Source organism: Methylomonas sp. LW13 (assembly GCF_016865255.1).
Classification (GTDB): domain Bacteria; phylum Pseudomonadota; class Gammaproteobacteria; order Methylococcales; family Methylomonadaceae; genus Methylomonas.
On record NZ_CP033381.1, the window covers coordinates 3,747,894 to 3,978,579 of the forward strand.

210 protein-coding genes, 1 tRNA gene and 2 pseudogenes (2 of these 213 only partly in view) are annotated in these 230,686 nt (G+C 52.4%); 100 read left to right on the plus strand and 113 right to left on the minus strand.

The genetic code is table 11. The features are described 5' to 3' along the window. The 3 genes from JL719_RS16865 to ppgK all read right to left on the minus strand — a co-directional run. Positions 1-2,126, minus strand: partial view of a xanthine dehydrogenase family protein molybdopterin-binding subunit gene (locus JL719_RS16865; RefSeq protein ID WP_051669657.1) — the 5' portion only. 232 nt of this gene lie to the left of the window's left edge; 2,126 of the gene's 2,358 nt are visible here — the first part of the coding sequence; the start codon lies at positions 2,124-2,126; its stop codon lies beyond the left edge, outside the window. Beyond that, positions 2,123-2,590, minus strand: coding sequence for a (2Fe-2S)-binding protein (locus JL719_RS16870; RefSeq protein WP_033155785.1), 468 nt, complete (start codon positions 2,588-2,590; stop codon positions 2,123-2,125). The genes JL719_RS16865 and JL719_RS16870 overlap by 4 nt, the downstream gene beginning before the upstream one ends. A gap of 535 nt (positions 2,591-3,125) precedes the next feature. Next, positions 3,126-3,869 (minus strand): polyphosphate--glucose phosphotransferase, encoded by a 744-nt coding sequence (gene ppgK, locus JL719_RS16875; protein ID WP_033155439.1) that lies wholly within the window; start codon positions 3,867-3,869, stop codon positions 3,126-3,128. Positions 3,870-5,081: 1,212 nt separating this feature from the next. On the opposite strand from ppgK, the gene JL719_RS16880 reads away from it, so the two are divergent. The 4 genes from JL719_RS16880 (at position 5,082) to JL719_RS16895 (ending at position 7,863) form a co-directional block, all read left to right on the plus strand. Then, on the plus strand, positions 5,082-5,498 hold the full coding sequence (locus JL719_RS16880) for a thiol-disulfide oxidoreductase DCC family protein (protein WP_033155440.1): 417 nt from the start codon (positions 5,082-5,084) through the stop codon (positions 5,496-5,498). Between the two features lie 24 nt (positions 5,499-5,522). Then, the gene (locus tag JL719_RS16885) at positions 5,523-6,140 is read left to right on the plus strand and encodes an SOUL family heme-binding protein (protein ID WP_033155441.1); all 618 of its coding nucleotides are present in this window, start codon (positions 5,523-5,525) and stop codon (positions 6,138-6,140) included. 9 nt (positions 6,141-6,149) lie between these two features. Beyond that, the gene (locus JL719_RS16890; protein ID WP_033155442.1) at positions 6,150-6,515 is read left to right on the plus strand and encodes a sirohydrochlorin chelatase; all 366 of its coding nucleotides are present in this window, start codon (positions 6,150-6,152) and stop codon (positions 6,513-6,515) included. A 208-nt stretch (positions 6,516-6,723) separates the two neighbouring features. Beyond that, positions 6,724-7,863 (plus strand): DEAD/DEAH box helicase, encoded by a 1,140-nt coding sequence (locus JL719_RS16895; protein WP_026604005.1) that lies wholly within the window; start codon positions 6,724-6,726, stop codon positions 7,861-7,863. Between the two features lie 547 nt (positions 7,864-8,410). Here the strand turns inward: JL719_RS16895 and JL719_RS16900 are convergent. Continuing rightward, entirely contained in the window at positions 8,411-9,586 is a 1,176-nt protein-coding gene (locus JL719_RS16900; RefSeq protein WP_033155443.1) for an acetyltransferase domain-containing protein, read from the minus strand. Between the two features lie 78 nt (positions 9,587-9,664). Here JL719_RS16900 and JL719_RS16905 point away from each other — a divergent pair, with 78 nt between their 5' ends. From JL719_RS16905 to JL719_RS16915, 3 genes are all read left to right on the plus strand, one after another. Continuing rightward, the gene (locus JL719_RS16905; protein ID WP_033155444.1) at positions 9,665-9,913 is read left to right on the plus strand and encodes a Rho-binding antiterminator; all 249 of its coding nucleotides are present in this window, start codon (positions 9,665-9,667) and stop codon (positions 9,911-9,913) included. 60 nt (positions 9,914-9,973) lie between these two features. Next, positions 9,974-10,648, plus strand: coding sequence for a transaldolase family protein (locus tag JL719_RS16910; protein ID WP_033155445.1), 675 nt, complete (start codon positions 9,974-9,976; stop codon positions 10,646-10,648). 204 nt (positions 10,649-10,852) lie between these two features. Next, positions 10,853-12,625, plus strand: coding sequence for a L,D-transpeptidase family protein (locus JL719_RS16915; protein ID WP_225892878.1), 1,773 nt, complete (start codon positions 10,853-10,855; stop codon positions 12,623-12,625). Positions 12,626-12,690: 65 nt separating this feature from the next. On the opposite strand, the gene mepK is transcribed toward JL719_RS16915, so the two are convergent. After that, positions 12,691-13,668, minus strand: a complete 978-nt coding sequence (mepK, locus tag JL719_RS16920) for a peptidoglycan L,D-endopeptidase MepK (protein ID WP_033155447.1) — start codon at positions 13,666-13,668, stop codon at positions 12,691-12,693. A 1,086-nt stretch (positions 13,669-14,754) separates the two neighbouring features. Between mepK and JL719_RS16925 the strand changes: the two genes are divergently transcribed. Both JL719_RS16925 and JL719_RS16930 read left to right on the plus strand, forming a co-directional pair. After that, positions 14,755-16,059 carry a DUF3422 family protein gene (locus JL719_RS16925; RefSeq protein ID WP_225892879.1) on the plus strand — a complete coding sequence of 435 codons (1,305 nt, stop codon included), beginning with the start codon at positions 14,755-14,757 and terminating at the stop codon, positions 16,057-16,059. 242 nt (positions 16,060-16,301) lie between these two features. Beyond that, positions 16,302-16,472: a rubredoxin gene (locus JL719_RS16930; RefSeq protein WP_084153209.1), complete on the plus strand. Its 171-nt coding sequence runs from the start codon at positions 16,302-16,304 to the stop codon at positions 16,470-16,472. Between the two features lie 70 nt (positions 16,473-16,542). On the opposite strand, the gene JL719_RS16935 is transcribed toward JL719_RS16930, so the two are convergent. Further along, positions 16,543-18,252: a proline--tRNA ligase gene (locus tag JL719_RS16935; RefSeq protein ID WP_033155450.1), complete on the minus strand. Its 1,710-nt coding sequence runs from the start codon at positions 18,250-18,252 to the stop codon at positions 16,543-16,545. Positions 18,253-18,415: 163 nt separating this feature from the next. Here JL719_RS16935 and JL719_RS16940 point away from each other — a divergent pair, with 163 nt between their 5' ends. Beyond that, positions 18,416-19,054, plus strand: coding sequence for a response regulator (locus JL719_RS16940; RefSeq protein ID WP_033155451.1), 639 nt, complete (start codon positions 18,416-18,418; stop codon positions 19,052-19,054). Positions 19,055-19,097: 43 nt separating this feature from the next. On the opposite strand, the gene JL719_RS16945 is transcribed toward JL719_RS16940, so the two are convergent. The 3 genes from JL719_RS16945 to JL719_RS16955 form a co-directional block, all read right to left on the minus strand. After that, complete coding sequence (locus JL719_RS16945; RefSeq protein ID WP_033155452.1) at positions 19,098-20,003, minus strand: NAD(P)-dependent methylenetetrahydromethanopterin dehydrogenase; 906 nt, start codon at positions 20,001-20,003, stop codon at positions 19,098-19,100. A 48-nt stretch (positions 20,004-20,051) separates the two neighbouring features. Continuing rightward, positions 20,052-20,960, minus strand: coding sequence for an NAD(P)-dependent methylenetetrahydromethanopterin dehydrogenase (locus JL719_RS16950; protein ID WP_026603994.1), 909 nt, complete (start codon positions 20,958-20,960; stop codon positions 20,052-20,054). Between the two features lie 86 nt (positions 20,961-21,046). Next, positions 21,047-21,841: an inositol monophosphatase family protein gene (locus tag JL719_RS16955; RefSeq protein WP_033155453.1), complete on the minus strand. Its 795-nt coding sequence runs from the start codon at positions 21,839-21,841 to the stop codon at positions 21,047-21,049. A gap of 90 nt (positions 21,842-21,931) precedes the next feature. Here JL719_RS16955 and JL719_RS16960 point away from each other — a divergent pair, with 90 nt between their 5' ends. The 5 genes from JL719_RS16960 to JL719_RS16980 all read left to right on the plus strand — a co-directional run bounded on the left by JL719_RS16960 (position 21,932) and on the right by JL719_RS16980 (position 25,626). Further along, entirely contained in the window at positions 21,932-22,657 is a 726-nt protein-coding gene (locus JL719_RS16960; RefSeq protein ID WP_033155454.1) for an RNA methyltransferase, read from the plus strand. 4 nt (positions 22,658-22,661) lie between these two features. Beyond that, on the plus strand, positions 22,662-23,414 hold the full coding sequence (gene cysE, locus JL719_RS16965) for a serine O-acetyltransferase (protein ID WP_033155455.1): 753 nt from the start codon (positions 22,662-22,664) through the stop codon (positions 23,412-23,414). A gap of 284 nt (positions 23,415-23,698) precedes the next feature. After that, on the plus strand, positions 23,699-24,184 hold the full coding sequence (gene iscR, locus JL719_RS16970) for a Fe-S cluster assembly transcriptional regulator IscR (RefSeq protein WP_033155456.1): 486 nt from the start codon (positions 23,699-23,701) through the stop codon (positions 24,182-24,184). Further along, the gene (locus tag JL719_RS16975) at positions 24,184-25,287 is read left to right on the plus strand and encodes a cysteine desulfurase family protein (RefSeq protein WP_033155457.1); all 1,104 of its coding nucleotides are present in this window, start codon (positions 24,184-24,186) and stop codon (positions 25,285-25,287) included. The genes iscR and JL719_RS16975 overlap by 1 nt, the downstream gene beginning before the upstream one ends. Before the next feature lie 15 nt (positions 25,288-25,302). Further along, positions 25,303-25,626: a HesB/IscA family protein gene (locus JL719_RS16980; RefSeq protein ID WP_033155458.1), complete on the plus strand. Its 324-nt coding sequence runs from the start codon at positions 25,303-25,305 to the stop codon at positions 25,624-25,626. A 51-nt stretch (positions 25,627-25,677) separates the two neighbouring features. On the opposite strand, the gene JL719_RS16985 is transcribed toward JL719_RS16980, so the two are convergent. Then, entirely contained in the window at positions 25,678-26,022 is a 345-nt protein-coding gene (locus tag JL719_RS16985) for an HvfA family oxazolone/thioamide-modified RiPP metallophore (RefSeq protein ID WP_033155459.1), read from the minus strand. 198 nt (positions 26,023-26,220) lie between these two features. On the opposite strand from JL719_RS16985, the gene def reads away from it, so the two are divergent. From def to JL719_RS17005, 4 genes are read left to right on the plus strand one after another with little or no spacing between them, the layout of a single operon-like run. After that, positions 26,221-26,748, plus strand: a complete 528-nt coding sequence (gene def / locus JL719_RS16990; RefSeq protein WP_033155460.1) for a peptide deformylase — start codon at positions 26,221-26,223, stop codon at positions 26,746-26,748. 11 nt (positions 26,749-26,759) lie between these two features. Next, positions 26,760-27,674 (plus strand): quinoprotein relay system zinc metallohydrolase 2, encoded by a 915-nt coding sequence (locus JL719_RS16995; RefSeq protein ID WP_033155461.1) that lies wholly within the window; start codon positions 26,760-26,762, stop codon positions 27,672-27,674. Between the two features lie 18 nt (positions 27,675-27,692). After that, the gene (locus JL719_RS17000) at positions 27,693-28,526 is read left to right on the plus strand and encodes a quinoprotein dehydrogenase-associated SoxYZ-like carrier (RefSeq protein WP_033155462.1); all 834 of its coding nucleotides are present in this window, start codon (positions 27,693-27,695) and stop codon (positions 28,524-28,526) included. Further along, on the plus strand, positions 28,526-28,864 hold the full coding sequence (locus JL719_RS17005) for a DUF2845 domain-containing protein (RefSeq protein ID WP_033155463.1): 339 nt from the start codon (positions 28,526-28,528) through the stop codon (positions 28,862-28,864). Before JL719_RS17000 ends, JL719_RS17005 begins: the two co-directional genes overlap by 1 nt. A 135-nt stretch (positions 28,865-28,999) precedes the next feature. Here the strand turns inward: JL719_RS17005 and JL719_RS17010 are convergent, their stop codons facing one another. The 5 genes from JL719_RS17010 to JL719_RS17030 form a co-directional block, all read right to left on the minus strand. Further along, positions 29,000-29,902, minus strand: a complete 903-nt coding sequence (locus JL719_RS17010) for an EAL domain-containing protein (protein WP_033155464.1) — start codon at positions 29,900-29,902, stop codon at positions 29,000-29,002. A 28-nt stretch (positions 29,903-29,930) separates the two neighbouring features. Then, the gene (locus tag JL719_RS17015; RefSeq protein ID WP_033155465.1) at positions 29,931-30,929 is read right to left on the minus strand and encodes a sulfate ABC transporter substrate-binding protein; all 999 of its coding nucleotides are present in this window, start codon (positions 30,927-30,929) and stop codon (positions 29,931-29,933) included. A 297-nt stretch (positions 30,930-31,226) separates the two neighbouring features. After that, a complete protein-coding gene (locus JL719_RS17020; protein ID WP_033155466.1) occupies positions 31,227-31,955 on the minus strand; it encodes a hypothetical protein in 729 nt (242 codons plus the stop codon). 526 nt (positions 31,956-32,481) lie between these two features. Then, positions 32,482-33,984: a hypothetical protein gene (locus JL719_RS17025; RefSeq protein WP_033155467.1), complete on the minus strand. Its 1,503-nt coding sequence runs from the start codon at positions 33,982-33,984 to the stop codon at positions 32,482-32,484. Between the two features lie 365 nt (positions 33,985-34,349). Further along, positions 34,350-34,751 carry a hypothetical protein gene (locus JL719_RS17030; protein WP_033155468.1) on the minus strand — a complete coding sequence of 134 codons (402 nt, stop codon included), beginning with the start codon at positions 34,749-34,751 and terminating at the stop codon, positions 34,350-34,352. A 445-nt stretch (positions 34,752-35,196) separates the two neighbouring features. Between JL719_RS17030 and JL719_RS17035 the strand changes: the two genes are divergently transcribed. From JL719_RS17035 to JL719_RS17065, 7 genes are all read left to right on the plus strand, one after another. Continuing rightward, entirely contained in the window at positions 35,197-35,583 is a 387-nt protein-coding gene (locus JL719_RS17035) for a hypothetical protein (protein ID WP_033155469.1), read from the plus strand. 435 nt (positions 35,584-36,018) lie between these two features. Further along, positions 36,019-37,914 carry an ATP-dependent zinc metalloprotease FtsH gene (ftsH, locus tag JL719_RS17040; RefSeq protein WP_033155470.1) on the plus strand — a complete coding sequence of 632 codons (1,896 nt, stop codon included), beginning with the start codon at positions 36,019-36,021 and terminating at the stop codon, positions 37,912-37,914. A 243-nt stretch (positions 37,915-38,157) separates the two neighbouring features. Next, complete coding sequence (locus JL719_RS17045) at positions 38,158-39,672, plus strand: TolC family protein (RefSeq protein ID WP_225892880.1); 1,515 nt, start codon at positions 38,158-38,160, stop codon at positions 39,670-39,672. Between the two features lie 119 nt (positions 39,673-39,791). Continuing rightward, positions 39,792-40,262: a MarR family winged helix-turn-helix transcriptional regulator gene (locus JL719_RS17050; protein ID WP_033155472.1), complete on the plus strand. Its 471-nt coding sequence runs from the start codon at positions 39,792-39,794 to the stop codon at positions 40,260-40,262. A gap of 178 nt (positions 40,263-40,440) precedes the next feature. Further along, on the plus strand, positions 40,441-40,704 hold the full coding sequence (locus JL719_RS17055; protein WP_033155473.1) for a YtcA family lipoprotein: 264 nt from the start codon (positions 40,441-40,443) through the stop codon (positions 40,702-40,704). Between the two features lie 15 nt (positions 40,705-40,719). Beyond that, on the plus strand, positions 40,720-41,877 hold the full coding sequence (locus JL719_RS17060; RefSeq protein WP_033155474.1) for an HlyD family secretion protein: 1,158 nt from the start codon (positions 40,720-40,722) through the stop codon (positions 41,875-41,877). Further along, entirely contained in the window at positions 41,874-44,147 is a 2,274-nt protein-coding gene (locus JL719_RS17065; protein WP_033155475.1) for an FUSC family protein, read from the plus strand. The genes JL719_RS17060 and JL719_RS17065 overlap by 4 nt, the downstream gene beginning before the upstream one ends. A gap of 203 nt (positions 44,148-44,350) precedes the next feature. Here JL719_RS17065 and JL719_RS17070 read toward each other — a convergent pair whose 3' ends face one another. From JL719_RS17070 to JL719_RS17090, 5 genes are all read right to left on the minus strand, one after another. Then, positions 44,351-45,481: a HupE/UreJ family protein gene (locus tag JL719_RS17070; protein ID WP_033155476.1), complete on the minus strand. Its 1,131-nt coding sequence runs from the start codon at positions 45,479-45,481 to the stop codon at positions 44,351-44,353. A 122-nt stretch (positions 45,482-45,603) separates the two neighbouring features. Further along, positions 45,604-46,773: a tetratricopeptide repeat protein gene (locus JL719_RS17075; protein WP_033155477.1), complete on the minus strand. Its 1,170-nt coding sequence runs from the start codon at positions 46,771-46,773 to the stop codon at positions 45,604-45,606. A gap of 60 nt (positions 46,774-46,833) precedes the next feature. Next, complete coding sequence (locus tag JL719_RS17080) at positions 46,834-48,474, minus strand: DUF4331 domain-containing protein (RefSeq protein ID WP_033155478.1); 1,641 nt, start codon at positions 48,472-48,474, stop codon at positions 46,834-46,836. Between the two features lie 92 nt (positions 48,475-48,566). After that, positions 48,567-49,256, minus strand: a complete 690-nt coding sequence (locus JL719_RS17085) for a DVUA0089 family protein (protein WP_033155479.1) — start codon at positions 49,254-49,256, stop codon at positions 48,567-48,569. Between the two features lie 12 nt (positions 49,257-49,268). After that, the gene (locus JL719_RS17090) at positions 49,269-49,445 is read right to left on the minus strand and encodes a hypothetical protein (RefSeq protein ID WP_165385977.1); all 177 of its coding nucleotides are present in this window, start codon (positions 49,443-49,445) and stop codon (positions 49,269-49,271) included. 271 nt (positions 49,446-49,716) lie between these two features. Here JL719_RS17090 and JL719_RS17095 point away from each other — a divergent pair, with 271 nt between their 5' ends. From JL719_RS17095 to JL719_RS24470, 3 genes and pseudogenes are all read left to right on the plus strand, one after another. Further along, on the plus strand, positions 49,717-50,334 hold the full coding sequence (locus tag JL719_RS17095; RefSeq protein ID WP_033155480.1) for a sigma-70 family RNA polymerase sigma factor: 618 nt from the start codon (positions 49,717-49,719) through the stop codon (positions 50,332-50,334). A gap of 137 nt (positions 50,335-50,471) precedes the next feature. Then, positions 50,472-50,771: pseudogene (locus JL719_RS24465) on the plus strand (cupin domain-containing protein); the annotation flags it as partial. A 192-nt stretch (positions 50,772-50,963) separates the two neighbouring features. Then, positions 50,964-51,179, plus strand: a pseudogene (locus tag JL719_RS24470) (cupin domain-containing protein); the annotation flags it as partial. Positions 51,180-51,217: 38 nt separating this feature from the next. Here the strand turns inward: JL719_RS24470 and JL719_RS17105 are convergent. Further along, positions 51,218-52,810: an ABC-F family ATPase gene (locus JL719_RS17105; RefSeq protein WP_033155482.1), complete on the minus strand. Its 1,593-nt coding sequence runs from the start codon at positions 52,808-52,810 to the stop codon at positions 51,218-51,220. Between the two features lie 145 nt (positions 52,811-52,955). On the opposite strand from JL719_RS17105, the gene JL719_RS17110 reads away from it, so the two are divergent. Then, a complete protein-coding gene (locus JL719_RS17110) occupies positions 52,956-53,645 on the plus strand; it encodes a glutathione S-transferase (RefSeq protein ID WP_084153210.1) in 690 nt (229 codons plus the stop codon). Between the two features lie 9 nt (positions 53,646-53,654). Beyond that, positions 53,655-53,957 (plus strand): hypothetical protein, encoded by a 303-nt coding sequence (locus JL719_RS17115; protein ID WP_033155483.1) that lies wholly within the window; start codon positions 53,655-53,657, stop codon positions 53,955-53,957. Positions 53,958-54,054: 97 nt separating this feature from the next. On the opposite strand, the gene JL719_RS17120 is transcribed toward JL719_RS17115, so the two are convergent. Then, positions 54,055-54,216, minus strand: a complete 162-nt coding sequence (locus JL719_RS17120) for a hypothetical protein (protein ID WP_165385978.1) — start codon at positions 54,214-54,216, stop codon at positions 54,055-54,057. A 206-nt stretch (positions 54,217-54,422) separates the two neighbouring features. Here JL719_RS17120 and JL719_RS17125 point away from each other — a divergent pair, with 206 nt between their 5' ends. Next, positions 54,423-54,707: a hypothetical protein gene (locus tag JL719_RS17125; protein ID WP_033155484.1), complete on the plus strand. Its 285-nt coding sequence runs from the start codon at positions 54,423-54,425 to the stop codon at positions 54,705-54,707. 74 nt (positions 54,708-54,781) lie between these two features. After that, entirely contained in the window at positions 54,782-56,035 is a 1,254-nt protein-coding gene (locus tag JL719_RS17130) for a YfiM family lipoprotein (protein ID WP_033155485.1), read from the plus strand. 52 nt (positions 56,036-56,087) lie between these two features. Here the strand turns inward: JL719_RS17130 and JL719_RS17135 are convergent, their stop codons facing one another. The 6 genes from JL719_RS17135 to JL719_RS17160 all read right to left on the minus strand — a co-directional run bounded on the left by JL719_RS17135 (position 56,088) and on the right by JL719_RS17160 (position 67,058). Then, positions 56,088-60,512: an EAL domain-containing protein gene (locus JL719_RS17135; RefSeq protein WP_033155486.1), complete on the minus strand. Its 4,425-nt coding sequence runs from the start codon at positions 60,510-60,512 to the stop codon at positions 56,088-56,090. A 5-nt stretch (positions 60,513-60,517) separates the two neighbouring features. Then, positions 60,518-61,462 carry an ABC transporter substrate-binding protein gene (locus JL719_RS17140; RefSeq protein WP_033155487.1) on the minus strand — a complete coding sequence of 315 codons (945 nt, stop codon included), beginning with the start codon at positions 61,460-61,462 and terminating at the stop codon, positions 60,518-60,520. Positions 61,463-61,512: 50 nt separating this feature from the next. Next, the gene (locus tag JL719_RS17145; RefSeq protein ID WP_033155488.1) at positions 61,513-63,663 is read right to left on the minus strand and encodes a TonB-dependent receptor plug domain-containing protein; all 2,151 of its coding nucleotides are present in this window, start codon (positions 63,661-63,663) and stop codon (positions 61,513-61,515) included. 205 nt (positions 63,664-63,868) lie between these two features. Then, positions 63,869-65,707, minus strand: a complete 1,839-nt coding sequence (locus JL719_RS17150) for a bifunctional protein-serine/threonine kinase/phosphatase (protein WP_225892882.1) — start codon at positions 65,705-65,707, stop codon at positions 63,869-63,871. Positions 65,708-65,726: 19 nt separating this feature from the next. After that, positions 65,727-66,170 (minus strand): cyanase, encoded by a 444-nt coding sequence (gene cynS, locus JL719_RS17155; protein WP_033155489.1) that lies wholly within the window; start codon positions 66,168-66,170, stop codon positions 65,727-65,729. A gap of 75 nt (positions 66,171-66,245) precedes the next feature. Further along, the gene (locus tag JL719_RS17160) at positions 66,246-67,058 is read right to left on the minus strand and encodes a formate/nitrite transporter family protein (RefSeq protein ID WP_033155490.1); all 813 of its coding nucleotides are present in this window, start codon (positions 67,056-67,058) and stop codon (positions 66,246-66,248) included. Between the two features lie 537 nt (positions 67,059-67,595). On the opposite strand from JL719_RS17160, the gene JL719_RS17165 reads away from it, so the two are divergent. The 12 genes from JL719_RS17165 to JL719_RS17220 all read left to right on the plus strand — a co-directional run bounded on the left by JL719_RS17165 (position 67,596) and on the right by JL719_RS17220 (position 78,495). Then, entirely contained in the window at positions 67,596-68,798 is a 1,203-nt protein-coding gene (locus JL719_RS17165; protein ID WP_033155491.1) for a hypothetical protein, read from the plus strand. A gap of 2 nt (positions 68,799-68,800) precedes the next feature. Beyond that, entirely contained in the window at positions 68,801-69,931 is a 1,131-nt protein-coding gene (locus JL719_RS17170) for a glutathionylspermidine synthase family protein (protein WP_033155492.1), read from the plus strand. A 2-nt stretch (positions 69,932-69,933) separates the two neighbouring features. Then, entirely contained in the window at positions 69,934-70,350 is a 417-nt protein-coding gene (locus tag JL719_RS17175) for a DUF350 domain-containing protein (protein WP_051669659.1), read from the plus strand. Between the two features lie 4 nt (positions 70,351-70,354). Next, positions 70,355-71,047, plus strand: a complete 693-nt coding sequence (gene creB, locus JL719_RS17180) for a two-component system response regulator CreB (RefSeq protein WP_033155494.1) — start codon at positions 70,355-70,357, stop codon at positions 71,045-71,047. Continuing rightward, positions 71,044-72,474, plus strand: coding sequence for a two-component system sensor histidine kinase CreC (creC, locus tag JL719_RS17185; protein WP_033155495.1), 1,431 nt, complete (start codon positions 71,044-71,046; stop codon positions 72,472-72,474). The genes creB and creC overlap by 4 nt, the downstream gene beginning before the upstream one ends. Positions 72,475-72,591: 117 nt before the next feature. Then, a complete protein-coding gene (locus JL719_RS17190; RefSeq protein ID WP_033155496.1) occupies positions 72,592-74,508 on the plus strand; it encodes a pentapeptide repeat-containing protein in 1,917 nt (638 codons plus the stop codon). A 267-nt stretch (positions 74,509-74,775) separates the two neighbouring features. Next, positions 74,776-74,997, plus strand: coding sequence for a flagellar regulator YcgR PilZN domain-containing protein (locus JL719_RS24415; protein ID WP_033155497.1), 222 nt, complete (start codon positions 74,776-74,778; stop codon positions 74,995-74,997). A gap of 138 nt (positions 74,998-75,135) precedes the next feature. Next, complete coding sequence (locus tag JL719_RS17200; protein ID WP_033155498.1) at positions 75,136-75,699, plus strand: protoglobin domain-containing protein; 564 nt, start codon at positions 75,136-75,138, stop codon at positions 75,697-75,699. 10 nt (positions 75,700-75,709) lie between these two features. Beyond that, positions 75,710-76,072 (plus strand): roadblock/LC7 domain-containing protein, encoded by a 363-nt coding sequence (locus JL719_RS17205; protein WP_033155499.1) that lies wholly within the window; start codon positions 75,710-75,712, stop codon positions 76,070-76,072. Between the two features lie 341 nt (positions 76,073-76,413). After that, entirely contained in the window at positions 76,414-77,163 is a 750-nt protein-coding gene (locus JL719_RS17210) for a flagellar brake protein (protein ID WP_033155500.1), read from the plus strand. A 131-nt stretch (positions 77,164-77,294) separates the two neighbouring features. Beyond that, the gene (locus JL719_RS17215) at positions 77,295-77,927 is read left to right on the plus strand and encodes a LuxR C-terminal-related transcriptional regulator (protein WP_051669661.1); all 633 of its coding nucleotides are present in this window, start codon (positions 77,295-77,297) and stop codon (positions 77,925-77,927) included. A 43-nt stretch (positions 77,928-77,970) separates the two neighbouring features. Continuing rightward, the gene (locus JL719_RS17220) at positions 77,971-78,495 is read left to right on the plus strand and encodes a PepSY domain-containing protein (protein WP_033155501.1); all 525 of its coding nucleotides are present in this window, start codon (positions 77,971-77,973) and stop codon (positions 78,493-78,495) included. Between the two features lie 84 nt (positions 78,496-78,579). Here JL719_RS17220 and JL719_RS17225 read toward each other — a convergent pair whose 3' ends face one another. Beyond that, on the minus strand, positions 78,580-80,103 hold the full coding sequence (locus JL719_RS17225) for a phenylacetate--CoA ligase family protein (protein ID WP_033155502.1): 1,524 nt from the start codon (positions 80,101-80,103) through the stop codon (positions 78,580-78,582). 54 nt (positions 80,104-80,157) lie between these two features. Here JL719_RS17225 and JL719_RS17230 point away from each other — a divergent pair, with 54 nt between their 5' ends. Beyond that, positions 80,158-81,180 (plus strand): MDR/zinc-dependent alcohol dehydrogenase-like family protein, encoded by a 1,023-nt coding sequence (locus JL719_RS17230; protein WP_051669663.1) that lies wholly within the window; start codon positions 80,158-80,160, stop codon positions 81,178-81,180. A 48-nt stretch (positions 81,181-81,228) separates the two neighbouring features. Here JL719_RS17230 and nadA read toward each other — a convergent pair whose 3' ends face one another. The 3 genes from nadA to JL719_RS17245 all read right to left on the minus strand — a co-directional run bounded on the left by nadA (position 81,229) and on the right by JL719_RS17245 (position 83,495). Continuing rightward, positions 81,229-82,323, minus strand: coding sequence for a quinolinate synthase NadA (gene nadA / locus JL719_RS17235; protein ID WP_033155503.1), 1,095 nt, complete (start codon positions 82,321-82,323; stop codon positions 81,229-81,231). Between the two features lie 70 nt (positions 82,324-82,393). Further along, positions 82,394-82,789 (minus strand): hypothetical protein, encoded by a 396-nt coding sequence (locus JL719_RS17240; RefSeq protein WP_033155504.1) that lies wholly within the window; start codon positions 82,787-82,789, stop codon positions 82,394-82,396. A gap of 157 nt (positions 82,790-82,946) precedes the next feature. Continuing rightward, on the minus strand, positions 82,947-83,495 hold the full coding sequence (locus JL719_RS17245) for a DUF2780 domain-containing protein (RefSeq protein ID WP_033155505.1): 549 nt from the start codon (positions 83,493-83,495) through the stop codon (positions 82,947-82,949). Positions 83,496-83,761: 266 nt separating this feature from the next. Here JL719_RS17245 and JL719_RS17250 point away from each other — a divergent pair, with 266 nt between their 5' ends. The 3 genes from JL719_RS17250 (at position 83,762) to JL719_RS17260 (ending at position 89,553) form a co-directional block, all read left to right on the plus strand. Continuing rightward, on the plus strand, positions 83,762-84,691 hold the full coding sequence (locus JL719_RS17250; protein ID WP_033155506.1) for a ZIP family metal transporter: 930 nt from the start codon (positions 83,762-83,764) through the stop codon (positions 84,689-84,691). Positions 84,692-84,773: 82 nt separating this feature from the next. Continuing rightward, the gene (locus JL719_RS17255; RefSeq protein ID WP_033155507.1) at positions 84,774-85,430 is read left to right on the plus strand and encodes a TMEM165/GDT1 family protein; all 657 of its coding nucleotides are present in this window, start codon (positions 84,774-84,776) and stop codon (positions 85,428-85,430) included. Positions 85,431-85,455: 25 nt separating this feature from the next. After that, positions 85,456-89,553 carry an EAL domain-containing protein gene (locus tag JL719_RS17260; protein ID WP_033155508.1) on the plus strand — a complete coding sequence of 1,366 codons (4,098 nt, stop codon included), beginning with the start codon at positions 85,456-85,458 and terminating at the stop codon, positions 89,551-89,553. A gap of 183 nt (positions 89,554-89,736) precedes the next feature. Here the strand turns inward: JL719_RS17260 and rnd are convergent, their stop codons facing one another. Beyond that, on the minus strand, positions 89,737-90,885 hold the full coding sequence (gene rnd, locus JL719_RS17265) for a ribonuclease D (RefSeq protein WP_033155509.1): 1,149 nt from the start codon (positions 90,883-90,885) through the stop codon (positions 89,737-89,739). A 201-nt stretch (positions 90,886-91,086) separates the two neighbouring features. On the opposite strand from rnd, the gene JL719_RS17270 reads away from it, so the two are divergent. Further along, on the plus strand, positions 91,087-93,417 hold the full coding sequence (locus tag JL719_RS17270; RefSeq protein WP_033155510.1) for a TonB-dependent receptor: 2,331 nt from the start codon (positions 91,087-91,089) through the stop codon (positions 93,415-93,417). Positions 93,418-93,448: 31 nt separating this feature from the next. Here the strand turns inward: JL719_RS17270 and JL719_RS17275 are convergent, their stop codons facing one another. Genes JL719_RS17275 through lptD form a run of 3 tightly spaced genes read right to left on the minus strand, consistent with a single transcriptional unit; the run spans position 93,449 to position 97,958 of the window. Beyond that, complete coding sequence (locus tag JL719_RS17275) at positions 93,449-93,994, minus strand: DbpA RNA binding domain-containing protein (protein ID WP_033155511.1); 546 nt, start codon at positions 93,992-93,994, stop codon at positions 93,449-93,451. A 6-nt stretch (positions 93,995-94,000) separates the two neighbouring features. Next, positions 94,001-95,287, minus strand: a complete 1,287-nt coding sequence (locus JL719_RS17280; RefSeq protein ID WP_033155512.1) for a peptidylprolyl isomerase — start codon at positions 95,285-95,287, stop codon at positions 94,001-94,003. A 7-nt stretch (positions 95,288-95,294) separates the two neighbouring features. Next, entirely contained in the window at positions 95,295-97,958 is a 2,664-nt protein-coding gene (gene lptD / locus JL719_RS17285; protein WP_225892883.1) for an LPS-assembly protein LptD, read from the minus strand. 257 nt (positions 97,959-98,215) lie between these two features. Between lptD and JL719_RS17290 the strand changes: the two genes are divergently transcribed. Beyond that, the gene (locus JL719_RS17290; protein WP_033155514.1) at positions 98,216-99,217 is read left to right on the plus strand and encodes an aminoglycoside phosphotransferase family protein; all 1,002 of its coding nucleotides are present in this window, start codon (positions 98,216-98,218) and stop codon (positions 99,215-99,217) included. Beyond that, entirely contained in the window at positions 99,214-99,912 is a 699-nt protein-coding gene (murU, locus tag JL719_RS17295; protein ID WP_033155515.1) for an N-acetylmuramate alpha-1-phosphate uridylyltransferase MurU, read from the plus strand. The genes JL719_RS17290 and murU overlap by 4 nt, the downstream gene beginning before the upstream one ends. Here the strand turns inward: murU and hemJ are convergent. From hemJ to pyrC, 6 genes are all read right to left on the minus strand, one after another. After that, positions 99,909-100,334: a protoporphyrinogen oxidase HemJ gene (hemJ, locus tag JL719_RS17300; protein ID WP_033155516.1), complete on the minus strand. Its 426-nt coding sequence runs from the start codon at positions 100,332-100,334 to the stop codon at positions 99,909-99,911. The two genes, murU and hemJ, sit on opposite strands and share 4 nt — an antisense overlap. A 17-nt stretch (positions 100,335-100,351) precedes the next feature. Further along, complete coding sequence (locus JL719_RS17305) at positions 100,352-100,804, minus strand: DUF4124 domain-containing protein (RefSeq protein ID WP_033155517.1); 453 nt, start codon at positions 100,802-100,804, stop codon at positions 100,352-100,354. Between the two features lie 127 nt (positions 100,805-100,931). Then, positions 100,932-101,303 carry a lipid-A-disaccharide synthase N-terminal domain-containing protein gene (locus JL719_RS17310; RefSeq protein ID WP_033155518.1) on the minus strand — a complete coding sequence of 124 codons (372 nt, stop codon included), beginning with the start codon at positions 101,301-101,303 and terminating at the stop codon, positions 100,932-100,934. Between the two features lie 47 nt (positions 101,304-101,350). Beyond that, complete coding sequence (locus tag JL719_RS17315) at positions 101,351-102,076, minus strand: glycosyltransferase family 2 protein (protein WP_033155519.1); 726 nt, start codon at positions 102,074-102,076, stop codon at positions 101,351-101,353. 76 nt (positions 102,077-102,152) lie between these two features. Then, positions 102,153-103,730, minus strand: a complete 1,578-nt coding sequence (locus JL719_RS17320) for an ArnT family glycosyltransferase (RefSeq protein ID WP_033155520.1) — start codon at positions 103,728-103,730, stop codon at positions 102,153-102,155. A gap of 205 nt (positions 103,731-103,935) precedes the next feature. Continuing rightward, entirely contained in the window at positions 103,936-104,973 is a 1,038-nt protein-coding gene (pyrC, locus tag JL719_RS17325; RefSeq protein WP_033155521.1) for a dihydroorotase, read from the minus strand. Between the two features lie 113 nt (positions 104,974-105,086). On the opposite strand from pyrC, the gene JL719_RS17330 reads away from it, so the two are divergent. Continuing rightward, positions 105,087-105,350 (plus strand): FmdB family zinc ribbon protein, encoded by a 264-nt coding sequence (locus JL719_RS17330; protein ID WP_026603920.1) that lies wholly within the window; start codon positions 105,087-105,089, stop codon positions 105,348-105,350. Positions 105,351-105,439: 89 nt separating this feature from the next. After that, complete coding sequence (aspS, locus tag JL719_RS17335) at positions 105,440-107,230, plus strand: aspartate--tRNA ligase (protein WP_033155522.1); 1,791 nt, start codon at positions 105,440-105,442, stop codon at positions 107,228-107,230. Between the two features lie 612 nt (positions 107,231-107,842). On the opposite strand, the gene epmA is transcribed toward aspS, so the two are convergent. Further along, positions 107,843-108,820, minus strand: a complete 978-nt coding sequence (gene epmA, locus JL719_RS17340; protein ID WP_033155524.1) for an EF-P lysine aminoacylase EpmA — start codon at positions 108,818-108,820, stop codon at positions 107,843-107,845. Beyond that, positions 108,817-109,386, minus strand: a complete 570-nt coding sequence (gene efp / locus JL719_RS17345) for an elongation factor P (protein WP_033155525.1) — start codon at positions 109,384-109,386, stop codon at positions 108,817-108,819. The genes epmA and efp overlap by 4 nt, the downstream gene beginning before the upstream one ends. Positions 109,387-109,459: 73 nt before the next feature. Between efp and epmB the strand changes: the two genes are divergently transcribed. The 5 genes from epmB to JL719_RS17370 all read left to right on the plus strand — a co-directional run bounded on the left by epmB (position 109,460) and on the right by JL719_RS17370 (position 117,252). Beyond that, the gene (gene epmB / locus JL719_RS17350) at positions 109,460-110,446 is read left to right on the plus strand and encodes an EF-P beta-lysylation protein EpmB (RefSeq protein WP_033155526.1); all 987 of its coding nucleotides are present in this window, start codon (positions 109,460-109,462) and stop codon (positions 110,444-110,446) included. Positions 110,447-110,545: 99 nt separating this feature from the next. Then, positions 110,546-114,544: a PAS domain-containing protein gene (locus tag JL719_RS17355; RefSeq protein WP_033155527.1), complete on the plus strand. Its 3,999-nt coding sequence runs from the start codon at positions 110,546-110,548 to the stop codon at positions 114,542-114,544. Between the two features lie 4 nt (positions 114,545-114,548). Beyond that, positions 114,549-115,472, plus strand: coding sequence for a diguanylate cyclase domain-containing protein (locus tag JL719_RS17360; protein ID WP_033155528.1), 924 nt, complete (start codon positions 114,549-114,551; stop codon positions 115,470-115,472). Between the two features lie 89 nt (positions 115,473-115,561). Next, positions 115,562-116,287, plus strand: coding sequence for a sulfite exporter TauE/SafE family protein (locus JL719_RS17365; RefSeq protein ID WP_020485298.1), 726 nt, complete (start codon positions 115,562-115,564; stop codon positions 116,285-116,287). A gap of 11 nt (positions 116,288-116,298) precedes the next feature. Beyond that, the gene (locus tag JL719_RS17370; protein ID WP_033155529.1) at positions 116,299-117,252 is read left to right on the plus strand and encodes a sigma-54 interaction domain-containing protein; all 954 of its coding nucleotides are present in this window, start codon (positions 116,299-116,301) and stop codon (positions 117,250-117,252) included. A 53-nt stretch (positions 117,253-117,305) separates the two neighbouring features. Here the strand turns inward: JL719_RS17370 and JL719_RS17375 are convergent, their stop codons facing one another. The 10 genes from JL719_RS17375 to smc form a co-directional block, all read right to left on the minus strand. Then, positions 117,306-118,049: a PP2C family protein-serine/threonine phosphatase gene (locus JL719_RS17375; RefSeq protein ID WP_033155530.1), complete on the minus strand. Its 744-nt coding sequence runs from the start codon at positions 118,047-118,049 to the stop codon at positions 117,306-117,308. 4 nt (positions 118,050-118,053) lie between these two features. Then, entirely contained in the window at positions 118,054-118,797 is a 744-nt protein-coding gene (pdxJ, locus tag JL719_RS17380; RefSeq protein WP_033155531.1) for a pyridoxine 5'-phosphate synthase, read from the minus strand. 73 nt (positions 118,798-118,870) lie between these two features. Next, positions 118,871-119,572 carry a DNA repair protein RecO gene (gene recO, locus JL719_RS17385; RefSeq protein ID WP_033155532.1) on the minus strand — a complete coding sequence of 234 codons (702 nt, stop codon included), beginning with the start codon at positions 119,570-119,572 and terminating at the stop codon, positions 118,871-118,873. Further along, positions 119,572-120,462, minus strand: a complete 891-nt coding sequence (era, locus tag JL719_RS17390; RefSeq protein WP_033155533.1) for a GTPase Era — start codon at positions 120,460-120,462, stop codon at positions 119,572-119,574. Before era ends, recO begins: the two co-directional genes overlap by 1 nt. After that, positions 120,459-121,142 (minus strand): ribonuclease III, encoded by a 684-nt coding sequence (rnc, locus tag JL719_RS17395; RefSeq protein WP_033155534.1) that lies wholly within the window; start codon positions 121,140-121,142, stop codon positions 120,459-120,461. The genes era and rnc overlap by 4 nt, the downstream gene beginning before the upstream one ends. Next, the gene (locus JL719_RS17400) at positions 121,139-121,516 is read right to left on the minus strand and encodes a DUF4845 domain-containing protein (RefSeq protein WP_033155535.1); all 378 of its coding nucleotides are present in this window, start codon (positions 121,514-121,516) and stop codon (positions 121,139-121,141) included. Before JL719_RS17400 ends, rnc begins: the two co-directional genes overlap by 4 nt. A 96-nt stretch (positions 121,517-121,612) precedes the next feature. Beyond that, a complete protein-coding gene (gene lepB, locus JL719_RS17405; protein WP_033155536.1) occupies positions 121,613-122,389 on the minus strand; it encodes a signal peptidase I in 777 nt (258 codons plus the stop codon). A 12-nt stretch (positions 122,390-122,401) separates the two neighbouring features. Beyond that, a complete protein-coding gene (gene lepA / locus JL719_RS17410; protein WP_033155537.1) occupies positions 122,402-124,201 on the minus strand; it encodes a translation elongation factor 4 in 1,800 nt (599 codons plus the stop codon). Between the two features lie 71 nt (positions 124,202-124,272). After that, a complete protein-coding gene (locus JL719_RS17415; protein ID WP_033155538.1) occupies positions 124,273-125,010 on the minus strand; it encodes a cell division protein ZipA C-terminal FtsZ-binding domain-containing protein in 738 nt (245 codons plus the stop codon). Beyond that, entirely contained in the window at positions 125,010-128,510 is a 3,501-nt protein-coding gene (gene smc, locus JL719_RS17420) for a chromosome segregation protein SMC (protein WP_033155539.1), read from the minus strand. The genes JL719_RS17415 and smc overlap by 1 nt, the downstream gene beginning before the upstream one ends. A 371-nt stretch (positions 128,511-128,881) precedes the next feature. Between smc and nhaD the strand changes: the two genes are divergently transcribed. Genes nhaD through JL719_RS17435 form a run of 3 tightly spaced genes read left to right on the plus strand, consistent with a single transcriptional unit; the run spans position 128,882 to position 132,585 of the window. After that, positions 128,882-130,324 (plus strand): sodium:proton antiporter NhaD, encoded by a 1,443-nt coding sequence (gene nhaD / locus JL719_RS17425; protein WP_033155540.1) that lies wholly within the window; start codon positions 128,882-128,884, stop codon positions 130,322-130,324. Positions 130,325-130,348: 24 nt separating this feature from the next. Beyond that, positions 130,349-131,884: a DUF4118 domain-containing protein gene (locus JL719_RS17430; protein WP_033155541.1), complete on the plus strand. Its 1,536-nt coding sequence runs from the start codon at positions 130,349-130,351 to the stop codon at positions 131,882-131,884. Next, positions 131,881-132,585 carry a response regulator gene (locus JL719_RS17435; protein ID WP_033155542.1) on the plus strand — a complete coding sequence of 235 codons (705 nt, stop codon included), beginning with the start codon at positions 131,881-131,883 and terminating at the stop codon, positions 132,583-132,585. Before JL719_RS17430 ends, JL719_RS17435 begins: the two co-directional genes overlap by 4 nt. A gap of 216 nt (positions 132,586-132,801) precedes the next feature. On the opposite strand, the gene JL719_RS17440 is transcribed toward JL719_RS17435, so the two are convergent. Then, positions 132,802-133,161, minus strand: coding sequence for a hypothetical protein (locus JL719_RS17440; protein WP_033155543.1), 360 nt, complete (start codon positions 133,159-133,161; stop codon positions 132,802-132,804). Between the two features lie 295 nt (positions 133,162-133,456). On the opposite strand from JL719_RS17440, the gene queF reads away from it, so the two are divergent. The 13 genes from queF to tpx all read left to right on the plus strand — a co-directional run bounded on the left by queF (position 133,457) and on the right by tpx (position 144,943). Beyond that, entirely contained in the window at positions 133,457-133,846 is a 390-nt protein-coding gene (gene queF, locus JL719_RS17445; protein ID WP_020485282.1) for a preQ(1) synthase, read from the plus strand. Positions 133,847-133,852: 6 nt separating this feature from the next. Continuing rightward, complete coding sequence (locus JL719_RS17450; protein ID WP_026603899.1) at positions 133,853-134,137, plus strand: EscU/YscU/HrcU family type III secretion system export apparatus switch protein; 285 nt, start codon at positions 133,853-133,855, stop codon at positions 134,135-134,137. Next, positions 134,134-134,994, plus strand: a complete 861-nt coding sequence (gene asd / locus JL719_RS17455; RefSeq protein ID WP_033155544.1) for an archaetidylserine decarboxylase — start codon at positions 134,134-134,136, stop codon at positions 134,992-134,994. Before JL719_RS17450 ends, asd begins: the two co-directional genes overlap by 4 nt. 108 nt (positions 134,995-135,102) lie before the next feature. Beyond that, complete coding sequence (gene yajC / locus JL719_RS17460; RefSeq protein WP_084153212.1) at positions 135,103-135,453, plus strand: preprotein translocase subunit YajC; 351 nt, start codon at positions 135,103-135,105, stop codon at positions 135,451-135,453. A 74-nt stretch (positions 135,454-135,527) separates the two neighbouring features. Then, positions 135,528-137,375, plus strand: coding sequence for a protein translocase subunit SecD (gene secD / locus JL719_RS17465; protein WP_033155546.1), 1,848 nt, complete (start codon positions 135,528-135,530; stop codon positions 137,373-137,375). A 148-nt stretch (positions 137,376-137,523) separates the two neighbouring features. Continuing rightward, complete coding sequence (ndk, locus tag JL719_RS17470; protein WP_033155547.1) at positions 137,524-137,955, plus strand: nucleoside-diphosphate kinase; 432 nt, start codon at positions 137,524-137,526, stop codon at positions 137,953-137,955. Further along, a complete protein-coding gene (rlmN, locus tag JL719_RS17475) occupies positions 137,930-139,042 on the plus strand; it encodes a dual-specificity RNA methyltransferase RlmN (RefSeq protein WP_033155548.1) in 1,113 nt (370 codons plus the stop codon). The genes ndk and rlmN overlap by 26 nt, the downstream gene beginning before the upstream one ends. Next, positions 139,032-139,793 carry a type IV pilus biogenesis/stability protein PilW gene (gene pilW, locus JL719_RS17480; RefSeq protein WP_033155549.1) on the plus strand — a complete coding sequence of 254 codons (762 nt, stop codon included), beginning with the start codon at positions 139,032-139,034 and terminating at the stop codon, positions 139,791-139,793. The genes rlmN and pilW overlap by 11 nt, the downstream gene beginning before the upstream one ends. A gap of 19 nt (positions 139,794-139,812) precedes the next feature. Continuing rightward, positions 139,813-141,099 (plus strand): histidine--tRNA ligase, encoded by a 1,287-nt coding sequence (gene hisS / locus JL719_RS17485; RefSeq protein WP_033155550.1) that lies wholly within the window; start codon positions 139,813-139,815, stop codon positions 141,097-141,099. A gap of 33 nt (positions 141,100-141,132) precedes the next feature. Beyond that, positions 141,133-141,789: a YfgM family protein gene (locus JL719_RS17490; RefSeq protein ID WP_033155551.1), complete on the plus strand. Its 657-nt coding sequence runs from the start codon at positions 141,133-141,135 to the stop codon at positions 141,787-141,789. A 28-nt stretch (positions 141,790-141,817) separates the two neighbouring features. Beyond that, positions 141,818-143,029, plus strand: coding sequence for an outer membrane protein assembly factor BamB (bamB, locus tag JL719_RS17495; protein WP_033155552.1), 1,212 nt, complete (start codon positions 141,818-141,820; stop codon positions 143,027-143,029). Positions 143,030-143,033: 4 nt separating this feature from the next. Then, complete coding sequence (gene der, locus JL719_RS17500) at positions 143,034-144,425, plus strand: ribosome biogenesis GTPase Der (RefSeq protein ID WP_033155553.1); 1,392 nt, start codon at positions 143,034-143,036, stop codon at positions 144,423-144,425. 20 nt (positions 144,426-144,445) lie between these two features. Then, positions 144,446-144,943: a thiol peroxidase gene (gene tpx, locus JL719_RS17505; protein ID WP_033155554.1), complete on the plus strand. Its 498-nt coding sequence runs from the start codon at positions 144,446-144,448 to the stop codon at positions 144,941-144,943. Positions 144,944-145,026: 83 nt separating this feature from the next. Here the strand turns inward: tpx and JL719_RS17510 are convergent, their stop codons facing one another. The 3 genes from JL719_RS17510 to JL719_RS17520 all read right to left on the minus strand — a co-directional run bounded on the left by JL719_RS17510 (position 145,027) and on the right by JL719_RS17520 (position 146,411). After that, the gene (locus JL719_RS17510; RefSeq protein ID WP_033155555.1) at positions 145,027-145,584 is read right to left on the minus strand and encodes a hypothetical protein; all 558 of its coding nucleotides are present in this window, start codon (positions 145,582-145,584) and stop codon (positions 145,027-145,029) included. Positions 145,585-145,735: 151 nt separating this feature from the next. Beyond that, the gene (locus tag JL719_RS17515) at positions 145,736-146,125 is read right to left on the minus strand and encodes a glycine zipper family protein (protein ID WP_033155556.1); all 390 of its coding nucleotides are present in this window, start codon (positions 146,123-146,125) and stop codon (positions 145,736-145,738) included. A gap of 100 nt (positions 146,126-146,225) precedes the next feature. Continuing rightward, the gene (locus JL719_RS17520; protein ID WP_033155557.1) at positions 146,226-146,411 is read right to left on the minus strand and encodes a hypothetical protein; all 186 of its coding nucleotides are present in this window, start codon (positions 146,409-146,411) and stop codon (positions 146,226-146,228) included. A 171-nt stretch (positions 146,412-146,582) separates the two neighbouring features. Between JL719_RS17520 and JL719_RS17525 the strand changes: the two genes are divergently transcribed. Further along, complete coding sequence (locus tag JL719_RS17525; RefSeq protein ID WP_033155558.1) at positions 146,583-147,086, plus strand: YkgJ family cysteine cluster protein; 504 nt, start codon at positions 146,583-146,585, stop codon at positions 147,084-147,086. A gap of 190 nt (positions 147,087-147,276) precedes the next feature. On the opposite strand, the gene JL719_RS17530 is transcribed toward JL719_RS17525, so the two are convergent. The 3 genes from JL719_RS17530 to JL719_RS17540 form a co-directional block, all read right to left on the minus strand. Next, positions 147,277-147,786: a hypothetical protein gene (locus JL719_RS17530; RefSeq protein WP_033155559.1), complete on the minus strand. Its 510-nt coding sequence runs from the start codon at positions 147,784-147,786 to the stop codon at positions 147,277-147,279. A 209-nt stretch (positions 147,787-147,995) separates the two neighbouring features. After that, positions 147,996-149,864, minus strand: coding sequence for a diguanylate cyclase domain-containing protein (locus tag JL719_RS17535; protein WP_084153213.1), 1,869 nt, complete (start codon positions 149,862-149,864; stop codon positions 147,996-147,998). 88 nt (positions 149,865-149,952) lie between these two features. Then, the gene (locus tag JL719_RS17540; RefSeq protein ID WP_033155560.1) at positions 149,953-150,762 is read right to left on the minus strand and encodes a Crp/Fnr family transcriptional regulator; all 810 of its coding nucleotides are present in this window, start codon (positions 150,760-150,762) and stop codon (positions 149,953-149,955) included. 505 nt (positions 150,763-151,267) lie between these two features. Between JL719_RS17540 and JL719_RS17545 the strand changes: the two genes are divergently transcribed. The 4 genes from JL719_RS17545 (at position 151,268) to JL719_RS17560 (ending at position 156,428) form a co-directional block, all read left to right on the plus strand. Next, positions 151,268-154,768: a PAS domain S-box protein gene (locus JL719_RS17545; protein WP_051669668.1), complete on the plus strand. Its 3,501-nt coding sequence runs from the start codon at positions 151,268-151,270 to the stop codon at positions 154,766-154,768. Next, the gene (locus JL719_RS17550; RefSeq protein ID WP_033155561.1) at positions 154,765-155,373 is read left to right on the plus strand and encodes a response regulator transcription factor; all 609 of its coding nucleotides are present in this window, start codon (positions 154,765-154,767) and stop codon (positions 155,371-155,373) included. Before JL719_RS17545 ends, JL719_RS17550 begins: the two co-directional genes overlap by 4 nt. Before the next feature lie 206 nt (positions 155,374-155,579). Beyond that, positions 155,580-155,774, plus strand: a complete 195-nt coding sequence (locus JL719_RS17555; RefSeq protein ID WP_165385980.1) for a hypothetical protein — start codon at positions 155,580-155,582, stop codon at positions 155,772-155,774. A gap of 342 nt (positions 155,775-156,116) precedes the next feature. After that, positions 156,117-156,428, plus strand: a complete 312-nt coding sequence (locus tag JL719_RS17560; protein WP_051669669.1) for a hypothetical protein — start codon at positions 156,117-156,119, stop codon at positions 156,426-156,428. An 18-nt stretch (positions 156,429-156,446) separates the two neighbouring features. Here the strand turns inward: JL719_RS17560 and JL719_RS17565 are convergent, their stop codons facing one another. After that, a complete protein-coding gene (locus JL719_RS17565) occupies positions 156,447-157,268 on the minus strand; it encodes a thermonuclease family protein (RefSeq protein ID WP_033155562.1) in 822 nt (273 codons plus the stop codon). Between the two features lie 14 nt (positions 157,269-157,282). Here JL719_RS17565 and JL719_RS17570 point away from each other — a divergent pair, with 14 nt between their 5' ends. The 3 genes from JL719_RS17570 (at position 157,283) to JL719_RS17580 (ending at position 163,299) form a co-directional block, all read left to right on the plus strand. Further along, a complete protein-coding gene (locus JL719_RS17570; protein ID WP_033155563.1) occupies positions 157,283-157,828 on the plus strand; it encodes a DUF1415 domain-containing protein in 546 nt (181 codons plus the stop codon). Between the two features lie 241 nt (positions 157,829-158,069). Then, positions 158,070-162,143: a response regulator gene (locus JL719_RS17575; RefSeq protein WP_051669671.1), complete on the plus strand. Its 4,074-nt coding sequence runs from the start codon at positions 158,070-158,072 to the stop codon at positions 162,141-162,143. Further along, the gene (locus JL719_RS17580; RefSeq protein ID WP_033155564.1) at positions 162,136-163,299 is read left to right on the plus strand and encodes a response regulator; all 1,164 of its coding nucleotides are present in this window, start codon (positions 162,136-162,138) and stop codon (positions 163,297-163,299) included. Before JL719_RS17575 ends, JL719_RS17580 begins: the two co-directional genes overlap by 8 nt. 224 nt (positions 163,300-163,523) lie before the next feature. Here JL719_RS17580 and JL719_RS17585 read toward each other — a convergent pair whose 3' ends face one another. After that, a complete protein-coding gene (locus JL719_RS17585) occupies positions 163,524-164,225 on the minus strand; it encodes a TPR end-of-group domain-containing protein (RefSeq protein ID WP_033155565.1) in 702 nt (233 codons plus the stop codon). 83 nt (positions 164,226-164,308) lie between these two features. On the opposite strand from JL719_RS17585, the gene JL719_RS17590 reads away from it, so the two are divergent. Further along, positions 164,309-164,635 carry a DUF2288 domain-containing protein gene (locus JL719_RS17590; RefSeq protein WP_033155566.1) on the plus strand — a complete coding sequence of 109 codons (327 nt, stop codon included), beginning with the start codon at positions 164,309-164,311 and terminating at the stop codon, positions 164,633-164,635. On the opposite strand, the gene JL719_RS17595 is transcribed toward JL719_RS17590, so the two are convergent. After that, entirely contained in the window at positions 164,577-165,236 is a 660-nt protein-coding gene (locus JL719_RS17595; protein ID WP_225892884.1) for an HvfX family Cu-binding RiPP maturation protein, read from the minus strand. The genes JL719_RS17590 and JL719_RS17595 overlap by 59 nt on opposite strands. A gap of 42 nt (positions 165,237-165,278) precedes the next feature. Here JL719_RS17595 and JL719_RS17600 point away from each other — a divergent pair, with 42 nt between their 5' ends. Next, a complete protein-coding gene (locus JL719_RS17600) occupies positions 165,279-165,623 on the plus strand; it encodes a cupin domain-containing protein (protein WP_033155567.1) in 345 nt (114 codons plus the stop codon). Between the two features lie 60 nt (positions 165,624-165,683). On the opposite strand, the gene JL719_RS17605 is transcribed toward JL719_RS17600, so the two are convergent. Further along, positions 165,684-166,970, minus strand: a complete 1,287-nt coding sequence (locus JL719_RS17605) for a DEAD/DEAH box helicase (protein WP_033155568.1) — start codon at positions 166,968-166,970, stop codon at positions 165,684-165,686. A gap of 150 nt (positions 166,971-167,120) precedes the next feature. Here JL719_RS17605 and JL719_RS17610 point away from each other — a divergent pair, with 150 nt between their 5' ends. Next, entirely contained in the window at positions 167,121-167,483 is a 363-nt protein-coding gene (locus tag JL719_RS17610; protein WP_033155569.1) for a PilZ domain-containing protein, read from the plus strand. Positions 167,484-167,536: 53 nt separating this feature from the next. Here JL719_RS17610 and rapA read toward each other — a convergent pair whose 3' ends face one another. Then, complete coding sequence (gene rapA, locus JL719_RS17615) at positions 167,537-170,299, minus strand: RNA polymerase-associated protein RapA (RefSeq protein ID WP_033155570.1); 2,763 nt, start codon at positions 170,297-170,299, stop codon at positions 167,537-167,539. A 198-nt stretch (positions 170,300-170,497) separates the two neighbouring features. On the opposite strand from rapA, the gene JL719_RS17620 reads away from it, so the two are divergent. Beyond that, on the plus strand, positions 170,498-170,935 hold the full coding sequence (locus JL719_RS17620) for an NUDIX domain-containing protein (protein WP_033155571.1): 438 nt from the start codon (positions 170,498-170,500) through the stop codon (positions 170,933-170,935). Positions 170,936-170,976: 41 nt separating this feature from the next. Here JL719_RS17620 and dapB read toward each other — a convergent pair whose 3' ends face one another. The 18 genes from dapB to nikR all read right to left on the minus strand — a co-directional run bounded on the left by dapB (position 170,977) and on the right by nikR (position 192,437). Continuing rightward, positions 170,977-171,786: a 4-hydroxy-tetrahydrodipicolinate reductase gene (dapB, locus tag JL719_RS17625; RefSeq protein ID WP_033155572.1), complete on the minus strand. Its 810-nt coding sequence runs from the start codon at positions 171,784-171,786 to the stop codon at positions 170,977-170,979. Positions 171,787-171,789: 3 nt separating this feature from the next. Next, a complete protein-coding gene (gene dnaJ, locus JL719_RS17630; RefSeq protein WP_033155573.1) occupies positions 171,790-172,929 on the minus strand; it encodes a molecular chaperone DnaJ in 1,140 nt (379 codons plus the stop codon). A gap of 42 nt (positions 172,930-172,971) precedes the next feature. After that, entirely contained in the window at positions 172,972-173,265 is a 294-nt protein-coding gene (locus tag JL719_RS17635) for a type II toxin-antitoxin system RelE/ParE family toxin (RefSeq protein WP_033155574.1), read from the minus strand. Next, positions 173,262-173,486 (minus strand): addiction module protein, encoded by a 225-nt coding sequence (locus tag JL719_RS17640; protein WP_033155575.1) that lies wholly within the window; start codon positions 173,484-173,486, stop codon positions 173,262-173,264. Before JL719_RS17640 ends, JL719_RS17635 begins: the two co-directional genes overlap by 4 nt. Positions 173,487-173,522: 36 nt before the next feature. Next, complete coding sequence (locus tag JL719_RS17645) at positions 173,523-173,708, minus strand: hypothetical protein (protein ID WP_033155576.1); 186 nt, start codon at positions 173,706-173,708, stop codon at positions 173,523-173,525. 670 nt (positions 173,709-174,378) lie between these two features. Continuing rightward, positions 174,379-176,313 (minus strand): molecular chaperone DnaK, encoded by a 1,935-nt coding sequence (gene dnaK, locus JL719_RS17650; protein ID WP_033155577.1) that lies wholly within the window; start codon positions 176,311-176,313, stop codon positions 174,379-174,381. Positions 176,314-176,384: 71 nt separating this feature from the next. After that, positions 176,385-177,023 (minus strand): nucleotide exchange factor GrpE, encoded by a 639-nt coding sequence (gene grpE, locus JL719_RS17655; protein WP_033155578.1) that lies wholly within the window; start codon positions 177,021-177,023, stop codon positions 176,385-176,387. 50 nt (positions 177,024-177,073) lie between these two features. Continuing rightward, complete coding sequence (hrcA, locus tag JL719_RS17660) at positions 177,074-178,114, minus strand: heat-inducible transcriptional repressor HrcA (protein WP_033155579.1); 1,041 nt, start codon at positions 178,112-178,114, stop codon at positions 177,074-177,076. A gap of 355 nt (positions 178,115-178,469) precedes the next feature. After that, positions 178,470-178,604, minus strand: coding sequence for a hypothetical protein (locus tag JL719_RS24305; RefSeq protein ID WP_256438894.1), 135 nt, complete (start codon positions 178,602-178,604; stop codon positions 178,470-178,472). A gap of 65 nt (positions 178,605-178,669) precedes the next feature. Continuing rightward, positions 178,670-178,999: a glycine zipper 2TM domain-containing protein gene (locus JL719_RS17665; RefSeq protein WP_033155580.1), complete on the minus strand. Its 330-nt coding sequence runs from the start codon at positions 178,997-178,999 to the stop codon at positions 178,670-178,672. A gap of 235 nt (positions 179,000-179,234) precedes the next feature. Continuing rightward, positions 179,235-181,694 (minus strand): TonB-dependent receptor, encoded by a 2,460-nt coding sequence (locus tag JL719_RS17670; protein WP_033155581.1) that lies wholly within the window; start codon positions 181,692-181,694, stop codon positions 179,235-179,237. 265 nt (positions 181,695-181,959) lie between these two features. Beyond that, on the minus strand, positions 181,960-185,913 hold the full coding sequence (locus JL719_RS17675; protein ID WP_033155582.1) for a cobaltochelatase subunit CobN: 3,954 nt from the start codon (positions 185,911-185,913) through the stop codon (positions 181,960-181,962). Further along, complete coding sequence (locus tag JL719_RS17680) at positions 185,900-186,235, minus strand: DUF2149 domain-containing protein (protein WP_026147208.1); 336 nt, start codon at positions 186,233-186,235, stop codon at positions 185,900-185,902. Before JL719_RS17680 ends, JL719_RS17675 begins: the two co-directional genes overlap by 14 nt. Next, complete coding sequence (locus JL719_RS17685; RefSeq protein WP_033155583.1) at positions 186,213-186,821, minus strand: MotA/TolQ/ExbB proton channel family protein; 609 nt, start codon at positions 186,819-186,821, stop codon at positions 186,213-186,215. Before JL719_RS17685 ends, JL719_RS17680 begins: the two co-directional genes overlap by 23 nt. Positions 186,822-187,032: 211 nt before the next feature. Then, a complete protein-coding gene (locus tag JL719_RS17690) occupies positions 187,033-188,139 on the minus strand; it encodes a HupE/UreJ family protein (protein ID WP_033155584.1) in 1,107 nt (368 codons plus the stop codon). A 10-nt stretch (positions 188,140-188,149) separates the two neighbouring features. Beyond that, the gene (locus tag JL719_RS17695) at positions 188,150-190,366 is read right to left on the minus strand and encodes a TonB-dependent receptor (RefSeq protein WP_033155585.1); all 2,217 of its coding nucleotides are present in this window, start codon (positions 190,364-190,366) and stop codon (positions 188,150-188,152) included. 1 nt (position 190,367) lies between these two features. Beyond that, a complete protein-coding gene (locus JL719_RS17700) occupies positions 190,368-191,804 on the minus strand; it encodes a HupE/UreJ family protein (RefSeq protein ID WP_051669673.1) in 1,437 nt (478 codons plus the stop codon). A 165-nt stretch (positions 191,805-191,969) separates the two neighbouring features. Then, complete coding sequence (gene nikR / locus JL719_RS17705; RefSeq protein ID WP_033155586.1) at positions 191,970-192,437, minus strand: nickel-responsive transcriptional regulator NikR; 468 nt, start codon at positions 192,435-192,437, stop codon at positions 191,970-191,972. A 128-nt stretch (positions 192,438-192,565) separates the two neighbouring features. Here nikR and JL719_RS17710 point away from each other — a divergent pair, with 128 nt between their 5' ends. The 5 genes from JL719_RS17710 to JL719_RS17730 all read left to right on the plus strand — a co-directional run bounded on the left by JL719_RS17710 (position 192,566) and on the right by JL719_RS17730 (position 195,224). Then, positions 192,566-193,144, plus strand: coding sequence for a hypothetical protein (locus JL719_RS17710; RefSeq protein WP_033155587.1), 579 nt, complete (start codon positions 192,566-192,568; stop codon positions 193,142-193,144). 11 nt (positions 193,145-193,155) lie between these two features. Next, complete coding sequence (locus tag JL719_RS17715) at positions 193,156-193,575, plus strand: hypothetical protein (protein WP_033155796.1); 420 nt, start codon at positions 193,156-193,158, stop codon at positions 193,573-193,575. 9 nt (positions 193,576-193,584) lie between these two features. Then, on the plus strand, positions 193,585-193,974 hold the full coding sequence (locus JL719_RS17720) for a copper resistance CopC family protein (protein ID WP_033155588.1): 390 nt from the start codon (positions 193,585-193,587) through the stop codon (positions 193,972-193,974). Further along, on the plus strand, positions 193,971-194,597 hold the full coding sequence (locus JL719_RS17725) for a hypothetical protein (RefSeq protein WP_033155589.1): 627 nt from the start codon (positions 193,971-193,973) through the stop codon (positions 194,595-194,597). The genes JL719_RS17720 and JL719_RS17725 overlap by 4 nt, the downstream gene beginning before the upstream one ends. Before the next feature lie 147 nt (positions 194,598-194,744). After that, positions 194,745-195,224, plus strand: coding sequence for a hypothetical protein (locus JL719_RS17730; protein ID WP_033155590.1), 480 nt, complete (start codon positions 194,745-194,747; stop codon positions 195,222-195,224). Between the two features lie 270 nt (positions 195,225-195,494). Here JL719_RS17730 and JL719_RS17735 read toward each other — a convergent pair whose 3' ends face one another. The 10 genes from JL719_RS17735 to JL719_RS17780 all read right to left on the minus strand — a co-directional run bounded on the left by JL719_RS17735 (position 195,495) and on the right by JL719_RS17780 (position 207,335). Continuing rightward, positions 195,495-195,863: a hypothetical protein gene (locus JL719_RS17735; protein WP_033155591.1), complete on the minus strand. Its 369-nt coding sequence runs from the start codon at positions 195,861-195,863 to the stop codon at positions 195,495-195,497. Positions 195,864-195,986: 123 nt separating this feature from the next. Then, positions 195,987-196,538 carry a HupE/UreJ family protein gene (locus JL719_RS17740; protein WP_051669675.1) on the minus strand — a complete coding sequence of 184 codons (552 nt, stop codon included), beginning with the start codon at positions 196,536-196,538 and terminating at the stop codon, positions 195,987-195,989. 118 nt (positions 196,539-196,656) lie between these two features. Next, positions 196,657-198,936, minus strand: coding sequence for a TonB-dependent receptor family protein (locus tag JL719_RS17745; protein ID WP_033155798.1), 2,280 nt, complete (start codon positions 198,934-198,936; stop codon positions 196,657-196,659). A 131-nt stretch (positions 198,937-199,067) separates the two neighbouring features. After that, positions 199,068-200,390 carry a sensor histidine kinase gene (locus JL719_RS17750; RefSeq protein WP_225892885.1) on the minus strand — a complete coding sequence of 441 codons (1,323 nt, stop codon included), beginning with the start codon at positions 200,388-200,390 and terminating at the stop codon, positions 199,068-199,070. Next, positions 200,390-201,055 (minus strand): response regulator transcription factor, encoded by a 666-nt coding sequence (locus tag JL719_RS17755; protein WP_033155593.1) that lies wholly within the window; start codon positions 201,053-201,055, stop codon positions 200,390-200,392. The genes JL719_RS17750 and JL719_RS17755 overlap by 1 nt, the downstream gene beginning before the upstream one ends. An 11-nt stretch (positions 201,056-201,066) precedes the next feature. Continuing rightward, positions 201,067-201,501 carry a hypothetical protein gene (locus tag JL719_RS17760; RefSeq protein WP_033155594.1) on the minus strand — a complete coding sequence of 145 codons (435 nt, stop codon included), beginning with the start codon at positions 201,499-201,501 and terminating at the stop codon, positions 201,067-201,069. A 295-nt stretch (positions 201,502-201,796) separates the two neighbouring features. Continuing rightward, positions 201,797-202,807 carry a class II fructose-bisphosphate aldolase gene (gene fba, locus JL719_RS17765; protein ID WP_033155595.1) on the minus strand — a complete coding sequence of 337 codons (1,011 nt, stop codon included), beginning with the start codon at positions 202,805-202,807 and terminating at the stop codon, positions 201,797-201,799. Positions 202,808-202,889: 82 nt separating this feature from the next. Continuing rightward, positions 202,890-204,314, minus strand: a complete 1,425-nt coding sequence (locus JL719_RS17770; RefSeq protein ID WP_033155596.1) for a sigma-54-dependent transcriptional regulator — start codon at positions 204,312-204,314, stop codon at positions 202,890-202,892. Then, complete coding sequence (locus tag JL719_RS17775; protein ID WP_051669677.1) at positions 204,304-206,373, minus strand: DAHL domain-containing protein; 2,070 nt, start codon at positions 206,371-206,373, stop codon at positions 204,304-204,306. The genes JL719_RS17770 and JL719_RS17775 overlap by 11 nt, the downstream gene beginning before the upstream one ends. Then, positions 206,370-207,335: a cytochrome-c peroxidase gene (locus JL719_RS17780; RefSeq protein ID WP_225892886.1), complete on the minus strand. Its 966-nt coding sequence runs from the start codon at positions 207,333-207,335 to the stop codon at positions 206,370-206,372. The genes JL719_RS17775 and JL719_RS17780 overlap by 4 nt, the downstream gene beginning before the upstream one ends. A 433-nt stretch (positions 207,336-207,768) precedes the next feature. On the opposite strand from JL719_RS17780, the gene JL719_RS17785 reads away from it, so the two are divergent. Next, on the plus strand, positions 207,769-208,611 hold the full coding sequence (locus JL719_RS17785; RefSeq protein WP_033155597.1) for a hypothetical protein: 843 nt from the start codon (positions 207,769-207,771) through the stop codon (positions 208,609-208,611). A 150-nt stretch (positions 208,612-208,761) separates the two neighbouring features. Here the strand turns inward: JL719_RS17785 and JL719_RS17790 are convergent, their stop codons facing one another. From JL719_RS17790 to hsdR, 7 genes are all read right to left on the minus strand, one after another. Next, a complete protein-coding gene (locus JL719_RS17790) occupies positions 208,762-208,980 on the minus strand; it encodes a bacteriocin (protein WP_033155598.1) in 219 nt (72 codons plus the stop codon). 520 nt (positions 208,981-209,500) lie between these two features. Next, positions 209,501-211,363, minus strand: coding sequence for a restriction endonuclease subunit S (locus JL719_RS17795; RefSeq protein ID WP_225892887.1), 1,863 nt, complete (start codon positions 211,361-211,363; stop codon positions 209,501-209,503). Continuing rightward, complete coding sequence (locus JL719_RS17800; protein WP_033155599.1) at positions 211,353-211,640, minus strand: DUF2442 domain-containing protein; 288 nt, start codon at positions 211,638-211,640, stop codon at positions 211,353-211,355. Before JL719_RS17800 ends, JL719_RS17795 begins: the two co-directional genes overlap by 11 nt. Before the next feature lie 4 nt (positions 211,641-211,644). Continuing rightward, entirely contained in the window at positions 211,645-211,902 is a 258-nt protein-coding gene (locus JL719_RS17805) for a DUF4160 domain-containing protein (protein WP_033155600.1), read from the minus strand. An 83-nt stretch (positions 211,903-211,985) separates the two neighbouring features. Next, the gene (locus tag JL719_RS17810) at positions 211,986-212,291 is read right to left on the minus strand and encodes a DUF1016 N-terminal domain-containing protein (protein WP_033155601.1); all 306 of its coding nucleotides are present in this window, start codon (positions 212,289-212,291) and stop codon (positions 211,986-211,988) included. Next, the gene (locus JL719_RS17815; protein WP_033155602.1) at positions 212,291-213,763 is read right to left on the minus strand and encodes a type I restriction-modification system subunit M; all 1,473 of its coding nucleotides are present in this window, start codon (positions 213,761-213,763) and stop codon (positions 212,291-212,293) included. Before JL719_RS17815 ends, JL719_RS17810 begins: the two co-directional genes overlap by 1 nt. A gap of 102 nt (positions 213,764-213,865) precedes the next feature. After that, positions 213,866-216,229, minus strand: a complete 2,364-nt coding sequence (hsdR, locus tag JL719_RS17820; RefSeq protein ID WP_033155603.1) for an EcoAI/FtnUII family type I restriction enzme subunit R — start codon at positions 216,227-216,229, stop codon at positions 213,866-213,868. Positions 216,230-216,843: 614 nt separating this feature from the next. On the opposite strand from hsdR, the gene JL719_RS17825 reads away from it, so the two are divergent. Together JL719_RS17825 and JL719_RS17830 are read left to right on the plus strand one after the other, a co-directional pair. Then, positions 216,844-217,029 carry a type II toxin-antitoxin system HicA family toxin gene (locus JL719_RS17825; protein ID WP_033155802.1) on the plus strand — a complete coding sequence of 62 codons (186 nt, stop codon included), beginning with the start codon at positions 216,844-216,846 and terminating at the stop codon, positions 217,027-217,029. Beyond that, complete coding sequence (locus tag JL719_RS17830; RefSeq protein WP_033155605.1) at positions 217,026-217,421, plus strand: type II toxin-antitoxin system HicB family antitoxin; 396 nt, start codon at positions 217,026-217,028, stop codon at positions 217,419-217,421. The genes JL719_RS17825 and JL719_RS17830 overlap by 4 nt, the downstream gene beginning before the upstream one ends. A gap of 3 nt (positions 217,422-217,424) precedes the next feature. On the opposite strand, the gene JL719_RS17835 is transcribed toward JL719_RS17830, so the two are convergent. Then, positions 217,425-218,048, minus strand: coding sequence for a tyrosine-type recombinase/integrase (locus JL719_RS17835; protein WP_308441604.1), 624 nt, complete (start codon positions 218,046-218,048; stop codon positions 217,425-217,427). Between JL719_RS17835 and JL719_RS24130 the strand changes: the two genes are divergently transcribed. Next, on the plus strand, positions 217,944-218,264 hold the full coding sequence (locus tag JL719_RS24130; RefSeq protein WP_051669681.1) for a hypothetical protein: 321 nt from the start codon (positions 217,944-217,946) through the stop codon (positions 218,262-218,264). The genes JL719_RS17835 and JL719_RS24130 overlap by 105 nt on opposite strands. A gap of 281 nt (positions 218,265-218,545) precedes the next feature. On the opposite strand, the gene JL719_RS17840 is transcribed toward JL719_RS24130, so the two are convergent. The 6 genes from JL719_RS17840 to JL719_RS17865 form a co-directional block, all read right to left on the minus strand. Next, a complete protein-coding gene (locus JL719_RS17840) occupies positions 218,546-219,124 on the minus strand; it encodes a hypothetical protein (protein WP_033155606.1) in 579 nt (192 codons plus the stop codon). A 236-nt stretch (positions 219,125-219,360) separates the two neighbouring features. Then, positions 219,361-219,663 carry a hypothetical protein gene (locus JL719_RS17845; protein ID WP_033155607.1) on the minus strand — a complete coding sequence of 101 codons (303 nt, stop codon included), beginning with the start codon at positions 219,661-219,663 and terminating at the stop codon, positions 219,361-219,363. Beyond that, on the minus strand, positions 219,663-221,396 hold the full coding sequence (locus tag JL719_RS17850; protein ID WP_051669683.1) for a DNA primase family protein: 1,734 nt from the start codon (positions 221,394-221,396) through the stop codon (positions 219,663-219,665). Before JL719_RS17850 ends, JL719_RS17845 begins: the two co-directional genes overlap by 1 nt. After that, positions 221,393-221,773 (minus strand): CHC2 zinc finger domain-containing protein, encoded by a 381-nt coding sequence (locus tag JL719_RS17855; protein WP_203531399.1) that lies wholly within the window; start codon positions 221,771-221,773, stop codon positions 221,393-221,395. The genes JL719_RS17850 and JL719_RS17855 overlap by 4 nt, the downstream gene beginning before the upstream one ends. A gap of 101 nt (positions 221,774-221,874) precedes the next feature. Beyond that, positions 221,875-222,105 carry a helix-turn-helix transcriptional regulator gene (locus tag JL719_RS17860; protein ID WP_033155608.1) on the minus strand — a complete coding sequence of 77 codons (231 nt, stop codon included), beginning with the start codon at positions 222,103-222,105 and terminating at the stop codon, positions 221,875-221,877. Positions 222,106-222,292: 187 nt separating this feature from the next. After that, positions 222,293-222,676, minus strand: coding sequence for a hypothetical protein (locus JL719_RS17865; RefSeq protein WP_129871428.1), 384 nt, complete (start codon positions 222,674-222,676; stop codon positions 222,293-222,295). 131 nt (positions 222,677-222,807) lie between these two features. Between JL719_RS17865 and JL719_RS17870 the strand changes: the two genes are divergently transcribed. The 4 genes from JL719_RS17870 to JL719_RS17885 all read left to right on the plus strand — a co-directional run bounded on the left by JL719_RS17870 (position 222,808) and on the right by JL719_RS17885 (position 227,471). After that, positions 222,808-225,906, plus strand: a complete 3,099-nt coding sequence (locus JL719_RS17870; RefSeq protein WP_129871477.1) for a class I SAM-dependent DNA methyltransferase — start codon at positions 222,808-222,810, stop codon at positions 225,904-225,906. Positions 225,907-225,913: 7 nt separating this feature from the next. Further along, a complete protein-coding gene (locus JL719_RS17875) occupies positions 225,914-226,810 on the plus strand; it encodes a hypothetical protein (protein ID WP_033155610.1) in 897 nt (298 codons plus the stop codon). Between the two features lie 83 nt (positions 226,811-226,893). Next, positions 226,894-227,079 (plus strand): type II toxin-antitoxin system HicA family toxin, encoded by a 186-nt coding sequence (locus JL719_RS17880; protein WP_033155806.1) that lies wholly within the window; start codon positions 226,894-226,896, stop codon positions 227,077-227,079. Beyond that, positions 227,076-227,471: a type II toxin-antitoxin system HicB family antitoxin gene (locus tag JL719_RS17885; RefSeq protein WP_033155611.1), complete on the plus strand. Its 396-nt coding sequence runs from the start codon at positions 227,076-227,078 to the stop codon at positions 227,469-227,471. Before JL719_RS17880 ends, JL719_RS17885 begins: the two co-directional genes overlap by 4 nt. A 3-nt stretch (positions 227,472-227,474) precedes the next feature. On the opposite strand, the gene JL719_RS17890 is transcribed toward JL719_RS17885, so the two are convergent. The 5 genes from JL719_RS17890 to glmM all read right to left on the minus strand — a co-directional run. Then, positions 227,475-228,728 carry a tyrosine-type recombinase/integrase gene (locus tag JL719_RS17890; protein ID WP_033155612.1) on the minus strand — a complete coding sequence of 418 codons (1,254 nt, stop codon included), beginning with the start codon at positions 228,726-228,728 and terminating at the stop codon, positions 227,475-227,477. A gap of 186 nt (positions 228,729-228,914) precedes the next feature. Further along, positions 228,915-228,999, minus strand: a tRNA-Leu gene (locus JL719_RS17895). A 16-nt stretch (positions 229,000-229,015) separates the two neighbouring features. Continuing rightward, positions 229,016-229,351, minus strand: coding sequence for a preprotein translocase subunit SecG (secG, locus tag JL719_RS17900; RefSeq protein ID WP_445368325.1), 336 nt, complete (start codon positions 229,349-229,351; stop codon positions 229,016-229,018). 87 nt (positions 229,352-229,438) lie between these two features. Continuing rightward, positions 229,439-230,185 (minus strand): triose-phosphate isomerase, encoded by a 747-nt coding sequence (gene tpiA, locus JL719_RS17905; RefSeq protein ID WP_033155613.1) that lies wholly within the window; start codon positions 230,183-230,185, stop codon positions 229,439-229,441. Positions 230,186-230,239: 54 nt separating this feature from the next. Further along, positions 230,240-230,686: the 3' end of a phosphoglucosamine mutase gene (gene glmM, locus JL719_RS17910; RefSeq protein ID WP_033155614.1), read on the minus strand. It continues 894 nt past the right edge of the window; the window shows 447 of its 1,341 coding nt (coding positions 895-1,341); its start codon lies beyond the right edge, outside the window; it ends in the stop codon at positions 230,240-230,242.

Consider the following 230,686-nt stretch of genomic DNA (forward strand, 5'->3'; position numbering starts at 1 on the left):
TTTTTAAAACTGATTTCACCGAGCGTCGCCAAGCTGACACCCATGACACAAGCCCCCTCGATCTGCGCACGAATCCGCTCCGGATTGACTTGCGGTCCGCAATCCACCGCCACATCGACTCTAGGGATGCTTAATTTGCCGGCCTCATCCACCGCCACTTCCACGACGACAGCCACATAAGTCACAAAGCTGTAATGCGCGGCCAACCCCAAGCCATGGCCTTTGGGCAACTGCCGGCCCCAGCCGGCTTCGCGAGTGGCCGTCTCGATCACGCGGCGCAGACGGCCGGTATCGACCGGGTAAAGCGCCGGCGATTCGCCGTGGTTCCAGGTGTCATTTAAACTGGTCGGATCGATCCGCCGGGCCGGACCGATTAAATCCAGCAGAAAATCCCGATGATCGCGGCCGGCCGCGGTCGCCATTTCCGCCACAAAGGACTGCACGGCAAACGCATGCGGAATATTGGATACCGAGCGAAACCAGCCGATACGGGTATGCGCGGCGGCCGGCGGATTTTCGATGCGCAGATTGTCGATGGCAAACGGCACGTTAATCACGCCCATCCCCAATTCCACCGGCATCTGTTGCTTGCTGTCCGGTCCGAAAGTAGATGAAATGCTCGGTGCCGCAGTTCTGTGCAGCCAGGCTATCGGTTTGCCTTGCGCATCCAAACCCGCTTCCAAGCGTTCCAAGGACACGGTATGGAAATAGGCATGATGCAGATCGTCCTCGCGGGTCCAGGTCACTTTCACCGGTTTGCCTTGCATCGCTTGCGATAACAAGGCCGCTTCGATGACGTAATCGGGCTTGGATTTACGGCCGAATCCACCACCCAGCAGCGTAACATTCACTGTCACCTTGTCTTCCGGCAGTTTTAGCCATTTCGCGACCTTATCCCGGGTTAACTGCGGCGCCTGGGTACAAGTCCAGATTTCGCAATGGCCCTTGACGATACGTGCCGTCGCTGCCGGCGGTTCCATCGGCGCTTGCGCCAGATGCGGTAAATAATATTCCGCTTCCAGGCGTTTGGCCGCGCCTTGCAAGGCAGCATCGACATCACCTTGTTGGCGCACCACTTTGCCTGGTTGACGGACTGCGGCTTCCAGTTCGGCTTTGTAAGCTAGAGAATCGTAGCTGGCGTGTTCGCCATTGTCCCACTCGATTTTTAAGGCGTTGCGGCCCTGAATAGCCGCCCAGGTGTTGCTGGCAATCACCGCGACGCCACCAAGCGGATTAAATTCGGCCGGTAGCGGACTGCTAGGTAGTTCCACGACCTTTACCACACCCGGCACCTTCAGTGCGGCGCTGGCATCAAATTTTAAAACTGTGCCGCCCAATACCGATGGCCGCGCCACGACGGCGTACAGCAGACCTTTCAGCTGGGTGTCTATGCCGTAAATGGCGCGTCCGGACACAATATCGCGGCCATCGTAAATGCCTTTCCGACCTTTACCGATGTAACGAAAATCCGCCGAATTCTTCAAACGCAAGCTGTCGCGGTCTGGCACCGGCAATTTTGCCGCCGCTTTGGCTAATTCACCGTAGCCCAAGGTTTTGCCGCTGGGGACGTGCAATATCCGGTGTTGCTCGGCGCGGACTTCTGTTACCGGCACGCGCCAACGCGCTGCCGCCGCAGCTTCCAGCATTTGTCTGGCAGCCGCGCCGACTCGGCGCATCGGCATGAAAAAGTGGCGCATGCTGCGTGAGCCGTCGGTGTCTTGATTACCAAAGCGCTTTTCGTCGCCGGGCGCCTGCACGACATGCACCCTGGACCAGTCGGCTTCCAGCTCGTCAGCCACCACCATCGGCAAGCTGGTGCGTATGCCCTGCCCCATCTCGGAACGGTGGCAGATGATATTGACCGCACCGTCGGCGGCAATGGCCACAAACACCAAAGGATTATCGACCCAACCGTGCGGCATCGCATCGGCGCCAAACTTGCCGGCGGCTGCGGGCGCTGCGGCTTCGTCCGCCTTAAGCAAAGTAGGCAGGCCAACGGCCAACACAAAGCCGCTCAGAGCAAACTGCTTGATAAAGGTCCGGCGGCTGACGTTGTCAATCAAATAACCGTCGTCGGTATCGCTTTGCTCGGCATTGGCTTGCAGAAATTCGGCTGAGTTTTTCATGATTGCACCTCTGGTAAACCGGCGGCCTGCTTGATCGCGGCGCGAATCCGCGGATAAGTGCCGCAACGGCATAGATTGCCGCTCATGGCTTTATCGATGTCGGCATCGCTGGGTTGCGGATGATTTTTGAGCAAAGCCGTAGCCGCCATCACTTGCCCGGCCTGGCAGTATCCGCATTGCGGCACGCCCAAATTCAACCAAGCGTCCTGGACTTTTTTACCGGTCTGATCCTGTTCTATCGCTTCGATAGTGACAATTTTTTTGCCCACCGCAGCCGAAATAGGCGTGACACAAGCGCGCGTTGGCTCACCGTCGATATGCACCGTACAGGCGCCGCAGACTGCCATGCCGCAACCGTACTTGGTGCCGGTCAACCCTAATTGGTCGCGCAGCGCCCAAAGCAGTGGTGTGTCAGCGGGCAGATTTATCTTGCGGCTTTTACCGTTGATATTGAGCGTTGTCATGAGTTTTCTCGCTTCGGTCGGCGGTTGATAACGGCGCCGGCACATCCATCAGCAATATCGGCGCGATAGTTCGCAGCATGGTACACGGGCGGGATTGGGCAGTAAAGGCACTTGGCGTTGGAACAAACTAAAACGCTGGTACATGGCGTTTTAGTCATTTGGGGATAAAGAAACTACCAGGAATGATACTGATGACGGGCCTCTAGCTATCTCCCGACCTAGAGGCTTGCGTCACCAGCACCACCCATGATTTGCACCAATCTCCGACAAGCTTGCGATACAAGAAGTCAGAAAATTAGCTTTTACTACATATGGAAAATATGAGGCTGCCGACTATCTTGTCTGATTGCTCTCACGGAAAAAATAAATTTTTCACTGCCCGCAACCTCATGAACTTAGGTTACCGCGGGTAATTTCATAGTCAAGGTGACTTGGAAACAGAATTTATCGAAGGTAAAAAATATTAGCGCTACTTGAAAAAACTCTTGTTTTACCGTCTTCAATAACAAGGTTTTCTGTCCTGAAGCGCCATCGCTCAAGTAACTTTCGATTTAGCAAATAAAGCCGCGCCGACAATACCGGCCTGGTTTAGAAATGCCGCCGGCTTCACCGGCGTTTTTATGCCTATCTGCTCTTTGAATTTATCGAATTTTTTACTCGCGCCGCCGCCCAAAATAATCAAATCGGGCCAGAACAGTTTTTCCATCGTGTTTAGATAAATGTTGAAACGGTTGCCCCAAGATTTCCAACCTAGGTCTTGCAGCTTTCGGGCAGCATCGGATGCGTAACGCTCGGCCTCCAGCCCATTTTCCAGATACACGTGACCCAGTTCCGTATTGGGTAGCAGATGGCCATCGGTAAACAGCGCGGTTCCCAAACCGGTGCCGATAGTGATCAACAAAACCACGCCTTTTTGGTCGGCACCCTCGCCGAAATGCATTTCCGCAATCCCTGCCGCGTCCGCATCGTTTAAGTTGTGACACTCGCAGTTAGTGGCTGCTGAAAACAATTTATCGATATTAGTGCCGATAAAGGCCTTGGAGATGTTGGCGGCCGTGCGCACCACGCCCTGTTGAATCGCGGCCGGAAAACCGCAGCCTATGGGTCCAGTCCAGCCAAAGTGCAATACCAATTGCGCCAGCACTGCGGCTACCGCCTCCGGGGTTGCCGGCTGCGGCGTATCGATCCGGTGCCGTTCGGAGACCAGTTCGCCCGTTAAGGTATCGACAATCGCACCTTTGATACCCGAACCGCCAATATCCACACCAAGAATTTGCATAAAATATCCTGAAAGTTTGCCATGCAGATTAGACATTCTAGGCGAAGAGCAGCTAAGAGCTTAGAAAATTTTCCGTCAAAATGATCGGCAAACAAAGGTTGCAGCTATCGATTTCCGGTGTTGAGTAATTGATGAATCAGGTAACCGTGGTCAATTATTAGCCAATTTACGAGCGCCTGCTTAAATACAGCAACTTGCGCTAACTTTTACCAGCCTACCAACAAGCTTATCCACAGTTTTTGTGGAAAACCCCGATCAGCGCCGACAACACTAACACGCAAAAGCTGTTGCCAAAGCAATTACCGGATTATGTACCCGGATTTCTGTTATAAATGCCGCACAACAATAAAGATAACCAGGAGTACAAAATGATTACAGTGACAATTTACCTCTTAACCATGTTTTTTGCCGGCTACGCGATTTACCACGTACGGAGCAAATAGCCCGTCATGTAGATAAAAAAAAGCCTCTACCGAATACCACGATAGAGGCTATAGAGTGTGCAGTGCCGGAGTCACTGCTTACGAGGGAGGTCACACATAAAACATAAAGCACTAGCGGGTCCAACAAAAATCAAAGTTCTGAAAATTCGCAGCAGCGAACGACAGCGTAGATATAACCAACTCATCCATCGAAAAGTTCCAAATACCCACAGTAAACTGAGGATAGGTAATACTGTTTTTCCTAAGCTTACCTGAAGCGTTTATCTACTCTGCATCAAGCGTTTGCAGTGGCTCTAAACTACGGCTTCACTATAATCCCCTGTCGAAAATTTACAATTAGCCATTTAAGTTATTCATAATTCCCTTTTCATAAACAATAAAACGGGAACTATCGCTGGAATAACCTATCAAGATCGTTTTTGTCCCTGCCGCCCAGAAAGCGGGAATGTGGCGAGATCACCCTACCTTTTTTAGCATTCGCCCCCTTGCTTCCGCCACATCCGCTGGTAGATTGCGGAGTGCTAAATTTGTTGATTCCTGAAACACGTTCCGTCCTCAGAGGGGTGCTTGATAGCCCGTAATCCCCTTCGATGCGAGTTTCTCGCCAACTGCGCGAGTCCCGCATCGCGAGGGGACTTTTTTGCGTAAGCGAATGTAAACTGCGCAAACATTGTGAAAATAAAAAACAAATCAATACAGACCTGCAGGGCTATTGAGTCGCCAGCCTGGATAAAACAAACTCGCTAACACCACTTCCCGGAACAGCCTCATGAATAGCCAACACGAATTCACGCTACTTTACGACGGTCGCTGCCCCATTTGCCGGAAGGAAGTGAACTGGTTACAGTCGCGAAACAAGCATAACAAGCTGGGTTTGCAAGATATTCATGCCGAGGGGTTTAATCCGGCGGACTATGGTAAATCGCTGGACGAATTGATGGCGGAAATCCATGGGGTGAACCCCGATGGCCGCGTAATTAAGGGCATGCCGGTGTTTTACTCTGCTTACAGCGCTGTCGGCCTGGGATGGCTGATTGCACCCACCCGCTGGCCTCTGCTAAAACCGCTGTTTGACCGTCTGTATGCAGGGTTTGCCCGGCACCGTTTACGTTTAGGTACTTTGTTTGGCGCCAAACCCTGCCAAGATGCCAGTTGCAGCATTCGCTCCGGTCATGGAAAAACATGACCCTATTTGACAAGACTCGTTTACATGAAAAACCCCTTAGCACTACTCGGCAGCCTGATTTTGACTGGATGTACGGTGATGGGCATTAGAAGCAGCGCGGAACCGCAATACCAATTGCTCTCGGAACAGGGAGACGTGCAAATCAGGCAATATCCTCCCTTATTGATTGCCGAAACCGTGATCGACGCCGATTACGCGCAAGCCGGCAATATCGGTTTCAATCGCTTGGCCGGCTATATTTTTGGTGGGAATCAGCAAAAGCAACAGATGGCCATGACCGCCCCGGTGTTTCGGGAAAATGCCGGCGAACACATCGCGATGACCGCGCCAGTGTTACAGCAGGCAGTCGATAATAAATGGACGATGGCTTTTGTGATGCCGGACGGTTACAGTCTCGAAACCTTACCAACGCCAATCGATCCCCAAGTGACTATCAAAGCTTTACCCGCGAAAAAAGTCGCGGTGTTGCGCTATTCCGGCAGTCTGACTTTGGAAAAAATTAACGAAAAAAGCCGCCTCTTGATGGCCTGGATCGAACAACAACAGCTCACTGCCTTATCTGCCGCGCGTTCGGCGGCCTATGATCCGCCTTGGACTTTACCTGCCTTACGCCGCAATGAAATTCATATCGACATCGAATAAGGCATTCCGGTGACACATTTGTTAGTGGTGGCACACGGCAGCCGTCGGGAGGATTCCAACCTTGAGATTCGCGAGCTGATAGAAAAACTGCGGCTGATGACTACTCGCTTCGCGGCAATAGACTGTGCTTTTCTGGAAATCGCCGAACTGACTGTCGCGCAAGGCTTACGCCAACAAATAGCCCAGGGCGCGCGGCAGATTGTCGTGATGCCTTATTTCCTGTCAGCGGGACGCCACGTCAGCATCGATATTCCCGAACAAGTGCAAAGGATACGCGACACACATCCGCAAATCGACATACGTATTGCCAACCATTTGGGCGCCACGGAAAAAATCGGCGGCATAGTACTCGATCTGGCCAGTTTGGCTATTTGAACACGGCATTTGCGCATCAATTTCACTGCCGCGAGCAGCCGTTCAATCAGGCTAGCGCCGGTTTCCTAACCTTAAACCAGTAACCGTGATAGACTGCCCGCTGAAAGTTCATCTTCAATATGTAATTCCCTTAGTCCCCGGGCGGACATCGCGACAGCAGTACTGCCGAACCCAGATTTCTCCCCTTATTTTCCCCATTGAGACCTTAATGCCATTTTCCAATCTCGGTTTATCCGAGGCTTTAATAAAAGCTATTGCCGATTCCGGCTACACCACCCCTACACCTATTCAAAGTAAAGCCATACCCGCCGTGTTAACAGGCCGAGACTTACTGGCCGCCGCGCAAACCGGCACCGGCAAGACCGCCGGCTTTACCTTACCGATCTTGCACCGTTTGGCGCAAACCGACTATGGCCGCAATCGGCCCGTGCGCGCCCTGATCTTGACGCCCACACGAGAGTTGGCCGCGCAAGTTGCCGAATCCGTTGCCAAATACGGAGCGCATCAACAACCGCGCTTAAAATCCGAAGTCGTATTCGGCGGCGTGAAGATCAATCCACAAATGATGCGCTTGCGCGGCGGCGTGGACATTCTGACCGCAACGCCGGGTCGTCTGCTGGATTTGGTCAGTCAAAACGCCGTAAAACTGGATAAAGTGGAAATGTTGGTGCTGGACGAAGCTGACCGCATGTTGGACATGGGCTTTATCAAAGACATTCGCAAAATCCTGGCCATGCTGCCGAAAAAACGCCAAAACCTGTTGTTTTCCGCGACTTTTTCCGCCGATATTCGCAAGTTAACCGGCGATTTGCTGGTTAATCCGGTCAAAATTGAAGTGGCCGTCGAAAACGCTGCTGCCGACCTGATCGATCAACGGGTTTATACCGTCAGTAAAACCGCGAAAACCGCCTTGTTGACCCATCTGGTGAAAACCAAAGACTGGCAGCAAGTATTAGTGTTCACCAGTACCAAGCACGGCGCGAATAAACTCACCGAAAAGCTCAACATCGCCAATATCAAAGCCGCGGCGATTCACGGTAATAAAAGCCAGGGCGCCAGAACCAGCGCTTTGGCCGGTTTCAAAGCCGGTGACATTCGCGTGTTGGTCGCGACCGACGTGGCAGCACGCGGCATCGATATTGCCCAATTGCCGCATGTGGTGAATTTTGAATTACCGCGCTCGTCCGCCGATTATGTACACCGCATCGGCAGAACCGGCCGCGCCGGACAAAACGGCCAGGCGGTTTCGCTGGTATCGCAAGACGAATATCAGGCCTTGCGTCTGGTGGAAAAACTGATAGGTCTGCAAATCCCCCGAGAGCAGGTAGACGGCTTCGCGGCCGCTTAACTTATGTCAATCCCCGCTCGCCCCCAGATCACGTTGGTGAGCGTGCAAAAACCTAGGATGCATCGCTGTTCCGTCAAGTGTTTTATCGACAGAACGGCGCGACATATTGGACTGCAATTCACCGCAGTAAAATCTTACCCGCACTTGCCTGTCGGCTTTTCGCTGGTAGATTCTTGCTCGCAGTGGATTAGTTTCAATATTTCCTAGTTAATGCTCCCGCCAGCTCGATCAAAGCAATACAGCGCATCGTTGCTGAGCCGGCGGGAGCACTTTTATCCCTAATCAATGCACCAACAGAGGTTTATCATGCCGTTCGCTCACCAACCACCTCCTCCTCGTCCCGGCTGGAATTATCAAAGCTATTTTTTAAATCAGTTGAACAAGCAAAAGCAGGCTAAGGAAGCTACGTCGGCTTAATAGCGATTTAAAATTTTACCGCGTGCCGGGTCAAAGGCATTTGGCCCCTGGCAAACTTGAGGCGAAAACTCAATGGAAAATTGCCGCCGGTCATGGTCAGCCTTCTTCTAGTGAAAACACGCCATGCAGGTTACAGGTATTTGAGCCAAGGCCAATCAGGCTTGCGGGCTTTTAAGGCTTCAAAACTTCGGCAAACCGGATACAGCGTTAGCACCACTAACACCCAAATGCCATAAACCACCGGCAAACCATAGCCGTAGCCTTGCGGCAGCTCCGGCACCCAAATACCGCCACCGATTATTGCTGACACAGGTCCGTCTGTGACCGCCGCCACCAATACTGCCAGACCATGAATCAGGTACAAGTGCAGTAGATAAAATAACAACGGATTCCTGCCGAATACTTGCAAAACACCGAAGCGTTCCGCGGACTTGCCCTCAGCCAGCCCCAAAATCAGCAGCGCCGGTCCCAAAGTCATTAACAGATACAATAAGGACGGCGGGTATTTATGACAGTTGATAAACGACAATACGCTAAATACCGGGTCTGGATAGCTTTGCCATGGTTTGGGGTCACCGTAAACATTGCTGAAACGCAAAACCAAAAACACCCATAGCAGGGTTAGACCTAAAGTAAACAGCCGGCGCCGTGTGCGCCAGGCATTGTCAATCAATAAATTGCCAAAACCGAAGCCAACCGCCATCACCCCTATCCACGGAATCAATGGATAGTAAGGATTCAATAGCCAGCCGTCACCGAACGGCACATCGTCACCGGTATGCAGCACGGCCCATAAGGGACCAAAACCACCCAAATCAGCTGGCTTGACTGCATCGAAGGCATTATGCCCGACGATCATGGCTGCACCGAAGGCTACACACCAAGCCAGCGGCAACTTCACCAGCCCGGCCAAGGCGATCATCGACCAAGCAATTGCCCATAACACACCGCCGTCAATATGCCGCAGATCGGCGCGAAAATTCCACGACCAGGCTTCCACGGTACAGGTTAAAACCAACAGCAATAGGCCACGTTCCAGCAAAAACCGGCTCAACGGTGCATCCGCTCCCCGGCGACTCTGCCATAGATACGCGCTGGTACCGGCCAAAAACACGAACACCGGCGCGCAGAAATGCGTGATCCAACGGGTCAGAAACAAGGCCACTGAGGTCTTATCCAGATCGGTGGGACTAAAACGGCTGTCGCTGAAAAAATCGCGAGTGTGATCCAACGTCATCAATACCACGACCAGGCCGCGCAAGATGTCGATAGACGCCAAGCGTGTTGAAGATGAATTGCTATCCAAAATAATTTGCCCCAGATGATTGGCTGTCGAAGACGTCGAGGGTAAGATCGATGAACAAAAAACTCAAGGGGAGATGCCATGAGCGAATCACGAATCGCTTGCGATTTACACGACTATATCGAAATTGCCTGTCTATACGGCTATCGGGTCAGATTGACATTAAAGGATCAAAGAATCGTCGAGGGCCGGGCACTGAATGTAGTGACTGAAGAAAGACACGAATTTCTATTGTTAGAAGATAGCCCTGCCGGAAAAATCGCGCTGGATCAACTGGCAAAACTGCAAGTACTGACATCGAACGCACGATTTACCGAGGTAATTTTCTAAAGATAAGCAACAGCACTGGTTATACTGGCCGCTTTTATCCGTAAAACCACACGCCGTTCCATGTTAGAAATTTATTTAGACAGCGCCGATGTCGCCGGCATCAAAAACCTTTGCCCAGCTTTGCCCTTGGCGGGCGTTACTACCAATCCGTCGATTATGGCCGCCAGCGGTATGGGCCTACAGGAACTACTACCTGCGCTGACAGACATCATCGGCCCACAGGCGCGGTTTCATGTGCAAGTACTTAGTAGCTCGGTTGACGGTATCATTGCGGAAGCACATAAACTTCATGAATTGCCGTTCGACATTATCGTCAAAATACCCGCGCATACCGCTGGTTTGAGTGCTATCAAACAGCTGAAAAAAGCTAATATCCCGCTGTTAGCCACTGCGATTTACAACGTGCAGCAAGGGATGCTTGCTGCGCTGCATGGCGCGGATTACCTGGCGCCTTATCTCAACCGGATCGACAATCAAGGCTTTGACGGCATTGCCGTCGTCAGCGATTTGCAGACCTTCATCGACCGCTACCAATTGCCCAGCAAACTTTTGGTTGCCAGCTTCAAGAATGTCAATCAGGTGTTGCAGGTGTTAAAACTTGGCGTTGGCGCAGTCACGTTGCCGCTGGACATTGCCCAGCAAATCTTGACCACTCCCGCTACCGACACCGCCGTTGAGAAATTCAGCCACGACTGGCAATCGGCATTTGCCGATAAACTGTCTTTTGAAAGCTAAAGTGGCTTGAGAAGATTTGGAGAACTCTGTAAACAACTGCGCCCTTCTCCGAATACCGCCACTACAAAGCTTTGGCAAGCTTTTCGCGTCAATTGTTGTCATAACAGGGTACAATTAGACCAACATTATATTGATTTGCTTTGCGGCTAAACTTAAGCGCAAAGCGCACAATAAACACCCAATTCGAACCCTATTCGTGTAACCATGACAACTCAATCGCACGCCCTGAAAAATTCGCGCCATAGGTATGCCAGGTTAGCGTTGGCGGCCTGTATTTATTATGCGGGAACGGAGCAGGCATGGAGCGCAGATATGCCGGCTACAGTGCCGGAAACCAGTCTGCCTTCGATAAACAGCGTTCCTGAAGTCGTTAATCCTATCCCTGCCGACAACCCGATTGGCGCCATTCTGCTTAGCAAACGACATCCGCTGTTGTTACGCGCCGACTTTAGCCGCGTTAGCGAACTTGTTAGCCAAATCTACCTGAGCACTCAATTTCAACCGATCTGGTTTACAGCAAATCGCTCGGAAAAAAACCTTAACGATTTATTGAGCATATTAAACAATGCATCCAATGATGCGTTGAATCCTGCCAATTATGATGTTGACCGCCTGAAACAGCTGATCAATGAACCAAATCCGGATAGTGCGGCCGTTGCGGGATACGATGTGGCTTTGACCGTATCTATGGCGCGTTATCTACACGATTTGCGGCACGGCCAAGTGGATCCACGCGATGTTGAGTATCCGGTACACATCGCCCCCAAACCCGCTTTGGACTTGGCTGGCTTGTTGAAACAACACTTGGCAGCGCAAACATTGACCGAGGTAGTCGGTCAGTTTGAGCCTAAAACCAAACAATACCAACAACTCAAACAAATTTTCACCCGCTTGCAGCAGTTGGGAAATCAAACGGGGGCTCAGGAATTCAAGCCCGGCAAAATGCTACGTCCCGGCGATAAACATCCGCATATCGTGCATTTGCGCCAACGGCTACGGGACATGGCCTTACTGGACAATAATAATGCCGCCGACAGTAAAACTTACGACAACGATTTGGTTGCCGCCGTCAAAAAGGTTCAGCAACAACAAGGTTTAACGGCCGATGGCGTGATTGGCTCGGCCACTGCGGCATTATTCAATCAATCTTCGAGCGAAAAAATCGCCCAGATCGCGCTAGCCATGGAGCGCGCGCGCTGGATTCCGGACACCACCGACGGGCCGATGATTGTGGTTAATATCCCGGCATTTGAGTTATGGGCGTTCAATTCAGTTGACGATCCCAACCCGCTGAACATGAAAGTGGTAGTAGGGAAATCCCCGAGCAACCAAACGCCGGTACTTTGGGAAGAAATGAAGTATTTGGAATTTATGCCTTACTGGAACATTCCAAAAACTATTTATGAAAAAGAAATTCTGCCAAAAGCAGCCAATAACCAAGGCTATTTAGCCAGCCAGGAAATAGAACTGGTAAGACACCAAAACAGTGAAGAGAAAGGCGGTGGCAGTTATTTACGCGCGCGCCAGCGGCCTGGCAAGAAAAATCCGTTAGGACGGGTTAAGTTCGTATTTCCCAATACCGCCGATGTGTATTTACACGACACCCCAGGCCATGCCGCATTTAACCGCCCTCGTCGGGATTTAAGCCATGGTTGCGTGCGGGTATCGGCGCCGGAACAATTAGCCGAATTTGTTTTGGGTGATCAGGCCGGCTGGGACAAAGAATCTATCAAGCAAGCAATGTCGGCCCCTAAAACCCGCCACGTGACGCTAAAACGTGCCGTACCGGTACTGTTTTATTACGGCACGACATTTGTCGACCATCAAAACCAGTTACGTTTCTACCCGGACGTTTACGGCCAGGACGAACAACTGAAAAAGGCCTTGGACAAAATCCATGCGCCGACAACGGCTAGTTCGACAGCGAATAATCAAATAGTGATGAGCAAAAGCACGGACGTCGGCACTAATCCATAAACAGGAAAATCGAGCAGACATAAAAAAAGCGCCGCAAATGGCGCTTTTTTTATGAGCGAACGACTCTATAACTTCCAGGTTCTGAAGGTTCCCGTGTCCAGATGGATAAAGTTTGACTCAGGGTAATATCCAACGCCGCCACGGTGCATAGCCAGTGCCGCGCCATGAATACGCCGAAGGTCAAAGCGCTCGATACGAATATCCACTGCCCGCCCCTGCATGTGGAAGCTATTGTTCGCAACACCGGAATTCTCGGCATGCAGTTTAGCGTTGGTCAATGGCGAACGATAACCGCAAATAACATCAAAAGGTTGATTTAAACCCAAAATTTGTTTCAAATCGTGTAACTGATCCAGTAACTCCGGATCAATAGGATGCACATCGTCGGTACGATAATCGCGCAACAAAAAGCTGATTTCATCCAGGGCATCGCTAAGGTAACGACCTCTTTCAAAATACGTCAGGCTCAATTTGTCCCCAGTATGCGGATTTTGAAAAGCCAAGGCCCGGTGAGTTGCAAAACGCCCGTGATCCGCTAAAAACAACGAATCTTGGCTAGGCTCCATGAATGATTCTCTTGGTGCCGGCTGAATAATAGAATGCACTCTACCGCCCTGATTACCATGTCGATTGGCATGGTAGGAAGCCGTGTTTACGTGTTGTTTTTTGCCTGTATAAATATCTCGTACACGAGACTCATGTAGGGAGTGGCGTTCTGCATGGGCTGTATGCAGCTGTCCATGCTGGCCGGCTACAGGCCTAAGGTTATTGCCGCCAGCGCTTTTGCTTAGTTTGGCAGGTTGACGAACAGCCTTAGTCGCTTGAATGGCTCCATGTTTAGGCAAGCGCACTGCACTCCTTGCCGACTTCTCCAGTCGATGGTTTTTATCCGCTTTTACCGCTACGCTTTTCGCAGCATGAACGACGCCGGGCATCGCAATAGATAAAACCGCACCAACAGCCAGACGCCCAAAGAAGCTGCGTCGAGACAGCTCTACGTCGTCTTGCTTATTGTCTTGATTTTCTAAATTATGTCTCAGCATCCATAATCTCCTGATTCAACATCATTCGGATAGTGATGATTCCGAAGGCTAATGCCTAACGGGCTTTTGCAATTATAGCACTCTGTCACATTTCAAATTCGCTTTTGCCGACATTTTGCCGCAAGGATTGCTTACAAAGGAGACACGTGCAAACGTTCAATCAGCATCAAATTGCCACTCAATACCGCTTGAAACCTCGCTTTCTCTGCTTACTATTCGCGCTGATAGCATTTTACCGACCGCTGTAAAAGCAACAGCAACAGCCTGACAAACGCGAACAATTTAACCCCTTTGATATGCCAATACAGTCAAGCCGCATCATATTGAAATACTCAATTCCTGCCAGTAAGGTAGCGTAAAAGCTGACTTGAAAATTAAGCCACCAAAACTTGCGGGGGACAAACTACCCCGTAAAACGAAAGCGCCAGCGTTGTGAATAGGCCTGTTTTCTTGCCATTTTTTTGATAAAAACACAAAATAATTTTAACTACGAACCGCTTATCACAGAAGCTTTTTGCTAGAAAGCGTATGGTATCTCGACTGCAAACCATTGGAGAACGACATGGAAAAACTAATTAAACCCCAAAATCAACTGACACTGTCTCAACAGCTCTGTCATTCCTTTTTTTCCCAAAAAGGCTACGATCCTTTTATAAACTTTCATTCGCACGATGGCAGCGCAATGTACGACTCTTACTTACATCATCAAAGGAGTTTTGCATCCGGGATAACAGGGCAAAATTGCCAAATCAGTTTTGTAAGCAAATTCACCAAATTGGAGTAATACACAACGGCGAACATAAAAGCCGCAACCGATTACTCAAACTAGTGAAGCGTCACGGATAAATAATCGGCCTGTGCCAACAGCAGTAGACTTAGCAATCTCGACACCTAACCCATATCAGTCATTAGCTTGGCACAAGCCGCTTTATCAACACATTAGGATATGAGCATCAACAGTTCTGATGCAGTTTTTTTATAGCCCATTGCCCGCATTCACTTAGGCAGTAGCAACCTAGCCCTCTCTACGTTATATTCATCGGTAAAAGCGATAGACGCTAACCTTTGATGCTACCCAATTTACTTGTGACTACTCTATTTCAAATCCCGGAAAATCATCCGCAACGGTTTATATTACATAACGAGGTTCATGCCAGAGCCTCGTCTATTCTCAGCTTGCCGGTCAGGGCCAGTTACCTGGCGCTGGCGTTATCAAGCGATGAAAAAATGCAGGAACGTCGGCATTTGAAAGCACTTTGCGAACGGTTTGGAACTGTACCACCCGACCTAGATGCAGACCACTTTAGCGCGAGCTTCGATGCGTTCCAGATGAGTTGGGAGCAACACGGCGAATTCAGTACCTACAGTTTTTATGCCTACGACATAGACACAGAGCCGTTTGCAGCTCCTGCTTTAAAAAAAGTCCCGGTCGATTGGTTATCGCAGATCAGCGGAAAAGTGATTGTTGCCGCACACGCCAGCATCGTTTCCGCCGAGGAGGTTAATTATCAGGATGAAATGGATTTATCCCCGTTAACCGCCTACTTTGCCGGCAACCCAATCGTTGGTTCAAAAGTAACCGGCGGCGCGGCAGCCGTATTTACCGATTTCCGGATTCATGTTGATGGCTTTAGCCGTTTCTTAGTGGTTAATCAAAACTTGAGAACCGCGCAGGCCGGACGCTTATTGCATCGTTTGTTCGATATTGAAGTTTACCGAGTGATGGCGCTGTTGGCGTTTCCTATCGCGCGCAAACTGTATCCGGAATTAAAAAAGGCTGATCGGCAGCTGTATACCATTACTAATTCGATGACCCAGCCGGATAACGACGACGCTAAACTATTGGATGAATTAACGGCATTAGCGGCTGAAGTTGAGAATCACATTTCCACTCATCAATTTCGTTTTGCCGCAGCCAGCGCATATTACCAATTGGTCGGCCAACGCCTGGAAGACTTGCGCGAAGTGCGGATTCAGGGCATTCAAACCTTGGGCGAATTCATGAAACGGCGTATGGAACCGGCGATGCATACCTGCAATTCCGTATCCCACCGCTTCACCCTGGTTTCCGAGCGCGTCAGCAATGCCAGCCAGTTGTTACGCACCAAAGTCGACATTATTATCGAGCGGCAAAACCAGGGCCTGTTATCCTCCATGGCCCTGCGTGCAAAAATGCAGTTGCGCATGCAACAAATGGTGGAAGGCATTTCGATGGTAGCTATCACCTATTATGCAGCGAGCCTAATCGGCAAAATCGCCGAAGCATTGCACAGTTTAGGATGGCACGTAGACGCCGAGTTGGTGGAAGGCGCATCGATTCCGTTTATTTTGGTCATCATCGGCATAAGTACTAAGCGAATTCACAAGATCATCGCCAGTACGACGGAATGAATACCATCCCATCATGGTGCGCGCCGTAAACCAGCCAAATATTGAACAGGACGAAGATGACATTTATTTATAAAAATCATGCCATTAGATGGTTTTAAGGATAGACTGATTAAGCCCGGCCGGACGACTTTCAGGCAGTCCGAACAATCCCCTCCAAATCTTCGTGGTTTTTTGTGCGCAGAGCTTCGGCTACAATCGCCGGGCTTTCTTTAAACCGTGATTACAATTCGAGGAATCTATCAATGGCAGAGTATAGAAAATACAAATGCAAAACCTGCGGCCACGTTTACGACGAGCAGTTGGGCGATCCCCGCAACGGCGTGGCCCCCGGCACTCGTTGGGAAGATGTTCCAGAAGATTGGGGCTGCCCTAAATGCGGGGCGGTAAAATCTATGTTTACGCTGGTACGTTAACAAGCGTCTAACGCAGTCAATAAAAAGGGCGCAATTTGCGCCCTTTTTCGTTTGATTAATCCGACGAAAGTTATGCGAGTTTGTTCTTAATAAAGTCGACGAGTTTATCAAATTCAACATTCTGGCTTTCTTTGTCCGTGCGGCCTTGATATTCGACGGTACCGCTATCCAGGCCACGGTCGCCGATGACGATCCGGTGCGGAATGCCGATCAGTTCCATATCCGAGAACATGAATCCGGCTCGAACCTTTCTGTCGTCCAACAACACTTCGATACCGGCATCCGTTAAATCTTTATAGATTTTCTCGACCGTATCAATCAAACGATCAGACTTATGCATATTCATTGGGCAAATCGCCACTTGAAATGGCGCCAGCTCATTGGGCCAGATAATGCCGCGCTCATCGTGGCCTTGTTCGATGGCCGCCGCAACCACCCGCGAGATACCAATCCCATAGCAGCCCATGATCATGATCTGGTTTTTACCGGCTTCGTTAATGATAGAGGCGTTCATCGCTTCACTGTATTTTGTACCCAGCTGGAAAATATGCCCCACCTCGATACCTCTAGCAATGGTAATTTGCCCTTTGCCGTCGGGACTCGGATCACCTTCGACCACCATGCGCAAATCCGCAATCTGCTCTGGCAATGCTAAATCGCGCTGCCAATTGACACCTTGATAATGTTTGCCGTCTTGGTTGGCTCCGCAAATAAAGTCGGACATCAGGATTACGCTGCGGTCAGCGATGATCTTTATGCTCAGGCCGATAGGACCTATCGAGCCGGGTTTGCAGTGACAGGCGCCGAGAATTTCTTCATCACTGGCAAATTGTAATGGCGACAGTACACCGTCGATTTTTTCGACTTTAATCGGGTTTAATTCGTGATCACCCCGCAGCAGCAAGGCAACCAAGCTGGCGTCCTCACCTCTGACAATCAAGGTTTTCAGGCACTGTTTGGCATCGATCTTAAAAAATCGGCTGACGTCTTCGATGCTATGCTGATTTGGTGTATCAACCAAAACCATAGTTTGAGTCGGCTCGGCGCGTATCCCTTCAGGCATTAGAGCTTCGGCTTTTTCGACATTCGCGGCATAATCGCTGGCGGTGGAAAAAGCTATCGCATCTTCGCCGGATTCGGCAAGTACGTGGAATTCGTGGGAAACCGCGCCGCCAATTGAGCCGGAATCGGCTATCACGGCCCGGAATTTCAAACCAAAGCGGTTAAAAATATTGGTGTAGGCTTGATACATTACGTCGTAAGTCGCCTGTAACGATTCCTGATCGAGATGGAAGGAGTAAGCGTCTTTCATGATAAATTCGCGTGAACGCATCACACCAAAACGAGGACGAATTTCATCGCGGAATTTACTCTGAATTTGATAATAAGTGATAGGCAGCTGTTTGTAGCTTTTCAACTCATGACGAGCGAGGTCAGTAATAATTTCTTCGTGCGTCGGACCCAGACAAAATTCGCGGTCGTGGCGATCTTTCAGCCGTGCTAATTCCGGCCCGTATTTTTCCCAACGCCCGGTTTCCTGCCATAGCTCTGCAGGTTGTAAGGCCGGCATCAGTACTTCCAGACCGCCCGCTTTATTCATTTCCGCACGTACAATGTGTTCAACTTTACGCAATACCCGCAAACCCAGTGGCAGCCAGGTGTAGACGCCCGCGGCAAGTTTACGGATCAAGCCGGCGCGTATCATGAGTTTGTGGCTGGCTATTTCGGCGTCGGCCGGTATTTCTTTGACGGTACTAAGAGGAAATTGGGAAGTGCGCATATTGGCCCTGAAGTTGTTTTATCAAAACCGCTATTTTAACGGCTAAACGCCAAAACCACGAATCAACGACACTATTTGAGTCTATCCTACTAACTTTTAGCATTGCTGTTGTTGATGAAATTTGGGAAACTTGACCTGATAGAAGCCCCAGAAAAAGGAAGTTATGATTAAAGTATTGCTGGTTGATGATCATGAGCTTGTCAGAAGCGGTATAGAAGCTTTGTTGGCAGCTGAAAAGGATATTGTGGTGGTCGCCGTCTGTAATTGTGGCGAGGAGGCTTTGCGGATTGTCGAACAAGAGCCGCCCGATGTCATTTTGATGGACATTAATATGCCCGGCATAGGCGGGTTTGAAGCGTGCCGGCGCATACTGCAATCGCAGCCATCGATTAAAATCATCGCCTTGTCGGTGCATAACGACGGCCCCATACCGCAACAACTGCTGAAATTGGGTGTGGTCGGCTTTGTATCCAAGGCTTCGCCGGTCAGCGAAATGGTGGCGGCAATTAAATCGGTAATTTCCGGTAAGCGCTATTTGTGCCAGGATGTGGCCAGTAATTTGGCTTTTCAGTTTTTGCCAGGCGCGGATGTCTCGCCTTTTTTACAGCTTTCCCAGCGTGAGGCTGAAGTAGTACGTCTGATTTTGCGCGGCAGGAGCATTCAGGAAATGTCGGAGGCTTTGCAACTGAGCGACAAGACTATCAATACCTATCGCTATCGCTTGTATCGCAAGTTGAATATAAAAAACGATGTGGAATTAACCAGGCTGGCGGTCAAATTTAATTATTTGGATGCCCTTTAAATAGCAGGGATGCGTGTTCGGCTAACGCACATCCCTGAAATACTTAGACCAAGGTGCGGGCTTTGGTAAAAGCTTCCCGAAAATCCAGAAATACCGGTTTCTCAGCTTCCAGCATCATTTTCAACAATTCGTGTTGTAACTGGTATTTAACATTCCCTATCGCCAGCGCGCCGACACCGACGGCATTAGTCGATTGATTTGCCAAGGTTAATGGTGCCGATAAATCGTTTAACTCTATGCCTTCTATACCTGATGGCGGTACGGCATTAACATCACCGGCTACTTTCAACTGCTTGGCTTGCGCCAGAACGGCCGCATTGATAACTCGAATACCGGCCTTTGCCGTGCAGAATACTAAGTCTGCATCGGCTATTAACGCGGCTTTTTCTTCGTCATTGCGGGCAACTCCGCCACTCATGGTGGCACCAAAACGCCGGTTGTATTGTTTGGCCGCGTCTTTTGCGGAATCTATTGATAGATGATCCACCAAGATTGTTTCCGCGCCTTGCAACGAGGCTATCACGCCGGTGGCGATGCCGACCGGACCGGTGCCGCCGAACACTACCGCTTTACTGCCCTTCAATTCCTTACCATGATGTTGTTTAAGCGCCTTTTCCACGCACGCCACCAAAGCTGCTGCGGTGGTGCAAGCGCCGCTCGGATCGGCAAATACTGAAACCTCAAACGGCGGCACCATGGCCGGCTTGGTGGCTTGCAACATATCGATCGCCATGCCCATATCCCTGCCGCCGATAAAGATTGCGGTTTTCTTACTGGCCGACGGACTACGCGAAAAAATCGCATCTTGGGTCAAATTGTGAATAGTCTCCAATTTAACGTTGGAATACGGCATCAGCACATCAAAGCCTGCGTCGAGTGCCATGTTAATGTCAAACGGACTGTTGTTTGGCATGGGGTCGAACATGTGAAGTATGCTGCGTTTTGCCATTTTTTACCTTACCCTCTGTGATAGGCAGACTTTGGGGAGCTTAGCTAATTACTTAGAAGATTTGATGAATTCGCGAGCGACTTCAAAAGCGTGTTCGAAATGTAAGAATAGCGGTTGATCGCTTTCCAGCATTCTTTTCAGCAAACGACTTTGCGCTTGGTATTTGATGTTGCCTATCGCTAGCGCGCCTATGCCTACCGCACCGCTGGTGGATCCGGCCAACGGTTTGCCGTTATCGAACGCATCCACACCGGCAATACCGGCCGGCGGCACCGCGTTGACATCAGCGGCTACTTTCAATTGCGCAGCTTGGGAGATTAATTCTGTGCTGAGCAATTCAATGCCGGCCGCACCCGTTGCAAAAACCACATCGGCGGTTTTCATGTATTCGGTCTTATCGGCGTCGGCGCCTGCCAGCACTGTAATTTTGCCATCGCCAAATTCTTCGCTGCATAGCTCTGCGGTGCGCTCGGCTTTATCGAGTTGCCTACCGATGATTCGGACTTTAGCGCCCGCTTGAGCGGCAATCACCGCAGCCGCTTGACCGACCGGACCAGTACCGCCCAAGGCGATCACGTTTTTACCTTCCAGCGTGGTGTCGAATTTTTCAGCCAGTTCTTTTTCAACTGCTGCGACCATGCCGGCTGCCGTGGTGAATGCGCCGCTAGGATCGGCGAATACCGATACTTCGAAAGGCGGGACCATGGAATTCTTGGCCATTTTCAACATATCCATTGCTTGCTTGGTCTCCCGGCCACCGATAAAGATGGCGGTGCGCAACAGACCTTTCGGGCTGCGCGAAAAAATAGCATCTTGGACCAAGCCCCTGACTTCGCTGGGTTCAACATTGATGTAGGGGATTGCTGAAATCCAGCCGGCGTCCATCGCCATATTGACGTCGAACGGGCTTAAGTTCTTGGCTGTAGTCAGCATGTGCAGGATAAAGGGTTTTTCCATGATGGCCTCTTATAATTTGATTAGCCGGTAAGTATAAAAGAAAAGGCAAGACGATAACAATTTTAGGCTAAATGCCGAATTGCGCATTATTTTAAGCGCGCCGGCACATGCGGCTCGATAGCGTGGTACATCAATTGATGCATCTTGGGGTTACCAACAATGATATTGCCGGATTGTAAGTATTTGTCGTTAAAGGAAAAATCTGTGGCGACACCACCAGCTTCCTGCACCAGCAACACGCCGGCAGCAATATCCCATTCCTTCACGCCGATTTCCCAGTACGCATCCAGACGACCGCAGGCCACGTAAGCCATGTCCAGTGCGGCGGCTCCGGCGCGGCGGATACCTGCTGAGTCGGCACAAACGGCTTTAAACATGCCCAAGTAGGGTTCGATATTTTCCATGGTTTTAAATGGAAAACCCGTGCCAATCAGGGCGCCGCGCATACTGCTTTGTTTGGTGACCCGGATTTTGCGATTGTTCAACATAGCGCCGCCGCCGCGTTCGGCAGTGAAAAGTTCGTCGCGGCTAGGGTCGTAAATCACACCCAACTCTAGTTTATTTTTGTTTTTTAGCGCTATAGACACGGCATATTGTGGAAAGCCGTGTAAAAAATTAGTGGTGCCATCCAAAGGGTCAATTATCCAGGTGTAGTCGTTACCTTTGTGTTCGCCGCTTTCTTCGGCCAGAATGCCATGGTCGGGAAATGCTGCGCGAATGACTTTGATAATTTCCTGCTCGGCGGCCCGATCAACCTCGGAGGCGTAGTCATTACGGCTTTTTTGATCGATAGTGAGTTTCTCGATATTTTGTGAAGAGCGTTGGATTAGGTCGCCGGCGTTCCGCGCTGCGCGGACGGCAATATTAAGCATCGGGTGCATAGATCGAATTGATAATGAGCAGTTAGAAAACTCGGATAGGATAGCAAATTTTGCTAGAATCGCTGCTTTTTTAGCCGCAGAGGCCGCGCATTGCTATCCCATTTTAAAGTGGTTTTAGTGGAGACTTCCCATCCCGGCAACATCGGTGCGGTGGCTAGAGCCATGAAAAATATGCAGATGGACCAACTGCGCTTGGTGTCTCCAAAAAGCTTTCCGCATGCCGATGCCACGGCCAGAGCGTCAGGGGCCGACGATGTACTTAGATCGGCAACTGTCTTCGATTCTTTACAAGATGCCATCGCCGATTGCCAGGTAGTATTGGGCTCCAGCGCACGCGATAGAACCATCAGCTGGCCAAGCTTGACTGCTAGGCAAACTGCCGAAAAATGGGTAGGTGTATCACCGGAGCAAAATATCGCCTTGGTGTTCGGCCGGGAAAATTCCGGCTTAAAAAACCATGAATTGGACTTATGTCATTATTTGTTGCGAATTCCGTGCAACACAGAATATAGCTCGCTGAACTTGGCGGCGGCAGTGCAAGTTGTGTGCTACGAGTTATTCGTCGCATCTGGCCAGGAGATGGTCAGCACGGTGGGCGATATTGGCGAAGAACCTCTGGCGACAGCCGAACAGATGGAAGCCTTTTATGTGCATCTCCAGCAGACCATGGCGGATATTGGTTTTCTGCACTCGGAGCGTTCTAAATCAATCATGCGTCGCTTGCGGCGCATCTTCAATCGGACCCAGCTTGATACCAAGGAGCTGGATATCCTGAGGGGCATACTGCGCTTCTCACAAAATCACAACGCCAAATAAACCCATGCTTGCCAAACTCAAAGAAGATATTAACTGCGTATTTGCCCGGGACCCGGCCGCGCAGTCGGCTTTTGAAGTGATAACCACCTACCCCGGCTTTCACGCCGTACTGATTCACCGTTGCAGCCACTGGTTATGGTTGCGTGGCTTTAGGTGGGCCGGTCGTTATGTATCGTTCTTGGGCCGGTGGCTAACCGGTATCGAAATTCATCCCGGCGCGCAAATCGGCCGGCGGTTCTTTATCGACCATGGCATGGGGGTGGTGATCGGTGAAACCGCAGTGATCGGCGACGATTGCACGCTATATCATGGCGTGACCTTGGGCGGCACCAGTTGGAATAAGGGTAAACGCCACCCGACCCTGGGCAATGGCGTGGTAATAGGGGCTGGGGCCAAGGTACTGGGACCGATTGAGGTCGGCGATGGCGCGAGAGTCGGTTCGAATTCGGTAGTAGTAAAATCGGTGCCCATGGGGGTGACGGTAGTTGGGATTCCCGCACATATCGTCGACCCAAAAGCCAAACAAGAAAAAGCCCGGCGCGATGCAATGGCACAGAAAATGGGTTTCGACGCATACGGCGCCACGGGTGATATGCCGGATCCTATCGCTAACGCTATCAATCTGATGCTTGACCATATCCATCAACTCGATAAACAAATAGCCGATATGCAACAGGTATTGAACGATGCCGGCATTAATTGCCATCGCCAGGCCATGTCGGCTTTGGATGATTGTGAAATTAAGGATAAGCAATAACGCTGTCAGGTATTTTCTGATAACAAACCCTCCAGCGCTTGTCATCTGAGTGACTCAAACTGAGTAGCGTTTGCTTTGAACTTCTTGCAGAGTCGCGAGATTTCAACCCCATCCCCAACGAGATCAAGCTGTAATCCGCTTGATCTGTCCTCAGAATTGAAAAATATGTGTTACAGATTGTCTGTGTTTAATACCTCAAGAACCACTTAAGATTGAATACTTGACCAAATTACTGGGTTTATTTATAGTCAGCATTATTTTCATTAGTTTGTAAGGGGTTTGAAATGCGGCTTACCACAAAAGGGCGTTACGCGGTCACCGCGATGCTGGATTTGGCTTTTCACAGTCAAGCTAACCCGGTTACTTTGACTGACATTGCGACTCGGCAAACCATCTCCTTGTCTTATCTTGAACAATTGTTTGCTCGTTTACGCAAGGCCGGCATGGTGAAAGGCGTTAGAGGACCCGGCGGCGGTTACACACTTAGTCGTAGCGCCCGGGAAATTAATATTGCCGACATTATCGAAGCAGTCGACGAACCTGTCGATTCAACCAAATGCGGTGGTAAAGCCAATTGCCACAACGACGAGCCTTGCCTGACCCACGATTTGTGGATGGGCTTGAGCGAGCAAATTCGCGCTTACTTAAAAGAAATTAGTCTTGGACAATTACTGGAGCGTGATTTTGTCAGCGATGTGGCGAAAAGACAGAGCAAACAAGTCGAGCATGTCATCGAAATGCAACCGCGGCAGGAAAAACGCATCGCGTAATGATCTATCTGGATCATAACGCCACCACCCGTTGTGACGAGCGAGTGGTGGAAGCGATGTTGCCTTATTTGCATGGCATGTACGGCAATCCATCCAGTTTGTATAAGCTTGGCCGCATAGCCCGCAGCGCCATCGACACCGCCAGGGAACAAATCTCCGGGCTGATAGATGCATCAGGAGCGCAGATTGTATTTACTAGCGGCGGCACTGAAGCAAATGCCTTGGCACTAGCCACCGCCCGTGAACGCGGGCTGGCAATTTCTGCAATCGAACACCCCTCCATTTTCGAAAACGCCGCATACTTCCGGCAGTGTTTTCGCGACTTGCAAACGCTTGAGGTGGATGGCGCTGGAAGAATGCCCTTACTCGCGCTGGACAAAGCAAATTGGCAAGCCGGCGACATGGCCTCGGTGATGTTGGCGAATAATGAAACCGGCGTTGTTCAAGACCTTGCAGCCATCGCCGAACGTTTGGCTGAACGCGGAGTCAACCTGCATACCGATGCCGTCCAGGCCTTGGGTAAAATCTCATTTTCGTTCAAAAAGCTGGGCGCTAAATTGATGAGTTTATCCAGCCACAAAATATACGGACCAAAAGGCTGCGGGGCATTGGTTGTCGCAGAAGAATTTGTTCTAAAGCCCTGGCTGCGTGGGGGCGATCAGCAGTATGGCTGGCGGGCCGGCACGGAAAATGTCGCGGCAATAGTGGGTTTTGGCAAAGCCGCCGAATTGGCGAAGGCGGAGATAGACGCAAGGCTGGCTCACATGCTGGCGCTGAGAAAGCGTTTGGAGCAAGCTCTACGCACCATTCCGGGCTTGGTGATCTTTGCCGAACACGTCCAAAGATTGCCGAATACCGTGCAGTTTGGTATTCCCGGTATTAACGGCGAAATGTTGTTAATGCAGCTGGATCAGCGCAATATCGCGGTTTCCAGCGGCTCCGCCTGTTCGGCGTCGTCCGGCGAAATTAGCCCGGTGTTGACGGCTATGGGAGTGGAAGCCTCTTTGGCTAAATCGGCTATCCGCGTCAGTTTGGGTAAAGACAACCAAGAAACCGAAATCGATCAATTCGTCGATGTGTTAAAAACATTGATAGCAAACTAATTAGGAGAATGAGCAATGGCTATTACCGTGACCGAAAGTGCCGCCCGGCAAATCCAAAAACAGTTACAAAAGCGCGGCACAGGCTTAGGCTTGAGATTGGGCGTAAAAACTTCCGGATGCTCCGGCTATGCCTACGTGTTGGATTATGCCGATCAGGCCGAAGCCGATGAGGTGGTATTCGATCAACACGATGTAAAAGTACTGGTGAAACAGGCTGATCTGGATAAATTGAGCGGCATTGAGCTGGATTATGCCAAGGAAGGTTTTAACGAGGCCTTTAAATTCAACAACCCCAATGTAAAGGGTACCTGCGGTTGCGGGGAGAGTTTTTCGGTTTAGCTTATAAAAACGCCGGCTTTGCAATCTCAATAAAGCCGGCGTCATCGGCACTTATTTCATGTTAGCGCCGCAGTTTCCTTCCATTTTTTTACCGTCAGCGGCTTTGTCGGCGGCTGGAGCAGCCGGTTTGTTACCAGCACACTTGCCTTCGGTAGCGGCTTTGCTATCAGTGCTTTTTTTCATCATAGCCGCGCCGCATTTGCCTTCACCGCAAGAACCGTCTTTCATTTTATCGGCGCCCGCATCAGGTTTCGCTTCGGCAGTCAGCATATAGCCTGAGCTCAACTCAGACAACGCAAACGGATTGCTGTCAGCTTGAGCAAAATTGCCCGCCAGCGTTGGCAGCAGAGATGCGCCGATTGCAATGGCGAACGGGGTTTTGTTGATTTTCTTCATACTATCTCCTGTGGAAAAAACGAATTGTTCTAATAAGCGGTTTGCAACCGGAGCCCTGCATTTCCGGCAACTGGCCTGTTGTTAATATCACAAAAAAGCCTTGTAAAGTAAAGGCAGGAAGATTACGCCAATCGGCAGTATACTCTCGCCCGAAACGACTTATTTCCGCAACCTGCCTATACGCTATCCGGCACAACCATGACTTCGAAAATACCTATATTACAACTCGGAGCCGAGGTATTGCGGCAGCAGGCGCATCCTGTTGACGACTTTGCCTGCCCGGAGTTCCATAAGCTGATTGAAACCCTGCATGAGACTATGCTGGAGGCTAATGGTGTCGGCATAGCCGCCCCGCAGTTGGGTGCTTCCCGGCAAATTTTGATCATCGCTTCCCGGCCGACAGCCCGTTATCCCCATGCTCCGGAAATGCCGCCGATTCTGATGGTCAATCCAAGTTTTAAGATTGTCGATAACTCATTACATAAAGACTGGGAAGGCTGTTTAAGCGTGCCGGGTATCCGGGCGCTGGTGCCGCGTTACCGGGCTATCGAAGTGCAATATCAAGATCAGCAAGGTGAACCCCACCGTTTGGCATTGCAGGATTTTCCAGCCCGCGTCTTCCAACACGAGTTCGATCATCTATTGGGATTGGTGTATCTGGATAGGGTGGAAAATAACCAAGATATTATCGCCGAAACCGAATTTTTCAAACGCATTGCCGCATAGGAGCCAACTGAATGAAGTTTGTGTTGTTGTTAATGGGCCTATTGACCAGTTACAGCAGTGTGGCTGCGCCGCCGTTGTCTTTCAGCCAAGTGGCGCCTGGCATCTATCTGCATACCTCCGCGCACCATTGGCCGGATCGAGGTAATCACGGCGAGATTGCCAATATCGGCTTTATTGTTGGTGAGCGCTGCGTAGCGGTGATCGATAGCGGCGGCAGTCCACAGCAGGGTGCCGCGTTGCGAAATACCATCAAGCAAGTGACCACCAAACCGGTTTGCTATGTGATCAACACCCATGTGCATCCCGACCATATCTACGGCAATATCGCTTTCAAGGAACCGGGCGTCCAGTTTGTCGGCCATTATAAGCTGGCGCGAGCCATGGCCACGCGCGGCGACCATTATCTCGGTCGCGCAGCGGAATTGCTGGATATTCAAGTCAATCACGACAACATCATTCCACCCGATATAGAGGTGAATGACAGCATGACCCTGAACATCGGTAATCGTGAACTGCTGCTGACCGCCCATCCCAGTGCGCATACCGATAACGATTTAAGCGTCTACGACAAGACCACCGATACTATGTGGCTAGCGGATCTGTTGTTTTTAGAGCATATCCCGGTGATAGACGGCAGCATCAAAGGCTGGTTGTCTGAGATGGAGCGCTTGGAGAAAAATCACTACAAACTGGTCGTCCCCGGTCACGGTCTTTTAGTTAAAGATTGGCCGGCAAGTCTGCAGCCGCAAAAAGCCTATTTGAACAGTCTGGCTACCGAAGTAAGGGCTATGATCAAACAGGGCAAAACCCTCGAGCAGGCTGTGAAAACCGTCGGCTTGCCTGCTAAAAAAAATTGGCAGCTATTTGAACAATTCCACCGCAAAAACGTGACCATCGCGTTTGCCGAGCTGGAATGGGAAGATTAAACAAAGGAGATTAAAAGCATGCACAAACCTTATAACGCTATTTTTCTGCTGGCTTTAATGATTTTGCCGGCCATCGCGGTTGCCGAAGGTGACGACATTACTTGGAACACGGTTTTGAAAAGCCAGTTTTTCGCCGGTAAAAATATCGACGAATCCAATGCGGTTATCGAATTGGATGCCCCTTATCGGGCGGAAGATCCGGCGATTGTACCGGTTAAAGTCACCAGCAAATTTGCGCAAAGCAAAGATAAATACATCAAAAAAATCTGGCTGTTCGTCGATAAAAACCCCTTCCCGTTTGTCGGTGAATTCGAGTTCTTTCCAGAGAGCGGCAAAGCCGATTTGGCTCTGCGTGTACGGGTCAATACCTACAGCGATATTCGCGCGGTTGCCGAAACCAATGACGGCAAGTTCAGCATGACCAAAAAATTTGTCAAAGCCAGTGGCGGCTGCTCGGCACCGATTGGTGCGGATCTGGATGAAGCCATGAAGCGGCTGGGCAAAGTTAAGTTTCGGCTTGACGACGGCATTCAAAGCGGCCAACCGGCCTTGACGCAATTGATGATCAGCCACCCCAACCTGACGGGCATGCAGATGGATCAAATGACCCGATTCATCCGAAAATCGCACTTTATCGATCAACTAAAAGTGACTTTTAACGACAAGCCCGTGCTTAACGCCAAAATCGATATTGCGATCAGCGCCGATCCTAATTTCCGCTTCTACTTTGTGCCGGATAAAGCCGGCGAGTTAAAAGCCGAATTTACCGATGTATCCTGTGAATCGCCCACCAGCCGAAACGTTTGCAATAAAGGCGGTAGCTACTCGCAAAGTTACACGGTAAGCCCTTAATGACCCGTTCGCCAATCAGAGGCATTTTGTTGGGATTGGGCATGCTGGTATTTGCCGGCGATGCGCTTGCGCTGCGCTGCGGACATAAACTGGTCCAGGTGGGTGATTATAAAGCCGAAGTCTTGGACAAATGCGGGGAACCGGATTCGGTCGAACAGCGCAGAGCAATCCGCGGCAGCCGCTTACGGCATCCCTACGGCGCCTTGGAGATAGATCAATTTGAAGAGGTACTCATCGAAGAATGGATTTACAACTTTGGGCCGCGCAAGTTTCAGCAGCTGCTGGAGTTTGAAGATGGGGAGTTGAAAAAAATCAGCAATTTGAGTTACGGATACTAAAGCGCAAGGTTTTCAGCCCTGACCCAACCTCAAAAAAAGCCCCCGCCGAGAAGGCGGGGTTAGCAGGATTGCCACAGGAGAGCACATTTCACCGGTTTTCGGTCAATCATCAAACTATCTTGCAGTCGTCGCACACTACATACCATGCTGGGCCGGCACACTGAAACTACCGAAATGCTGCGGTGCGCCAGGCATTAACGGATTCTCTTGCACGACCAGCTTTGGTTTTTGCCAGTGTCCGGCCGCAGCAGGCCGGCCCAGGAAATAACCTTGCAGCAATTTGCTGCCGGCATCCAAGGCAATATCCAGTTGCACCTCGTTTTCAATGCCTTCGATAATCGCTTGCGCGCCCAGGGCCTGGATGATTTCGATTAATTTCGGCAGCACCCGGCGAATCTTTGTATCGGTTTGCGCCTGATGGATGATGCTTAAATCCAGCTTCACAAAGCTGGGCGATAAGCGCCACAAGCGGTCCAGATTGGAATGCCGGCTGCCGAAGTTATCGATAGCCACCTGGAAGCCGCGGTCGCGGTAATTGTCCACCGCTTCCAGCAACTGTTGATCGGCTTCCACCGCGTTTTCCATGATCTCCAGCACCACCCTGGTGGTCGGCACCGAATGCAGATGCAAAATGTGCTCGAACACCTTGCCGTGCGTATTCACGCTAACCAGCAATTTGGGGTGCACGTTTAAAAACAGCAAGCCCTTGTCCGCCGGCAGATTCAGATAATTCAGCATGTGCAGGGTTCTAGCCACCCTATCCAGCTTCACCAATTTGCCTTGGTTATCCGCCCAACTAAACGCAAAATCCGGATCCACGGCTTCCAAGCCGGTGGAGGTGCGCAGCAAGGCTTCGTAGCCAAGCAATCCCTGGGATTTGCCGGCATCGAATATCGGTTGAAACTCGCTGCGCAATTTCAGGCCAATGAACCGGCTCAGTACTTCCTGTTGCTCGATTTCCAGTTTGAATTCGTCCAGATCGAGATACAAGGCCCGTTCCAGATCGTCACGGAGCAATTCGATGGTATTTTCCACCATGGCTACATCCTCCTCTGCCTAAACGTTCTTAGCGCCCGTAAATTTTGTCAAACACGCCGTTATCGTCGAAGTGTTCTTTTTGAATCAAGCCCCAGCCACCCAATTGACCTACGCTAACCAATTCCAAAGTCGGGAATTGTTTGGCGTATTTAGCTGCGATGTCTTTGTCGGTGGGCCGGTAGAAATTTTTGGCGATAATCTCTTGGGCTTCTTTGGTGTATAGATATTTCAGGTATTCGATCGCCAGATCCTGGTTACCATTCTTTTTCGCCACTGCTTCGATCACCGCGACCGGCGGTTCGGCCAGGATACTGAACGGCGGGGTGACGACTTCGAATTTATCGGCGCCGAATTCTTTGAGCACCAAATATGCTTCGTTTTCCCAGGTAATTAAAACATCGCCGATTTCGCGTTCGGCAAAAGTAGTGGTGGAGCCGCGCGCACCGGAGTCGAGTACCGGCACGTTTTTAAACAGCTTCTCCACGAAAGCCTTGGCGGCGTCCTTGCTGCCGTTTTTCTTTTCCGCGAACGCCCAAGCCGCCAGGTAGTTGTAGCGGGCACCGCCGGAGGTTTTCGGGTTGGGGGTGACGACGGACACGCCGTCCTTAATTAAATCGTCCCAGTTTTTGATAGCTTTGGGATTGCCCTTGCGCACCAAGAATACGATAGTCGAGGTGTACGGCAGGCTGTTGTTGGGCAGTTTGCTTTGCCAATCTTTGGGTAACAGATTGGCTTTCTCGTGAATTTGATCGATGTCGCCGGACAGAGCCAAGGTCACCACGTCGGCTTCCAGGCCGTCGATCACGGCGCGGGTTTGCTTGCCGCCGCCGCCGTGTGATTGCTGGACACTGACGTCTTCGCCGGTTTTGGTTTTCCAATATAGGGTAAACAGTTGGTTATATTCTTTATACAACTCGCGGGTCGGGTCGTAAGACACGTTCAGCAGGGTGCGTTCGGCCAGCGCATTGCCGCTGAGGGCCAGGGCGATGCCGAAGAGTAAGGGCTTGAAGGTATGGGTGAATCTCATGGGTACTCCTGAAAAAAAGTTATCGATCTGCTTGCGGCAAGCTGAATGTTGGTTGACCACGGGGCTTATGCTACGCAAAGCCGATAACCAACAAAAACGATATAATTAGAATTAAATATCTTATATTGCGATATTTAATTCCGGATACAGGCAACCCTGACGCATGGCCAGGTTCGCCGTAAACCAAGGTTTTCAGGAAAATTCCGGCAAAGCGGCGAGTAAGGCGTTCGCCGGCTTTGGTGCCATACCAGAACAAAAAAGCAGCGGGAAGCCCTAGCCTCCCGCCGATGAGCAAGGTCAAACCCCAGCTATCTTACGCCGCCCTACCGTCGCCAATCCGGCCAGCGCGCTGCCGAATAGCCATACAGCGCCGAGAATAGGCACTTGCGAGACAGTGATGGTATTGCCCACCAAGGAAAAATTCAGGGTATCGGAGCTCAAGGTGAGCCGATAGTCGCCGTGATCGCGGGCGGCAAGCCCGGTTGGTAAGGTCAAGTTATCGTTAGTATTGATACCGGCGACAGCTTCACTGGTCGATAAGGTGTAATCGGCCACCAGATATAAATAATTACCGGCCTGCAAGGTTACGTTAAATGCCGGATCGCGCAAGAAAAGGGAACCGTCCGCCGAACCGTCGGTGTTAGTCAAAATCGGCTGATTGCTGCTATCGGGGCAGTGATTGCCGTCGGAATCGTCGCAACGCGCCAACATATCGCCGGCATCCAGTAAGCCGTCATCGCGGTAGATATAAGTATCCGGATCCAGAAATGTAATTTCACCGTCGTTGTTCAGGTCGATTTCCTGGTAACCGGCGGTGGATGTTTGCTTTTGCGTAGCCTCATAAGCCAACACATCGACTTTGAAAGTACCTCCACTCAGCATATTGATTTTCCAAGTATCGTAAGTAGTGCCGCCGCTTACTTTATAAATGGTGCCTGACACTTGCAGTGTATTTGCTTGGGCCTCGGCAAAGAGCGCACACCCCGCCAATCCGGCGACACCGATTGATTTTATTAGTTTATTCACGATTACAACCTTTATGTTGATTGAAGTTAGAGCGCGTAGGGATCTTGATTTTAGGAGCCTCTAAAAATTCGCCGTTCCCACGTCTTTGAAAGCAGGTAGGCCGCGGCGTACTTAGTTTGCTAAGTCGCCTATAGAAACGAGTATGAATTATTGGAAGTCCTTCATCGTGTTAGCCGTTTCCACGCCTATGGCTAAGCACGGCGATCCCTATACAATATTCAGACCACAAAATATTTTTGTTTAAATACATAAAGATACGTAGATGACCAGTATTAATACGCGGTGAATTTTCCGTGAAATAACTTACGCACAAAGTTATTTGCCACAATTTATGCCCTTTGGGTATTTGCATAGGCATGACGGATATTCTGGTTTAGCTGAAGCCGCTTTTTAACCCGGCCCTCAAATATCGTCGCTACCGCCAACGCGGGAATAGCGGAACCCGGTATTTTAAGGGTCTACTGAATAAGGCAAAGAGAGGGAGCGCAGCCGCTGATGAAAACTGCTTGGGCAGAGGTTCATTCAATCAGAAAACTTCGGTATTACATCGTTTCCCGCGCACCAGCCAGCCAAACCCGCCGAGTACGGAAAGAAACAGGGAAAACGCCCCCGGCAAAGGCACAGGTGCCGATTGCAGCGGGCTCATATGCCAAGCCAACGCATAATCCCAACTGAACGGACTGGCTTCGCCGGATTTGACCCGCAATTCGTAGTCATGACCGGTGACCAATCTAAGCCACAGGTTCTCGCTGTTGTCGGCGCTGCTCGCCGAGAAAGCGGCGATATTTTGCGCCGTGGCGTCGAATAACTCCAGATTCAGATCGTATAAAGTGGTTGTTAGATTCAGATCGTTCGATACCCCAAGATTCCAAACCAAAGACGCCTGCAAATTCAAAGCCGTCGCGGCGGCGAATTTGTATGTCGCCAAACTATTACTAGCCAAGCCGCCGAACGCCGTATCGACATCGAATCCAGCCAAGCCGATGCCGTTTGCAGCACCGCCATCTTCCAGGCTATCTTGTTCGCCACCGGCGATGATTTGGTAACTATGCAAAATATTCAGTTGGCCGGCACCGAATCTATCGTCCAGGCCGTTCAGTGTTTGATGCCCGCTGCTACGATAGTCGACGATGTTGTCCGTGGTTGAAGTATTCTGCGTCGCTCTGTCGGCACCCGCCAGCAACGCAGCTTTAACGGTTTCGGCGCGTTCAGCGTTGTAAACGGTTCCCACGCCCTCGATATTAATCGATCCCTGCGATAAATTAGCCCCACCCTTATGGCCGGTCTCAACTAATAACGCGGCAGCAGCGGCTACTATGGGTGTGGCTCCGCTAGTGGTGGTTTGCGGCGCCACTAAATCGGGGCGCGTCCGCCCCGATATATATAACGAGTCGACCGCATCGGATCCTCTATCCTGCCTACCGTCCGTGCGCCCTACCGCAATTGCATTGTAAGCGCTGCCCAACAGCGGCGAGTCGCTGAGGCTATTGTGCATACCAACCACTTGGATGAATTGGTTGCGCTGCACCTGTCGATCAACCAAACGCAGAATCATCGCCGTTTCCGGCACGGTATCGCCTTTGCCGACCCAGCTATGGTTGGCAATCCGACTGGCGTTGAAGGGAGCCAAGGCCGTCGGACTAATCAGACTATCGATCCAGGCGTTGGCATCATAACTGGCAATGTTGCCGATGCCGTTGGCAATGGAATCCTTACCGTAAAATCTGGCACCGACGCTGTCAGCATGTCCCGATGGTGCGGTACTGGCTTTTTTTCCCGGAAAACTGAACGTCTTACCGGCGAATTGGGTGTTACGAATATTCGGCGCATAGATGGGGTAATCCGAGTGATCCCTCGATTCGACTAATGATGCTTCGGCGTGAACCACATTGACACCAGCGCCGGTCGGCGTGTTTGCACCTAATTGCGTGAGCAAGGCTTGATAGCCGATGTCGGCTTTGTAATCAGCGGCGGCAGCGGATGTGAAAAACAACATCGGAAACAGATAAAACCCAGGCTTTTTAGTCATTGTTATCACCCTTTTAATCGCTTGAACTGCGGTCAACGCTATCCGGTCGCTCCGAAAATTACCGCGCAGCAAGCGGGATAAAACTGGCCATCCGACTCGTGGCGATACCGGAATGAGGCGCCACACTGAGCGCATCTAACGTCCCAGCACTGGATATGCCGGTCAATCGCAACTATAGACCAGATACCAAGTCTTGCCGGATGCGCGTTGTTCGTTGATTTTGGTGATTACAGCATTCCGGAAGGGAAGGCTCTGAAAGCCCGGTGTAGATTATTCCTAACCGTGGAGTTTGCAGCGGCCGCATGAAGAATGGGACTCCCGCCTGCGCGGGAGCGACGATGTTTGACGGCCGAATTAATTAGCGATTAATGAATGCGAATCAGATAGCCGTCGGTTTTTTCACAACCAGGTTTGCTGTGGGCGGTAATACTCAAGCGCGCAAATCCACCTTCTATAGGTCTATCCACTTTGCCCTTTATCTCCAAGCGGCCGCTAGGTTGTTGGGTGATTTGCAGTTGCTTTGAGGTGAAATGGTATTTGGTTTCGCCGGCACTCACGTTAACCACCACCGATGTCAGTGTGGTGTTCGCGGAAGCCATCAACGAAAACTCGCTGAACGATTGCAAATATTTATTGGTTGCCGGCTGAAACTCCGAAAACACCGGTTTATCGCAGTGCTGAGAACTCTGGCTGCTGCCGTAGGCATGTGCCGCAGTGCCGCTCAAACTCAACAAAGTGGCAGCAGCAATTTTTAATACCATGATCATTATTTTCTCCGAGGCGTGGTTATAAGAATAGTTATACCCTTAGCTTACCAATAAAACCGCACATTGCTGGCGTTCAATTCAATCAAGCAAACGCCAGTGCCCCCTTTACGGCTGGCAAGCTTATGCATACTCAATTATAAACCCGGCCCTATTTCACACGGGTACACCGTTCAGACTGAGCGCGTCGAAGCCTTATGCCGAGCGTCCTTCGACACACTCAGCCCGAACAATATTTAAGGTCCGGGCCAATAAAAAGTGTGACGAAAAGCACACATATAGTTCTTATGAAAACAAATTAAGTTCTAATAAGAACCATAGTCTGATAAACTTTACCCACACTATCAATTGAAACGAAGCTTTCGAAACATAAGTTCGTTTTGATCCTGAAGTGCCGAGGCGCAAGCCGCTATCGATTTATTTTTTCTGGTTTACCGAGGCTAACATCATGATTTCATGCAAAAAATTCATAACTTTTTCTATCGCAATCTCACTTATCAGCGCGCTGAGTTTTCCGGTCTCCGCGGCGACTTTTAGCCACGAAGAAGTAAGAGCCGCTCTGGAAAGCACCATTTCCAAAGTCAAAGCGTCCATCTCCGCAGTAGAAAACGGCGCAGACAAAGAAACCGTAGCCGAGCTGGTCAGCCATGCCAAGCAACAGCAAAAAGACATCGAGAACAACGATCTCGAAGTCAAACGCCAGCATGCCGGCAAACGCCTGAATACCGCATGGAAAGCAGCCCGCGGCGGCGATTTGCAATTGGCCGGCGAATCCTTGAAAGACGCTTTAAGTCGCTACGAGGAAATGCACACGCTTTATATTTCCAGCCATTAAGCCGCGTAAAACCGCCGGTTGAGCCACGCCTCAAAGGGCCGAGCGGCGCACAAAATCGGGGCGTTTTGTGTACAAATTGGACACAGGCTAGAGCATTGTAGGGCTAAAGCTGTATGTAAAGACTGCCATTTACGACCCGCATTGCGGATAACGCCGGCGCATTTGATGCGCGTGCGTCGGCCTTGGACCTATGGACCAAGCGTTTTCTTACCTCCGAAAAGAAAAACGTGACAGTTAACTTGTTCGCCAACTGGCGAAGCGGTGATGCGGGTCTTTTTTATATCGAATTAATGGCGCAAAAGTTGCTGATTTTTTTATGTCGAACCAGGGTTCTCTATTCTCGCCTGGCTCGATGCGGCAAACGTCCGTGCACCAACCCAAGTCTTGCCGAAGCGTATCACTTGAACCTTGCATCCTAAACAGGAGATCGCAATCATGAAAAAGCTCTTCATCGCCCTGTCCATAACCGTTGGCATTGCTATCTTGATGTTCGCGGTATTCAATCCCAGACTGTCTTCCTACAATTCGCAAAACGACATTTCCTATTCCGATTTCATCAAGGATGTGCGCAGCAAATCCGTTGCCGAAGTAGTGATCGACGGCAGATCCATCGACGGCCGCCGCCATAACGGCACCCGCTTTGCCACTTACAACCCTGGTGATGCGCGGATCATAGACGATCTTTTGGAATATGACGTCAAGATCAAAGTCGAGCGGCCTGAGACGCAGTCCACCCTGACGCAACTGTTATTCTCTTGGGCCCCCACTTTGCTGCTGATCGGGGTATTGATCTATTTCATGCGTAAGCAGCAACAGGGTGCCGGCGCGCAAAACGGCTTTGGTAAAAGTCGGGCCAAATTGATGACTGAAGATCAAGTTAAGATACGTTTCAATGATGTGGCCGGCGCCGAGGAAGCCAAACAGGACGTGGCTGAAATGGTCGATTTCCTGAAAGATCCGGGCAAATACGAAGCTTTGGGCGGCAAAATTCCGCGCGGCGTGTTGATGGTGGGCCCTCCCGGTACCGGTAAAACCCTACTGGCTCGAGCGATTGCCGGCGAGGCTGGCGTACCGTTCTTTTCCATCTCGGGTTCCGACTTCGTGGAAATGTTCGTCGGTGTCGGCGCCTCCAGGGTGCGCGACATGTTTGAGCAAGCTAAAAAGCGCGCGCCCTGCATTATCTTTATCGATGAAATCGACGCCGTCGGTCGCCAGCGCAGTAGCGGCGGTAATATCGGCGGCGGCGAAGAACGCGAACAAACTCTTAACCAGTTATTAGTGGAAATGGACGGCTTCAGCGGCAACGAAGGGATTATCGTCATCGCCGCGACCAACCGGGTCGATGTGCTGGACAAAGCTTTGCTGAGGCCGGGCCGTTTTGATCGCCAAGTGCAAATCGGCTTGCCCGACATCAAAGGCCGCGAACAAATTCTCAAAGTCCACGCCACCCGCGTTCCCTTGGCGGACGATGTGAATATCACCGACCTGGCGCGCGGCACACCGGGTTTTTCTGGCGCCGAACTGGCCAATCTGATTAACGAAGGCGCCTTGTTCGCTGCCCGTAACAACCAACGGGAAGTGACGATGCACAACCTGGACAGCGCCCGCGACAAAGCCATCATGGGTGCCGAGAAACGCACCATGATCATGAGTCGCGAGGATTTGCTGATGACGGCCTACCATGAAGCCGGCCACGCCATCGTCGGCCGCTTGATGCCGGAACACGACCCGGTTTATAAGGTCAGTATCATGCCGCGCGGCGGCGCTTTGGGCATCACCATGTTCCTGCCGGAACACGACCAATACAGCGCCTGCAAAGATAAACTGGAGGGCCAGATTTCCAGCCTGTTCGGCGGCCGGATTGCCGAGGCTCTGATTTACGGCAAAAACAAAGTTACCACCGGCGCCTCAAACGACATTCAGCGTGCTACTCAATTGGCCCGGAATATGGTGACCAAGTGGGGCTTATCCGATCGCCTGGGCCCCATGGATTGCGGCGACAACGACAGCGGATTTATGGGTTCAACCAAACCGATGTCCGAGCAAATGGCCCGCCTGATCGATCATGAAATCAGACAAACCCTGGCGAATAACTACAGACGCGCCGAAGCCATCCTGAAATCGCATATGGATATTCTGCACAATATGGCGCAAGCCTTGCTGGATTGGGAGACGCTGGACAAATATCAGATCGACGAATTAATGCAGGGCCGCAAGATCGCACCGCCCAAGGCAGCCCAGCCGGCAAAACGGCACTCCGACAACGGCAAATTGCCCAGGCCGACGACTGAAACGGTAGCTCCTATCGGCAAAATAGCGGCTTTGTCGTGATCTCAAGATCTGACATACCCTTCGCACAGCAAATTTCGGCAGATTCTCTCCCTCCCCGCCGGCAGGGGGTGGGCGAGGGATTAAAAAGCCGAAATTTGACGTGCGACGACTTTATAAAACTTAACTAAACAAATGAACTGTTTCTCGCCGGCCCCCAATAAATGATAGAGTCGGGTTTAAAGAATACAGCAATGGCCAGGGGATTTTTTCCAAATTAGAGTGATTCGACAACCCAATAAACGCTTGAAAAAATTCGTTTCCAATTCGGCAATATTGGCGTACTTAGCGCCAAGCTATCGCAACGCGGCGATTGCAACATTGACAGTGTTGACAGCCTGCAGCGTGCCGACGCCGCTACCGCATGCAGAAAACACTCCGCCAGTCCCTGCCCAGTCGGCTGTATCTTGGCGCGCTTATCAAACCCAAAACCGGCCGCCAGCACCTGATACATCCAGTCCCAGCGCTGTGGACGCCGGAATCGATACCCAACAAACCTACGATTTACCGGCCTTGGTGGATTTGGCTTTACGCACCCATCCGGAAACCCGGATTAGCTGGGAGGAAGCAAAAGCCGCTGCCGCGCGCCTGGAAAGAAATCGCAGTACCTGGTATCCAACGCTAACGGCAATGGCCTTTGGTCAGCATTTTACCAGCAGCTTTCCCATCCCCGGCAGCGCGCTGGTCAGCAACGGCTACGCGGCTCTCGCCAGCCTGGATTTGGCATGGACCTTATTCGATTTCGGGCGCCGGGAGGCACTGGTCGATGCCGGTACGGAGCGTCTGAGCGCGGCGAATTTTGCCTTCGACCGTAAACACCAGGAAATTGCCTATCGGGTGGCCAGCAGTTTTTTTGCCTATCAGGCCGCCTTGGCCAAGGTGACGGCGGCGCAGCAAACGTTCGAGTCGGCCAAGACCAACGCCGATTCAGTGCAAGCCAAACTCAAACAAGGCCTGGCCACCAAACCCGATCTGTTGTTGGCCTTACAAGAGCAGGCAAAATCCAGTTATGACTTGCAAGATGCGCGCGGCTCGGTGACTCAGGCACGCGCCGATTTGACCAATAATTTGGGTATTTCGCCGGCATACAGCCTGCATCTGGTTGACCTGAGCCAGTTGCCCTTACCCGCCGAACTGGCGCAATCGGTGGAAAAAATCGTCGATCAGGCCTTGGAACAGCGTCCGGATTTGCTGGCGCGCCTCGCCGAATTGCGCGCTCGCGAAGCGGAAGTTAAAAAAGCCAGAGCGGAATTCTGGCCGAAAATATCGTTACGCGGCATGGTCGGTAATCAATATTGGGGCGACGTGCATACCAAGCCGAGCGGCGGAGAGAATTATTCCGCCAACGCCATGGTCGATACGGCCATGTTGAATGTGGAATGGACCTTGTTCGACGGTTTTGAACGCAGCAATGCGGTGCGGGAAGCCGAGGCCAAAAGGTCGGCATCCCAAGCCCAGTTGGAGGCCTTGCGTCTGGAAATCATGCGCGACATCTGGAAAGCCTACGCCGACACCAAAACCGCGCTGGAAAAGCGCGAGTTTGCGTTGGCGCTGTTGAAAGCCGCCAAAGAGTCCTATGCCGCCACCCAGGAATCCTATACACACGGCTTTTCGACGGTAATCGAACTGTTATCGGCGCAAAAAGATCTGGCGCGGGCCCGCTTTACCGAAATCGACAGTCGTGCGGGCTTATTGCGGTCCGCCGCGACACTGGTTTATGTGTCAGGCAAGCAAAACCAGGACGTGTCAAATGAGCCTTAAACGGCCGTCTTTCATGACCACACAGCCAGTAACCCCAAACCCATGCGCCGGGATGGTCTTGAGCATGAATGAGCTTACGGTTATCATCGAATCCTAATTAGAACAATTATTTTCACATTATGTCCTCCGACTCTACCTTTCCAACCGTTTTGCGCCAGTTACTCCGCACCCACCAGGCCTTTTTGTCTTATGCGGCCCGCCACGTTCACCGGCTCGAATTAACCTTGCCGCAATACGATGTCATCATCACGCTAGGCAAAACCGCCGGCATGCAGCCCAAGAAACTTGGCGAAGAAACCTTGATTACCAAAGGCACCCTCACCGGCGTGGTCAGCCGCTTAGAGGACAAGGGCCTGGTGGAAAGGTCGGCGTCAAAAAAAGACGGCCGCAGCCAGATCATCCGCCTGACCGATGCGGGCCGCGCCGTCTACGAACAGACTTTCCCCGAGCATCTGGCCCATATCGGTCGCCTGTTCGACGATTATGCGCCCGAGGAAATCTCGAAGCTGGAGGCGGATTTACATAGACTGCATGAAGCGGTCATCACCGCGCGCGGCAATCATATTGAACAAGTCGATGATGAATTCTAGCGAGTGCCGAAATATTCATACGTTTGAGGTGAAGCGCACAATGATCTCCGGGCGATTACTTAAGTGGGCCTCTAAAAATAAAAACACCTCCTTCTCCTCACGGGAGAAGGTTGGGATGAGGGAATTAAAATCAATTACTTACCCCCCTCACCCTAGCCCTCTCCCTGACGGCGAGGGAATGTTTAGAGGTTCCCTTAAAACGTTTTTCCCGGCGAGTCTTTCGATTTTCCTGACCGCGTGCGATCCGCTGCTCAGTCTGCAAGGTTCTTTCTGGCCGGCCTGGATCATCTGCATCCTCGGCGGGCTGGCAACCAGCATGCTGCTGATGTGGCAACTGGTGCGCTACCGGCTGGCGCCCCATTTGGGACCGCCGCTGTTGATCGCGCCCAGCCTTTGGGCCTTATGCACCTTTGTCATCTGGTTGGTGTTTTATGCAGCATGAAAACGGCGAAGCCTGATGGAAAACAGTCAAAACGATAGCCCAGGGTTAAGCCTGAAAAACCGGATATTGCTCGGCCGCATCATTGGCATAGCCATCGTGCTGGGTGCGGCGGCGACCGGCGCGCTGGTTTGGCATATCAATTATCAAAATCCGCGCACCAACGACGCGATGGTGCGGGCCAATATCGTCGGCATCGCCCCGGAAGTCAGCGGCCGTATAGTGGAATTGCATGTCGAGGATAACCAATACGTCAAACAGGGCGACTTGCTGTATGTGATCGACCCGCGCCCGTATCAGGCCAGACTGGACAAAGCCAAGGCCGAATTGCTGCTGGCGGAAAAAGACGTGGATTCCCGGCGCGCCTCCAGCGGTTCCGCGGAAATGGCTATCGAACGCCTGGAACACCAGCGCGCTGCCGCCAGTGCCGAAGTGAAAAAAATCGAGGCGGAAGACGAATATCTGCATAACTATCTGGAACGGCTGGAACCGTTGGCGGATAAGCAATACGTCACCGCCGACCAGCTCAAACAGGCGCGCTCGCGTTATGCGGCTTCGCGCGCCGAACTGGCGGATGCGAAAGCTAAAGAACTGTCGGCTCGCAGTGCCATCGAGGAAGCCAAGAGCGATAGCCGGCGAGCGGTATCGTTAGTCGCCCAGGTCGGCGACGTCAATGCCCGTATCGAAGCCGCCAGCGCCCTGGTCACCGCCGCCGAGCTCGATCTGGAATACTGTTACGTGCGAGCGCCTTTCAATGCCTACGTCACCAATTTGAATACCCGCGAAGGCGAATACGCCAAGGCCGGTACGCAAATGTTCGCTTTGGTCGATGACCGCCAGTGGTATGTGATCGCCGACTTCAAGGAAACTTATTTGCAGTCGATCAAACCCGGCCAGGAAGCCGAGGTGTTTCTGGTTGCTTATCCGGGCAAGCGCTTTCGCGGCGTGGTGACCGGGATCGGCTGGGCCAATTCGCCCGACAATATCAAACAGCATGGCGTGTTGCCGGAGATAGATCGCACGCTGAACTGGGTCATTCTGGCTTCGCGTTTTCCGGTAAGAATCGAGATTAAACAGCATGACCCCGCGCATCCGCTCCGTATGGGCATGACCGCGTTTGTGACGGTACGGAAAGTCACTGCCGACGCAACCGGTACAGCTCTGCCGCCGTCATGACCCGAGGCGACAGCCGGACTGGTTCAAGCACACAGTCAAAACCCAACCGGCTTTGGTTTGGCACCAGCCTGGGGCAATTCCTAACCGCCGAACTCAAAGATACACCGGCACGGCGCGTCGCCGCCCTGCGTTTATTCGTCGTCACCCTGACAATCGCACTCGTCAGCCAAACCTTGCATATCCCGCCGCTAGGGGCAATTTCCATCTTGATTTGCCTAAGCTACGACGCTTACGCCAACGCCGGCCAATCCCTGGCGTTTGGAATACGCCAGCTCGGTTACCTGATGGTCACGACCTTGGTATCGGTATTGACGCTGATGCTGGCCGGCAACGACCCTTGGTTACTGCTGCCGCTATCGTTCGTCATCTTGGCCTTGTCCCTGTTTCACGCCCGCCTGATCGCCTGGCCCACGGGCATTGCTTTATGGTATTCGGTGGCGGTGCTGTACAGCCCCAGCACGCCCGATGAAAACATTTACCATGCCTTATGGAACATCCCCATTATTGGCGTACTGGCGCTGGGAACATGGACGGTAGTGCATTTAACCATCAAACCGCAAGATCCGCTAAAACTGTTAAAAGCGGAGATCGCCATGCAATTGGCGACGGTGGAATACATTTTCAGCGCGCGTCTGGCCGATGCCGGTGCGTATAGCCCCAGACCTGAAGCAGCCATGCACGCCGCTGCCGGCAGCCTTGGCAAACTGCTGGGTTTACTGGCCAACGCCGAATTGATCCATCCTGCTTTACACGAACGCCACCTGACTTATCGGGCGCTGTTGCTGGAAATAGACGGTTTGCGCCAGTTGGCGGACTGGCTTAATCAAGTGTTGGCTGCGGAATATAGGGCCCAGCCGCTGACGCCGGAAAAACTGCATGTATATCGGGCTTTACAAAGCGCCTGTGCCAGATTACGGCAAGGCGTGGCGGAATCGCGCGACGTGTCCGTAGAAATCACCAGCTTGCTAAGCGATGAGGTATTGCAAAACTATGCGCGGGAAGCTAATCCCTCGCTGTTAACCGCCTTGTGGCGGGCTCTGCAACGCATTGCCGGCTTGATGCATGATTTGCATCAACCGATAGCCGCCAAAGACAGTAAAAACATCAACGCTGAATCCGACGACAACCCTGAACATGGCTGGCTGCCAGCCTGGTTTGCTTACGAGTTTTGGGCAAGCTATGCCGACAGTTTGCAATTCGGCATTAAATTTTCCCTGGGCGCGATCCTGTGCATGCTGATCGTGGAAAGCCTGGGCTGGCCGGACATCAACACCGCGATTCCCACCTGTCTGGTCGCGGCACAAACCAGTCTCGGCGCCGACTACCGGCTCTCGCTGTTACGGGTGTCGGGCGCCGCCGTCGGCGGGATCTGCGCTTATTTTTACGTATTGGTCTTTCAATCTCAGCTCGATACCATCGTCGGCTTTGCGTTTGCCACAGCGCCATTCTGGGCGCTGGCAGCCTGGATTACCGCCGGCAGCGAACGCATCGCTTATCTGGGCCGGCAACTTGGTTTTTCATTTGCGTTGTTTGTGCTGCATGATTTTGGTCAAGTCACCGACCTATATCTGCCGCGCGACCGGGTCATAGGTATTTTGCTCGGACTTATCGTGATGGGCGTTATCGATTACGCGCTGTGGCCGCGGCGCTCGATTGCACTGGCCCGCCACCACAGCGTAGCGGCGTTGCGCACACTCGCTAACTTCACTAGCCGCTTACCCGATGTCAGCCACTTGCTGACTTACACCTTACCGCTGCGTTTGTCGGCGGAAAAAGAGCTGGCCGCCGCTCAAGACTTGTTGGCACACGCGGTATTGGAACCCGATGCGCGCTTGGCCGAGAAAGTGCATGAACGAGCGGCGCTGCGGACGATTGTGAAGGACGCCGGCCATTTATCCGGCTTGTTACAAGTCCGCAAACGCTATCGCTTACTCAGCGGCCAGCGCTTCAGCCACTTTCCTGATGAATTGCAACAGCTCAGCCGGGCGTTCGATGCCGAGCTGGCAACCGCCCTGGAATATGCCGCCAGCCTCCTGCAAGGCAAACAAGCCGGCAACCGGATCGAGCTTGCCAATCATCAAGCGCGTCTAAAGCAAAGTTATATCGATCATCATCGTATCGACAATCTGGCCGACGATTTGGCCGTAGAGTGGGAGCTACGCTTTATGCTGGACCAACAAATTGTGGAGCTGATAGCCCACATCGAAAAAGCAGTGCTGGCTGCCAGGTCATATCCGCAACAATCCGGCCCGGACCTTGATCTGCAATAAGGCCGCGCAGTGCATCCAATATAGCCCCTGGGCTCCCGCCGGCGCGGGAGCGACGATATTTACTAATCCGGCCTGTTTATCACTGGCATTCCGTTGAGGTTGAGGTTGAGTGTGGCGAAGCCCAGGCTGGTGTGCCCTTAGACAGGCGAAGGGTAGTTAAGGGCCGGGTTAATAATCAGCAGCACCGATATACGCCAAGTTGCTCAAAATATGTTCATCTGAAAATCCAGACTTCGTTCCGCTAACCAGACTAAAGCCACGGCGACGATGGATGCTGAGCCGGTTTTCATCACGACTAGCGGATAATAGCGATAGCGGCTAAAGCCGACTATCAACGGTAAAACCGCACCGACAATCGCCAACTGCCCTGCTTCCACACCCAAATTAAAGCCCAATAGTGGTAACAGCCGCTGCGTGTCCGGCAAGCCCATGTCCAACAACACACTGGCGATGCCCATGCCGTGGATCAAGCCGAAAGCAAAGGCAAACCAGGTGCGGCGTTTTACCAACACCGGATAAATATTGTTCAACGCTGCCAACACCACGGACACGGCAATGGCCGATTCTACCCAGCGGGACGGCAGACAAATGTATTGCAGCACCGTAAGGCTCAGGGTGAATGAATGTGCCAACGTGAAGGCGGTAACCACACCTAGCACGTCGAAAAATACCGGTCTAAAGCCTGGTTTTGGCTGCCAAGCACCCCGCTCCCACGCCAAAGCCGCCGGCAGCAACAGACTTAACAAAAATAGAATATGGTCAAAGCCGATCCAGATATGCCATAGCCCGGCGTAGCCGAATCGCGCCACGGTCCGCCACCCGGAATAATCAGCGTCCCGCACAAATTCGCTACGTTGGTGGTCAGGACTAAAGATCGCGGTATCGGTTTTAGCGGCATGAATGACGCTTATCAGCCCGCGATGCTGCGGGTCGAGATCGAAAAGCAAGCGATAATCTATCGACAACGGCGCGGACGCGGACGGACAAATCGCCTGGAAATCTAATACGGCATAATGGCCATCGCTGTGTTCGTCCACCCGTAAATCTCCTGCTTGCAGCGAACAGACTTGCTTAGCCGTCGTCATTTGCAAACGGCTCAGCGCATAGGCATACACAACATCCCGACTATTTCGCAACTCGGCCCAGGTAATATTACCGTCGTCGTTGCCATCCAAACCCAAGGCATAATCCAGGTCGCGCAAGGCAATATCCCATTGCCCGGAGATTTGCTGCCCGTCAACCTGCACCGTCATGTAACTATCGCTGGCCTTATGGGCAAAAGCGCTAAAACTTGCTGTCAGCAGCAAGACCATGATCAAACCGGCCCAAATCATCACGTTCGAGCTTAATCTTTCAAAGCTTGGCGGGGCCGAACCGTCGACGGGCCTGCCTTGAGTGCAGCCTGGAGATTCAGGGCAAAAAGTATCTAAAAGGGCGATGAATTTCGCTGATCCGTTCATATTCTGCCCCCGCCAATTTGCGCGAGCAGCGTTTGCAGTCGCGCATCTTGCAATTTGGACTCACTTAAAAAAGTCAGCAGCGGTTGAGGATTTTTGCCGGCTGCCAGCGCCGATTCCAAGATAATGCGCGCATCGCGCGGCTCGCGCTGCACGTCCCAATTTTTTTGCGCCAGCGCCAGCGCCGATTCAGGCTGATTAAGCACATGCAATAAAAAGCGCGCCTCATCGCCTTGATGACTGGTATCGCCGCGCATGCGGCTGGCGGCAAAGCGAGCGGTCAGCGCATCTTTATGCACAGCGGCAGCCGGCAGCCGCAGTGCTATTTCGGCAAAAGTCAGGCGCAGTAATAAGCCATCGGCGCGCGTATCGTTGGCTAATAATTCCACCACGTCTTGGAAACGATTCCGGTCCAATAAATAATCGGCATAGGTAGCCAACAGATAACCATTTCGGCGCGGTATGTGTAGCGCCTGCCGGTAATAACGGTCGGCCGCATCGGTATTACCCATACGCTCGGCCATTTCCGCCAGCGTGGTCAAGGCCCATTGTTGATCTGCCGGTGCGGGACTGTGCGCAGTGCTTACTGCGCGCGCCAACTGGTGATAAGCAGCGTCGAGCTGGCCGGAAACACTCAGAATGGAATTGAGGCAAACTTGGCCAATCAGCGGCTCGGCTAATTTCAACAAAGGTAAACAACTATTCAGAGCATCGGCATACTGGCCTTGCACTTCCAAAATGGCCGCCCGCGTCAACCAGGCTTGCGCCAAGCGCGGCTGACGCGCCAAAGCCCGATGCAAATAGTCCAGGGCCGCCGGAAATTCGTGGCGATTTTGAAACAAGGTCGCCCGTAAGGTCAGGACCTCGGCACTCGGTTGCGCGACTGCCAGCCAAGGTGTTAGCGCCGCTTCGGCATAACCGAAATAGCGCGGATCCGATTCGGCACGGCCCAATTCGATATAACGCCGCACCAAAGCTAAGGCTGGTTCCAAATTATTCGGTTGGGCCGCGACTTGTTTGCGCAAATAACGAATTTCCAGCCAGCTTTCACCTCTGGCAGGCAATACTTCGACGATTTCGTCATCGGACTTGGGTAAATAAGCTTGCGCGCCAGCGTTACTGAACATAGCAACAGACATTACCAAACCTAATGTAAGCCAGTGCTTCATTGGCTCCTCCTGCGGATATTTATAGATCAGGGGGCAAGCGTCGCCGCCCCCTCCTGTCTTCTAATTGTTTGGACAACTCCCCACAGCCAGTGAAACTGCATCGAAGCAGCCAGCTTCACCAGGATCGACATGGCGGCTTTGCCGGCCACTATTGGCAAAGGCCACGTACGGAAATACTTCCTGATAGCTTCTGTCGTTGGTGTTGACACCGTCGGCGACCCGGTTATTCGGGAAGCTGTTGAATGCCGGATTCAACACCCCAACCACCGCTTGCGCGGCAATATCGGTCACATCATCGGACACGCGCCGCCCGTTCGGAAAGCCGGCGCTATCGCCCGCCAGAAATGCCATGCGTTTGCGGGCGCTGACAGGCGCGGGGCCGATGCCGGTATTCAAGCGCAGCAAATCCGCCACCGGTCCACGTTGCGTGAGCGAACAACCAGGGCAAATGGGCGCCGCATAAAACACCAAGGGGCCCAGGTCAAAACTGGGGTTGGCCGGATTTACCCTGGGCGGCGCCGGAATCGGCACCGCACCGCCGTATGCGGCGTTGACGACTCTGGCCAATAACGGATCCAACACATAACCGGCAAAACTAGCGTCGTCCTTGGGTTCGCTCATACTGAACCGGTCTTTGTCGCCGGTACCGATTAACACCTCATTGACCAAGGGATTACCCATGCGCTGAATCTGCACATAGGCATTGGCGAGTTTAGGCTTGCCGCCGGGTCTGTCGGCATAAGCTTTGGTGCGCGGCCGCGAAGTGGTGGCATAAGTGCCGATCACCGCCAAGGCTTCGCCGGCGCTATGTTGCTTGCCGTCCTGGGTGAGCATGGCGATAGGCAATTCGATAGCGATGGAATTGACGTTGTAACCGGCCACATCGTCGGACGCGAAGTTTTGGTTTTCCGCGTCATTTTGGTTCTCGGCAAACACGCCCGGCACACCGGCGCCGGACGCGCCGGACCGGAAATTAAAGGTATCGAAAGTCGCGCCCAAATCGATGTAAAACGGATCGTCGACGGTACCGGCAAACACGCTAACCCCGCCTCCTAAATCGTAAATCCCTTGGCTGGCCAGATTTTGGTAGTTAGGCATGGTGCGCGGTCCGACGTTGGATGGCACCGCAAAGAGCTTCTGCTGATTGGTTAGATCGATGACTTGGCGGTTGGCGCCCTTGCCCTTGATCAGCGTCACCGTGTAACTCTGCCGCAAACCCAATCCTTCCGAGCCAGGGCCATCCAACGCGGTAATCGCCGGCGGCACGATCAAACTGCCCGGCGCGACCGGAGTTGGCGAATTGGCTGGCGCGACAATGCCGTTGCCGGCACCGACAAAACCTGTAAACACGCTGGGCAAGCGGGTTTCGGTTTTAAACCTGAACTGCAAGGTAATGTCTTCATCTGCGTCGAAATTGTTATCCACCTTCATTTCATAAAGAACTTCCGGATCGAACGGAAAATAATTCGGGCCGTTGCTGGGTTCCAGCAAGGGATCGACATTCAGAATCATCGTCACCTTGCTGGGATCGTTATAACTGACAAAAGCGTACCAATCGGTGATGTCGGCCTTGGTATCCAATGCGGTTAACGGTGCTTCGCGGTGATTGGCAGCATCAACGGACGGTAGGCCGCCCATCAACAATAAAGCGCTGGCGAACATGGTCAGCGGCCAACGGCTGTAGTGGTGTAAGTCTTTCATAATCAAATTCCTCTTTAGTTAATGTCACAGCTTCAGCCAGCTGCGTTAGGGAATACGCGGAAAATCGGCAAACGGATGCCGGAAAATGGAATTTATGCCAAACGCACCGGACTGGCCGCTTCCGCGTCGGTTCGCGCTGTGGATCTAGCCTTGCCCAGCCGGCCTCCAAGCAAAAACAAGCCGGATAAACTCAGCAGCATCAGCGTGGGCGGTTCCGGCACACTGGCGATCTGGGCATTGGCGACGTTGAGAATGTGTAGATCCCAAGCCGCCGTGCGATTCGGTTCCACCGGATCGCCATGGCTATCGGTTAACGAACCTTCGCAAAACCGGCCATTGGAACAACCGAAGGCGGCGGTAAATTGCGGATCGGCATCCCGCAAGAAGCCGTCGGCCAGCGACGTGCTGACCGAAAAGTTGTCGTATTGGGTCAAGGTTGCCAGATAATTCCCGGCCACAAGATTGATAGCTAAATAACTGTCGAATTCGCCGTAATTGAAATTAACCCCGTTCGACAATTGGTTACCACCCAAGCCGCCGTCATCCTGCTCGGCCAGTTGGTTGCCTAAGCCGTCCCACAGCGTCAAAATCGGATCGAAACCGCCGCCCAGCCAGGATGAGGTAAACAAGGTTACCGTACCCGGCGAACCGAGTGAAAAGGCAAAGCTCAACTTATCGTTATCGTTGGCAAAGTTGCCGTTAAAATCAAAGTCAGCGGCCTCAACCGCCGTCGCTACGGTCAGGCAGGCGCCCAACAACGCAACCGGAAATAGCTTTTTCATCGTGGTTTCCTCTCAGTCTGTGGTTAGAAATGGCAAGCCGGCGACGGATTCCAGATGCGGATGGCGATACTCGGCATTCGCGCCGGCTTGCGATGACTGATACGCGGCCAATTCGGCAATGGATGCAAAATAGGTAAAAAATATTGGTGGCAGTGTTTGTACAACGGGCTTGGTTCGTACTTGGCACATCAGCATCTTTCGATAGCGAACCACACGGTTATTAACCCCGGACAAAATCGGCCGCTTGACTATTTGCCACGTGCAAAAGGCTGTTTTATAGTGGTTCAACCCCCAACTCTTAGTCTCTATCCTCTTGAATGCGGCTACCAAATCTCGGCAAACCAAGAAAAGTCACTATGCCTTATGTCGCTTGATTCACACTTTAAGCGTTATCCCCCACACCGCCGTGCATCCAAACCAGCCGATGCCGCGTATAGCTTTCTAAAGGGACACGAGAGCGATGGCGGATAGCGATTTGAACGACGACGAGAACCGACAACCAACAACACCTGCCGACGAAGCCTTATTGCGGGAATGGCTTGGCCGCGTCGTGGACCAGGATCAAGCCGCGTTGGGCAAGTTGTACGACACCTTGGTCGATCAGGTCTACGGTCTGGCGTTGCGGATCACCCGGCGGGCGCAGTGTGCTGAGGAAGTGGTACAAGATACGTTCTGGCAGATCTGGCGGCAGGCGCCGCGCTTCGATGCCGAACGCGGTTCGGTAAAAGCCTGGGTAATGACGATGGCTCGCAGCCGGGCACTGGACGCCTTGCGGCAGTTGGACGGCAATCTAAGCGAGCTTGAACCGGAGGCTCTGGTGTTGATTGAAGCCCCAGCCGACCAAATGCCGCCGGATTTACTATCAGCAATGCAGCAAGGCCATCGCTTGCAAACGGCCCTGGCGGCTTTGGACCCATTGCCCCGGCAATTGCTGTCGTTGGCGTTTTTCCGGGGTTTGAGCCACGACGAAATCGCCGTCTGCAGCGGTTTGCCCTTGGGTACCGTGAAGTCGCATATCCGTCGGGCCCTACAGACGATGCAGCAATTTTTGACAGCCGATACCGGCGAGGTTAACTAAGCAATATGACAGACAAATTCCCGCCTTTGGATAGCGCAGATGCCAACGATTTGCAGCAACTCGAAACGCTGCTGGCCGACGGTTTGGCACCGATTCCGGTTGCCGGCGCACGCCGCAATTCGTTACGCCAAGGCCTGATGAAGCAAGTCACGGCCAGCCTTGCCAAACAGGCCGGCTTACTCACCGTGCGCGCCGGACACGGCACCTGGCAAGCCCTGAAAACCGGCATCCGCGTCAAACCACTCTGGGACGGCGGCCTGCAAGGCCATTCGGTATTGATCGAATTCGCTCCCAGCGCCAGCCTGATAGCGCATCGGCACAACTGTCTGGAAGAAGGCATCGTCTTGCACGGCGATTTGCAAATGGGCGACTTGCGGCTAGGCCCCTTGGATTACCATGCAGCGCCGGCCGGCAGCCGGCACGGCGGGATAAGTTCGACGAATGGCGCCCTGGCCTATTTGCGCGGTACATCGCTGGGCGATAACCGTGAGGTATTGCGGGAAGTGTTGGGTGGTCTGCTGCCGTTTGGCAAGGCTGAGTCGTGTAGCGTGTTTACCAAGCAAATAGACGACTGGCAGGAAATAGCCCCCGGCGTTTGGAAAAAACCACTGTGGCAGGACGGGGAACGCGAATCCAGTTTTTATCGCCTGGAAGCCGGCGCCAAATGCCCGGCACACGGCCATCGCCTGGAAGAGGAATGCATGATGCTGGACGGCGATTTGTTTATCGACGACCTCTTGCTGCGCGCCGGCGACTACCAACTGGCGCCGGCCGGCAGCGCGCACCGCGAAGTCTATACCGACGTTGGTGCGACGCTGTTCGTGCGCGGCGGCAGAGATTACTGACCGGTTTATCCGCGCCGGAATACCCTGGCAGCTTAGCCTTAGTTGATGTCTTGACTGTTTAAATAGTCTTCGTAATTACCGCTGAAATCGACGATGCCGTTCGGGGTCAATTCGATGATGCGGGTCGCCAGTGAGGACACAAACTCGCGGTCGTGGCTGACGAAAATCAAGGTGCCGGGATAAGTTTCCAATGCCGCGTTCAACGACTCAATCGATTCCATATCCAAATGGTTGGTGGGTTCGTCCAACACCATCACGTTGTTTTTTTGCAGAATCAATTTACCGAACAACATCCGGCCTTGCTCGCCACCGGATATGACTTTGACGGATTTGTTAATTTCGTCATTGGAAAACAGCAACCGTCCCAGCGTGCCGCGAATGGTTTGGTCGTCGTCCGATTCTTTGCGCCATTGGCCCATCCATTCGATCAGCGACATGTCTTCGGCAAAATCCTCGGCGTGATCCTGGGCAAAATAGCCGACATCGGCATTCTCCGCCCATTTCACTTCGCCGCTGTCCGGCGTCAAATCGCCGACCAGGGTTTTTAATAAAGTCGATTTACCGATACCGTTAGGGCCGATCACCGCCACCCGCTCGCCGACCGCGATCATCATGTTCAAGTTCTTGAACAAGGGTTCCGCACCGTAGCCTTTGGCCAAATCTTTAGCTTCCACCGCCAAACGGTACAGTTTTTTAGCTTGGTCGAAACGAATAAACGGATTGACCCGGCTGGACGGCTTGACTTCGTCGAGCTTGATTTTCTCCAACTGCCGCGCCCTCGATGTAGCCTGTTTGGCCTTGGAAGCGTTAGCGGAAAAGCGCGCCACGAAGGTTTGCAATTCGGCAATCTGGGCTTTTTTCTTGGCGTTGCCGGCGAGTAACTGCTCGCGCACTTGGGTCACGGCGGTCATGTAATCGTCGTAATTGCCCGGATACACACGCAATTCGCCGTAATCCAGATCGGCCATGTGGGTGCAGACGCTGTTCAGGAAGTGCCGGTCATGCGAGATGATCACCATCGTCGAATTGCGCTCGTTAAGGACGTTTTCCAGCCAACGGATGGTGTTGATGTCCAGGTTGTTGGTGGGCTCGTCGAGCAGCATGATGTCGGGATTGGAAAACAAAGCCTGTGCAAGTAACACCCGCAGTTTCCAACCAGGAGCCACTGCGCTCATTGGCCCATTATGTTGTTCCAGCGGGATGTCCAAACCCAGCAATAATTCGCCAGCCCGGGCTTCCGCAGTGTAGCCGCCGAATTCAGCGAACACTGTTTCCAGATCGGCGGCGCGCATGTAATCGTCTTCGCTGGCTTCCATATTGGCGTAGATGGCGTCGCGTTCCGACATCGCCGCCCACATTTCGGCGTGGCCCATCATCACCACGTCCAGCACTCTTTGCTCTTCGTAGGCAAATTGGTTTTGGCGCAAGATACCCACGCGCTCGTTGGCGTCGATGCTGACATTGCCCGAGGTGGGCTCCAGGTCGCCGCTGAGGATTTTCATGAAGGTGGATTTGCCGCAGCCGTTAGCGCCGATCAGGCCGTAACGGTTGCCGTTGCCGAATTTGACGGAAACGTTTTCAAACAGGGGCTTAGCCCCGAATTGCATGGTGATATTGGCGGTAGAAATCAAGAGAGTGTCCGAAGATTAAGAGTAAAAAGAGCGTCGCCGCCGCTTGAAGCTTGTGACGAAATAAATGAGTTGGCGCGAAAATCGGTTATTTTACCAGACTTTAATCGACGATCATTTACAGTAATGTGTCACTGACTATCCCCACATGAACACACCGCCTGCCACCACAGAACAAATTTACCCGATCTTGTATAGTTTCCGCCGCTGTCCCTATGCGATGCGGGCACGTTTGGCCATTGCCGTATCGGGAGTAAGCGTCGCGCTCAGAGAAATCGAACTCAGCAATAAACCTGAAGCAATGTTAGCTATTTCGCCGAAAGGCACGGTGCCGCTGCTGTTGTTGCCCGACGGCCGAGTCATCGAACAAAGTCTGGATATTATGCTGTGGGCCTTGGCGCAACACGATCCGCAAAACTGGCTAAACCAAGCGCCGGAAGATACGCAGCGATTAATCGACTGGAACGACGGCGATTTCAAATACTATTTAGACCGTTACAAATACGCGGACCGCTATCCGGAACAAACACCAGCCGATTATCGTCAACAAGGCGAGGTGTTTTTAGCCGAGCTGGAAACCCGTTTGCAGCGGCACAAATTCTTATGCGGCGATAATTTCAGCCTGGCAGATGCCGCCACGCTACCATTTATCCGCCAGTTCGCCGCAGTGGATAATGCGTGGTTTGAAAATTCGCCGTATCCAGCCCTGCAACAATGGCTGAACACTTTTTTAAGGTCCAATCTGTTTGCAGCGGTTATGCAAAAATACCCGCCCTGGAACGTTGACGACCCGCTAGTCCTTTTCAGGTACGAGACCGGCCTCGTCCCATTTCAATAGGTGCCCGACATGTTAAAAATTTACAGAAAAACCATCCGCATCGACGGTTCCGGCGCACATCCCCGCCTCGAGTCACCGCCGCAGAGCAAGCTATACAATCTGCTGAGCATTCCGGCAATGATCGCCGGCGCGATATTGGGCACCGTGGTGTTTTCGGCGTTTTTTGCCTTACTGCTGATTCCGGTAGCGATAATCGGCATCAGAGGCTGGTGGTTGCTGCGAAAGCTGAAAAATGCCCAGGTTGACGGACAAAGTCTGGAAGCTGAATATACCGTGGTGTCAGACCCGGCAAAAACCTCCAAGTCGGACTGAGAAATCGCCTGCTTAGGTACAAAAAAAGCCCCCACCTTGAGCAGGGTGGAGGCTGTGGAATGTGTAGCTTTACAACGAGGAGGTACTACGAAAAAACTTAAAATCGGACCGGTTTAGCCGCTTCGATATTGCTAAACAGCGAAGCAGCGCCAAAAAACAGAGTGGAAAGAACAAACTGACCGGACAGGAAGCTGAACATACCGGTTGCAAAAAACAATCCGGTGACAATGTCTTTATACAGATTGCTTGACTTGTTCATTTTTTCCACCTTGACTGGGTTTCAGTCGATTCATTGAAGACGGTTTAACTATAAACCTCTGCTGTTTATTTACAATAAGGCATTTATTGCATGATTTGTTTCTTATTTTGAAACAAATTTAGTTACACACCACCCTTCACCAGCCAAATTGAACCTCAACTCGGTTCAAACTTAAGCTACCGATATTGATGCAGGAGGATGTAGTCATGAGCCACCATTTAAATCTACTGCGCGCCATATTCCAGGATCCGCTTAGCGGTAACATCCATTGGCGGGAAATAGAATCGCTGTTGCATCACCTGGGCGCCAACCTGCAACCCAGCCATGGTGTGCGCTTTCGCGTGATGCTGAATAATGTCGAAGGCGTGTTGCATCATCCAAACCACAGCGGCATATGCACTAAACAGGAAATCAAACATCTGCGCGAATATCTGGCAAGCGCCGGCGTCAGTCCTTCCGCGTATGAAGAACAGCGCAACAAACCACATTAGCCCAACGCCTGCCCTAAGGTTTTTAAGCATTTAACACGACCATGGTCCACAGCAAGGATTGAACAGAACGCCCGATGAAATGGATTACAAAAAGCGTATTGCTGGCGGTGTTGCTATTACCTGTATTGTCGGGAATGGCGCTATGGCTGGCAATTGATGACAAGCCAAAATTACAAACCCGAGCCGACCTGACACCGGAACAAATTGCCCGCGGCAAATTGATTTTTCGGCAAAACGATCCGCGCCGTCTAAAATCCGGCGCGATCGCCCGAGTGGCACTGGATCAACAGGAATTGGACCTGGCGATCAATTATCTTGCCAATCAATACGCTAACGGCGTAGCGGGTTTACGGCTCTATCAAGGCCGCGCCCACATCGACGCCAGCTTGCCTTTACCACGAAATCCTGTAGGCCAATATCTGAATTTGACGTTGGCGCTGAAGCAAACCAGCGACTTACCGGAAGTGGACCACCTGTCTTTGGGACAACTCCGGCTGCCCTGCATGCTAGCCAAACCCTTGGTAAAATGGGCACTCAACACTTTGCAACCGGCAGCGGATCGGCAAGCCTTCGCCGATATTGTCAAGCATGTGCTGTTTCAACCCCAGCGCCTGACGCTAACCTATCGTTGGCAAGCTGACTTGCCCGGCAAATTGCGCGGCGCCTTGCTAACGCCTGATGATCAGCAGCGTCTGCAGGCTTATCAGCGACATTTAGCGGAACTAAGCCGGACAGATAACAAAAGCCTCAGTCTCACTGATTTCAGCAAGCCGCTGTTTCAGCTGGCCGCACAACGAAGCGCCAGCAACGACCCGATTCAGGAAAACCGGGCATTGATTCTGATATTGACACTTTATGCCAATCAACAGCGCCTGACGAAAATTCTCCCGGAATCCAGACTTTGGCCCCGCCCGATTTGGCGCCAAATAACGCTGAACGGCCGCGACGACCTGACGAAACATTACCTGGTTTCGGCGATGCTGGCGGCCTATTCCGGCACCCCGTTGGCCGATGCGGTGGGTTTGTTTAAGGAAATAGAAGATTCGCGCGGCGGCAGCGGCTTTTCGTTTAACGACCTCGCCGCTGACCGGGCCGGCACGCGCATGGGCGAACAAGCTGTCGCCAGTCCGGCGCTGGCACGGAAAATCCAATCAATATTAGCCAACGCCGATGAAAATCAAATGATGCCGGCTACCGCCGATTTACCGGAATCACTAAGCGAAGCCGAGTTTATCCGCCGCTTTGGCGGTACCGACGGCGAAGCGTACAAACAACTGATGCAAGACATAGAACAGCGTATCGCGGCCTTGCCGGTGAATCGGGAATGATGGGTGAGCGAAAATCTGGCTGGCCGGCGAAGCCACCGCAAACGGTTGGTGACTAACCCACGGCCACTTTTGCTCGCGCCAACAAGGCCGTAAACTCGTCGGCGGCCATCGGCTTGCCAAACAGATAACCCTGCGCCTCATCGCAGTCGTTTCGCAACAAGTATTGCGCCTGCTGCTCGGTCTCCACGCCTTCGGCTATCACCTTGAATTTCAGAATCTTGGCGATGGAAATAATCACCATCACAATCGCGGCGGCGTCTGCGTCGTCGGGTATGTTCGCCACAAATGAGCGGTCGATTTTCAGCTTGTCGAAGGCAAACTGCTTGAGTTGGTTCAAACTGGAATAGCCGGTGCCGAAATCGTCTATCGAAATTTGCAAGCCGGCTTCCCTGAGCTTGGCCAATATAGCCCGCTTCCGTCCCGGATTGCGGATGAACAAACTTTCCGTCAGCTCCAACTCCAGGTATTCGGCGGGGAAGCCGGTTTCATTGACGATGTCGATAACCTGCGCGACAAAATCTTCCTGATCCAATTGCCGCGCCGACACGTTGACCGCCATCGTGAACGGCGGATAGCCGCTTTGCCGCCAAATTTGGCTCTGCCGGCACGCCTCGCCCAACACCCACGTACCTATCGCCTCGATCAGGCCGATTTCTTCGGCGACCGGGATGAACTGATCGGGCGGAATCAAGCCCAATTCGGGATGTCGCCAGCGAATCAGCGCCTCGGCGCCGACGATCCGCCCGGAATCCAGATCGATTTGCGGCTGGTAGTGAAGAAAAAATTCGTCGCGTTGCAGCGCCCGGCGTAAATCGCTTTCCAGGCGCAGCTTGGTCGACACGACAAATTCCATATTATCTTCATAAAAACAATAGGTATTGCCCTGCTCCTTGGCGCGGTACATCGCGGTATCGGCGTGTTTGATCAGCAAACCGCTGTCGGCGCCGTCGGCGGGATACAGCGAAATGCCGATACTGGAGCTGACGTAAAACTCTTGCTCCATTAACGCGAATGGCTGGGCGATAGCGATACGGATCTTGTCGGCGACGGCAGCGGCGACTTGCGGATTGCTGATATTTTCCAACAGCAGCGTAAATTCGTCGCCGCCAAACCGGGACACCATGTCTTCCCGCCGCACACAGCCTTGAATCCGCTCTGCCGCGGCTTTCAACAACTGGTCGCCGACATCATGCCCCAAGGTGTCGTTAGTCAGCTTGAACCTATCCAAATCCAGAAACAGCACGGCATGCAGCTGATTTTGATCAGCGCTGACGGCGATCACCGAGTTCAGCCGGTCGATGAATTGCGTGCGATTGGCCAGATTGGTCAAGGGATCGTGGTAAGCCAGGCGATTCAAGGTCCGCTGGGTCAGGCTGGCTTCCAACAAATGCGCGATACGTTTACGCAATACCGCGAAATGAATCGGTTTGGGAATGTAATCGTTAGCCCCTATCGAAAAAGCCAATTCCACCGAATGGTCGTTTTCCAAAGCGGTAATCATCAGTATCGGCACCTCCGCCCCATGGGGCAGCGCGCGAATTTTGCGGCAGGCCTCGAAACCGTCCATTTCCGGCATCATCGCGTCCATCAAGATCAAATCCGCCATTTGCCGCTGGCACAACGCCAGCGCCTGCCGGCCGGTGCCGGCCAAATCCACCCGGTAGCCGTCCTTCTCCAAAACATCTTGCAAGGCAAACCGCATGGCTCTGTCGTCGTCCGCCACCAGAATTCTGGGGCCGGCCTGCGGGAGCGGATCAGCAGCCGTTTCCGCGCCCATTTCCAAACTCAACAGTTGTTCGATGAACCGGTATTCGTCGCGCAATTGCTGCAGTAAGGCCTCGCCGTTTTCAATCTGCGCTTCAGCCGCCTGCTCTTCCAGTTGCCGGGCGATCAGCGCCAGCTTTTCTGCGCCCAGGTTGCGGCTGGCACCTTTCAGGCCATGGGCCGATTCGCGTAATTGCGCGTGATTGTCCGTCGCCAGCGCCTGGGCGATTTGCTCGATTTGCGCCGGCGCGTCTTCCAGATAATAGCCCACCATCTTCACAAAACCCTGGCCGATTTCCTCGCGCAATTGGCGTAAAACCGCGTGATCCAGCGCCTCCAGCGACGGCTCCGGCGAGAGCGGATCGGCGGTCAGGCACGGCCTGCCCTCGAACCAACTCAGCAGTTTTTCCCGCAACGGCTTCAGCTTGATCGGTTTGGCCAGATAATCGTCCATCCCGGCCGCCAGACACAAATCGCTATCGCCTTGCTGAGCGTTGGCGGTCATCGCCACGATGGGCAGACGGCCCACGGGCTCGGGCAGCAGCCTGATGCGTCGAGTCGCCTCAAAGCCGTCCATAGTCGGCATGTGGCAGTCCATCAGGATCAAATCGAAAGCCTGATGCGCCAGCCAGGACAAGGCCTCGACGCCGGAGCCGGCGATTTCGTAGCGGCAACCCAGCCGCTCCAGCATGCCCGCCGCCACCATTTGGCTGGCGCGGTTGTCTTCGACGATCAATATGCGCCGCCGGAGCACGACGCTTTGCTCGACCTCGGGCGCCAAGTCGGCCGCGGGTTCCTGATAATCCTGACCGGCGGTTAATATGAAATCGTACAGTTTGGAAACCTGTACCGGTTTCGCCAACTGCGCGGCCACGTTTGGCAAGCGCGGCAGATTGACGGCATTAACGGGGTCGGACAGCAACACGATTTTGACATCGGCCAGCGCCGGATCGTCAACGATCATATCCACCCAAGTGGCATCGCCGGCATCTTTCAGATCGATGATGACAAAATGATACGCCTGGTCCTGATCATTGGCGGAACGCAACATATCTACGGCTTTGATGCCGTAGCCGCTATGCCGGTAGTGAATTTTCCAACGCGCCAGACTTTGCGCCAAAAACTGGCGCATTTTGTCGTTCTCGGTCACGACCAATATCCGCAGATTGGCGAAATAGGCTTGCCGAGCCTCAGAGATGCCCTCGGTACCGCGCGGCGGATTGAAGGGTACGGTAAACCAGAACGAACTACCTTGCCCTTCCCGGCTTTGGACGCCGATTTGCCCCCCCATCAGTTGCACCAACTGCCGGCAAATCGCCAATCCCAGGCCGGCGCCTTCGTAATGACGGGTCCTGGAGCCGTCGGCCTGGACAAAGGCATCAAAAATACTGGTTTGCGCCGCCTCGGATATGCCCATCCCGGTGTCGGTCACGCAAAACCGCAACGGGATGGTATCGCTCTCCGCCGCTTCGGTGTGCACATCAATGGTGATGCCGCCTTGTTCGGTAAACTTCAGCGCGTTGCCTACCAGATTAATCAGCACCTGCCGCACCCTGGATGCTTCGCCGTTCAACACCAGCGGTATATCGTCGGCTAGCGAGTAGGTGAGCTGCAGATTTTTTCGGTGCGCCTGCGCAGACATCAATTCCACGACTTCGTCCAAGGTTTCGTAAAGCACGAAGTCGACCGGCTGCCGCTTCATCATGCCGGATTCAATGCGCGAGAAATCCAGAATATCTTCGATTAACTTCAACAGTGCTTCGCCGGCGTTGCGGGCTACCATCGAGTATTCCAGCTGCTTGGGCGTCAACCCCATGTCCTGCAGCAACTCCAGCATACCCAGTACCGCATTCAGCGGCGTGCGCAGTTCGTGGCTGACATTGGCGGCAAACTCGCCCTTCAGGCGCGCCGATTCCAGCGCGGTGTCACGAGCTCGCTCCAACTGCTTTTCCCGGGTTTCCAACACCGCCATCATGGTGTTGAAGGCTTCACCCATTTCGATGATGTCGCGCGACCCGCTCAAGCGGGCCCGCACGTTTTTCGCGCCCGCCGAGGCCTTGCGCATCCTCAGCGCCAGTTGTTGAATCGGCAAAGTCAAGCGCCGCGACATCGCCAATAAAAACAGCAGAAACACCGTGGCCGAGCCGCTGGACGCCATCAAAGTGGTCCAGCGAATTTTTTCTTTCATGACATTCAGCGATTGCTTGCCCATCACCAAGCGCACATAGCCGACCAATTCCGGCGTCGGCGTTTGCGCCTCGAACGGTGACGCCTCTTGCTCAGCGGTGTTACGCGCGTATACCGGCGCGGCAAAATACCAGGCTTGTTCGTTCTCATGCACCAAGGCCAGAGATTCCGGCCAGCGCGCCGCGTCGGCAGCGGGCATGGCAGGTTCGCCGCGTTCGAATAAGGGCTCCAGGGCGTTGTTATAAATGGCTACGCCGTGCACATCGGGAAACGCCAGGAAGCGTCGGGCCGGCTCCTCGGCGTTCTCCCGGCTGGCATACAGCAAAGCCAGCGTGCTCTGTGCCGCAAAGGCTTCCGTGGATTGGAGGCCTTGAGCGACCCATTTATCGCGGACGATGTAGTAAGACAGCGTGGAAATGCCGAATGCCGACAGTATCGAGATCACTACCAGACCGAAACAAAAGGTCACGGCCAGCTGTTGCAGGAAGCTCGCCCGCTTGAACCTGGGCCATCGCAAACGCTTCATTGCGTTTAAGGGACCGGGAAAACCATCGCGAATTCGCGGCGTGTCTGACTGGAAAAACGCAAACCCAGATGTTCCGCGGTTCGTAAATTGACAGCCACCAGCAAATCCCGCAGCAATTCGACCGATTCAAACTTGCCGCCCGCCTGTACTTGCTGGACGGCCAGACCGGCCAAACTGCGGCCCATGCTGAAATTGTCCGGGTATAAGGAAAATAATGCCCCTTTGCGCACATGGTCGAGATTGCTGGAAAACACCACGAAATTTTTCTCCCAGGCTTCGCGCAGTACTTCCGGTAACAAGGATTGCTCGTCCATGGCGGCGTTTTCGCGCGGCAGCCAGAGGGCAATGGAGTTGTCTTTAATCTCCAGCAAAATCTGCCGGAACTGATCCGAGGAATCGTGTAAATTGCCGGTCGGTTGCGCCACCAGCGTCAAGCCACGTTCCAGAGCCGCCCGTCCGGCACGCTCGATCTCCCAGGCGGTTTGCCGAGGATCGTAGATCACGGTAATTTTTTTCACCTCCGGCACCAATTTTTTCAAATGGTCGAACATCGCTTCCGGGGCCGGCGTCAGACTGATACCGGCCAAACCTTGCACCTCATCCGGCCGGATCATGGTCGCGCCGATCACCACCGGAAATTGGGAAGATACCGATTTGGCGACCGCCAAACCGGCGCGGCCCAAAGTCACGACCACATCGATCCTGTCGTTTTTCAGGTCCTGAATCAATTTTTCGACGGACTTGTCGCGCTCACTCAGCAGGTAATGCCCAACCGGCTTACCCAGCTCCTGTTCCATACCGCGCGCGATCTCCATGAACACCGAGCGGTAGGGCTCGCGCACATCGGGATAAACGATGGCAACGGTCGGCGCTTGCGCCCAGGCGCCGCCGCAAAAAGGCCACAGCAGACATAAGGCCAATCCGAGCTGAAAAAATAGTCTATAGAACAAAATGACTCCCGAACTACGGTGTAAACAAGACCCAAGCAACGGCGCCTCGGCTAAAAATGAAGACTGATTTCGCCGTAAAAACTGCGCGGCGCCAATGGTAAATCGTTAGGAATGGCGGCCGGATTGCCGGCCAGACTGGGTTCCCGGGCACTGACATCAAACAGATTACGCACCGAAAACGCCACTTCCAGATGCTTGGCCAAATTCTGCCGGCGTAGCGTCACATCCACCCAAGTATAATCCGCGACCGGTTTGCGCGTATCGCCGAAACTACGGTCGCGCCCCACTATCCATTTGGCTTGCGGACTGAGTTGCCAATCGGGCAAAAATTCCCAATTCAGACGCAGATAGATCTGATGATGCGGCGCATACCCGCTATCGCGGTCCAGAGCCTGGTCACGGCTACGTTGATAGGCGTAGTTGCCGATAATTTTCAAAGTGTCGGCGGCCTGCCATTCCGCCTCCAGTTCGGTGCCGTAACCTTGCTGGACACCGGTATTTTGCGCGGTCGAGGTGGTGGCATTGGCATCCGGTACAAAACGGATGATGTCCTTCCACCAAAAGTTAAAGAAATTCAAACCCAGGCGCAGGCTGTCCGTCGGCCGATAGTCGAAACCCAGTTCGACGTTTTCCATGGTTTCCGGGCGTAAGGCGGCATTACCGAGTTGCGCCGGGTTGTTGATGATATACATTTCCTGAAACGACGGCGCCCGAAACGCCGAACCGTACATCAGCTTTGCCGTTAAATCGTAGCGGGCTTCCCAGATCAAGGCCGCGCGCGGATTGAAGGTGTTGCCAAAGTCCGAATAGCGGTCGTAACGAGCACCGGCGGTCAAACTCCAGTCGTTGGCAAAATTCCATTGGTCTTGTAAAAACAGGTATGCCACTTTCCGGTCCACTTCCGGAATGAAGGTCGCGGAGGTGCCGGAAACGTCGGTCAGCGGAATCCCCGGCAGCGACGGTATCGGCGCGCCGGTGGCGGGATCGATACCAAAATTCTGACTGACCCGTGCCTTGAACAGGCTGTCGTAATTAAAACCGATGCCGCTGCGTAACTGATGCCCCTGAAAGCCGCCGTAAGCAAAGGTCTGGCTGATGCGGACATGGCGTTCCCACACCTCAGGGTTGCCGATGTAACCGTTCGGAAAGGTGACCGGCGCGCCGGCGCCGATCTGGCCGTTGGCACCGATAGGCAAGGTAGTGCCGGCCGGAAATAGCGTCAGATTGCGCTCGATTTCCTGACTGGTTTCGAAATAGCTGGCTTGCGTCGTCAAATCCCAGTTTTCGATGTCGGCGTTATGGTAAGTGACGTCGGCGTTCCAACGGTCGCTGGCATAACGGTTGACCGGGTCCAGGGCTTGCGCGATACCGGAGCCGTTGCCGAAATCGCTGCGGTGTTGCAGCCCGCCGCGAAACCGCCAATGGCCGCGCGACAAATCCAATCGGGCGTCGAGATTGTCGCGCGACATGTTCAACGGCCCCGGCGCCAGCGAAGCGCGGGTTCCCAACAAGCTATCAAACTGGCTTTGCAGATCGGCATCGACCATAGCGTTTTGTCCCGCAGTCTTGTGGTATTCAAAAGCCAAGGCAACGTCAAAGCCGGCCCATTCGCCGCCATGCAAGGCCCAGCCGTCGTAAGTATCGAAGCTGCCGACCCGGCCGCCGACCTCAGTACCTTCAATGTCCTGTTTAGTTTTGGTGATGACGTTGATTACCCCGGCGAAGGCATCGGCACCGTATACCGCCGATCCCGGCCCGCGCACAATTTCGATACGGGCGATGTCGCGGATCGGCATGCCGCCCCACACCTCGCTGCGGCTGCCGGTATAGGAGTTGCTGATCGGGATGCCGTTAATCATCATCAGCACTTGCTGATTGAACTGCGAATAAATGCCGCGAAACGTGTAAATCGGGTTATAGCCTATCGTGTTGCGTTCGACGTGTAGGCCGGGCACGCTTTCCAACGCTTCGTCTATGTCGGTGGCGCCTATTTGTTTGATGTCGTCGGCCGTGATAACGGTGGCAATCGACGGGGCTTTGGAAATCGGTTGTTTGTAACCGCTGGCGATACTGACCATATCCTCGGTGCCGTAGATTTGCGACAAAGCTCTTTCTTCCTCTTCCGTGGAAACCGGTTGCGCATGCGTGGACACACTGATCAGGCAAGCGCAACAAGTGACAAACAGCGGGCGGACCAACATGGCTAACTCCAGTTTGGAATTCTAGTTATTTCGGAAGTTATGCATTAACACTGGGGCTAATTTTGCCGAAGGATACCAAGGAGCGGGCGATGTTTGTTAATTTTCAGCCTATCGATTAACTCAGATCAATTCTTCCAGGTTTTCCGGCACAGCCGAAAGGATAGCAGAGACAATCAAATTCGGGCCGGCGATACCGATGGGCAGGCTAGCGATTGTGGGGTGACCCGGCCCTGTTTGCCGCAGGCGCGGGGGACCGACCACCCTCTTCCACCCGGCTGTTCCGGGCGCAGCTAACAGACGCGGGGTGATCGGTATTTGCGGATTGGCTGATTAACAAGGCCGCGATAATCCCCGCCAAAATGCCGGACACGCCCTTCCAGAACGCCGCCGGGTTACGTTCCAGCAATGCCGGACCGGTTTTGGTCAAAAACGCCGGATTGGGATGGCGTAAGTCAAAAATGAATTCGGATAAATCTTCGTAGCGCTTATACGGATCGGGATACGCGGCCTTGCGGATCGCATCATCCACCCAGCTCGGAATATCCCGGTTGCGATACAAAGTAGCGTCGTAATTGAGTTTGTTTTGGGCGGCCCTGGATTTGCATTTGGCCACTTCCACGCCATAAGGCAATTTGCCGGTCAGCATTTGATAGGTAATCACCGCCAGGGAAAACTGCTCCGAGCGCACCGTGCCCGGCTCGCCGAGGAAATACTCGGGTGCGGTATATTGCGCGGTACCGAGAATAGCATTGCCGCCGATGGGTGCGCCCATCTCCATGACGCCGGCTACCCTAGTTGAACCAAAGTCGATGATTTTCACGGTGCCGGTGCTGTCGATCATTATGTTGTCCGGCCGCAAATCCTGATGCAGCATTTCCAGCCTATGAAAGCCGCGCAAGCCCTTGGCGATCTGTTCGATGATGCCGCGCACGGTTTCCAGATCCGGTTGCGGATGATCGATCATCCATTGCTTCAGGGTCTGGCCGTCGATAAATTCCGTCGCCACATAAAGAAAATTGCGCTTGCGCGTTTGCGCACAGGGCTTCAATACATGGGCGTTTTTGATGCGCCGGGCAATCCAGTCTTCCATCAAAAAGCGCTCCAGATAAGCCGGATCGCCGCGCAAGTCGATAGACGGGGTTTTAATCACTACCGGTGCCTGAGTTTCGCCGTCCACCGCCAAATAAATATGGCTGCGGCTGCTGGCGTGCAACTGCCGGACGATGATGTAACCGTCGAATTCCATCCTGGCTTCCAAAGACGGCGGAAACGGCAAGTCGGTCAAGGATTGATAAAGCTCGTTGGCGCTGGGCAAAGGCAATTGATCGATCCGCACAATCTGCACGGTCAGATTGTCGCCGCTACCATTTGCGTAGGCTGCCTGGACGATGGCTTGGGCCGCAGCGTCCAAATCGTCACCTGCTTGGCCGATGGTTTGGGTAACGAAACGCGGGGCGACGTATTCGTAAACGCCGTCGGTCGCCAGCACAAATATATCGCCCAAACTGACGGTCAGCGTCTGATAGTCGATTTCCAAATGCGAATCCATGCCCATGGCCCGGCTCAGGTAACTTTTTTCCTGAGACAGCCACAAACGGTGGTCCTGGGTCAGCTGTTCCAGTTCGTCGCCGCTTACCCGATAAATCCGCGTGTCGCCCACAGAAAACAGATGCGCGGTGGTGGATTTGATCACCAGCGCGCTCAAGGTGCAGACATAGCCGCGATCCATGTCATAGCAATCGCGGCTTTGCCGGGTTTGCGCATACAGCCAGGAATTGGTGGCCGTCAGCACCCGTTGCACCGACTTCTTCACCGACCAAGCTTCCGAGGTGCAAAAATAATCCGCCAAAAACCCGGTCACCGCCGCCTGACTGGCGATGTGGCTAACCTCGCTGCTGCTGATGCCGTCAGCCAAGGCGATGGCAATGCCTTTGGCGCTTAACTGCGGTTCCTTGGCGATATACACGCCATGAAAATCCTGATTCAGCGGTTTACGGCCCTTGTCGGAAAATTGGCCGACGGTGATGCTTAATTTCCCAGACATGGCTTACAGCAAAACAGCCTCAATAACTCTTGTAAGGCAGAAATTTCCCGCTCATGACGATCTTGACCCGGTCGCCTTTCGGATCGGGTTCACGCTGCAAATCCATACTAAAGTCAATGGCGCTCATGATGCCGTCACCAAACTCTTCATGGATCAAAGCCTTAAACGTGGTGCCGTAGACATTCACCAGTTCGTAGAAACGGTAAATCAGCGGGTCGGTCGGCACCGCGCTGGGTAGCGAACCTTTGTAAGGCACCACTTGCAGCTGCGCAATAGCCTCCGACGGCAAATCCAGCAGCGCTCCGACAGTAGCGGCTTGTGCGGCGTTCAAGGTCATCTGCCCCAGCAATGCGGCGGTGGTCCATTCCTTACTTAAACCAATCGCTTCAGCCAGTTGCGTCCAGCTCAATTGCTTGGCCAGCTTTTGCGTGACGACCAATTCGGTCACTTCGTTGCGTGTCATGTTTAACTCCTTAGCTTGGTTAACAGCGAGAAAAAGCCCCGTGCTCAGCGGCATCGGGGCCGGATCGCTTGGCGCTTAGTTGAAAGAGCGCTTCGGCGCAGTTTTGACATGCGTGGAATACAGCGTCAAACCGGTAAACGCCAAACCGCCGACCAGATTACCCAACACGGTGGGGATCTCGTTCCAGACAAAATAATCCATGATCGAAAAATTGCCGCCCATGATCAAACCGGAGGGGAACAAAAACATGTTCACCACCGAGTGTTCGAAGGTCATACCAAAGAACAGCATGATAGGCATCCACATTGCGATCACCTTACCGCTGACCGAGGTGGAAATCATCGCCCCGACCACGCCGGTGGATACCATCCAGTTACACAGCATGCCGCGGATAAAAATGGTCAGCCAGCCGGCAATGCCGTATTTGGCATAGCCCAGGGTTCGCGCTTCGCCGATGCCGGCGAGTTTTTTACCGACGGCGTCCGGTTCCACGGAGAAGCCATAAGTAAAGACCACCGACATCATCACCGCCACTGTCAACGCGCCGAGAAAATTGCCTAAAAACACCAAGCCCCAGTTTCTGAGCACGCCGCTCAACGTCACCCCGGCGCGCTTGTCTAACCAGGCCAGCGGCGTTAATACGAACACGCCGGTCAGCAAATCGAAACCCAATAAATACAACATGCAAAAACCGACCGGGAACAAAATCGCCCCAAAGATCGGCGAGTTGGTTTGCACGGTAATCGACACGGCAAATACCGCCGCCAACGCCAGGATCGCCCCGGCCATGTAAGCGCGAATTAACGTGTCGCGGGTAGACATGAAGATTTTGGATTCACCGGCATCGACCATCTTTGTAACGAATTCCGAAGGGATCAGATAGGACATAACTCACCTTTAAATTGTGGGAACGACTTGAATGTCGGTGGTTATCAAGCACCGCCATTCGTTTGATTAAGCCTGTATGCGCAAGCTAAAGTTCCCTTGGAAACGGCGTGTTTGTGATCAGCGAAAGTCCTGAAGGGATAAAAGCAGGACAACGGCCGAGCAAACAGTATTGCGGGTTATAAAACCAGCAACGTTTCAACGCCGTTGTTGAAGGGAACCGAGGGTGCGCCATTGCACCGGGGAAATTGCAGCACGGATTGTGCCAGCGTTTTGAATCCAGCCCAACCAAGCTTTGCGCTGCCAACCTCAGCAAGCCAAACCCGCATCACGCACCAAAACGGACTGCCACCGCACCAAAACAGGAAAACACCAATCTGAGACAAGTCCGGAGACAGATACGAAGCCATTATCAGCAATCAGCTTCCGGCAACCGGCCCCTTGCGGCTATTTTCAGCAAAAACATCGAGTAGCGGCTATGCTTCGCCGACATTTATCCAGTAACCGTTTCTAATGCCACCGCCCTATGTAGCCGAGCCTATGCCATCGTCGTCGCTTAATAAAAAACTGGTTCTTACTTACAGTCTATGGAAAAAACTACTGGCCCTATTGGGATTAGCACTAGCCTTACGAATAGGTTGGGCGGGATTTCTGAGCAATTTCTTCATCCTCGAAGTTAGTTTTATTTTGTTGGGCATTTATTGGGCATGGGTGATTCTTGGCATCGTCTCGACTATATCGATTACTTTTTATCCAGATAAAATCGTCAAACGCATGTGGTTCGGTCAAATCACAATCCCTACTCACGCATTGATGGACGTTATATCCCGAAGCCCAAGTAGCGGCGAATCATTGCGATTTTTTCACGGATCGAGCAAAAACATCCGCGAGTCTATTCAGGTGGCGGGCTATTTTTTATCTCCAGAGCTGCGACTATGGCTGGACTCCTATCGCCGCAACATCTATCGACTAGGTGGCTTTTCCAGCCGCCCGTTGAGCAGCAACAGCGCTGTCTGCGTGGAGTTCGATAAAGCCGTGTCGTCTTTCCGTTTCATGGCCGTGCTGACCGGCGTCTATCTGCTGGTGTACGTGATTTATGCAACGATGCTGTACTGGCAATATCCGCTGTTTACCGGTTACGCGCCTCAATTGCCGGCCTGGCCGGTGCGCTTGTTGTTTGTTGCCATCGCCTTGGCGGCCTATCCGCTATTGCAAACGCTGGTCAAGCCACCCATCGGCGTTTCGAACTATACGGTGCGCGTGGCGCTGGCCCAGCAACGAGCCTTCCGCTCAACATTGATCGCCAATGGCGTGGCCTGGTTGGGCTTACCGCTGTTTCTGTTGTGCGGTAACAGGCTGGATTTTTATCTGCTGTTGTCGATAGGCGCGCTTTATCACTACGACTTCTATCCCCGGCTATCCACCTGGGAAAGCGTGTTGCAAGCCGCACCGGAAACCCGGCCGGTGCAAGCGGCAGTCCCTCGGCGTTCCATGCAGGTGTCACTGGCTTTGTTGGGCGGCTTATCGCTAGCCAATTATCACGGCAACCCCGACGATTTTCGGATCCGCCAACAAGATTGCGTCGACGACCAGGGCAACCCGATTGAATGCCGAAGCAGCGGTGGCCACGGCGGCGGCTCGAGCTCCCGTTATAGCGGCAATGGCAGCGCGGACAGCCATAGTTCGGTCAGGCGCGGCGGCTTTGGCTTCTTCGGCGGTTCGCATAGTTCTTTCGGCGGCTAAGTATGCAACGGATCGAACTAAGGCCCCGCGCCGATTGGCAGCAGCGGGTCGAAGCCGTGGGGATGAATTATCACACCCTGGACGGCGATGTTTATTGGGACGAATCAGCCTGCTATCGCTTCACGGCCAGCCAGATCGATATTCTCGACGATGCCACCGCCGAATTGCATGCATTGTGTCTAAAAGCCGTTCAGGCCATCATCGACCGCAAGTTGTTCAAGCAATTGTTGATTCCGGATTGGGCCGTGCCCTATATTGTCGACTCTTGGGAACGCCGCGAACCCAGCGTTTACGGCCGCTTCGATTTGGCCTGGGACGGCAGCGGCCAACCCAAACTGCTGGAATACAACGCCGACACACCCACCGCGTTGCTGGAAGCCGGCGTGGTGCAATGGTTCTGGTTGCGGGATTGCTATCCGGACGCCGATCAATTTAATTCGATACACGAAAAACTGCTGGTCTTTTGGCAAGATTACCGGCAACGCCAGCCCAGCCTGCATTTTGCCGGCGTCGACAGCAGCGACGAAGACAGCGGCAATCTGGAATATCTGCGCGACACTGCCGTGCAGGCCGGCCTGCAAACCCATCGTCTGGCTATCGACCAAATCGGCTGGGACGCCAACCGGCAACGCTTTGTCGATCTGCGCAATAACCCCATTGATGCGCTATTCAAACTGTATCCCTGGGAATGGCTGTTACAAGAAGAGTTTGGACCTTACTTGCCGCAAGCCCAACCGGCGATGCTGGAACCGCCCTGGAAACTACTGCTCAGCAACAAAGGCCTGTTGCCTATTTTGTGGGAGCTGTTTCCCGGCCACCCCAATCTGCTGGAGGCCAGTTTCGCCGACCGACCGCTACTGGGCGATTATGTACGCAAGCCGCTGTATTCCCGGGAAGGCGCCAATATCCAGATTCGCCGGGGCGCCAGCCTCGTCGAAACCGGCGGCAGTTACGGGGGCGAGTCCTGCATTTATCAACGCTATACCCCGCTGCCCGAGTTTGGCGGCAATTTCCCGGTGATCGGCTCCTGGATCATCGCCGATCAACCCGCCGGCATCGGCATCCGTGAAGACAAAACCGAAATCACCGGCAACAATAGCCGCTTCATCCCGCATTATTTCGTCGAGAATTGACTATGGAATCGCTAGACCTCTCTCACATCCTGGCCGGCGCCAACGGCTTTTTTCTGCATTTCATCGCGGCCGCCGCGCTAACCGGCGCGTTTGCTTTTTGTTATCTGTGGATTACGCCGTACGCGGAATTTAAACTAATCCGCGAGGGTAAAACCGCGCCGGCCGTGGCGTTTAGCGCCGCGCTGCTGGGCTTTGTGTTGGCGCTGTCCGGCGCCGTCGCCAACAGCGTGTCGTTTATCGATATGTTGATTTGGGCCGGTATTGCTTTATTTTTGCAAGTGCTGGTATTTGTTGGACTGCGGCTGGCTTTCGCGGACCTGTGCAAACGCATTGCCGACGACGAACTGGGACCCGCCATCGTCCTGGCCGGCTTCGCGCTCGCGGCGGGCTTATTAAGCGCGGCCTGCATGACTTATTAACGCCGTGACTGCCAGCAAACGCATCTTAATCGTCGAAGACGAACCGGCGATTGCCGACACCTTGATTTATGTGCTGAACAGCAGCGGTTACCGAACCGAGCACGTCGGATTACTGCAAACCGCCTTGGTCAGATTGCAATCCACCGAGTTCTCTTTGGTGATTCTCGATGTCGGCCTGCCGGACGGTAACGGCTTTGACTTGTGCCGGCAGTTGCGTCGATTTTCGGATATTCCGGTGATTTTTCTGACCGCGCACGGCGACGAAATCGACCGTATCGTCGGCTTGGAAATCGGTGCCGACGACTATGTGACCAAGCCGTTTAGTCCGCGCGAAGTGGCGGCCAGAGTTGGCGTAATTCTGCGCCGACTTGGTACAGCGGATACTAATAAGCCAGCAGCGCCGCCTAACGCCCAGTTTGATTTGGATAGCCAAGCCGGCCGCATCGGCTATTACGGGCAATTGCTGGATTTGACCCGTTACGAATTTTTGTTGCTGAAACTATTCATCGAACACCCCGAGCGGATTTTCTCCCGCGAACAACTGTTGGAAAGAATCTGGCAAGACCCCGGCGATGTGTTCGACCGCACCGTCGATACCCACATCAAAACCCTGCGTGCCAAACTGCGCTTGGCCGCCGCCAACCAAGATCCGATACGCACGCATCGCGGCCTGGGTTATAGCTTGCAAAGCCGATGAAGTTATCGGTACGGCTGTTTTTAGGTTATTTCCTGCTGGTGGCCGTGACCGGGCAACTGGTGCTGTTACTGGTGGTGAAGCAGATCGACCCCGGCGTGCGCACCGCGCTGGAAGCCAGTTTGGTCGATACCGCCAACCTGCTGGCCGAACTGGCCGCGCCGGATTTGCGGCAAGGCAGCATCGCCGACGGCCATTTCGCTCAAGCGGTCAAGCGCTACAGCAAGCGGCCGGTATCCGCGACCATCTTCGGCTTTCCGAAACAAACGCTGGATTACCGGGTTTACGTCACCGACGCGGCCGGCATCGTCCAATTTGATTCGGCGGGAACGGCAATCGGCGAAAACTACTCGCGCTGGAACGATGTGTATCTAACCCTGCAAGGCCAATACGGCGCGCGTTCCTCGCAGGCCAATCCCGGCGATAAGGCCAGCTCGACCATGCATGTCGCGGCGCCGGTGCGCTACGGCGATAAATTGATAGGTGTGGTTACCGTCGCCTACCCCACCGCCCTGCTGCAACCCATTGTCGACGCCAGCAAGCATGCCATACAACGCGGGGCCTTCTGGTTGTTCGGCGGCGCTTTACTATTCGGCGCGGTTTTCAACTGGCGCTTGACCCGCGCCATCGAGCTATTGGTCCGTTATGCGCGCAGCATCGCGTCCGGCGGCAAAGCCAGCCCGCCCAAATTGCGCAGCGTCGAATTGTCCACACTGGCACACGCCTTGGAAAGCATGCGCCAGGAACTGGAAGGCAAACAATACGTCGAACGATACGTACAAACCTTGACTCATGAAATGAAAAGCCCGCTGGCCGCCATTCGTGGCGCGGCCGAATTGCTGGAAGAACCGCTGCCGGATGCCAACCGCCGCCGCTTCGCCGCCAATGCCCGCGAACAAGCCGAGCGCCTGGACCAGTTAATCGAACGGCTATTGGGGCTGGCGGAGTTAGAGCAGCGCCAGCAATTATCCGATCCACAACTATTGGATTTAGGTGAGATGGTCAATAGTGTCCTGGCGGAAAAAGCCCCGCAATTGCTGCAACTGCATTTGCAAACCGCCGTGTCGCTAGACGAACCGCTACCAGTGCTGGCGGAAGAGTTTTTATTGCGGCAGGCCATCTCCAATCTTTTGGATAACGCCTTGGCCTTTGCCCCTGCCGAGTCCACAATCGAAATCGACGGCCGCCGCGACGGCAAACAAATCATCTTGCGCATCCGCGACCACGGCCCAGGCATTCCTGACTACGCGCTGGCGCGAGTGTTCGAACGCTTCTACTCCCTGCCCCGCCCCAACAATGGCCGTAAGAGCACCGGCCTGGGACTGGCTTTCGTTCGAGAAGTGGCTGCGCTACATGGCGGCGAGATCAAGGTCGGCAATGCAGAGGGCGGCGGGGCGATGGCAGCGTTGAATTTGCCGGAAAGTGATTGAGAAACAGTGCAATCGACGATCAATTTACCTTTGTCTGATCATCATTCCAAACTCCTGAATTCTGACTAGCCAAAGGAAGAAAAATGAAAACATCGATAATTGCAGTCGTCAATTTCAATGTCCGTATTCTCAAAACCAGCCAAGCGTGGCAAGCTGGCAAATATGATCTTTAAGGTCATAGTTTTCTGCTTGGCTGTATTGCCGATACAGGTATTTGCTTGCAGTTGTTGGGATCCAGAGCCGGAAGAGTATCTTCAAGCCAGCACATTGATTTTCAAAGGTATTGTTGAATCGGTTGAAAAAATTGTGCCGACATCCGTAGCGGACAAATATAGCATTGCCACAATACCCGATGAACTCGCATCAAGCCGCGCTAAATTTAAACTGACAACCTCCTATAAAGGACCGGAATCCAAAGAGATCGATATCGAATTTCATAACAATAGCGCGAGTTGCGGATGGGATTTTTCTGTTGGCAAGGAGGTAACCGTGTTTGCTGACGGCAATGCTCGGAATGGTTTCAAAACTAGCATGTGCATGATGTTCCCTTATGTATATTCTATTGAGCACGGCGATAATCGATATCAAAAAGCCATTGATGCTTACCGAAAAAAACGGAATTCCTTATTCTCCCTGTTACGAAACACACGTAAAAACCAAGTGTTATTACGAGAACCAGCCACCTTTTTCGTTCGAAATCAGGACTATGCTGCGGCAGAACTGGCGTTTAACCAAATACTTAAACTACGACTCAAAGACCTATCAGCCTTGGTAGGCCGGGCCGACGCCCGATACAAACAAGGCGCCTATGAACTTGCTTTGGCAGACTATCAGGCTATCCAAAAACTGGATATACAGAATAGTACTGCTCGACATGGAAAAACTTTTGCTTTGTTAAAACTTGGAAGAATTCAAGAACTTGGGGACGACAGAGACTTTAGCGGTTACGAAAATGATTTGGATCATTCGTCTTTCGCCGGCCTGAATTTGGCTGGTGCCAATTTCCGGGGCGCCAAACTTAGCAATACGGATTTCTCCGGAGCCGATTTGAGTAATGCCGATTTCTCTGAATCCGATATACATAGCTCTAATTTCAAGGGAGCGAAACTCAGTCATGCGAAATTTCGTAATCTAAAAAGCGCATCCGAAACACAATTCAATCACGCTGATCTTCGACACGCCGACTTTGGTGACACCGTTTTGTTTGCCACAAACTTCGACAACGCGATACTCGATGATGCCGATTTTTCTAGAGCCGACATGAGGCTCGCTTCCTTTGAGGGAGCTTCGATCAACAACACTAAATTGCACGGCAAACGTATGGTTTCAGCCAATCTACGCGGTTTGAAATTCGTTGATCAGGATTTATCTGGCGCGGACTTTCGAGGTGCCGATTTACGCGGCACGATCTTTCAATCCACGAATCTTAAGGGAGCTATTTTTGGCGTAGCAGAAGGGAAAATTACTAATCTACAAGACTCTGACTTGTCCAAGGCCAATCTCACCGATGTTGATTGGGGTCCCGTTATTGTCGACTGCCATACTAAGTTGCCGTATAACTTGGATATAGCAAAATTACTGGTCTTTCGTATATGGACTGGTTGCAAGGAAAATCCCCCGCGAACCGCTCCACCAACTACGTATCGCTTTCCATGGGGAATAGTACTGCAAGGTATAGATGCTTCGAATTCCTACTATGTTGACGGAGACTTGTCGAGATTTAGATTTCAGCACTCCAATTTCGACAACAGCGATTTTTCGCATGCCACGCTGATCGGTTTGGATATTCAAGGCGGAAGCTATCAAAAAGCTAACTTCGAATACGCCAATCTCACCAATGCTCATTTTACGGCAGTAAGCTTTAGCGAAGCTTCGTTTGCCCACGCCAATTTATCCAACGTCAAGTTAAGAGATGTGAATTTTTCCACAGCGAATCTGGAGGATGCGCAGCTTACAGGCCTGTGTTTCGACGTTAAGAGTAAATGGCCGGAAGGATTCGATCCGCTTGCCGCTGGCGCTAAGTTGTGCGAATAAGCTGCCGTGACCCACAACTGAGCAAAAGCCATCCGCAGTTAACGCCCCCAACGAATCCAATTCATCAAACAAACGCTCGATGCTCGCTTAGGTCCCCTCACAGCCTTTTAGGCTAGAGTGCGCGAAGTGTTCCCTAACAATTTAGCTTCTATTTGTCACGCAACCACTATCGCCAACCAGCCCTAAACATCACTTGTTTCCAGTCAGCAACAATCAAGTTTTTAACGTATATTTTCCGCATATTTGCAAAACCGGCGATCACTATCGATGGAAGACAATTACGCGATTTCCAGCCCAAAACACATGATCAATTACCTAACGGGAATCCCGCGGCGTCATTGCATTTTGTCCGCTCGCTATGCGGTTAATGATCAAGCGGTTTTAACCGTAATGTTACAAATTGACCTTAAGCAGAATGCTTTGGCGATAGACGCTCGAAAAATTAATAACACGATGGTTTGCGAGCTAATTCTCATAAGCCACAAATAAGCCGTGCAAAAAAATACCTAACAAAAAACCTGGTATATGCTTTCCTCGCTGAGTCTAACTAGCAAGACCATGCGGCCGCACTAAAAACACCCCCACAAAGTCGGCTGCAATTTTTTTAGTTCACGAGGAGAGTTTTTAATGTCATTGGATTTCGAAAAGCTGACCGTATACGGCAAATCGTTTAGCGGGTTTACCCCCGATAAGGAAGCTTTGTTGTTAGAGGTTGGGTCGCAAATTAAGCCGTATCTGGCGGCGGTAACCGACGAATTTTATCAACAGTTGAGCACCATACCGGAAACGGCTTCGTTTCTGGAAGGCCGAGTCGAGGGTTTGAAAAATACCCACCGCCTATGGATGGAAGGGCTATTCACAGGCCCCTATGATAAAGACTTTACCGCACAGATGTTCAAGGTCGGTGATGTGCATGTCAAGGTTAAGTTGCCTGTCGAATTCATGGCCGGAGCGATGACTTTGATCAATAACCGTCTTTTCACACTGATAGTTGAAACCTTTGGTGACGATAAGCAATATTGCGCTCGGACGATTGCCGCGGTTAACTCGGTAACCGGCTTTTCATTGCTGGTGATGCAGCAATCCTATCAAGCCTCGAGCCTGGCGGAAGAACTGGAAAAGTTTTTGAAAATTTCCGGCATGAGCCGCACGTTATTCACCAATCTGGCCTTGGCCTACAGAGACAAATAAGGAGATCACTATGCGCGCGGATTTATTAATATCTGTTTTGACGGAATTGAATGGTTCGTCGGCCGACATCGAAGCCAGTGGCGTGATATCGACTGATGGTTTAATGATGGCCTCGGTATTACCGGCTTCCATGGACGAAGACCGGGTAGGCGCGATGAGCGCCGCCATGTTGTCATTGGGTGACCGGACTGCGCAAGAGCTGGCGAGAGGCGAGTTGGAGCAAGTGCTGATCAAAGGCAAGGCCGGCTATGTGTTAATGACCTATGCCGGTTCTGAGGGTGTTCTCACCGTTTTAACCAAGTCATCGGCCAAATTGGGCTTGATATTTCTTGATGTTAAGCGAGCGGCGGTTCAGATCGCGGAGATGCTGTAAAGATTGAATTGGAGTGACGGGATTACGCCCGTCACCTCGATCTTACCACCGGTCAGACTGTTTTCCGCATCAGGCGGTCGATCCCCGCCTTCAAATACCTTTACCGCTCCCAGGGGGATGTCAATACCAAAGCTAGACAGATCAAGGTGCGCGCTATGCTTCCCTGACAACTTAGCCTGAATTTGTCACATCGGCACTCGCTCGTTGCTCCAGTGTCGCACCCACTAGACCTAAACGTCCCCGCCCTAAAAAGCTTAAGCCCCTACTTATTTCCAACAAGGCAACAATCCGGTTTTTAACGTATATTTTCCGCATATTTGCAAAACCGATGATCACTAGCAATGGAAAACGACTACGCGATTTTTAGCCCGAAACAGATTGTCAATTATTTAACGGAGATCCAGCAGCGTAATTGCATTTTGTCGGCTCGCTATGGCGCGGATAATCAGGCGTTTTTAACTGCGATTGTGCAAATCGACCCTAAACACAATACCTTGGCGATAGACATTGCGCCCACCCAGGAATTGACAGACCGTTTGTTACTGAGCAAGCGCGCGCATTTCTTCACACAGGTGGATGGGATTGATGCGGCTTTTCAAGGGGTGAACATCAAACTGGCGCAAAGCACGCATGGTGCGGTACTGACCATGCCCTTGCCCGATAGACTGTACTGGCGGCAACGGCGTAATTATTACCGGGTGAAAGTGCCGCAGTCGCATGCCGGCACGTATTGCCAATTCGGTTTTAAGCTAAGCGGTGCGGATGGCGAACAAATATCTGTCGTTAAAACCTTCAAACTGATCGATATTGGCTTGTGCGGACTGGCTTTATTGAATCCGGACCATGATTTGCAACAGGAATTGCTTAGTGTTGAAGTCGTCAGTTGCACCTTATTTCTGCAAGACCACGAACACCACCACGCCGACGTTGCGATGCGCGCCAAATACAGTATCGACGTCAAAACCAATACGATAAGCACTGCGCATCGCATAGGTTTTCAATTTACCGCCATTTCGCCGGCTTTTGAGAGTAGTGTGCAGATCTACATGCAATCTATCGAACGGATGCTGAAAAACATCGAGAGTCATTGAATCGGCGCTAACTCGCGCTGTTTCCGTTAATCTCCAAGTTTAGCTGGGCTCAAACTAAAAACGGCAATACCTTATTTACCAAAAGGTCCTAGGTTTGCCATTCCACCCGTTTAGACAATAGGCAATATATCGTGTCAGTCATCAGGTTATTGCTACCCGCGCAAGGGTTTGCAGAAATTAGCCTTAATCCGAAAGAATTGGAAAACCAAGGCATTGCCGTCATCACAATCGAGCCAAACACTACGGAACCGATGAATTTGTTGGCTTTAGACGTCGTCCTGATCGATGGTGACGCGGCGTTGCTAGACAATCTGGATCTGATCGATCAAATAAAAGGCATTACACCCACCTGTAAGTTTGTAGCCTTGCTTAGCCATTCCAGCGCCCATGCCCTGACGTATTTGCAGGTCGGAGTGACCGGGTTGCTGAGATGGTTTCCCGACGCGGCCAAGTTGGCTGAGATCATCCGCACGATTGTGCAGGGTGAATATTACCTGGACCAAGAGATTGCCCAATTGCTGGCCATGCGGCAAATCAAACAACAGTTAGAACCCTTTGTTTCTCTGAGCTCCCGCGAGTTTGATGTGTTTTGCCTATTAGCCGAAGGTTGTTCGTTGCAAACGGTAGCCGCGCAACTCGGTATCAGCAGTAAAACGGTCTCCAATTGCCAAACTCAAATCAAGCTGAAACTGGTTATCGACAGTCGGGACACACTGACAAAATTTGCCAATAGCCATGGCTTGATTATGCATAAAGGCGTATGATTCCCGATATTCGGGAATTTTTCCTATTTTTGCGAGGTGGTTTATGAAAAAGTCAGTGTTAGCATTATCTGTATTAGCCGGTTTTGGCATGTTGTCCGCTAATGCCTTAGCAGCCGATCAAGGCTTGGAAAATTGCATCCAAGCCGTCAAAAAAGAAAAAGCGGGTGAGCTGGTCAAACTGGAAAAGCTCAACGTAGCCGGTAAAGGCGCCTATGAACTGGAACTGCGCGACAACAACCGCCAGGAATGGGAATACATGTGCGATGCCGACAGCGGCAAGCTGACTGAAAAAGAAGCTGAAGTAGCCGACCCCAATAGCCAGGCATTCAAAAAGAATGTCAAAATCACCGAGGAAGATGCCGCGGCAATTGCGTTAAAAGCCAACCCCGGCAAGATTGAGGAAGTCGAATACGAAGTGGAGGAAAACGGCGGCTCGTCTTACGAATTCGACATCGTGAATGACAAAGGCTTAGAAACCAAAATCGAAGTGGATGCCGCCAGCGGCAAAATCATCGAAACCGCCACCGAGGAATGGGAAATCGGCGAAGAGGCTGACGAAAAACGTTAATTCCGGGGCCAGCAACTTCCACAACCCTGGCAGTTTTGGGGCTCTCACTATTAGAGCCCCAGCACCCGCCGCCGAATATACCAATTAACGCCGGGTATACCGGTGTTTTACCCCAACGGGGAAATAATCCGCATCCGCAAAGTTATGAAGGCTAATCATCGGCAGTTGTTTTTCGGCTGGGGTGTAATGGGCAAACTCGCTGTTCAGACGCAGTAGTTGTGCGCGGATAGAGGCGGCTATCGTCGGCGCCATCGCCGGTTCGGGCGCCACGCCAGGCAATAATTCCACGGCAATCTGCAGATACTTATCGCCCTCCGCATTTTCCTGAGTTTGCAATACAAACTTACCGGTCACCCAGGCCATGATCTCCGGCTGTTCCAGACCTACCGTGACGTTTTCCGGATAGATATTGGCGCCGTAGTAGGACACGGTAAAATCGGCGCGGCCGAACACATACACAAACGGCAAATTACGCGCTTGAAAACTGCTAGCCAAACCTAAATCCTCGACCGACTGCACGCCGTGCTGCCGCAAAAAATCCCACAGTTGCTCATAGCTCAGCACCCCGCCCTTGTCGGCGATGTGATAGCGCAGTAAAGGTACGCTGTTTTCGCCTGAAACCACCAGCGTTCCATCGTGTACTTCAAAGAATCGGCTATACGGATCGTATTGCACCAGGGTGGGCAGCCGCGATTCGCCGAACAAAGCTCGGGCCGCTTCCGGTCGTTGCGCCAGCCAACGGCGAATGGCAATGCTAAGCGGCGTTTCGTTACCCAGCACGCCGCCGTCGGCGGTACCGTATAACGATGCGGAATCGAAACAAACCGACTGCGAGCCGATACGCTCGGACAGTAAGCTGCGCCATTCTTCACTGAATACTTCACCGGCAAACACAAGTTTGGGCTTGAATTGCGCCCAATTTATACCCTCGGCGGCACCGGCATCGATCACGTCTTTGACAAACGGCGGATACCCCAACAGCACGGTTTGCTCAAAGTGCGGCGCCAACTCGCGGACCACCCTAAAAATCTCGGCTTTATTATTGCCCGGCGTTGCCACCAGCAAGGGATAGCCCTTCTGCGCCAGATGCCAGCAGCAGGATGTGGTAAACAAGCCGCCCACCCAATTGCCCAAGGCAAAACACACCACCGCCAGCGTACTGCGTTTATCGGCCTGAAAACTGTCCTTGAACACTTGCTCGAAGCGCACCGCCACATCCAACTCATATGCCGCCGAACGCGGCCAGAAGGTCGGCACGCCGGTGGAGCCGGACGACACCGCAACCCTATCCACACCGATTAAACTACCGCCGAAGCAACGCGCCGGCAACGGGTAGGCTTGCATGTAGTTAGCTTTGCTGATTAACGGTAGCTTTTGAAAATCCGCGTAAGTATTAATCTGCCCTGGATCGATTTGCTGGGCTTGTAAAAACTGCCGATAAGCGGGAACCTCTGCCGCACAACGCTGAAATAGAGCCAGCATTTTTTGCTGCGGATTAAGCGCTTGATGCTTGGTAAGCTTGGTAAGCTTGGTAAGCAAGGTATCCAATGGCGTGGCCAGAAAATGTTGAAATGCTGCCGCAGAAGACGTCGTCGGTAAATCGCTCATTGCAAACCACCTGAAAAATGCTGGAAAAACCCTAAAGATATATTCTTGGATTGAATGTTTGGTAAAACGTTAATTCTGCACAACACCATGCCCATACCGATGCAAGCATTGAGATTAGACAAATCATTATCCTACCGCAACGATATGCCGATACCCGAATTAGCTGCCGGCGAAGCTTTGATTGCACTGCGCCTGGCCGGCATCTGCGCCACCGACCTGGAACTGGTGAAGGGTTATGCCGGTTTTTCCGGCATCCTCGGCCATGAATTTGTCGGTACGGTCATCGCCGTTGCCGATGACAAACACAGAGATTGGCTGAACCGGCGCGTGGTTGGTTCCATCAATATCGGCTGCAACGCCTGCGAGGTGTGCCAGCGCGACGGCCCCGAGCATTGCCTGAATCGTAAAGTGCTGGGAATACGCGGCAAAGACGGGGTATTCGCCGATTATTTCAGCCTGTCGATTGCCAACTTGTACACCGTGCCCGACGCTGTGACTGACCAAGCCGCCGTGTTTACCGAGCCGCTGGCCGCTGCTTTGCGCGTAGTAAAACAAATAGCCGCACTGCCCATCACCGACATCGCGGTCGTCGGCCCCGGCCGCTTGGGTTTGTTGATCGCCAAGGTGTTAAGTCTGGCCGGCTACCAGATCACGGTGTTGGGCCGGTCGGCGGCATCCTTGGCATTACCTAAACAGTGGCAACTGGCGACCGGCTTGACTAACGAGATTCCAGACAACAGCTTCGACTGCGTCGTCGACGCCAGCGGTCAGACCTCAGGCTTTACGCAAGCCTTGCGCATCGTCAAACCGCGCGGCACCTTGGTGTTGAAAAGCACCTTCGCGGCCGACGCGGCACTGGATTTAAGCAAAGTGGTGGTTTACGAAATCAACATCATCGGCTCCCGCTGCGGCCCCTTCGCGGACGCATTAGCGCTTCTGGCGGAAAACAAGCTGCCCGTGGAAACCATGATAGACGGCCAATACCCACTGAGCGATGGACTTGCCGCGTTCAATCACGCCGCCCAAGCCGGCGTCAGAAAAATTCTGTTACAGCCCGCACTGAATTCAGATTATTAACCCGCTTGAACTCACCAACACCGCCAGCGAGCGCAAGCTTAGAAGGCGTTAAGACGCCAGCAGCATATTATCCAAAGTCTTTTTCGCCAGCGCCGCCTGCTCGGCAGGCACGGAGACTTGGTTGACCACATGCCCGGCCGCCAGATTTTCCAGCACCCAACACAGATGCTGCGGGTCAGTGCGGAACATCGTCGAGCACATGCTTAAAGTGGGCGCCATGAAATGCACGCTTTTGCCTTGGGCTTTGCATTCCTGGTTCAGGCGATTAACCAGATTCAGTTCTGTCGCTACCAACCAACGGGTATTGGCTTCGGCTTCGCGGACGATTTTCAAAATCATTTCAGTGGAACCGATGTAATCGGATTTTTCGCACACTTCAAAACAGGCTTCCGGGTGAGATATGACGATGGTTTCCGGGTGTTTTTCCTTGAAGGCGTCGATTTGCTCCGGCTGGAAAGCTTGATGTACGGAACAATGCCCCTTCCAAAGAATAATCTTGGCATCGCGGATTTGCTGCTCGGTCAAACCGCCCTGCGGTTTGTTGAAATCCCAGGTCACCATGTGTTCCAGCGGGATGCCCATCCGGTAGCCGGTATTGCGGCCCAAATGCTGATCGGGGAAGAACAATACTTTTTCGCGTTTGGCAAAGCTCCATTTCAGGATTTTTTCGGCATTGGAAGAGGTACAGACAATACCGTCATGCTGGCCGCAAAACGCTTTTAAGTCGGCGGCGGAATTGATGTAAGTCACCGGGGTGACGGTGTTTTCCACGTCAATCACTTTCGCCAATTCGTCCCAGCATTGTTGGACTTTGACCTTATTGGCCATGTCGGCCATGGAACAACCAGCCGCCAAATCCGGCAAAATCGCGATTTGCTCCGGCCGCGACAAAATATCCGCCACTTCCGCCATGAAATGCACGCCACAAAAGACGATGTATTCGGCTTCCGATTGCGCCGCTTCCCGCGATAATTTCAATGAGTCGCCGAATATATCCGCATGTTTGAATACTTCGTCGCGTTGGTAATGATGGCCCAGAATAATGCAGCGTTTGCCGAGTTTGGTTTTGGCGGCTTCTATGCGCGCGGCACATTCGGCATCATCGAGCAGGGCGTAATCATGGATAGGTAAGGCTGCAGTCATTTTTTAACCTGAAAACAAAAAGCGAGAATTTCGAAAACTTAGGCCCGGCTTTTACAGCCGGTTCCATGGGTCATGCCGACAAAGCATGATTGAGTAAAGTGAGGCCAATCCAGCCAAAACCAAGGGTGGTGACGACAAAACTCAAAGCGGAATAGATCCGCCATATCGGCTTGGTCCAAAAATCCGGATCGAATGCCGCCACCACAAACACACCGGGATTGGTCAAGCCACCGATCACGACCAACCAACAAGCGGTGACCGGCAGCGGAACTTTTGTGCCGTAAAAGCCCAGGCAAAACAGCGCCATCAACGCAAAGTCCACATGCGCCCGAATCAGGGTTTTGTAGTCTTTTAAAAACTCGCCGTCTATGCCTTTGATCGGAAACCATTTGGCAAAAGTCATCAGCCATGCGGATAACAATATGGCGAAGATCATCAAAACGGCGCCTATCAATAATATTTCCATGATTTTTTAGTCTGTGATTGTAAAAATTAGATTGAGGTCCACGCCATTTCATTCACCAGGCCCTTATATCTTCTGGTGTCGTCAATCCCGCCTGAGCGCAAACGACGATATTCGCGGGCGGAGAAGCGGGGCCCAAACCGAAAAGTGGGCGCGCAGTTCAATATAAAGCGTGCTGAAGCAAACTCATAGCCCCAGCACCGCTTTGGTTTTGTACATATTGTAAAACCACCGGCACAAACTGGCTGACCATGGACGGATTCATACCCAAAGATTGAAACGATCCGGCTAAATTCGCCAGACTGCCGAGTTGCCCGCCCATTAACCCGCCCGCAGCGCCCAGCAACGATTGCGAGCCGGAAGCAGAAACCTGTTGCGGTACCGAGGACAAATAGCGGTCCATATCCGGTACGGCATTGCTCAATTGCGAAAAGTCACCGGGATTCATGCGTTGCTGCGCCACTGAAAAAATAGAACCCACGCCACCCAGCGCTTGCTGCGGGCTGATGCCCAATTGCCCAACCAGAATATCGATTAACCCTAATTGGTTGGCCTGCCCCACCGCACCGGCGATAGAACCTGCTGCACCATAGACGGCTGGCGACCCGCCCAAGGCAAAAGTCTGATCTGAAACCTGCTGTTGCACCGGTGCGCAAGCGCTGATGACCGCGAGAACACCGACTGCTGTAAAACCTTGCAAAACCTTCATTCTGTCGAACTCCTGAAAAACGCCGAAATACCGGACCAAGCCACATCATGGCCGCCAAAACCGGCACTGTAAATCGAAACCTGCCCAGGATACAACCTGGGCTCTTTTATCGCCGCAGGCGGACAGCCGCGGCGTCCTGTGCAAAGACGGCGTGTTATCTACCGATAACCGAGAAACTCCCCGCAAACATTGTGGGTAAAAATCGGCAATTCGCATGAATTCAGTATAATCCTGGCTTTAGCCACAAGAACAATAAAGGTAAAAATATGCTGAATATTCAAAAAACGCTCGAAGACTATTATCTTCGCTTGCAAGCCCATCCTAAATACCTGCATGTGATGACCTTGCCGCTGATGCAACGCTGGGGCGTGTTTATCGGCTTGTTTTTGCTCTCGCAAATCCTGGTATTCGGCAGCCTGTACCTTATTTTTGACAAAGTGGTGGTGATCGGCTTTCTAGCCAGCGTCCTGGCTGGATTAGCTACCGGCATCGGCGCCTTGCCGGCCTTGTTCTTTAAAAATATTTCCGACCGGCTATTCAACGGCTTGCTGGGCGCCGCAGCGGGCGTAATGCTGGCGGCCACCGCGTTTTCGCTACTGGTGCCCGGCTTGGATTACGGCGAACAAATCTGGCCCGGCAAAGGCTTGTGGATCGTATCGGCCGGCATGCTGATCGGCGCGCTGTTTTTACATTTTGCCGACAGCCGATTGCCGCATCTGCATTTTGATTCAGTCAGCGATCATTCCCTGGATTCGCTGCAAAAAATCTCTTTATTCATCATCGCCATCACCATCCATAACTTCCCGGAAGGCATGTCGGTCGGCGTCAGCTTTGGCTCCGGCGATATGAACAATGGCTTGGTGTTGTCTATTGCCATTGCATTGCAAAATTTGCCGGAAGGCCTGGCAGTCGCCCTGCCCCTAGTCGGCCTGGGTTACAACAAATGGAAAGCCGTCGCCATCGCTACGTTGACAGGTTTGGTGGAACCGGTAGGCGGTCTGTTGGGCATTACCATGGTCACGGTATTTTCGTCGATATTGCCGATTGCAATGGGGTTTGCAGCCGGTGCGATGTTGTTCGTCATCAGCGAAGAAATCATCCCGGAGACGCACGCCAAAGGCCGCTCGCGCATCGCTACATTTTCATTAATGGCCGGTTTCATCATCATGATGATCCTGGACAAAATACTGACATAAACACCGCCTAAACCAAGCGCGCCACCCAAAAAGCAGCAGCTTTTTGGGTGTTTTATCTTCCGATCAAACTCCTCAGTGCCGAATGGAATACCTAATCGCATTCATCACCCAAATAAGCACCTTAAACTTTGCGGAATTGCTCGCGACCGGCGGCACCAGCTTTGCACTGATAGCCGCCGCAGAAATCGGCGATAAAAGCCAACTGGTATGCATGACTCTGGCCTCCAAGCACAGACCGACTCCGGTGTTATTAGGAGCGATTGCCGCGTTCGCGCTGCTGAACACTTTGGCGGTGGTTTTTGGTGCGGCGATTGCGACATGGTTACCGGAATATCTGGTCGCAGCCACCGTCGCCCTGCTGTTTGCCGCATTCGGTCTGCATGCTTTGCTCAACCACGACGAAGACGATGACAACGAAGAAATCGTCGAGAAAAGCGGGCACGGCATTTTCTTTACGACCTTTTTATTGATCACCGTCGCCGAATTTGGCGATAAAACTCAATTGGCTGTCGTTGCATTCAGCAGTACCGCGCAACCGATTGCAGTGTGGCTGGGCTCGACGTTGGCGCTGGCGTTTACGTCCGCGCTGGGCGTGCTGGCTGGCCGCACCGTGTTGCAAAAAATCCCCTTGTCCTTGCTGCATAAAGCCAGCGGCGTGTTTTTCCTGATTTTATCGGCAGTTGCGGCTTATAAAGCTTACGAAAGCTTGCTGGCTGCGGGTTTGCTCCCCCAACTTTAGCCAAACTCCAGACTCGCAGCGATTCATGGCATTTCCCAATTACCGCTGGCTAGACGTTGCGGCAATACTCGGCTTGGCGGGGCTGTATTGCCTATTAGCCAAAATTGTACTGTCTTATTTCTCAGAGACCGGTAACATCACATTGGTGTGGTTTTCCGGCGGATTGGGATTGGCCGCCTTATTGCTGAAAGGCCTTCGCTATTGGCCGGGCATATTTCTGGGCGCGTTCGCCGCCGGCTTCATGGTAGACGACTCGCTCCCACTGTCTTTTGCCATTGCAACGGGCAACACACTGGAATCGGTGACAGCCGCCTACCTACTAAAACACCAACAGCGTTTTTCTTTAGACTTAACCGAGCCAGGCCACTTTATCTGGCTAACCCTAACCGGCGCCGCTTGCTCGTTGATCAGTGCAGGCATTGGCCCTTTGGCTTTACATCAGGCCGGCTTCATACCGCTAGCGGCTATGCCGCAAGCGATTTTACATTGGTGGATGGCGGATGCTTTCGGTATTGTCACGACTACGCCGATATTATTGGTTTGGCGAAATTGGCCAAAGCAATGGTTTGCTGAAAAGCGCGGCCTGGAAGCGTTGCTGCTGATCATTGTTGCCCTGTTCGCCGGCCAAGTAGTATTCCTCGAAGCTTTCCAGCCTGTCTTTGGCAAAATCGCCCGCGGTTACTGGATGTTTCTGTTTGCCATTTGGGCCGCCCTCCGTTTCAATCGTCATGGCGTGACCCTGATTTCCGGCTTGATTACCATCCAAGCGCTATTCGGTGCCGCACATCATCTAGGCTTTTTCGGCGACGATTTTGAGAAAAGCGAATTGCTGAATCTTTGGTTTTATATATTGGTACTGTCCTGGACCGGCACCACTTTGGCACTTACTCTGCACAAGCAGCAGCTGATTACCTCAGGACTGAGCGATAGCGAAAAACGTTTGAAGGCTATCATCGACTACTCGCCAGTACCCCAGGCCATTTACAACGCCGAAGGCAAGTTCACATTGCTAAATCCGGCTTTCAGCAAAGCTTTCGGTTACACCTTGGAAGACATTGAAACGCTTGACGAATGGTGGCCCAAAGCCTATCCCGACCCAGCCTACCGCCAGAACATTATGGAAACCTGGCTGGAGTTGACTGATAAATCCCGTCGAGTGCAAAGTTTCGAAACCCTCCAAGCGGAAATTCATTGCAAACACGGCGAACGGTGCACGGTGCTCGCCGGTTCGGTATCCCTGGGCGAATCGTATGTCGGAGACAATCTGGCCATTTTGTTCGATATTACCGAGCAACTAAAATCCGAAAAAGCGCTGACCGAATCCCATTTACTGTTGCAGACCATCCTGGAAACCTTACCAATCCGTGTATTCTGGAAAGACCTGAATTCTCGCTATTTGGGCTGTAACGCGCTATTTGCGGGGGATGCCGGACAATCCAGTTCCAGCGATTTAATCGGCAAGGACGACAGTCAACTGAATTGGCGAGATCAAGCCGCAAGTTACCAAGCAGATGATCGCCAGGTGATAACATCGGGGGTAGGCAAACTGGCGTATGAAGAACCCCAAACCACACCTGCCGGCAATACCATTTGGCTACGCACCTCGAAAATACCTTTGCGCAATTCCGATCATGCAATGATCGGCATTTTGGGGATCTACGAAGACATTACCGAAAACAAAGTTCGCGAAGACGCTTTAGCCCAATCGGTTTCCTTGCTAAAGGCTACGCTGGAAGCCACGGCCGACGGCATTTTGGTGGTCAGCCTGCAAGGTCAGATCGTTACTTACAATCAGCGTTTTTTTGAACTGTGGCAGCTGCCCAGCACGGCTGTTGGAGAAGATAAAGACGATATAAAACTTTTGCATTTAGCCGTTAAGCAGCTAAAAAATCCCGATGCGTTTTTCGACAAAGTTCAGGCTCTTTACAATCACCCCGCGGCAGAAAGCTACGATCTGATCGAGTTTACCGATGGCCGGATTTTTGAACGCTATTCCAAGCCACAAAGTATCGCCGACAAAATTGTCGGCCGCGTCTGGAGTTTTCGCGACATCAGTAATCAACATCGTACGGAACAAGCGCTGCAAAAGAAAGAATACTATCAACGCGCATTGCTGGATAACATTCCGCATGCGATTTGGCTAAAAGATACCGATAGCCGCCTGCTGGCCGTCAACCAGGAGTTCGCCAACGTATTTTCCGCCGTCAACCCGGAGGCGCTGGCGGGCAAAAACGATTTCGACATTGCCCCGCCGCAACTGGCCGAAAGCTACGTCGCCGATGACCGGCGCGTGATGGCTTTGCGAGACAAATTGATTGTCGAAGAGGAAATTGTCGATCGCGGCGTGCGCAAATGGTTCGAGACCTATAAAGCGCCTGTAATGGATGAGCAAGGTCAGTTACTGGGTACGGTTGGTTTTGCCCGCGACATCAGCGAGTTGCGCAAAACCGAAGAGAACCTGCGGCTGGCGGCCCTGGTTTATCACAACAGCAGTGAAGCGATGATAGTGGTGGATAGCGATAACACCATCCTCAGCGTCAACCCCGCATTTACCAAGATGACTGGGTATACGGAGGCTGAAGTTGTCGGTAAAAATCCCCATATTCTCAGTTCCGGCGAACATGATACGGGGTTTTACCGAGAATTATGGACCACGCTGCAAACGACCGGTGCGTGGCGCGGAGAAATAAAAAATCGCTGTAAGGATGGTCACTTGTTTGTCGAAGAGCTAGCCATCAACACCATTTATGATGCGGAAGGCAAGCCGCTACGCCGGGTCGCCCTGTTTTCCGACATCACTCAGCGTAAACAGTCCGAGGAACAAATTTGGCGACAAGCCAACTTCGACCCGCTCACCGGTCTGCCTAATCGGCGGATGTTCCGCGACCGCCTGGAACTGGAAATCAAAAAAGCCCACCGCATGGGCCAATTGTTTGCACTGTTGTTTATCGACCTGGACCGCTTCAAGGAAATCAACGATACGCTGGGCCACGATATGGGCGACAACTTACTGAAGGAAACCGCGCGGCGTTTACAGACCTGCGTGCGGGAGTCCGATACCGTGGCGCGCTTGGGGGGCGACGAATTCACAATTATCTTGAGCGAGTTGGACTGTATCGAAGTGTCCGAACCGATAGCTAAAAACCTGCTGCAAAAACTCAGTGCACCGTTTAGCTTGGACGGCGAACTGGCTTATGTCTCTGCGAGTATCGGCATCACGTTTTATCCAAACGACAGCACCGACTTAAGCCAATTACAAAAGAATGCCGATCAGGCCATGTACGCTGCTAAAAACCAGGGCCGTAACAACTACCATTTCTTTACCCAAGCCTTACAGGACGCGCTGGAAGCCCGCGCCGCAATGCTCGGCGACTTACGTACCGCGCTGGCCAATACGCAATTTTTGCTGTGCTATCAACCCATCGTCGACTTGCTGAGCGGCGAAGTGCATAAAGCGGAAGCCTTGCTGCGCTGGCATCACCCAAAACGTGGCTTGATTAACCCGGCAGAATTTATACCGCTAGCGGAAGAAACCGGTCTAATCAGAGAAATTGGCGATTGGGTATTCGAAACCGCGGCACGGCAAGTACAAACCTGGCGTACCACTATCAATCCCGAATTTCAAATCAGCGTCAACAAATCGCCGGTACAATTTCAAAGCCCCGAGCATGCCCCTCAAGACTGGTTCAACTATTTGAATCGACTGGGATTGTCTGGCCAAAGTATTGTGGTGGAAATCACCGAAGGCTTGCTGTTGGACGCCAATCTGTCTGTACACAATCATTTGATGGCGTTCCGCGACGCCGGCATGCAAGTCGCTATAGATGACTTCGGCACCGGGTATTCCGCATTGTCTTATCTGAAAAAATTCGACATTGATTATTTGAAAATAGACCAGTCGTTCGTGCGCAATTTAACGGAGGATTCGAACGACTTCGTACTTTGCGAAGCCATCATCGTGATGGCGCATAAATTGGGCTTGAAAGTCATCGCGGAAGGGGTGGAAACCGAGCAGCAACGCGATTTGCTGACCGCTATCGGCTGCGATTACGGTCAGGGTTATCTGTTTGCCAAACCGCTGCCGGCGGCAACATTTGAACAACAATTCGGTAAATCAGCATAGCGGACTCTCCCGCGCCCCGCCGCCGATGCAGTTATCTTTGTTATCGCACTCGCTGCCGCACAGGCGGGAGCCCAGTCAATAAAAACGCCGCTATTCGATAGACCGGCTTATACGGAAAAGCCAGACACCGATACATTGGGGGATTAATAATTCAGCATTATGGCTATTGCAGGCCGCCGCATGCTAAACCGCACTAATCACCACACCATCCGGCTTCAAGCTCAAGGTTAAGTCACCGCGCAATAAGCCCTGCAACTCCCGGCCGGCCATGTTGTAACGCCAGCCGTGCAACAACAAGCAATCCTCATCGCCGGACAGTAATTGCTCCAAATCCTTGCGGGTAGCCAAGATGATGGGATTCAGCGAGTTTTCCTCAGCACGGATTCTGACCACCGCGCTGAGTACATCCAGTATCGCTTCGTGCTGTTGGGTTTTCTTGCCAGCTTGATCCTTTTCGGCCAAGGGTTTGGGCGGACGTTGTTTGGCACTGTCGATCAATTCGCAAATCGTTTTGCCGTAACGATTGACGGTACGGTCGTTGATGTTGCGGATCTTGGCTAGATCGGCCAATGTCACGGGTTGTAATTTGCCCAGTTCCAGCAGCAAATCATCCTGCAACAACCAACTGCGCGGTTTGTTTTCTTGCTGGGCGGTACGTTCGCGCCATTCGGTAAGGCTTTGCATGATAGACAATTGCTTACCGGTCAGCTTGTTTTTGCCACGAATCTTCAACCAGGCATTTTCCGGCGAGAGTTGGTACAGCTCCGGATCGTTCAACAGCGCAAAATCACTCTCCAGCCAATTTGCACGCCCTAACTTATCCAATTGCTCGCACATGATTTTGTAAATCTTGCACAGGTAAATCACATCGTCGGCGGCATACTGAATTTGGTCCTGGCTCAAGGGCCGCTCCGACCAGTCGGTACGAGTATGCGCCTTGCTGAGATTGACGTTTAAAAAGCTGGATACCAGCATCGCATAACCCGGATTTTCCTGAAAACCCAGCAGCGGCGCGGCAATCTGCGTATCGAAAATCGGGCCCGGAATTTTGCCGGTAATCTGGTAAAAAATTTCCAGATCCTGCCGGCAGGAATGCAACACTTTGACAATATTGGGATTGTAAATCGCCTCTAACAGCGGCGTTAAATTGGCAATCGCTAACGGATCGACACAAGCCACCCAGCCCGGCGCGGCTATTTGCAGTAAACAAAACTTGGGGTAATAGGTTTTCTCGCGAAGAAATTCGGTATCCAGGGCGATCCAGGGCTCCTGGCTGATCAGTTGGCAAAGGCTATCGAGTTGATCCGGGCGGTTGATATATTGAATAGTCATAGTCGCTATGGCAATTAACAGGGCTTGCCGAAAAACGGCGTGACTGCGTATTTTACCCCGTCGGGGCGTGATTGACTGAAATATTCCGGCATTGGCCGACCCGATGCAAATCAGGAATTTTTCCTTTTTATTGCCGACAATGGAACCCCCGGCCCTGCTTGTTTACCATGCCGCTTTTGTTTTGTATTCTCAGGTAAATTTATGAAAAAAGTTGCGCTCAGCATGCTGCCATTATTCAGCATGCTGCCTTTAGCCGAAGCCATAGCCGCGGAAGTTGCGACCAATCTGGAAGAAGTGGAAGTTGTGGCGGTAACGCCTTTACAATTCGGCGGCGTCGATATCAATAAAATTCCGGCGAATGTGCAAACAGTGTCAGCCGAGAAATTGCAGGAAGCCCAAGCCCTGTCTCTGGCGGACTACATGAACCGCTATCTCGGCAGCGTCAACATCAACGATGCGCAAAACAACCCCTTGCAACCTGATGTGCAATACCGTGGCTTCAGCGCCTCACCGCTGATGGGCTTACCGCAAGGCTTGGCAACGTACGTCAACGGTATTCGTTTCAATGAACCGTTCGGCGATATGATCAACTGGGACTTAATTCCCAATGGCGCCATCGATAATATGAGCCTGCAACCGGCATCGAACCCGGCGTTTGGTTTGAATGCGCTGGGCGGCTCGATCAACATCAACACCAAGACCGGTTTCTCGGCACCCGGCCACAGTTTCGAAGCCCAAGGCGGCTCCTGGGACCGCCATTCCGAAGAACTCACCAGCGGTTGGAACAACGGCACCTGGGGCTATTTCCTGGATGCCAAATATTTCAACGAAAAAGGCTGGCGCGCCCACTCCCCGAGCGAAGCCAAACAAGGCTTCGGCACCCTGAGTTGGCGCGGCGTCAAATCCGGCCTGGACTTAAGCATCGCCGGCAGCGACAACACCTTGCGCGGCAACGGCGCCCTTCCTCAGGAAATGCTGGCATTCGGCCGCGATCAGGTATTTACGCATCCCGACATTACCCGCAACCGGATGATGCTGGTGTCGCTAGCCGGCGATACCTGGCTGAACGACCACAATCAATTATCCGGTACGATGTACTACCGCCGGAACAAGATCGGCACCTATAACGGCGATGGTAGCGAGTTTGGCGAATGTATTGATGAAGGCGCTGGCGAGGACAACTTTTTGTGCGCCGAATCCGGTGGCGAGTTGGACGATGAGGGCTTGTTCGATCTAGGCGGCAGTAATATAGCTGCCTCACCAGCGGTCGAGGGCGGCACCATCAACACTTCCAGCACGCTACAGCAATCGTTCGGCTTTGCCTTGCAAAATGCTTTCGACCAGAAAATATTCGGCCGTAACAACCATCTGGTAGGCGGGGCCAGTTTCGACCACGGCAACGCCCGCTATCAAGCCGACACCCAGCTGGGTTCGTTAACCGCTGATCGCGGGGTGTCAGGGGGCGGGGTATTGCTGCAAGACGCCCATGTCCGCCTGACTACGGAGACCGATCATTACGGCGTATTTTTAACCGACACCTATTCCTTGACCGACAAACTGGATCTGACCGTCTCCGGCCGTTACAACCAATCCCATATTAAACTGCGCGACCATGTCGGCGACGACCTGAACGGCTCGCACTCATTCGATCGCTTCAATCCGGCGGCGGGTCTGACCTACGCCTTCATGCCGGAATTGACCTTTTTCGGTAACTACAGCGAATCGTCGCGGGTGCCGACACCGATGGAGTTAAGCTGCGCCAACCCGGACGACCCTTGCCGTTTGCCGAATGCTTTCGTATCCGATCCGCCTCTCAAGCAAGTAGTCGCCAATACCTTCGAAACCGGGGTGCGCGGACGGTTGAAAAACTTGCTGCCGGGCTACATGGACTGGAATTTGGCTTTATTCCGCACCATCAACAATAACGACATCATCTTCAAGAGCACCGGCGGTGTCGGCAGCAATGTCGGTTATTTCGACAATGTCGGCTCTACCTTACGCCAAGGTGTAGAGGTGGGATTGGCGGGTAATTTTTACGAGCGCTGGCGCTGGTCTAGCCATTACACCTATATCGATGCCAGCTTCGAAACGCCGTTTCTGGGCAGCAGCCCCAACAATCCGCTGGCGGATGGCGACGGCAATATTCAGGTACAGGCCGGCGACAAGCTACCCGGCATCCCAGCCCATCAGTTCAAGTTCAGCACCGACTTCGACATCGTCTCCGCCTGGACTCTGGGAATGGATATGAATTACAACAGCTCGCAATATCTGCGCGGCGACGAAGCCAATTTGACGGCCAAGCTGCCGGGATTCGTCGTATTTAATTTGCGTAGCGAATACCGCTTCAACAAAAACGTCGCGCTGTTCGGTAAAGTGAGCAACTTGTTCGACCGCCAATATGCCAATTTCGGCACCTGGGGCAATACCGGCGATGTCCTCGATGGCGTGGGATTGCCTGGTGATCAACAAAGCCGCTTCGTTGGGGTCGGCGCGCCGCGCGCCGCTTGGATAGGCATTCGCCTGACGATGTAGTCCAAGCCTGGGCGCAGGAAAACGGCTGAAATTAGCCGTTTTCCTCGTCCAGCTGATTGTTGTTACGGGTTTGTCTGAATTTATTCGGCTTGATGCGTTTGATATTGAGGCGATGCGGTCCTATGGACGCTTCGGTCAATAACTGAAAAATATCCGCCGGCATGCCGTCCGGTAACTCCACCAACGTATACGTATCGCGAATGTCGATCCTGCCAATGCGCTTTTTATCTACGCCAGACTCTTCGACCAATACCGCCTGAATATCGTCGCGACTGATTTGGTGCTGGCTGCCGACGGCCAGGCGATAACGCACCATTTTGCCGTTTGCATGCGGACCGCGACTGTGAGGTTGCGGTAGAGGAACCAACAATCTCGGCTGCTGAGTATGCGCGGGATACAGGTTGGGTTGGCTTAGGTAAACCAAGGCCGCGGCGCAAGTCAATAAGTCTATATCCAATTCGGCCGCTGTACGCTGAATCAGCTCCCGTTGCTGGGCCAGATCTTCTTCGCTGACTATGCGCTGCAAGCGCCTTTTAAACTTATCTTCCTTACGACTTTCGGCAGAGAAAGCGTTCATAGTGCCTTACAATCTATCCAGATCGATTTCCACAAAAGCCTCGTCACGCAAGCGCCGCAACCATAATTCGGTTTCTTCCTCGATTTTACGCTTACGGATTTCCTCGCGAATCTTGTCTTTTTTGAATTGCTCGCTGTTGTCCTGATTTTCGCGACCCAAGACCTGGATCATGTGCCAACCGAACTGGGTTTGCACCGGCTGGCTAATCTCGTTAATCGCCAACTTGTTCATCGCTTCCTCAAAAGGCGGCACTAATGCGCCCGGACCCACCCAATCCAGCGAACCACCGTTAATCGCCGACCCTTTGTCGTCGGAATGCGCACGCGCCAAATTGGCAAAATCGTCACCGTCATTGATCCGTTCTCTCAGCGCTATCAAACGCTTCTGCGCTTCGGCGTCGTCCACCAATTCATTGGTCTTGATCAGAATGTGCCTGACCTTGGTTTTGGTAACGATATGCTGTCCGGCACCCTCAGTTTCCAGCATTTTAATGATATGAAAACCGCTGGGACTGCGGATCGCTTCAGAGACATCGCCTTGATTCATCGTCGTCACGACTTCCGTAAACAGGGATGGAATCTGGCCGATGCTGCGCCAACCCAGATCGCCGCCCTTCAAGGCGTTATCGTCGTCGGAGACACTAACCGCAACTTGTTTGAAATCCTTGCCGCCGCGTAAATCGGCGATGACTTGATCGGCCTTGTCCTTGGCTTTTTGAATCGCGGTGGCCGAAGCAGCTTCCGACACCGCGATCAGAATATGCCCCAAATGATACTGGGAATTGCTCTGGCCGGCTTTGCTCTGCGTTTCCATGTAATGCAACACTTCCGCATCGGTAACTTTGACCCGCGAACCGATTTCCCGACCGCGCAGCTGATTGATGATGATTTCGTTGCGCAGATTATCTTCGAACGCTTTGTAGTCCATGCCTTGCTTGGCCAACTCGTTACGAAAACTTTCAACCGACAAGCCATTCCGGCTGGCTATATCAGCGACTGAAGCACTAAGCATTTCATCGCTGACCTGTACGCCCGATTTAGCCGCCAGTTGCCGTTGCAACTTGTCGACCACCATGCGTTCCAACACCTGTTTGCGCAGCACATATTCGGGTGGCATCGTTACGTTGTTACTCCGCAATTTACTGACGATAGCCCCGACTTCGTTATTCAGTTCGCGTTCCAGAATCACATCTTCTTCCACCACCGCCACTATCCGGTCCAACACCTGGGCCTGACCCGGAGCCATGAAAGCACACAGGAGCAAACAGAAAATCACTAACCATTTTTTTATCATGCGTTGCTTACTCAAAATAGCTGGCTTTGCGATAGCCTTTCAGGTTGGTTTGCAGGAAGGTATCGACATTGTCACCGAAGCTGGACAGACCTTTCAGTTCCAACTGTACGAAAAACGCCGTTTCCGGTTTGGTGCTAGGATCGATAAAGGCGATGGTATTGGCACCGTTGATAAAGCGCCTGCCCAGAATACGGAAGCGCCAGCAACAGTTTTCCCGCTCCACGCCAATGAAACTTTCCGTGGTTTTATCGAAATTCAAAGAGTATTGCCAACGACCGAAGCCGTACCATTCCCCAAACAAAGGCAAGCGGAACGATACGTCGGTTTGCGAGATGGTTTGTAAACTGTCCAAGGGATTACGGCGGTACCGATAGCCGAGATTCACAATCTGGTTCGGTTGCATATTGTATTTTAACGCCACCTGACCGCGCGCGAAGCCGTTGGCTTCGGGATCCCACTGGGTACCGGTCATATACGACCAATGTTTGCTGAATTGGCCGCTCAGTTCTCCAACGAAATTGGAGCTATTACTGGTCTCAATCGGCTGTCCTGGCATCGTCACGGTTCTGTCCTGGAAATACATAATCTGTCCCAGACTGACTTTTAAAGGCTCCAAACCGGTATTGGAATCGATAAACCGGGAAACGGTGGCCAGCGTGACCTGATTGGCGTCCTGAATCCTGTCCCCACCGGCGAAACGGTTTTCCCGGAACAAGCTGTAAAAATTGGTATCGTACAGAGCGGTATCGAAGACCGGAATATTGCTTTGATCCTTGCGTGGGATGTACAGGTAGAAGGCCTGCGGCTCCAAGGTGTGCAGATACTGCGAACCACCGAAATTAAGGTCTTTTTCGAAATTCATACCGCTGCTAACCGAGAAGATCGGCAAGGTCCGGCTGATAGTACTGGGCTGCCCGGCTAAGGTTTGGTTACTCAATTGATACTGCGTGTATTGGCCGGTGATTTTCGGGATGAAATACCCGGCGCTACTTTCCAATGGCAAGCTGAGTGACGGGGCAATATTAATCCGCTGACCGTTAACCAAATCGGTGTGGTAGAAATGGGTGAACTCGTTATTCATCGCCAGCGTAACCGGCAAACCTTCAAACGCATGCGCCACGTTGAAATTGACGCGAGGCAGCATATCGTAGGGCATCGCGGCATCGGGAATGGTTTTATCCACCGATTGGTAATGATATGCCCCTACCGACAAACCTAGAGCGGTGCCGGCAACAGCCCCGCCGTAACTCAGTAATGCGGTACTGGGCAAATAACTGGTATTTTGGAAACCCAAGGCATTGTTCAAGTCGTTGAAATAGGTTTTGTCGGACACATAATTCAAATCCAACAAGGAATTTAAACCCGGTAACAAGGTAGATTGATCCTTCCAGCTTGCCGAGTAACGGGCCTTGTTGACCAATTGATCGTTGGGCATATATTCCGCAGAAAACGTACCTCTGGATATATCGGTCAGATAGCGGAATTTATTGCGTAACTGCTCACCACGCTTACTCATGTAACGCGGCGTGACAATATCGTCGAAGTTGGGGGCGATATTCCAATAAAACGGCACGGAAACGTCAAAACCGTTCCGCTGCGTACTACCCCAAGTTGGCGCCAACAGGCCCGACAGGCGGCGATTGTCGGTAGGGAAGGAAATATAAGGCGTGTACAACACCGGTACGCCTTTAAATTCCAGCCAAGCGTTTTTCGCTGAGCCTTGTCCGCTGTCCCGGTTAATTTTCATCCGCGAAGCATGCACAATCCAGTCCTGATTACCCGGCGCACAACTGGTAAACGCGGCATCGTTATAACGCGACAAGCCTTTACTCTCGCGATAAACCACCCCGGCGTTGCCGCGAAACGGCGCCTCCGCGACGATAAATTGCGCCTTGCGCAAGCGTGCTTCGTCTTTACCCAGGCTCAACGAGGCGGTCTCGCTGGAAAAAGCCAGCTGGTCTTCGCTGTATAACACGCTACCTTGTGCGTCCAAGGTTTCGGCAACCGTATCGTAACTGGCCTTGTCGGCAACCAAATGCTGATCCGCGCGCACCATATCCACATTACCGGCAAAATTAAGCACTTCGCCGTCGAACACTTCCGAAAAATCGGCGTTAATATCGGTAGTTGCTGCATCGCGGACTTCGGCGGAGGTGGCTCTGATTTTGCGTTTTTTAGCACCCCACACTTCGCAGCTTTGCCAAGGATCTTTATCAAACTCGGCCCGTAAGGTTTGAAAATCCCGCTCTTGTTTGCGATCAAAGGTCGGCGTAAGCCAAGACGAACCGGACTCTTCACTGCTGCCGCCTTCGGCTACGACATGGGCCTCGCCTTTCGGATCGGCACCCACCAGATTACAGTTCCAACCACTCTTATCATCACCGGTTTTGCAAGTCCAACCGGGCACTTTGCCGGTATTGGCATTGGCTGTCTCGGTTTTGGGCTCGACTTTTTCCAGCACCGGTTTTTGATTTTCAGTCACTTTAACCCGTAACTTTTGCGGCTCGGCAATAGCTTTTTCCACCGCCTTTTCGACCACCTTAACTTTTTCCGGCTCGGGTTCCGGTTTGACCGCTTGTTGAACGGGCGCGGGCACGACAGGAACAGGCGGCTGCGCGACTGTTTCCGGCTGGGCAGGCTTGGTTTGGGCGGGCGGGGTGGGTTTAATCACTTGCGGCTGAGCAGTTGGCTCGTTGCCAGCAGGTGTTTGATTTAGACAAGTCCATTCGCCATTTTTGGTTTGCTCACAATTCCACGCCGCATTATTGGCAGCAGAGGCGACGCCCGTAAAAAACAATAATGCTGAAGAAATTGTATAAAACCGATAATTCATGTCTTGGCGAATGCGGCTAAATTGACTTAGCGGAATGGAAATCGAATAAAATGCTTGTCATCATTTTACCTTAGGTTGACCCGCAATTAATAAAAATGTACGTTTCCAGCTCAGACCGCCGCTTGGCGGAGCTTGTCGATTGGCTCAATAACGACGTCGCTCTTGATATACAACAAATCACCCCGGCTTCCAGCGACGCTAGCTTTAGGCGATATTTCCGAGTTGAGCACCGGGACGGCTGCCACATTGCCATGGATGCACCACCGGACAAGGAAAATACCGAACCGTTCGTACGCATCGCCGGATTGCTGAAACCGAGCGATATTCATATCCCGAATATCTATCAACAGAATAGCCGACAAGGTTTTCTGTTGCTGGAAGACTTAGGCTCCACAAGCTTTCTTGACCGCTTACAAACCGGCGATGCAGAACTGTTGTATCGACAAGCCATGGACAGCTTGTTCAAACTACAAACCGGCGTAAATCCGCTCGATTGCGGCTTGCCGGTTTACGACAGCGCTCTGCTACTGCGGGAACTCGGTATTTTTTACGAATGGTTTTTGGAAAAACTATTGGGCATTACGATTCCCCATACGCTCGCGACATCTCTCAACGCTATCTTGATCGATTCGGCGCTTGAACAGCCGCAAGTCTGCGTGCACCGCGACTTCCACTCGCGCAACCTGATGGTGCTGGAACACAACTCACCGGGCGTTATCGACTTCCAAGACGCCGTCGTCGGCCCTATCAGCTACGATTTGGTGTCGCTGCTGCGCGACTGTTACATCGCTTGGCCCGAACAGCAAGTCATCAGCTGGGCCCAGCAATATCATCAACGCCTGTTGTCAGCCGGACTGCTGAAAGCCGATTTCAATCAATTCAAACGCTGGTTCGATCTGATGGGCATGCAGCGTCACCTGAAAGCCGTCGGCATTTTCGCCAGACTGCATCTGCGCGATGGAAAATCCGACTATTTGGCCGACATTCCGCGCACCCTGGCTTATATTTCTAGGGTTTGCGAGCTCTATCCCGAGTTAACCGAGATGCAGCAGTTTCTGCAAGAACAGGTGCTGCCGCGTGTCGAGGCATCTGCATGAAGGCAATGATTTTAGCGGCCGGGCGCGGCGAAAGAATGCGGCCCTTGACCGACCATACCCCCAAACCCTTATTGAAAGCCGCCGGTAAGGCGCTGATTGAATACACCCTGGAAAACCTGGCACACGCCGGCTTTACCGAAATCGTCATCAACATCGCCCATCTAGGCGCGCAGATTAAAGACTATTGTGGAGATGGTAAGCGCTGGAATGTTTCGATTGATTATTCAGATGAAGGCGAAACCGCGCTGGAAACCGCCGGCGGCATTGCCAAGGCCCTGCCTTTGCTGGGCAATGAGCCGTTCCTGGTGCTTAACGCCGATATTGTTTGCGCTTATCCCTTGGCCAACTTGCGAACCCAAGCCATCGATCTGGCTCATCTGGTGATGATCAATAATCCGCCGCATCACCCGGAAGGTGACTTTTCGCTGAATGCCGACGGTGTATTGTCGGAACAAGGCTTGAACAAACTCACCTTCAGCGGTATCGGCGTTTATCACCCCAAGCTGTTTGCCAACATCCCGGTCGCGCCGTTAAAACTGAGACCGGTGTTAAACCAAGCCATGCAGCAACAGCGGATTAGCGGCGAGAAGTTTTCCGGCCTGTGGATGGACATAGGCACACCGGAACGCTTGGCTGAACTGAGTGAGCATCACGCCCGCCTCAGGGGTCTACATGCCGAGGATGGCATGCATTAGAATGGTTTGACGACGGCCAGCAAGACTATGGCGACTAAGAACAATACCGGAATCTCGTTGATCCAGCGGAAATACACATGCGAATGCCGGTTGCGATCATGCTTGAAATCCAGCAGCCACTTGCCACAAAACACATGGTAAACCACCAGCAAACCCAACAAACCCAACTTTAGATGTAGCCAACCGCTGCCGGAATATAGCATCCAGGCGTAATCACCCAACATCCACACGCCAAAGATAAAGGTACAAATCATGCCCGGCGTCATGATGCCATAGTACAGTTTGCGTTCCATGACTTTGAAGCGCTCGTTGCTGATACTGTCGTCGCTCATTGCGTGATAAACAAATAACCTGGGCAAATAAAACAAGCCGGCAAACCAGGTCACCATAAAAATCAAATGTAAGGCTTTTAACCAGAGCATGAGGTTCCCGAGACTGACTAACGTAAAATTTCGGTGGTCACCGGCGCGGGCATGCCCGGTAACGCGGTGGGAGGCGCGACAATCAGCACCCGATTACTGTTTTGTTGCGCTTGTCTTTCCAAGGCTGCCGCCTGGCGTTGTTCCGCTTCAACTTGCTGCTGCTGCGCAATCGCACTTTGCTTTAGGGCATTTGTCGATTCGGTTTGGTTTTTCAGTATCGCATCGCGTCTTTCAGCTTCCAGTTTGGCGGCTTTGGCAGCTTCCTGTTCGTTTTGCAGGGCTTCCAGCTTGGCTTTGGCCGCTGCCTCTTGTGCTTCATTGGCTTGAATATCCAACTGCACGGTCTTATCGCTGGTTTGGCAAGGTTTGGCCTGATAAATGGTTTTGCCGTCCTTGCCGATACATTTAAATACCTCCGCGCTTGCCGAGTGATAACTCAGAACCATCGCCAGCAAAATTACCACCCTCATCGCACACCTCGTCAAAACGCCATTTGCTCGGGCCATAGTTTAGGGTAAAAATTCAGTCTGTTTTCAATAGTTAGGAAAAATCCTTGCGCCAAAATAGCTTATGTCGTTTTCCGGCTAGTCAAATCGATTAGGTCCCCAGATCTTGCTCGGTCATCTCCGCCAACGCATCGCGATGTTCGCGGCGAATTAATATTAGGTTCCTGGCATACACAAAAGTACCGGGCAATTGACCCAGGATAATCACGGGATCCACTCGGTGAATACCGTAAGCCAATACGATGACCCCGCCCGACAAACTGAAATACCAAAAACTTACCGGAATCATGCTCTTCTGATGCCGCTCGCTGTGTATCCATTGCACGATAAAACGCATCATAAACAAGGTCTGGCCCACCAAACCGATGCTGAGCCAAATGATGTCATTCGAATCCATGATAGATAAATGGTGCTGCCATTTATCCGCCAAATGCGTAAAAAAATAAACGATTCCATTTTCCATGTTAACGACTCCTAAAATACGGCGGAACAAACGGGTTGAACCAGCAACTAGCCACGCTGAATCTCGCTGACAATCGGCAGGCTATGGCGTTTTTTCAACCAAACCACGCCTAGCAAATCGACGATACCAACCAGCGCCCGGTCCAAGGTTCCGTACTTCGACGTGCCAAAATTTCTCGGCCTATGATTCACTTTTACGGAAATGACATTTCCGCCCGCCATCCGGATTAACGCCGGCAAGAAACGGTGAATATGATCAAAATACGGCAAAGCCAAAAACTTATCGCGCAGGAATAACTTCAAGCCGCAACCGGTATCCGGCGTGGCGTCATGCAAAATTGACTGCCGCACCGCATTGGCAAATTTGGAGGAAAACTTGCGCCATCCGGTATCGTTGCGCTTATGCCGAAAGCCGGCCAGCATCCACAATTGGCTGTCGTTTTGCTCGCGCCAGGCCGCGACCAGATGGGGTATATCGGCCGGATCGTTCTGGCCGTCGCCGTCCAAGGTGGCAATCCATGGGTAGCGCGCTGCCGAAACGCCGGTATGCACGGCACGGCTTTGTCCGCAACTGCGTTGATGTGTCAGCACGCGCAGAGTCGGATATTGCTGCATTGCACCTTGCAGTTTTAGGCCGGTGTCATCGGTACTACCGTCGTCCACAAAAATCATTTCATAGGTTTCCCCATCGCCCAGCGCACGATGGATTTCCTCGATCAGCAATTCGACATTGTCCGTTTCATTGTGAACGGGGACTACTACAGAAATCTTCATATCTTGGTACAAGTTGAAAAAGTTGTGAATTGTATCAAACGCTTATACACGGATAAGAATTTTGTACAGGTTTGAGTTATAGGGGCTTGACGTCAGCAGCCTGCCCCGCGCGCCGAAATACCAGCCAATATTCCCGATGCGGCTGCAGGTATACGGCGTCGCTAGGCTGACTTTTTTCCAGGGAAATCAAATAACCGTCCGCATGCTGTGACGCCCAATCGGCAAGCCGTTCAGCAGGTAAAACCGGCAGCGACTGGGTTAATCGCCCCAAGAAATTGAATTGCCCTTGGTAATTGCCAACATAGACATAAGGAATATGCTGATCGTTAAAGCTTTTCACTTTTAACGCAGCGGGTTGCAGGTCGTATGCCGGGCCGGCATAACGAAAGAAAAATATAAATCCGACAAAAATTGCCGCCACCAGCGCTGTCGAGATTGCCGCAACCGACAACGTGCGCTTAATCCAAACCAATAGCGCCAACATCACGGCAATGGCCAACACACTCAAACCCCATGCCGGCTGCACAGTCTGGACCCAGTTCAATTTCGACAAACCCGGTACCTTGGGCAGATAAACTAAAAACACCCCGATTGCGCCGAACAGCACCGGCAGCAACCACTCGCCACCCAATCTCGGCTTTTGGGTATGCACCACCACCTTGGCTACCAACAACGCAAACGCAGGCAACATCGGAATCAAATAATGAATCTGCTTGCTAGGCAACAACGAGAACACCACAAAGGTTGATACCAGCCAAACCAGACAAAAGCGCAGACCGTTATCATTAAAAAATCGGCTGCCGCGCAAACTGCCCCAGAAATGCGGCCAGAACAACCAGGGGAACAAAAACATCGGTAAAAAAGGCAGATACCAAAACAGCGAACGGGTATGGATTTTGGTGCTGACTGCGCGATCAGCGGTCTGATGCCACAATATCGCGTTGGCGTATTGCTCGCCACCGGCAATGGCAGCCGGAATCGCCCAGACTAGGGCTATCGCGACTCCAATCAAGGCCGCGATCAACAAGCCAGCAAACCAGCGACTGAACACAATCGAACGCGGAGCCCAGACAGCAACCAAAATTGCGGTAGGGATTAGATGCAAAAAAACCACAGGCCCTTTACTTAGAATACCGAACCCCACTGCTGCCGCAACCAGTACCCAACCCTTGCGCTCATCGCCTTGCACAACCTCCAGCAAGCCGAGCATTCCCAACAGCACCCAGCTAGTCAGCAGAATATCAAACATGATAGACGTGGCGAATAAGGTCCACAGCAAGGTTGCAATCAAGACCCACGGCGCCGCCAATGCTACCGCTGCTTGCTCCGGCCAAAGCTTTTCCGCCAATTTCCGCGTCAGCAATAGATTTGCCAATGCAGCCAACGGCCCGACCAAACTCGGCCACCACTGATTAACGCCGAATATCCACCACCCGGCTTGAATCAGCCAAAATAATAAAGGCGGTTTATGGCTGTAGGTTTCGCCATTCAAATACGGCACCAGGAAGTCGCCGCGCAGCCACATCTCCCAAGCCACACTGAGATAGCGCGTTTCATCGATGGGAATGGTCGAGCGAAAATAAACGCTTGCGGACAACAGCAGCCAAAGCGGCACAATGCCCCAGCGGTAAATCAGTTTATCGGGTATGGTCATTTTTCGAGAAAATATCGATTCGAGGCATGGGACATCCAAGCGACCAGAATCACGCCAGCGTTATGACAAAAGCTTAAGCCAATTTCATGCCAACACTATTACAGCCGACAAAGCCCGAGACATCTCAAGCCGACATCAAAAGGCCGAGAGGATCGGTTGAAACAAACCGTTAAGCGGGTTGAATTGCCCCACTCATCACAAGGGATCAGGCGGCCACTAAGCGCCACGCCAAACTCTCTCCAGCCCGTAATGGGGTAATAGTGTCATCGGTATTGGCATAGGCTTCCGGCACGATCCAGGCTTGTTTTTCCAACGTAACGCTCGCACAGTTGCGCGGCAAACCGTAAAAATCCGCACCATAAAAACTGGCGAAGCCTTCCAGCTTGTCCAGTGCGCCAACCTGTTCGAAAGCTTCGGCATACAATTCCAATGCCGCATGCGCGCTGTAACAACCGGCGCAACCGCAGCTATTTTCTTTCAAGCCGGTCAAATGCGGCGCACTATCGGTACCAAGGAAAAATTTGGGATTACCGCTGGTAGCCGCTTTTATCAAGGCTTGGCGATGATGCTCGCGCTTTAAGATAGGCAAACAATAGAAATGCGGACGAATACCGCCCGCCAAAATGGCATTGCGGTTATAGAGCAAATGCTGCGGGGTAATAGTCGCGGCGATATTCTCGGATGCAGCTTCGACAAATTGCACAGCTTCCTGGGTCGTCAAATGCTCTAAAACGATGCGTAGTGCCGGAAATTGCCGGGTAAGCTTGCTTAGCTTGTTATCGATAAACAGTTTTTCGCGGTCAAAAATATCGTATTCCGCATCCGTCACTTCGCCGTGGAGTAACAGCGGTACGCCGTATTGCTCCATCGCCGCAAATAAAGGATAAGCCGCTTCAATGTCGGCGACTCCGGCATCGGAATTGGTGGTTGCTCCGGCCGGATATAGCTTGAAGGCACGAACATGCTCGGCATCGGCCACCTTTTTGATTTCCTCAACAGAGGTACTTGCCGTTAGATACAAAGTCATCAAAGGCTGAAACTTGGACTCTCGCGGCAAAGCAGCCAAAATCTCCTGCCTGTAAAGTAAAGCCTGGGCGACCGTGGTGACCGGGGGTTTCAGATTCGGCATGATAATAGCGCGACCGAACTGCTTGGCAGTATGCCCAATCACGGTTTTTAAAATACTGCCGGTTCTGACGTGCAAATGCCAATCATCAGGTTGGCGAATGGTCAATTTATCCATAATCTCCGGGCGTTTTCATTTAAAATAGCTAGTTATTCTAACATTAAGGGCCTTGAAAATTTAAAACCCCGCCCTTAGTAAGCCGATTTAAACACTTTCAACTGGAGAAGCAGATGCCTATTTACGAATACCAATGCAATGCTTGCGGACATGAACACGAAGCCCTGCAAAAACTGGGTGCAGAGCCCTTAATCGTTTGCCCGGCCTGTAATGAAGCGGAATTAAAAAAGAAAATTTCCGCAGCGGGATTTCGTTTGAAAGGCGGCGGCTGGTACGAAACCGATTTTAAAAGCGGCAACAAGAAAAACGTCGCCGGCGAAAGCAAAGCCCCGGAAAAAGCCAGCAGTTGCAGCGGCTGCCCGAACCATAACCATTAGGAATCTCATGGTAACTGCCAGTTTTCCGAAACGACTGGCACTTCCTAATTTTTACCTATCCCCGTATTTTGATTAACCCGAGAACAACTATGCGTAGCCACAAGTGTGGAGAATTGAACACCCAACATCTAGGTCAAACCGTTGCCCTGTGCGGCTGGGTACATCGTCGCCGTGACCACGGCGGCGTTATTTTTATCGACTTGAGAGACCGCGCCGGCTTGGTGCAAGTGGTGTTCGATCCCGATATGGCCGAAAGTTTTGCGATTGCCGAACACGTCCGCAGCGAATACGTGCTGCGTATCGAAGGCGTCGTCCGCGACCGGCCTGAAGGCACGCATAATCCCAATATGTCCACCGGCCAAATTGAAATATTAGGCAAGCACATAGAGGTACTCAACGAAGCGGAAACTCCGCCATTCCCGCTGGAAAGCGACATCGAAGTCAACGAAGAAACCCGCCTGCGTTTCCGTTACATCGACTTGCGCCGCACCGCGATGCAGCAAAAAATGAAAGTACGCCGCGATGTGACCCGCAACCTGCGTCAATATCTGGACGACCACGAATTTTTCGAAATCGAAACACCGTATCTGACCAAGGCTACGCCGGAAGGCGCGCGCGATTACATCGTACCCAGCCGTACCCACCAAAATTCGTTCTTTGCTTTACCGCAATCGCCGCAGCTCTACAAACAGTTGCTGATGATTGCCGGCATGGACCGTTATTATCAAGTCGTGCGTTGCTTCCGCGACGAGGATTTGCGAGCTGATCGCCAGCCGGAATTTACCCAGCTGGATATCGAAACCTCGTTCATGAATGAACAAGAGATCATGGCGGTGATGGAAGAAATGATCCGCCGCTTGTTCAAGGACATTATCGACGTGGATTTGGGCGACCAATTCCCGGTCATGAGTTATGCCGAAGCCATGAATCGTTACGGTTCGGACCGTCCGGATCTGCGTATCCCGCTGGAACTGGTAGACATTGCCGAGGAAATGAAAGGCGTGGATTTCAAAGTCTTCTCCGGCCCCGCCAACGATCCAAACGGCCGCGTCGTGGCCATGAAATTGCCGGAAGGCGGCGACTTGAGCCGCAGCGTGATCGACGAACTCACCAAATTTGTCGGCATTTACGGCGCAAAAGGCTTGGCTTATATCAAAGTCAACGACTTGGCGGCCGGCGTCGAAGGCTTGCAGTCGCCTATCGTCAAATTCGCTCCGGCTGATGTCTGGGCCAAAGTCATGGCGAAAGTGGGCGCTCAAAACGGCGACCTGATTTTCTTTGGTGCCGACAAAGCCGGCATCGTCAACGAAGCCATGGGCGCCTTGCGGGTTAAATTGGGCTTGGACCGCAACCTGTTGACCGGACCTTGGAAACCCTTGTGGGTCGTGGACTTCCCGATGTTCGCCTGGGACGAAAAAGCCCAACGTTACACGGCGATTCACCATCCGTTTACCGCACCCAGCTGCTCGGTAGAAGAACTGGTCGCCAACCCCGGCACCGCATTGTCGCGCGCTTACGATTTGGTTTTGAACGGCACTGAAGTCGGCGGCGGCTCGATCCGGATCAACCGCACTGCGATGCAACAAACCGTATTCGACATTCTGGGTATCGGCCACGAAGAAGCCCGCGAAAAATTCGGCTTCCTGTTGGATGCATTGAAATACGGCGCGCCACCGCACGGCGGCATCGCCTTTGGCTTGGACCGTCTGGTGATGTTAATGACTGGCGCCAGCTCGATCCGCGACGTCATAGCGTTCCCGAAAACCCAGACTGCCGCTTGCCCATTATTCAATGCGCCGGCATTGGTCAGCGAAGAACAATTGAAAGAATTGGGTATCAGACTGCGTACCCCTGCCGGCAAAACCGAAAAACAGGATTAAGGTAAATCTGAGGGCGGACTGTCCTTGTCCGCCCTTTGTTCTTGTTAAGCTTGCCACCGGATACCTTGGGAAGCAGTCATCCAAGGTATTGATATACGTCAAAAAAGCACCCCAAATAGTCGTTGACTTTTTTTGCCAAATTGATAAGTTAATCACGTTATTTTTATTAAATAACAGATCCCGGTCGCGGATCTTCGCATGGCATAAGGATTACCGCCCAACACTCCGAATGAGGAGGGGGATGCTATGAATAAAATAACTCCACATCTACTTCGCGATTTGAACTCTACTCTTCCTGAGGGCACGGAGTGCTATCTGTGCGGCGCAGTCAGAAGAGCGCTACACCATTACCGCAAGGGTCGCGAACCCGTGGCCTACCTAGACAAAGATCAAGCTCTGCCGGTGCTAGCCCATCGCCTTGGCCGCGGCCTTAGACGCTTTTTCGTAGACGACATACAAACAGCGCTAGATGCTGCAGACCATCCGGACCAGCAAAAAAGCTCGCTCAGCTGGCCCTACTAAATAAATCGATTAATCGTTTTTAGGTACACCTACCGACTACATCCCCCTTCGGCGAAGGGGGAGTTTTTTCAAGCCTTTCAACATTGAGCCTCAAACGCGGACCGGAAAAGCCAGCACATCACTGATAGACTCGCTACCCAGAGCAATCATCAGCAGCCGATCCAAACCAATTGCTACCCCGCTGCAATCCGGCAAACCGAATTTCAATGCCTGCAAAAATGCTTCATCTTTGCTAACTACCGGCAAGTCGTGGCTTAGCCGATAAGCAATTTCCTTATCAAAACGCGCCTCCTGCTCTTGCGGATCCGCAAGCTCATAAAAACCATTACCCAGTTCCACACCATTGATGAATACCTCAAAACGCTCACTGACCCTTGAATCATCAACATGCAGGCGCGCCAGCGAAGACTGTATCGCCGGATAGCTATGCAGCAAATAAATCGTATCTTTATCCATCGTCCGCTGGACACAATGGCTAAAAATAAAATCCAGCCACAAGGCATGATCGTCGCCGCATAGGTCGACAGCCTCCGGAAGCTCATTCGCAGCCGCATAAGCTTGATAATCGCTGTTGCAAAATACCAAGGGATCCAAGCCGGTGGCGTCCAAAAATAATTGTTGGTAGCTGATTTGTTTGGTTGGCAATGCGGCATGAAAAGGTTGCAACAACTGCAACAATAATTCGGCGACTTCCGCCATCAATTGCCGCAAATCGTAGCCGACCCGATACCATTCCAAAATCGTGAATTCCGGATTGTGATAGCGCCCGGCTTCGCCGTTCCTAAACGCCTTGCAGATCTGATAAATACTGCCGCTGCCGTCGGCCAACAACCGTTTCATCGCGAACTCAGGCGAGGTTTGCAGAAACAGAGTGGGTCGGGTGGGGGGGAAGTTAAACTGACTGCTGAAAAAATCCAGCTGCGGGTCGGTACCGGTGGCTGGGCACAATAGCGGCGTCTCGACTTCCAGCACATCCCGTGCCTCGAAAAAACGCCGTGTCGCCGCCAGCATTTGCGCGCGAGTGCGCAAATGCTCGAGTGGGCAGCTCGGCTGCCAGCTTACCGTCACTCTTTGACGCGAGAGACGTATTCGCCGGTGCGAGTATCGACTTTAATGACTTCGCCGATTTGTACAAACAAGGGTACGCGCACCACGGCACCGGATTCCAGCGTAGCCGGTTTGCCGCCACCGCCAGAAGTATCGCCTTTCAAACCAGGATCGGTTTCGGTAATTGCCAATTCCACGAAGTTGGGAGGTGTTACGGACAGTGGTGAGTCGTTCCACAAGGTCATCGTGCAGATGTCTTGCTCTTTCAGCCATTTGATCGCATCGGACACCGCATTTTTATCGGCTTGATACTGCTCAAATGTATCCGGCACCATGAAATGCCAGAATTCGCCATCGCTATACAGATACTGCATTTCTTTATCAACGACGTCCGCACCTTCGACGGTATCGCCGGATTTGAAGGTACGTTCGATGACGCGGCCGGTTTTCAGATTTCTGATCCTGACCCGATTGAACGCCTGCCCCTTACCCGGCTTAACAAACTCGTTTTCGATAATCGAACAAGGGTCGTTGTCCAGCATGATTTTCAAACCGCCCTTGAACTCGTTGGTGCTAAAAGTCGCCATTTTTTCCTCGTGAAACAAATAATAGTCGGACGATTATAATGGATAAGATTTTTAATCGGAAACCGGAGCAGCATTGAACACCCAAACCGCCGGCTGGCAACAGGCGCTGGCCGACGCATTTACCAGCGTCGAGGCCCTTTGTGACTATTTGAATATTTCAACAGGCAGCGTGGCAATGCTGCCGGATTTCAAAGCCTTTCCGCTCCGTGTGCCGCGCGGCTTTGCTGATTGCATGCGCCGCGGCGATCCAAATGACCCCTTGCTGAGACAAGTGCTGCCGACTCAGAACGAACTGATCGACTATCCCGGCTACAGCCATGATCCGGTAGGCGACCTCGGCGCGGTCGCCGAAGCAGGTATCATTCATAAGTATCATGGCCGGGTATTGTTGATCAGCACCGGCGCTTGCGCGGTGCACTGCCGGTACTGTTTTCGACGCAATTTCCCGTATACGGAGTTGCAGTTGTCGACGCAAAAAGTTCAACAAGCGCTTAGCTACATCATTAGCCATCCGGAAATCAGCGAAGTCATCCTCAGTGGCGGCGACCCCTTGCTGCTAAATGACGAAAAACTCGGCCAGCTGTTGGCACGGTTAGGTGAGATTGAACATATCAAACGTATTCGCATTCATAGCCGAGTGCCCATCGTGCTACCAATGCGCATCACCCAACCACTGCTCAACTCTTTCTCCAGCCTGTCGCAACAAGTTGTGATGGTATTTCACGCCAATCATGCGAATGAGCTGAGTGCTGCCGTTGGAGCTATTTGCGGCGATTTACGCCGCCACGGCATCACTTTATTGAACCAAAGCGTTCTGCTAAAGGGAGTTAACGATGCCGGCCGCACTCTCTGCGAACTGAGCGAAAAGCTGTTTGAACTAGGTATTTTGCCTTACTACCTGCATGTACTGGATCACGCCAGCGGCACCGGTCATTTTGAAGTCTCCGAAACCACCGCCCGGCAATTGCTCGAAGATATGCAAAGCCATCTACCCGGTTATCTGGTTCCCAAGCTGGTTAAAGAACAGGCCGGAGCAGCCTATAAAATCCCAATTTGCTGAGCACCGGACAGTTTTCCGGCGACATGGATTCACATTTACCGATACCCGGTCTAAGATTTTTCCCGTCCCTCCCGGCCAGATCCCCGACATCAGCAAACTATGACAGATAAACTTGCCAATACTGCCAATCAGATACGCCGGTTCGTGCTGGTCGCAGTGTGTTTACTGTTGATAGGTGAGATTACCGTTGTGCTCTATCAAAACATAAACGGCACGAGTGAGCTGACCAAAATATTGATAGTTTTGCTGCCCGGACTGGCTGTCTTGTTGATTTTTAGCGAACTGCTGTCAAATCGGCAAATTTTATCCTCCGGACTGACACCCATCGGCGACTTTTACGACCATCTCGCCCAATCCGCCATCGTGGTCGATAATCAGGGGATTATTCGCCATGCCAACCAGGCAGCCGCTTTGTCGGTGGGCAAGTCCCCGGCGGAATTAGTCGGACAAACCATACACGCCTGGTTTCACCCGACCCACCATGCCGAAACAGAGTGCCCCTTATGCCAACATATCATGGCCGGCAAGGCTATGCAGGCCAGCGACTTTGCCTTTCCAAATCAAACATGGCAGCAAATCTCGCTTACCCGCCTGTCCACGCAGAACACCAGCGAATTAATTCAGTTCCATATCGACATCACGCCGCGAAAACAAATTGAAGAACAATTGGCCCTGGTCATAGACGGCGCCCAGCTAGGCTACTGGGATTGGAATTATCTAAGCGGCGAACATTCCGTGAATCAACGTTGGCTGGACATGTTGGGACTCAGTCATGACGAATTGGATAACTATGTCAGCGACTGGGACAAACGCCTGCATCCGGACGACAGACAACGAGTGAAACAGTTCGTTGCCAAACATATAGCCTCCGACCGCCCCTATGTCGTGGAATTTCGCATGCGCCATAAACTCGGCCATTGGGTATGGATACAAGGTTCCGGCGCCGTTGTCGCGTACGATCCGGTCAGCGGTGGTCCAAGTCGGCTATGCGGCACGCACCAAGACATCAGCGTGCGGAAGCAGTCGGAGCATAATCTGCAACGCGCCTATCAAATTATCAGCCAGAGCGCGGCAGTGGTATTGAAATGGAATAATTCCGAAGGATTACCGATAGAATTCGCCACTGAGAACGCCCGCCAGCTATTCGGCTACAGCGTCGAACAATTGATTACCGGCAATCTGTTTTATCTCAACCTGATCCATCCCGACGATGTCGGGGTTTTCCTTCGCGAGATCGCCACCTGCCGCAACGATCCGGACTGTTCCGAAATAGCGCATCAACCCTATCGGATCGTCGCCCAAAACGGCGGCATAAAATGGGTGCAAGACCGCAAGATGGTGGTGCGCAACGAGCAAGGCAAGATTATCGACTATCAGGGTCTGGTGAGTGACATCACTCAGCAGCGTCAGCAATCCAGTGTGATTAGGAATATCGTCTCCAGCAACCTGCCGCAAAGTGCCACGTCGCTGCTGGATAATCTGACGCTATTGACCGTGGAAACCCTGGGAGCCGATTTTGCATTAATTGCCGAAACAACGGGCAATGGGCGTGCCCGTAGCCTATCGCTTTGCGTAAAAGGCAAAATTGTCGGTAACCGCGAATTCAGCCTGGATAACTCGCCTTGCCGCGAGGTGGCCGCGGGCTCTATTTGTTGTGTCGAACACGATGCAGCGGAACGATTCCCCGACGCCGACTGGCTGCGACGCCAACAAATTCAAGGTTATCTGGGCATTCCATTACACGACAAACAACAAAATAGTTTCGGATTTATCTCGGTATCCTACTGTCGGCCGATTCCCGATACTACCTTTGCCACAGACACCCTGAAATTATTCGCGTTGCAAATTACCGCCGAACTGGAACGCAGCCGTGCCATCAATGCACTGCAAGACCAAAAACAGCGCTTACTGGATGCGCAAAGCATTTCCCATATCGGCGATTGGCATTGGCATTTGCCGGGTAATCACTTTAGCTGGTCGGACGAAATGTATCGGATCACCGCAACCAGTAAAGCTGTTTTTACCCCCAACTTTTCCAGCATTTTAAGCACGCTGATTCATCCGGACGACCAAAGCTTTTTCAAAACATCGATGCAAAACGCGATCAGTAGCGGCAGTCTCGATTTCAGACATCGGATAGTGCTCGGTAACGACCAAATTCGTCATGTCCACCAACGCGGACAAGTTATTCGCGATGTTAATGACAAACCCACTGGCGTTCAAGGCACCATGCAAGACATCACCGACCGGCTGCAAACCGAGCAACGGCTTTTGGAAGCCAAGCAGCAGGCAGAACAGGCAACACGGGTAAAATCGGAATTTCTCGCCAATATGAGCCACGAAATCCGCACGCCGATGAATGCCATTATCGGCTTGGTTGAATTATGTCTGAACAGCAGTATCTCCGCCAAACAGCGCGACTACCTGGAAAGAGTGGAAACCGCGTCACGCTCGTTGATGACCATCATTGACGACATTCTGGACTTTTCCAAAATGGAAGCAGGAAAAATGCAACTGGAATCCGTGCCTTTTCTATTGGAAGAAATGCTGGATAAGGTGTTTTCGACGATGTCGGAACTTTGCGCCAGCAAAGGCATAGCCTTGATTCGCCCACCCAAGACGCTAACTTTTCTCCCGGTGATCGGCGACCCGCAACGGCTCAGGCAAATTTTTATCAATCTGATCGGGAACGCGATCAAATTTACCGAACATGGAGAGGTAAGAGTCACGCTCACCGAACTTAAGCGCTCTGCGCAACAGACTTGTTTGCAGTTTAGTATCAGCGATACCGGCATCGGCATGAATGCAGAAAAACAAGCCAAACTATTCCAGGCGTTCAGCCAAGGCGACAGTAGCGTCACACGTCATTACGGCGGCACGGGCTTGGGCCTGATCATTTCCAAACAATTGGTAGAACAAATGGGCGGAACGATAAGCGTCGCCAGCCAAGAAAACCTGGGCTCGACATTTACCTTTAGCGTCAAACTGGGCATCACCAGCGTTGCTTCGATACGCAACGCGCAATACCAACAAAAGCTCCCCCTCGATAGCGGGAAATTGCAAAATATCAGCGGCGCCCGAGTATTGCTGGTTGAAGACAACGAAGTGAATCGAATTGTGGCCATCGAGTTGCTGGAACAAGCACATTTGCAAGTCGACGTGGCCGAAAACGGCGAAATCGCCTTGGGCAAACTGCAACAAACCACTTACGACTGCGTGCTAATGGATGTGCAAATGCCGGTGATGGATGGCTATCAAACCACCAAACAACTACGAACACTCCCCGGCTGTCAAACCGTGCCGGTCATAGCGATGACCGCTAACGCGATGAGTAATGATCGCAACAAATGCTTTCAAGCCGATATGGACGATTTCATCAGCAAACCGATATTACCGGAAACGCTTTACGCCACGCTGGCAAAATGGATCAAACCGCGAGCCGACGGGATACCCCAGACCGATCCCAACAGCGAACAGTTGGAAAGCAATCCGCTTCCTTATCTGTATGGCATAGACACCTCCGCCGGCTTACAACATACGGCCGGGAATCTAGCCGTCTATCGAAAAGTGTTACTAAAATTTGCTGAAAACCATGCGGATACCATGAACGAAATCGGCCAAGCCTTCATACATAACCAGTACGACAAGGCCTATCAATTAGTCCATACTTTGAAAGGCTTAGTCGGCTCCCTCGGCGCGCTACAATTGCAAAGCCACTTAGTACGGCTGGAAGAGTCGCTAATCGATTTCCGCGCCAATATTGCCGAAGTCCCGTATATCGATAGTAATATTGCCGCCACAACACTGGAGATGAGCAAGGTTATCAGCAGCATCAACAGTAATTTGGCCAACAGCGAAAGCCACGGCGACGGTGAACTGCGCTACTCGACACTGGAAACTCGGCAACAGCTGGCCATATTGATTGATAAACTGCAAACCTTCGATTCCGACTCGGACCAGCAACTTGAGCGAATTATGCGCCATATCGATGAAAAAGCTCTGCTGCAAATCTTATTGCCCATCAAAAAACAAATTGCCAATTACCAGTTTGTAGATGCTGCGCAAGCTCTCAACCATATACTGGAACATCGGATGTAGGAAAATGGAAAGTAGAAACACGCATACCATTCTGGCCGTGGATGATAGCCCGGAAAATCTGGATCTTATCAAGAATATTCTCGAACCCCATTACACGGTAAAAGTAGCCGTGCATAGCGAACTGGCGTTACATATCGCCACCAGCCAGCTTCCCGATCTGATCCTACTGGACATCATGCTGGACGACATGGATGGTTATGAAATATGCCACCAGCTCAAGTCGTCGGATAAAACCCGCAATATTCCGATTATTTTTCTGACCGCTAAACACTCGGAAGAAGATGAGGTACACGGTTTTCGAATCGGCGGTAGCGACTACATCACCAAACCGTTTTCGCCGTCGATTGTTTTAGCAAGAGTACGCACCCAAATACAGCTAAAAACTAAATCCGATTTATTGGAAAAACTGGCATCGCTGGATGGACTGACCGAAATACCCAACCGCAGAGCGTTTGACGCCGCCCTGGAACGCCAATGGAACCAGTCCAAACGCACCGGCATGCCGCTCTCGTTGTTAATTGCCGATATTGACAATTTCAAACAATTTAACGACTACTTTGGCCACCCTATGGGCGACGAGTGCCTGAAACGGGTGGCGCGTGCCTTGCAAACAATTACCCACAGACCCGAAGACTTGGTAGCAAGATTGGGCGGTGAAGAGTTCGCCATCCTGCTTCCCAACACCGACAGCATAGGCGCCCTGATGCGTGCCGAGCAGTACCGCGAAGCCATAGAGAATCTGAAAATACGGCACACACAGAACAATCCCAACAATTTCGTGACCATATCCCTCGGGGTTGCGACGCTACAGGCCCACACATTCGACGACGTTGCCAGTTTATTGAAAGCAGCGGACGATGCGTTATATCAGGCCAAGCATCAAGGGCGGAATCGTATCTGCGCGAATAACTTGTCCAACGGCAGGTAGTTTAGAGATCTGCGCGTCGTTCCCGTTTCGGAAAGCGTCTATAATCCCAGCTAATCCACTCGATACCTTATTACCTCGGCTTTTTGTTTATGCATCTTTACCTCGACTTTAATGCTTCCTATCTTGCCGCGTTTGTAATGGGTTTATTCAGCAGCCTGCATTGCATAGGCATGTGCGGCTCCATTATCGGTACCCTGACTTACAGTCTGAAACCCGAACTTCGTAACGATAAGCGCCGTCTGTTCGGCATCGTGCTGAATTACAACATCGGCCGGGTTCTCAGCTACGCGATGGCCGGCGCCTTGGTTGGCGTGCTGGAGGCCTTCTTAACTTTACCTTTTGCTCAAGGTCAAGCGCACAGATTTTTGCAACTCCTCTCCGCCGTGGTGATGGCGGGTGCAGGGCTTTACCTTGGCGGCTGGTTTCCGTACTTTGCCTACATAGAAAAAATGGGCGCACGCTTCTGGAAACTGATCGAACCATTCGGCCGCCGATTGATTCCGGTACAAAACCGCACCCAAGCTTTGTTGTTTGGTATGGTGTGGGGCTGGCTACCCTGTGGCCTGATTTATACGGCATTGGCACTAGCAGTTACCACGGGGAGCATTACCCACAGCGCGCTCACGATGTTAGCATTTGGATTGGGCACTTTACCTGCCGTAATGGGTGTCGGTATAATGACCTCATTACTGGCGAGGCTTTCGAAAATCCGGCACTTTAAACACGCGGTGGCAGCCTTGTTTATTATCTTTGCGCTATTAGCAGCCTTCCCATGGCTCTATCCGATGCGCGTTGAACACATCATGACGTTTTGAGAGGTTTTACAGTGGATAACTTCGATCCTATTATTGGACAATCTCCCGCAATCGAAGCATTGATTCGCAGCGCTCGTATCGTTGCGGCGACCGACGTTACCGTGCTGATCAAAGGCGAAACCGGCACGGGAAAAGAAGTACTGGCAACGGCCATTCAAAAGGATAGCCCGCGCGCAAATAAACCTTTCATCGCCTTAAATTGCGCAGCACTCCCTGAGGGCCTGGTTGAATCAGAAATATTCGGCCATAAGAAAGGCGCTTTTACCGGCGCGGTATCGGACAAGCAAGGTTTGTTTCAGGCAGCCGATGGCGGCACTTTGTTTCTGGACGAAATCAATTCCTTACCCTTGGGAATCCAGGCAAAACTTTTGCGCTTTCTGGAGTCGGGAGAATGCTTACCCGTTGGCGGCACCAAACCCTACATGGTGAATGTGCGCGTGATTGCTGCCTCTAATGCCGACCTCACCAAACTGATAGAAAACGGTCAATTTCGTCAGGACTTGTATTTCCGCTTAAATGTAGTGCCGCTGGAATTGCCGGCATTACATCAGCGCACCGAAGATATAGAAATACTGGCGAAACACTTTTTCACACACTTCTCGGCCGCACATTCCCTGGAACCACCTACTTTCAGCAGACAAGCCATAAAAACGCTGCGCAGCTACAAATGGCCGGGCAATGTACGTGAATTGCGCAATCTTTGCGAAAGACTGAGCATTCTGCTGGCGGGCAAAGTAATCGAGCCGGAAAATCTGCCCCACGAATTCAACCGCAGCGCAATAACAGTCAGCTCGGACTTTACTTTGCCGGAGTTGGGTCTACAACTAGATGCGCTGGAAGCAGATATGATTCTGCAAGCTTTGAACAGAACCAAGGGCAATCGCAGCAAATCGGCGCGCTTATTGGGCATTTCCAGAGACACCTTGCTTTACCGGATTCAAAAGCACGGCTTGGCAACACATTAAGCCATACGGTTTAAAGGGGCTGCATGGTTCAGCCCCAGCCTCTACTTAAACAGCTAGCGCCGCCTGACCCACTGCACAGTAACGTTATCGCTTTTACCTTGAGCGCGTAATACCGCCATTTTTGCCATTTTCTGCAACTCCGGCTTTCCGCTGCGCTCTTGCGATAACGCCAACAATTCCTGTTCTTTTACGAACTCCCAAAAACCGTCGCTACAGAGCAGAAAGGTTTCGCCGCATTTCATCGGTGGGAAACAGGCAATATCCACCGCAGGCGTACTCAACACATTGATGCTTCGCGTGAGCTTATGCTGGTCGGGATGAACCCCCATCTCCCATTCGCTGATTTTTCCCTCGTTAAACAGTTGTTGGGGCACCGAATGATCTTTTGTACGCCATAGCACTTGCTCGGAATTGATCCGATAAACTCTCGAATCTCCGCAATGCGCCACTATCGCTCGCTCCTGGTCCAGATACAGAATTGCGCAGGTGGTGTGGGCATCGCTTGCAAACGGATCGTCGGCAAATAGTTCACTCATATTCCTAACAGCTTCCGCAATCCAAGCAGCCATGACCGTTTCTGCCTTCACTGAGGCTATATGAGCATGATATTTTTCCGCCAGAGCAATCAAGCTACGGCAAAAAAATTGTGACGCTTTTTCGCCGGAGTAATGTCCGCCTAATCCGTCAGCGACCACAAATAATGCGTAATCAGCGCACACCCGGTGCGCCATGCAATCCTGATTGACCTCGCGATTGCCTATCGAGGTTAATTGATAAAACTCTAGTTCGTTCTGCATTACATCAACCGTGTAAACGCGACTCCCGCATGACGCGCTTCATATCCCTGACCGCGCTACCCAAGCCGGAAAACAACGCTTGCGCAATCAAGGAATGACCAATGTTTAGCTCGACAATCTGCTCGATCCGGCAAATAGCTTCCACATTGGCGATATTCAAGCCGTGGCCGGCATTGACTTGCAATCCCGCTTGATGCGCATAAGCCGCAGCCGTGCGGATTCGTTGCAATTCTTGCTCCCGCTCTAGTTTACTTGCAGCATCGGCATAGCGGCCGGTATGTAACTCCACCACCGGCGCCCCCGCCTGGACCGCCGCATCGATTTGCCGACAATCCGGATCGATAAACAAGGAGACTTCTATATTCGCATCCGCCAATTGTTGGCAGGCAGAACGCATCTTATCCGCGGCGCCTGCCACATCCAGACCGCCTTCGGTCGTCAATTCTTCTCGGCGCTCCGGCACCAAACAACAAGCTTGCGGCTCAACTTTAACCGCCAACGCCAACATGGCATCGGTCACGGCCATTTCCAGATTCAACCGGGTGTGTAACATATCCTTTAACAAAAAAATATCTCTGTCCTGAATATGCCGTCTGTCTTCGCGCAAATGCGCGGTAATGCCGTCGGCACCGGCTTGCTCGGCGATCAGCGCAGCCTGCACCGGCTCGGGATAACGAGTACCTCTCGCCTGACGCAAGGTCGCAACATGGTCGATGTTGACACCTAATAAGATGATTTGTTTTTCCATTGAATATTGGTCCGCAAGCGGATGAGAAAGAGGGATGAAAGACGGTCAATCTATCCTGACCTTTGTCTTTCGCCTATAAATACTTAATAATTTTTGCCAGGACATCCCTACTTTTCAACTGTCTGCCTTGCAAATGTCCATCCAGGATTTTTCTGAGGAGTAGCTTGGCTTCAAGCAATGCGCAGCCTTCCAATGGAGCCCTTGCGGCCAATATTGACAAGGTTTCACCAGCGACCAAACCTTCGTTATCCGCGACCATGCCGAAATCAGCTAAAAAATTGTAGCGCTGACCTATCTTGATGGGATTACCGTTAGCTTCCGAATCCATCGCAACGGCGTAGCCAGCTTCTTGCAATAAATCCAGTTCAAAATAACGCAGAGTCTGCTCGATACATTCACCAAGCAATAAACCACTCAAGCAGCGCTCGTAGCAGCTAAATATCTCGGGCTGGGGATCGTCTTTGTGCACGAATAGTTGCACCAACTCGTTCACATAAAATCCGCAGTAAAGCGCCAAGCGCTCTAAAGGGTAGCTGTCGACGTATTCCACCTGAGACAGAATTTTTAGTTCGTTTTTATCGATAAATGACAGCCGCAAGGCACTGAAAGGCAATAACAACCCGGCTATTTTCGACTTTTCCTTACGCACACCCTTGGCAAGCATGGACATCACGCCAAAATCCCGCGTGAAAACCTCTAACAATACACTGGTTTCCCGGTATGGCCGATGCTGCAGAACAAACGCCGGCTGTAAATAAACGGCCAAGCCGCTCATTAATGGCCAAAATCGCTAAAACCTAAACTCTGTAAGGCGCGCTCGTTATCCGACCAACCCTTTTTCACTTTAACCCACAATTCCAGATAGACTTTTTGGCCGATCAATTTTTCAATATCAACCCGCGCCTCGCTACCGACTTTTTTCAGCATTTCGCCCTGTTTACCGATGACGATGCTTTTCTGGCTGTCCCGCTCTACTAAAATCGCCGCGTATATTTTGCAAAGCTCCGGAAACTCCTCGTAGCGTTCGATTTCGACAGTCAGCGCATAAGGTAATTCATCGCCTAAACGCCGAGTCAATTTTTCGCGAATAATTTCAGCGGCAAAAAAGCGCTCCGGCCTGTCGGTGATTTGATCTTCCGGATAAATGAGCTCGGCCTCGGGCAGCAACGCCATAATGTGCTGTTCCAGCACCTCAAGATTGGTATTTTTCAAGGCCGAAACCGGCACGATATGCTGAAACGGATATTTTTGCTGCGCCTCGGCGAAGAACTTCAGCACCGCATCCTTATCCTTGATTTTATCGACCTTGTTGATTGCCAAGATAACCGGCAGTCCGGCTTGCTCGAGTTTCTTGAAAATCTTCTCGTCGTAGTCGTGCCAATACAAGCCATCCAGCAACCAAATCACGACATCGACTCCCAGCAAGGTGCTGTCCGCAGTCTTATTCAGATAACGATTCAATACCTTTTTTTCGTCGCTGTGCATGCCCGGTGTGTCCATGAAGATGGCTTGACCAGCGGCTGTCGTCTTGATACCCAGAATTCGGTGCCGGGTAGTTTGCGGTTTTCTTGAGGTGATACTGAGTTTCTGACCCAGCAAATGATTCATCAGCGTCGATTTGCCGACATTGGGCCTACCGATTAAAGCAACATATCCGCAGTTCATTTATCCCTGGATTGTAAAAAATTTAACATATTTTCGGCAGCAGCCTGCTCGGCCTTCTTTCTGGAAATACCGACGCCATTGCGCGTTTCCGGTGTTAATGCGATGGTGCATTTCACTTCAAAGGTTTGGGCATGATCCGCGCCGGACATGCTGACCAATTCGTAAATCGGCAAGGGTTTACGGCTGGCTTGCATCAACTCCTGCAAACGGGTTTTCGGATCTTTGGTCCAATCGTCTACTTTCAGCGCGGCCAGCTTGTCATCGAATAATCGCAATATCCACTGCTGACAAACCTCAACGCCTTGGTCTTTCAGCAAGGCCCCCATGATGGCTTCCAACGCATCCGACAAAATCGAATCTCTACGGAAACCGCCGCTTTTCAGTTCGCCGGAACCGAGAATTAGATAATCACCGATATTGTGCTGCCTGGCCACTTCCGCCAGCGAATTCTGGTTGACCAAACTGGCCCGCAGCCGACTTAAGGCGCCCTCTCCCGCCTCGGGGAACAGTTCGTATAGTTTTTGGGCGATCACGAAGCCCAACACGGAATCGCCCAAATATTCAAGACGCTCGTTGTTTCTGGCCCCCATGCTGCGATGAGTCAAAGCCATCGTAAATAAGCTGGGATCGTTAAACCTTAAACCCAACTTGCCGGCAAGAATTTCAGGTTTCTTAATCACTTGTTGCCAGCTTCGAATCCCTCGTGGAACTCAACCAACACACTCAAATTCCCCATGATGGGTTCTACACGCTCATAGTCTATGTCAACCCGTACATAGCCGGGTTGCGCGACAATTTTGATATTGTCATTGGTGACGTGCTCTACATAATTCATATCAAAGCGTTTTTCCAAGCTACCCTTTATATCAGACTTAGTTTTAGTCACTATATCGGTAGTGTTTTCCACCGCTTTCAAGGCGTTTACCACCCGGCTATGATTGATGTAAATCGGCGCTATTTTTAGAATCAATAAGGTAAAAAAACCAATTAACGCCAAAATAAAGGCAATGGACAGAAAGGTTAAACCGCGTTGTTTTTTTAATGATGACGGCATAACACTACCCCCGAGAAAAATTAGAAATAAACCGACGACTGTTGAGAGTCCACCGCAATAAGCATTGTTTTTTCGGATTATCTTGCAGCGAACCGCTCAACGCAGCACTGTGCCTAGCCGGTCGAAAGCAATACCGTTATTTTGCCAGTCCCAATTCATCCAGATAAAAAAGGCTCTACCCACCAGATTAGCTTCCGGTACCGTACCCCAATAACGACTGTCATTACTGTTATCGCGGTTATCGCCCATGACGAAATACTGACCCTGCGGCACGACGAACACATCCTCTACAGACGAAGCCCCGTGACTTACCAGGATGGAATGCTCAACCCCCAACAAATCCTCTTCCAGCCGCTCGGCACCGCTCATATTGCTGCCCTGCCCGACGCCTTGATAACGTCCCAAAGACACTTGCTTGGCGGGTACGCCGTTGACGTAAAGCTTTTTATCAAAGTAAGCGACGCGGTCACCCGGCAAACCTATCACTCGTTTGATGTAATCGACTTCCGGCTGTTTCGGAAACCTGAACACCACGATATCGCCACGCTTGGGCTCACCCATTTCGATAACCTTGGTGTTCAGCACCGGTAAGCGCACTCCATAACTGAATTTATTCACCAAAATAAAATCACCGACCAACAATGTCGGCATCATCGATCCCGAGGGAATCCGGAAGGGTTCGAACAGAAACGAGCGCAGCAACAATACGATCAACACCACCGGGAAAAACGAACGGGCATATTCGACCAATAACGGCTCGTTCTCAGTAGGATAAGGTAGATTGGCCCGCTTCAGATATAAGCTATAGCCACCCCAGACAACGCCGGTGACAAAACTGGCTACCACCAGAAAAAATGAAAAATCGTAATCCATAATTGATCGTTATTACTCTTTATTGACCTGCAACACCGCCAGGAAGGCTTCCTGAGGAATCTCGATACTACCCACCTGCTTCATGCGTTTCTTACCGGCTTTCTGTTTTTCCAGCAGCTTTTTCTTACGGGTAATGTCGCCACCATAACATTTGGCTGTGACATTTTTGCGCATGGCTTTGACCGTAGAGCGGGCGATGACTTTTGCGCCAATGGCCGCCTGGATCGCCACTTCGTACATCTGCCGCGGAATCAGATCTTTCATCTTATCGACTAAATCTCGACCACGATTCTGACTCAGATCGCGATGGACGATAATCGACAAGGCATCAACTTTGTCACCATTGATCAAGACGTCCAATTTCACCAGCGGCGCCGGTTCAAAACGCAGGAATTCGTAATCGAATGAGGCATAGCCACGACTGACCGACTTCAAACGATCGAAAAAGTCCAATACCACTTCGCTCATCGGCAACTCATAGCTCAGCGAGACCTGACTACCAGCATACTGCATGTTTTTTTGGATGCCGCGCTTTTCGATACACAGATTGATCACATTACCCAAATAAGCCTGCGGCACCAGAATATTCGCCAAAATGATAGGTTCGCGAATCTCGACAATGGTGCCTACATCCGGCAGTTTAGCCGGATTGTCGACCATCACGATCTCGCCGCCATGGGTTTCCACTTCGTAAATAACAGTCGGCGCGGTGGTAATCAGATCGATGTTGTATTCGCGCTCCAGCCGTTCCTGGACGATCTCCATATGTAGCATGCCGAGGAAGCCGCAACGAAAGCCAAAACCCAGCGCTTGCGAGGTTTCCGGTTCGTAATTGAGTGCCGAGTCATTCAGACGCAATTTATCCAACGCTTCGCGCATGGCGCCGAAATCGTCGGAACTGACGGGATACAAACCAGCAAACACCCGCGGCTGGACTTTTTCAAACCCCGGCAGTACTTCACTGGCCGGATTGTCGGTAGCCGTAATGGTGTCGCCAACCGGTGCGCCGAAAATATCCTTGATGCCGGCGACGATGAACCCCACCTCACCGGTGTTGAGTTGCTGTTTCTCCAGTTGTTTGGGGGTATAAACGCCCAATTTATCAACCAGAAATGACTTTCCGGTCGACATGACGGTAATTTTTTGCTTTTTCCGCAAACTACCGTTGACGATGCGCACCAAGGACACCACGCCCAGATAGTTGTCGAACCAGGAATCGATGATTAAAGCCTGTAACGGCGCATTTTCATCACCCGCTGGCGGCGGAATCTTTTGAATCAGTTGATCCAGCACGGCTTCCACGCCGATGCCGGTCTTGGCACTGATCTTCAAAGCTTCATCGGCCGGAATGCCGATCACATTCTCAATCTCTTCCATCACCCGCTCGGGCTCAGCTGACGGCAAATCGATCTTATTCAGCACCGGCACCACTTCCAAACCTTGTTCGATGGCGGTGTAGCAGTTGGCGACGCTTTGCGCTTCCACGCCTTGAGCAGCATCGACGACCAGCAAGGCGCCTTCGCAAGCCGCCAGCGAACGCGAAACTTCATAGGAAAAATCCACGTGGCCCGGCGTGTCGATAAAGTTCAGCTGATAGGTGACGCCATCGCTGGCCTTGTAATCCAGGGTGACGCTTTGCGCCTTGATGGTAATGCCGCGTTCCCGCTCCAGATCCATGGAATCGAGTACCTGCGCCTCCATTTCCCGGTCGCTTAAGCCGCCACAAATTTGAATAAATCGGTCTGCCAATGTCGATTTCCCGTGATCGATATGGGCAATGATGGAGAAATTTCTGATATTTTTTTGATCCACTTAGCTTCTAGTTAATTCGTTAGGTTTACAGAATAAATGCGGTAGCTGCCCTGCCCCCGCGAGGTACTGCTTTAGGCGGCCTTGGCCAGTATTTGTCTGAATTGTGCGACGGTTTCGGCAGTCAGCGGCTGCCGCTGGTTGTCCCAGACCACGCCGTCAAGTTCGTCGGCCAACGTATCGATGGTTTCCATGAAATCATCGAATACTGCCAACGGTGCATCGACTTCGCGCGGTTGCATAAAAAACACGATGCCGGGGCAATAAAAATCTTGTAGCCCGGTGTCCGGGAAAGTACCGGGGTCAACCATGCTGGCGACCGCGAAATCGACCATGCGATTGGCATCCACCCGTTCGAATACCCGCACACTGCCATAGCGCAAGCCCACACGTTCGAAAGCCTCGAACAGATCTTCGCCATTAAAGCCTTGGTCGGCACGGGCAACGATGCTGAACTCGATCAAAGCCGGCAATTCCAAACGCCGCGAATTAGCCAAGGTCGCGGCTTGTTTTTTCTCGACATCCTTGCGCAAAGCATCGGCAGAAGGTTTTGGGCTGGGCTTGATGGCTTGATCGTCTAACAGAGCATCTCCATCAACCAACTCGTTGCCTAACGCAAATACATCCATTTCATCGTCGTCTTCCTCGACCGAAAACTCGTCAACCACTCGGTCGTCGTAAGAGTCCTCGTCGTAATAATCGTCAGGGGTGCGTCTTTCTCGCAACGACTTGACGAAATGCCACAACACCATGCCGATCATCACCAGCACGCCGATCAAAATAATCACGACTCTTAATAATTCTTTATCCATTAGCTTTCTGCCATGCTCACTGCTTCATCAATATCAACCGCCACCATTCTGGATACTCCAGGCTCCTTCATGGTAACACCTGCCAGATGTTTTGCAATTTCCATTGTGACTTTGTTGTGCGAAATATACAAAAACTGTACGGTTGCCGACATGTCTTCCACCATCTGCGAAAAGCGCACGACGTTGGCATCGTCGAGCGGCGCGTCCACTTCATCCAGCAAACAAAACGGCGCCGGATTTAATTCAAAAATAGAAAAAACCAAGGCCACAGCCGTCAAGGCCTTTTCGCCACCGGACAACAAATGAATCGAGCTGTTCCGCTTGCCGGGCGGCCGGGCGATGATGTTGACGCCAGCTTCCAATAAATCGTCTTCGGTTAACTCCAGATAAGCCTGGCCGCCACCGAACAAACGCGGAAATTTTTCTTTCAAACCACTATTGATCTTGTCGAAAGTCTCTTTAAAGCGTTGGCGGCTTTCCTTGTCGATCTTACTGATGGCCTGATCCAAAGTATTTAAGGCATCGACCAAATCGTCATGCTGCTCGTTTAAAAATTTCATCCGTTCGGATTGCGTTTTGAACTCTTCGATGGCAGTCAGATTGATGGATCCCAGCCGCTCGATTTGATCAGTCAGCTCGTCGACGGCATTTTTCCACTTAGTTTCGCTCGCGCCTTCGGTCAGATTGGCCAGAATCGCCTCTGGAGAGGCATCCACCTCAGTCAGCTGCTCGGCAATCGTTTGCTGACGCACTCGGCTGTCTTGCTGTTCGAAACGCACCTGATCCAGCGCTTCTTTTTGTTTTTCCAGGGACCGCTGTGTTTGCGAATATTGCTCGGCCAACTGACTGACCGTCTGCTCGCTAGCCTGCTGAGCCTGGCGCTCGGACTGCAGGTTGTCCTCGAATTCGGCTTTTCTCTCCAACAACTCTTCCAATTGCATTTTCTCATCGTCGAGCGGCGCTAATGAAAAATGCAACTTGTTTTCCAGTTCGGCGATACGATCAGCCGATTGCTGATGCTGCAATTGCAAACGCTCAATCTGTTTGGCGGTCAGCACTTCCGAAGACTTCAGCGATTCGATCTGCGCATGCAAGCGGTGCAAGTGCCGGCGCGCTTCATCGACCGAGGCATCGGTGTTTTGCTGTTGCGCTTGAATCTGTTGATTCAATTGCTCCAATTCGGTTTTCTTGTCGCCCAAATCGCCCAAGGCCTGCTCGGCGTCCTGCTTGATCATTTCCGCTTCGGAAATGCTTTCGGCATTTTCCGCCAGATGCTGGCTGATTTCTTCGATCTCGTGATCAAGCTGTTCCAGACGGCGCTTTTGCTGCTCGAAACGCGCCGACTGCGCGCTGTATTCGGCGCTCTTCGCGGAAAACTCGGCGCTGAGCAACTTTTCCTTTTGTTGATAGTGCTCGCGATTGCTTTCAGCGGCTTTCAATTCGTGTTCGGAATTCGCTAATTGCTCTTCGTCTTCAGCAATCATCATTTGCAATTCACTTTGCCGCTGTTTCAGTTCGCGCAGTTCTTTTTCCCGATGCAGTACTCCGGCCTTGCTGTCACTACCCCGGCTGATTTTGATCCAATCTTTGCCCAGCCAGGTGCCATCGGCTAATACAACCGATTCATGCGCCTGCAGATGCATTTGCCGGGCTTGCTGCATGGTCTCCGCGCAATAGATTCCGCTTAACAGACTAGATAAGTCCCAACGACTGCGCAGCTTGCTCGCCAAAGCCACTGGATTGGCACCCGCGCCAGCCAGATTTGCATGTGTCTCAAACACCACCAAAGATTGTTTGGTCAAATCCTGCAACTCGCCCAGTATAGAATCGGCGCTATCCACACAGATCGCTTCCAGGTAACTGCCCAACACCGTTTCCACCGCGGTTTCCCAACCTTCTTCAGCATCCAGGAACTCGGCCAATCGTGGCTGTTGCTCCAAACCCACCTGTTCCAGCCAGGCGCTCAGCTCTTTTTTATCCTTGCCCATCGCATGCTGCTGCAATAACTCCAAGGAACTGATCTTGCCGTTGACCTTCTGCAATTCGGCGCGGCTGGCGTGCAGGCTGTCGTGAAGTTGTTTGATGGCCGGCCGCAGCTCGGCGATGCGTTGCAGCACAACTTCCAGTTGCTGCTGTAATTGCTCGCGCTCGGCTTCAATCAATTCGATACTGCTATCCAGGGTTTCCAACTCCAGTTGCAACTGGGTGTCGGCCAAGCCGCCGCGTTCGCCGTTTAATTTGTCCAGTCGGGTATGCAACTGCCGGTTTTGATTTTCCAATTGCACCAGCTTAGTCCGCTGCACTTCGGCTTGTTCGCGATAACCGGCGTTTTCCGCCAGAAAGGCTTCCCACTGCTGTTGCCATTGCTGTTTTTGCAGATGGGCGTCTTGTTGAATACCGAGCAAGTCTTCCTCGCGCTCGCGAGCCACAATCATGGTTTCTTCGGCTTCCAGCAAGGTCTGGCGAATTTCCTCCAACTGCTGTCTGTCCTGTTCGCATTCGGATTGCGCCTGCTCGGCCTGCAATTTCAAACGATTGATTTCGACCAGGGTTTCTTCGTGGCTTTTTTGATTGTGCTTGATGGTCTGTTCCAACCGGCTGACTTCGGCGACCACGGCATAATATTCGGCTTGCGTGCTATCCAGATGCTGCTGCTGGGCTTTTTGTTCGCCGCGCTTCAGCTCCATGGCTTTTTCAGTATCACGCAGCAACACGAACAGTCGATTGTGCTCGGCGGCGATACTTTGCAGTTTTTCTTCCAGCTTCTGCGCAGAGCGTTGGAAATTTTGCCAGCGCATTGCCAGCAACTCTTGCTTGTATTGGCGTTCCTGCTTTTTCAGCTCGGTGTATTTCTCGGCCTTTTCCGCTTGCTTGGCCAAATTCTTGATTTGCTTTTCGACCTCGTCACGCAAATCGTTCAGCCGCTCCAGATTCTCGCGGGTATGGCGCATGCGGGTTTCGGTTTCCGAACGCCGTTCCTTATACTTGGAAACGCCAGCCGCTTCCTCGATATGGATACGCAAATCTTCCGGTTTGGCTTCCACCATCCGGGAAATCGTGCCCTGCTCGATAATCGCATAACTACGCGAACCAAGGCCCGTCCCCAAGAACAAATCGGTGATGTCTTTGCGCCGACATTTGGAGCCGTTCAGCATGAACAGCGACTGACCATCGCGGCTAACCTGGCGTTTAATGGAAATGGTGGCGTACTGCGAATATTCGCCGCCTGCCTTGCCTTCGCTGTTGTCGAATACCAGTTCCACAGAGGCCATACTGACCGGCTTGCGGCCCGACGAGCCGTTGAAAATCACGTCGGCCATATTGCCGCCGCGCAAATGCTTAGCCGAACTCTCCCCCATCACCCAACGCACCGCGTCGATGATATTGGATTTGCCGCAACCGTTGGGGCCGACAATCGCCGTCAGATTGCCGTTGATCGGTATCGTGGTGGGATCGACAAAGGATTTAAAACCCGAAAGTTTGATTTTTTCCAGCTTCATGCCTGGTTAGAGACGCTCAAGGACGTTTACAAAGCCGGCTATTATCTTCGAAATGCCATTTCGATTCGAATGGAATTTAAATCCGCTTAACACTACGCCTTAAACTGAACGAAGCATTTGGTCTCGAAAATCAATGTGTAAAAACATTGCTGTTGTCGCTTGACCAACCACAGCTGTGCGCCTGGCAGCAAACGCTAGCAGCCTTTAACAAAGTCGATCTCAAATTTTGCACATGTAGCGGCTTTGCTTGCAAACATTGCCTCTTTACGCTTTTTTTACACGGCTAAAAATACAATCCGTAGATCGTCCAAAGTCGCCGGAAACCAAGCAATTTTGAGGCATCTTCATTTATCTCGTTAACCGGAGAACGCATGCTGCGGGTTGTCTATCTATTTGGATTAGTGTCGCTGATATTTCCCGGCCCCGGATTTGCCGAGTCGGCGACGCCGCAGTCGTTTCATCTTGGTCTTACTCAGCATTGGGTTGGCTACTTTTCGCTGGTCGTGATGATCATCGCGTATATCTCCGCGATGCTCGAAGATGTGACCAATCTGCGCAAATCCAAACCAATGCTGCTGGCAGCGGCATTGATCTGGTTTGTCATCGTCCTGGCGTATCAACAACACGGCGACAGTTTACCGGCAACTACCGCTTTTAAGGCGAACTTGCAGACTTACATCGAATTGCTGCTATTCATCATGGTATCGATGACTTATCTGAACGCCATGGAGGATATGGGCATTTTCGATGCGCTGAAGATTTGGCTGGTCAGTAAAGACCTCAGCTATCGACGACTATTTTGGATAACGGGATTTTTAGTTTTTCTAATTTCCTGTATCGTCAACGGCTTAACCGCCGGCTTGTTGATGGGCGCTGTCGTGGTAGCCGTTGGCAAAAACAGTCCGCGTTTTATCTCACTGGGCTGTTTGAACATCGTGATTGCCACCAATGCCGGCGGCACATTTAGCCCGTTGGGCGGCATATCGACGCTGTTTGTTTGGCAACATGGCATGCTGGGTTTTACCGAGTTTTTTAAATTGTTCGTACCTTGTCTCGTCAACTTTTTGGTACCAGCCGCAGCTATGCATTTTGCACTACCCAAAGACAAACCCATTATCGAACCCCAGCAAATTTTGTTACCACGCGGGGCCAAACGCATCATATTCCTGTTCGGCGTCACCATCAGCTTGGCGGTTGGTTTTGATATGGCGTTGGGATTACCGGCGGCAGCCGGCATGATGGCAGGTCTATCCTTGTTACAATTCTTTTATTTCTATTTGCAAAAATCCGATAAGCCAAGTAATCCGCAACAGTCGGAGTTTTCGCTATTTTTCGGCGGTGGCGATTTGCATTCGCTGTCTATTGAAGCCAAGCGCCTGGATGTTTTCGATAAAGTGGGCCGACTGGAATGGGATACTTTACTGTTCTTCTACGGCGCGATGATGGGCATCGGTGGCCTAGGCTTCATAGGCTATCTTGATGCGATTTCACAGGTGCTATACGGGCAATTCAGCCCGACTCTGGCGAATGTCATGATCGGTTTATCGTCAGCATTCGTCGATAACGGCACTTTGATGTTCGCCGTGTTAACCATGCATCCCGATATTCCGCAAGGACAATGGCTGTTGCTGACCTTGACGTTGGGCGTTGGCGGCAGCCTGCTGGCAATTGGCTCCGCACCAGGCATCGGTTTAATGGGCCAAGCCAAAGGACAATATACGTTCGGCAGCCATATGAAATGGTGTCCGGTAATCCTGTTGGCATACTTTGCCAGTATCGGCACTCATATGCTGGTCAATGCAGGGTCTTTCTGACCAGCAGAAGCCTTAAACGGATTGATGAAATTATCTGGCGTTTTCGGCTCCAGCCCGAACTTAGCGAGAAACGAGCGTTTCATCGGCCATGCCTGGGGTTTAGCCGCGCCCTTCATTTGCACGCTGATCGATTGGCCTTTGCGCGACCTATTGGGACCGGCCAGCATCCTGATGACTTACTTGCTGGGCGTATTTCTGGTCGCCAGCCGCTATGGTCGCAGCGCGTCCATCGTCGCCTCGCTACTCAGCGCGCCAACCTTTGCCTTTTATTTTGCCCGGCCAATTTTCTCGTTTGCGATTAGCGACCTGGAAAATATCGTCGGCTTGGCGGTAATGATCATTGTCGCGAACGTCACCGGCAGCTTGCTTGAAAAATCACGCTTGCAAGCCGAGTTAGCCAAACAACGTGAATCGCATACTAATGCGCTCTATCGATTGAGTCGTGACCTGTCCGCGGCCCAGGATCACAACGCCGTTGCCCGTATCGCGGCCGAACATATCGACAATGAATTTGGTACGGATTCGGTGCTGCTGATTGCCGATACCGAAAACGGCCTGCAAATACAGACAAATCAGGTGTTACCCGTTTCACTGCACAACATCGATCTTGCTCTGGCACAAGGGGCCTTCGAGAAAGGCGAAGTCAGACAGCAGCACCCTTTAAGCTATTACCCGCTGCACGGATCTAGTGCCGTGCAAGGTGTGTTAACCATCCTACAAACTGAAGCATTGGTCAGACAATCGCCGGAAGTAAACACCTTCTGCCATTTAATCGCGCAAACCTTGGAGCGATTTCAGCTAGCCGCTCAAGCCCGCGAGGCCAATCTGCAAGCCGAAACTGAAGCCTTGCGCAATGCGTTGTTAAGCTCCATTTCCCATGACCTACGCACGCCTTTGACCCGCATCATTGGTGCGGTCGGCACCGCTATCGAGAATGATGCCGGTTTATCAGCCATGGAACGCCAAGAGTTGAATCAATCGGTATTGGAAGAAGCGCAACGCATGTCGGAGTTGACCGGCAAAATTCTGGATATGGCCCGCTTGAGCAGCGGTCAGATCATTTTGCACCGCAGTTGGAACGCCATTGAAGAAATCGTCGGCAGTGCCTTGAACCGCCTGGATAAACACTTACAGGACAGACCGGTACGCACGCTGCTGCCGGATAGCTTGCCGCTATTGTGGATCGACGCGGTACTGATGGAACAGGTACTGGTCAATCTGATCGAAAACGCGGTTAAGTATACGTCGCCGGGCAGCCCCATTGACATCGAAGCGATAGCGCTGCCGAAGCGCTTCCGCTTAAGCATAACGGATTACGGCCCTGGCATTGCCAAACATCAACAAACCCGGATTTTCGAGAAGTTTTATCGCGGCGCCACCGAAACCCAGCAAAACGGGGTTGGCCTGGGGCTGGCATTGTGCAAGGCTATCGTCGAGGCGCATGGCGGGCTTATTCAAGCCGATAACCGCGCCGGCAAAGGTGCGGAATTTAGCATCGAACTACCCCTGCATGCGCCGCCGCTGCTTGCAGAATCAGAAGCGCTTGGGAGCGTGGCATGACAGCAATCCCCCTGATTCTACTGATAGAAGACGACGCACAAACCCGACGCTTCCTAAAAACCAGCCTCACCCATCGCGGTTGGTCTACAATCAAAGCCGACTGCGGCAAATCGGGGCTGGCAATGCTGAATAGCGAACATCCCGACCTGGTGATCCTGGACCTGGGGTTACCTGACATGGACGGTATAGCGGTCACCCGTCGCCTGAGGCAATTGTCGGATTTGCCCATCCTGATCTTGTCGGCGCGCAGCCAGGAACAAAACAAGATCCTGGCACTAGATGCCGGTGCCGACGATTACTTGACCAAACCCTTCGGTAGCGGCGAATTGCACGCTCGTCTGCAAGCCTTGATGCGTCGGGTCGCTCGCAGCCGTAGCAACCTAGAGGTATTCGAAACCGGTCTATTGAAGGTGGATTTGACGCGTCGGAAAGTATTCGTTGCCGACAACGAAGTACGCATCACCCCTATCGAATATCGATTGCTCGGCATTCTGATACGCCATGCCGGCGTCGTGGTGACTCATCGACAACTCCTGCAGGAAGTGTGGGGCGCGGAACACATCCACGATCAACATTATCTGCGTATTTACATGGGACAATTGCGCCACAAACTAGAAGTCAATCCGGCGCGGCCACGTTATTTGCTGACCGAAGTCGGCGTGGGCTATCGCATGGCGATTGATGATACCGATATAGAGTAACCGTTCGAGAGAACCTGACGGCAAAGAACCTTGCCTCTTTGTAGGCCGAGAACGGTAGACGATAGAAACGGCTTCGTTTTTGTCGCCAGCGACTGTTCCGAGACTTCTGTCAATCGGGGGAGAGATGAGAATTGGTATTGAATTATCAGGATGTAAGGGAGCCAGCCAAAAGACTGGCCCCTGTTTGCAGAAACTGCTGCAAGAAACGTAGCGAGCCTAGTTCAATAATGCGCTTAAGTTGGCGCGCGATCTGTTGGCGACAGCGGATTGGGCTTGAACTGGATTGTTTTGAATGTCCGAGATTAACTTCCCAACCACCTCTTGCGCCTGCTCCGGACTGTTGATTCTGGCCTGACTGTCGCTATTTTGTCCGCTGGCAGCCTGCGCTAATTTCAAAGACTCCTGGGACAAACTGACTGTGTCGCTTGGGCTTGGCTCGGTTCTCTCGACCTGATTTTGCGAATTACTTGCCTTTCTGCGCTCAGCCAATTCTTCAATCGCGCCGGCTTTTTGCTCTCTGGATACGCCTTGGCTAGCCAAGGTACTTTGGTTTGGGTATGTAGTGTTGATTTCCATCGTCGACTCCCCTGCAAATTGAACTTACATCTTAACGGTTTTTACGATTCGCCTTAACGACTAGTTTACATCATTCGCCGTAAGTTGTTGACAATTCCACCCGTTAATTGTTTCGGCCGATTCAGGAGAACCAAACCCGAACCTATACACAACCGCCAACGCAAAAATAACAAGATAACTCCTTGAGTTTAAATGCTTAATACGTTACCGCATCTTAGCTGGTAAAATATTGCCAGACTTAACCGGCGGACATCCCATTCGCTACTCCGGAATCCCTAACAACGCAAATCAAGCAATGACTACAAAACCCAGCGCAGACCTCACCACATTCGAAAATCCCAGGCCGGCGCGCGACTTCACGATTCGCATCGACATCCCGGAATTTACCTGTTTGTGCCCGATGACCGGCCAACCCGACTTCGCCAAACTGGTTCTGGAATACGTACCCAACACATTGTGCGTCGAGCTCAAATCCTTAAAGCTGTACATGTGGACTTTTCGCGAGCGCGGCGCCTTTCATGAAGCGGTCACCAACGAGATTTTGGATCATATTGTCGCGGCAATTTCGCCCAATTTCATGCGCCTGCGCGCCGAATTCAACGTGCGCGGCGGCATTTACACCACGGTAATCGCCGAACATCGCGACCCAAGTTGGCAAGCGCCTGAACTGGTCAATCTGCCGTAAAGCAACGTGAGTGGCAGAACCTTCTATAACAGCGATATTGCCGTCGCCCTGCAATACGACGGCAAAAATGCGCCGAAAGTAACCGCCAAAGGCGAAGGGTTTACCGCTCAGCAAATTCTGGCCATCGCCGAAAAACACGGCGTACCGCTGCAAAACGAGCCGGAGCTGGCGCGAATTTTGGCGCAAGTCCCACTCGGTGAGGAAATCCCCCAACAACTCTATATTGCCGTTGCCGAAGTCATCGCCTTTGCGTATTTCATCAGCGGCAAAACCCCTGATTCCGAATCATGAATTTAAAAGAAGCGTTTACCGTGTTGCCGCAATACGCATTGCCGCATCACGCACTCTCCGGCGTGATGTCCAAACTGACTCACTGCCAAAACAAAATCTGGAAAAACCTGTTTATCAAATCCATCGTGCAGTTGTACGGGGTAAACATGCAGGAAGCCAAGTTTCAAGAGCTGGATCACTACGCCAGCTTCAATGATTTTTTTACCCGCGAATTAAAAGACGGCGCCAGACAGATTGACTCCGCCGCCGACGCCATAGCCTGTCCGGCGGACGGCGCGGTCAGCCAAGCCGGACCGATCAGCAACGGCCGAATTTTCCAAGCCAAGGGCCACGACTACAGCGCCTTGGAATTACTGGGCGGTGACGCCGAACGGGCGCAGGCCTTTGAAGATGGCTCTTTCGCCACTATTTATTTATCACCCAAGGATTACCACCGTCTGCATATGCCGCTGACCGGCACTTTGCAAGAAATGGTACATATTCCCGGTCGCCTGTTTAGCGTGAATAACACCACGGTTGGCGCCGTGCCGAATCTGTTCGCGCGCAACGAGCGCGTAGCCTGTATTTTTGACACGGCCGCAGGGCCGATGGCTTTGATTCTGGTCGGCGCAATTTTCGTGTCCAGCGTCGAAACCGTCTGGCACGGTGTCGTAACGCCACCGAGCATCAGCGCTCCCAGGACCTGGCGTTATGAAAAAGACGCGCCGATTATTGAAAAAGGCATGGAAATGGGCAGATTCAATATGGGCTCGACGATTATCGTCCTGTTCGGTAAAGAAAAAATAGCTTGGAACGACGACTTCTCCAGCGGCAGAGCGGTACAACTGGGCGAGGCGATTGGCCGAACGCTAGCATAAACCGGACAAATTGACAGCGTAATGTGATAAGCACTGCTAGTGTGGCATAATGCGCGCCTGTCCGCCCGGCCGGACCATTAAAACGACGATAACAATAAGAGGATTACCATGAGTTTCTTGATTTCCGATGCGCTGGCCCAAACAGCGCCCTCCGCCGTACAACCCGGCTTTGAAGGCATGCTGTTCCCATTGGGTATTCTGATATTTTTCTATTTCCTGTTCATCCGCCCACAATCCAAGCGCAACAAGGAACAAAAACAAATGCTGGCTGCGTTGGGTAAAGGCGCCGAAGTGGTCACCACCGGCGGCATTTTGGGCAAAGTGGCCGAATTGGACGACAACTTCGTCAAACTGGAAGTCTCTGACAACAGCTTTATTCAGGTCCAACGTCACGCCATCGCCAACATGATGCCGAAAGGTACTTACAAAACCTTGAACAGCAAAAAAACCAAAGAATAAGTTTGCTTTAACCCTGCGATATACCCCGCTTTTATTCGCAACAGCCTGGCTGTCACTGCTTTAATGGAATAACCATGCAAAATCATTTCCCTGTCTGGAAAAACATCCTAGTAATTTTCGTGCTGTTAGTCGGTACGATTTACGCGCTGCCTAATCTTTATGGCAACGACCCGGCAGTGCAATTGGCTTCGTCCAGCCCGGCGCCATTGCAGCAGTCTCAGGCTGACGCAGTCGCCGCCAGCATCAAAAACGCTGGTTTCACGTTGAAAAGCTTTGAATTTGCCGACGGCAAAATCCTGGCGCGGTTCAATAACACCGACGAACAAATGAAAGCGGCAGACCTATTGCGCGAGCAAATGGCCGGCAAAGCGACAGTCGCCTTGAATTTAGCGCCTGCCACCCCGGCTTGGCTACGCGCTTTCGGTGCAAATCCTATGCATCTGGGCTTAGACTTGCGCGGCGGGGTGCACTTCCTGTTGGAAGTTGACATGGACTCCGCGCTGAAACAAGCCGAAGAACGCTACACCAACGACATTCGCTCGGCCTTCCGCGATGCAAAAGTTCGGTATCAATCGGTTGCGAAGGAAGCGGGCGGCATCAAAGTCGTGCTGCCTAACGAAGAATCCAGAGTTGCCGCCACAGAAGTACTCAATAAAGACTTCCGCGGCCTGGATTTAGTGGAAAGCGGTCCGAATGAATTTACGTTAAACATCCCCGAACGCAACCTGCGCGAAATCAAGAAATCGGCGCTGGGCCAAAACATTACCACGCTGCGCAACCGGGTCAACGAACTGGGTGTCGCCGAGCCTATCATTCAGCAACAAGGCGATAGCCGCATTGTAGTGCAATTACCCGGCGTGCAAGACACTACCCGCGCCAAAGAATTGTTAGGCACCACCGCCACACTGGAATACCGTTTGGTTGACGTAGAGCATGATGTGCAGTCGGCCTTGGGCGGTCACGAACCTATCGGCAGCCGCTTATATAAAGACAAAAACGGCGCGCCGGTGCTGCTGAAGCGCGCGGTTATCGTTACGGGCGACCAAATCACCGATGCGTCATCAGGCTTGGATCAAGACGGTTCACCTGCCGTATTCATCACATTAGATGGCGTCGGTGCCAAAAAAATGGGCAAGATGACCCAGGAAAATATCGGCAAGCCGATGGCTGTGGTGTTCATCGAATACAAATCCGAGACCCGGGTTGTTAACGGCGAGAAAGTCCAACACAAGGAAAAAGTCGAAAAAGTCATCAGCGTCGCCACTATCCGCGACAGTTTCAGCAAACGCTTCCAAACCACCGGCCTTGACAGCCCTGAAGAAGCCCGCACCTTGGCCTTATTACTCAGAGCCGGTGCCTTGGCGGCTCCGGTTGAAATCGTCGAAGAACGCACCGTCGGCCCCAGCTTGGGCCAGGAAAATATCGATCAAGGCATGATGTCGATTACCGCCGGCTTCCTGCTGGTCGTGTTTTTCATGGTCGCTTATTACCGCGCGTTCGGCTTGATCGCCAACTTTGCTTTGTTGTTCAACGTCGTACTGCTGATCTCCATCATGTCCGTGTTGCAAGCCACCCTGACCTTGCCAGGCATGGCCGGTATCGTCTTGACTGTGGGTATGGCGGTGGACGCCAACGTATTGATCAACGAACGGATCCGCGAGGAACTGCGTAACGGCTTGAGCCGGCAGGCCAGCATATACGTCGGTTACGAAAAAGCCTTTGCCACCATTCTCGACTCCAACGTTACCCACTTCATCGTCGCCGTATTGTTGTTCGGCTTCGGCACCGGCCCGGTTAAGGGTTTCGCGCTGGTCTTGATGATTGGGATTGCCACTTCGGTATTTACCGCGGTCACCGGCACCCGGATGTTGGTCAACTGGTTCTACGGCAACGATCACCGCAGCGATAAAATTTCCATCTAGCCAAAACTAGGGTCTCGGCTCTGCTTAAACCGGGCCGCTTCCGCAATTTCGGAAACACACTATTCGGCAGGGCGTTTTTCAACACCCTGCCTGACAAGCTATAATGCGCAATTAATTTTTCAATCAACATCCTCACTGGAGTTACACAATGGCAATCGAACGTACTTTCTCAATCATCAAGCCTGATGCAGTCGCTAAAAATGTGATTGGGGAAATTGTCAGCCGCTTCGAAAAAAACGGCCTGCGCATCGTCGCATCCAAAATGCTGCAACTGACCCAAGAGCAAGCCGAAGGCTTTTATGCCGAGCACAAAGAACGCGGTTTTTTCAAAGACTTGGTTAGCTTCATGACTTCTGGTCCAGTCGTTGTCCAAGTATTGGAAGGCGAAAACGCAGTCCTGAAAAACCGCGAACTGATGGGCGCCACTAATCCTAAAGAAGCGGCGGCCGGCACTATTCGCGCCGACTTCGCAGTCAGCATCGACGAAAACGCTGTACACGGTTCCGATGCACCAGAATCTGCCGCGAGAGAAATCGCTTACTTCTTCTCTGCTAATGAACTCTGCGACCGTATCCGCTAAGCCAGCATTGATTAATCTGCTGGATTTCGACAGAAAAGGCTTGCAAGCCTTTTTTGTCGAGCTCGGCGAAAAACCGTTTCGCGCCACCCAGGTGCTGAAATGGATTTATCAGGAAGGCATCTCGGATTTTGACGAGATGACCAACCTGAGCAAATCGCTACGCAATCATTTAAAAGAACACTGCCAAATCAAAGTCCCGGAAATCGTCGCCGAACAATTGGCGTCCGACGGCACTTGCAAGTGGGCGGTGCAGATGCACTGCGGCAATCGGGTGGAGACCGTTTACATCCCGGAAGAACGCCGCGCCACGCTATGCGTGTCCTCGCAAGTCGGCTGCGCCCTGGCCTGCACCTTTTGCTCGACCGCCAAACAAGGTTTCAACCGCAACCTGTCCACCGCCGAAATCATCGGCCAGCTATATCTGGCTCAACAACGGCTGGGACCGGAACGTCGCATCACCAACGTGGTGATGATGGGCATGGGCGAGCCGCTATTGAATTTCGACAATGTCGTGGCAGCCATGAATTTAATGATGGATGATTTTTGTTACGGCCTATCCAAACGCCGCGTCACCATCAGCACCTCGGGGATTGTCCCGGCAATGAAGCGCCTGAACGAGGTCTGCGACGTCAGCGTGGCGGTCTCGCTGCACGCCCCCAACGACGCCTTGCGCGACCAAATCGTACCGATCAACGTCAAATATCCGCTGAAGGAATTGATGGAAGCCTGCCGCGAATACGCCAAGACCGGCCCGCGCAAGCATATTACGTTTGAATACGTGATGCTGGACGGCATCAACGACAGCCCTGAAGACGCGCGCACCTTAGTCAAACTGTTAAAAACCGTGCCGTCCAAGCTGAATTTGATTCCGTTCAATCCGTTTCCGCAATCGCATTACCGTTGCTCCAGTAACGCCGCCATCCTGAAATTTCGGGATATTCTGCATAATGCCGGCATCGTCACTACCGTTCGCAAGACCCGCGGCGACGACATCGATGCAGCCTGCGGGCAATTGGTCGGTCAAGTACAAGATAAAAGCCGCAGACATTTAAAACTGCAAGCACAAGGGCTCTCGCATGGCCAATAGGCAAGCCGCTCGCGGATTAGTGCTGATGAGCCTATTGCTAGGCGCTTGCGGCCTGCTGCCGGACACCCGCGAGACGATGAGCAATGCCGAAAAAGCCAAGCTCAATCTACAAATGGGCGCGCGTTATCTGGACATGGGCATGCTCGACGTCGCCAAGGAAAAGCTGGAAACTGCGGTGCGGCTGGATTCCAGCAACCCGGAAACTCATAACGCCTTGGCGGTCTTCTACGAGCGCATCAAACAAACCGAAGCAGCCAGCGACAGCTATCAAACTGCGCTAAATAAAGACTCGGATAACTTCAGCATCAAGAATAACTATGGCCGCTTCTTGTGCGAGCAAGGCAAATTCGATAAAGGCATAGCCTTGCTGCAAGATTCGATGGCATCGCCAATGAACAACCGGCCCTGGTTTGCATTAACCAATCTGGGCGTTTGTTACGTTAAGCAGAACGACATGCAGCGCGCCGAAGAGTATTTTCGCCAAGCCTTGCAATCTCAGCCCGATTACTCGCCGGCCTTGCAGGAGATGCAACGCATCAGTTATCAGAATGGCCAATTCATGTCGGCCAGGGCGTTTCTGGAGCGCTACCTGGGCGTTGCTAAACATACCCCGGAAACGCTGTGGATCGCGTTTCAAACCGAACGGGCGCTGGGTAACAGCAAAATATCCGAAGAATACCGCGAGCAATTGATTAGCTCTTTTCCGGCTTCCAAAGAAGCACAACAAGTCAAAACCGCGATCAGCAAATAATCCGGCAACAAACAAGATCATGGCAAAACAACAACAGGCTATCCAAGCCATCCGCGGCATGCACGACATCCTTCCTGAACAATCGCCTCTATGGCAATGGCTGGAAAGCCAGGCCAAACAGGTATTGAGCGCCTACGGCTATCATGAAATCAGATTGCCTATCGTCGAAAAGACCGAACTGTTCAAGCGTTCGATCGGTGAAGTCACTGACATCGTCGAAAAAGAAATGTATACCTTCGACGACCGCAACGGCGATTCGTTAACCCTCCGCCCCGAAGGCACCGCCGGCTGTTTGCGCGCCTGCCTGGAGCACGGTTTATTGCACAATCAAAGCCACCGTTTGTGGTATTACGGCCCCATGTTCCGCCACGAACGCCCACAGAAAGGCCGTTACCGGCAGTTCTACCAACTGGGTGTGGAAACCTACGGCATGCCCGGCCCGGACATCGACGCGGAAATCATCGCGCTGACCGACCGGCTCTGGAAGCAACTGGGCATCCGCGATAAAGTCGAGCTGCAAATCAATTCCCTGGGTACCAGCGAAGAACGTCTGGCTTATCGCGGCAAACTGGTCGAATATTTCCAACAACATCTGGCAGTTTTAGACGAAGACAGCTTGCGCCGCCTGGAAACCAATCCGCTACGCATCCTGGATAGTAAAAATCCGGATATGCAGGCTATGTTGCAACAGGCCCCGGTACTACTTGAGCATCTTGGAGAAGAAAGTCTGGCACATTTCAATAGCCTGAAAGCCACGCTGGACGATCTGGGTATTACCTACCAATTGAATACTCGCTTGGTGCGCGGCCTGGATTATTACGGCAAAACCGTATTCGAATGGGTCACCGAGCACTTAGGCTCGCAAGGCACCATCTGCGCTGGCGGCCGCTACGACGGCTTGATCGAGCAACTGGGCGGCAAAGCCAATCACGCCATCGGCTTTGCGATGGGCATGGAGCGCATTCTGGCCTTGCTTGAATTACTGGATAATGTCCCAGTCGCAGCTAGCACCGATGTTTACATGATTCGCGTCGGCACCAACGCCGAAGCAGCCGGCATGCGCTTGGCCGAACGCATCCGCGATGCGCTTCCGGGCTTGAAATTGCAAGTCAATTGCGGCGGCGGCAGCTTCAAGAGCCAGTTTAAAAAAGCCGATAAGTCCGGTGCCGAGTACGCCATCATCATCGGCGACGACGAAGCCCAACGCGGCGAAGTGGCTTTAAAACCCTTGCGCATCGACGCCGAACAAAGCACGTACAATCACGACCAACTCCTGCAAACCCTGCAAGACTGGCACCGCCGATAATCCCTTATAACCTGATAATAGAAGAGAACTACCGTGGCAATTTACGATACCGAAGAAGAACAGCTGGAACAGTTGAAAAAGTGGTGGGAAGCCAATCAGACTTCATTGATCGCCGGTGTTGTCACCGCAATAGTATTGGTGAGCGGCTGGAATCTCTGGCAAAACCACCAACTGGAAAAACGCGCCCAAGCCTCGCAAATGTACCAACAATTGTTGGATAGCGCGGCCAAGGACAACAGCGAATCCACCGAAAAACTGGCGGAACGCTTGCCTATCGAATTTCCGGGCACCGCTTACGCCCACTATGCCGGCCTGCAATTGGCCAAAAGCAAAGTGCAAAAAGGCGATCTGGAAGGCGCTAAAGCGATTCTGGAAAAGTCCATCAAGGAAGCCGACAGCGATGAGTTGAGACATGTTGCCCGTCTACGCCTGATTCAACTGATGCTGGCTACCGGCCAATACGAACAAGGTTTGCAACTGATCGCTGCGGTCGATCCGGCCAAATCCGAAGGCTTTTCTGCCAGTTACGACGAATTGCAGGGCGACCTGTACGTGGCGCTGGACCGCTTGGACGAAGCCCGTAGCGCGTACCAAAGCGCAATCAGAACCGGTCAAGCCACCCCGCTGACGCAGTTCAAGCTGGACGACGTCGCAACGCCTGGCAACGCTGCCACGGCGGCTGCCAATTAAGCCCACGCCAACGGATACACGCTTTAGCATGTTAATCAGGAACATCAGATACCGCTCACTTCTCCCGCTGCTTGCCTGCCTGCCGATGCTAGCCGGCTGCGCGGGCTTGGATGCCGGACGCGACTTTATCTCGGGCTTAACGGAATATATCACCGGCGACGACGACAACGCCGATCCGCCGGCCGCCTTGCAGGAATATACCCCGGAAGTGCAAGTCGAGGTGCTGTGGAAGGAATCAATCGGTAATGGCGCGGATGAAAAATATCTGAAACTGATACCGGCAGTCGCCGAAGGCACTGTATACGTCGGCGACAACAAAGGCCATTTGCAGGCGCGTGGCGCCGGCAACGGTAGTCTGAGCTGGGAAAACAACACCGATTACAGCTTCTCAGCCGGCCCCGGTCTGGGGGTGCATACCGTGGTAATGGGTACCAGCACCGGCGAAGTCATAGGTTTTGACAAAGCCAACGGCGAACAGCGCTGGAAAATCGATGTACCCAGCGAAGTATTGGCGGCTCCGGTGGTGAGTCACGGTATTGTCATCGTCCGGACCACCGACGGCAAAATCATCGGCCTCAAAGAAGATAATGGCGCGCAACTCTGGACCTTCGAACACAGCGTACCGGCCCTGAGCATCCGCGGCACCGGCGCGCCCATCATTGTCGACGACAACGTGATCGCCGGCTCGGCTAATGGCAAGCTGGAAGCCCTGCAATTGAAAGACGGCAAATCCATCTGGGAAGCCACTATCGCGATACCCAGCGGTCGGTCCGAAGTCGAACGCTTGGTCGATCTCGATGTCGATCCGGTCGCGGCACGCGGCGCCATTTATATTGCCGGCTTCACCGGCGGCGCGTCTTCGGTCTCCGAAGTGGACGGCGATGTGCTGTGGCGCAACGAAGCGGTGTCTTCCTACACCGGCCTGAGCCTGGATTACCGTTACCTTTATGTCAGCGATACCCAAAGCCATGTCTGGCAGCTCGATCAACGCAGCGGCGCCTCACTGTGGAAACAAAAAGACTTACACAACCGCCAATTGACGGCAGCGGTGGTTTATCAAAATTATGTCGTAGTCGGCGATTTCGAAGGTTATGTACATTGGCTGTCCAATAGCGACGGCCGCCAATTGGGCCGGATTCAGGTCAGTAAAGCGGCAATAGAAGCCAAGCCGGTAGTCGTGGACGATACGGTTTTCATTTACGCCAAAGACGGCACCCTGGCCGCTTTGAGAGCAAAATAAATTCATGTTACCTGTTATCGCCCTAGTGGGCCGCCCCAATGTGGGCAAATCTACGCTATTTAATTACTTGACGCGCAGTCGCGAAGCATTAGTTGCCGATTATCCCGGCCTGACCCGCGACCGCCAGTACGGTCGGGTCAAACGCGGCGAGCGCGACTGTCTGGTAGTCGATACCGGCGGTATCACTGACGAACAGGAAGGCATAGACGTCTTCGCCAAAAAGCAGGTGGAAATTGCGCTGCAGGAAGCCGACGTGGTGTTCTTCCTGGTCGACGCCCGCGACGGTTTGAACGCCACCGACGAAGCGATTGCCGATATGCTGCGCAAGCTGGGCAAACCGGTGGTGCTGGTGGTGAATAAAGTCGACGGCATCGACAGCAATACCGTGACCAACGATTTTTATGCTCTGGCGCTGGGCGAACCCATCGGGATTGCCGCTACCCACGGTCGCAATGTCCACGACTTACTGGATCGTATTGACGAGTTATTGCCGGTAGTCGAGGACGAATTCGAAGAGCAGGATCCGGGTATCGCCATTGCCATCGTCGGCCGTCCTAACGTCGGCAAATCGACTTTAGTGAATCGGCTGCTCGGCGAAGAGCGTGTAGTGGTGTTCGACGAAGCCGGCACGACCCGCGACAGTATCTATATTCCGTTCGAACGCAACGGCCAGAAATTTACCTTAATCGATACCGCCGGCATGCGCCGCCGCTCCCGGGTATCGCTGACCGTGGAAAAATTCAGCATCATCAAATCGCTACAAGCCATCGAGAAAGCCCATGTGGTGATTTATTTGATCGACGCCCGCGAAGGCGTCACCGATCAGGATGCGCACATTTTGGGCTTGGTGTTGGAAGCCGGCCGGGCTTTGATTATTGGTTTGAACAAATGGGACGGCCTGAACGCCGAACACCGCGATTTCGTGAAAAAGCAAATCGAGATCAAATTGTCGTTTTTGGATTTTGCCGAAAAGCATCCGATCTCAGCGCTGCACGGCAGCGGCGTCGGCAAGTTGTTCGACGTGGTGCATACCCTGTACGACTCGGCTATGACCGACATGTCAACGCCCTTGCTGACCCGGATTTTGACCGACGCGCTGGCCGCGCATCAGCCGCCGCTGGTCGGTGGTCGCCGCATCAAATTGAAGTACGCACATCAGGGCGGCCGAAATCCACCGGTTGTCGTGATCCACGGCACCCAGACCGATGCCCTGCCCGGTGCATACAAACGCTATTTGATGAATTATTTCCGCGATCAGTTGCGGCTGACAGGCACGCCGATACGCTTGGTATTCAAATCGCCGGAGAACCCGTTTCAGGGTCAGAAAAACCCGCTAAGCGACCGCCAGATGAAAAAACGCAAGCGCCTGATCGATTTCAGCAAACGCAAAAAATAAAAACACCCAGGGAGCAACACATGGCAACCATCACTTTCCAAGGCAAACCGATCAACACCATCGGCGATTTACCGACGATAGGTACGCAAGCGCCGGATTTCCAATTAACCAATCGTAAAATGCAGGACGTGGGTTTGGCTGAATTTGCCGGCAAACGTAAAGTGTTGAACATAGTCCCCAGCCTGGATACGCCGACCTGCGCTACCTCGACCCGCAAATTCAACGAAAAAGCCGCGCATTTGCATAATACCGTGGTGTTGGTGGTATCGGCTGACCTACCCTTCGCGCAAGTGCGGTTTTGCGAAGTCGAAGGCATCAAACACGTCGTGCCGCTCTCGACCTTCCGTTCCAGCTTCGCCCACGATTACGGCGTCGAGCTGTTGGACAGCATCCTGGCAGGCTTGACCGCCCGCGCTATCGTCATCATCGACGAAAACGACAAAGTGGTCTACACCCAGTTGGTTAGTGAAATTGCCGACGAGCCTGACTACGTCAGTGCCTTGGCCGCCCTGCATTAACCGTATCCATAGCGCCGAGTTCTGATATTCAACTCGGCGCGAAGCAACAAGCTAAAGTCTAAGATTTTTCTAAATCTCCGGAATCATGAAGCCGTCGCTTGGCGTTCAGCCTGATCGTACATCGCGCCAAATAGCTGAATAACGACATAAATCATGGTTCTGGCAGTACGAACCGCATCAGGATCCGCCGGGCTGTCGGCAACATAGGCGCTGATGGCATCATCCATGAATTTAACCAAGCCGGCTTGCGAATCGCTCTCGGTCAGGCGCTCGGTAAATCGATTCTGAAATTTGTCGCGAAACTTCGTATCCATCTTGTTGCCAGGCATGAATGCCTGCAACTCCGCATCGAGTAAGGCGGCCGTATTCTGTAACCATTCCATGTTCAATACCCTTTGGTCCGGCAAATCGCCGAAGGCATGCCCGAATACACAAATCACATCGAAACAAAGATCCATGAACAGATTTGCCAAATCTTTATCCTTGTCGGCAATCAAAGCCGAAAACACGCCAAAAATCGTTTGCGCCAACGCGCTCTGCTCGGTTTGGAATTGCTGAAGTATGCTGCGGCCGGCATTTTCATCCTGGCTTTTGGCGTATTGCAGGGCCTGATACAGCTCTCGGTCGGTTAATTCACGCATCGTCGGTTCTAACTAAGTTCGATAAATATCCAGGCGATATATTATCAAGCCCATGCCTGATAAAGGATATTTATAGTATATGGCCCATTGAACCGGCCTTTAAATATCCTCGCCTTCCATGGTGAAAATCAGGCATTTTCAGAAATTTTCTTCAGTTAACCAGGGTATGGCCGCGTTGACGCATGCAGGTTTTAAATGCCCGTTTAAAGCTTTCGTTCGCTTTATAGCCTTCCCACAACCCCGCGGGGATAGCCAATATTGCACCACCGGCTGCGCCGGTGGCGGCGCTGCCGGCTATCGCACCGACTGCCGCGCCGCCCGCGGCACCGGTAACCGCGCCGACACCGGCGCCCATGCCGATTTCCTTGGTAATATCCGAAGCTTGTTCCGCTAGCGACTTACACTCCACCATATCGCGTTGCGTGGTTTGCGGCTGTTGGTCCAAGCGCGGATCGATGATCGGATGCCAGCCACTCATGGATGCGCAGCCGCTGGTTAATGTGGCAAGTAGCAACATACTGCCGAAATATTTTTGTGTCATTTTTCCTCCAAAAGGCATGTTTAAATTGTTAGCTAAAATCTCATCATTGCTGTTTGAAATATTGAGTGACTGGTGCTGCGGAGGATTGCTCCGGCACGCATTAGAGTGGATAAAGTTGCGAGATATTGCTGCCTATGGGTATGTACCATTCCTTAAAATCTATCGGCAGCTCGAGTAGGGGCGCGGTGATGCAGTGTTTTAAAAGACCGTCAATGGCAACATAGATGCCGCCGCCGATGTGTTTTTCGCCAAGCTGTTGATTTATAGCAGTATTCGAGTCGCGCATATTCACTCCGTCAGTTGTTCACTTGCGAAAAATTCTAAGTTTGGCGACTTAAAATCTACTTAAGCTTTGATTAGAATCCGGTTAAAACGCCGCCGGCTGCTCAGCACACACGAATCGGCGTCATGTTCGGACAGGCTTTGCAAAACCCGCTTAAACAGGCAGTATGTTCCAATGAAAACCCTCACCCAACTCCATGCAGATATCGACACGCGGGTAAAAATCATCCGCGACAACCAACCCGATTGGCTATGCCGCCAGGGTTGCGACGGCTGTTGCCGCAGGCTTGCCGCAGTACCCAAGATCACCGCGAATGAATGGCATTGTCTGCAACAAGGCCTGATGGCCTTACCGCCGGAGCAATTTCGGAAAATCGGTGGGGAGATAGCCGCTCTGGCCGGCCAAATAGCGCGCCCGGTCATCTGCCCGCTGCTGGACAAAGCCAATGGCGCTTGCCTGGTCTATGCACACCGCCCTATCGCTTGCCGAACTTACGGTTTTTATGTTCAGCGCGATCAGGGGCTGTACTGTAAAGACATCGAAGCGCGCGTAAGTGATGGCGCGCTGAGCGAAGTGGTGTGGGGCAACCATGACGGCATTGATCATCGGTTACTTGCGCTAGGCGAGTCGCGCGAATTGCCGGAGTGGTTTGCGGATTGGCAGCGGGATGCTGATTGAATCGAGGCTATAGCCCCGACACGCAGAGGTTTGTTTTTGATAATAAAAAGACCTAACACGCCGCTCAAAGAGTAGCAGTCGCCAGTCCGCAGAGCGGAGGCTCCGCGACTCATACCGCTCAACGAACCGAGCCGACTCAGTAAGCCCTATAGCGCGCCTGGGATTGCCCGGAACAGACGCGCCTCCGCCATCATTCAGCAGCCGGCGAATGATGGCTATCGTGATCAGGTATGCCTGGATTGCCGTGGTCCTCGGCTTGGGCATCGAACCATTCATGCAGGGCCTGAACGAATTGGGGGTATTCGGTAGAAAAATGAATCTGTCCGCCGTTATCCAAAGCTTGATATTGAACTTTAATATCATCGACTTTTGCCTTTTTTAACTGCGCCAGCCCCGGCATTTCCGCACCATGCAAACGTTCCGTCGCCGCATAATTGCCCGCCTGGTATTGTTCCGCCCTTTTTTGCAAATGCCCCTGAATTAATTTGATTTGCGAGGCATTGTCCGCGGATTTGATCACCACATGCTGGACACCGCCGTGCACCGTTTTGGTAAAGGTTTGTACCGTCCCCTGCACCGCGTACGGCACTATTGTCTGTAACTGTTCTTGATTGATGGGTTTGGCAGGCGCATGCTCAATAGCTTGCACGACGATCAGGCATTGTAAAATACCCAGTGTTATCAATAGGTAGTGTTTCATGGCGATACTCCGAGTAGATTGACATTCATCCTGAACACTGAATTTTTTATCCGGTCGATTAATACCGTTCGGACCCGTTGGAGAAGATCCCTAATTGGCCCAGATAAACATAGCGGGAGCGGGATGCCGGTAATCAATAGAGCCGGATTTGCCACTCAGTGATTCGCTGGCTCCGTTCTTCATACACAAAATGCGTTTTAGCAAAATCCTCAAGCTTTCCATTGCAGGAATTGATCGAGGCGCTCGACGTTATCAGGTAAAAACACATGTACCTGGTTCCGGCCTTTTTCCTTGGCTCTGTAGCAAGCGCTATCGGCGTTACTTAAAAACTCCCCGACATCCCGAACGGTACACGTCACCGCAGCCACTCCAATGCTGGCGCTCACGGTAAATTCAGCATCACCCCAGTTAAATTTGAAATTGCGCAGGCTATTGCATAGTTCATGGGCGATATTGCGCGCTTGATCAAGTGTGGTGTGTTCCAGCAACAACGCAAACTCGTCGCCGCCCAATCGGGCCAGCGTGTCGCGTTGCCGCAGTTTGGAGGACAAAACGGTACTGATTCTGCGCAGTAATTCATCCCCTGCCGCTTGTCCACAGGTATCGTTGACCTGCTTAAAATGATCCAGATCGAGATAACAAAGCGCATGGTGAAAATAGCCGGGGCGGGCGCTAGCCAATACCCTTGCCACCCGTTGTTCAAAAGCTGTCCGATTAACCAGCCCGGTCAAGGGGTCGTGGCTGGCCTGATAGGCCAAACTCTGCCGTTTGGTTTGAGATGCCGACATATCCCAAAACACCAGCACCAAGCTATCGACAAATCCATCCAACGCGACCGGATAAAACGAATATTCGACCGGAAATGACCGGCCATCCTTGCGTTTAAAATTAGCGGTACTCCGCTGAGCGATGATGTCGCGGGCCATATCAGGCAACTTGAGCGCTTCCAGCGCTAAGATCAAATCCCCGGCTATCATGGCAACGATGTCCTGTCCCAGCACGTCTATCTCGGCGTAACCCAAAACCTGCAACGCGGCCCGGTTAACGAAGCTGCAACGGCCATCCACATCAAGACCGACAATTCCTTCGCCGGCCGAATCCAGCAGTAAGCGAAAGCGCCTCTCGCTGTTGCGCGCCTCGGTATTGGCGTGTTTGAGCTTCACCAAAGTGGTGTCAAGACTGGCATTGGCAGACTTGAGGATGGCGCATTGTTTTTCCAGTTGTTCCGTACGCCTAAACACCAACTCCTCCAAACGTTGCCGGTAATAGCTCAGCTCCTGTTCGGTTTCTTTGTCTTTGGTAATATCAATCAAGACACCTTGCAAAAACAAACTTTCGCCGGCTTCATTCCGCACTACATTGGCTTCGTCGAGAAACCAGCGATGGCTTCCATCCTGTTTACGTAATCGGTATTCGCACCGCAGCGGCGCATGATGTTTATAAGTATAGGCATAGGCCTCTACCGCCACTGCCAGATCGTCCGGGTGCACCCGCTTCAGTATGCCTTGCGGGTCATCAAGCCAATCTTGCTCGGGCAAGCCCAATTGAGCAATTTGCGGACTGACATATAACAGCTTTACCGGCGTTTCCAACGATGTGACATAAGTGATCACCGGCATTTGTTCCACCAAGGCCCGGTACTTAGCTTCCGCCTCACGCAATTGCGCCAGGGTTTCGGTTTTCTCCGCCAGCAGGTGCTGTCCCTGCAACTCTCGGCTGACTTCAGTGGGCGATGCGGCGTCCGCGTTGCTGGCGCAGTTGTTAGATTGGACCGTGACAAAGGCCGCATCATCGGATTCTATCGGCATCAGGATGGAGACATTAGCCTGTTTGACCGTTTCCACTTGATTGGCGATGTAGCCGGCATCTAGCATATCCGGTGATTGCCAATTCCCGCGCACTTGTTCGGGCTGGCGGTCTTCGGCGAGTTTAAGACCGTGATGACTGGGTTCTCCCTCGCAAAACGCCGCATCATGATCCCGAAACGCCGCCAGAGAGTGTTTGTTCGCCATCCGGCTGGCTGGATCGTGGTCTATAACAAGTGAGCAGCTATGGGCTTTGGCTGATGCAGTGTTCATAAAATCGCCCCCTATCGGTGACTGGGTTTCAATAGCCGGACTGACCAGATAAAACCACGGGGCGATATTTCAGCGCCGGTAGACTTGATCAGCCAAATGCGTAGCGTCTCCTGAGATCTTTGGCATGTCCATAAGTGGTAATGGCGGTAATAGGTTTGGACAGCGGCGACGGATTGGCACTGACAGCAAGCAGCCGAGCAAACTCGTTTTTGATGATCGGATAACACTCGCAACTTTGCGCTTCCAGGCCGGCGCGCTCCAGCACGCTGATTTGACCACGGCAATACCGAATTACCCCGGCTTGCTGTAATTTCCCGGCAACCTCGGTGATGCCTTCGCGGCGCACGCCCAACAGACTGGCGATGGATTGCTGCGTTATTGCTATCTCGCTCCCGCTCTGCCGGTCCAGGATCATCAACAGCCAACGCGAGAATTGTTGTTCAATGGAATGATGCCGCTTGCAAGCCGCTATTTGCGTCATATGCGTCAGTAGTGCCTGGGTATAGCGGAGTAACACACCTTGCAGCCCACTGTGCTGTCCGCCTATCCGCCCAATTTCCTCATCAACCAGACTCCTGCGCAAACGATAGGCGTAGCCCGGCATCACTACCAAGGCTTGATACGGTATGGATTCACCGCCCATGAACAGCGATATACCCAGCATGCCTTCGTTGCCAATCAAAGCCAGTTCGCGGGAGGCTCCATTCTCAGTAAAGTAAAGCTCCGCTATCACGCCGGTGACGGGGAAGTAGACATAACGCAAAGACTCATCCGGTTCACAAAGCGCGTCGCCACACTCCATTTCAACCCGTTCCAGTAAACTTGAAACACGGGCATACTCGGGTTCAGGCAGCATAGCGAGAAGCTGGTTTTGTCTTGGATGGTCCAATTCACTCATCAGTTATTTCCGGATTGTTTGGCGAGGGGTGCATCAAGTATTCATATTGCTGAAACGGTAAAGCCATACCAATATAGCGCGTTTTATCACAGCCGCTATCCGCTAAAAATACGTACTGCTACTTAGATTGAAGATAAGATTGACAGAGCTAATTTTTCGCCAGCATACTTCCGCGCGAACTGGGGTAAGAAGCCAACTCTAGGCATAGCTTTTCACAAACTAAGGCCGGCTATTTCGGCTTATGCCCGGGTAAGACCCGGTTGCCAACTCCCGCTGTTGCCGAAACAGGGCTTCTCGGCTAGCCACATCCGTATAACAGGGCTTGTGTTACAACCATCGAAAGAATGCCTGAAGCGGTCTAAATTCTGTCCAAAATAGAAGATGTCTCATGACTGACGAGCGCTGTAAGTCTGCACACCCTGACAATACTGTTCGACAAAAAGCTCAGAACAGACACCCAAACTCAAGCAAAACCAACTGTTCCCTGGATGCTCCGGAGAAAATTTTGCATGAGCTGCAAGTACGACTGCTTGAATTAGAAACCCAAAATCAATCGCTGATTCAGGCGCGAGACCGCTTCCAGCATCTTTACGATTTCGCCCCGCACGCCTGCCTCACACTCAGCCCGGACCAGCGAATATCTACCATCAACTTTGCGGCCGCCGCCTTATTGGGTGGTGAGCGTCAACACTTAATTGGCCGTCATTTTTCAAGCTTGATTGCCGATCAAAGCCGCGACTTTTGGCAACGGCATTTATCGCAGATTCAGCAACGTAGCGAAATTCAGCCTTGCGAATTGCCAATGCTGCGTGACGATAACGCTGCATTTCCTGCCAGACTCGACTGCCTGATGCTCACCGGTCTCGCCGACCAGCCGGAACTGCACATTACCCTCACCGACCTCACTCGACAAACACAAACAGAATCATCTGTGCAGGAGCAAAGCCCGGCGCTGTGCGCGGCACTTATACAAGCCGCGCGGGATGCCATTGTCTGCATCGACGCAAAACACCGTGTCGTATTATGCAATCCCGCAGCCGGCAAGCTGTTCGGCTGCCGCGCGGATCAAGCCATTGGCAACGTGATCGAACACTTTATTCCGGCTGGTTTTCCGGCCATTTATTCAGCGCCAAAGCCAGAAGGCGATAGCGATCATCAGTCTAAAGAACTTCGCACAGTGACCGGTTTGCGCGCTAACGGCGAAGAATTTCTAATGGAAGCCATCATTTCCGAGATAGACACTAACCAGCAAACCTTGTATTCCCTTGTCCTGCGCGATGCAGACGGACGCAGCCCACTACCAGCCGAACATCATTTACAGGATCAGCTGTCCAAAGTGGCGGCTTCCGTACCCGGCGTTATTTGTTCTTTTCGTTTGGCTGCGGATGGCTCAGCCAGCATGCCTTATGCCAGTCAGGCGCTTGAATCTTTGTACGGACTGCCTCCCGAAGCAGTGGCCGAGGACTTTAGTCCGGTATTTGCCAGGGTGCATCCCGACGACATCAAACTGATCAACGAAACCATCAGCGAATCGGCGCGCAGCCTGACGCCTTGGCGCGACACCTTTCGCTACCAACACCCTAGTAAAGGCGAAATCTGGATAGAAGGTCATTCCATGCCGATGCGGGAACAGGGCGGCAGCATTTTGTGGCATGGCTATCTCCAAGATATTACCGCGCGAAAACAGGCTGAATCGGTCTATCGCGACCAGGATAGGGAACTGCAACTGATCATGGATGCCACGCCGGCGCTGATCGCCTATTTGGATGTCGATTTTCGCTATGTACGGGTCAATGCGACATATGAACACTGGTTCGGCATCTCTCCGGAACAGGTTATCGGCCGCACCGTGCCGGAAATTCTGGGTGGCGCGGCCTGGGACATAGTCCGCCCGTATCTGGAGCGGGCTTTGGCGGGCGAGCCGGTTAGTTTTGACCAGCAAATTCCTTATGGCAACGGCAAACCCCGCTGGGTGCATGCGACCTATATTCCCAATGCCGATGAAGTCGGCAGGTTGAAAGGTATTGTGGTGCATGTGATCGACATCGAAGAGCGCAAACTGTCCGAGCAGAAAATTGCCCTATTGAACCAACGCTTGGAACGCCGTCTGGAGGAAATGCAGGTTATTTACAACACGGTACCCATTGGACTCGCCATCGCCAATGACAATAGCGGACAACATATCCGCGGAAATCGGGCGAATGAGCAGATGCTGGGCGTGCCCCCCACCTCGGAACTTTCACTATCGAGCCCAACCCCGCCGGCCATCACAGTATTGCAAAACGGCTATCCGCTGGCCGCTGAAGATCTGCCGATTCAGCGTGCTTGCCGGGGAGAAGTGGTGAGCGACGAGACGCTGGATATAGTCCGCCCGGACGGCAAAGTGATTACCGTGGTGTCCAATGCATCGCCCTTGCTGGACAATAAAGGGCAGCCGCGCGGGGCCGTTGGCGCATTTTTGGACATTACTCCGCTGAAAGTCGCTGATGACGCCCTGCGCCGTAACGAGGCTTTCGTACGCTGCGTTCTGAATTCGCTGCCCGCACATGTGGCAGTACTGGATAATAGCGGCTTGGTGACGACGGTCAACGCGCCCTGGGATTGCTTTGCTATCGAGAACGGCGGTTCGTCCAGTCAATTGTCGGAGGGCGCCAACTACCTTGAAGTTTGCCGCCGCTCGTCGGCGGCAGGCGACCGGGACGCACAGAAGGCTTTGACCGGCCTTGAAAGCCTGATAGCGGGCCATCAACAGGAATTTATGATGGAATATCCCTGTCGAACCGCGCTGGGTGAGCTTTGGTTTATGATGCATGCCAAACGCATTACCCAAGGTTTCCAGGGCATGATTATTACCCATGTAGACATTACCGAACTGAAACGCACCCACGCGGAATTGCGGCATACCGAGACCCGCCTGGCACTGATCATCGACGAAGTGAATGCCGGTTATTGGGACTGGGATTTGGTCTCGCAAACCTTATTTCTCTCGCCGGAATGGAAACGGCAAATCGGTTTTGACGACCATGAGATGCAAAACCGCTGGGAGGAATGGGAATCTCGATTGCATCCGGATGATCGGGCATGGGTCCTGGCAAGCACCAAAGACTACCTGTCCGGGCATGTATCCGCTTACGAACTGGAATTCCGCTTACGCCACAAGAATGGCTCCTACCGCTGGATCCATTCGCGCGGCAGCTTATTGAATGATAAAAATAATCGGCCTTATCGATTGCTGGGCATCAATTTCGACATCACCGACTATAAACTGACCCGGGAATTGAGCGAACGCCGAAATCGGATGGAACAGTCATTTCGAGTATCGTTGGCGACGCAGACGATAGCGGCGATTGCCCACGAATTAAACCAACCCCTGGCCGCTATTTCCTCTTATGCCGACGTGGCGTTGCGCCTCTACCAATCGGAAAAACCGGATTCCCAGAAACTCAACCACGTACTGGAAGCCTGTGTGCAACAAGCTCAGCGTGCCGGCGAAGTCATCAGACAATTATTTAGCCATTTGAATAAAACCGAGGCCGTCGGGGAACGGGTCGATATTAACTTTCTCGTGACAGAAGCCTGCGCGTTTATAAAAAACGACAAAACCCTAGACACTTTAAACATAGAACTGGACCTTGCCGCCGACTTACCGCAGACCACGGTCAATGCGCTGCAAATTCAAAAGGTGCTGGTCAATCTGATCATTAATGGTCTGGAAGCGATGCGAGAACACGGTAAGCTATCTGAGGTATTGCGCATTACCACCGGCCGATACGCCGACGATCCTGATATGGCGGTAGTCTGTGTTTGTGACAGCGGCAAAGGCTTGGCGGACGCCACTGCCCTGAAAATGCTGTTTCAACCCTTTTACTCGACTAAACCCGCCGGACTGGGAATGGGCTTGGCCATCAGCCGCGCCTTGATCCAAGCCCATGGCGGCCAACTGTGGGCGGAGCGGAATGTCGGCGACGGCCTTAGCCTGTTCTTTACCTTACCGTTTGCGAAATGAATACTCAGCCCTGCGTATTCGTGGTGGACGACGATGATGCAGTCCGCGACAGCTTGGGTTTGGTATTTGAAACCGCGGGCCTCCCGTATCAAACATTTGCCAGTGCCGAGTGCTTTCTGGAAAGCTATTCTCCGGAGCAGCCAGGCTGTCTAGTGCTGGATGTCAACATGCCGGGTCTGGATGGTCACGAGTTGCAAGCCGAACTTATCCGCCGCCACATCCACCTTCCCATTATTTTCCTGACCGCCTATGGCGACATACCGATGACAGTGCGCGCGATGAAGGCGGGAGCTGTTGATTTTCTGACCAAACCGGTCAGCACCGAACTATTGCTCGACAGGGTACAGGCCGCGCTACAGCTTGAAGTCAACACTCACGCACAGTCCATAAAAGGGCAAGCGCAGTGTAATCGGCTAAGCGGGCTGACGTCACGCGAACTTGAGATTATGGGGATGGTGGTGGCTGGTCTAACCAACAAAGAAATAGCCAGGCGTTTGGGGATTAGTCACCGCACTGTTGAAATCCACCGCGCCAAGGTGATGGAGAAAACCGGCGCGCCGAATCTGCTGGAACTCGCCCGCATCTATGCGGCCTGCCGGCTTTGAGTGTCTCTAGCTCGTTACCCCGCCCTTCACTACCCTTGTTTCTATGCCGGCGGAAGGCCGATAGCCCCAAATGCACGTTATTAATAGAGCTGATGAATATTACTAATTTAACAAATCCTGTTTTTTGACTTACCGTATGCCGGCGTCAAGTAAAACCCCATATACAAGACCCGTTAGCAATACCAAATCCGAAAATAGGTGTAACGATGGCTAGAGAAAAACTGACTACTGCTCAAATAAATCTGCTGAATAAATGCCCTAAGGAATGGGCTGTCGTACCGGTTGGATCCACTAATAAAACATTGATTGCGCTGATGAAAAAAGGCTTGGTCGATTCGCGGCTATTAATCAATACATTGTTCCCTGAGCTGTCCAGGTGCGAATGGCGCATAGCGCCCTAGCCGCCAAAACAATAAAAAGCGCTTGCAGGCCTGCGTTGTCCGGCGAATAAGACATAGCCAATAATGTCTCCCGGATTTTTGGATCGCCATCCAAATGCTGGTGATGACTGATCAACTTCCGCGGTTACCGGGAACTTTGTCCAGTAAAATGACATCCGAAAACTAAGTTTGATTGAGCATTTGGGCCGGTACATTTAAAATCCCTGCCTAGATACTCAGATTTTCTTGAGAAGCTTATTATTTTGGTCGAATGTTATTTAGGTCGTATTTTTTTTACATCAATTCGCCGGTTGTCCTCTACAGCATGCGTGTATGCGGCGGCATAGGTCAGTGGTAGCCACTATGATGACTAGCGATGATTCGGCACGCCGCCGAGGGGCGCGCCGTCAGCAAGAACGCCGGACTAATCCGTTCGCCTTCAACTCAGCGGAGTGGATCGCTTTCGTTCAGCAACAATATGTGCTGTGGCCAAAACAAGACCGGCGGGTTTTGGATCGCCGGCGGGCCGAGCGCCGCGAGATTGATCGTCGCGCCGGACTGCGCGACGCGGAGCGGGAAATCCCGTTTCAACGCACTCGCTGGTTTTCCGCAGAGCACATCCTCGACGACGAAGAAAAGCAAATGATCCAAGCGTTATTCGCCGAAGAAGAGTAAGCGGCCCGGCGGCCGGCATCAACGCAACACGATGTCCGCCGGATGCCGCACCTGCACGGCAAAACGCTGTTTCGAGCGCCTCACCCACCCCCGCACTTCCACATCCTTACCTACATAGGTTTCCAGCGGCGGAAACAAGCCGGCCGATATTGGCTCGACACTGATGGATACCGCATCGGAGAATTGCAGGTAGCTGTGTTTCGCTGTATTTTTGAGCGCGCGGATGCGTCCGGTTAAGCGCTTCCAACCCTGGTAATTGTTCTCGTCGAGCAGTTCCGCCGCCAGCGGCGCATAGGCCTGCTCACCCCAAATCCCTAGCCTGGCTTGCTCGGCACTGCGCTGAGCCGCCAACAAGCTGTCGAGATATTTGAAATTCGGCGGAAAAATGTTAACCGTGGCCAATCCGCGTTTTACCAATTCCAGGTTGATATGCTCCTTGTCCTCGGTAAACACGTAGGCCAAAGTGCGCTGATATTTGTCCTGTTTTTCCACATCGCGTTGCAGAAATACCTTCTGATGCTCCAACTTTTGCTTCAACCAGGCCTTGGCCTGCTCGCCGCCGGCTTCCGCTGACTTGTTACGGCCGGCAACCTCCGGGGTATTGATCCCCAAAAAACGGACTTTCTGGCCGTCGCTTAGTAAGATAGTATCGCCATCGAACACCTTTTCTACCCGATAAAAGGCGACGCCGGGATCGATGCTTAAGACTTTGGCGTTTTCATTGCCATGGTCGGCATAATGGCGACGACCTTGCGGATCGGTCCATTGATAGACTTCGGCAGATAGCAAAGCCGGCAATATCGCCAACAGCCAGAGACAGTGTTTAGTGCTTTTCTTCATTTTTTTCGATCACCATGACTAACCAACAGATTATCGCCGCTACGCAGGCTTGGCTAAAAACTTTTGTTATTGAATACAATATTTGCCCGTTTGCCCGCCGCGAGCAGGAGAAAGGCAGTATTCGCTATCAGGTCGTGTCGAGCAACAGCATTGAGGATAGCCTGGAAGCGGTCATTGCCGAGTGCGTGCATCTCGATTCCGAGCCCGATACAGAAACCACCTTGCTGATATTTAATGAGGCGTTTGCCGACTTCGAAGATTTCCTGGATTTGCTGGCTATCGCCGAGCAATTGCTGATTGATCAAGGCTACGAAGGCATCTACCAATTGGCTAGTTTTCACCCGGACTATTGCTTTGCGCAAACGCCGACAAACGACCCCAGCAATTACACCAACCGTTCCCCCTACCCCATGCTGCATCTGATTCGCGAAGACAGCATCGAAAAAGCCGTCGCCAGCCATCCCGACCCGGAGGGTATTCCAGACCGAAATATTGCGCTGACCCGCGAATTGGGTCTGGAAAAATTGCGGGCGATTGTCAATGCCTGCTACCAACAGTAGCGAAAACCTTTACCCGTATGCGTTCGGTTTTCTCGTTTCAAGATTAGCCGAGTTCTGATATGGCAAGGCGGCGCAAAATAAGTCTTTCGAATTGTTGTTACGTCAGGATTGCATAGAGCCGTTCACGAGGGAACTCGACTCGCGCCGGTTTATGCGCGGCCATCTCAGCGGCTCACTTTGAGTCCTCGGCTTTTTAGCAATTGCCGAATTTAGGTGATAATTTATAGCCGGGAGTGGGCACATGAAACAACGTTTTCCAAGAATATCGGCATTTGGGTTGGCAATCGCCGCTGGCTTGGTCGGTATCTTGGGATTTGTGGCGCTGATGGGCTTGAGCCTGCAGCAAGAGCGCGATAACCACATGGAGCACGCGCGTATCGAAACAGCAAATATCGCTCTGGTTCTGGAGGGGCATGCGCTGGCCACCCTACAAAAAATCGATCTGATTCTGAAAGATATTCAGGGGCATATTCGACCCGAGGACATGCGCAGCAGCCAATTCGATAACTCCGTTGAAAACCATGCTATGCAAGCCTTACTGCAGGAAAAGGCCGACGATATTCAGCAAGCGGCGGTGATCGAGATCGGCGGAATCCAGATATTCAATACCAACGGCGATTGTATCTACAGTTCTATCGATGCTCAGCCAGCCATCAATGTCGCCGACAAAGAAAGCTTTCAATTTCATAGGGATCATCGCCAGACTGGCTTACACATTTCCCCGCCGGAAATATCACGTACTCTGGGCATCTGGCATAGCTCCCTGACCCGGCGTATCGATTTTCCCGATGGCGGCTTTGCCGGATACGTTAACGTCATCGTGCAATTGAGTTCGTTCGAAAGTTTTTACGCGACGTTGAACCTTGGCGAACACGGCGCGGTGTTACTCCGCGACGAACAGATGAGGCTTTGGGCTCGCCATCCGCATCTGGAAGCCAATCTAGGCAAAACCATGCCTAACCACCCCCTGCACCAATACATCGCCCAGGGTATGACCCACGGCTCCTATCTACAGCCCGGCCCGGGCGATGGCGTCAAACGCCTCTATAGTTTTCGACGGGTCGGCGATTATCCTTTGTACGTGCTGGCCGCCATCGCCGAACAGGATTATCTGGCCGAGTGGTGGAAACATCTGGCCTGGTACCGTACGGCCGGACTCGTCATCTTGATTGCTTCGTTAGTGTTAGCCTTGGTTGCACGGCACAGCCGTTTGAAATGGCAGAACAACGAAAGAAATTACCGCTACATTATCGAGAATGCACCGGTCGGCATTTTTCAGAGAAATTTTGCAGGTCAGTTTAGCTTTCTGAATCTCACTTTGGCACGCCAATTGGATTGCGACTCCGTCGATACCTTTCTGCAACATTATGTGCCGGCCGAGAAGCTGTGGGCCGATCTCGATCAATTGAAGTTGTTTTATCAGTTGCTGCAGACAAATAAAGAGGTACGCGGCTTTGAAGCGCAAGCGGTGCTCGTAACCGGGCAAACTAAATGGTTCTCGATGTCCGCTTATCTGGATGAAGAAAACGGACAGATCAACGGTTTTACGCTTGACATTACCGAACGTAAGCAAGTCGAAGAGCAGCTAAAAACATCGGAAGAGCGTCTGCGCTTGACGATGGATGTGGCGCAAATCGGCATTTTCGATTGGGACGTCAAAAAGGACAGTTTCGAGATGTCACCGATTTATTTCACGATGCTAGGCTATCAAGCAAAACCCGGCCCCGGTGATCGTAACGAATGGCTGGAGCGCCTCCATCCCGACGACAGAGCCGGCATCGCCGAAAAAATTGCGGCCGTACTGTCGAAACGCGCCAATGCCTACAGTTACGAAGCCAGGATGCGCCATGCCAACGGCAGCTATCGCTGGATCAGTGTTAAAGCATTCTGCGTGCAGCGCGGCGAAGACGGCATGGTTAGCCGTATCCTGGGCATACGTATGGACATCACCGACAGCAAACGGTACGAAGTCGAATTGGAGCACTACAAAAATCATCTCGAACACCTAGTAAACGAGCGCACGACGGAGTTGTTGGACGCCAGGAAACAAGCCGAAAGTGCCAATCTGGCCAAATCCGATTTCTTAGCGAACATGAGCCACGAGATACGTACCCCGATGAACGCCATCATCGGCCTGACGCAACTGGCACTGGATACCGAGCTGAACCGGAAGCAACACGATTACCTCAGCAAGGTATTGAATTCATCGCGAGCCTTGCTGGGTATTCTGAATGACATTCTCGATTACTCAAAAATCGAAGCCGGGCGCATAGACATTGAGGCCATCGAATTCAGCTTGGAAGACATACTGCGGGCGACGGCAGACTTGTTCTCCATCCGTGCCGATGAAAAAGGCCTAGAGCTGTTCATCGATATAGCACAGGATGTGCCCGATCAGTTGCAGGGCGACCCGCTCCGCCTCAGCCAAATCATTAACAACCTGGTCGGCAACGCCATTAAATTCACCCATCAAGGCGAAGTCCACCTTCGCGTCGAGACGCAGGAAAGAACGGACAATGCCATACGTCTGCGTTTTGCGGTAAGAGATACCGGCATCGGCATCACGGCCGAACAAGCCGGCCAACTGTTTCAGCCTTTCGCGCAGGCCGACGCCGGCATCACCCGCAAATTCGGCGGCACCGGCTTGGGGCTAACGATCTCGAAACGCCTGGTGGAATTGATGGCGGGAGAAATCACCCTGGAGAGCGAACCCGAATCCGGCAGTACCTTTGCCTTTACGGTTAGACTAGGCCTGCCGGCCGGTATTTCGTCCAGCGAGCAGACACCGGGCTGGCGTTTGCAGGGTTTATGCCCCATGCGCACCCTGGTGGTCGACGATCAGGAAACCTCGCTGACGATACTGCGCTCGATTTTGGAAAGTTGGCAATTCGAAGTGGCGACGGCTGATTCGGGCGAAACAGGTTTACGCTTGTTCGCCGAAGCGGAGCGATGCGGAAAACCCTTTGAGCTGTTGTTATTGGATTGGAAAATGCCCGGCATGAACGGTCTGGAACTAGCCGAGACCATAGCCCATGACGAACATAACAGCCGGCCGCCAATATCCATCATGATCACGGCTTATGAGCGCGAGGCGCTGGCCAAGTCGGCGGGCAACATTCCAGTGGACGCGATCATCGCCAAGCCGGTCACACCCTCCAACCTGCTCAACACCCTGGTTCAACTGCAACGAAACGAAACCAGCCAGCCTGTTCCCGCCGCCGAAGTATTCAACGCCACCCGAACCACGCTGGCAGCTATCCGCGGCGCGCGGATTTTGCTGGTCGAGGATAATCAACTCAATCAACAGGTGGCACAGGAATTTCTGATTAAAGGCGGCTTGGCGGTCAAGACTGCCAACAATGGCCTGGAGGCCTTGGCATGCCTGGAGAAATCCCATTTCGATGCGGTGTTGATGGACCTGCATATGCCGGTGCTGGATGGCCTGGAGGCCGCCCGCAAGATTCGCCAATTGCCGGCGTTAAAGGAATTGCCCATCATTGCCATGACTGCTGCGGCGATGAATCAAGATAAAGAGGCCTGCGTAGCGGCCGGCATGAATGACCACATCGCCAAGCCGGTCGAACCGGAAGAACTCGCCAATGCGCTGGCGAGGTGGATCAAGCCCAAACCCGCTACGGCGCAGCAGGAAAAAGCTGCCGACATTCGCCCGGATACCAAGGCGATTGCCCAACTCGAGAGCAATCTGCCAGGCGTGGCGGTGCAAGCGGCTTTGGCCCGGCTGGGAGGCAACATCGCCCTTTACCGGCGCCTATTGCTGGCGTTTGCCGAGCAGTATCGGAACGCTGCAACGCTATTGCGCCAACGGCTTGCCGATGGCGATTCGGAGCAACTGTTTTTACTCGCTCACAGCCTGAAAGGCGAGGCCGGCAATTTAGGCCTCGGCGCGCTTCAAGCCTCGGCCGACCGACTGTGCCGGATGTTCAAAGGCGGAGAGGAGAGGAATTTGACGGCGCAAACGGAACTACTTGCACAGGAATGCGAGGCGGCCCTCCTGTTATTGAGTCAGTCGTTAGAAGATGCTGACGATAGGCGGCTTGCCTTATCGGTTAATTCAGAAAAACTGTTTAAACATGCCAATCTGCTGCCCGACCTACAGAAATTGCTTCGCCAATTGAAAACTAAGAATCTGGATGCCCGGTATTCGGTCACCGATCTTGCCCACAAGATAGGCGATCATGAACTCGCCTTGGAATTTGCGGAAATTGCGCAAGCGACACAAGAATTGCGCTACGATGCAGCATTGATTGCATTAGAGAAACTCTTAGAGCGCAATAGCTGGACAGACCATGAATAGCCAAGATAAACGACCGAAAATACTGATCGTAGACGACTCCTTAAATAACATCGAGGTGTTGAGCAACATCTTGGGCAAGGGATACAGCACCCGATTTGCCAGCGATGGCTCCGAGGCTTTGGCGCTGATCGGCCGCGACGCGCCGGACCTGATATTACTGGATGTCGTCATGCCGGGCATCGACGGCTTCGAGGTTTGTAAGCAACTTAAAGCGAACCTCGCGACTCGCGATATTCCGGTGATTTTTCTGACCAGCTTGGATAGCGCCGTGGACGAGGAGTGTGGTCTGTCACTGGGCGCCGAGGATTTTATTCACAAACCGGCATCCGCGCCGGTGGTGTTGGCCCGGGTCCGTAATCATCTGGCCCTGGCCACCACCAGGCGCGAGCTGAAACAGCATAACGACAATCTTGAGCAATTGGTGGCCGAGCGCACGGCAGAGTTGTTCCGCAAAGATCGGCAGCTGATCGCCGCGCAAAGCTCCATCATCGCCGCTTTTTGTGCCTTGGCAGAGGTCAGGGACAACGAGACCGGCAACCATATACGCCGTACCCAACGATACGTGCAGCTGTTGGCCGAACGGTTGCGCACCAATGCTCGCTATAGTCTCACCGATGGCGCCATCGAACTGTTGTTTAAATCCGCGCCTCTGCACGACATCGGCAAGGTTGCCATTCCCGATGCGATACTGCTTAAGCCGGGAAAACTATCGCCGGATGAATGGACGATTATGAAAACGCACTGCGCGGAGGGAAGGTCTGCCATCTTGTCGGCGGCGCGGGATTTTGGCGACAGCGACTGGTCATTTTTAAATTACGCGGTAGAGATCGCTTATTGCCACCATGAAAGATGGGATGGCGCCGGTTATCCGCAAGGGCTTTCCGGAGAGCAAATCCCGCTGAGCGCCCGTTTGATGGCAGTCGCCGACGTTTACGACGCTCTGATCAGCAAACGGGTTTATAAAGAAGCGTATCCCCACGAAGAAGCGGTGCGGCTGATCGCTAAAGGCCGGGGAACGCACTTCGATCCGGATGTCGCCGATGCCTTTTTGGCTATCGCCGAGGCATTCGATGAAACCGCTCAGCGCTACAGGGATGTCGGCGACGCCAAGCCTGCCATGGAAACCAAAGCGCATTCGCTATCAGCTAAATCCTGAAAGACCTAGCAAAGTTCATCTTGCCGGCACAACAAACAACCTGGATGGAAAAACCCGATTAATGCCAACGTGCATCAAATAGCTTGCTTTCATCCCCTATCCGCGGACAAAAACGGATTGGCTATATGGAAAACCGCGCAGATGGACAGTCTGACTCATTCAGACCTAAAACCCCGCTAAGCCTTGGTGCCCGCAGGGTATTAAAGTTTGGGCGGCCTAATAACTTATGAGTAGTAATCAAAGTCCTCTTTTTTCTCTATCTTAAAGCCCGGCTCCACATTAATTTCAACATCCTTGATTCTGGTTTTTTCCGGGGCCGGCGTGGCGCTTACCTCCTCCATAAACGCCTTGAACCAAGGGGCATTAATCACGCCGGCCATATCGTCGTCTTGCAATATATTTTGTTCGTCGGGCAAACTACCAAATTCCCTGGCGGTTTGCAGTGCGGCCAAGCAGGCGTCGTTATCGCCGCGCAACGCATAAACGCAGGCCAGATTGTAAGCCGCGCTGCCTTTTTGAATGGCGCAGGCCTTCTCGAAAAAATCTTCCGCCAAATCGTAAAGGTCGGGCTTCGCCGCCTCGGCACTGATGCGGGCCAATTCCATAAATGCTACGCCGCCGTCTATCGCCGCCCCCAAATAGTTAGGCGAAATCAATAAGCAAAATGAAAACTTGGAAATGGCATCTTCGTAAATTTCAATAGCGGCTTTCGGTTCTTGAGTCCGGGCTTCGTGTAATAGCCCAAATCCCCAGTGATACAGCGCTTCGGAGACGATCAAATGGTCGGCAATGACATTAGCAAAGCCTTGATACGCACCCTTGTATAGTTGCTCGGCTTTGCTGCCTTCGCTTTTACGGGCCTGGGCAACTTGCTTGATCGCCGCGTCCAGGGTGGAACGCTTTTTAAATGAACTCAATAGCGACATCGATGAATCCTCACTTCTGTTTTATAAACCGGGTTACGATAAAATAGCTGGGCATACTACAACATCCCAACCGGAAAATGTTAATGAACGACTCTCTCCCCGATCTGGAAAAAGCCAAGGTGAATTTGGAAACCTCGTCCATTCCCTGGGCCGAGTTGCAACGATTTTTCGCGGCCGGCCTGGCAATCTCGGTTGCAAAGGAACTGGATCTGGTAGAAGTGGCTTATCAGTTCTCGCGCGACAACAAGGCGCAAGTTGAGCAATGGCTGGAAGCCGGCCTAATCGGTCATGTTTCGGATCGACAGGCCGGCGAATGGATCAGTGCCAACAGTTCGGTGTGGGCTGTGGTGGTCAGGCCCTGGGTGTTAGTTCAGGCAAATACTTGCGCGCCAGCCAATAATCCACACTGACAAACCGGCCGCCGCCCAGGAAAAACAAAGCCAGCAACATGACGAAATAGGTGGCGGCAAACTCAACCCCGTTATTCAGTATCACCAAGGCGCCGTTCTCGGTCAGCCATTGATAGTCGCCCTGCACCTGTAAAATTTCCTTGGCCCGCTCCAGTCGCTCTATCGCACCTATCGTACGTTCGCTAGCAAAAATGCCGCTACCGGCCGCAATGGCCAACCAGCCGTTTTGGAGATGCGCGCTGACCGCTGCGACCACCATGATGATCATCAATGGCAAAGTGATAGGCCGGGTGGCAAAACCTAACAGTAAAAACAAGGCGCCGACAATTTCAAATAGCGCGACCAGAAACACCAACACATAGGGCGCCGGCAAACCCAAGCCCCATTCAGCATTACCAAACCACTCGGCCGTGTCGGAAAAATTGGCAAATTTTTTGGTACCCGCCATCCAAAATACCGGTGCCAAATACAGCCGCAGCAACAGCGGCGCCAAAAAATCCACGCATTTAGCAGTATCGCAACTGCGTTGCGACAGTTGCATAATCCCCGGTAGTTTATCGATAACCACCGCCATTAACGCAGTAAAAGACGTATTATTCATATTCATTCCCCTCCCCCAATTTTTTATTATGTACCCGCTTTTATGAACATCAGCAGTTCGTGCATTTTTACAGACATTCCAGCTCAGTTGCCAATAGAATTATGCCAAACCTTGTTTAGCAAGCCTACTATTCGCATTGAACGCATCGTTTCCAAGGGCCATTGCAGCGCGGAAAACGAGTGGTACAATCAAAATCAGGACGAGTGGGTAATATTGTTACAAGGCGCAGCACGGCTGACATTTGCCCAATCTGCGCCTGTGGACTTGAAGCCGGGCGACTATCTGCTGATTCCAGCGCATTGCCGGCATAGGGTGGATTGGACCCATCCGGATATTGAATCTATATGGCTGGCAGTCCATATGTACGCAGAGCCGGTTGCGGAATAAACCGGCATTCGGCGGGAGACGAATGCCGTGCCCATGACCGGGCACGACACGTCAAACGGATTAACGGGGCTTGGCAGTTTGCGGACGCGGTTTGCGCGAATTCGGCGCTCGTTTAGTCGACTCCCCAGGCCGGCCATTTTGCGGCCGCCTGGTTGCTGGCTTGTTCGGCTGAGCCGGTTTCGGCTGTGGCTTGCTATTGGTCACGGCCAATGACACGCTGGGATAGCCGGTATCGTCGACTCGCGGAATCTGCCTTTTCAACAGTTTCTCGACGGCGGCGAGCAAATAAGCCTCTTCCGGATCGACTAGCGAAATTGCCTGACCCTCGGCGCCGGCACGGCCAGTACGGCCGATGCGGTGTACGTAATCTTCAGCTACTTGCGGCAAATCGAAATTCACCACATGCGGTAATTGATCAATGTCCAGGCCGCGCGCGGCAATGTCGGTGGCAATCAATGCGGTAATCGAACCGTTTTTAAAATCTTCAAGCGCCCTCACCCTGGCCCCCTGGCTTTTATCACCGTGCAAGGCCGCGCAACGGATACCATCCTTGATCAACTGCTTGGCCAAACGATCCGCGCCGTGCTTGGTGCGAACGAACACCAATACCTGCTGCCAATGGCCGTTGCCTATCAGGTAGGACAGCAATTCGCGCTTGTATTCGCGGCTAATGCCATAAACCAATTGCGAGACGGTATCGGCGGCGGCATTGCGTTTGGCGACAGCGATTTCAACCGGATCGGTGAGAATTTGTTCCGCCAGCGCGCTGATTTCCGGAGCATAGGTCGCCGAAAACAGCAGGTTCTGGCGTTTACTCGGCAACAACGCGATGATTCGACGAATGTCGCGGATAAAACCCATATCCAGCATTCGGTCGGCTTCGTCGAGTACAAAATGCTCGACCTTCGACAAATCCAGATGTTGTTGCTGAATCAAATCCAGCAAACGGCCGGGCGTAGCAACGACAATATCGGTGCCGCGCTGGATCTTCTGAATCTGCGGATTAATACTAACGCCGCCAAATATCGCCTCGGCAAAAAAAGGTAAATGCTTGCCGTAGGTTCTGACGCTTTCATAGACTTGCATCGCCAATTCGCGGGTTGGCGTTAAAATCAATACCCGAACCGGACGCGGCTTTTGCGGAACCGGTTGTCCTTGCAGCAACTGTAGCAAAGGCAAGGTGAACCCGGCGGTTTTGCCGGTGCCGGTTTGCGCGCCGGCCAACACATCGCGGCCTTGCAAAATGACCGGAATGGCCTGCGCCTGAATCGGCGTCGGGGTTTCATAGCCTTGTTCGGCAACCGCCTTAAGTAGTTGCTCGGACAAACCCAATTCTGAAAATAACATGCAAAAACCTTATTTTATGCCCGCAATTAACGGGTGTATGAATAGAAAAGATATGGCATGATGGGCACGCCACAGTAGCAAAAACTGACTTTGCACCTACACTAAATCCTCAATAGCATTACCGCAATTCTTCAGCAGAGGCCACAACACATGAGTTTCGAAAAACGAATTCACCGTAGAGTAAAACCTAGAGGCCTGCAGGCCGGCATTATTTTCAATAGCAGAACACCCCGGGAAATTTCGCTGAATGCGGAAATTCTGGACATCAGCTATAGCGGCATCCGGGTTAAGCTTCAAGACCCCATCAGTCCCGATGTTGCCGGCAAAGTTAAAATCACCATGGTATTGCCTGAATCGGGAACGCCGTTCAGTGTACACGGCATTCTGAAACATCAACATGTCGATTCGGAATGCGGCTTACACTACGTAGACCACGTGGAAGGTTCTATCGACGATCTGATGTTTGAATGCGTGGAACTGGACGACACCACCGTGCTGATCAAAACCGCTTAATCGTCATCCCGGCACAAAACGGCACCTGCTCGCCGTAAATCGCTGTCGGCAAGTTAGCTGGTAATCACAAACCGCACCGCATCCAGCCGCAACTGAGTTTCCTGTATACTTTCGTGCGAGAGCATGGTCATCTCCTTGAGTTGCTCTATTTCCTGCTCCTTGATGCCGGGATTGATCTTTTTCAGCCGCACCAGTCGTTTGATTTCCCCGGTTAGCGTGGCTATCATCAGATTACTGCTTTCCGCTATCAACTTCTGCATTTGCGCACCCGCCAACTGCTCCGCGACTTTGATCATATCCTGAATATGCTGACGTTGGCTGTTCAAAAACTGGCTGATTTGCGCCTTATCGAAGCTATCGCCGGTCTCCACTAAGCTGTCGTGGCTAATAACAGCCGTTAGATCCTTTTTATTTTGATCGACCAAAACGCGCAGCGGCGTGTGCGGTAAAAATCGGCCGATTTGCAATTCGGCGGGCGCACTGCATTCGGCAACAAACAACAACTCCAACAGGAATTGGCCGGCTTTGAGTTGCGGATGTTTGACCACGCTGACCGCGGCATTGCCGGTCTCGCTGGATAACACCAAATCCATGGCCGACAATACCATGGGATGCTCGGCGGTCAAAAACTGCATGTCTTCCCTGGCCAGCGCGATGTCTCGGTTGATCGTTACCGTCAGGCCGTCGTCTTGCAGCATCGGAAAATGGGCGATGCGCAGATTTTCGCTGGGCCAGAGGATATGACAATCGCGCGAATGGTCTTCAACATCGACGCCATAACAGTCGAACATCGCTTCCATAAACGGCCACAAACTACCGTCGCGTTCGCCGGCACTGATCTCTTCCACGAGGCGCGCGGCTTCTTGCGGCCGGCAAGAATTTAGCTCCAACAGCAAATCGCGGCCTTTATGCAATTCCTCTTCAACCTGACTGTTCAAAGCCTTGGTATTGGCGATCAATGCTTCTACTGTCGCCGCATCGCGGCTGAGCAACGCGCTGTCACGAGCATCGCCGAGCAACTTCAAGACTTGCGCGGCACCTGAACAATTATGCCGGAATGCGTCCAGGCCCTCGTCGTACCAGCGGAATAACACGTGCTGGGCACTATCGAGCAAATAAGGGATATGAATTTGAATGACATGCTTCTGGCCTATCCTATCCAGACGACCGATGCGTTGTTGCAACAAATCCGGATTTTCCGGCAGATCGAACAAAAACAGATGGCGCACGAATTGAAAATTGCGGCCTTCGCTACCGATCTCCGAACAAATCAATACTTGCGCCCGGCTCTCTTCGTCTGCAAAAAACGCCGCAGCCCGATCCCGCTCGACGATACTCATGCCTTCATGAAACACCGCTGCGGTATGGCCAACGTGCTGCCGCAACAATTGCTCCAGTTGGATTGCCGTTTCCGCGCGTTTGCAGATTAACAGGGCTTTTTCGTCACCCAAGGCTTTCAACTGCTCAACCAACCAATGCAGATACGGGCTGTTAGCCAAATCCGCCGTGTCTTCACCTTGCAGCGGATAAGCATGGCGTTGCCGATCCGGAAAGCCCTGCACGGTTTGCCGAGAGTTTCTGAATAAAATCCGACCGGTACCATGATGATCTAACAGCAATTTGATCAATTCTTCCCGAGCAATGGCTTGGCTGTCGTTAACCTGTTGCAGCAGTTTGTCGACATTGTCCTGTCTTAATAAGTTTTTCAATTGCTCCTGCTGTTCGGCATCCAGCGCTGCGCCGGAAATCAGTAAATTGGCCAGTCTGGCTACCGGTTCAAACTGGCTTTCTTCGCGCAAGAACTGCTCAAACCGATAGAAACGGTCGGGATCGAGCAAGCGCAAACGCGCAAAATGGCTTTCCTTACCTAATTGCTCAGGGGTCGCGGTCAACAGAATCAGACCGGGAGACGCCAAGGCTAATTGCTCGACGAATAGATAGTCGGCGCTAGGTGCATCTTCGCTCCATTCCAGATGATGGGCTTCGTCGACCACCACCAAATCCCAGCCGGCATCCAAGGCTTGTTGCTGGCGATGCGGGGAATCGGCAAAAAAACGCTGGCTGCACAGCACCAATTGCTCGCTGAGAAACGGGTTCTCGTCGGGACAGGCAAAGCAGCGGCTCTCGTCGAAAATGCTGAAACGCAGATTGAAGCGGCGCAGCATCTCCACCAACCATTGATGCAGCAGGCTTTCCGGCACCAAAATCAACACCCGCTTGCTTAAACCGTTGATCAAGCGATGTTGAATGATCAAACCTGCTTCTATGGTTTTCCCCAGCCCCACTTCATCGGCCAGCATGATGCGCGGCAAGGCGCGGCTGGCGGCTTGATGGGCAATATAGAGCTGATGCGGAATCAGTGACGCTCGCGCGCCCTGTAGACCTTTGGTAGCCGCTTGCTGATGCTGTTGCTGACGTCGCCAGGTTTCGTAGCGCAGTAAAAACCAGACTGTCGGGTCGAATTGACCGGTAAATAAACGATCTTGCGGTTTGTTAAATTGAATATGATGGTTAAGCTCCATCTCATCGATTTGCTGCAACTGACCGTCTTCATCAACACCTATGTAGGTCAACAAACCGTTGTGCTGCTGCACCTGTTGCACGCTAATCTTCGCGAAATCCGCCGATTCGATCACATCGCCTTCGTTGAACTGCACCCGGGTCAAAGGCGCGTTATCTCTGGCGTAAACCCGCCGGTCGCCGGTCGCTAAAAACAGCACGGTGACGCGGTTAAATTCAGCATCCATCACCATACCTAAACCCAATTCGGATTCGGTATTACTAATCCAGCGTTGGCCGGGAATAAACTCATTCATGTTTTGATTCTTGGAAATTTGATTCGACTTTAAAAGCGCCGTGTAAAGCGGCTGGGATGATATGAAAAGCCGATTAATTCATGATTAATTGGTCGAGGAAAAAACATCGAGAATTTCAGCAACGCTTGAAAACATGGTTAAATTTAGCAGAACACGCCTATTTTCAATGCACTAAAACTCATCATTTTCAGGAATGCCATGGCAAAGCCCGTCACCCCCTTGTTAGCCGCCGATATTTTGATCGAACTGATCGACCACCCCCAGCGTCCTTTCGTGTTGATAGAGCGAAAATATCCACCCTACGGCTGGGCAGTACCCGGCGGGTTTGTCGATGTCGGCGAAACGATTGAGCACGCGGCCATCCGCGAAGCCAAGGAAGAAACCTGTCTGGATGTACAACTAACCGTACTGCTGGGCCTTTACTCCAATCCACAACGCGACCCACGCAACCACACTGTCACCGCCGTCTATCTCGCGCAAGCGCTTGGCACACCGATGGCGGCCGACGATGCTAAAAACTTTGGTTTATTCAACTTCGACAATCTGCCCAGCCTGTTGGCTTTCGACCACGCCCAGGTTATTGCGGATTACCGGCATTATAAACTGACTGGCGAGGTAACGCCTCTACGAATATAAGCCTTAGCTGATTCAGCGGCGTGCAGACAAGATTTAAGACCTCATCGGCCTTTCAGACCCAACACGTCTTGCATATCGAACAACCCCTTCGGTTTGTCCGCTAACCAAGCCGCGGCTCTTACCGCACCATTGGCAAAGGTCATACGGCTGCTGGCTTTGTGAGTGATTTCCACCCGCTCGCCCTCGTCGGCAAACATTACCGTATGCTCGCCGACTATATCGCCGGCCCGGATAGTGGAAAAGCCGATGGTTTTGCGGTCGCGCGCGCCGGTATCGCCTTCGCGGCCATAGATGGCGCAGTCTTTCAGATCGCGTCCCAAGGCTGCGGCAACTACCTCGCCCATCCTCAACGCGGTACCGGATGGCGCATCGACCTTGTGACGGTGATGCGCTTCAACCACTTCGATGTCGGTGTAATCACCCATCACCTTGGCGGTCATTTCCAGCAACTTTAAGGACAGATTGACGCCGACACTGAAATTTGGCGCGATGACTATTGCGACATCCTTGGCAGCCTCGGCAATCGCGGCTTTTTGCGCATCGCTGTAACCGGTAGTGCCGATTACTACTTTCTTGCCAGCTTGCCGACAGATTTCTATGTAATCCATCGACGCATCTGGCCGGGTAAAGTCGATCAATACGTCAAACCTATCAGTTAGCGCTGCCAAATCGTCGCTAACTTGAATGCCGGCCGCAGCCACACCGGCAAGTTCGCCGGCATCCTTACCGATTGCCAGACTGTCCGGCCGCGACACTGCCACCGTCAACTCGGCGTTTTCAGCCGCCAGCGCGGCTTTCAACAAACATAAACCCATGCGCCCGGAAGCACCCACTACCGCAATCCGCACCATGGTTTATCCCGTCAACTTGTCGAAGAAGTTTTTCACACCATCCATCCAGCCATGCTCTTGCGGACTGTGGTGTTTGCCGCCGCCGGATAAGGATTCGCCCAACTTCTCGATCATGGCTTTTTGATCTTTGGTCAGATGCACCGGTGTTTCCAGTTGCACCTTGCACAACAGGTCGCCGACCGCGCCGCCCCTGACCGGTTTCACGCCTTTACCGCGCAAACGGAACATGCGTCCGGTTTGGGTTTCCGGCGGAATTTTCAACATCACCTTGCCGTCGAGCGTAGGTACTTCCAACTCGCCACCCAAACAGGCCATCGGGAAACTGATTGGCACTTCGCAGTAAAGATTCGCACCATCGCGGGTGAAGATCGGATGATCCTTGACCTGCACCTGTACATACAAGTCCCCCGCTGGTCCGCCGTTCGCACCGGCTTCGCCCTCTCCAGCCAAACGAATCCGGTCACCGGTATCGACACCGGCCGGGACTTTGACGTTTAAAGTCTTGGTTTCCTGCACGCGGCCTTGGCCGTAACATTTCGGGCAAGGATCCTTGATTTGCTTGCCGGTACCCCGACAAGTCGGACAGGTTTGTTGTACCGAGAAAAAACCTTGTTGCATCCTGACTTGGCCGTGACCATGACAGGTATTACAGGTGACCGGGCTGCTGCCTTTTTTAGCGCCGCTGCCGTTACACTCAACGCAAGCCACCAATACCGGTACCTTGACGGTCGCTTCGGTCCCGCCAACCGCTTCTTCCAGGGTTAATTCCAGGTTGTAGCGTAAATCAGCGCCGCGTTGCACGCTGCTGCGTTGCTGCCGACCACCACCGAAAATATCGCCGAACACATCACCGAAAATATCGCTAAAATTCTCCGCCCCGCTAAAGCCGCCGCGACCGCCGCCCATCGACGAATCGACGCCGGCATGACCGAATTGATCGTAAGCCGCGCGTTTTTTGGGGTCGGACAAAATCTCGTATGCTTCCTTGACCAGCTTGAATTTCTTCTCCGCTTCTTCCGGATTATCCTTGTTTCTGTCGGGATGAAATTTCATCGCCATCTTGCGATAGCTCTTCTTGATTTCGGCTTCGCTCGCGTTGCGATCCAGTTCCAGCAGTTTGTAAAAGTCTTCTTTTGCGGCCATTTATATGTCTTGGGTATTATTATTCAGTGTGGATATATTCAGTTATAACCGGCCCAACCAATAATCGGGCCTTCTTTTCTTATGCGAAACCGCCAAAACTTGTACACCCTCGTGATTATCCCTAAAGATAATTCTATAAGGAAATTTAAGCAGGGAAACCACTCGAATATTTGGTTTTCGCTCAACTCGATAACGCCCCGGCATATTGGCAACGCCAATCATAAAACTCTCAAACTCCGCCAAATAAGCAGCACCTAAACCCGGCTGCCTTGATTCGTAAAATCCGATAATTTCTAAATGTTCATGCTGAGCGCCGGGGTGAAATCGATAATTCATTTCAACAATAACCGCGCTTTAGCGCTGACTTCCTCCGCTGAAATTAATTCGACCAAACCTTGATCTATTTCGTCGGCACGTCGTTGAGCTTCATCCAACCAAGCTTCATGCAATTCAGCATCGGAGAGGTTTTCTAAGCTTAACAATAAATTATGAGCAAGTTTAGCGCGTTCCGCCGCAGGAAGATGAAGGGCTTCGCGCTCGATTACTGTGCTATCCATTATTCTTACCTCAAAAAATACCTTGGAAGTTTGTACTCAAGCAAACACTCGATCGAATTGTTTTTCCACTTCCTCTTGGGAAACAGTCCCTTCGGTTTTTGCCCTGGTTATTCCCTGCTGGATTTTAGCGATGACATACAAATGATATTGAATATCTTCATAACTGCTTTCTTCAGGCAGCCTATTCAATAATTCTTTGACTTCCGTAACAGCAGTTTGCATATCTACCTCACAAAAACAAAAAAGTACGCGGTGCGTACCCTACGTCACTGAACATATTAATATTTCGATTCATCCAACCTCGTGTAAATGCGTTCTCACAGAATCGATTTATACCAACCAATATGGAATCAAGGCAGCTCCGTTTACCGATAGCGTAATCAGAGGAATGTATATTCGAAACCTGCGTCCGATTACGCTCCGCTAATCGGACCTACGCGGGCTTCACTTTCGATTGTCGAGACGTCACAAAACCCATCGTTGGCGACCGACAGTCAAAAAGGTACGCGGTGCGTACCCTACAAAACTAGTCTGTCGACTCCAAAACATAACCTAACATTCCATCAGGTATATCAGGTCGTACGGCCTCGAAAACCAAGCGCTTTCCGTTGTAATAAATAGTGTATTTCCCAGGAACTCTTACATCTGGCGAAATGACTCTCGCATCGTAATTATTCTGTTGCCAAGAATCCAGCCCACTCGGGCCAGTTATTGCATTGGGCGATTTCCTGGAAAAAATAAACTCACATTTTTCCAATCTTCCATTGATTTCAACTTCTGAATTCATTTCGTTAATATGCAGCTATGTTGGTACACACATAAAGCGGAAGCTACTAAGCATTCCGCCTTATGTACAACCGATGGCTTGACTGACAGCCATCCGCCCTAAGCTTTACTTCTTATCGTCCTTAACCTCTTCAAATTCCGCATCGACCACGTTGTGATCGTGCTCTGCAGCGGCTTCAGATGCACCAGCCGCATGTCCAGCCTCAGCACCGCCTTCCGCACCTTTCTGTGCGTAAACGCGCTCTGCCAACTTGCCGGATAACTCGGTCAAGGCATGGGTTTTGGCTTCAATCGCCTCTTTGTCGTCAGATTTCAGGACCGCCTGCAAGTCTTTGATCGCCGATTCGATGGCCGACTTTTCGTCGCCGGACACTTGGTCGCCCAGTTCCTTCAACGATTTTTCGGTGGCGTGAATCATGCCTTCCGCCGAGTTACGCGCCGACACCAGTTCTTTCAGTTTCCGGTCTTCGTCGGCGTGCGCTTCGGCGTCCTTGATCATGCGCTCGACTTCGTCATCCGACAAACCACTGGAGGCTTTAATCACAATGGATTGTTTCTTGCCGGTGGCTTTGTCTTTCGCCGATACGTTCAAGATACCGTTGGCGTCGATGTCAAACGACACTTCGATTTGCGGAATGCCGCGCGGTGCCGGTGGAATGTCCTGCAAGTCAAAACGACCCAAGGATTTATTACCGGCAGCCACTTCCCGTTCGCCCTGCAGCACGTGTACTGTAACCGCAGTTTGGTTATCGTCCGCAGTCGAGAAGGTTTGCGACGCATTGGTTGGGATCGTGGTGTTTTTCTCGATCAGTTTGGTCATCACGCCGCCCAGGGTTTCGATACCCAAAGACAGTGGTGTTACGTCCAACAACAGTACGTCTTTAACGTCGCCGCCCAATACGCCGGCTTGAATCGCCGCACCTAAAGCTACCGCCTCGTCAGGGTTAACGTCTTTACGTGGCTCTTTACCAAACAACTCTTTAACGAAGGCTTGGACTTTCGGCATCCGAGTTTGACCGCCAACCAGAATCACATCGTTGATTTTAGAGGTCGAAATACCGGCATCTTTAATCGCTTGCAAGCAAGGGCCTTTGGTTCTTTCGATCAACTCGTCAACCAGCGACTCCAGTTTGGCGCGCGTCAGTTTGACGTTCAAATGTTTCGGACCGGATGCGTCGGCGGTGATGTACGGCAGATTGATGTCGGTTTGCTCAGCTGACGACAATTCAATTTTGGCTTTTTCTGCCGCTTCTTTCAGACGTTGCAAGGCCAATGGATCGTTGTGCAGATCGATGCCACTGTCGCGTTTAAATTCGCCGGCCAAAAAGTCGATGATGCGCAAGTCAAAGTCTTCACCGCCCAGGAAGGTGTCGCCGTTGGTGGCCAATACTTCGAACTGGTGCTCGCCTTCGATTTCAGCGATTTCGATGATGGAAATATCGAAAGTACCGCCACCCAAGTCATAAACTGCGATGGTGGTGTCGCCTTTCGGTTTGTCCATGCCAAACGCCAAGGCCGCCGCGGTCGGCTCGTTGATGATGCGTTTGACGTCCAGACCGGCGATACGGCCGGCGTCTTTGGTCGCTTGACGTTGTGAATCGTTAAAGTAAGCCGGTACGGTGATGACCGCTTCGGTGACTTCTTCACCCAGGAACGCTTCGGCGTCTTTTTTCAGTTTCATCAACACGCGGGATGACACTTCCGGCGGCGCCATTTTCTTACCGTGGCATTCCACCCAAGCGTCGCCGTTGTTGGCTTCCATAATTTTGTAAGGCACCATTTTGATGTCTTTTTGTACCGCGTCTTCTTTAAAACGGCGGCCGATCAAACGTTTGATCGCGAACAAAGTGTTTTCAGGGTTGGTAACCGCCTGCCGTTTGGCGGACTGGCCGACCAATACTTCATTGTCGCCGGTAAAAGCGATGATGGAAGGCGTGGTGCGCGCGCCTTCGCTGTTTTCGATAACCCGCGCGGTGCCGTTTTCCAGGACTGCGACGCAGGAGTTGGTGGTTCCTAAATCGATGCCGATCATTTTGCCCATTGATATTCTCCAGACTTGAATTGGTAATAAATTAAAAAGTTGTTAGCGATATGCGGTTGATCGTCTTAATTTCAAGCCTGCTCATCGATTTTTGCGCTATCGGCAGGTTTGTCCTCGGCTTTCGCCACCACCACCATGGCAGGGCGCAATAAACGGCCGTTCAACACATAGCCTTTTTGGAAGACGTTTAACACGGTATTGGGTTGGGCGGTGGCACTTGGCTGCATGACCATCGCCTGGTGCAATTCCGGATTGAATGCTTGACCGATGGGGTCGACAGTTTCGATATTAAACTTGGCAAATACCGACTCGAATTGCTTGATGGTCAATTCACTGCCTTCGCGTAGTTTCACTATCTCCGGGCTATCGCCGGTTGCCGCTTGCAGGCCTAATTCCAAACTATCCAGAACACTCAGCAATTCTTTCGCAAATTTGGCCAGACCGTATTTGCGTTCGTCGTCCAAGTCTTTTTGCACGCGCTTTTTTAAATTTTCCATCTCGGCCATGGTGCGGATGGCTTTATCCAGGTTGGCAGCAGCCAGTTGCTGAGCTTGCTCCAATTGTTCCTGTAAGGCTTCCACAGTGACTGGGGCGGCGCCAGATGCTTCGGTTGGCTGTTCGTCGGCGTCGATTGGCTTGGTCTGTTCCAAAACTTCGGCGATCAAATCGCTATCCGATTGGGGTTCGTGGCTAGATTGCTGATGACTCATTACTTACTCCATGGTTCTAAATTTTTTAGTTGGCCTAACGATAGGGCCATTTATTTGGGATTCAAGGCCGCGCCCAATAATTTTGCCGTCACATCCACGAACGGAATCACTTTTTCATACGCCATGCGGGTGGGGCCGATCACGCCCAACACCCCCACCACTTCGTCATTCACCGAATAAGGCGCCGTCACCAGGCTGCAATGATCGAATGCGCTATAGCCGGACTCTTCACCGATAAAAATCTGCACGCCTTCGGCCTGTAGACACTGATCCAATAAATGAATGACGCCGCGCTTTTGGCTAAAAGCTTCGAACAACTGTTTGAGTCGTTCCATATCCGACAACTCGGAAAAGCCCATTAGATTGGTTTCGCCGCTCAACACATAGTCGTCGTTGGGTTGTTCGCTGAAGGTCAGCTGCGCCATGTTCACCGCGTCCATCATGCCTTGATTGACCTGCCGCTGATCGAGCTCCATCTCCCGCACCACCAAATCGCGAATTTTCGCCAAGCTGCGGCCGGAATAAACCGAATTCAAATAGTTGGCTGCCTGTTGTAATTCCGCAGGACTGAATTGCTTATGGGTATGAATGATTTTATTGTGCACTTCCTGGTCGTCGGTGACGAAAATCACCAACACCCGAGTATTGGACATAGGCAGAAATTCGATGTGCCGCAAGGTGACGCTTTCTCTGCGCGGCAAAGTCACCACGCCGGCCATCCGCGTTACGTCCGACAATAATTTGGAAGCCTTATTCAACACGTCACTGGCTTTATCGGCCTCCCCTTTCAGGCCATGTTGCAGTTGGTCCAATTCGCTGGATGCCAAAGGCTTGACGGTTAACAAACTGTCGACAAATAAACGATAGCCGCTCACGGTCGGGACTCGGCCGGCGGATGTGTGCGGGGAATGGATCAAACCCATCTCTTCCAGATCCGCCATCACATTGCGAATGCTGGCGGGGCTCAGCTTTAACTGCGGATCTTTAGATAACAAACGCGAACCAACAGGCTGACCGTCCTGAATATAACGCTCAACCAAGGTTTTTAATAAATACAGCGATCTTTCGTTTAAATCTTGTCCGCCAGCCACGTCATCCCCCAAATTCCGTTAGCACTCGATATTGGTGAGTGCCAGACAGCAAAGCTATCAGCTGGGTTCGGCCTTGTCAACGGCTTGAACAGGTTATGAATAAACTAAGCGCAGCCAGCACAATCAAGGGCTGGGATTGAATATCCGAAGCCCCCGTGTCGTGGAGAACGGATCGATGGGCAGTTTGTTCCAGAATTACGATTTTTAGATGTATCTTCGATATTGCCCAACAACCGGCAATAAAAAACCCTGCAAGTCTTACGACTTGGCAGGGTTCTGATTCGATCTAGCGTTTGCTTATCCGGACTGTATGGCAGGAACGCAAACAGACAATAAACCGCAACCGCCAGTGGTCTCAAGCCCCCATTTGGGAGAAAGACAACACATAGTAGCTATAGTAGGCAACGACAAAAAACAACAATACATTCAATAACTTTTCTACTCTGCTGTATTGCTCTTGTTGATATTTTTTACCATTTTTTATTCTCATTTTGTCCTCCTGTCGCATGAGTCATCCAAAAATTCAAAACCGGTTAATTGATTGGCGGTAGCTGATTAACGGCTCATACTGTTGCCGATCCAGGCGCCGGCGGCGGCACCGATGCCGGCTCCCAACGGGTCGCCTCTACTCATCTCGTAACCCGCCGCACTGCCTAACGCGCCGCCTACCAAGCCCTGAGTGGAGCGTTGGTCGTATCTGTCGTAGCGCGGCGCGGGCGGCGGTGCCGGGACGTACTGCGTAACCCGCCCCGGCACATACACCCGCTCGACCTCGACGTACCGGTCATGGTGGTGATGTTTGTGATGACCTCGTCCATGCCCATCTGCCATCGCTAACGGCGAAATCAACAGACTGATTACAACGACACTTGCCACTCTAAACATAAATCCCCTTTATCGAGAATAATTTATCTATGACTTGATTCTAGAGAGCAATGTTTAAGTCTTGATTAGGAAAAGATTAAGAACAGATGAAGACAACAAAGTCGGCGCTTACATTGCCAATTTTTGTGAACTGTGCACGCTAAGCGAGGGCTATAAACTACCAATAGCCATTACTCCGGATATTCGCAAACCGAATATCCGGAGCAGATTGCGCCGGAGGCGACAGTCAATCGCATTAGAAGCTGTAAGACACCTCCCCATAAACGGTGCGGCCGGCTTGTTGATAAAAAGAGGAATATTCCCGATCCAACAGATTATTCACAGAAAACGACAGATCGATATTTTTCGTCGCTTGATAAGCAATACGGGTATCGACCAGAAAATAAGGGTCGTAACTCCCTGGGACGCCGGCCCTTTGATCCAGGTTTTGGTCGTTCGTATACTGCTGGCTGACATAGCGCCCGATAATGCCACCGCTCCACTGCTCATATTTGACATCCAAGCCGCCACTGAACATGGTCTCCGGCAACAACACCATCTGCTTGCCAACCGACAGCGGATTCGCCTCGTTCTTGGTAATTATTGAGTCGTTTAAGGTGTAGGTTCCGGTAAAATGCAGCCAGTCCCAATACAATTTCTGCCTTAATTTGGCCTCCACGCCTTCAACCTCCGCTTCACCCGCATTTTGCCGCTCCTGAAGCCGATTGGTTGCGCTTAATGTCGTATCTTTACGGTAAATCAAATCAGAAATGTAATGGTGAAAATACGAGGCGGCAATCGTTGTACCTTCAATGGGGGTGGCCTCTCCGCCTACTTCCCATGAATACATGGTTTCCGGTTTCAGATTCGGCCCGGCTTGCGTCAAGGTAAAAACACTGCCGCTAGCCGTTTGTGATGTCGAATACAAATCCGAGTTGGTGGGTGGACGAAATGCCCAACCGGTTGAAGCAAACAGCTTGCAGCCATCCGCCGGCAACCAGGTCAAACTGAATTTGGGATTAAATTGCGACACGGAACGTTCGCTGTATGTTTGCGTCAGGTTAGTGGTGGTACCCGTGGAAGTGACAGTAGCCTTTTGTACGATGGAACCGGAAGTTGACCAGTCGTCATAACGCACGCCAAGATGAGCAATCAAGTTTTTACGCAGCCAAATTTCGTCCTGAATAAAGGCGGAGTAAATACTCGACTCGCCCTTGCCATCGTAAACAGTATTCGTCACTGAGGACCAATCTTGCCAATTACTCAAGGCCAAACGTTTTTGGCCTTCCAAATTGTTGTGGTTTGCGCCAAAACCGACCGTGACAAAGTTACGTTGATCCCACAAAAACGGGAAGCGCAATGCCACGTTACCGTCGATCCGCTGGCTAGGCGTGACGGTTAACTGGCCTCTGCCGCCGCTTAAGGTATCGTCGAACGCCGCACTGTTTGGGCTAGGCGAATAAGTCTCGTGATCCATGTATTGAAAATCGACATTCAATTTCACGTCATGCCCAAAATCATGTTTCAGGTGCGCAAAATAGCGCCGCGTATCTTCCACAGAGGGCAGGAAATGCAAGAACTGCTGTTCGTAGACGGAAAGACGTTGGCCATTCAAATTCAAGTTGTTGCTTTGTGCCAGGCCGGCCACGCCGGCGACTGAATTGACAGTGGGGTTTCCGTTAGCGATTGCAATTGGCGAGCCTCCGGCAGTGGTCAAATAACTGTTAAACGTCCCTGCGCTGGTTTCGCTGCGGCTCCAGCTCATACCGCCATCAATCTCGGTGCTATCAGTCAAATCGTAATAGAGATGCAAGGAAGCGGTGTTCTGCTCCCAAGGGCGATCCCCTTTGTCGCCTATGATGTAGGTCGAGCCACCTTGGGTGGTTGCGGTCGGAATGGCACCGAATACCGGTGTCGCGGCGTTTCTTAACGCGGTAGCCGTATTCGCTCTGACTACCGGATTCGGTATCACGCTAGCCGGTGGCGTAAAGCTAACCGGCGAAGCCGTCACGTAATCCGACACCGCCCAGTTATCGCTATCCATGTGGTTGAAGGTCACGGAAATCCCCACTCCGTTTTCGAAACGATCCCGGTAACGGCCTTTGATGCCCCATTGATCAACAGCCGCGCCACCGGCACCAAATGACAGACGTCCTTCGCGCTTAGTGGGGACTTTGGAGATCACATTCAGTACACCGCCCATCGCGCCACTACCGTACAGCGCTGAAAAGGGTCCAGGGACATATTCCACTTGCTGAGCGTCGTCCATATTCAGAATGTTCCAATCGACGCTGCCATTATTGGGCAGATTCACCGGCAAGCCGTCAACCAGGAACAGTGATCGATTGGTACCACTGACACCATGAAATGCTGAGGAACTTAAGCTGGAGCCTGGCATACTCGTACCATAAGCACTACCCCGCAAATATATCCCCGGCACGTCCTTCAACGCATCACCAATCCGTTGGGTCAGGCGGTTTTCGGTATTTTCGGTGGTGATGACACTGACATTGGCCGGCGCCATCGATGCACTGATTTCCGAGCGCGTGGCGGTCACCACCATCGTGCCCAGCGACTCATCGTTGCTGGCCGGATTGTCGGTGTTAGCGGTTTCGGCTGGCCCCACGACGCTTTGATCGCTATCTTCTGCCAGGATTTGATTGCTGTAAGCCAAATTGGTCAGGGCCAGCAGCGTTATTACGTGTAAACGAGACAAAGTCGATTCCTCCGGTAATGCACCTTATAAAAAAACGGCGCTTCATGGTCATGTTAGATTTATTTTTAATTCTTCTTACATCAAGAACAGGCCCCTACTTGAATTTCCCCCCTGAGGCGCCACGCTACTATTCATATCGAGCCTACGTGAGCCCCCTAAAATCCCTGTGGCCATCATCCCAACGAAAACGGGGATGATGGCTGCCGAATTTCCTGAGTTACCGCCCTCGCTGTAACAAGGAGGCCAGGGTTTTTCCAGCCAAGCGCTAGGCTTTGTCCTTCCGCTGTTCCCAACTGCCGTGCCAATAACCGGCAACAAACAACAGCAAGATCGCAAAACTCAACCACCAGCTCTGCGCCGAACTCAAGGTTTGTTGCTGTTCAGTGCTTTCGCTGGCGGCTTTTTTCTCTTCCATCTCATAACCTTCCAGAGGCTTGGCGGCATCCGGCGCGGCTTGTGCTTGAGCCTGCGGTTGCTGAGCGGCTGGCGGCTGTTGAGATTGAGTAGGCTGCGGTGGCGTTTGAGCCGCTACGGGTGCCGGTGGCTGCGCTTGCGCACCGGGCGCGGCGGCTTTGGCGGCTTTGGCCGCATCCTGTTGCTCGGCCAGCTTGGTGATCTCCGGGCTGCTGCAGGTGTCCTTGTTGCAGGCCACGCCGGCCTTGGCGATGACTTCCCGGTTAACCTGCTCCAGCTTGGCTTTCACCGCCGGATCGGCCTGCCAATAACCTTTGTTGATCGCTACCAGCATCCGATCCACCATGGCCTGATAAGCCAGCAAGTTGTCGGCTTGCTCGAACTTTTTCTGGATGTCGAGCTGGTATTTGTCCTCGACATAGGTCTCGTACATGGCTTGCCATTTTTCGGCGCCAACCGCTTCCGGCACCGTCACCTGCCAGCCCCACAGGTTTTCCGCGACCATATTGATGAAGCGGGCGCCGGCGTAACCTTCCTTCAACATCGACTCTATCCACTTCGGGTTCAGGTAGCGACTCTGCATCTCCCGCCCCTGATAACGCTCCAAACTCATGGTCTTGGCCGCAGTTGGGTCAGCCAGATCGGCGACCAACACTTCCGGGGTTTTGCCGTTCACTTGCCTTGCCGCCATCGCGGTACCGCCCAGATATTGGAAGAAGTCGTCACCGTCCAGTGTGGCGTAGACGTTGCTGGAGCGGCTGTGGATCACCGCATCGGTATCCTTCAACGACAATTTGAACAAGTCCACAGCCAGCGTCGCGTCCTTGCTGGCTGCTTCGCCCCAATGACCGCGGCCGTAGACGTGGTGCATGCGGTTAAAGAACACGTCGGCCAGTTGCTTTTCGTCGGTCCAGGTATTGGACAACGGAATCGCTCGGTCCAGATTGGTGCCGTAAGCGCCGGACGGCACGCTGAACAAGCGGGCCGAGGCCATGTCTAGCGCTTCCTCCGGCTTCAAGCCGCGCTTGACCAATTCGGCCTGGGTTTCCTGGATATGCCGGCGTAACGGATTATCCGGCTCGTCCTGTTCCTGCGCCTTGGTTTCGGCTTGATCCAGTAGTTTGATCACCGAGGCAAACAAATCCCGGTACAAGCCGGACGGGATGATGGTGACATCGACGCGAGGCCGGCCCAGTTTGTCGCGAGCAATCACGTCCACGCCCTGGGTACGGCCGCGTTCGTCCCAGTGCGGTTTGACGCCGAGAAGATGCATGATTTCGGCTTCCATCACGCCTTCATGGCGCGAGCTTTCCACGCCCCACAAATTGAACACCAAGCGCTCGGGATAGTGGCCGTGCTGCTTTTTAAAGTCGGCGACCACTTGCTCGGCTAGCCGCGCGCCTTCGTTGTAAACCGCTTCGCTGGGAATCCGCGACGGATCGAAACCGTACAAATCCTTACCGGTCGGCAAGGCGTCCGGGTTGCGCAACGGGTCGCCGCCACTGCCAGCGGGGATGTAGCGGCCGGCCAGCGCATCCACCAGCGCGTTCATTTCGGCGTTGGCGCTATCGGCAATCAGTTTGGCGGTAGCCTGGATTTTTTGCTTTAAAGCCTCGCCTTTCAATTTCGGATCGCGGGCGACGATGGCTTCGGCGAAACGCTGCCTGGCCGCTTCGTCCGGCGCTTTGCCAAAAGTATGCAAACCCATCGGCACTTTCTTTTCGCGGATTTCCTTTAAATAATGCTCCAGTTCTTCCAGTTGCTCCTCGTCTTCGGCTCGCTCCATTTTCAGGTCCTTCAACAAGCCGGCCTTGGCGGCGATTTGATTGATCTCGTCCAAACGAATCTTCGCCAGTTGCTCGCTTTTTTGCGCAGCGACATTGTAGTCGTCCAATAAGCCGGCCAGTTTGGCCAGCTCCGGATTCAAGTCGGCCTTGTCCAGCGGCGGCGTCATATGCGAAATGATGGTGGCCATCGCTCGGCGCTTGGCCTGCAAAGCTTCGCCGACGTCGTCCATGATGTAGGGGTAAATTTGCGGCACGTCGGCCATCAAAATTTCGCCGGGATCGGCGGCGGTGAAACCGACTTCCTTGCCGGACAGCCATTCGTGGGTGGCGTGAGTGCCCAGGTGGATCATCGCGTCGGCGCGGTAGCCTTTTTGCAACCACAGATAAAACGCTACGTATTGATGGTGCGGCGGCATGGTCACGTCGTGATACAGCTTTTTGACGTCCTGCTCCCAGCCGCGCGACGGTTGCGGTGCCAGCAGCAAGTTGCCGTATTGCAGCGCAGGCAGGATCAAAAAGTGTTTACCTTTAGTATCGGTCCAGGCGCCGATTTTGCTGTCTTCCGGTTTGCCCCAAGACTTGAGCATGGCGGCTTTAAAGGTTTCCGGCAACGTGGCGAACCATTTTTGGTAATCTTCGATCGGCAACAACACCGCGCGGCCGCTGGCGGCGGCTTCGGCAATCGCGCCCGGCTCCCAGTTACCCAGATTGATACCGTGGTTCTTCACGGCGGCTTTCAAGGCTGCGCCGTCTGTCGGCGCATCACCCAATTGGTGACCTTCCTGACGCATGCGCTGCATGATGTTCAACAGCGATTCAGGCAGCACGTTCAAATACGAGGCGCCGATGTTTTCCTTGCCGGGCGGGTAGTTGTAATACAGCAGCGCGACTTTTTTGTCGGCGTTGGCGGTATGCCGCAACTTCGCCCATTTATCCAGGCGGTCGGCATAACGGGAGATGCGTTCCGGAATCGGCGTTTCCCGGACGAAATCCTGGCCGGTGGCTTTATCGTGCACGCTTTCTTTGCTGGCGACTACGGTCGGGGCGATTTCGCCGGCAAATTCCGGCAAGGCCACTTGCCAAGCCCGTTCCATCACATCCAGGCCGGTGGCCGATTCGGTCCATTGCGTCTGGCTTTGGCTGTTCAAGGCGATGCCGTTCAATACCGGCACGCCCAAGCGGGTCAAGGTCGGCACGGTTTTGTCCGGGCTGGCACCGATTTTAAGAGCCAACGCGGCGATGGCTTCGACGCGGGATTTGCCGTTGCCGTCGACCAGCATTTTTTTCAGGGTTTTGTCGTAGGGATAACCGAACGCCGGCAACACGTTGTAGCCCTTGGCCTCCAGATTTTCGGCAAGAGTTTTTACCGTATCGGTCTGGCCGGACAGCGCCGAGGAACGGTAAAACAAAATGGCTATCCACGGTTGGCCTGCTTTGAAACCCGCGTAAGCTTTTTGATAGCTGTCGAAATCGGCAAACAGCTTATTACTGCGCACATCGAAGGCGCCGATCTCCGGTTGGGCTTGCGGCGGCGCAATGTCGGCCTGGACGTTTTTGAATTTGGCCAAGGCCAGCCGGATCATATTGGCGGCATTGTCGGCGCCGCCGGCCGACATATAGGCTTGCAGGTCCTTATCCAGTTGCAGGCCGTAATCGGCGAAATCGGCGTCGTAACTCAAACCCACCGCGTACAGCTTGCCGCCATGCGCGGCGATCTGTTTAAACACCTCGCCGCCCTCGCGCAGAATGCCGCGGCCGGTGATTTGCGCCAGCACCAGATTGGATTGTTGCAATTCGGCCTGATCGGCTTGCGCCAATTTGGAGCTGGAATACACCCGCAACTTGACGCCTTGCAACAGCGGATCATTTTGCAGTTTAGCGGTGGCGGCGACAGCGGTTTGTGAGTCCAGATCGCCGAGAATCAGGCTAAGGTTGAGCGGCGTTTCGGCGAAAGCGCTGCTTGCGGCCAGCCATAGCAGCAGAGCCGGCAGCCAAAGCCAGCACTTATTCCGGTACATAAACCACCTTACCGTCGTTCAAGCGGTACGCAGTACCTAATCGTTCGCCGGAACCGCTAAGTTTGCGGTCGGTGACTTTGGACACTTTGATTTGCGAGCCTTTCTTGCTGACGATTTCCATGGTGCCGTCGGCGTTTTCCTTGGTCATCGTCACGGTGGATTCCGGATTCATCAAATCCAGCATGTTGTAGGCCATGAATAAGGCCACCATCATGCTGACGATGAACACCACGCTGGCGTCGAACAGATTGGCGACGCCGGCAATCGGATCTTCCAGCGGCTCGCTGTTACGATGCAGACTAGAGCGTCTCAGATAGCGCATGGCCGTCCTCCTCGATTGTCAAATCCGGCGCGTCCAGAGTCCGGCTGGCGGCCAGCTCGGCTTGATGGCGCATAGCCGCGAAATCGGCGCGCAGCCATTGCTCGCGCACCAAAGCCACCAGATAGGTGATCACGCCGCAGCCCAAACCGGTGACGGTAGCGGTAAACGCGGTGACCATGCTACCGGCCATGCTGGGAATATTGCCTTGCGCCAAGGCCGCCAGCGAAATCCCCATCGGAATCAAAGTACCCATCAAGCCCAGCGCTGGCCCCAATTTAATGACGAAACGCACCTGATCCAGTTTGATTAATTGCCGATGTTCGTGGGTTTGCAACAGCAACTCCAATTCCACATCCAGCGGCGCGGCATTGGCGCGTTGCTGGCGCCCCAGCGCGACGGCCAGATCGAGATTAAATAAGCGCACGGTACGCGATCCGGCCTGGCGCCGCTCGAGCCATTCCTGGGCCAGACGACCACAGGTGTAGATCGAATACGCTGCCAGCAAGGTGACGATCAGCAATACCGGCAAGTAGAGCGACGACGAGATCATGTAAAGAATTTGTTCTAGCGTATGGGTGAGTTCCACGGCCTTCCTCCTCTATAAAATTGTTGTTGTTTTATTAAAAAATCTATTTTTCTCAAGCGCTTACCCAAAGCCCCATCACCGGTTTACCCAAACGACAGGCAATAGCAATCCGTGGCTCTTATGAACCGTTTTTTTGATAAGGATTGATCAGGCCAGCGGGAGCCGGCCTTGTGCCAGTTATTGCGGGTTAGCCTCCCGCCTTGGGCTTTCTTTACAGCATGGTTCTCTCCACCAACCAGAATGCGCCCATCAAACTGACCGCAATCGAACCGGCTTTCAAAAACTTCTCGGCCGTCTCTATCTTATTATTTAGCCACCAGATCATCGGCAACACGATAGCCGCGACGGCGATTTGCCCGGTTTCTATGCCCAAGTTGAACGACAATAAGGGCAACAAAATCCCGGTATCGCCGGACGAAATATCCATTTCCTGCAAAACCCCGGCAAACCCAAAACCGTGGATCAAGCCAAATCCGAAAGTCAGCCAATGCCGCCCTTTGGGATGGTCGCCGCGGATGATGTTTTCTACCCCCACATAGATAATCGTCGCGGCAATAAACGGCTCCACGAAACTGCTCGGCAGTTCAATCAGATTAAGCCCGGCGCAAGCCAGCGTGATGGAATGGGCAACGGTAAAAAACGTGATGATTTTTAAGGCCGGCCAAAAGCTGTGAGTGACCGCCAACAGTGCGAACAAAAACAGCAAATGATCGTAACCGGTGAGAATATGCTCGATACCCAGCTTAAAAAAATCGCCGAACGCCGCAAACGGAGCTTGGGGGGACTCCGCGGCCACGGCGTTGGCGATTGGTAAACTGATTTGATCGTCGTGTTTGCCCAGCATTTTTTCGCTGAGCGCTTTGCCGTTGGCGTCCCTGACCGTCAAATACTGCTGATGGCCGTCGGGCAGCAAAGCCAAAAACTTCGACTGTACCAACAAAGCGGTTTGCACAGCTCCCGGATAGTGCAGTTCCACCCGCGCATTATTTTGATCGTCAAAGCTGACCTGTCCTGGTTCGCTGGGCAGAGCATCATGGCTATCGATATTCACGCGCAGTTGCTCGGCCAATAGTTTGGCAATAGCCGGCTTGGCCGCTTCGCGCTCGGCTTCGGTCACCTCCGCGTCCAAATCGGCATCCATCGGCGCAAAGGCTTCGATGTCTTGTAAGGCAAAAGTCACCTTGGCATCGAGTTGCGCGGGGTTGATCGTTACATCCAGCGAACTTAGACCGGGTGGATGCGCATAAACCCCGGCGGATTGCAGCGTTAACAACACTGCAATCAAGCTGATAGCCCAGTGGGTTGAAGCAAATTTCATCAGGCTATCCTTAAAAATTGACCGTGATGGTGCCACGCACCATACGTGGCTCGACCGGATGTTTCATCAGGCCGGCGCCAGAAACGCCGTTTGGATAGTTATATTCATAGTTGTAGGCAATATCGTTGCTTTGTGAACCGAGAATATTGAAGATGTCGACCTCGAATTTGTATTGCTTTTGCTTATAACCCGCACCCAAGTTGACGATGTTGGTATCGCCGGCCCAAACCGCGCCGGATTCATCCAGCGGCACGCTGCCGAAGTGGCGGAAACGCAAGGTGCCGAACAGACCGTTGGGGGCTTCGATCAGGGCACCGGCACTAATGACCCGGCCCACGGAATTGGGGATGTACTTATTGGTCGCACCATCCGGTGCTTTGTTGAATTGCGCCGTGGTCAAGGCATAGTCGGCATCCAGCGTCAGCCATTCGGTGGGTTTGTAGTAATTGGTAAACTCGATACCGTAGCGTTGCGATTTACCATTCACTTCGGTCGTTCCGGCATCGCCGACGAACACCAGCTCCTCACTGGATTGCAACCACCACAAGGCAAAGGTGCTGTTCAAACCGGGGATGATATTGGTACGCGCACCCACTTCGCCGCCGCGCGACCAGGCCGCCGGGCGGATGCGCGGACTAACCGCATTGCCATCGGGGTCAAACTCGGTGCCGGTGACCGGATGCACTTGCAGCGTGGTGCCGCGCGCGTCGTTGGAGTGATAGCCGTAACCGATATTCGCGAAGTATTCGGTGTTGTACCAGGGACCGACCACCAGACTCAATTTCGGGCTGATCATGGCTTTGCCGCGACTGCCGGAGTTAGCGGCGTTGGTCTCAGCCGTGCCACTGCCGCTGGCCAGCACTTCGACGTCATTATTAATGAAATCGCCGCGCAAACCGGCGATGGTGCGGACTTTATCGTGCCAGTGGGTAGTATTTTTGAAATAAGTACCCACGGTGGTCACACCAACATTGCTCTTGCTGACGGTATTGACGATCTGCCGGGCTGTGGTTTCGTATAGACCCAAGTCCATGATCTGGTCATTACGAAATTGCAGGCCAATGCTGTTGTCCATTTCAAAGCCGAACAGCTTGTTATAGCGGGTGTGTTCGAAATGACCGCCAGTTTGCACGCGGCGTTCGGTTTGCAAAATCTGGTCGCCGTCGCCGCCGCGGGTAAAGCCACTGAAATTGGAGAACAAATTCAAATCGGTGTAGACCGCGTAGATATTCGCGTCGTTTTTCCAGTTGCCGCCCTGGTTCCAGAAGCTGGCCGAGGCGCTATAACGATTGCTCTCGCCGCCGTCGGTAGGATCCATGCTGCCGTACAGACCGATGGCACCGCTATCAATAGCCGCCTGCGGAATCTGATTGGTGGCGGTCCAGCTATTGGTGTAAGCCTTGCCGTTAATTGCCATCCCCCAATCGCCGCGATCCAATGTGTAGCGTAACTGGCCGTTGAATTTTTTCGAATTTTCCGGCACTTCCCAGACGCCGTTGTAGAGATTGAATTCGCCGGCATACAGCAAATCGCCGTCGCCAACTTTGCTGGAATTGGCCACCAGCGTTCGGTAGTAATCAAACGAACCGGCGGTAAATTTGGCGATACCTTTATCCAGCCTGTCCATACTGAACATTTTGGCGTAACCGGCCGCCGAGAAGTCCCCCACTTCCGCGTAATACGGGCCTTTGCCGTATTCCACTTTTTTCACCAGCTCCGGAATGATGCTGTTGATGTCCATATAACCTTGGCCGTGGGCGTGGGTAGTCATGTTCATCGGGATGCCGTCGACATAAGTCGTAAAATCGGTACCGTGGTCCAAGTTAAAGCCGCGCAGAAAGTATTGATTGGCCTTACCGGAGCCGCTGTGCTGGGTGGCGATGGCGCCGGGCACCACTTCGACCAATTCGCCGTTCCGCGAGAACGGCCGGTATTCGAATTGCTTCTGGCTGACTTCGCCTTGCGAGGCCGACGGTGCAATGCCGATCAGGTTTTTGCCGCGGCCGTCTTCTTCCACTTGCACCGCTTCCAGTTCTTCGGACTTTTCCACCTTTTTAGCGGTTTTGGCTTTCTTTGTGCTCTGTTGCGAGGTCTCTTGCGCCGTTTGTTCGACAGGTTCCGCGTCGGCATTTGGTGCGGCGTTCAGATCCGCACAGGCCAGACCTAAAATAATTTCCAGGCCGATGACCAGGTGCTTCTTTTTGAAATAGGTATTGCAGGATTTCATCTCAGCTCCGGGAGGTATTTAGTAAAGGCGATGGGTGACGCGAAGCGCCGGCAGGGTGTCGCATAAGGTCTTCCTCGATGTGCGTTATTGTTTTAGTTGTTATTGTTTTGGGGGTATTGCCTGGACCGAAATCGGTCGAATTTTCTAAACCGCGCGCTATGAGCCGTTGAACGCCGACAGCGCGAGAATGAACCGGGAGGAATAAACGTGCCGAGCAAAGCGCTGGCTCGGGGAGCGAAAACTGCTTGCTGGAAACCACAGCCGCTAAAGCGTCCGGCTGTAACTCGTTAAATGATTGGGTATTAAAATCGCCGAGGAGAGTGCTGGCGAAAATCGGTTGAAGACGGGGCGCTTCAACAGTGGAAACCGGGGACTTGCGAAGAGTAAAAGAGGTGCTTACAACAAAGAAATTCGAATAGGCAGGCGGCGATGTGCGACCGACGCCACTGCTGGACAAATGCGTACCCGGCGTATGATTGATGTCCGGAAACAGCTGCCTGAAGTGTAAGTTGCCCAGTGCTGCCAGACCATCGAAATCGACGATAGCCTTGAACAGCACCGACAGATTCTGCAAATAAGCGCTCAATGAAGCACTGAGCCCAAGGGTTTGACCGTCCGTAGCGCAAGCCTTTGTCGCCGAATATCCGGCCGGACTACCCAATGCTTGACCGCCCGAAACCGCATCATCCAGCCCCATCGCAGCTACTTGCCGCTCAAAATCAGGCCGCTCGGCCAACGCTCCGGTATTGAATAAGTCCGTCCAGTTGCTCAACGCTGTTGAACTGGTATTCTGATTTAGCGTTGTAATGTTGCCGGTGTCGCTGACCATGGCGTCAGCGGCTCTGGCCATCGCGGCTTGCGAGAATAACAAAGTCAGCAAGCAGGTAACGGTCAACACCACCAATTTAGCCACCAGTATCCCGGCGCCGTGCAGCAACAGCGTCGCCAGCATAAAGCCCAGCGTGTAAGACAACAAACTAGCCGACGTGGATATTTCCTGGCCATGGGCAAAGCCGTGGAAAAACGCGAAAAAGGCGACGATAAAGACGTTGACCTTAGCGCTGAAACGAATCTTGCGGGTAATCAGCACGGCAAACACCGCGCAGGACAATAGGATGATGCCTTCGACGCTGGGAATCGTCAGTCCTGCGGCGCCGGCCAATCCGCCCAAGCTCATCACGCCGACAAAGGCCAACGGCAACATCCAGATCGCTTGACCGCGTAATTGCGCAGCCCAGATCCCCACCGCCAACATGGTCAGCAGGTGATCCCAGCCCCCCAAGGGATGACTGAAGCCATTGTTCCAACCGATATTGTCCAAACCGCCAAAAATATTGAGCAACGGAAATAACAACCCAAACGCCAAAGCCAGGCACGACGCGAGCCATAAACGGCTGCGGGCTGACTTTGTTAGCTTGGTTTGAAACTGAAATTGCATGAGATTTATCTGGGTTTATCGGTCTTAAAGCTCGATCTATGCGCCACGTAGGACAAAACGGAAAACCATCATACGATAGAAGTCACATTTTTTAAAATTATGAAGATTTAATAAAATATCTTATTATCTTCACCAGCAAACTGCTCGTGCCGCCAACTCGGGCCTTCAAGTACGCGGATGAAAGTGGCTGTGAGTATGATCGTGGTGACCATGCTGGTGATGCGACATTGCCATTTTCACCGGCACCAAGTTTAGCGATGCGTGGCGCACACCGGTTTCGGCGGACATTTTGTCTGCCAGCGACCGAATTCGTTGAGTCATGCCGCGCAGAAACAAGGTTTCCATGCAGTCGTCGTGATCGAGATGCACATGCATGGACGACACGACTAGGTCGTGGGCGTCGTGTTGCAGGCTGGTTAGGCGTTCGGCCAAATTGCGTTCGTGATGATTGTAGACATAGGACAGCGTGGCGATGCTGTAGATGGCCTCATCCTTGCTGAGACGCTTGGTTTCGATTTCCTTGCGCAATAAATCGCGTACGGCTTCGGAACGGTTGGAGTAGCCGCGCGCTGCAATCCATTGATCGAATTCGGCGGCCAAATCGTCGTTGAGAGAGATGGTAAAACGTTCCAAAGTCGGCTCCTGTCGTTATTGTTATTGGATCGCCGATTATAACGCAAAGCCCTGATTCGCTGGCGTTTACGCCGATATAGATACCCGCCGCACTGCCGGCGCGATTAAAACAACAAGAGGCATTTTTCATGTCCGCCGGACATTACATACACGACAACTTCAGCAAACTCGTCATTCGCAGCCAAGTCGGTATTGCCTTAACACTGCTGTTGATATTAACAGCTTCCGACTTTTGGTATCCGAGCGACTATAGCCTGAAGGCCGGCGTGCATGGCGTGAGCGCTATCCTCGCTGTCGTGGTCGGCACCTATCTTACCCATCGTGCCATTCCGTTGATAAAAGGCATGCACGTCAGACTTGAATCGTTGCGCCACTGGCTGCTGGCCGCCACCCTGCTAAATCTGGCCGGCGCGATTAGCGGCAACTGGATCTATATGCGCTACCGCGGACAGGACGGTCCGCGCGACTGGATATTGGCTCATGTGCCGGCAATTCATAACGTGCTGATGGAATTCAAGGAATTCGTCTCGCTATTCCCGTTTCCGCTGATGCTATTGGCAACCGCGACACTGTACTACTACGGCCTATCGATCCAAATGCGCCGCGACCTGACCCGCTTCGTCGGCATCACAATCCTGGTGTCATGGAGTTTTCTGATGATCGGCTTCGTGGTTGGCTTGGTACTGGCCAAACTGCGCTTTGTTTGACGGTGACCCGCGTGATACATAATCAAAACCAAACCGATTCCAATAACGAGCCCCTCTATTCCGGGCCGGTGGTAGCGGCCAGCCTAGCCCTATTATTGGCATTTTTGACCTTGATGGTCAGCCACCATATTTCGCGATTGTCGCCCGGCCTGGACAAGTTAGTGCATAGCTTCGGCTATTGGATTCCGGGTTCGCAAGGCAAGGGTCCGGACGGCAGCATAGGCTCGTATACGGGCAAGGAAACCCTGGCTATCGGCGTCTGGTTATTAAGTTGGCTGGCATTTCATTTGCTCTGGCGCAAACAGGATTTGGATCTGACGACCTGGACCCGGGTTTTCGTCATTAGTCTGGCGGCGATAACCTTGGGCTTCTTTCACCCCTTATCCGATCCGCTGGTACTGTTCATCGCCGGTTTCTTCGGCCTGCCCTAAGGAAACTCCATGCGTAAGCTTTTAAATCCATTCATCCCGGTGTTGCTGGCATTGGCCAGCCCAATTAGCCTTGCCGAAGGCGTGCTGTTAAAGTCCGACCCCAAAAATAACGCCGAAGTGACCGGTTTCGACGGCACGGTGAAATTCTGGTTCAGTGGTAACGTCGGCGAGCGTTCACCTTCGGTCGTCGTCGTCGATGCCCAAGGCAAGCGGGTGGACAACGGCGATGCCCGCCTAGTCCTCGGCGAACGCCATCGGCTAACCGCCACCACCCAAACATTGCCGCCCGGCGATTACGCCACCCGCTACCGGGTGATTACCGAAGACGGGCTAATCGTCAGCGGGGTTTCCAAATTTTCCATCGTCGCCGAATCGGCGCCCGGGGAGGCCAAACCATGATTCGTATCAGCCGACTTTCCGCTGCTTTATTGTTGTTCACGACCGGCTTGCAACTGGCTATGGCATCGGTGCCGCTGGGCGGTAACCGCAAAGGCGCCAACGGCAGCTACGATCTTTACGGTTGCATGCTGACCAATGACTATTACGTGGTCAATTTTGCCGCCTACCAGATCGATCCTAATCGTGCCAAGGACGACAAATCCGTACCTCAGGCCGAATGCGTCGATCTGCCGCACGTCGGCAAAACTCAGATTGCGATCGATTTGCTGGATCTGGATGTACGCAAGAAGCCGGTGGCATTGAAAATACTACGCGAAGACGGCCAATCCATAGCCGAATTACCGATGGCCGTGGTTAAGCAAGGCGTATTGACGACGACAGTGGATTTTAAAACGCCGGGTAAATACCAAGCCGTGCTGTTCGTCAAGGACGACGACTTGCATACGCCACCGGAGATCAGCGCGCTTCACATGCCGCTGACCGTTGGCTTGCTTGTGGAACCAACGGCCACTAGCGGCAATAGCCTATGGATTTTGGTGGGGTTGCTGGGCGGATTGATAGCACTGGCGGCCTACTTAGTGCCGCGCTGGCTAAAGCCCAATCCAGCTCATACACCGCGTTAACCCCGATTTCGTCGCTCCGACCACAACGGGCCTGCCTGCCGTAACCACATGCTAGGGGCCGAACGAAAAGATGCCGGCGCGCCGCGTATGTCGCGACCGTCGGTAGTCAATACCCTGCTTTCACTCTGTCTTGCAAAGGAACCCCCTATGACACCAATCCGATTTAAATCGACCATACTGGCCGCTTGCGTGTTATCGCTAACCGCCTGTGCCTCCCATCACCACCACGATGAACAGCACGCCGACGCCGGTTTCGTACCAGGCCTGGGTGAAATCATGGCGCAAACCGCCACTCGCCACGCCAAATTATGGTTTGCCGGTCAGGCCGAAAACTGGGCACTGGCGGCCTATGAAATCGACGAACTGCACGAAGGGATGGAAGATGCCGGTAAGTACCACCCCACGCATAAGCAGATCAAACAAGCGATTCCGGAATTGATCGCCCAATATGTCGACCAGCCACTCACAGCGCTGGAACAAGCGATAAACGCCAAAAACAAAGCTGAGTTTATTGCCAATTACGATAAGCTCACCGCTGGTTGCAACGCCTGCCACCAAGCCACCGAATTTGGCTTTAACGTGGTTCAACGCCCCAGTCTCAACCCCTTTGCCAACCAGGCTTTCTAACCAACGGTAAAAGCCAACTTCTGCCGTCATCGAAGTTGGCACACTCGAATAACAGTGGGAGGTATCGGCGTTTTTTGACGTTCATTTTCTTGCCTATCCCTGTGTAAAACGACCCGTTATTTCTTCATCGCGCTATTTTTTCCGGCCTCTTAAATTGTCCACGCCGACCCAGTCGGCGGCGACTTCCGGTATTTTCTTCCGCGCAAAAAAAAAGGGCAGCCTAAGCTGCCCAAACTGCATACATGAAGTATTTGTGTTGTCAAAATGCCATTACTGGAATTTTGTCAGACCGGCAAAGCCTTCTCTGGCTTCTTTAAGTTCTTGTTCTGCCGCAGCAAAATCCGACTTTTTAGCCAATTCTCTGGCTTTTTTCAATTTCAAAACTACTTTGTCGCGTTCGAATTCGAATTTATAGTTGGCGCTAAGTTCGCTGGCGCTTTGTGACGCTTCCTTGATCAACGTGGCTATTTTTGTCGAATCAGCGGACGGAATCGCATCCAAAGCGGCTTGCATATGCGCATCCACTTCTTTCAACACCTCTGGCACGGTTTTGTGGACTTCTTTTGCGTATGTCACGCTGGAAAAGCCCAGAATCGAAACCAGCAGAGTTGATGCGATAAAAATTTTCTTTAATGTCATGTGTTTCCTCTTAGTTAAAATGAAATGTAACGGGTAAAGCAAATTGTCCTGATCTGAGATTAAACGCTACTGAGCGGGCGACTCCTGTGGTTGAAATTATTTTCGAGTGCTTGGCGTGGCTATTTATTGGGGCATCCGGCCGGCCAGCTTAGCCAGTGACATCAAGATACCCAGGTTTACGGCAACGCCGATTGCCAATAGACTTGAAGTCGCCAAAGCGAAGCCGGCCGTATAGCCCAGCGCTTCAACATCCAGCCAAATAGCCAAAGCGTGCACATAACCGTGAAACACCGCGACGGCAGCAATCAGCAGCAACGAAAAAACCCAGTGCAATTTGCGTCCCGACGCCAACAGCAAACCCAAAACCAGCACGCTCGCATACATCAGCGTTTCAGCGTGGGCAATCTCCAACGGGATCAGGGTCAAACCGCCGCCCAGCAACAACATGCACAAGAACAATAACACCTGCCAAACAAACGATTTGCCGCTACCTGTCCGGCAAATCCACATGCCTACCGCGAGCATCGTCAAGATGTGATCGGAACTGGAAAAAGGATGGAGCAAACCGCTGCCAAAACCGACCGATTCTTCGGCCCAATGCAACGGGTGCGCCTGCACAGCTGACACAGACGCCAGCATTACAACTAAAAACCGTCGTAATAATTGTTGCGTCATGCTTCTGTCTCCGATAGCGGCAAGGTTGAGGAATTTTTATAGAAACGCCGCCATCGTAGCAGAAATAAGACGAATTAAAAATATTTCATAACCAAATTAAAATAAAAAACCCTGCCTCTCAAAACTCGTACTTAAACCCTGCCTGCACCAGACGCGACATGCCCGACTGAATACCGCGCACCCGGTCGGTGATGTAGGTGTTGTCCAGCATGTTTTTCAGCGACACGAACAGGGTCAAGTCCTTGCGCACCTTGTAGGAGCTGGCGAAGTTGACCACCACATAGTCGTTGATCTTGCCGTAGCTGCCACCCAAAGCCGCGCTGCTGGTCGGGCCGTTGGGATGGTCGACGCCGCTGTCCAGATTCAGAAAATCGGCGTATTGCTCGCTGACGAAGGCTGCTTCCAAGTGGGCATCGAAACCGGTCGGATGCGAATAGCCCAAGGTCGCGGTCAACAGGCTTTCCGGCGCATACGGCGCGCGCTTGCCGGGCGCGGAACCGAACACATGGCCGCCGGGGCAACTCGCCGGATAGGCGCCGCTGGACAACGGCACGCAGCGGAAGGCCGCAGTGGTCTCGGCGGTCGGCAGCCACATGTAGGCAATCTGCGCATAAGGATTATGGGTCCAGTCGAACACATCGCCGAAGTCGGCCCGCGCCATAAGTTCAATGCCTTCATACAAGGCCTTGCCTTGCGCGACCGGTACGGTGCCGCCGCCGACCGTGCCCAGTACAGTTAAGGAATCGAAGTCGTTGTGGAAATAGGTCAGCTCGGTTTTGACGCCGCGCACCGGTCTGGCCCGGACGCCGAACTCGGTGTTCCAACTGATCTCGGCGCCGACTTCGGCCGAACCGCCGGTATCGTTGTAAACCGCGTCCTCCACTCGGGGCGGCGCGAAACCGCGGTGAATGCCGAAAAACAGCTCGGCGCTATCGATGGGCGCATACGTCATCGCGAACGACGGCAGGATTTCGGTCAGGCTGCTTTGGCCTTGCGTGCCGTTCAGCAAATTCTTGCGCTCATAGCTGACCGATTCGACGCGCACGCCCGGCGTGAAGGTCCAATCGTTCCAGATGAATTTGTTCTGCACAAAGCCGGAATAGGCGTCGACAAAGCGTTCGTTATTCTCGGTCAGTTGACCGTAATTGCCGCCGTTGGGATTGCTGGCGTCGCGTGCATCCGCGGTACTGCCGCGAATCATGCGCCGATATTGATTCTCGAAATGCGCTCGAAAACCGGCGTCCAATTGGCTTTCGATGCCGAACAAATCGTGTTTGGCATGCAAGGTCGGCGCCACGCCCCAGGTTTCGTAGTTACGCAACCGGCCGGAGTTGTAATTACACAAATCCATATCGACCGGAAAACCGTTCTCCCGGTCTTGCACATAAGTGGGGATGCCTCGCCCAACGCACTGGTTCTCGGTCGGAAATTCATTCTGCTGTCGCCACCAGTTGCGCTCGTACGCCGACCAGTAAAAACTGGTTTCCAACGTCACGTCGTTATTAAAACTGTGCTCGTAGGTGGCCGAGGTTGACCAGCGGTCGTTGGTAAAATTGGCGTTTTTGTCCGGATTGTAACGCGCGCCGAGATTGCGGTATTCGGCATCGGTCAAACCGAAGGCCGCACCTTGTTCGTCCTGGTGGTAGAAATCGCCGCGCAGCGTCAAGCGATTACGGGCGTCGAAGTCGATGATGCTTTTTAAGTTGGCGTCGTCCACCACGGCAAAGGTATTGTCGCGGTTTTCCATGCCTTCCTTGTGGATGTAATCGACTACACCGCCGATGGCATCCAGGCCCTGGACGTTCTTGGCCATGCCACCGTAACGGGCGTGACCGTTCAGGTAATCGCGGTTGCCACCGGTAAAGCTGACGAAACCGCCGGGAGTGGTCGGCACTTTGGGGGTCAGATAATTGACCGCACCGTTGATGGTTTGCGGGCCGAATTGAGTCAAATCGGCACCCTTGTAAATCTCGATGCCGTCGTAGCGCTCAATCGGCGGATGGTAGTAGATGTCGTTGTCGCCGTAGGGCGCGAAGTTGAACGGGATACCATCTTCCAGGAACAACACCTTGGTGGAACGGAACGGGTTTTGGCCGCGAAAGGCGATATTCGGCCGCAGGCCAAAGCCTTCCTCGTCGCGCACATACACCCCGGGCGCCTTGCGCAAGGCTTCATTGACGGTAAAGACTTGGTCGCGCTCCAAGGTTTGCTTGTCGATCACCGAGGTCGAACCGGAAAAGGTCGCGGCTTTCTCGACGCTTTCTTCGACTTCGACGCTAGTCAGCGTGTCGACGGCATTCTCGGCTGAAGGCGAATGGGCTTCGGGTTCGACCGCCGCCACGCTCCCGGCCATCAGACCCGCTAGCAAAGCCGGCAATAATCCATGTTGTTTGGGCATATGATTCACTTCGGATTGAATATTGATTAATTGCGCATCCAAACCCCGGCAGGCCGAAACTGAATGCCGGGGCGCAATGTAACCAAGCCTGCTGAATCGAAACTGAAAATCCCGGCGCTTTAAATCCGGTTTTAGCGATGCAACGGCAAACTCACCGTTACCAAAAAGCCGCCCAGAACCTTACTGCGGCCAAAATATATTGCGCCATGGTAGGTGTTGACGATGTCCGACACGATACCAAGACCCAGGCCATGGCCCTGCACCGACTCATCCAGGCGCCGGCCGCGTTGAGTCAGGTAGGCCAGATCTTCGCTTTGACAACCGGGGCCGTCGTCGGCGACCCGAATCACCACCCCGCCTTCCAGCGCCAATTCGACATCAATCCGCTGCTTCGCCCATTTGCAGGCGTTATCCAGCAGATTGCCGAGGACTTCCATCAAGTCTTCCCGGTCGAAATGCAGCAGTTGTTTGGGTGCGGTGACTTGAATGTCCAGCGGCTTGTCGGCGTAAATGGCGCGCAGGGTCTTTTTCAAGGCGATGATTTCGCCATGCGGGTTGAAGCCCGGCGCCGCCTGCTGGTCGCCGGCGATCCGCGCCCGTTTTAACTCGCGTTCGATGCAATGGCGGATGGCTTGGCTTTGCTCATCCAAGCGCGACCGCAAGTCAGGCCGGCTATCGAAATGCGGGTCTTCGCCGGTTCTTAACAATAGCGCCATCGGCGATTTCAGCGCGTGCGCCAAATTACCCATCGCGGTGCGCGACTGTTGCAAGCGGCGCACCACCAATTCCAGCAAATGGTTGATTTCCTCGACCAGCGGCTGGACTTCGGCCGGCACCTCGCTGCCGATATGTTGCCTGCCGCCGCCGGCCACCTGCTCCAGTTCGGCGCGTACCATGGCCAGCGGACGTAGCGCGCGCTGGATGTCCCAGCGCAGCAAGCCGATGGCGCTGAACAATATCAGCAAGGTCAAACTCAAATAGGCAACGCGAATGGCGGTAATGTCGTGGTCGACCGCCGACAGGTCTTCGGCCACGCTGATGTTGATGCGATGCCCGAAACGGACCGCGCCCAAGGTCAAGACCAACAGCGGCGTTTGCTCGGGCCCGGCCGCATGGTACAGCATCGATTGCTCCGGCCCGACGGCCTCGACCGCCAACGGAAAATCCAGCAAGGAAGGCGACGGGTAAGCCTGGGCATCGACTTTGACCAGATAATAATGCCCGGACAGCCGGCGGTTGTAGACCGAACTGATATGGAAGCTATTGAAAGTGACTTGCTCGGCGTCGCTGTAGGCCAGGGAGTCCAGCAACGAGTAGCCGTCATCGGCCAGGCGGTTGGCCATTTGCTTTTCGGCGGCGCTGCGGATGATCCAGTCGGCAGCGATCCAGTGCAGAATGAATATCGCCCCCAGCACCGCGATCAGGCCGCGGCCCAGGCGCTTGCGTAAGGACATCACGGCTTGAGACCGAACAGATAGCCCTGGCCCCGCCGAGTATGAATCAAATCGGTGCCGACGATCTTGCGCAGACGTTTGACGTAGACTTCCAGCACGTTGCTGTCGGGTTCGGCCGATTCGCTGTAAACATGTTCGCCCAGTTGCGCCTTACTCAACACCTTGCCGGCATTCAACATGAAGTAGCGCAATAGCCTGAATTCGATGGCGGTTAGTGGTTGAGCTTCGCCGCCGTCAATCAGGGCGGTTTGTTCGTCTTCGTCCAGTTCGACGCCGAACAGTCTTAGTTTGGCTTGGTTGAAATGGTGCACTCGCTTCAACACCGCCTGCAAGCGGGCTAGCAATTCTTGAGGGTGGAAGGGCTTGCAGACATAGTCGTCGGCGCCGGCCTTGAAGCCGTCGACTTTTTCGTACCAGGCGTCGCGGGCGGTCAAGACAATCACCGGCATGTGGTTGCCGGCGGCGCGCCAGCATTTCAGTACTTCCAGTCCGGCCAGCTTGGGCAGGCCCAAGTCGAGAATCGCGGCATCGTAGGGCTCAGTCGCCCCCAGGAACTCGCCCTGCGCACCGTCGGTTGCGGTATCGACGACGTAGCCGGCGCCGCGCAAATCAGCCGCCAGCGGCAAAGCAAAGGCCGGATCGTCCTCGACCAGTAGCAGACGCATAAATGCGCGAGTTACATCGCGTGCATTTTGTAGTCGACGCGGGGGTAATCCTTTTTGTCGCGCGGATCGGCGCTGTCGGCGGTTTCTTGAGCGTTGCGTTGTTGCGCAGACTTAGCAATCATCTGCTCCCAATTCTCGTAACGAGCATATTCCTTGTCGCCGGCCGCTTTACGCTTCGTAAAATTTTCCTTGCCCAGATCGATCAACTCTTTTGAAGTCTTACCGTCGATGAGTTGCAAGAACTCATCGTTATTCTTGATTTGCTCGCGCAATAACCAATAGGAAACCTCAAACGGCATACGTTCGGCTTCCGGTAAATGTTCTTTGATGTAAAAAACCGACTTCTGCGCAGTCTGTAAACTCCGGGCATTGATCTGATTCGCCTTGCTGCAAGCACCCATCACGCATACCAGCGATGCAATTAACACAATAGCCAAAACTCTCACATTTCCTCCTAATGACTACGCTGTAGCCCGTTCCCGTTATCACGGATAAAAAATAAAGGACTCACTTTCGGACAAACCTAATCGGCCGCGAATTGTAGCATTATTAAGATAATTATTTTTTTAGTCTTACATCGAGTGAGAATAGCGGGGGGTTAAGGCGGTGTTTCTGTCGGAACTGCCCAGTCGGGCTTTACGGGATTGCCAACGACAAGCCCGCAGGATAGGTGAGCAGGATATTCGATACTCAGAACATCATAGGCAACTTTGCAAAAAATCCGCTCGGCGTTTGCCTATCTCAACAATAGCTTTTCGCCATCCGGCTTAATGGCACCACTTTAATCTTGCCGGCATGTCCAGCCGAACCAAATGCTTCGTAACGCGCCTGGCAAAGCGTCTGCATGGCGTCTCTGGCGGCTTGGTAAATCTTTCGGGCATCCAATTCCGCAGCATGTTCCGGTTGGGCGACAAAGCGGCGAATCGCGCCGGTGGACGCCATGCGCAAGTCGGTATCGATATTGACCTTGCGCACCCCGTATTTAATGCCTTCCACAATTTCCGCCACCGGCACACCATAGGTTTCCGGAATATCGCCGCCGTATTCGTTGATGACTTGCAGCCAGTCTTGCGGCACCGAACTGGAGCCGTGCATGACAAAATGCATATTCGGCAGACGTTGTTGCAAGGTTTTTAAACGGCTGATCACCAAAACTTCACCTGTCGGCGGCTTGCTAAATTTATACGCGCCATGACTGGTGCCGATGGCCACCGCCAAGGCATCGATTTGGGTGTGTTTGACAAATTCCACCGCCTCGTCGGGATCGGTCAGCAAACGGCTGTGATCTGCATCCTGCTGATTTTCCAGCGAACCCAGGCAACCGATTTCGCCTTCCACCGACACGCCGCAGGCATGCGCCATGTTCACTACGCGGCGGGTCACCTCGACGTTATAGGCAAAAGACGCCGGGGTTTTCATGTCCTCCAGTAAAGAGCCATCCATCATCACCGAGCTAAATCCTGATTGAATAGCCTGGGCGCAAATGTCCGGCGACGGCGCGTGATCGCGGTGCATCACCACCGGAATATGCGGATATTGCTCGACGGCAGCCTGTATCAAATGCCGCAGAAACACCTCGCCGGCATAGCGATTCGCGCCGGCCGAGCCCTGCATAATCACCGGACTATCGCAGGCATCGGCCGCCTGCATGATGGCCTGCACTTGCTCCATGTTGCTGATGTTGAAAGCCGGCACGGCAAAGCTGTGTTCGGCCGCGTAATCCAAAAGTTGTCGTAATGATATTAAAGCCACGCTTGGCTCTCCTTGGCGTTGTTTTATTAAATTCGATGACATCTGACGGTATCTACACCGCCCGAACAAAAAGCTTATCGGCTCAGAAGCTCTCCGCGTCGCGGCGAATAAGGCGCTTGTTTAAAGCCTGCCGGCTGATGCCCAGCAAACCGGCGGCGACCCCTTGATTGCCTTGGGCGCGTTGTAAAGCTTCGGCAATCAGTGACTCTTCGGCTTCTTTCAGCGTCGGCAAGCGCTCCGGAAAACTGCCGGACGAGGCAGACATCCCGTCCATGACACTAGCATCGCCGGGCATCGGCATTTGCTCGGCAATGGCCTCCTTGAAACTCTGCAAGGACAGTACCCCACCCTGGCTACGGGCGACCGCATCGAAGGCCATGCCTTCCAGCTCGCGGATATTGCCGGGGAACGGGTAATTATGCAACCACTGAAACAACGCCGGCGGCACGCTGGGCGCGGGCTTGCCCAGGCTGTCGGCGGCCTTCTCCACAAAATGCAGCGTCAGTTGCGGCAAGTCTTCCCGGCGTTCACGCAGCGGCGGCAGCTGGATATGATGGGTCCGCAAGCGAAAATATAAATCCTTGCGAAAACTGCCGAGTTCGACTTGCCGTCTGACATCGCAATGGGTCGCCACAATGATGCGCGCCCTGCTCTGCCGGGGCCGATCCGCACCTATCGGATAAAACGAACCATCCTGCAATAAACGCAACAGCTTGACCTGCGAAGCGATACTCAGGTCGCCGATTTCATCCAGAAACAGCGTGCCCTCGCCGGTGCTGGCCAGCAATCCGTCGCGCGCCCGTTCGGCACCGGTGAACGAGCCCTTGGCGTGGCCGAACAGCGTATCGGAAAACAGCGTGTCGTCCAGGCCGGCGACGTTGACTGCCACCAAATCACCCGCGCGCCCGGACAGCCGATGCAAGGCGCGGGCAATCAGCTCCTTGCCCGCCCCGGTTTCGCCGGTAATCAACACCGGTTGCGGCGAGGCGGCAATGGCTTCGATGTAGCGGAAGATGGCAAACATGGCCGGGCTTTGCGTGACGATGTCGGCAAATGCGCTGGGTTCATGCGGGCTGTTGGTTAGCATCCGCTCTTTCAGCGACAAAAATTCCGCGCGCAGCACCCGGCTTTGCACCGCCCGCCGCACAGCGGCCACCAGACAGCTATGCTCCACCGGCTTGAGTAAATAATCGCTGGCGCCGCTGCGCATGCACTCCACCGCAATCTGCAAATCGTTAGTGGCGGTCATCATGATCACCGGGATTTCCGGATACTCCGCGGCGATCTGCTCCAATAAGGCTTTGCCGGACAGATGCGGCATGGTCAAATCCAGCACGATTACGCCGATGGGCCGGCTCGCCAGCAACGGCAATACCGTACTGCTGTCGTCGAGCGTCAGCACCTCGGTAAAACCGGCGCTACGCAACACCAAACTGGCGCTGTGCAGCAATTGCGCTTCGTCGTCCACCAACAAAATAGGCAGATTGCCCAAGTCTTTACATTGCATGATTAACTTCCGTCGCCGGCCCCCGATTGACCGGAAAAATAACCCGAGCACAGGTGCCTTGCCCCGGCGCGGATGAAAAACTTAAACTACCACCTTGGGCGCGCAGTAATGAAGCGCTGATCGCCAAACCCAAGCCGGTGCCGCCATTGGCTTGTTTCGTGGTAAAGAAGGGGTCGCAGAGTTGTTGGATATTCTCGGCGGCTATGCCTACGCCTTCGTCTCGAACTTCCACACTCAACTGCCGGCCGTCATTCAGTAGCTTGGTGGTAACGCTGACCGATTTCTCCTGGTCCGGAAGTGCTTCCAAGGCATTGATCAACAGATTGACCAGCACCTGTTCCACTTGCTGCGGATTGCCGCGCAGCTCCGGCAAGCCCTCGGCCAAATCGGTTTTGAAATGCCGGGTTTTTTGTTCGATCAAATGCTTCAGTAAAGCCAGCGCCCGCTCCACAACGTCGTTAATTGCAAAAGATACCGGAGCCTCGCTGCTGGGCGGGCGGGCGTAATTTTTCAGTTCCGCGACAATGCGTTCGATGCGTTTGGCGCCATCCCTGACATCGCGGATCAACACCGCCGCGCTATTGCGCATTTCGCTGTAAGGCAAGCCGCCCAAGGAAAATTCGCCGGCCGCTTGATAATGCTCTTCCAACACCTCCAGCGCATCGCACCAAATATTGGCAAGTAAGCCTGAATTAAACAGAATCAGTTGATTGGGGTTATTGATTTCATGCGCGACGCCGGATACCAAAGTACCCAAAGCCGTCATCTTGTTGGCCTGAATCAGTTGCAGCTCTTGCTGGCGGGCGACCTGTTCCAGTTGCTTGCGGACACTAATGTCGCGAATGATCGCGGTCAAATAGCGCTCGGTCCCGCGCGTCCAACTAGATAGCGACAATTCGACCGGAAACGCACTGTTGTTCTGCCTTAAAGCTTTCAATTCCCGCATCGGGCTATTAAGTCGATTTGCGACTTCTGCTTCCTCGATTTTTGCGAAAAAGTCCGCCGCCGGGTTTGCCAGCAACTGCTGAAACGGCTGGCCTAGCATCTGCTTTGCCGGAAAGCCAAACATCAGCTGTGCGCCCTGATTCCAGGACACGATATTGCCTTGCATGTCCACGGAGACAATCGCTTCATGCGCCGAGTCGGTGATGGCGCGCAGCCGGGCTTCGCTTTCCCGCAACCAGGATTCGGCTTGCAAGCGCTCGTTGGTTTCTTGTTGCAAATTGGCGTGGGCCTTTCGTAACGCCAGCGTGTTCGCCCTGAGCAGGACAAATTGATACAGCAAATACGCCAGCAGGACGACGGCGACTAAATACAACGCCAATCGATAGGCTTCGGCTTGTTGCTCCACGCTGCCGCTGTACTGGCGCAGGGCTTGTTGCAAATCATCGACTCGGCTGACGATAGGCTGAGCGATGATCTGCCGCAATAGTGCATCCACTTTGGGCGAGACGTCTATGATCAGCCGGCCATGGGCGATCAGCACCCGATAGTCATCCGACTGCGCGGCCACTGCGGCCAGCCGATCAAGCTCTTGTTGAATTTCCACGGCCAATTCCGGCTGCGGACTGTCCTTGAAGCTGAACATCAAGCGCCATAAATTGCCCAGCTTGGCGGCATCACCGGGCTTCGCATTAGCGCGCAAGGTTTTACCGATTTCGTCGAAGGACATCACCGAATTGCGCAGCAAGGCGTTATCGGATTTTAAGTATTCGATCTGCCCCAAGCGTTCCTGCACCGTTGCGGTTAGCTGGTCCGCTAAATTGCCAAGCAATTGCTCCGCCGCCTCCACCGCTTGCAATTCGGTTTGCAAACTCTGCGACAAGCGCAGCAACTCCTGGCCGGCTTTGGTTAGCGCGTCGTAATTAGCCAGCAAACCGGCGCGGGCCAGCAAAATATCGCGCATCAATTCCGCATCGCGCAATTCGATGATGCGCAGCGTGCTTTGCAGGCGGTTACGCCGCTCCAGTTCCGGGCTGGCGCTTTGTAGCCAGAGATAGGTCAAGGCCAGCAACAGACCGGCGACGATCAGCCTGGGCCGCCAGGAAATCGCGGTCATGGCTTGGCTGCTTGGCTGGCGACCAAAGCCTTGCCGGCGTATTCCCCGGTCAATGTCTTTAGAAATTTAACGATAGCATCGCGCTGCTTCGCCGCCAGCCGCTTACCCAATTGATGCTCGGCCATCGTATCCACCGCCGCTTCCAGGGTAGCGGCGCGGCCGTCGTGAAAATAGGGCGCGGTGACAGCGACATTACGCAAGCTTGGCACGCGAAACACGCCGCGGTCTCTGTCGTTGCCGGTCACGCTGTAACGGCCCTCGTCCACCGGCTCTTGCTGGCCTTGAGGTGCGCCGAATACGCCGAACTTCTGAAATAGATTGCCGCCGATATTGACGCCCTGATGGCAGGCCACGCAACCCAGGGCATTGAATAATCGATAACCTTCTTGCTCGTCGCTATCGAGTACGTTGGTTTCACCGCGTAGAAAGCGGTCGAAGCGGGCATTGGGAGTGACTAAACTGCGCTCAAAATGGCTCAAGGCGTCGACAACGTTGGCTTTCGTCAATCCGTCGGGGTAGATTCGGCTAAACGCATCGACATAATCCGGCACCGCGCGCAAACGCTCGATCAACTCCGGCCATTTGGCGTTCATGATTTTCGGATTAAGCATGACTTTTTCGGTGTGGGCTTCCAGCGTGGTGACTACCCCATCCCAATTAAAAAAGTAGTTAAACGAGACATTGAACAAACTGGGGGTATTGCGCAGCCGCGACCCCCCGTCCGCCGCTGCGGCGCGGACTTTGCCGTCCATGCCGCCGCTGTCTAGCGGATGACAACTTGCGCAAGAGCGCAGGCCTTGGTCGGAGAGTTTGGGATCGTGAAATAAGCGTTGGCCCAACACCACGCGCGGGGCATCTAAAGCCACCGTGAGCGGCAAGGGCGCCAGCGGTTCCGGGGTTTGCGCCCGCGCGGCCATCGTTAAGGCCATCCCCATGCCAACCGCTAAAAAAAGCCCAAACATACTTTTCTGCGTCATGTTTACGTGTGTCAAAGCGTGGTTTACGAATCCGGTCTTCATTCTATCCTCGATTGAAATCGCGGTAAGCCTAAATTTCGCACTGGATCAACGGCCTTTTCTTTGGTTATCACGCTACATGTAAGCTTTCCGTTACTCCCCCTGAGACAAAAGTTGCTGAATAAGCCACTCTGTCAACCGCCCTCCACTGCTTAATGACCGGCATCGCCGCCCTTTCCAGCACCTTTGCTGCAACTTTCGTCGCACCCACTCGCCGGCACAAACACGGAAAAACCAAATCCTAAATAAATGATTTTAAACACCTATTTATAAAAAAACTTTCTTGGCACGCTACTCGCATTGTTAGAGACAGAAGCTCCCAGCAGTTTCTTTATCCGAGACCAATTCTCAGCACTTTAACCCTTTTAGGAGTACCGACATGCAAAGCAAATTAATTCCCCTTTTGGCTATTTCCACCTTGTTCGCCGCCAACGCCGACGCCGCAGCCTTCTCGTTCAGCACCGGCGGCCCGGATTACCGAATCGCCACCGGCGCGCAAGCCGGTGGCACCAGCCGGGAAATAGAATCAGCGGACGACTTTGTATTAACGCAACACACCCAATTAAACCAGGCCACGTTCACTGGTTTGCTCGCCAACGGCGCCACCCTGAGTGACATCGCCAATGTGAATGTGGAAATCTACCGGGTATTCGGTAAGGACTCCGTGAACCCGCCTTCCGGCCGGGTGCCTACCCGCGTCAACTCGCCTTCGGATGTAGCGTTTTTGGGCCGCGAATCGGCTGACAACTCCTTGAGCTACAGCGTCACATTAGTAAACAGCAACGCCTTGGCCGGCAACTCGGTAATCAACGGCATTCATCCGCTGCCCAACCAAACCACCGGCGGCGAAGGCGCTGTTTCCGGGCAGGAAGTCAGATTTGACATTAATTTTAACGACGCCATCTCCTTGGCGGCCGACCATTACTTTTTCGTGCCGCAGGTGGAATTGAAAAACGGGAATTTCCTCTGGTTGTCGGCCGCTAAACCGATAGTCGGCGGCAGCGGCCCGTTCACGCCGGATTTGCAATCCTGGATACGCGACGGCAACCTGGACCCGGACTGGCTGAGAATCGGCACCGACATCGTCGGCGGCACCACGTTTAACCAAGCCTTCTCGGTATCCGGCGTTGCCGCGGTACCGCTGCCCGCTGCCACCTGGCTGTTTCTAAGCGGCATCCTGGGCGTTATGGGCTTGGGTAAACGCAAAAAGGCCGGCGTGTAACTGTTCCAGCACTCCCCCTCCTACCTGCCATGCCGTTAGCAAGCAATTTGTTGGCGGCATGGATTTTTTCTAGGACACTAACTCAGCCTTTATTTACTTGCCACCACGTAAAAAAGCCGGCACGGGGCCGGCTCTTCTAAGCTTAAGCGCTTACTGCGCGAAAAAGCCGATTTCAGCGGGTGGCAACGGTTGCGGATTCAAACTGACCGTGGATAGCTTGCTGACCGCGCCACTAAACAAGTCGGGCAGCGGACCGGGTTTTGGCCCTTTCCAGAAACCGGGGTAAGTCGTACCGCACCAACCGCCAGCTACCTGTTGCAGTTCTTCTGTATTCAGAACCCTAAAATTTTGCGTTACTTGCGTGTTCATTTGACTGGCTCCTTTGAAATATCAATAAATTACCACCGCTAAAAGGTGGTTCCAAACCGCGACTTGAACCGATCCGTGTCTAAACCAAGCGTTCATCCGCATGCCGTTTTGGGCACACCCATTCAAATCGCAGATGCTCTTGGCCAGCGCCTCCGTTTGCCGGCCGGAGCCAAAAAGCAATGCCTATTGCTATCTGACCGGCGACGACCACTGATCGGTCGGGTCGCAAACCCTTGCTGTTTGCCGGCATAAGCACTTTACAAGCCGCCCGCCCTTACATCTGTGGCGAATTACCGGCAGCCGGACGCAATAATCCACAGCATCAGCAATGACGCGCGTTTAGGTTTTGTTGGGGAATACCGCAGGGTTCATGAGCAGCGAGCCGGCTGTCTTGTACACCGGCCACATCGGCTCCGCCCAGCACAGACCGGCTCAACGGACGATATAGCGACGGCCCATAGATATAAACGCTCGGAAAAATGGCTGAAGGCGGCTTTCTATTCAGGCGTTGAGCAATACATCACGACATGATGGCCCGCTCAACCATCCCATCCGCCAGCTTTTGCTGCAACTGATTGGCGGCGGCGAGGCGGGCTTTTAGTTGGTCGCAGAGGGCCATTAGTTCTTCGACTTTGGCGACTATGCGGTGTTGTTCGGCACCCGTAGGTAAAGCTATTGGCATTATCCTAAGCCCCGATAGTGGAACTGTTTTCTGTGCAATTCCTGTAGCAATCTCAGTTGCGTACTGAAATGCATACTTGGATTTAAGTAGAAAAGCTAGATAGTTAGTTGGTGTTGACTGAACCACTTTTAATATCGCAACGTGTCGCTGAACGCAGAAGCGATCAGAAACATTTACTTTGATTGGAATCCCATACGAACCTGTAACAGTGTACAAAAGGTCATTTCTGCTGGGCTTCTTTCCCCAATCCAATTTTTCGTAGTATTCCTCAGTTACGAATCTACAGCCTTCAAGTAAAACATCTCCCGTATTTAAGTTACCTATAACTAAAAATGGAACACCTGATTCTGATTTTGGAGGAGCCTGATGATCACCGTCAGTCACCAATGCTAATAAATCCGCCAGCCGCACCCACTGCCACCCCTGCGGCAAATCGAATGGCTTTTCATCGCCAGTTATCAGGGGCAGCGGTTTATCTTTTTTGATCTTGCCTTCCGCAATCAATTTGGCTTTTTCTACCTGGATGCGCTTGAGTAATTCGCTAGCCGGTTCGTCGTTTGGGTCTTGCGGCACTAGCTTGCCCATTACCGCCAGTTGCAACAAGGTTTGCTTGAGGGCATCGATGCTGGCTTCGGTGGTGAACAAGGTGTCGAAATGCGCGGCGATGCGCTGCCAATTTTCGGCAAAAGATTCCGTTCGTACCCTATAGGGCATAAATGCTGAGCTTGTCGAAGCATGAGCGGCATCTTTTGCTAATGGTCCTTCGACAAGCTCAGGACGAACGGTTGTGGAAGTGAGCGTGCCGAGCAAGTGGCTGACCAGTTTTTCGTGCGCTTCGGCGGCGTTGATATGCTGGGTTTCCAGTTGGTCACACAGCGCCATCAACTCATCAACTTTGGCGACGATGCGGTGTTGTTCAGCGAGGGGCGGCAATATAAGAGCCAAAGCCTCAAGCTTCCCTTTGGTGACGTGCTGTAAACCAACGCCTCCGTGAGCCTTGGCTATTAGCTCTTCCAGCCTTGCATTAATTGCCATCGCTAAAAATTTATCAAAGTACGGTTCACCAATCTGAAAGCAAGAAAATATATGTTGATTTAATGCTGCCTTACCACCATTCCAAATGAAAGCACCAAACGAAGTACCAGGAGTACCTGACCAACTAATCAAGAAACTTCCGTTATCTATAATGTGCCTATCAACAACAGACGTTTCATCACAATAATTAAATACAGCATCTGAATTGTTAAGGTTTTGAATTCTTACAATTGGCAAACCTTTCGCAATCCAATCAGTCGGCTTAAATGCTCGACCATTAACCATATCAAGCACTTCTCCAAGCCTAACCCACCTCCACCTTTGTGGAAGATTAAACGGCATCTCTTTTTCCGTTATGGGTGCTAGCGCCTTGTCTTTCTTAATCTTGCCCTCAGCAATCAACTTGGCCTTTTCGGCCTGTATGCGTTTCAGCAATTCACTGGCCGGTTCGTCGTTAGCATCTTGCGGCACCAGTTTGCCACGCACGGCCAGTTCCAAAATCAGCTCGCGCAGTTTCTTAATGCCATAAACACTGGCCGCCGTGCCGGCGCCACGGCCCCGACCTGATTTTTTCGCGGTGTCGGCAGCAGTCCAGAGATCCAGGTGTTCGGTCAACAGTTGCTGAATGGCGCTCATACCTTTAAATATCCGCAAATCAGCCTGCATAGCCCCATGCTTTGAATTGCAGTTGAAGGTGAGGGTCATCCTTAAAGGCCTGGAAGTAAACGAATTCCGGAGCCAGATCTAAGCCATTCGGCCAGCTAATGGTGTCCAGTTCTTCATCCACTCTGAGTTTGGCAAACTCGGTTTTGTCTTGCAGCACCTTAAATACGCCAGCAGTGAGCGCAGAGGAGAGATCGGCCACGCCGGATTTGCCGTCATTGAACGTGACAGCGACCTTGTATTCGTCGAGATATTTAGCTTCATTAATATGCAGGAACATGGCGTTACTCCAAGGGTTCTATGGGTTTAGGTAATTGCGATTTGCGGCATAGCTCCCAGTCTTCCAACAATTCCGCCTGATGCAATTCATACCAATCCAATACGTGGCGCAAAGCGCGGCGTGGGAATTGGCCTTCTACTACGCCAGTATGAATGTTGACGGTAATTTCGTAATCGCCATATTTGGCGTGAAAGTGCGGTGGAGCATGGTCATTCCAGAACATGGAGATGACGACCCCCAGAAATCGACTAATGATCGGCATGGCTAATCTCGCTTTCCTGTAAATGCGGCAGTATGCATACCGGCATTTTCCAATATAGCCCGGTCGCGTTGCAATTCGGGTTGTCATTCTCTCCATGCCGTGGAGAGAATTGGGAATTCAAGATAAAACTGACGGAAATTCCAAAGATTTTGCGGTGAAAACCCCTTGCCGTATTCGGCGCTGAGTTTCTCCGATAATTGTTTTAGCGTTTGCTTGCCATATTCCGCACGGTGCGCACCGCCTTGTTCGTCGTCGATAATCAAGCGACCGATGTGCCAATAACTTTGCACCATGAGATCGTTGACAGTATGGCGTAGTTGTTGATGGGCGTGGTCGATGACCTGCCGGACTTGATCAAATAAAGGCTGAATATTCACCGGTGTATTCATCATGCCCTCCTGTCCGCTAACGCTTCTGCCAGTATATTTTTCAATTGCCCGCGTAAGGCGGCAATGTCGGCTTGCATGGTCTGGTATTGCGCCAGCAGCAGTTCGGGATCGTGGATTTCCTGCTCGCCGACATGCGGGTTTTTGCAATCCAGGTTGTAGTTGCGGGCTTGGATGTCTGCCAGACTTACTCGCCAGGCCTGCGGGTTTTCGACGCGCTGACTGAAACCATCCGCTTCACTGCCCCACCAGGCCGTCTCCGCCGCAAACTCTTCGATCTTCATCGGCTTGGTTTTGTTGTAGCTTTTGACGCCGGGCGGATAGGGGTGTTCGTAAAACCAGATGTTTTGGGTGGGCGTGCCTTTGCTGAAAAACAGCAAATTGGTTTTGATGCCGGTGTACGGCGCAAACACGCCGTTGGGCAGGCGGACGATGGTGTGCAAGTTGCAATCTTCCAGCAGTTTTTCCTTGATGCGGGTTTTGATGCCTTCGCCAAACAGAAATCCGTCCGGCAATACCAGCGCGGCGCGGCCACCGGCTTTAAGCAGTTGCATGATCAACACTAAAAACAAGTCGGCGGTTTCGCGAGTGCGGAAGCTGGCCGGAAAATTGGTTTCGATACCGTCTTCTTCCATGCCGCCAAACGGCGGGTTGGTGACGATGACATCGACACGGTCCTTGGGCGTCCAGCTGATGAGCGGCCTAGCCAGGGTGTTGTCGTGGCGAATATTGCTGGGTACATCGATGCCGTGCAGGATCATATTGGTGGTGCAAAGCAAATGCGGCAGCGGCTTTTTCTCGATACCGAAGATGCTGGCTTGCAGTTGGGCTTCGTCATCGACGGTTTTCACGTCCTGTTTGCGGATGTGTTCGATGGCGCAGGACAGAAACCCGCCGGTGCCGCAGGCCGGGTCCATGACTTTTTCACCCAGGCGCGGGTTGACCATGCGCACCATGAACTCGGTGACGGCGCGCGGGGTGTAAAATTCGCCGGCATTGCCTGCGGACTGCAAATCGCGCAGCAATTGCTCGTACATATCGCCGAACAAATGCCGTTCCTGGGCTTTGTTGAAATCGACGCCTTCCTGAATTTTGTTGATGACTTGCCGGATCAGCTGGCCGGATTTCATGTAGTTGTAGGCGTCTTCAAACACCGAACGGATGACGTAGGCGCGCTGGTCGCCGCCCTTGGCCGGCAGTTGCTGCAAGGAGGGGAACAGCTCGTTATCCAGGAACGATTTCAGCGCATCGCCGGTCATGCCTTCGGCATTGGCCGCCCAGTTACGCCAGCGGTACGGCTCCGGCAACGGCGATTGATAGTTGTCTTGCAATATCTCCCATTCGGTTTCGCGGTCGTCAAAGATTTTTAAAAACAACATCCACACCAATTGACTGAGGCGCTGGGCGTCGCCATCGACACCCACATCTTTGCGCATGATGTCTTGGATGGATTTAATGGTGGCGGAAATGCTCATAAATGGGGGCTTATCATGTTTGTTAAGAGTGATATGCAAAGGGTGGGTGGGCAAGTTTTTCTGCCCACGAGAATCGACTACAAAAATTATAAAAACCGGCGTTTACGCATACAGATGGGCTTCTAATTCTTGCAGCGCGGCCAGGTAGGCGGGCTTGCCGCCAAAGGCCGAGACCAGTTCACTGGCGGAACCCATGTTTTTGAACGGGTCCAGGGTGAGGATTTTGATGTCTTCAATGTTTTCTATGCCGGTGTCGGCGTATTTTTCCAACAGGGTTTCCAGTATCTGGCGCGCCTGCTCGCCGTATTTGGCAAAGTAGTTGCGCTTTTTGACTTGCTCGGCGCGCTCGCGACGAGTGAGCGGCGGTTGGTCAAAGGCGACGTGGCAGATGAGATCGAAGGCGTCGAAATCCTTACCCACTTCATCAGCCAGCGGCTCCAGCAACAGGCCGTGCTGTTCCAGCTCTTGCAGGATGGCGGCTTTGCGTTCGGCTTTAGTCCAGCGGCGCAGGAAGTCATCGAGCGAGGCATAATCCTTGCGCACGGTGGAGCGCGTGTAGTCCTTGAGCGATTCTGTGATCAGTTTGCCTTCCGGGCCGTAATACTGCACACGTTCGGCAATCACATAGACGCTGACATCGCCGAGCACGTATTTTACTCGACCGCGTGGCTCATCGTCGCCCTCGTCTGCAGTGGCATCGCCGGTATTTCCGGTAGTTTCTGAATCGGGATGATCGGTTTCAGCGCCGGGATTGTCGTCAGGCGGCACGGGGGATGCTTCGCCTTCGGGCGCGTAAATCATCACCGGCTCGCCATCGAAATCCTGGTCGGCAAACAGCTCGGTGGCTTTTTTGAAGTCCATGATGGTGAACCAGTATTTGTCGTAATCCTCATTGATACGGGTGCCGCGACCGATGATCTGCTTGAACTCGGTCATCGATTTAATATGTTGATCCAGCACCACCAGTTTGCAGGTTTGCGCATCCACGCCGGTCGTCATCAGTTTGGAGGTGGTGGCGATGACCGGGTAACGCTGTTCGGGGTTGATGAAGTTATCCAGTTCGGCCTTGCCTTCGAGTTCATCGCCGGTAATGCGCATGACGTATTTGCGGCTTTCCTTGACCCGCTCCGGGTTCAGGTTAACCAAGGCTTGGCGCATGCGTTCGGCGTGGTCGATGTCATCGCAAAACACGATGGTTTTGGCGTAAGGATCGGTGGCAGTCAGAAATTCGGTGATTTTCTTGGCGACCAGTTCAGTGCGTTTTTCCAGTACCAGGATGCGATCCATATCGATCTGGTTATACACCCGATCTTCTATCAGTTGGCCATTTTTGTCGGTTTGACCTTTGCTGGGTCGCCAACCTTGCAGGTCTTTGTCGATGTCGATGCGCACCACTTTGTAGGGCGCTAAAAAGCCATCTTCAATACCTTGTTTAAGGCTGTAGGTATAGACCGGTTCGCCGAAGTAAACAATACTGGATACGTCTTTGGTTTCTTTGGGCGTGGCGGTTAAGCCGATATGGGTAGCGGAGGAAAAATAGGCCAGAATGTCGCGCCAGGCCGAGTCTTCTGCTGCGCTACCCCGATGGCATTCGTCGATGACAATCAAATCGAAAAAGTCGGGAGAGAATTGTTTGTAGATATTTTGCTCTTCTTCGCTGCCGGTGACGGCTTGATATAGAGACAGGTAAATCTCGTAACTTTTATCGACCTGCCGCTTGCTGATTTTGGTCATCGCCGCGGCAAACGGTTTGAAGTCGTTGTTTTTGGTTTGATCCACCAAGATATTACGGTCGGCTAAAAACAGGATGCGTTTTTTCGCGCCGGATTTCCATAAGCGCCAGATGATCTGGAATGCGGTGTAGGTTTTGCCGGTGCCGGTCGCCATCACCAGCAAGATGCGCTGCTGTTGTTTGGCTACCGCTTCCACCGTGCGGTTGATGGCATTGGCTTGATAATAACGCGGCGCGCGGCCGGTGCCGTCATCGTAGTACGGCATTTCTACAGTGTGACGAGCGGCGTCTGTCTCCAAGCCTTTCCATCGGCAATAACGCTGCCATAGTTCGGCCGGTGACGGGAAGGCGTCCAGCGCCAGCAGTTGCTCCGTCTTGTCGGACAAGCCGGTACGATCATGCATCAGAAAGCCGTCGCCATTGGAACTGAATACGAACGGCACGCTGAGAGTTTCGGCATAGTGCAGCGCTTGCTGCATACCCGCACCCACGCTGAGGCTGTTGACCTTGGCCTCGATGACGGCCAGCGGCATATTCGCTTGATGGTAGAGGATGTAATCCGCGCGTTTTTGTTCACCGCGCGTATGCAGTTTGCCGCGCACGATAATGCGGCCTTTGGTGAAAGCGACTTCTTCCCGAATCTGGCTGAGCAAATCCCAGCCGGCGGCCGTTAGGGCCGGCGTGATAAATTTGGTGCAGATGTCACGTTCGCTGAGGTTTTTTTTGTTATTCATTTCCGGGAAAAATCCTTGTAAACCTTGAATAAGTCCTGACTCGCCGCTGATGAAAACATCCCTGTACCTAAAAATGCAACCTCAAGTTTGGCTGAGTCTGAAGCGCTGAATATTATCTTAAAATCCCTACGACGTGCTGTGTGTGGCTGCGCGCTAGAGGCAGTGGCAAAGCATAGGCTATTCAAATGGAAACAATCAACGGTTTTGCCAAGCCACGCAATTGCCTTCATCGCTCGCTTGGACAACTCTAACTTCGGCATTCTAAATTCACGCTTTCACGAATTATGGGCTTTAGAGCAACTGCGAGGTGCGATTAGAGCATTATCCACTGCTAAAAAGCTCGCTGTGTAGTATGGCCTTTGTGAAAACCCGGCAGAAAGTCTTGGTGGCCGCAAATTGGAAGATGATTTCAATGTGCTGCACGATATCGATACGTTTGATCCGTTTCTTGAGTCAATATGCGATGACTTACAGCCCGCCATGTAATCCGGCGGCCCTTTGAAATCGAGTGACTTAGAAATCGATGATTAGTGATTCATTACATCCCAAGAAGATTCCAATACCAAAGGGAGCGCCGACTTGTCAGCCACCCCATGGTGGTTATAATACACACCATGAATAGCAGGCAACTAATCAAGCTACTTGAAGATGATGGGTGGACGCTGCGTAGCGTTAAAGGTAGTCATCACATCTTTGTTCACCCGGTTAAGCCGGGGCATTTGACGGTGCCGCATCCAAAGCGCGATTTAGGCAAAGGGTTGGTAAACAAGCTGTTAAAACAAGCGGAGTTGAAGGTATGAGATTTTTTGTTGCGATAGAACCAGGTGATGAGGATCATGCTTTTGGCGTAGTGGTGCCCGATTTGCCGGGTTGCTTTTCGGCAGGCGACACCCTGGACGAGGCATTCGAAAACGCGAAAGAAGCCATTGATCTATGGTGCGAAACAGTTATCGAAGATGGTGCAATGATTCCACCCGGCAAAACGCTAGCGGAACACCAAGCAAACCCAGAATTTGCCGGATGGGTGTGGTCTATCGTAGAAGTGCCGGTAGAACGGTATTTAGGCCCAGCCGAGAAGATCAATATTACATTGCCTAAGCTGTTGCTGACTCGTATTGACGAATACGCCAAAGCTCATGGCGCTACCCGTTCCGGGTTCTTGGCTCAAGCCGCGCGGCAGGCGATGCGCTAAGTCTTACCCTTGTTTTCTGAACAGTATTACTTGAGTGCCGGCCTTCAAGCCATCGAGGTAATCAGCCCAGCTCTGCATCATCCGCCGCCGCTCTTCGAGGTATTGCGCTCGATTATAGGGGGCCCTTACCTGGTCACGTGGAGCGTGAGCCAATTGTCGTTCAATAGCATCGGGTGACCAACCTTGTTCATTTAGCAGGGTTGATGCCGTGGTTCTGAAGCCGTGTGCTGTCATTACGTCTGAATCATAACCTAACGATTTATGTGCTGTTCTGATAGTGTTATCCGACATTCGCCGTCCATCGCCCCGACTTGACGGAAAGACATACTGGCCGCCACCCGTGAGCGGTTGGACGGCTTCCAGTATGTCAATAGCTTGGTTTGATAGCGGCACGATATGATGAAAGTCTGTTTTAGACACATAGGGCCGCCATTCCCGCGCCACTAGGTCAACATCAGCCCAAAGCATTTGTCGGATTTCGCCGGGCCGTTGAAACATTAGAGGCGAAAGCCTGAATGCCGATTGAACTACAAAGGTGCCCTGATAGTTGCTTATATCCCTGAGCAATTGCGCTACAAGTTTTGGGTCGATGATTGCAGCTCGGTGTTCAACCCTTTGCGCAGGCATCTGTTTGGCGACGGATTGCGCCGGGTCGTAGTCGGTAAAGTTGTGGACAATCGCATAAGCAAAGATCGAACTGATTTCAGCGTGGAACCGGTGGGCCGTTTCAAGCTGCCGTTTATCAACATCGGCTTTAGCACTGCCAATATTTCAGACGATTTGACTTCCTTGATTGGCTTATTCCTTAACCGCCATTTTGTTACCTTTTTTCAGGCACTATAGGCTCGGTAGCAAAAAAGTAATATTTTTAGTTGTATATGTCGCTGGACAATAAAAAACCCGCGAGCCCAGAAGATTCGCGGGTTTTTGCACTTCTTTGCACTTGCGTGCATCTTCAAATGGTACGACGGGCGGTCTTGAATATAAGGCCAACAAATTGATTTAACTACACTTAAAAACAAATAAAACCCAAAAGGTAACTATAAAGGTAACACTTTTGAGTTTTACCCCAAATTGAGGGAGGTCGGCCCTTGAATCTTGGCTAGACCCAACTCTTACTTAGTTTAAGCAGTGTAGCCACTGATCGCTCGACCTACAAACTTATCGTGTTCAGCCCAAAGTCGATGAAAGGTTTTCCAATGCATTCCCTTTGGCTTCAAGCCACGTCCATTCAGAAAGCCCGGTTCCCATTCCAATTTTTCCCTGATCTTATCCACTTTACGAATGGCTCTGTCCTCCAAAGTTTCTCGCTGGGATGAGTAGGCAAGTTGGCAACACTTCCGGCAGGCAAAATATTTATCGCCCATATACAACACAGCAACACGCTTTCCACAACCAAGAGCCGGGCAGGAAAACCAATATCGCCTGCCGCCAAAATGACAACCAGTAGTTTGCAAGCCTATGGAGTAATTCAGATATTGCCAGTCGCCTCGATCAATACGAACCGAGTACGACAACCTCACCTGATTGGCTTCGACTCTAACATTCATTTTCCCGTTCGGTTTGCCATTACGGAACCAGGAAACGGTGAAACATCCCGCTGACTCAATCAGCCTTTGGGGCAGCCATTCTCGAATATCGATAGTGCGGTAATAGTCGGTGCTTTTAATGTCCGAAAGCCTACCACTGCCAAATCCGCCCATCGTGTTTTTCCGAAATCAATTGTGAGTTTTTGCAGAGTGACTTTCGCAACTTTCGCGGTATAACTCTGCAAGCCTTATGTATCAATGGATTGAGCTCACCAAGGTTGGGTAACATTTTTTTTGCGCAAGCTTGGAGTGACTTTTTGAACTCACGATGTTCATGAATCAAAGTATTGCCACTGATATTTGTTGGGCTTTATGACAAGGTGATCAGCCAGTAAGCTTTCGATTTTCCGTCACTCCGGCAAGTCCACAAGCGGCTCAATCAAATCAGCGCTTCTATACACATGTTGCATTTCGTCCATCGTCTGCGGCGGGATGATGGTTATTTCTCGCTTTCTTCCTTGAGAGACAATTCGCCAGTGACTGAAGCGCATCTTGGCTTGATCAACGATCAACTCCGCGAGGATTTCTTCTCTATGAGTCTTGATGAAATTCCGTTGCTGTTCAGTTAGGCGGGATGAAGGCCTGATTTCGACCCCGCCCTCAGACAAGTTGACGACAAATCCAGCCTTGCGGATTTTGGTTAAAGCGCTCATCAAAACACCTCCACATCGTTTTCATCGGGTGCAATTGTTGCAGCAAAAAAAACACCATCATCTTCGTCAACATCATCACTATCAAGGGCTTGCTTCGTCACCGCTTGGTCATCATGGGTATTTTCTTCATCACCCAATATCCTACGAGTAACCGGGGTCGTATAGCTAAAGTGCAAATCAGTTCTGATCGCCAGCCCTTTTATCGGCTTGCCGTGCTTGTCCTTGTTCATCGCAGAAACCGCAATATGCAGTTGCTTGCACACATCAACGACATTCGCCGTGAACCGCTGTAGCGCAACCGGATTTACCGCAGCCTCATCACACCAAAGCTCATAGTTGGCATAGAGCTTGTGCAATCTCGCGTTAGCAACCTCATCCGGATTAGTTTTCTTCTTCATACTGCAACCCACATAAACAACCGCATCAGTATTGATTACGATATTGTCATCCAGCCAAGCGGCAATTTTATTGGTTTCGACCAAATGCTCCCGTTGCGATTGCGTCATCTGGCCATTAATGCCACCGACAACTGCTTTGACCTCATCATCCGTCATCGCCAGCACCCAGTTCAAAAGGCCGGGCAACTCATTGTGCATAACCGTTTCTATACCGCCCAAACCCGCCCACTTGGCTTTGTCGGCATCGGTCACTTTCCGGTTGAACGTTACCGGCATCCGCCGCCTGATTAAGCCGCTGGTATAGTCCGCCGTTTGGATCGCCTCATTGGATGCAACTACGACAACACCCTGAAATACAAAACTGCCGGATTGTTGCTGATTTTTCTTTTCCATGCGCACTGGATCGCCACCGGTCAAAGCCTTCAATACCGAAACTTCACCACCATAACGTGAAGAGTCGCTGATCAAAGCCAAGCGCTTGCCATACAATGCCGCCGCCTCGAAACGATTGCTTTCCAGGTTTTTTAAGTCGGTAGCCGCGTGATTTTTTTCACCGATAAAAGCCACCAACAAACGAACCAAGGTTGATTTTCCAGTGCCGCCCTCACCGATTAATTCAAGAAACTTTTGAACATCACCACCTACCAACGCCATTTTGAAAAATGCACGGATGATGTTGACCGATTCCTTATCCTGGCCGCAGGCGTCCCATAACCAACGCTTTATGACATCCAACTTGGCATTTGGCTCGAAACTGTAGGGCAACTGCCAATTGAATTTATGCTTGTCACAATAAGACGTTAGCGCCATTGCCCTGGTATCAAGTACGCCGTTAGCTAACGGCAGCAAATGGCGCTTGTTTTCCCATTCATCCAGTAACAAATAAATCATCAAAAACGACTTGATGTTATTCAGTTTTTGCATAGCATAACCCTGCGGCAATAACAAGTTCATCGTCTGCATGATGATCTTTAGTGCCCGTTTCTCTGGAATCGTACGCCACAATCCATTTTTCTGGCTGTACCAGTTGCCACCAATGTCGTCATAGCAAAGCCAGTTTCTTAGTTTATCCGCAATATGCTCTGCCAGCTTTGACTCCTTTTCGGAAGGATCGCCACCAGTTTGCATAAACCCGACCGATGGCTCTACATCATCATCGGTTACTATTTCCTTGTGGGTGATGCCATTGATGACTGCTGGAACCCGCACCAGTGATGATGGTGACGAAGGTGATGAAGGCTCTTCAACATCAGTTTTTTCAGCCTCACCAACCACGCCCAAAACTTTATCAAGGGCGTCAGTCAAATCGGTACTCGGTATTCGATAGGCAGTCATCGATAAACCTCGCAATGCAAACGCATAATTGCTTCATAGGCTTTTGTCGCCCGCTGATAATCGTCTTCACTGACATCCTTATTCTTTATGCCCTCGAAACAGATTGCCAATATTCCCGCCTCAATCACCAGCAAATCGAACAATTCTGATTTGTTAAATTTTGGCGCTGAACTTCGCGGAGCATATTGATTTGTCAACGTGTCCGGAAATAAATCGTTAGCATCAAGACCAATCGCGGACAGAACATCAGCGTAATGGCAACCCGCAAAACAGTGAATGATGATCTTGTCATCGACTTGCTTGATACCCAGCGACGGATGTTTATCCCCATGAGCCGGACAACAGGCCAACCATTTGTTTGAGCCGGTATTTTTCACTTTGTCCAACCGGCTCAGTAAACGTTCGGTTTTAGAGTCCAGTGCTTGAAAAGACTGTTTCATAAATCCACCTTGCGACTTAATTGAATGCGATGGATGGATTAATTGGCACAGTCCACAGCATCTAGCAGAGCCAGAATGTCGGCTTTGCGCCAAGCTGTGGTTCTCTCGCTCAGCTTGACCGGTTGCGGGTATTTACCGGATTTCACCCCGGCCAGAAAGGTTGAGCGGCCTATAGGCAAAATTGGCTCGATGCCCCGTTTACGGTCTCCGACGATTTGCCAAATACGCAAATAACCGAGCGCTAACATGGTGTTGGATGTTGCTGACATTGGATGCACCTCGTTGTGCTTGCTTAGATGTCCGTAGTCTGCGTTGGATTTTCGGGCCGATTTACGCCGTTTTCCTGTTTTGAATCACTCAAAGTCGGCACCCTGTAAGCCATTGATATTTAATAAATAGATTTTTAGGGTACACTCGATAAATTTACATAAACCCAGTAAATTCGCGTAAAGCGAGCTAAGATGGTTTTTGGCCTTTTTTAACGATTTGTTGAATTCGTTGACGAGTTAATTTGGTGCCATCCGCGAGTTTGCGAAAAGCCGTTTCCTGTTTTTTAAGATTGGGACCGCCGCATTCATGAATGAGAAAAGCGATAGCCTTTAGAGTTTCTGCCTTTTCGATAGGGCCGCCGGAAAGATAAAGGTAAGCACGGCAAATCTCTTTGTCGCGCTGCTCGGTTTTGGCTTTTCTATTCTTCGCGGCAACTTTGGCGGCTTTTCTAGCGCGTTTGATTCGGCCTTTGGCATCAAGTGGCATAAATAGATTTGTTGTCCTGTCTAGGGGTAGAAATAATGGGCAATATCTTGTTAGATTTTCCCCGCTGCCGGTTAAACTACACACTGCCGGCATCAGTTTGGACGTAGCCAGACATCCTTAAATAACACCACAATCGGCGCTGAATACAAAGTTTGCTTATTTCAAACCAGAATGGCCGGAAGGCTGTTCAAGAAATGGACTTTCATACAATGACCATGACACCTGAAAAATTTATTGCGCAGTGGACAAAAAACGACCTCACTGAGAAAGCGGGGGCACAGCCGTTTATTGAGGATTTATGCGAACTGTTACAAATCGATAAACCACGTAGTTCAGACGATTTTTGTTATGAAAAAGGCGCGATCAAGGATACAGGTGGGCAAGGCTGGGCCAATGTCTGGAAACGCGACTGTTTCGGTTGGGAAAACAAAAAACCAGGCCGCGATTTGAGTAAAGCGCTGGCGCAATTACGCGAATATTCAGGCAACCTTGGCAATCCGCCCTTGCTGGTGGTTTGCGACCGCGACCGCATCGAAATCCACACCGCCTTTCGCGGCTACCCGGACGAACCGCGCAGCATTCTGTTAAAAAACATCGGCGAGCCGGCCAATCTGCAAATCCTAAAGTGGGTATTTACCGATCCTGACAAACTTAAACCGCTCAAGTCCAACGCGGCCATCACCGCCGAAGCTGCCGGCCAATTCGCCAAACTGGCCAAAGATTTGCGCGAGCGGGGCATCGACCCGCAACACGTCGCCCATTTTCTAACCCAATGCATCTTCTGCATGTTCGCGGAAGACGAAGGCTTACTGCACAATAGCCCCACGGACAACGCCGAGATTTTTACCGGTATCCTGAAAGCCGCCCGTGCCGCGCCAGACAAAGCCGCCGACCGCATCAAATTGCTGTTCACCGCCATGCAGAAAAAAGGCGGCATCTATGGCAACGACGACATTGCCTGGTTTAACGGCGGCTTGTTCAAAACCATCCAGATCCCGCCGCTCACTGCCGGCGACGTGGCGATACTTTATGACGCCGCCGCCACTCTGGATTGGCGGGCCATCGATCCCACCATCTTCGGCACCCTGTTCGAACGCGGCCTGGACCCGACCTGCCGGGCGCAACTCGGCGCGCATTACACCGATGTCGCCACTATTAACAAACTGATAGAGCCGCTGATTACCCGCCCGCTCAGCGCGGAATGGCAAGAAGCCAAAGCCCAAATGGCAATGCTGATTGCCAAATCCGGCAAAACCACCACCGGCAAAAACTATAAAGCCGCCGCGAATCTTTATCACGGTTACCTGGAACGACTGCGCAACTTCCGGGTGCTGGATGCCGCCTGTGGCTCCGGCAACTTCCTGTACCTGGCCTTGCATGCGCTAAAGGATTTGGAGCACCGGGCGCAAATCGACGCCGAACAGATGGGCCTGCCCAAACAGTTGGACATCATGGCCGGCACCGACAACATTTTGGGTATCGAAACCAACGATTATGCCGCCGAACTGGCTCGACTGACGGTGTGGATCGGCGACATTCAATGGTGCCAGCGCAACGGCCGGCCGATCAACAAGAATCCCATCCTGCGCAGCCTGGACGGCATCCAGCATCGCGACGCTCTGCTCAACCCTGACGGCAGCGAAACCGACTGGCCGGACGCCGACGTTATCGTTGGTAATCCGCCGTTTTTGGGCGACAAAGTGATGCGTGGTGAATTGGGTGATGCTTATGTAACCACTTTGCGAAACTGCTACAAAGGTCGAGTTCCCGGCGGTGCAGATTTGGTGTGCTACTGGTTTGATAAGGCGCGGATGCAGATTGAGCAAGGTAAAACCCACGCCGCCGGTTTGGTTTCCACCAACTCAATACGCGGCGGCAGCAACCGCAAAGTGCTGGAAAGTATATGCGCCAGCCTGACAATATTTGACGCCTGGCCGGACGAAGACTGGTTCGATGCCGGTACGGCGGTGAGGGTGTCGCTGGTGTGTTTTGCTGGTGGCTTGCTTGATTCGGAAATCCCCCCTCGCCCCCCTTTTACAAAGGGGAGACCAAGGGGGATTTATCCAAACACCCCACGCTTAGCCGGCCAACCGGTGGCAGTGATCCATGCAGATTTGACGAGGGGGGATGGCGATATAAGTATGGATTTAACGAAAGCTAAGTCTCAGCAAGCAAACAAAAGCATAGCTTTCATGGGTATAACAAAAGTTGGCTCTTTCGATTTTTCGGGTGAAATTGCACGCTCTTGGACAAAACTGCCTAACCCAAACGGAAAATCAAATATTGAAGTCATTCGACCAAGCTGGAATGGATTAGATGTGACCAGACGCAATCGTGATACGTGGATCATCGATTTTGGCTACGAACTTTTAGAAGCTGATGCCGCATTATTCGAAACCCCATTTGAATACGCAAAAACCAATATTTATCCTGAGCGTCAGCGTAATAATCGAGAAGCATACCGATTATTGTGGTGGCGTCATGGTGAGCCCCGTCCTGGGCTCCGAAAACTCTTGGCTCCTCTGAACCGATTTATTGTTACTCCCGAAGTCTCAAAACATCGCGTTTTTGTTTGGGTTCCCTCAAAGGTTCTCCCAGATAAGAACTTACAGGTCATTACCCGTTCTGATGACACTACGTTCGGAATACTGCACTCCCGTTTTCATGAATTGTGGGCTTTGTCTTTGGGTACTTCGCTGGAAGACCGGCCTCGCTACACCCCAACCACCTGCTTCGAAACCTTCCCGTTCCCCACAGGCCTGACGCCCGCCGACACCGCGCCCAACACTCAGGAAGACGCAAAAAATGTAGGCCGGGTTAGCTCGTCAGAGCCTAACCCGACGTCAGCCGCTGCTCCTCAACCAGCCATCATCCCCAGCGAAACCCAACGCCCGTATGCCCAAACCATCGCTGAGGCCGCTTTTAAACTCAATCAACTCCGCGAAAACTGGCTGAACCCGCCGGAATGGGTGGACTGGGTCATTACCCCGGAAGAAGCAAAAGCTGGCTTTCCCCATCGCCCGGTCGCCAAGCCCGGCCATGAAGCCGATTTGAAAAAACGGACCCTCACCAACCTGTACAACGCTAAACCGGCCTGGCTGGTCAACGCCCATCAAGCCTTGGACCGCGCCGTCGCGCTAGCCTATGGCTGGAATGATTACACGCCTGAAATGTCCGACGCAGAAATCCTGCAACGACTACTACAGCTCAATTTGGCACGAGCAGCGCATTCGCAAGATAGTGAGGCAGTGCAGCAAACAGATTCACCCGATACCCAAATCGAAACTAAACCCACGAACAAAGTCGCCGGGTAATCCGAAAATGCCTAATCATATTATCAACCCCGACGACTGGTATTACTTTCTGCAAGAGCAGCTTAATAGGCCTGTAGCGGAAAGCTTTGAACTGTTACCTATCTTACGTTTTCGCTTTGGCAACCTGTTGAGAGAAGCGATAATTTCGGTCAGATTGGAATATGCCAGCGGGTCTTATTTAATTGCGATCACATGCGTGGGCAATGAATTAATTCGATTACCAATCGATGCCTTTGTGCCGGAAAGGTTGCTGGCGTTTGATCTGTTTGACCCACCCAGATTAGATCGATTATTAACGATTATCACAGCATGGATAGAGTCGCTAGATACACTTGCAGCGGCACGCGAGTTTGAGCTGTTTACCCCGCATGCTCTGGCGCTCATGGAACGGGTTACCACAGATTTAAAAGAGTCTGCTTATGAATCTGAAGAAAAATCCATGCAGTTTTACCTGTCATTGAGTCAGGTAATGGGGCGGGAATTTTCCCCCGCCATCCGGAAAAAAATCGAGGCGACAGTTCGCGCGCAATACAAGGCCAACCCGGCTAATGATATGGCGGGTGAATATCCTGAGAATGAATGGCAGGCGTTGGGAGCCATGCTGTTCGACGGCTCGCATATTCTCTTGCAAATGGGAATCGACCAATTGCGAAGGGCGGTTTACAGCAAGATTAAGGCATTATCCACTGCTGAAAAACTCGCTTTATGGTTTGACCTTTGTGAAAACCCGGAAGAAAGTCTTGGTGGCAGCACATTGGAAAATGATTTCAATGTGCTGCACGATACCGATACGTTTGATCCGTTTCTTGAGTCGATATGCGATGACTTGCAATCCGCCATGCAATCAGACTGGGAAAAGCGGCTCCGTGAAATCGAAGCGAGAGACTTAGAAATCGATGAATAGTCATTCATTACATCCTAAGAAGATTCCAATACCAAAGGGAGCGCCTACTTGTCAGCCACCCAATGGTGGTTATAATACACACCATGAATAGCAGGCAACTGATCAAGCTACTTGAAGATGACGGGTGGACGCTGCGTAGCGTTAAAGGCAGTCATCATGTCTTTGTTCACCCGGTTAAGCCGGGACATTTGACAGTGCCGCATCCCAAAAGTGATTTAGGCAAAGGATTGGTGAGTAAGCTGTTAAAACAAGCGGGGTTGAAGGTATGAGATTTTTTGTTGCGATTGAGCCAGGTGATAAGGATCATGCTTTTGGCGTAGTGGTGCCCGATTTGCCAGGTTGCTTTTCGGCAGGCGACACCCTGGACGAGGCATTCGAAAACGCAAAAGAAGCCATTGATTTATGGTGCGAAACAGTTATCGAAGATGGTGCAATGATTCCACCCGGCAAAACGCTAGCGGAACATCAAGCAGACCCAGAATTTGCTGGTTGGGTGTGGTCTATCGTAGAGGTGCCGGTAGAACGGTATTTAGGCCCCGCCGAGAAGGTCAATATTACATTGCCTAAGCTGTTGCTGACTCGTATTGACGAATACGCCAAAGCTCACGGCTCTACCCGTTCCGGGTTCTTGGCTCAAGCCGCCCGGCAGGCGATGCGTTAAGCCTTATCCTTGCTTTCGGAACGGTATCACTTGGGCCCCGGCCTTCAAGCTATCGAGGTAATCAGCCCAGCTCTGCATCATCCGCCGCCGCTCTTCGAGGTATTGCGCTCGATTATAGGCAGCCCTTACCTGGTCACGGGGAGCGTGAGCCAATTGTCGTTCAATAGCATCCGGTGACCAACCTTGTTCATTTAGCAGGGTTGATGCCGTAGTTCTGAAGCCGTGAGCTGTCATCACGTCCGAATCATAACCTAACGATTTAAGTGCCGTTCTGATAGTGTTATCCGACATTGGCCGTCCATCGCCCCGACTTGACGGAAAGACATAGTGGCCGCCACCTGTGAGCGGTTGAACCATCTCAAGAATGGCGACCGCTTGCGTTGATAATGGCACAATGTGATGAAAATCTGTTTTCGATACATAAGGCCGCCACTCCCTCGCCACTAAGTCAACATCAGACCAAAGCATTTGCCGGATTTCGCCGGGTCGTTGAAACAGTAGAGGCGAAAGCCTGAACGCCGATTGCACAACAAAGGTACCCTGATAGTTGCTTATATCTCTGAGCAATTGCGCCACAAGTTTTGGGTCGATGATTGCAGCTCGGTGTTTAACCTTTTGGGCCGGTATCTGTTTGGCGACAGGTTGCGCTGGGTCGTATTCAGCAAAGTTATGGACAATGGCATAGGCAAATATCGAACTGATTTCAGCGTGGAGCCGGTGGGCCGTTTCAAGCTGCTGTTTATCAATCATCGGCTTTAGCACTGCCAATATTTCAGACGATTTGACTTCCTTGATTGGCTTATCCCCTAGCAACGGAAAGGCTAAGCGTTCAATCCTACTGTTTTTTTTGGTGTGGGTTTTTTCGCTGGTAAGGTGGGCGATAGAAGCCAGCCATTGCCGAGCAACATCAGCGAAACTGTTCAGGATCGGCAAACCTTCCCTAACCCGTTCGTCATTTGCCTTGGCAAGTTGCTTGGCTGCCTTGGCGTCTTTTCTGATTTCGCCTGGGTCTATACCGTTGGCTATTTGTTCACGTGCTTCTTCCGCCTTACGTCTGGCATTCTCAAGCGATGTATCTGGGTAAGCGCCGAAAGCGATTTTTCTCCGCTTGCCGTCGAAAGCGTAAACGAAACGCCAAAGCTTGCTTCCTGTTACTCCGACAAATAAGAACAATCCGCCACCGTCGTTGATGGTGTAATCCTTGTCTTTGGACTTAGCAGCCCTGTAGACCGTGTCTTTATTGAGATTAACCGCCATTTTGTTACCTTCGCCCCTTCAAATTGTTACCTTTTTCGCAGGCATTATAGGCACGGTAACAAAAAAGGTAACACTTTTAGGTGTATGTCCCTGTATCTAGCTGCATGTCGCTGGACAATAAAAAACCCGCTAAGTCAGATAACTTGCGGGTTTTTGTACTTCGTTGGGTTTCTTAAAACCCTTGTTTGGTACCGACGGGCGGACTTGAACCGCCACGACTTGCGTCACCACCCCCTCAAGATGGCGTGTCTACCAATTTCACCACGTCGGCTTTAATTGTTGCTAACTTATTTTGCCGCTGGCTTTTCGACTTCTTTGATAGCCGGCGCTGCAGGCAAAGTCGCATCCTGGATCGGCAAGCTGCCGTCTGCCGGCATGCCTTGCGTTAATGGTACATCAGACTTAACGGGTTCAGCAGCAGGTGTCGAATCCAATATGACGTCGGTTTTTTTACCTTGATAGCCACTTAACACGGCCAGGCCTAAGCTGGTAATAAAAAACAAGGTGGCGAAAATAGCGGTGGTTCTGGACAAAAATGAGGCAGAACCTTGCGCGCCGAATACCGAACCGGATGCGCCGCCGCCAAAAGTCGCGCCGGCATCCGCGCCTTTTCCTTGTTGCATCAGGACCAAGCCAACGATGCCTATACCCAGGAAGATGTGAATAATTATTATAATTTGGTACAACATAAAGACCTTAATCGGATGAGACTAAACCGAATGGCAAATCTGCAGGAAGCCTTTTGCATCCAGCGATGCGCCACCCACCAAACCACCATCAATGTCAGGCATCGCAAACAAGCCTTTTGCGTTATCTGGCTTGACGCTTCCGCCGTATAAAATTTGTACTTTTTCCGCGATTACCGGATTTCTATCGGCAATCCGTTGGCGAATGTACTTGTGTACTTCTTGCGCTTGCTCGTCGGTCGCCACTTTACCGGTGCCGATAGCCCAAACAGGTTCGTAAGCAATCACGGCGGTTTCGAACGCTTCGATGCCTGCGGCGGCAATCACGGCGTCCAGTTGCTCGTCAACAACTCGGAAGGTTCTGTCTTGTTCACGCTCTTCCAGTGTTTCGCCCACGCAAAGTACCGGGACGACACCTTTGCTCAAGGCTTGGCAAAAACGTCTGGCAACCGACTCGTTGGTGTCGCCGTAGTAGCTGCGACGCTCGGAGTGACCAACCAATGCATATTTGCAGCCGACTTCGCTCAGCATTGCTGCTGATACTTCGCCGGTATAAGCACCGGATGCTTGGTCGGCAACATTTTGCGCGCCCAATGCGATGGGGGATGCCGCCAATACGCTACGAATATCTGACAAATAGACGAATGGAACACAAACCGCTACTTCTTGCTGAACATTACCAAGACCGTCAGCTAAAGCTTGAGCAAGTTTTTGCCCATCTTCCCGAGAGCCGTTCATTTTCCAGTTACCCATAATCAAAGACCGACGCATTACATCCTCCGAGCTAAATAAGACCGCATATAATATCGAGTTAAGCCTTTTAGTTCAAGCCGGAATAGCTTTCTTGACATCGGCGGCCAGTTGGTTGGCAAACTTGACCACCTCGTCTTGATCTACACCTTCCACCATCACTCGGATCAATGGCTCGGTGCCGGAGGATCGCAGCAACACTCTACCTCGTTCACCCAGTTTTTTCTCTACTGCGTCCACGGCTTTTTTGATGCTGTCGATCTCTTCGATTTTGACTTTTTTATCGGTTTTGACGTTAATCAGCACTTGCGGGTATTTGCTCATACCGGATTTAAGCTCATTCAGGCTTTTGCCAGTACGTTGCATTTCCGCCAACACTTGCAAGGCGGAAACAATACCGTCGCCCGTGGTGGTTTTATCCAGACAGATAATATGTCCGGAGCCTTCGCCACCGAGCATACCTTTGTGCTCAGATAACATTTCCATCACATAGCGGTCGCCTACTTTGGCGCGCAGCAGAGG

Bases quoted from the DNA above. Each gene is read 5' to 3' on its own strand.
- JL719_RS17870 (WP_129871477.1), top strand. From the start codon at position 222,808: ATGACACCTGAAAAATTTATTGCGCAGTGGACAAAAAACGACCTCACT.
- JL719_RS17260 (WP_033155508.1), top strand. From the start codon at position 85,456: ATGGCATTTCCCAATTACCGCTGGCTAGACGTTGCGGCAATACTCGGC.
- JL719_RS17730 (WP_033155590.1), top strand. From the start codon at position 194,745: ATGACACCAATCCGATTTAAATCGACCATACTGGCCGCTTGCGTGTTA.
- JL719_RS17735 (WP_033155591.1), bottom strand. From the start codon at position 195,863: ATGACATTAAAGAAAATTTTTATCGCATCAACTCTGCTGGTTTCGATT.
- dapB (WP_033155572.1), bottom strand. From the start codon at position 171,786: ATGGTGCGGATTGCGGTAGTGGGTGCTTCCGGGCGCATGGGTTTATGT.
- JL719_RS17080 (WP_033155478.1), bottom strand. From the start codon at position 48,474: ATGAAAGACTTACACCACTACAGCCGTTGGCCGCTGACCATGTTCGCC.
- JL719_RS17845 (WP_033155607.1), bottom strand. From the start codon at position 219,663: ATGAGCGCTTTAACCAAAATCCGCAAGGCTGGATTTGTCGTCAACTTG.
- JL719_RS17695 (WP_033155585.1), bottom strand. From the start codon at position 190,366: ATGAAATCCTGCAATACCTATTTCAAAAAGAAGCACCTGGTCATCGGC.
- JL719_RS17320 (WP_033155520.1), bottom strand. From the start codon at position 103,730: ATGACCATACCCGATAAACTGATTTACCGCTGGGGCATTGTGCCGCTT.
- JL719_RS16945 (WP_033155452.1), bottom strand. From the start codon at position 20,003: ATGGCAAAACGCAGCATACTTCACATGTTCGACCCCATGCCAAACAAC.
- JL719_RS16940 (WP_033155451.1), top strand. From the start codon at position 18,416: ATGATTAAAGTATTGCTGGTTGATGATCATGAGCTTGTCAGAAGCGGT.
- JL719_RS17435 (WP_033155542.1), top strand. From the start codon at position 131,881: ATGACAGCAATCCCCCTGATTCTACTGATAGAAGACGACGCACAAACC.
- JL719_RS16995 (WP_033155461.1), top strand. From the start codon at position 26,760: ATGAAGTTTGTGTTGTTGTTAATGGGCCTATTGACCAGTTACAGCAGT.
- JL719_RS17015 (WP_033155465.1), bottom strand. From the start codon at position 30,929: ATGAGATTCACCCATACCTTCAAGCCCTTACTCTTCGGCATCGCCCTG.
- pyrC (WP_033155521.1), bottom strand. From the start codon at position 104,973: ATGGATAAATTGACCATTCGCCAACCTGATGATTGGCATTTGCACGTC.
- JL719_RS17310 (WP_033155518.1), bottom strand. From the start codon at position 101,303: ATGGAAAATGGAATCGTTTATTTTTTTACGCATTTGGCGGATAAATGG.
- hsdR (WP_033155603.1), bottom strand. From the start codon at position 216,229: ATGAATAACAAAAAAAACCTCAGCGAACGTGACATCTGCACCAAATTT.
- JL719_RS17740 (WP_051669675.1), bottom strand. From the start codon at position 196,538: ATGACGCAACAATTATTACGACGGTTTTTAGTTGTAATGCTGGCGTCT.
- JL719_RS17275 (WP_033155511.1), bottom strand. From the start codon at position 93,994: ATGAACGCTTTCTCTGCCGAAAGTCGTAAGGAAGATAAGTTTAAAAGG.
- smc (WP_033155539.1), bottom strand. From the start codon at position 128,510: ATGAAGCTGGAAAAAATCAAACTTTCGGGTTTTAAATCCTTTGTCGAT.
- JL719_RS17755 (WP_033155593.1), bottom strand. From the start codon at position 201,055: ATGCGTCTGCTACTGGTCGAGGACGATCCGGCCTTTGCTTTGCCGCTG.
- JL719_RS17160 (WP_033155490.1), bottom strand. From the start codon at position 67,058: ATGTCCTATCTGATCCCTTCGGAATTCGTTACAAAGATGGTCGATGCC.
- JL719_RS17355 (WP_033155527.1), top strand. From the start codon at position 110,546: ATGACAGATAAACTTGCCAATACTGCCAATCAGATACGCCGGTTCGTG.
- JL719_RS17250 (WP_033155506.1), top strand. From the start codon at position 83,762: ATGCTGAATATTCAAAAAACGCTCGAAGACTATTATCTTCGCTTGCAA.
- JL719_RS17240 (WP_033155504.1), bottom strand. From the start codon at position 82,789: ATGGAAATATTATTGATAGGCGCCGTTTTGATGATCTTCGCCATATTG.
- JL719_RS17025 (WP_033155467.1), bottom strand. From the start codon at position 33,984: ATGACTAAAAAGCCTGGGTTTTATCTGTTTCCGATGTTGTTTTTCACA.
- ndk (WP_033155547.1), top strand. From the start codon at position 137,524: ATGGCAATCGAACGTACTTTCTCAATCATCAAGCCTGATGCAGTCGCT.
- JL719_RS17840 (WP_033155606.1), bottom strand. From the start codon at position 219,124: ATGGGCGGATTTGGCAGTGGTAGGCTTTCGGACATTAAAAGCACCGAC.
- JL719_RS17750 (WP_225892885.1), bottom strand. From the start codon at position 200,390: ATGTCCTTACGCAAGCGCCTGGGCCGCGGCCTGATCGCGGTGCTGGGG.
- JL719_RS17530 (WP_033155559.1), bottom strand. From the start codon at position 147,786: ATGAAACACTACCTATTGATAACACTGGGTATTTTACAATGCCTGATC.
- JL719_RS17075 (WP_033155477.1), bottom strand. From the start codon at position 46,773: ATGAAGCACTGGCTTACATTAGGTTTGGTAATGTCTGTTGCTATGTTC.
- JL719_RS17125 (WP_033155484.1), top strand. From the start codon at position 54,423: ATGAGCCACCATTTAAATCTACTGCGCGCCATATTCCAGGATCCGCTT.
- JL719_RS17675 (WP_033155582.1), bottom strand. From the start codon at position 185,913: ATGTACCGGAATAAGTGCTGGCTTTGGCTGCCGGCTCTGCTGCTATGG.
- JL719_RS17175 (WP_051669659.1), top strand. From the start codon at position 69,934: ATGGAATCGCTAGACCTCTCTCACATCCTGGCCGGCGCCAACGGCTTT.
- JL719_RS17795 (WP_225892887.1), bottom strand. From the start codon at position 211,363: ATGCAGGCTGATTTGCGGATATTTAAAGGTATGAGCGCCATTCAGCAA.
- JL719_RS17690 (WP_033155584.1), bottom strand. From the start codon at position 188,139: ATGAAATTTGCTTCAACCCACTGGGCTATCAGCTTGATTGCAGTGTTG.
- JL719_RS17010 (WP_033155464.1), bottom strand. From the start codon at position 29,902: ATGGTGGAAAATACCATCGAATTGCTCCGTGACGATCTGGAACGGGCC.
- JL719_RS17120 (WP_165385978.1), bottom strand. From the start codon at position 54,216: ATGAACAAGTCAAGCAATCTGTATAAAGACATTGTCACCGGATTGTTT.
- JL719_RS17805 (WP_033155600.1), bottom strand. From the start codon at position 211,902: ATGCCGATCATTAGTCGATTTCTGGGGGTCGTCATCTCCATGTTCTGG.
- JL719_RS17055 (WP_033155473.1), top strand. From the start codon at position 40,441: ATGTTTAGAGGTTCCCTTAAAACGTTTTTCCCGGCGAGTCTTTCGATT.
- nhaD (WP_033155540.1), top strand. From the start codon at position 128,882: ATGCTGCGGGTTGTCTATCTATTTGGATTAGTGTCGCTGATATTTCCC.
- JL719_RS17220 (WP_033155501.1), top strand. From the start codon at position 77,971: ATGAAAAAGTCAGTGTTAGCATTATCTGTATTAGCCGGTTTTGGCATG.
- JL719_RS16915 (WP_225892878.1), top strand. From the start codon at position 10,853: ATGACAACTCAATCGCACGCCCTGAAAAATTCGCGCCATAGGTATGCC.
- JL719_RS16905 (WP_033155444.1), top strand. From the start codon at position 9,665: ATGAGCGAATCACGAATCGCTTGCGATTTACACGACTATATCGAAATT.
- hemJ (WP_033155516.1), bottom strand. From the start codon at position 100,334: ATGCTCTGGTTAAAAGCCTTACATTTGATTTTTATGGTGACCTGGTTT.
- JL719_RS17830 (WP_033155605.1), top strand. From the start codon at position 217,026: ATGAGATTTTTTGTTGCGATAGAACCAGGTGATGAGGATCATGCTTTT.
- nadA (WP_033155503.1), bottom strand. From the start codon at position 82,323: ATGACTGCAGCCTTACCTATCCATGATTACGCCCTGCTCGATGATGCC.
- JL719_RS17330 (WP_026603920.1), top strand. From the start codon at position 105,087: ATGCCTATTTACGAATACCAATGCAATGCTTGCGGACATGAACACGAA.
- JL719_RS17640 (WP_033155575.1), bottom strand. From the start codon at position 173,486: ATGGATAGCACAGTAATCGAGCGCGAAGCCCTTCATCTTCCTGCGGCG.
- JL719_RS17060 (WP_033155474.1), top strand. From the start codon at position 40,720: ATGGAAAACAGTCAAAACGATAGCCCAGGGTTAAGCCTGAAAAACCGG.
- JL719_RS17205 (WP_033155499.1), top strand. From the start codon at position 75,710: ATGCGCGCGGATTTATTAATATCTGTTTTGACGGAATTGAATGGTTCG.
- JL719_RS17245 (WP_033155505.1), bottom strand. From the start codon at position 83,495: ATGAAGGTTTTGCAAGGTTTTACAGCAGTCGGTGTTCTCGCGGTCATC.
- JL719_RS17645 (WP_033155576.1), bottom strand. From the start codon at position 173,708: ATGCAAACTGCTGTTACGGAAGTCAAAGAATTATTGAATAGGCTGCCT.
- JL719_RS17605 (WP_033155568.1), bottom strand. From the start codon at position 166,970: ATGTTATTTTCAGAATTGGGTTTGTCCGAGCAACTACTTAAGGCGGTT.
- JL719_RS17510 (WP_033155555.1), bottom strand. From the start codon at position 145,584: ATGCGTGAATTAACCGACCGAGAGCTGTATCAGGCCCTGCAATACGCC.
- JL719_RS17575 (WP_051669671.1), top strand. From the start codon at position 158,070: ATGAAACAACGTTTTCCAAGAATATCGGCATTTGGGTTGGCAATCGCC.
- recO (WP_033155532.1), bottom strand. From the start codon at position 119,572: ATGAGCGGCTTGGCCGTTTATTTACAGCCGGCGTTTGTTCTGCAGCAT.
- JL719_RS17600 (WP_033155567.1), top strand. From the start codon at position 165,279: ATGAACATCAGCAGTTCGTGCATTTTTACAGACATTCCAGCTCAGTTG.
- JL719_RS17850 (WP_051669683.1), bottom strand. From the start codon at position 221,396: ATGACTGCCTATCGAATACCGAGTACCGATTTGACTGACGCCCTTGAT.
- JL719_RS17720 (WP_033155588.1), top strand. From the start codon at position 193,585: ATGCGTAAGCTTTTAAATCCATTCATCCCGGTGTTGCTGGCATTGGCC.
- JL719_RS17775 (WP_051669677.1), bottom strand. From the start codon at position 206,373: ATGACCGCGATTTCCTGGCGGCCCAGGCTGATCGTCGCCGGTCTGTTG.
- JL719_RS16980 (WP_033155458.1), top strand. From the start codon at position 25,303: ATGGCTATTACCGTGACCGAAAGTGCCGCCCGGCAAATCCAAAAACAG.
- JL719_RS17825 (WP_033155802.1), top strand. From the start codon at position 216,844: ATGAATAGCAGGCAACTAATCAAGCTACTTGAAGATGATGGGTGGACG.
- JL719_RS17515 (WP_033155556.1), bottom strand. From the start codon at position 146,125: ATGACACAAAAATATTTCGGCAGTATGTTGCTACTTGCCACATTAACC.
- JL719_RS17890 (WP_033155612.1), bottom strand. From the start codon at position 228,728: ATGGCGGTTAATCTCAATAAAGACACGGTCTACAGGGCTGCTAAGTCC.
- grpE (WP_033155578.1), bottom strand. From the start codon at position 177,023: ATGAGTCATCAGCAATCTAGCCACGAACCCCAATCGGATAGCGATTTG.
- JL719_RS17540 (WP_033155560.1), bottom strand. From the start codon at position 150,762: ATGAGTGAATTGGACCATCCAAGACAAAACCAGCTTCTCGCTATGCTG.
- JL719_RS17780 (WP_225892886.1), bottom strand. From the start codon at position 207,335: ATGTTTGGGCTTTTTTTAGCGGTTGGCATGGGGATGGCCTTAACGATG.
- JL719_RS17710 (WP_033155587.1), top strand. From the start codon at position 192,566: ATGTCCGCCGGACATTACATACACGACAACTTCAGCAAACTCGTCATT.
- JL719_RS24415 (WP_033155497.1), top strand. From the start codon at position 74,776: ATGGAAGACAATTACGCGATTTCCAGCCCAAAACACATGATCAATTAC.
- JL719_RS17835 (WP_308441604.1), bottom strand. From the start codon at position 218,048: ATGCCTGCGCAAAGGGTTGAACACCGAGCTGCAATCATCGACCCAAAA.
- creC (WP_033155495.1), top strand. From the start codon at position 71,044: ATGAAGTTATCGGTACGGCTGTTTTTAGGTTATTTCCTGCTGGTGGCC.
- JL719_RS17375 (WP_033155530.1), bottom strand. From the start codon at position 118,049: ATGCAGAACGAACTAGAGTTTTATCAATTAACCTCGATAGGCAATCGC.
- JL719_RS17555 (WP_165385980.1), top strand. From the start codon at position 155,580: ATGGCTAGAGAAAAACTGACTACTGCTCAAATAAATCTGCTGAATAAA.
- JL719_RS17135 (WP_033155486.1), bottom strand. From the start codon at position 60,512: ATGAAGCGTTTGCGATGGCCCAGGTTCAAGCGGGCGAGCTTCCTGCAA.
- JL719_RS17305 (WP_033155517.1), bottom strand. From the start codon at position 100,804: ATGAGGGTGGTAATTTTGCTGGCGATGGTTCTGAGTTATCACTCGGCA.
- JL719_RS17280 (WP_033155512.1), bottom strand. From the start codon at position 95,287: ATGATAAAAAAATGGTTAGTGATTTTCTGTTTGCTCCTGTGTGCTTTC.
- JL719_RS17860 (WP_033155608.1), bottom strand. From the start codon at position 222,105: ATGTCAGCAACATCCAACACCATGTTAGCGCTCGGTTATTTGCGTATT.
- JL719_RS17815 (WP_033155602.1), bottom strand. From the start codon at position 213,763: ATGAGCATTTCCGCCACCATTAAATCCATCCAAGACATCATGCGCAAA.
- der (WP_033155553.1), top strand. From the start codon at position 143,034: ATGTTACCTGTTATCGCCCTAGTGGGCCGCCCCAATGTGGGCAAATCT.
- bamB (WP_033155552.1), top strand. From the start codon at position 141,818: ATGTTAATCAGGAACATCAGATACCGCTCACTTCTCCCGCTGCTTGCC.
- efp (WP_033155525.1), bottom strand. From the start codon at position 109,386: ATGGCGACTTTTAGCACCAACGAGTTCAAGGGCGGTTTGAAAATCATG.
- JL719_RS17270 (WP_033155510.1), top strand. From the start codon at position 91,087: ATGAAAAAAGTTGCGCTCAGCATGCTGCCATTATTCAGCATGCTGCCT.
- JL719_RS17070 (WP_033155476.1), bottom strand. From the start codon at position 45,481: ATGATTTGGGCCGGTTTGATCATGGTCTTGCTGCTGACAGCAAGTTTT.
- JL719_RS17170 (WP_033155492.1), top strand. From the start codon at position 68,801: ATGCAACGGATCGAACTAAGGCCCCGCGCCGATTGGCAGCAGCGGGTC.
- JL719_RS17595 (WP_225892884.1), bottom strand. From the start codon at position 165,236: ATGAATAATACGTCTTTTACTGCGTTAATGGCGGTGGTTATCGATAAA.
- JL719_RS17035 (WP_033155469.1), top strand. From the start codon at position 35,197: ATGATTTCATGCAAAAAATTCATAACTTTTTCTATCGCAATCTCACTT.
- JL719_RS17680 (WP_026147208.1), bottom strand. From the start codon at position 186,235: ATGCGCTATCTGAGACGCTCTAGTCTGCATCGTAACAGCGAGCCGCTG.
- cynS (WP_033155489.1), bottom strand. From the start codon at position 66,170: ATGACACGCAACGAAGTGACCGAATTGGTCGTCACGCAAAAGCTGGCC.
- JL719_RS16895 (WP_026604005.1), top strand. From the start codon at position 6,724: ATGCCATTTTCCAATCTCGGTTTATCCGAGGCTTTAATAAAAGCTATT.
- JL719_RS17030 (WP_033155468.1), bottom strand. From the start codon at position 34,751: ATGATCATGGTATTAAAAATTGCTGCTGCCACTTTGTTGAGTTTGAGC.
- JL719_RS17520 (WP_033155557.1), bottom strand. From the start codon at position 146,411: ATGCGCGACTCGAATACTGCTATAAATCAACAGCTTGGCGAAAAACAC.
- JL719_RS17065 (WP_033155475.1), top strand. From the start codon at position 41,874: ATGACCCGAGGCGACAGCCGGACTGGTTCAAGCACACAGTCAAAACCC.
- JL719_RS17785 (WP_033155597.1), top strand. From the start codon at position 207,769: ATGCAAAGCAAATTAATTCCCCTTTTGGCTATTTCCACCTTGTTCGCC.
- JL719_RS17005 (WP_033155463.1), top strand. From the start codon at position 28,526: ATGACCCGTTCGCCAATCAGAGGCATTTTGTTGGGATTGGGCATGCTG.
- JL719_RS16885 (WP_033155441.1), top strand. From the start codon at position 5,523: ATGAAAAACCCCTTAGCACTACTCGGCAGCCTGATTTTGACTGGATGT.
- JL719_RS17200 (WP_033155498.1), top strand. From the start codon at position 75,136: ATGTCATTGGATTTCGAAAAGCTGACCGTATACGGCAAATCGTTTAGC.
- JL719_RS24305 (WP_256438894.1), bottom strand. From the start codon at position 178,604: ATGAGAATAAAAAATGGTAAAAAATATCAACAAGAGCAATACAGCAGA.
- JL719_RS17255 (WP_033155507.1), top strand. From the start codon at position 84,774: ATGGAATACCTAATCGCATTCATCACCCAAATAAGCACCTTAAACTTT.
- lepB (WP_033155536.1), bottom strand. From the start codon at position 122,389: ATGGATTACGATTTTTCATTTTTTCTGGTGGTAGCCAGTTTTGTCACC.
- tpiA (WP_033155613.1), bottom strand. From the start codon at position 230,185: ATGCGTCGGTCTTTGATTATGGGTAACTGGAAAATGAACGGCTCTCGG.
- JL719_RS17110 (WP_084153210.1), top strand. From the start codon at position 52,956: ATGAACACACCGCCTGCCACCACAGAACAAATTTACCCGATCTTGTAT.
- JL719_RS17535 (WP_084153213.1), bottom strand. From the start codon at position 149,864: ATGAACACTGCATCAGCCAAAGCCCATAGCTGCTCACTTGTTATAGAC.
- JL719_RS17115 (WP_033155483.1), top strand. From the start codon at position 53,655: ATGTTAAAAATTTACAGAAAAACCATCCGCATCGACGGTTCCGGCGCA.
- yajC (WP_084153212.1), top strand. From the start codon at position 135,103: ATGAGTTTCTTGATTTCCGATGCGCTGGCCCAAACAGCGCCCTCCGCC.
- JL719_RS17085 (WP_033155479.1), bottom strand. From the start codon at position 49,256: ATGAAAAAGCTATTTCCGGTTGCGTTGTTGGGCGCCTGCCTGACCGTA.
- rlmN (WP_033155548.1), top strand. From the start codon at position 137,930: ATGAACTCTGCGACCGTATCCGCTAAGCCAGCATTGATTAATCTGCTG.
- dnaJ (WP_033155573.1), bottom strand. From the start codon at position 172,929: ATGGCCGCAAAAGAAGACTTTTACAAACTGCTGGAACTGGATCGCAAC.
- murU (WP_033155515.1), top strand. From the start codon at position 99,214: ATGAAGGCAATGATTTTAGCGGCCGGGCGCGGCGAAAGAATGCGGCCC.
- cysE (WP_033155455.1), top strand. From the start codon at position 22,662: ATGCTTGCCAAACTCAAAGAAGATATTAACTGCGTATTTGCCCGGGAC.
- JL719_RS17225 (WP_033155502.1), bottom strand. From the start codon at position 80,103: ATGAGCGATTTACCGACGACGTCTTCTGCGGCAGCATTTCAACATTTT.
- JL719_RS16975 (WP_033155457.1), top strand. From the start codon at position 24,184: ATGATCTATCTGGATCATAACGCCACCACCCGTTGTGACGAGCGAGTG.
- JL719_RS17790 (WP_033155598.1), bottom strand. From the start codon at position 208,980: ATGAACACGCAAGTAACGCAAAATTTTAGGGTTCTGAATACAGAAGAA.
- asd (WP_033155544.1), top strand. From the start codon at position 134,134: ATGAATTTAAAAGAAGCGTTTACCGTGTTGCCGCAATACGCATTGCCG.
- JL719_RS17440 (WP_033155543.1), bottom strand. From the start codon at position 133,161: ATGGAAATCAACACTACATACCCAAACCAAAGTACCTTGGCTAGCCAA.
- JL719_RS17130 (WP_033155485.1), top strand. From the start codon at position 54,782: ATGAAATGGATTACAAAAAGCGTATTGCTGGCGGTGTTGCTATTACCT.
- queF (WP_020485282.1), top strand. From the start codon at position 133,457: ATGACTACAAAACCCAGCGCAGACCTCACCACATTCGAAAATCCCAGG.
- JL719_RS17560 (WP_051669669.1), top strand. From the start codon at position 156,117: ATGATGACTAGCGATGATTCGGCACGCCGCCGAGGGGCGCGCCGTCAG.
- JL719_RS16880 (WP_033155440.1), top strand. From the start codon at position 5,082: ATGAATAGCCAACACGAATTCACGCTACTTTACGACGGTCGCTGCCCC.
- JL719_RS17800 (WP_033155599.1), bottom strand. From the start codon at position 211,640: ATGTTCCTGCATATTAATGAAGCTAAATATCTCGACGAATACAAGGTC.
- JL719_RS17400 (WP_033155535.1), bottom strand. From the start codon at position 121,516: ATGCCGTCATCATTAAAAAAACAACGCGGTTTAACCTTTCTGTCCATT.
- JL719_RS17190 (WP_033155496.1), top strand. From the start codon at position 72,592: ATGTCCGTATTCTCAAAACCAGCCAAGCGTGGCAAGCTGGCAAATATG.
- JL719_RS17665 (WP_033155580.1), bottom strand. From the start codon at position 178,999: ATGTTTAGAGTGGCAAGTGTCGTTGTAATCAGTCTGTTGATTTCGCCG.
- def (WP_033155460.1), top strand. From the start codon at position 26,221: ATGACTTCGAAAATACCTATATTACAACTCGGAGCCGAGGTATTGCGG.
- JL719_RS17885 (WP_033155611.1), top strand. From the start codon at position 227,076: ATGAGATTTTTTGTTGCGATTGAGCCAGGTGATAAGGATCATGCTTTT.
- pilW (WP_033155549.1), top strand. From the start codon at position 139,032: ATGGCCAATAGGCAAGCCGCTCGCGGATTAGTGCTGATGAGCCTATTG.
- JL719_RS16935 (WP_033155450.1), bottom strand. From the start codon at position 18,252: ATGCGCACTTCCCAATTTCCTCTTAGTACCGTCAAAGAAATACCGGCC.
- rnd (WP_033155509.1), bottom strand. From the start codon at position 90,885: ATGACTATTCAATATATCAACCGCCCGGATCAACTCGATAGCCTTTGC.
- JL719_RS17415 (WP_033155538.1), bottom strand. From the start codon at position 125,010: ATGGATAAAGAATTATTAAGAGTCGTGATTATTTTGATCGGCGTGCTG.
- JL719_RS17880 (WP_033155806.1), top strand. From the start codon at position 226,894: ATGAATAGCAGGCAACTGATCAAGCTACTTGAAGATGACGGGTGGACG.
- JL719_RS16950 (WP_026603994.1), bottom strand. From the start codon at position 20,960: ATGGAAAAACCCTTTATCCTGCACATGCTGACTACAGCCAAGAACTTA.
- JL719_RS17770 (WP_033155596.1), bottom strand. From the start codon at position 204,314: ATGCAATGTAAAGACTTGGGCAATCTGCCTATTTTGTTGGTGGACGAC.
- JL719_RS17745 (WP_033155798.1), bottom strand. From the start codon at position 198,936: ATGCCCAAACAACATGGATTATTGCCGGCTTTGCTAGCGGGTCTGATG.
- JL719_RS17725 (WP_033155589.1), top strand. From the start codon at position 193,971: ATGATTCGTATCAGCCGACTTTCCGCTGCTTTATTGTTGTTCACGACC.
- JL719_RS17565 (WP_033155562.1), bottom strand. From the start codon at position 157,268: ATGAAGAAAAGCACTAAACACTGTCTCTGGCTGTTGGCGATATTGCCG.
- ftsH (WP_033155470.1), top strand. From the start codon at position 36,019: ATGAAAAAGCTCTTCATCGCCCTGTCCATAACCGTTGGCATTGCTATC.
- JL719_RS17570 (WP_033155563.1), top strand. From the start codon at position 157,283: ATGACTAACCAACAGATTATCGCCGCTACGCAGGCTTGGCTAAAAACT.
- JL719_RS17230 (WP_051669663.1), top strand. From the start codon at position 80,158: ATGTTTGGTAAAACGTTAATTCTGCACAACACCATGCCCATACCGATG.
- JL719_RS17210 (WP_033155500.1), top strand. From the start codon at position 76,414: ATGGAAAACGACTACGCGATTTTTAGCCCGAAACAGATTGTCAATTAT.
- era (WP_033155533.1), bottom strand. From the start codon at position 120,462: ATGAACTGCGGATATGTTGCTTTAATCGGTAGGCCCAATGTCGGCAAA.
- hisS (WP_033155550.1), top strand. From the start codon at position 139,813: ATGGCAAAACAACAACAGGCTATCCAAGCCATCCGCGGCATGCACGAC.
- pdxJ (WP_033155531.1), bottom strand. From the start codon at position 118,797: ATGGAAAAACAAATCATCTTATTAGGTGTCAACATCGACCATGTTGCG.
- JL719_RS17290 (WP_033155514.1), top strand. From the start codon at position 98,216: ATGTACGTTTCCAGCTCAGACCGCCGCTTGGCGGAGCTTGTCGATTGG.
- dnaK (WP_033155577.1), bottom strand. From the start codon at position 176,313: ATGGGCAAAATGATCGGCATCGATTTAGGAACCACCAACTCCTGCGTC.
- tpx (WP_033155554.1), top strand. From the start codon at position 144,446: ATGGCAACCATCACTTTCCAAGGCAAACCGATCAACACCATCGGCGAT.
- JL719_RS17810 (WP_033155601.1), bottom strand. From the start codon at position 212,291: ATGAATACACCGGTGAATATTCAGCCTTTATTTGATCAAGTCCGGCAG.
- secG (WP_445368325.1), bottom strand. From the start codon at position 229,351: ATGCAACAAGGAAAAGGCGCGGATGCCGGCGCGACTTTTGGCGGCGGC.
- JL719_RS17365 (WP_020485298.1), top strand. From the start codon at position 115,562: ATGCATCTTTACCTCGACTTTAATGCTTCCTATCTTGCCGCGTTTGTA.
- JL719_RS17580 (WP_033155564.1), top strand. From the start codon at position 162,136: ATGAATAGCCAAGATAAACGACCGAAAATACTGATCGTAGACGACTCC.
- JL719_RS17090 (WP_165385977.1), bottom strand. From the start codon at position 49,445: ATGTGCCAAGTACGAACCAAGCCCGTTGTACAAACACTGCCACCAATA.
- JL719_RS17000 (WP_033155462.1), top strand. From the start codon at position 27,693: ATGCACAAACCTTATAACGCTATTTTTCTGCTGGCTTTAATGATTTTG.
- JL719_RS17590 (WP_033155566.1), top strand. From the start codon at position 164,309: ATGAACGACTCTCTCCCCGATCTGGAAAAAGCCAAGGTGAATTTGGAA.
- iscR (WP_033155456.1), top strand. From the start codon at position 23,699: ATGCGGCTTACCACAAAAGGGCGTTACGCGGTCACCGCGATGCTGGAT.
- JL719_RS17525 (WP_033155558.1), top strand. From the start codon at position 146,583: ATGAAAACCCTCACCCAACTCCATGCAGATATCGACACGCGGGTAAAA.
- JL719_RS16955 (WP_033155453.1), bottom strand. From the start codon at position 21,841: ATGCACCCGATGCTTAATATTGCCGTCCGCGCAGCGCGGAACGCCGGC.
- JL719_RS17610 (WP_033155569.1), top strand. From the start codon at position 167,121: ATGAGTTTCGAAAAACGAATTCACCGTAGAGTAAAACCTAGAGGCCTG.
- ppgK (WP_033155439.1), bottom strand. From the start codon at position 3,869: ATGCAAATTCTTGGTGTGGATATTGGCGGTTCGGGTATCAAAGGTGCG.
- JL719_RS16985 (WP_033155459.1), bottom strand. From the start codon at position 26,022: ATGAAGAAAATCAACAAAACCCCGTTCGCCATTGCAATCGGCGCATCT.
- JL719_RS16910 (WP_033155445.1), top strand. From the start codon at position 9,974: ATGTTAGAAATTTATTTAGACAGCGCCGATGTCGCCGGCATCAAAAAC.
- JL719_RS16930 (WP_084153209.1), top strand. From the start codon at position 16,302: ATGGCAGAGTATAGAAAATACAAATGCAAAACCTGCGGCCACGTTTAC.
- JL719_RS17700 (WP_051669673.1), bottom strand. From the start codon at position 191,804: ATGCAATTTCAGTTTCAAACCAAGCTAACAAAGTCAGCCCGCAGCCGT.
- JL719_RS17165 (WP_033155491.1), top strand. From the start codon at position 67,596: ATGCCATCGTCGTCGCTTAATAAAAAACTGGTTCTTACTTACAGTCTA.
- mepK (WP_033155447.1), bottom strand. From the start codon at position 13,668: ATGCTGAGACATAATTTAGAAAATCAAGACAATAAGCAAGACGACGTA.
- JL719_RS16870 (WP_033155785.1), bottom strand. From the start codon at position 2,590: ATGACAACGCTCAATATCAACGGTAAAAGCCGCAAGATAAATCTGCCC.
- JL719_RS17315 (WP_033155519.1), bottom strand. From the start codon at position 102,076: ATGAAGATTTCTGTAGTAGTCCCCGTTCACAATGAAACGGACAATGTC.
- JL719_RS17635 (WP_033155574.1), bottom strand. From the start codon at position 173,265: ATGAATTATCGATTTCACCCCGGCGCTCAGCATGAACATTTAGAAATT.
- JL719_RS17095 (WP_033155480.1), top strand. From the start codon at position 49,717: ATGGCGGATAGCGATTTGAACGACGACGAGAACCGACAACCAACAACA.
- JL719_RS17050 (WP_033155472.1), top strand. From the start codon at position 39,792: ATGTCCTCCGACTCTACCTTTCCAACCGTTTTGCGCCAGTTACTCCGC.
- JL719_RS17145 (WP_033155488.1), bottom strand. From the start codon at position 63,663: ATGTTGGTCCGCCCGCTGTTTGTCACTTGTTGCGCTTGCCTGATCAGT.
- JL719_RS17430 (WP_033155541.1), top strand. From the start codon at position 130,349: ATGAAATTATCTGGCGTTTTCGGCTCCAGCCCGAACTTAGCGAGAAAC.
- JL719_RS17150 (WP_225892882.1), bottom strand. From the start codon at position 65,707: ATGTCTGGGAAATTAAGCATCACCGTCGGCCAATTTTCCGACAAGGGC.
- aspS (WP_033155522.1), top strand. From the start codon at position 105,440: ATGCGTAGCCACAAGTGTGGAGAATTGAACACCCAACATCTAGGTCAA.
- rapA (WP_033155570.1), bottom strand. From the start codon at position 170,299: ATGAATGAGTTTATTCCCGGCCAACGCTGGATTAGTAATACCGAATCC.
- secD (WP_033155546.1), top strand. From the start codon at position 135,528: ATGCAAAATCATTTCCCTGTCTGGAAAAACATCCTAGTAATTTTCGTG.
- JL719_RS17585 (WP_033155565.1), bottom strand. From the start codon at position 164,225: ATGTCGCTATTGAGTTCATTTAAAAAGCGTTCCACCCTGGACGCGGCG.
- JL719_RS17550 (WP_033155561.1), top strand. From the start codon at position 154,765: ATGAATACTCAGCCCTGCGTATTCGTGGTGGACGACGATGATGCAGTC.
- JL719_RS17360 (WP_033155528.1), top strand. From the start codon at position 114,549: ATGGAAAGTAGAAACACGCATACCATTCTGGCCGTGGATGATAGCCCG.
- JL719_RS17620 (WP_033155571.1), top strand. From the start codon at position 170,498: ATGGCAAAGCCCGTCACCCCCTTGTTAGCCGCCGATATTTTGATCGAA.
- JL719_RS17875 (WP_033155610.1), top strand. From the start codon at position 225,914: ATGCCTAATCATATTATCAACCCCGACGACTGGTATTACTTTCTGCAA.